The organism is Psychrobacillus faecigallinarum (assembly GCF_014836595.1).
GTDB classification, from domain to species: domain Bacteria; phylum Bacillota; class Bacilli; order Bacillales_A; family Planococcaceae; genus Psychrobacillus; species Psychrobacillus faecigallinarum.
Genome location: NZ_JACSQO010000001.1, coordinates 288,356 through 519,041, shown reverse-complemented (window position 1 = coordinate 519,041; position 230,686 = coordinate 288,356). Strand labels below are relative to the sequence as shown.

221 protein-coding genes, 3 pseudogenes, 1 riboswitch and 2 other annotated features (2 of these 227 cut by a window edge) are annotated in these 230,686 nt (G+C 36.2%); of the genes and pseudogenes, 168 read left to right on the top strand and 56 right to left on the bottom strand.

Going from position 1 to position 230,686, the window contains the following annotated elements; all coding sequences use genetic code 11:
• From H9650_RS02620 to H9650_RS02605, 4 genes are all read left to right on the top strand, one after another.
• Nucleotides 1-134, top strand: partial view of a redoxin domain-containing protein gene (locus H9650_RS02620; protein ID WP_144537665.1) — the end only. 445 nt of this gene lie to the left of the window's left edge; the window shows 134 of its 579 coding nt (coding positions 446-579); the start codon falls outside the window, past its left edge; its stop codon occupies nt 132-134.
• A 72-nt stretch (nt 135-206) separates the two neighbouring features.
• A complete protein-coding gene (locus H9650_RS02615; protein WP_151110834.1) occupies nt 207-1,628 on the top strand; it encodes a S41 family peptidase in 1,422 nt (473 codons plus the stop codon).
• A gap of 82 nt (nt 1,629-1,710) precedes the next feature.
• Nucleotides 1,711-2,880: a PDZ domain-containing protein gene (locus H9650_RS02610; protein WP_186318114.1), complete on the top strand. Its 1,170-nt coding sequence runs from the start codon at nt 1,711-1,713 to the stop codon at nt 2,878-2,880.
• 8 nt (nt 2,881-2,888) lie between these two features.
• Nucleotides 2,889-3,140 (top strand): CsbA family protein, encoded by a 252-nt coding sequence (locus H9650_RS02605; RefSeq protein ID WP_144537668.1) that lies wholly within the window; start codon nt 2,889-2,891, stop codon nt 3,138-3,140.
• 729 nt (nt 3,141-3,869) lie between these two features.
• On the opposite strand, the gene H9650_RS02600 is transcribed toward H9650_RS02605, so the two are convergent.
• The 7 genes from H9650_RS02600 to H9650_RS02570 all read right to left on the bottom strand — a co-directional run bounded on the left by H9650_RS02600 (nt 3,870) and on the right by H9650_RS02570 (nt 9,027).
• Nucleotides 3,870-5,078, bottom strand: a complete 1,209-nt coding sequence (locus H9650_RS02600; RefSeq protein ID WP_191696478.1) for a M20 family metallopeptidase — start codon at nt 5,076-5,078, stop codon at nt 3,870-3,872.
• A gap of 28 nt (nt 5,079-5,106) precedes the next feature.
• On the bottom strand, nt 5,107-5,970 hold the full coding sequence (locus H9650_RS02595; protein WP_151110830.1) for a MetQ/NlpA family ABC transporter substrate-binding protein: 864 nt from the start codon (nt 5,968-5,970) through the stop codon (nt 5,107-5,109).
• 12 nt (nt 5,971-5,982) lie between these two features.
• Nucleotides 5,983-6,645, bottom strand: a complete 663-nt coding sequence (locus H9650_RS02590; protein ID WP_191696477.1) for a methionine ABC transporter permease — start codon at nt 6,643-6,645, stop codon at nt 5,983-5,985.
• A complete protein-coding gene (locus H9650_RS02585) occupies nt 6,635-7,660 on the bottom strand; it encodes a methionine ABC transporter ATP-binding protein (protein ID WP_191696476.1) in 1,026 nt (341 codons plus the stop codon). The genes H9650_RS02590 and H9650_RS02585 overlap by 11 nt, the downstream gene beginning before the upstream one ends.
• Before the next feature lie 14 nt (nt 7,661-7,674).
• Complete coding sequence (locus tag H9650_RS02580) at nt 7,675-7,821, bottom strand: hypothetical protein (protein WP_154311266.1); 147 nt, start codon at nt 7,819-7,821, stop codon at nt 7,675-7,677.
• A riboswitch (SAM riboswitch) is annotated at nt 7,808-7,912 on the bottom strand. (Overlaps the previous gene by 14 nt.)
• Nucleotides 7,913-8,010: 98 nt before the next feature.
• Nucleotides 8,011-8,319, bottom strand: coding sequence for an AzlD domain-containing protein (locus H9650_RS02575; protein ID WP_151110826.1), 309 nt, complete (start codon nt 8,317-8,319; stop codon nt 8,011-8,013).
• A gap of 3 nt (nt 8,320-8,322) precedes the next feature.
• On the bottom strand, nt 8,323-9,027 hold the full coding sequence (locus H9650_RS02570; RefSeq protein WP_191696475.1) for an AzlC family ABC transporter permease: 705 nt from the start codon (nt 9,025-9,027) through the stop codon (nt 8,323-8,325).
• Nucleotides 9,028-9,137: 110 nt separating this feature from the next.
• On the opposite strand from H9650_RS02570, the gene H9650_RS02565 reads away from it, so the two are divergent.
• The 8 genes from H9650_RS02565 (at nt 9,138) to H9650_RS02530 (ending at nt 22,056) form a co-directional block, all read left to right on the top strand.
• Entirely contained in the window at nt 9,138-9,779 is a 642-nt protein-coding gene (locus tag H9650_RS02565) for a TVP38/TMEM64 family protein (protein ID WP_144537679.1), read from the top strand.
• Nucleotides 9,772-10,320, top strand: a complete 549-nt coding sequence (gene lepB / locus H9650_RS02560; RefSeq protein WP_225215866.1) for a signal peptidase I — start codon at nt 9,772-9,774, stop codon at nt 10,318-10,320. Before H9650_RS02565 ends, lepB begins: the two co-directional genes overlap by 8 nt.
• 77 nt (nt 10,321-10,397) lie before the next feature.
• Entirely contained in the window at nt 10,398-13,892 is a 3,495-nt protein-coding gene (gene addB / locus H9650_RS02555; RefSeq protein ID WP_191696474.1) for a helicase-exonuclease AddAB subunit AddB, read from the top strand.
• Nucleotides 13,879-17,592 (top strand): helicase-exonuclease AddAB subunit AddA, encoded by a 3,714-nt coding sequence (gene addA / locus H9650_RS02550; RefSeq protein WP_191696473.1) that lies wholly within the window; start codon nt 13,879-13,881, stop codon nt 17,590-17,592. Before addB ends, addA begins: the two co-directional genes overlap by 14 nt.
• Before the next feature lie 11 nt (nt 17,593-17,603).
• Complete coding sequence (locus tag H9650_RS02545) at nt 17,604-18,764, top strand: DUF418 domain-containing protein (protein WP_318245378.1); 1,161 nt, start codon at nt 17,604-17,606, stop codon at nt 18,762-18,764.
• A 79-nt stretch (nt 18,765-18,843) separates the two neighbouring features.
• The gene (locus H9650_RS02540; RefSeq protein WP_151110816.1) at nt 18,844-19,740 is read left to right on the top strand and encodes a fumarylacetoacetate hydrolase family protein; all 897 of its coding nucleotides are present in this window, start codon (nt 18,844-18,846) and stop codon (nt 19,738-19,740) included.
• Between the two features lie 57 nt (nt 19,741-19,797).
• Nucleotides 19,798-20,160, top strand: a complete 363-nt coding sequence (locus H9650_RS02535) for a YisL family protein (protein WP_191696471.1) — start codon at nt 19,798-19,800, stop codon at nt 20,158-20,160.
• A 444-nt stretch (nt 20,161-20,604) separates the two neighbouring features.
• A complete protein-coding gene (locus H9650_RS02530; protein WP_191696470.1) occupies nt 20,605-22,056 on the top strand; it encodes an alpha-amylase family glycosyl hydrolase in 1,452 nt (483 codons plus the stop codon).
• Between the two features lie 215 nt (nt 22,057-22,271).
• On the opposite strand, the gene H9650_RS02525 is transcribed toward H9650_RS02530, so the two are convergent.
• The 3 genes from H9650_RS02525 to H9650_RS02515 all read right to left on the bottom strand — a co-directional run bounded on the left by H9650_RS02525 (nt 22,272) and on the right by H9650_RS02515 (nt 24,583).
• Nucleotides 22,272-22,775, bottom strand: a complete 504-nt coding sequence (locus H9650_RS02525) for a DUF3231 family protein (protein ID WP_151110810.1) — start codon at nt 22,773-22,775, stop codon at nt 22,272-22,274.
• Nucleotides 22,776-22,893: 118 nt separating this feature from the next.
• Nucleotides 22,894-23,745, bottom strand: a complete 852-nt coding sequence (locus tag H9650_RS02520; RefSeq protein WP_191696469.1) for a DegV family protein — start codon at nt 23,743-23,745, stop codon at nt 22,894-22,896.
• Between the two features lie 28 nt (nt 23,746-23,773).
• Nucleotides 23,774-24,583 carry a Cof-type HAD-IIB family hydrolase gene (locus H9650_RS02515; protein ID WP_191696468.1) on the bottom strand — a complete coding sequence of 270 codons (810 nt, stop codon included), beginning with the start codon at nt 24,581-24,583 and terminating at the stop codon, nt 23,774-23,776.
• Nucleotides 24,584-24,717: 134 nt separating this feature from the next.
• On the opposite strand from H9650_RS02515, the gene H9650_RS02510 reads away from it, so the two are divergent.
• Together H9650_RS02510 and H9650_RS02505 are read left to right on the top strand one after the other, a co-directional pair.
• Entirely contained in the window at nt 24,718-25,476 is a 759-nt protein-coding gene (locus H9650_RS02510; protein ID WP_191696467.1) for a prolyl oligopeptidase family serine peptidase, read from the top strand.
• Nucleotides 25,477-25,525: 49 nt separating this feature from the next.
• Nucleotides 25,526-25,834, top strand: a complete 309-nt coding sequence (locus tag H9650_RS02505; RefSeq protein WP_144537696.1) for a metal-sulfur cluster assembly factor — start codon at nt 25,526-25,528, stop codon at nt 25,832-25,834.
• Between the two features lie 206 nt (nt 25,835-26,040).
• On the opposite strand, the gene H9650_RS02500 is transcribed toward H9650_RS02505, so the two are convergent.
• Nucleotides 26,041-26,733, bottom strand: coding sequence for a Crp/Fnr family transcriptional regulator (locus tag H9650_RS02500; RefSeq protein WP_318245377.1), 693 nt, complete (start codon nt 26,731-26,733; stop codon nt 26,041-26,043).
• A gap of 142 nt (nt 26,734-26,875) precedes the next feature.
• Here H9650_RS02500 and H9650_RS02495 point away from each other — a divergent pair, with 142 nt between their 5' ends.
• Nucleotides 26,876-29,002, top strand: a complete 2,127-nt coding sequence (locus H9650_RS02495) for an ATP-dependent Clp protease ATP-binding subunit (RefSeq protein WP_151110800.1) — start codon at nt 26,876-26,878, stop codon at nt 29,000-29,002.
• A gap of 54 nt (nt 29,003-29,056) precedes the next feature.
• Here H9650_RS02495 and H9650_RS02490 read toward each other — a convergent pair whose 3' ends face one another.
• Nucleotides 29,057-29,245, bottom strand: coding sequence for a DUF2929 family protein (locus H9650_RS02490; RefSeq protein ID WP_144537701.1), 189 nt, complete (start codon nt 29,243-29,245; stop codon nt 29,057-29,059).
• 166 nt (nt 29,246-29,411) lie between these two features.
• Here H9650_RS02490 and H9650_RS02485 point away from each other — a divergent pair, with 166 nt between their 5' ends.
• From H9650_RS02485 to H9650_RS02455, 7 genes are all read left to right on the top strand, one after another.
• On the top strand, nt 29,412-30,347 hold the full coding sequence (locus H9650_RS02485) for a beta-ketoacyl-ACP synthase III (protein ID WP_151110798.1): 936 nt from the start codon (nt 29,412-29,414) through the stop codon (nt 30,345-30,347).
• 26 nt (nt 30,348-30,373) lie between these two features.
• Nucleotides 30,374-31,612: a beta-ketoacyl-ACP synthase II gene (gene fabF / locus H9650_RS02480; protein WP_144537704.1), complete on the top strand. Its 1,239-nt coding sequence runs from the start codon at nt 30,374-30,376 to the stop codon at nt 31,610-31,612.
• Nucleotides 31,613-32,219: 607 nt separating this feature from the next.
• Nucleotides 32,220-33,233 (top strand): ABC transporter ATP-binding protein, encoded by a 1,014-nt coding sequence (locus H9650_RS02475; RefSeq protein ID WP_144537705.1) that lies wholly within the window; start codon nt 32,220-32,222, stop codon nt 33,231-33,233.
• Complete coding sequence (locus H9650_RS02470; protein ID WP_144537707.1) at nt 33,230-34,177, top strand: ATP-binding cassette domain-containing protein; 948 nt, start codon at nt 33,230-33,232, stop codon at nt 34,175-34,177. Before H9650_RS02475 ends, H9650_RS02470 begins: the two co-directional genes overlap by 4 nt.
• 1 nt (nt 34,178) lies before the next feature.
• Nucleotides 34,179-35,141 carry an oligopeptide ABC transporter permease gene (gene opp4B / locus H9650_RS02465; RefSeq protein ID WP_144537709.1) on the top strand — a complete coding sequence of 321 codons (963 nt, stop codon included), beginning with the start codon at nt 34,179-34,181 and terminating at the stop codon, nt 35,139-35,141.
• Between the two features lie 30 nt (nt 35,142-35,171).
• Nucleotides 35,172-36,074 carry an ABC transporter permease gene (locus H9650_RS02460; protein WP_144537710.1) on the top strand — a complete coding sequence of 301 codons (903 nt, stop codon included), beginning with the start codon at nt 35,172-35,174 and terminating at the stop codon, nt 36,072-36,074.
• 79 nt (nt 36,075-36,153) lie between these two features.
• Nucleotides 36,154-38,013 carry an oligopeptide ABC transporter substrate-binding protein gene (locus H9650_RS02455; RefSeq protein WP_144537712.1) on the top strand — a complete coding sequence of 620 codons (1,860 nt, stop codon included), beginning with the start codon at nt 36,154-36,156 and terminating at the stop codon, nt 38,011-38,013.
• A 247-nt stretch (nt 38,014-38,260) separates the two neighbouring features.
• Here H9650_RS02455 and trpS read toward each other — a convergent pair whose 3' ends face one another.
• Together trpS and H9650_RS02445 are read right to left on the bottom strand one after the other, a co-directional pair.
• The gene (gene trpS / locus H9650_RS02450; protein WP_144537714.1) at nt 38,261-39,247 is read right to left on the bottom strand and encodes a tryptophan--tRNA ligase; all 987 of its coding nucleotides are present in this window, start codon (nt 39,245-39,247) and stop codon (nt 38,261-38,263) included.
• Between the two features lie 44 nt (nt 39,248-39,291).
• Nucleotides 39,292-39,504 (bottom strand) — a binding site (T-box leader).
• A 52-nt stretch (nt 39,505-39,556) separates the two neighbouring features.
• The gene (locus tag H9650_RS02445) at nt 39,557-39,901 is read right to left on the bottom strand and encodes a DUF3899 domain-containing protein (RefSeq protein ID WP_144537716.1); all 345 of its coding nucleotides are present in this window, start codon (nt 39,899-39,901) and stop codon (nt 39,557-39,559) included.
• A gap of 233 nt (nt 39,902-40,134) precedes the next feature.
• Here H9650_RS02445 and H9650_RS02440 point away from each other — a divergent pair, with 233 nt between their 5' ends.
• The 10 genes from H9650_RS02440 (at nt 40,135) to pepF (ending at nt 52,652) form a co-directional block, all read left to right on the top strand.
• On the top strand, nt 40,135-41,847 hold the full coding sequence (locus H9650_RS02440) for a peptide ABC transporter substrate-binding protein (protein ID WP_151110793.1): 1,713 nt from the start codon (nt 40,135-40,137) through the stop codon (nt 41,845-41,847).
• Nucleotides 41,848-42,037: 190 nt separating this feature from the next.
• Nucleotides 42,038-42,970, top strand: a complete 933-nt coding sequence (gene opp3b / locus H9650_RS02435) for an oligopeptide ABC transporter permease (protein WP_144537720.1) — start codon at nt 42,038-42,040, stop codon at nt 42,968-42,970.
• Complete coding sequence (gene opp3C / locus H9650_RS02430; protein WP_151110791.1) at nt 42,970-43,989, top strand: oligopeptide ABC transporter permease; 1,020 nt, start codon at nt 42,970-42,972, stop codon at nt 43,987-43,989. Before opp3b ends, opp3C begins: the two co-directional genes overlap by 1 nt.
• Before the next feature lie 15 nt (nt 43,990-44,004).
• Nucleotides 44,005-45,060 (top strand): ABC transporter ATP-binding protein, encoded by a 1,056-nt coding sequence (locus tag H9650_RS02425; RefSeq protein ID WP_144537724.1) that lies wholly within the window; start codon nt 44,005-44,007, stop codon nt 45,058-45,060.
• Nucleotides 45,060-46,001 carry an ABC transporter ATP-binding protein gene (locus H9650_RS02420; protein WP_151110789.1) on the top strand — a complete coding sequence of 314 codons (942 nt, stop codon included), beginning with the start codon at nt 45,060-45,062 and terminating at the stop codon, nt 45,999-46,001. The genes H9650_RS02425 and H9650_RS02420 overlap by 1 nt, the downstream gene beginning before the upstream one ends.
• Before the next feature lie 383 nt (nt 46,002-46,384).
• On the top strand, nt 46,385-47,599 hold the full coding sequence (locus tag H9650_RS02415) for a putative glycoside hydrolase (protein ID WP_151110787.1): 1,215 nt from the start codon (nt 46,385-46,387) through the stop codon (nt 47,597-47,599).
• 574 nt (nt 47,600-48,173) lie between these two features.
• The gene (gene spxA / locus H9650_RS02410) at nt 48,174-48,569 is read left to right on the top strand and encodes a transcriptional regulator SpxA (protein ID WP_186318146.1); all 396 of its coding nucleotides are present in this window, start codon (nt 48,174-48,176) and stop codon (nt 48,567-48,569) included.
• A 222-nt stretch (nt 48,570-48,791) separates the two neighbouring features.
• Nucleotides 48,792-49,454, top strand: coding sequence for an adaptor protein MecA (gene mecA, locus H9650_RS02405; protein ID WP_144537730.1), 663 nt, complete (start codon nt 48,792-48,794; stop codon nt 49,452-49,454).
• Nucleotides 49,455-49,622: 168 nt separating this feature from the next.
• The gene (locus tag H9650_RS02400) at nt 49,623-50,789 is read left to right on the top strand and encodes a competence protein CoiA (protein ID WP_191696465.1); all 1,167 of its coding nucleotides are present in this window, start codon (nt 49,623-49,625) and stop codon (nt 50,787-50,789) included.
• Nucleotides 50,790-50,837: 48 nt separating this feature from the next.
• Nucleotides 50,838-52,652, top strand: a complete 1,815-nt coding sequence (gene pepF, locus H9650_RS02395) for an oligoendopeptidase F (protein WP_151110783.1) — start codon at nt 50,838-50,840, stop codon at nt 52,650-52,652.
• A gap of 629 nt (nt 52,653-53,281) precedes the next feature.
• On the opposite strand, the gene H9650_RS02390 is transcribed toward pepF, so the two are convergent.
• The 4 genes from H9650_RS02390 to H9650_RS02375 form a co-directional block, all read right to left on the bottom strand.
• Entirely contained in the window at nt 53,282-54,103 is an 822-nt protein-coding gene (locus H9650_RS02390) for a ClpXP adapter SpxH family protein (RefSeq protein WP_191696464.1), read from the bottom strand.
• Complete coding sequence (locus tag H9650_RS02385) at nt 54,100-54,498, bottom strand: globin domain-containing protein (RefSeq protein ID WP_191696463.1); 399 nt, start codon at nt 54,496-54,498, stop codon at nt 54,100-54,102. Before H9650_RS02385 ends, H9650_RS02390 begins: the two co-directional genes overlap by 4 nt.
• Before the next feature lie 125 nt (nt 54,499-54,623).
• Complete coding sequence (locus tag H9650_RS02380) at nt 54,624-55,214, bottom strand: lytic transglycosylase domain-containing protein (protein WP_225215864.1); 591 nt, start codon at nt 55,212-55,214, stop codon at nt 54,624-54,626.
• A 48-nt stretch (nt 55,215-55,262) separates the two neighbouring features.
• On the bottom strand, nt 55,263-55,838 hold the full coding sequence (locus H9650_RS02375) for a CYTH domain-containing protein (RefSeq protein ID WP_191696462.1): 576 nt from the start codon (nt 55,836-55,838) through the stop codon (nt 55,263-55,265).
• A gap of 97 nt (nt 55,839-55,935) precedes the next feature.
• On the opposite strand from H9650_RS02375, the gene H9650_RS02370 reads away from it, so the two are divergent.
• The 6 genes from H9650_RS02370 (at nt 55,936) to H9650_RS02345 (ending at nt 60,767) form a co-directional block, all read left to right on the top strand.
• Nucleotides 55,936-56,322 (top strand): UPF0738 family protein, encoded by a 387-nt coding sequence (locus tag H9650_RS02370; RefSeq protein ID WP_144537740.1) that lies wholly within the window; start codon nt 55,936-55,938, stop codon nt 56,320-56,322.
• Nucleotides 56,323-56,346: 24 nt separating this feature from the next.
• Nucleotides 56,347-57,006, top strand: a complete 660-nt coding sequence (locus tag H9650_RS02365) for a GTP pyrophosphokinase (protein WP_144537742.1) — start codon at nt 56,347-56,349, stop codon at nt 57,004-57,006.
• Nucleotides 57,007-57,024: 18 nt separating this feature from the next.
• Nucleotides 57,025-57,828: an NAD kinase gene (locus H9650_RS02360; protein WP_154311249.1), complete on the top strand. Its 804-nt coding sequence runs from the start codon at nt 57,025-57,027 to the stop codon at nt 57,826-57,828.
• On the top strand, nt 57,828-58,730 hold the full coding sequence (locus H9650_RS02355) for an RluA family pseudouridine synthase (RefSeq protein ID WP_154311248.1): 903 nt from the start codon (nt 57,828-57,830) through the stop codon (nt 58,728-58,730). The genes H9650_RS02360 and H9650_RS02355 overlap by 1 nt, the downstream gene beginning before the upstream one ends.
• A gap of 237 nt (nt 58,731-58,967) precedes the next feature.
• Complete coding sequence (gene mgtE, locus H9650_RS02350) at nt 58,968-60,335, top strand: magnesium transporter (protein ID WP_191696461.1); 1,368 nt, start codon at nt 58,968-58,970, stop codon at nt 60,333-60,335.
• A gap of 51 nt (nt 60,336-60,386) precedes the next feature.
• Entirely contained in the window at nt 60,387-60,767 is a 381-nt protein-coding gene (locus tag H9650_RS02345) for a hypothetical protein (protein ID WP_144537749.1), read from the top strand.
• A 251-nt stretch (nt 60,768-61,018) separates the two neighbouring features.
• Here H9650_RS02345 and H9650_RS02340 read toward each other — a convergent pair whose 3' ends face one another.
• Nucleotides 61,019-61,540 carry a CotY/CotZ family spore coat protein gene (locus tag H9650_RS02340; RefSeq protein ID WP_144537751.1) on the bottom strand — a complete coding sequence of 174 codons (522 nt, stop codon included), beginning with the start codon at nt 61,538-61,540 and terminating at the stop codon, nt 61,019-61,021.
• A 135-nt stretch (nt 61,541-61,675) separates the two neighbouring features.
• Here H9650_RS02340 and H9650_RS02335 point away from each other — a divergent pair, with 135 nt between their 5' ends.
• The 7 genes from H9650_RS02335 (at nt 61,676) to H9650_RS02305 (ending at nt 64,777) form a co-directional block, all read left to right on the top strand.
• The gene (locus H9650_RS02335; protein WP_144537753.1) at nt 61,676-62,065 is read left to right on the top strand and encodes a YhcN/YlaJ family sporulation lipoprotein; all 390 of its coding nucleotides are present in this window, start codon (nt 61,676-61,678) and stop codon (nt 62,063-62,065) included.
• Nucleotides 62,065-62,520 carry a stage V sporulation protein AC gene (gene spoVAC / locus H9650_RS02330; protein ID WP_144537755.1) on the top strand — a complete coding sequence of 152 codons (456 nt, stop codon included), beginning with the start codon at nt 62,065-62,067 and terminating at the stop codon, nt 62,518-62,520. Before H9650_RS02335 ends, spoVAC begins: the two co-directional genes overlap by 1 nt.
• Entirely contained in the window at nt 62,514-63,521 is a 1,008-nt protein-coding gene (locus H9650_RS02325) for a beta-ketoacyl-[acyl-carrier-protein] synthase family protein (protein WP_154311246.1), read from the top strand. Before spoVAC ends, H9650_RS02325 begins: the two co-directional genes overlap by 7 nt.
• Nucleotide 63,522: 1 nt before the next feature.
• Entirely contained in the window at nt 63,523-63,888 is a 366-nt protein-coding gene (spoVAE, locus tag H9650_RS02320) for a stage V sporulation protein AE (protein ID WP_144537758.1), read from the top strand.
• A gap of 65 nt (nt 63,889-63,953) precedes the next feature.
• Nucleotides 63,954-64,109 carry a YjcZ family sporulation protein gene (locus H9650_RS02315; RefSeq protein WP_144537761.1) on the top strand — a complete coding sequence of 52 codons (156 nt, stop codon included), beginning with the start codon at nt 63,954-63,956 and terminating at the stop codon, nt 64,107-64,109.
• 33 nt (nt 64,110-64,142) lie between these two features.
• Nucleotides 64,143-64,388 (top strand): stage VI sporulation protein F, encoded by a 246-nt coding sequence (locus H9650_RS02310; RefSeq protein WP_144537763.1) that lies wholly within the window; start codon nt 64,143-64,145, stop codon nt 64,386-64,388.
• A 74-nt stretch (nt 64,389-64,462) separates the two neighbouring features.
• Nucleotides 64,463-64,777: a hypothetical protein gene (locus tag H9650_RS02305; protein WP_191696460.1), complete on the top strand. Its 315-nt coding sequence runs from the start codon at nt 64,463-64,465 to the stop codon at nt 64,775-64,777.
• Nucleotides 64,778-64,822: 45 nt separating this feature from the next.
• On the opposite strand, the gene H9650_RS02300 is transcribed toward H9650_RS02305, so the two are convergent.
• Genes H9650_RS02300 through H9650_RS02290 form a run of 3 tightly spaced genes read right to left on the bottom strand, consistent with a single transcriptional unit; the run spans nt 64,823 to nt 66,549 of the window.
• The gene (locus H9650_RS02300; RefSeq protein ID WP_144537766.1) at nt 64,823-65,251 is read right to left on the bottom strand and encodes a GNAT family N-acetyltransferase; all 429 of its coding nucleotides are present in this window, start codon (nt 65,249-65,251) and stop codon (nt 64,823-64,825) included.
• Between the two features lie 3 nt (nt 65,252-65,254).
• Entirely contained in the window at nt 65,255-65,770 is a 516-nt protein-coding gene (locus H9650_RS02295; RefSeq protein ID WP_144537768.1) for a YjcG family protein, read from the bottom strand.
• A 56-nt stretch (nt 65,771-65,826) separates the two neighbouring features.
• A complete protein-coding gene (locus H9650_RS02290; protein WP_191696459.1) occupies nt 65,827-66,549 on the bottom strand; it encodes an alpha/beta hydrolase in 723 nt (240 codons plus the stop codon).
• Nucleotides 66,550-66,668: 119 nt separating this feature from the next.
• On the opposite strand from H9650_RS02290, the gene H9650_RS02285 reads away from it, so the two are divergent.
• Both H9650_RS02285 and H9650_RS02280 read left to right on the top strand, forming a co-directional pair.
• The gene (locus H9650_RS02285) at nt 66,669-67,253 is read left to right on the top strand and encodes a phosphatidylglycerophosphatase A family protein (protein ID WP_191696458.1); all 585 of its coding nucleotides are present in this window, start codon (nt 66,669-66,671) and stop codon (nt 67,251-67,253) included.
• Nucleotides 67,254-67,545: 292 nt separating this feature from the next.
• Nucleotides 67,546-68,823 carry a serine hydrolase domain-containing protein gene (locus H9650_RS02280; protein WP_191696692.1) on the top strand — a complete coding sequence of 426 codons (1,278 nt, stop codon included), beginning with the start codon at nt 67,546-67,548 and terminating at the stop codon, nt 68,821-68,823.
• A 160-nt stretch (nt 68,824-68,983) separates the two neighbouring features.
• Here the strand turns inward: H9650_RS02280 and H9650_RS02275 are convergent, their stop codons facing one another.
• Nucleotides 68,984-69,139, bottom strand: a complete 156-nt coding sequence (locus tag H9650_RS02275; RefSeq protein WP_191696457.1) for a hypothetical protein — start codon at nt 69,137-69,139, stop codon at nt 68,984-68,986.
• A 342-nt stretch (nt 69,140-69,481) separates the two neighbouring features.
• On the opposite strand from H9650_RS02275, the gene H9650_RS02270 reads away from it, so the two are divergent.
• The gene (locus H9650_RS02270; protein ID WP_191696456.1) at nt 69,482-70,870 is read left to right on the top strand and encodes an aldehyde dehydrogenase; all 1,389 of its coding nucleotides are present in this window, start codon (nt 69,482-69,484) and stop codon (nt 70,868-70,870) included.
• Nucleotides 70,871-71,055: 185 nt separating this feature from the next.
• The gene (locus H9650_RS20730; protein ID WP_191696455.1) at nt 71,056-73,239 is read left to right on the top strand and encodes a sensor domain-containing protein; all 2,184 of its coding nucleotides are present in this window, start codon (nt 71,056-71,058) and stop codon (nt 73,237-73,239) included.
• Between the two features lie 260 nt (nt 73,240-73,499).
• On the opposite strand, the gene H9650_RS02260 is transcribed toward H9650_RS20730, so the two are convergent.
• Nucleotides 73,500-75,077, bottom strand: a complete 1,578-nt coding sequence (locus H9650_RS02260; protein WP_151110757.1) for an ATP-binding protein — start codon at nt 75,075-75,077, stop codon at nt 73,500-73,502.
• Nucleotides 75,078-75,178: 101 nt separating this feature from the next.
• On the opposite strand from H9650_RS02260, the gene H9650_RS02255 reads away from it, so the two are divergent.
• The 6 genes from H9650_RS02255 to H9650_RS02230 all read left to right on the top strand — a co-directional run bounded on the left by H9650_RS02255 (nt 75,179) and on the right by H9650_RS02230 (nt 85,615).
• Nucleotides 75,179-76,228 carry a M42 family metallopeptidase gene (locus H9650_RS02255; protein WP_144537782.1) on the top strand — a complete coding sequence of 350 codons (1,050 nt, stop codon included), beginning with the start codon at nt 75,179-75,181 and terminating at the stop codon, nt 76,226-76,228.
• Between the two features lie 121 nt (nt 76,229-76,349).
• The gene (locus H9650_RS02250) at nt 76,350-77,924 is read left to right on the top strand and encodes a peptide chain release factor 3 (protein ID WP_151110755.1); all 1,575 of its coding nucleotides are present in this window, start codon (nt 76,350-76,352) and stop codon (nt 77,922-77,924) included.
• 965 nt (nt 77,925-78,889) lie between these two features.
• Complete coding sequence (locus H9650_RS02245; RefSeq protein WP_191696454.1) at nt 78,890-81,946, top strand: efflux RND transporter permease subunit; 3,057 nt, start codon at nt 78,890-78,892, stop codon at nt 81,944-81,946.
• Nucleotides 81,947-82,026: 80 nt separating this feature from the next.
• Nucleotides 82,027-83,115 (top strand): SDR family oxidoreductase, encoded by a 1,089-nt coding sequence (locus H9650_RS02240; protein ID WP_191696453.1) that lies wholly within the window; start codon nt 82,027-82,029, stop codon nt 83,113-83,115.
• Between the two features lie 222 nt (nt 83,116-83,337).
• Nucleotides 83,338-84,108, top strand: coding sequence for a TerC family protein (locus H9650_RS02235; RefSeq protein WP_151110749.1), 771 nt, complete (start codon nt 83,338-83,340; stop codon nt 84,106-84,108).
• 154 nt (nt 84,109-84,262) lie between these two features.
• Complete coding sequence (locus H9650_RS02230) at nt 84,263-85,615, top strand: TrkH family potassium uptake protein (RefSeq protein WP_151110747.1); 1,353 nt, start codon at nt 84,263-84,265, stop codon at nt 85,613-85,615.
• Nucleotides 85,616-85,813: 198 nt separating this feature from the next.
• Here the strand turns inward: H9650_RS02230 and H9650_RS02225 are convergent, their stop codons facing one another.
• A complete protein-coding gene (locus H9650_RS02225) occupies nt 85,814-87,577 on the bottom strand; it encodes a B12-binding domain-containing radical SAM protein (RefSeq protein WP_191696452.1) in 1,764 nt (587 codons plus the stop codon).
• A 176-nt stretch (nt 87,578-87,753) separates the two neighbouring features.
• Between H9650_RS02225 and H9650_RS02220 the strand changes: the two genes are divergently transcribed.
• A complete protein-coding gene (locus H9650_RS02220; protein WP_186318117.1) occupies nt 87,754-88,809 on the top strand; it encodes an ATP-binding protein in 1,056 nt (351 codons plus the stop codon).
• Between the two features lie 77 nt (nt 88,810-88,886).
• On the top strand, nt 88,887-89,330 hold the full coding sequence (locus H9650_RS02215) for a MarR family winged helix-turn-helix transcriptional regulator (RefSeq protein ID WP_144537796.1): 444 nt from the start codon (nt 88,887-88,889) through the stop codon (nt 89,328-89,330).
• Nucleotides 89,331-89,369: 39 nt separating this feature from the next.
• On the opposite strand, the gene H9650_RS02210 is transcribed toward H9650_RS02215, so the two are convergent.
• From H9650_RS02210 to H9650_RS02200, 3 genes are all read right to left on the bottom strand, one after another.
• Nucleotides 89,370-89,966 (bottom strand): LptM family lipoprotein, encoded by a 597-nt coding sequence (locus tag H9650_RS02210; RefSeq protein ID WP_191696451.1) that lies wholly within the window; start codon nt 89,964-89,966, stop codon nt 89,370-89,372.
• 42 nt (nt 89,967-90,008) lie between these two features.
• Nucleotides 90,009-90,620 carry a CPBP family intramembrane glutamic endopeptidase gene (locus H9650_RS02205; RefSeq protein WP_144537800.1) on the bottom strand — a complete coding sequence of 204 codons (612 nt, stop codon included), beginning with the start codon at nt 90,618-90,620 and terminating at the stop codon, nt 90,009-90,011.
• A 124-nt stretch (nt 90,621-90,744) separates the two neighbouring features.
• The gene (locus H9650_RS02200) at nt 90,745-90,933 is read right to left on the bottom strand and encodes a YkvS family protein (RefSeq protein WP_144537802.1); all 189 of its coding nucleotides are present in this window, start codon (nt 90,931-90,933) and stop codon (nt 90,745-90,747) included.
• Nucleotides 90,934-91,055: 122 nt separating this feature from the next.
• Here H9650_RS02200 and H9650_RS02195 point away from each other — a divergent pair, with 122 nt between their 5' ends.
• The 7 genes from H9650_RS02195 (at nt 91,056) to H9650_RS02165 (ending at nt 96,913) form a co-directional block, all read left to right on the top strand.
• The gene (locus tag H9650_RS02195) at nt 91,056-91,244 is read left to right on the top strand and encodes a hypothetical protein (protein WP_144537804.1); all 189 of its coding nucleotides are present in this window, start codon (nt 91,056-91,058) and stop codon (nt 91,242-91,244) included.
• A 110-nt stretch (nt 91,245-91,354) separates the two neighbouring features.
• Nucleotides 91,355-91,531, top strand: a complete 177-nt coding sequence (locus H9650_RS02190; RefSeq protein WP_144537806.1) for an aspartyl-phosphate phosphatase Spo0E family protein — start codon at nt 91,355-91,357, stop codon at nt 91,529-91,531.
• A gap of 20 nt (nt 91,532-91,551) precedes the next feature.
• Nucleotides 91,552-92,493 (top strand): AAA family ATPase, encoded by a 942-nt coding sequence (locus tag H9650_RS02185; RefSeq protein WP_144537808.1) that lies wholly within the window; start codon nt 91,552-91,554, stop codon nt 92,491-92,493.
• The gene (locus H9650_RS02180; RefSeq protein WP_191696450.1) at nt 92,490-93,644 is read left to right on the top strand and encodes a DUF58 domain-containing protein; all 1,155 of its coding nucleotides are present in this window, start codon (nt 92,490-92,492) and stop codon (nt 93,642-93,644) included. Before H9650_RS02185 ends, H9650_RS02180 begins: the two co-directional genes overlap by 4 nt.
• Nucleotides 93,637-94,884 (top strand): DUF4129 domain-containing protein, encoded by a 1,248-nt coding sequence (locus H9650_RS02175; RefSeq protein ID WP_191696449.1) that lies wholly within the window; start codon nt 93,637-93,639, stop codon nt 94,882-94,884. Before H9650_RS02180 ends, H9650_RS02175 begins: the two co-directional genes overlap by 8 nt.
• A 186-nt stretch (nt 94,885-95,070) precedes the next feature.
• Nucleotides 95,071-95,940 carry an NAD(P)-dependent oxidoreductase gene (locus H9650_RS02170; RefSeq protein ID WP_191696448.1) on the top strand — a complete coding sequence of 290 codons (870 nt, stop codon included), beginning with the start codon at nt 95,071-95,073 and terminating at the stop codon, nt 95,938-95,940.
• A gap of 67 nt (nt 95,941-96,007) precedes the next feature.
• Nucleotides 96,008-96,913: a chemotaxis protein gene (locus H9650_RS02165; RefSeq protein ID WP_154311229.1), complete on the top strand. Its 906-nt coding sequence runs from the start codon at nt 96,008-96,010 to the stop codon at nt 96,911-96,913.
• A gap of 178 nt (nt 96,914-97,091) precedes the next feature.
• Here H9650_RS02165 and H9650_RS02160 read toward each other — a convergent pair whose 3' ends face one another.
• Nucleotides 97,092-97,559 (bottom strand): YkyB family protein, encoded by a 468-nt coding sequence (locus H9650_RS02160; RefSeq protein ID WP_144537818.1) that lies wholly within the window; start codon nt 97,557-97,559, stop codon nt 97,092-97,094.
• Nucleotides 97,560-97,763: 204 nt separating this feature from the next.
• Between H9650_RS02160 and H9650_RS02155 the strand changes: the two genes are divergently transcribed.
• The 3 genes and pseudogenes from H9650_RS02155 to H9650_RS02145 all read left to right on the top strand — a co-directional run bounded on the left by H9650_RS02155 (nt 97,764) and on the right by H9650_RS02145 (nt 101,794).
• Complete coding sequence (locus H9650_RS02155) at nt 97,764-99,800, top strand: EAL domain-containing protein (protein WP_191696447.1); 2,037 nt, start codon at nt 97,764-97,766, stop codon at nt 99,798-99,800.
• 349 nt (nt 99,801-100,149) lie between these two features.
• Nucleotides 100,150-101,058 (top strand): annotated as a pseudogene (locus tag H9650_RS02150) (aminoglycoside phosphotransferase family protein).
• A gap of 280 nt (nt 101,059-101,338) precedes the next feature.
• The gene (locus H9650_RS02145) at nt 101,339-101,794 is read left to right on the top strand and encodes a hypothetical protein (RefSeq protein ID WP_151110723.1); all 456 of its coding nucleotides are present in this window, start codon (nt 101,339-101,341) and stop codon (nt 101,792-101,794) included.
• A gap of 763 nt (nt 101,795-102,557) precedes the next feature.
• Here H9650_RS02145 and H9650_RS02140 read toward each other — a convergent pair.
• Nucleotides 102,558-103,412 carry an AraC family transcriptional regulator gene (locus H9650_RS02140; protein WP_191696446.1) on the bottom strand — a complete coding sequence of 285 codons (855 nt, stop codon included), beginning with the start codon at nt 103,410-103,412 and terminating at the stop codon, nt 102,558-102,560.
• Between the two features lie 592 nt (nt 103,413-104,004).
• Between H9650_RS02140 and H9650_RS02135 the strand changes: the two genes are divergently transcribed.
• The 4 genes from H9650_RS02135 to H9650_RS02120 all read left to right on the top strand — a co-directional run bounded on the left by H9650_RS02135 (nt 104,005) and on the right by H9650_RS02120 (nt 108,369).
• Nucleotides 104,005-104,160 carry a hypothetical protein gene (locus H9650_RS02135; protein ID WP_191696445.1) on the top strand — a complete coding sequence of 52 codons (156 nt, stop codon included), beginning with the start codon at nt 104,005-104,007 and terminating at the stop codon, nt 104,158-104,160.
• 523 nt (nt 104,161-104,683) lie between these two features.
• On the top strand, nt 104,684-106,159 hold the full coding sequence (locus tag H9650_RS02130; protein ID WP_191696444.1) for a spore germination protein: 1,476 nt from the start codon (nt 104,684-104,686) through the stop codon (nt 106,157-106,159).
• Between the two features lie 4 nt (nt 106,160-106,163).
• Nucleotides 106,164-107,303 carry a GerAB/ArcD/ProY family transporter gene (locus H9650_RS02125; RefSeq protein WP_144537830.1) on the top strand — a complete coding sequence of 380 codons (1,140 nt, stop codon included), beginning with the start codon at nt 106,164-106,166 and terminating at the stop codon, nt 107,301-107,303.
• On the top strand, nt 107,278-108,369 hold the full coding sequence (locus tag H9650_RS02120) for a Ger(x)C family spore germination protein (protein ID WP_191696443.1): 1,092 nt from the start codon (nt 107,278-107,280) through the stop codon (nt 108,367-108,369). Before H9650_RS02125 ends, H9650_RS02120 begins: the two co-directional genes overlap by 26 nt.
• 1,054 nt (nt 108,370-109,423) lie before the next feature.
• Here the strand turns inward: H9650_RS02120 and H9650_RS02110 are convergent.
• The gene (locus H9650_RS02110) at nt 109,424-111,106 is read right to left on the bottom strand and encodes a sensor domain-containing protein (RefSeq protein ID WP_191696441.1); all 1,683 of its coding nucleotides are present in this window, start codon (nt 111,104-111,106) and stop codon (nt 109,424-109,426) included.
• A 69-nt stretch (nt 111,107-111,175) separates the two neighbouring features.
• Here H9650_RS02110 and H9650_RS02105 point away from each other — a divergent pair, with 69 nt between their 5' ends.
• The 7 genes and pseudogenes from H9650_RS02105 to H9650_RS02075 all read left to right on the top strand — a co-directional run bounded on the left by H9650_RS02105 (nt 111,176) and on the right by H9650_RS02075 (nt 116,135).
• Complete coding sequence (locus H9650_RS02105) at nt 111,176-111,460, top strand: hypothetical protein (protein ID WP_144537836.1); 285 nt, start codon at nt 111,176-111,178, stop codon at nt 111,458-111,460.
• A 148-nt stretch (nt 111,461-111,608) separates the two neighbouring features.
• Nucleotides 111,609-111,815 carry a spore coat protein gene (locus H9650_RS02100; RefSeq protein ID WP_144538241.1) on the top strand — a complete coding sequence of 69 codons (207 nt, stop codon included), beginning with the start codon at nt 111,609-111,611 and terminating at the stop codon, nt 111,813-111,815.
• Nucleotides 111,816-111,831: 16 nt separating this feature from the next.
• Complete coding sequence (locus tag H9650_RS02095) at nt 111,832-112,194, top strand: spore coat protein (protein ID WP_144537838.1); 363 nt, start codon at nt 111,832-111,834, stop codon at nt 112,192-112,194.
• Between the two features lie 24 nt (nt 112,195-112,218).
• Nucleotides 112,219-113,355, top strand: coding sequence for a zinc-dependent alcohol dehydrogenase (locus tag H9650_RS02090; RefSeq protein ID WP_151110717.1), 1,137 nt, complete (start codon nt 112,219-112,221; stop codon nt 113,353-113,355).
• A 249-nt stretch (nt 113,356-113,604) separates the two neighbouring features.
• Nucleotides 113,605-114,702: an L-dopachrome tautomerase-related protein gene (locus H9650_RS02085; RefSeq protein WP_144537841.1), complete on the top strand. Its 1,098-nt coding sequence runs from the start codon at nt 113,605-113,607 to the stop codon at nt 114,700-114,702.
• A gap of 624 nt (nt 114,703-115,326) precedes the next feature.
• Nucleotides 115,327-115,515: pseudogene (locus H9650_RS02080) on the top strand (DUF1569 domain-containing protein); the annotation flags it as partial.
• Nucleotides 115,516-115,598: 83 nt separating this feature from the next.
• The gene (locus tag H9650_RS02075; protein WP_151110713.1) at nt 115,599-116,135 is read left to right on the top strand and encodes a GrpB family protein; all 537 of its coding nucleotides are present in this window, start codon (nt 115,599-115,601) and stop codon (nt 116,133-116,135) included.
• 210 nt (nt 116,136-116,345) lie between these two features.
• Here H9650_RS02075 and H9650_RS02070 read toward each other — a convergent pair whose 3' ends face one another.
• Nucleotides 116,346-117,260 carry a LysR family transcriptional regulator gene (locus H9650_RS02070; RefSeq protein ID WP_191696440.1) on the bottom strand — a complete coding sequence of 305 codons (915 nt, stop codon included), beginning with the start codon at nt 117,258-117,260 and terminating at the stop codon, nt 116,346-116,348.
• 116 nt (nt 117,261-117,376) lie between these two features.
• Here H9650_RS02070 and H9650_RS02065 point away from each other — a divergent pair, with 116 nt between their 5' ends.
• From H9650_RS02065 to H9650_RS01995, 15 genes are all read left to right on the top strand, one after another.
• Nucleotides 117,377-117,940, top strand: coding sequence for a flavodoxin family protein (locus H9650_RS02065; protein WP_191696439.1), 564 nt, complete (start codon nt 117,377-117,379; stop codon nt 117,938-117,940).
• 318 nt (nt 117,941-118,258) lie between these two features.
• Nucleotides 118,259-119,041 carry a transporter substrate-binding domain-containing protein gene (locus H9650_RS02060; protein ID WP_191696691.1) on the top strand — a complete coding sequence of 261 codons (783 nt, stop codon included), beginning with the start codon at nt 118,259-118,261 and terminating at the stop codon, nt 119,039-119,041.
• Between the two features lie 33 nt (nt 119,042-119,074).
• Nucleotides 119,075-119,740 carry an amino acid ABC transporter permease gene (locus H9650_RS02055; protein ID WP_144537847.1) on the top strand — a complete coding sequence of 222 codons (666 nt, stop codon included), beginning with the start codon at nt 119,075-119,077 and terminating at the stop codon, nt 119,738-119,740.
• Between the two features lie 27 nt (nt 119,741-119,767).
• Nucleotides 119,768-120,496, top strand: coding sequence for an amino acid ABC transporter ATP-binding protein (locus tag H9650_RS02050; RefSeq protein ID WP_186318120.1), 729 nt, complete (start codon nt 119,768-119,770; stop codon nt 120,494-120,496).
• 461 nt (nt 120,497-120,957) lie between these two features.
• Nucleotides 120,958-121,728 (top strand): 2,4-dienoyl-CoA reductase, encoded by a 771-nt coding sequence (gene fadH, locus H9650_RS02045; protein WP_144537854.1) that lies wholly within the window; start codon nt 120,958-120,960, stop codon nt 121,726-121,728.
• A gap of 218 nt (nt 121,729-121,946) precedes the next feature.
• Complete coding sequence (cbpB, locus tag H9650_RS02040; protein ID WP_144537856.1) at nt 121,947-122,399, top strand: cyclic-di-AMP-binding protein CbpB; 453 nt, start codon at nt 121,947-121,949, stop codon at nt 122,397-122,399.
• 112 nt (nt 122,400-122,511) lie between these two features.
• Nucleotides 122,512-123,387 carry a LysR family transcriptional regulator gene (locus tag H9650_RS02035; RefSeq protein WP_144537858.1) on the top strand — a complete coding sequence of 292 codons (876 nt, stop codon included), beginning with the start codon at nt 122,512-122,514 and terminating at the stop codon, nt 123,385-123,387.
• Nucleotides 123,388-123,445: 58 nt separating this feature from the next.
• Nucleotides 123,446-125,842 carry a hypothetical protein gene (locus H9650_RS02030; protein ID WP_151110701.1) on the top strand — a complete coding sequence of 799 codons (2,397 nt, stop codon included), beginning with the start codon at nt 123,446-123,448 and terminating at the stop codon, nt 125,840-125,842.
• Nucleotides 125,842-126,771, top strand: coding sequence for an ABC transporter ATP-binding protein (locus tag H9650_RS02025; protein WP_191696438.1), 930 nt, complete (start codon nt 125,842-125,844; stop codon nt 126,769-126,771). The genes H9650_RS02030 and H9650_RS02025 overlap by 1 nt, the downstream gene beginning before the upstream one ends.
• Before the next feature lies 1 nt (nt 126,772).
• On the top strand, nt 126,773-127,621 hold the full coding sequence (locus tag H9650_RS02020; protein ID WP_151110697.1) for an ABC transporter permease: 849 nt from the start codon (nt 126,773-126,775) through the stop codon (nt 127,619-127,621).
• Nucleotides 127,622-127,633: 12 nt separating this feature from the next.
• A complete protein-coding gene (locus H9650_RS02015; protein WP_191696437.1) occupies nt 127,634-129,097 on the top strand; it encodes a hypothetical protein in 1,464 nt (487 codons plus the stop codon).
• An 11-nt stretch (nt 129,098-129,108) separates the two neighbouring features.
• Entirely contained in the window at nt 129,109-130,101 is a 993-nt protein-coding gene (locus tag H9650_RS02010) for an AAA family ATPase (RefSeq protein WP_144537866.1), read from the top strand.
• Nucleotides 130,098-130,973 carry a DUF58 domain-containing protein gene (locus tag H9650_RS02005; RefSeq protein ID WP_144537868.1) on the top strand — a complete coding sequence of 292 codons (876 nt, stop codon included), beginning with the start codon at nt 130,098-130,100 and terminating at the stop codon, nt 130,971-130,973. The genes H9650_RS02010 and H9650_RS02005 overlap by 4 nt, the downstream gene beginning before the upstream one ends.
• 11 nt (nt 130,974-130,984) lie before the next feature.
• Nucleotides 130,985-132,745, top strand: coding sequence for a vWA domain-containing protein (locus H9650_RS02000; protein WP_144537870.1), 1,761 nt, complete (start codon nt 130,985-130,987; stop codon nt 132,743-132,745).
• A complete protein-coding gene (locus H9650_RS01995; RefSeq protein ID WP_191696436.1) occupies nt 132,729-135,326 on the top strand; it encodes a VWA domain-containing protein in 2,598 nt (865 codons plus the stop codon). The genes H9650_RS02000 and H9650_RS01995 overlap by 17 nt, the downstream gene beginning before the upstream one ends.
• 66 nt (nt 135,327-135,392) lie before the next feature.
• Here the strand turns inward: H9650_RS01995 and H9650_RS01990 are convergent, their stop codons facing one another.
• The 6 genes from H9650_RS01990 to H9650_RS01965 all read right to left on the bottom strand — a co-directional run bounded on the left by H9650_RS01990 (nt 135,393) and on the right by H9650_RS01965 (nt 141,825).
• Nucleotides 135,393-136,580, bottom strand: coding sequence for an MFS transporter (locus H9650_RS01990; RefSeq protein ID WP_144537874.1), 1,188 nt, complete (start codon nt 136,578-136,580; stop codon nt 135,393-135,395).
• Between the two features lie 906 nt (nt 136,581-137,486).
• On the bottom strand, nt 137,487-138,560 hold the full coding sequence (locus tag H9650_RS01985; RefSeq protein ID WP_144537876.1) for an ABC transporter substrate-binding protein: 1,074 nt from the start codon (nt 138,558-138,560) through the stop codon (nt 137,487-137,489).
• Nucleotides 138,557-139,363, bottom strand: coding sequence for an ABC transporter permease (locus H9650_RS01980; RefSeq protein WP_191696435.1), 807 nt, complete (start codon nt 139,361-139,363; stop codon nt 138,557-138,559). Before H9650_RS01980 ends, H9650_RS01985 begins: the two co-directional genes overlap by 4 nt.
• A complete protein-coding gene (locus tag H9650_RS01975) occupies nt 139,347-140,171 on the bottom strand; it encodes an ABC transporter permease (RefSeq protein WP_151110685.1) in 825 nt (274 codons plus the stop codon). Before H9650_RS01975 ends, H9650_RS01980 begins: the two co-directional genes overlap by 17 nt.
• Nucleotides 140,161-141,267, bottom strand: a complete 1,107-nt coding sequence (locus H9650_RS01970; protein ID WP_144537882.1) for an ABC transporter ATP-binding protein — start codon at nt 141,265-141,267, stop codon at nt 140,161-140,163. The genes H9650_RS01975 and H9650_RS01970 overlap by 11 nt, the downstream gene beginning before the upstream one ends.
• 15 nt (nt 141,268-141,282) lie before the next feature.
• Nucleotides 141,283-141,825 carry a helix-turn-helix domain-containing protein gene (locus tag H9650_RS01965; protein WP_144537884.1) on the bottom strand — a complete coding sequence of 181 codons (543 nt, stop codon included), beginning with the start codon at nt 141,823-141,825 and terminating at the stop codon, nt 141,283-141,285.
• A 200-nt stretch (nt 141,826-142,025) separates the two neighbouring features.
• On the opposite strand from H9650_RS01965, the gene H9650_RS01960 reads away from it, so the two are divergent.
• From H9650_RS01960 to H9650_RS01950, 3 genes are all read left to right on the top strand, one after another.
• Complete coding sequence (locus H9650_RS01960) at nt 142,026-142,469, top strand: TlpA disulfide reductase family protein (RefSeq protein ID WP_191696434.1); 444 nt, start codon at nt 142,026-142,028, stop codon at nt 142,467-142,469.
• An 86-nt stretch (nt 142,470-142,555) separates the two neighbouring features.
• Complete coding sequence (locus H9650_RS01955) at nt 142,556-143,215, top strand: potassium channel family protein (protein WP_144537888.1); 660 nt, start codon at nt 142,556-142,558, stop codon at nt 143,213-143,215.
• A 218-nt stretch (nt 143,216-143,433) separates the two neighbouring features.
• Nucleotides 143,434-143,574: a hypothetical protein gene (locus tag H9650_RS01950; protein ID WP_191696433.1), complete on the top strand. Its 141-nt coding sequence runs from the start codon at nt 143,434-143,436 to the stop codon at nt 143,572-143,574.
• A 409-nt stretch (nt 143,575-143,983) separates the two neighbouring features.
• On the opposite strand, the gene rnjA is transcribed toward H9650_RS01950, so the two are convergent.
• Nucleotides 143,984-145,651: a ribonuclease J1 gene (gene rnjA, locus H9650_RS01945; RefSeq protein WP_151110679.1), complete on the bottom strand. Its 1,668-nt coding sequence runs from the start codon at nt 145,649-145,651 to the stop codon at nt 143,984-143,986.
• 3 nt (nt 145,652-145,654) lie between these two features.
• Nucleotides 145,655-145,864, bottom strand: a complete 210-nt coding sequence (locus H9650_RS01940; RefSeq protein WP_144537894.1) for a DNA-dependent RNA polymerase subunit epsilon — start codon at nt 145,862-145,864, stop codon at nt 145,655-145,657.
• Nucleotides 145,865-146,151: 287 nt separating this feature from the next.
• Between H9650_RS01940 and H9650_RS01935 the strand changes: the two genes are divergently transcribed.
• The gene (locus tag H9650_RS01935) at nt 146,152-146,925 is read left to right on the top strand and encodes a Cof-type HAD-IIB family hydrolase (protein ID WP_225215863.1); all 774 of its coding nucleotides are present in this window, start codon (nt 146,152-146,154) and stop codon (nt 146,923-146,925) included.
• Between the two features lie 11 nt (nt 146,926-146,936).
• Complete coding sequence (locus tag H9650_RS01930; protein WP_151110675.1) at nt 146,937-147,872, top strand: carbohydrate kinase family protein; 936 nt, start codon at nt 146,937-146,939, stop codon at nt 147,870-147,872.
• Between the two features lie 142 nt (nt 147,873-148,014).
• On the opposite strand, the gene def is transcribed toward H9650_RS01930, so the two are convergent.
• On the bottom strand, nt 148,015-148,572 hold the full coding sequence (gene def, locus H9650_RS01925) for a peptide deformylase (protein WP_151110673.1): 558 nt from the start codon (nt 148,570-148,572) through the stop codon (nt 148,015-148,017).
• A 132-nt stretch (nt 148,573-148,704) separates the two neighbouring features.
• On the opposite strand from def, the gene H9650_RS01920 reads away from it, so the two are divergent.
• The 8 genes from H9650_RS01920 (at nt 148,705) to H9650_RS01885 (ending at nt 157,085) form a co-directional block, all read left to right on the top strand.
• A complete protein-coding gene (locus H9650_RS01920) occupies nt 148,705-149,349 on the top strand; it encodes a YkyA family protein (protein WP_191696432.1) in 645 nt (214 codons plus the stop codon).
• 740 nt (nt 149,350-150,089) lie between these two features.
• Complete coding sequence (gene pdhA, locus H9650_RS01915) at nt 150,090-151,202, top strand: pyruvate dehydrogenase (acetyl-transferring) E1 component subunit alpha (protein WP_144537901.1); 1,113 nt, start codon at nt 150,090-150,092, stop codon at nt 151,200-151,202.
• 3 nt (nt 151,203-151,205) lie between these two features.
• Nucleotides 151,206-152,183: an alpha-ketoacid dehydrogenase subunit beta gene (locus H9650_RS01910; protein WP_144537902.1), complete on the top strand. Its 978-nt coding sequence runs from the start codon at nt 151,206-151,208 to the stop codon at nt 152,181-152,183.
• A 30-nt stretch (nt 152,184-152,213) separates the two neighbouring features.
• Nucleotides 152,214-153,566 (top strand): dihydrolipoamide acetyltransferase family protein, encoded by a 1,353-nt coding sequence (locus H9650_RS01905; RefSeq protein WP_191696431.1) that lies wholly within the window; start codon nt 152,214-152,216, stop codon nt 153,564-153,566.
• A gap of 3 nt (nt 153,567-153,569) precedes the next feature.
• Nucleotides 153,570-154,982, top strand: coding sequence for a dihydrolipoyl dehydrogenase (gene lpdA / locus H9650_RS01900; protein ID WP_144537904.1), 1,413 nt, complete (start codon nt 153,570-153,572; stop codon nt 154,980-154,982).
• A gap of 78 nt (nt 154,983-155,060) precedes the next feature.
• Nucleotides 155,061-155,894, top strand: coding sequence for a polysaccharide deacetylase family protein (locus H9650_RS01895; protein ID WP_151110667.1), 834 nt, complete (start codon nt 155,061-155,063; stop codon nt 155,892-155,894).
• A gap of 133 nt (nt 155,895-156,027) precedes the next feature.
• Nucleotides 156,028-156,411 (top strand): CidA/LrgA family protein, encoded by a 384-nt coding sequence (locus tag H9650_RS01890; RefSeq protein WP_191696430.1) that lies wholly within the window; start codon nt 156,028-156,030, stop codon nt 156,409-156,411.
• The gene (locus H9650_RS01885) at nt 156,408-157,085 is read left to right on the top strand and encodes an LrgB family protein (RefSeq protein WP_144537907.1); all 678 of its coding nucleotides are present in this window, start codon (nt 156,408-156,410) and stop codon (nt 157,083-157,085) included. Before H9650_RS01890 ends, H9650_RS01885 begins: the two co-directional genes overlap by 4 nt.
• Nucleotides 157,086-157,160: 75 nt before the next feature.
• Here the strand turns inward: H9650_RS01885 and H9650_RS01880 are convergent, their stop codons facing one another.
• Nucleotides 157,161-158,630 (bottom strand): aminotransferase class I/II-fold pyridoxal phosphate-dependent enzyme, encoded by a 1,470-nt coding sequence (locus tag H9650_RS01880; RefSeq protein WP_191696429.1) that lies wholly within the window; start codon nt 158,628-158,630, stop codon nt 157,161-157,163.
• A 480-nt stretch (nt 158,631-159,110) separates the two neighbouring features.
• On the opposite strand from H9650_RS01880, the gene H9650_RS01875 reads away from it, so the two are divergent.
• Both H9650_RS01875 and H9650_RS01870 read left to right on the top strand, forming a co-directional pair.
• Complete coding sequence (locus tag H9650_RS01875) at nt 159,111-160,070, top strand: NAD(P)H-dependent flavin oxidoreductase (RefSeq protein ID WP_191696428.1); 960 nt, start codon at nt 159,111-159,113, stop codon at nt 160,068-160,070.
• A gap of 11 nt (nt 160,071-160,081) precedes the next feature.
• The gene (locus H9650_RS01870) at nt 160,082-160,351 is read left to right on the top strand and encodes a UPF0223 family protein (RefSeq protein WP_144537910.1); all 270 of its coding nucleotides are present in this window, start codon (nt 160,082-160,084) and stop codon (nt 160,349-160,351) included.
• Between the two features lie 33 nt (nt 160,352-160,384).
• Here the strand turns inward: H9650_RS01870 and H9650_RS01865 are convergent, their stop codons facing one another.
• Nucleotides 160,385-161,014: a YktB family protein gene (locus H9650_RS01865; RefSeq protein ID WP_191696427.1), complete on the bottom strand. Its 630-nt coding sequence runs from the start codon at nt 161,012-161,014 to the stop codon at nt 160,385-160,387.
• A 149-nt stretch (nt 161,015-161,163) separates the two neighbouring features.
• Here H9650_RS01865 and H9650_RS01860 point away from each other — a divergent pair, with 149 nt between their 5' ends.
• Together H9650_RS01860 and H9650_RS01855 are read left to right on the top strand one after the other, a co-directional pair.
• Nucleotides 161,164-161,361, top strand: a complete 198-nt coding sequence (locus H9650_RS01860) for a hypothetical protein (RefSeq protein WP_144537912.1) — start codon at nt 161,164-161,166, stop codon at nt 161,359-161,361.
• Nucleotides 161,362-161,516: 155 nt separating this feature from the next.
• Nucleotides 161,517-162,308, top strand: a complete 792-nt coding sequence (locus H9650_RS01855) for an inositol monophosphatase family protein (protein WP_191696426.1) — start codon at nt 161,517-161,519, stop codon at nt 162,306-162,308.
• 318 nt (nt 162,309-162,626) lie between these two features.
• Here the strand turns inward: H9650_RS01855 and H9650_RS01850 are convergent, their stop codons facing one another.
• Nucleotides 162,627-162,815 carry a YlaF family protein gene (locus H9650_RS01850; protein WP_144537914.1) on the bottom strand — a complete coding sequence of 63 codons (189 nt, stop codon included), beginning with the start codon at nt 162,813-162,815 and terminating at the stop codon, nt 162,627-162,629.
• Nucleotides 162,816-162,918: 103 nt separating this feature from the next.
• On the opposite strand from H9650_RS01850, the gene typA reads away from it, so the two are divergent.
• Both typA and H9650_RS01840 read left to right on the top strand, forming a co-directional pair.
• Nucleotides 162,919-164,766, top strand: a complete 1,848-nt coding sequence (gene typA / locus H9650_RS01845; protein WP_144537915.1) for a translational GTPase TypA — start codon at nt 162,919-162,921, stop codon at nt 164,764-164,766.
• A 21-nt stretch (nt 164,767-164,787) separates the two neighbouring features.
• Nucleotides 164,788-165,111: a YlaH-like family protein gene (locus tag H9650_RS01840; protein ID WP_225215862.1), complete on the top strand. Its 324-nt coding sequence runs from the start codon at nt 164,788-164,790 to the stop codon at nt 165,109-165,111.
• Between the two features lie 107 nt (nt 165,112-165,218).
• Here the strand turns inward: H9650_RS01840 and H9650_RS01835 are convergent, their stop codons facing one another.
• The gene (locus tag H9650_RS01835; protein ID WP_144537916.1) at nt 165,219-165,422 is read right to left on the bottom strand and encodes a YlaI family protein; all 204 of its coding nucleotides are present in this window, start codon (nt 165,420-165,422) and stop codon (nt 165,219-165,221) included.
• A gap of 12 nt (nt 165,423-165,434) precedes the next feature.
• A complete protein-coding gene (locus H9650_RS01830) occupies nt 165,435-165,932 on the bottom strand; it encodes a peptidyl-prolyl cis-trans isomerase (RefSeq protein ID WP_144537917.1) in 498 nt (165 codons plus the stop codon).
• Nucleotides 165,933-166,109: 177 nt separating this feature from the next.
• Between H9650_RS01830 and H9650_RS01825 the strand changes: the two genes are divergently transcribed.
• The 3 genes from H9650_RS01825 to pyc all read left to right on the top strand — a co-directional run bounded on the left by H9650_RS01825 (nt 166,110) and on the right by pyc (nt 171,077).
• Complete coding sequence (locus tag H9650_RS01825) at nt 166,110-166,391, top strand: YlaN family protein (protein ID WP_144537918.1); 282 nt, start codon at nt 166,110-166,112, stop codon at nt 166,389-166,391.
• 63 nt (nt 166,392-166,454) lie between these two features.
• Complete coding sequence (locus tag H9650_RS01820) at nt 166,455-167,621, top strand: FtsW/RodA/SpoVE family cell cycle protein (RefSeq protein WP_191696425.1); 1,167 nt, start codon at nt 166,455-166,457, stop codon at nt 167,619-167,621.
• A 15-nt stretch (nt 167,622-167,636) separates the two neighbouring features.
• Complete coding sequence (pyc, locus tag H9650_RS01815; protein ID WP_191696424.1) at nt 167,637-171,077, top strand: pyruvate carboxylase; 3,441 nt, start codon at nt 167,637-167,639, stop codon at nt 171,075-171,077.
• A 292-nt stretch (nt 171,078-171,369) separates the two neighbouring features.
• Here pyc and H9650_RS01810 read toward each other — a convergent pair whose 3' ends face one another.
• Entirely contained in the window at nt 171,370-172,287 is a 918-nt protein-coding gene (locus tag H9650_RS01810) for a COX15/CtaA family protein (protein ID WP_144537921.1), read from the bottom strand.
• Between the two features lie 323 nt (nt 172,288-172,610).
• Here H9650_RS01810 and cyoE point away from each other — a divergent pair, with 323 nt between their 5' ends.
• The 7 genes from cyoE to H9650_RS01775 all read left to right on the top strand — a co-directional run bounded on the left by cyoE (nt 172,611) and on the right by H9650_RS01775 (nt 179,274).
• The gene (gene cyoE, locus H9650_RS01805; protein WP_144537922.1) at nt 172,611-173,534 is read left to right on the top strand and encodes a heme o synthase; all 924 of its coding nucleotides are present in this window, start codon (nt 172,611-172,613) and stop codon (nt 173,532-173,534) included.
• A 97-nt stretch (nt 173,535-173,631) separates the two neighbouring features.
• Nucleotides 173,632-174,717, top strand: a complete 1,086-nt coding sequence (coxB, locus tag H9650_RS01800) for a cytochrome c oxidase subunit II (RefSeq protein WP_144538246.1) — start codon at nt 173,632-173,634, stop codon at nt 174,715-174,717.
• A gap of 32 nt (nt 174,718-174,749) precedes the next feature.
• Nucleotides 174,750-176,612 carry a cytochrome c oxidase subunit I gene (locus H9650_RS01795; protein WP_191696423.1) on the top strand — a complete coding sequence of 621 codons (1,863 nt, stop codon included), beginning with the start codon at nt 174,750-174,752 and terminating at the stop codon, nt 176,610-176,612.
• Between the two features lie 2 nt (nt 176,613-176,614).
• Entirely contained in the window at nt 176,615-177,241 is a 627-nt protein-coding gene (locus tag H9650_RS01790) for a cytochrome (ubi)quinol oxidase subunit III (RefSeq protein ID WP_144537924.1), read from the top strand.
• Nucleotide 177,242: 1 nt separating this feature from the next.
• Nucleotides 177,243-177,578 carry a cytochrome c oxidase subunit IVB gene (gene ctaF, locus H9650_RS01785; RefSeq protein WP_144537925.1) on the top strand — a complete coding sequence of 112 codons (336 nt, stop codon included), beginning with the start codon at nt 177,243-177,245 and terminating at the stop codon, nt 177,576-177,578.
• Between the two features lie 297 nt (nt 177,579-177,875).
• On the top strand, nt 177,876-178,787 hold the full coding sequence (ctaG, locus tag H9650_RS01780; protein ID WP_191696422.1) for a cytochrome c oxidase assembly factor CtaG: 912 nt from the start codon (nt 177,876-177,878) through the stop codon (nt 178,785-178,787).
• Between the two features lie 25 nt (nt 178,788-178,812).
• Nucleotides 178,813-179,274, top strand: coding sequence for a DUF420 domain-containing protein (locus tag H9650_RS01775; protein ID WP_144537927.1), 462 nt, complete (start codon nt 178,813-178,815; stop codon nt 179,272-179,274).
• A gap of 218 nt (nt 179,275-179,492) precedes the next feature.
• On the opposite strand, the gene ytvI is transcribed toward H9650_RS01775, so the two are convergent.
• Nucleotides 179,493-180,557, bottom strand: coding sequence for a sporulation integral membrane protein YtvI (gene ytvI, locus H9650_RS01770; protein WP_191696421.1), 1,065 nt, complete (start codon nt 180,555-180,557; stop codon nt 179,493-179,495).
• Between the two features lie 102 nt (nt 180,558-180,659).
• The gene (locus H9650_RS01765) at nt 180,660-181,028 is read right to left on the bottom strand and encodes a YugN family protein (protein ID WP_144537929.1); all 369 of its coding nucleotides are present in this window, start codon (nt 181,026-181,028) and stop codon (nt 180,660-180,662) included.
• A gap of 153 nt (nt 181,029-181,181) precedes the next feature.
• On the opposite strand from H9650_RS01765, the gene H9650_RS01760 reads away from it, so the two are divergent.
• Nucleotides 181,182-182,249, top strand: a complete 1,068-nt coding sequence (locus H9650_RS01760) for a CAP domain-containing protein (protein ID WP_144537930.1) — start codon at nt 181,182-181,184, stop codon at nt 182,247-182,249.
• A gap of 4 nt (nt 182,250-182,253) precedes the next feature.
• On the opposite strand, the gene H9650_RS01755 is transcribed toward H9650_RS01760, so the two are convergent.
• Nucleotides 182,254-182,985 (bottom strand): amino acid kinase family protein, encoded by a 732-nt coding sequence (locus tag H9650_RS01755; RefSeq protein WP_144537931.1) that lies wholly within the window; start codon nt 182,983-182,985, stop codon nt 182,254-182,256.
• A 139-nt stretch (nt 182,986-183,124) separates the two neighbouring features.
• Here H9650_RS01755 and H9650_RS01750 point away from each other — a divergent pair, with 139 nt between their 5' ends.
• Nucleotides 183,125-184,558: a UDP-N-acetylmuramoyl-L-alanyl-D-glutamate--2,6-diaminopimelate ligase gene (locus tag H9650_RS01750; protein WP_191696420.1), complete on the top strand. Its 1,434-nt coding sequence runs from the start codon at nt 183,125-183,127 to the stop codon at nt 184,556-184,558.
• Here H9650_RS01750 and H9650_RS01745 read toward each other — a convergent pair.
• A complete protein-coding gene (locus H9650_RS01745) occupies nt 184,504-185,004 on the bottom strand; it encodes a PaaI family thioesterase (RefSeq protein ID WP_191696419.1) in 501 nt (166 codons plus the stop codon). The genes H9650_RS01750 and H9650_RS01745 overlap by 55 nt on opposite strands.
• A gap of 85 nt (nt 185,005-185,089) precedes the next feature.
• Here H9650_RS01745 and H9650_RS01740 point away from each other — a divergent pair, with 85 nt between their 5' ends.
• Nucleotides 185,090-185,539, top strand: a complete 450-nt coding sequence (locus H9650_RS01740) for a YlbF family regulator (RefSeq protein ID WP_154311194.1) — start codon at nt 185,090-185,092, stop codon at nt 185,537-185,539.
• Between the two features lie 246 nt (nt 185,540-185,785).
• Here the strand turns inward: H9650_RS01740 and H9650_RS01735 are convergent, their stop codons facing one another.
• The gene (locus tag H9650_RS01735; RefSeq protein WP_144537935.1) at nt 185,786-186,688 is read right to left on the bottom strand and encodes a glycerophosphodiester phosphodiesterase; all 903 of its coding nucleotides are present in this window, start codon (nt 186,686-186,688) and stop codon (nt 185,786-185,788) included.
• A gap of 179 nt (nt 186,689-186,867) precedes the next feature.
• On the opposite strand from H9650_RS01735, the gene H9650_RS01730 reads away from it, so the two are divergent.
• Nucleotides 186,868-187,140 (top strand): YlbG family protein, encoded by a 273-nt coding sequence (locus tag H9650_RS01730; protein ID WP_144537936.1) that lies wholly within the window; start codon nt 186,868-186,870, stop codon nt 187,138-187,140.
• 8 nt (nt 187,141-187,148) lie between these two features.
• Here H9650_RS01730 and H9650_RS01725 read toward each other — a convergent pair whose 3' ends face one another.
• Nucleotides 187,149-187,535, bottom strand: coding sequence for a DUF7147 family protein (locus H9650_RS01725; RefSeq protein WP_144537937.1), 387 nt, complete (start codon nt 187,533-187,535; stop codon nt 187,149-187,151).
• A 52-nt stretch (nt 187,536-187,587) separates the two neighbouring features.
• On the opposite strand from H9650_RS01725, the gene H9650_RS01720 reads away from it, so the two are divergent.
• Genes H9650_RS01720 through coaD form a run of 3 tightly spaced genes read left to right on the top strand, consistent with a single transcriptional unit; the run spans nt 187,588 to nt 190,070 of the window.
• Nucleotides 187,588-189,003, top strand: a complete 1,416-nt coding sequence (locus tag H9650_RS01720) for a hypothetical protein (protein WP_144537938.1) — start codon at nt 187,588-187,590, stop codon at nt 189,001-189,003.
• A gap of 16 nt (nt 189,004-189,019) precedes the next feature.
• A complete protein-coding gene (rsmD, locus tag H9650_RS01715) occupies nt 189,020-189,595 on the top strand; it encodes a 16S rRNA (guanine(966)-N(2))-methyltransferase RsmD (RefSeq protein WP_191696418.1) in 576 nt (191 codons plus the stop codon).
• On the top strand, nt 189,588-190,070 hold the full coding sequence (gene coaD / locus H9650_RS01710) for a pantetheine-phosphate adenylyltransferase (protein ID WP_144537940.1): 483 nt from the start codon (nt 189,588-189,590) through the stop codon (nt 190,068-190,070). The genes rsmD and coaD overlap by 8 nt, the downstream gene beginning before the upstream one ends.
• Nucleotides 190,071-190,186: 116 nt before the next feature.
• Here coaD and H9650_RS01705 read toward each other — a convergent pair whose 3' ends face one another.
• Nucleotides 190,187-191,065 (bottom strand): hypothetical protein, encoded by an 879-nt coding sequence (locus H9650_RS01705; protein ID WP_191696417.1) that lies wholly within the window; start codon nt 191,063-191,065, stop codon nt 190,187-190,189.
• Between the two features lie 200 nt (nt 191,066-191,265).
• Here H9650_RS01705 and H9650_RS01700 point away from each other — a divergent pair, with 200 nt between their 5' ends.
• Nucleotides 191,266-192,312, top strand: a complete 1,047-nt coding sequence (locus tag H9650_RS01700; RefSeq protein ID WP_144537942.1) for a SepM family pheromone-processing serine protease — start codon at nt 191,266-191,268, stop codon at nt 192,310-192,312.
• Here H9650_RS01700 and H9650_RS01695 read toward each other — a convergent pair whose 3' ends face one another.
• Complete coding sequence (locus H9650_RS01695; RefSeq protein WP_144538247.1) at nt 192,313-193,527, bottom strand: nucleotidyltransferase; 1,215 nt, start codon at nt 193,525-193,527, stop codon at nt 192,313-192,315. It abuts the gene before it with no gap.
• Between the two features lie 20 nt (nt 193,528-193,547).
• A complete protein-coding gene (locus H9650_RS01690; RefSeq protein WP_144537943.1) occupies nt 193,548-193,748 on the bottom strand; it encodes a hypothetical protein in 201 nt (66 codons plus the stop codon).
• 166 nt (nt 193,749-193,914) lie between these two features.
• Here H9650_RS01690 and H9650_RS01685 point away from each other — a divergent pair, with 166 nt between their 5' ends.
• From H9650_RS01685 to H9650_RS01500, 38 genes and pseudogenes are all read left to right on the top strand, one after another.
• Nucleotides 193,915-194,454 carry a YceD family protein gene (locus H9650_RS01685; protein WP_144537944.1) on the top strand — a complete coding sequence of 180 codons (540 nt, stop codon included), beginning with the start codon at nt 193,915-193,917 and terminating at the stop codon, nt 194,452-194,454.
• A gap of 24 nt (nt 194,455-194,478) precedes the next feature.
• Nucleotides 194,479-194,652, top strand: coding sequence for a 50S ribosomal protein L32 (gene rpmF / locus H9650_RS01680; protein ID WP_144537945.1), 174 nt, complete (start codon nt 194,479-194,481; stop codon nt 194,650-194,652).
• 88 nt (nt 194,653-194,740) lie between these two features.
• On the top strand, nt 194,741-195,502 hold the full coding sequence (locus H9650_RS01675; RefSeq protein WP_225321700.1) for an enoyl-CoA hydratase/isomerase family protein: 762 nt from the start codon (nt 194,741-194,743) through the stop codon (nt 195,500-195,502).
• A gap of 60 nt (nt 195,503-195,562) precedes the next feature.
• Nucleotides 195,563-195,964, top strand: a complete 402-nt coding sequence (locus tag H9650_RS01670) for a hypothetical protein (protein WP_186318124.1) — start codon at nt 195,563-195,565, stop codon at nt 195,962-195,964.
• A 222-nt stretch (nt 195,965-196,186) separates the two neighbouring features.
• On the top strand, nt 196,187-197,548 hold the full coding sequence (locus tag H9650_RS01665) for an acetyl-CoA carboxylase biotin carboxylase subunit (protein ID WP_144537947.1): 1,362 nt from the start codon (nt 196,187-196,189) through the stop codon (nt 197,546-197,548).
• Nucleotides 197,545-197,757, top strand: a complete 213-nt coding sequence (locus tag H9650_RS01660; protein ID WP_144537948.1) for an acetyl-CoA carboxylase biotin carboxyl carrier protein subunit — start codon at nt 197,545-197,547, stop codon at nt 197,755-197,757. The genes H9650_RS01665 and H9650_RS01660 overlap by 4 nt, the downstream gene beginning before the upstream one ends.
• Nucleotides 197,758-197,945: 188 nt before the next feature.
• Nucleotides 197,946-199,487, top strand: a complete 1,542-nt coding sequence (locus tag H9650_RS01655; RefSeq protein ID WP_191696416.1) for an acyl-CoA carboxylase subunit beta — start codon at nt 197,946-197,948, stop codon at nt 199,485-199,487.
• A gap of 154 nt (nt 199,488-199,641) precedes the next feature.
• The gene (locus H9650_RS01650) at nt 199,642-200,523 is read left to right on the top strand and encodes a 2-dehydropantoate 2-reductase (RefSeq protein WP_186318125.1); all 882 of its coding nucleotides are present in this window, start codon (nt 199,642-199,644) and stop codon (nt 200,521-200,523) included.
• Complete coding sequence (locus H9650_RS01645; RefSeq protein ID WP_186318126.1) at nt 200,516-200,902, top strand: DUF3397 family protein; 387 nt, start codon at nt 200,516-200,518, stop codon at nt 200,900-200,902. Before H9650_RS01650 ends, H9650_RS01645 begins: the two co-directional genes overlap by 8 nt.
• Nucleotides 200,903-200,968: 66 nt before the next feature.
• A complete protein-coding gene (gene bshC / locus H9650_RS01640; RefSeq protein WP_191696415.1) occupies nt 200,969-202,585 on the top strand; it encodes a bacillithiol biosynthesis cysteine-adding enzyme BshC in 1,617 nt (538 codons plus the stop codon).
• 536 nt (nt 202,586-203,121) lie between these two features.
• Complete coding sequence (gene mraZ / locus H9650_RS01635) at nt 203,122-203,553, top strand: division/cell wall cluster transcriptional repressor MraZ (protein WP_151110644.1); 432 nt, start codon at nt 203,122-203,124, stop codon at nt 203,551-203,553.
• Nucleotides 203,554-203,570: 17 nt separating this feature from the next.
• Complete coding sequence (rsmH, locus tag H9650_RS01630; protein WP_144537954.1) at nt 203,571-204,521, top strand: 16S rRNA (cytosine(1402)-N(4))-methyltransferase RsmH; 951 nt, start codon at nt 203,571-203,573, stop codon at nt 204,519-204,521.
• The gene (ftsL, locus tag H9650_RS01625) at nt 204,522-204,893 is read left to right on the top strand and encodes a cell division protein FtsL (protein ID WP_151110642.1); all 372 of its coding nucleotides are present in this window, start codon (nt 204,522-204,524) and stop codon (nt 204,891-204,893) included.
• Nucleotides 204,890-207,112: a penicillin-binding protein gene (locus tag H9650_RS01620; RefSeq protein WP_225215859.1), complete on the top strand. Its 2,223-nt coding sequence runs from the start codon at nt 204,890-204,892 to the stop codon at nt 207,110-207,112. Before ftsL ends, H9650_RS01620 begins: the two co-directional genes overlap by 4 nt.
• A gap of 101 nt (nt 207,113-207,213) precedes the next feature.
• Nucleotides 207,214-209,079, top strand: a complete 1,866-nt coding sequence (locus H9650_RS01615; RefSeq protein WP_191696414.1) for a penicillin-binding transpeptidase domain-containing protein — start codon at nt 207,214-207,216, stop codon at nt 209,077-209,079.
• A 53-nt stretch (nt 209,080-209,132) separates the two neighbouring features.
• The gene (gene mraY / locus H9650_RS01610; protein WP_144537957.1) at nt 209,133-210,104 is read left to right on the top strand and encodes a phospho-N-acetylmuramoyl-pentapeptide-transferase; all 972 of its coding nucleotides are present in this window, start codon (nt 209,133-209,135) and stop codon (nt 210,102-210,104) included.
• A gap of 1 nt (nt 210,105) precedes the next feature.
• The gene (murD, locus tag H9650_RS01605) at nt 210,106-211,464 is read left to right on the top strand and encodes a UDP-N-acetylmuramoyl-L-alanine--D-glutamate ligase (protein WP_151110638.1); all 1,359 of its coding nucleotides are present in this window, start codon (nt 210,106-210,108) and stop codon (nt 211,462-211,464) included.
• A gap of 49 nt (nt 211,465-211,513) precedes the next feature.
• Nucleotides 211,514-212,572, top strand: a pseudogene (locus tag H9650_RS01600) (FtsW/RodA/SpoVE family cell cycle protein); the annotation flags it as partial.
• A gap of 1 nt (nt 212,573) precedes the next feature.
• Nucleotides 212,574-213,371 (top strand): cell division protein FtsQ/DivIB, encoded by a 798-nt coding sequence (locus tag H9650_RS01595; protein ID WP_144537960.1) that lies wholly within the window; start codon nt 212,574-212,576, stop codon nt 213,369-213,371.
• On the top strand, nt 213,349-214,068 hold the full coding sequence (locus H9650_RS01590) for a DUF881 domain-containing protein (protein ID WP_144537961.1): 720 nt from the start codon (nt 213,349-213,351) through the stop codon (nt 214,066-214,068). Before H9650_RS01595 ends, H9650_RS01590 begins: the two co-directional genes overlap by 23 nt.
• A 23-nt stretch (nt 214,069-214,091) precedes the next feature.
• Nucleotides 214,092-214,811 (top strand): DUF881 domain-containing protein, encoded by a 720-nt coding sequence (locus tag H9650_RS01585; RefSeq protein WP_144537962.1) that lies wholly within the window; start codon nt 214,092-214,094, stop codon nt 214,809-214,811.
• Nucleotides 214,812-214,815: 4 nt separating this feature from the next.
• A complete protein-coding gene (locus tag H9650_RS01580; protein ID WP_144537963.1) occupies nt 214,816-215,166 on the top strand; it encodes a small basic family protein in 351 nt (116 codons plus the stop codon).
• Between the two features lie 99 nt (nt 215,167-215,265).
• Entirely contained in the window at nt 215,266-216,558 is a 1,293-nt protein-coding gene (gene ftsA, locus H9650_RS01575) for a cell division protein FtsA (RefSeq protein WP_144537964.1), read from the top strand.
• Between the two features lie 40 nt (nt 216,559-216,598).
• Nucleotides 216,599-217,762, top strand: a complete 1,164-nt coding sequence (gene ftsZ / locus H9650_RS01570) for a cell division protein FtsZ (RefSeq protein ID WP_144537965.1) — start codon at nt 216,599-216,601, stop codon at nt 217,760-217,762.
• 594 nt (nt 217,763-218,356) lie between these two features.
• On the top strand, nt 218,357-219,199 hold the full coding sequence (locus H9650_RS01565; protein WP_191696413.1) for a sigma-E processing peptidase SpoIIGA: 843 nt from the start codon (nt 218,357-218,359) through the stop codon (nt 219,197-219,199).
• Nucleotides 219,199-219,906 (top strand): RNA polymerase sporulation sigma factor SigE, encoded by a 708-nt coding sequence (gene sigE / locus H9650_RS01560; protein WP_144537967.1) that lies wholly within the window; start codon nt 219,199-219,201, stop codon nt 219,904-219,906. The genes H9650_RS01565 and sigE overlap by 1 nt, the downstream gene beginning before the upstream one ends.
• Before the next feature lie 89 nt (nt 219,907-219,995).
• Nucleotides 219,996-220,778 (top strand): RNA polymerase sporulation sigma factor SigG, encoded by a 783-nt coding sequence (gene sigG / locus H9650_RS01555; RefSeq protein ID WP_144537968.1) that lies wholly within the window; start codon nt 219,996-219,998, stop codon nt 220,776-220,778.
• Nucleotides 220,779-220,866: 88 nt separating this feature from the next.
• Entirely contained in the window at nt 220,867-221,106 is a 240-nt protein-coding gene (locus H9650_RS01550; RefSeq protein ID WP_191696412.1) for a PRC-barrel domain-containing protein, read from the top strand.
• Between the two features lie 74 nt (nt 221,107-221,180).
• Nucleotides 221,181-221,870 carry a YggS family pyridoxal phosphate-dependent enzyme gene (locus tag H9650_RS01545; RefSeq protein ID WP_144537970.1) on the top strand — a complete coding sequence of 230 codons (690 nt, stop codon included), beginning with the start codon at nt 221,181-221,183 and terminating at the stop codon, nt 221,868-221,870.
• Complete coding sequence (locus H9650_RS01540) at nt 221,867-222,349, top strand: cell division protein SepF (protein ID WP_191696411.1); 483 nt, start codon at nt 221,867-221,869, stop codon at nt 222,347-222,349. Before H9650_RS01545 ends, H9650_RS01540 begins: the two co-directional genes overlap by 4 nt.
• Nucleotides 222,350-222,366: 17 nt before the next feature.
• Complete coding sequence (locus H9650_RS01535; protein WP_144537972.1) at nt 222,367-222,627, top strand: YggT family protein; 261 nt, start codon at nt 222,367-222,369, stop codon at nt 222,625-222,627.
• Nucleotides 222,628-222,805: 178 nt separating this feature from the next.
• Nucleotides 222,806-223,594 carry a YlmH family RNA-binding protein gene (locus tag H9650_RS01530; RefSeq protein ID WP_191696410.1) on the top strand — a complete coding sequence of 263 codons (789 nt, stop codon included), beginning with the start codon at nt 222,806-222,808 and terminating at the stop codon, nt 223,592-223,594.
• A 94-nt stretch (nt 223,595-223,688) separates the two neighbouring features.
• Entirely contained in the window at nt 223,689-224,198 is a 510-nt protein-coding gene (locus H9650_RS01525) for a DivIVA domain-containing protein (protein ID WP_144537974.1), read from the top strand.
• A gap of 52 nt (nt 224,199-224,250) precedes the next feature.
• Nucleotides 224,251-224,469: a binding site (T-box leader), on the top strand.
• Between the two features lie 68 nt (nt 224,470-224,537).
• Entirely contained in the window at nt 224,538-227,300 is a 2,763-nt protein-coding gene (ileS, locus tag H9650_RS01520; RefSeq protein ID WP_191696409.1) for an isoleucine--tRNA ligase, read from the top strand.
• 313 nt (nt 227,301-227,613) lie between these two features.
• On the top strand, nt 227,614-228,090 hold the full coding sequence (gene lspA, locus H9650_RS01515; protein WP_144537976.1) for a signal peptidase II: 477 nt from the start codon (nt 227,614-227,616) through the stop codon (nt 228,088-228,090).
• Nucleotides 228,090-229,016 carry an RluA family pseudouridine synthase gene (locus H9650_RS01510; RefSeq protein WP_144537977.1) on the top strand — a complete coding sequence of 309 codons (927 nt, stop codon included), beginning with the start codon at nt 228,090-228,092 and terminating at the stop codon, nt 229,014-229,016. The genes lspA and H9650_RS01510 overlap by 1 nt, the downstream gene beginning before the upstream one ends.
• Nucleotides 229,017-229,214: 198 nt before the next feature.
• Nucleotides 229,215-229,754: a bifunctional pyr operon transcriptional regulator/uracil phosphoribosyltransferase PyrR gene (pyrR, locus tag H9650_RS01505; protein ID WP_144537978.1), complete on the top strand. Its 540-nt coding sequence runs from the start codon at nt 229,215-229,217 to the stop codon at nt 229,752-229,754.
• A gap of 23 nt (nt 229,755-229,777) precedes the next feature.
• Nucleotides 229,778-230,686: the 5' portion of a solute carrier family 23 protein gene (locus tag H9650_RS01500; RefSeq protein ID WP_191696408.1), read on the top strand. 411 nt of this gene lie beyond the right edge of the window; only the first 909 of its 1,320 coding nucleotides appear in the window; it begins with the start codon at nt 229,778-229,780; its stop codon lies off the right edge, out of view.

Genomic DNA, 230,686 nt, shown 5'->3' with positions numbered 1-230,686 from the left:
AGATAGGAGATGTATATCAAGCGATTACTATCCCAACTACTTACATGATCGATACGACTGGAACGATACAAAATAAAATAGTTGGACCGATGGATGAACAAATGATTATAGATTATGTCAATAAATTAAATTAAGAATCTGATTTTTGGGCAAGTATTAAACTTCGTTTTTCTCACATATATTAGTGGAAAAGTAGGAGGTTGAATTTGCGCAAAAATCGGATTTTTTTATACGGCTTTATATTAGTTGTCGCATTAGTTTTAGGGTATTTATGGTTTTCAGGAAAATCACCTAAGGGTGAGGAGAGTGAGGTTAGTAGTAGCAAGGTCATTGACGAAGCTTATGACTTGATAAAGAAAGAAGCTGTTTTTTCTAAGAACGAGAAACTATTAGTGGAAGGTGCTATAAGAGGTATGGCTGATGCACTGGAGGATCCACATTCTTCCTATTTAACAAAAGAGGAAGCGGAGGCTCAGGAATCTTCTCTTGCAGAAGAGCGAGTAGGAATCGGTGTAGAAATTATGCAGTCTGGTGGTAAGTTTATCGTTGTTGCACCAATCAAAGATTCCCCAGCGTTTAAAGCGGGTTTAAAACCTCAGGATGAAATTGTTCGAGTAAACGGTGAAAGATTAACTGCTAAATCAATGGCGGAGTTAGTCCAACTGTTAAGCGGCGAAAAAGGAAGTAGTCTTAAATTGACGGTATATCGCCCAAGCGAGAATCGTCATGTGGAGTTACATATGAAACGAGACACAATCGCGTTGCATACTGTTTCTAGTGAGGTTTTAGAGGTCGATGGTAAGTCTATTGGAATCGTAACGATTTCTATTTTTGGAGAGAAAACAGCTGAAGAGTGGGAGAAGCAAACAAAAGCTCTAGTAGAACGTGGCATACACGGACTAGTTGTGGATGTCCGAGGTAACCCAGGTGGTTATTTATTTAGCGTTTCTTCTATTATAGGTACACTTTTACAAAACGGTAGCACATTTGCATATATGCAGGATTCCAATGGAGTTTTAGAAATGTTGAATACAGTAAATAAGGACACACCTTATCTCAACAAGGTACCAGTTGTTTTATTGCAAAATGGTGGAAGTGCCTCAGCAAGTGAGGTTTTAGCAGGGGCATTGAAGGATAATAACCGCGCCATGATCGTTGGTGAAACAAGCTTTGGTAAAGGAACTGTTCAAGAAACTCACCCATTATCTAACGGCGGCAAATTAAAAATATCTACACATAAATGGTTAACTCCTAAACAACAATGGATTCATCACAAAGGGATTGAGGCAGATCTGAAGGTGGAGCAAGACGAATTATTCGATATCGATATGAAATACTATCACGGTGAGTTCCAGCTTGGAGATTATGGTGAGGAAGTGAAGTACGTACAGCAAGTACTTGGGGGGCTTGGCTATAATGTGGCTCGCAAGGACGGCTATTTTGATGAAAATACATTAGAAGCAGTAGACAAATATCGTGAGACGAATAAATTGGAAGTAAATTCAAAGCTTGATGAGGCATTCTTTCAGAATATGACTAACACAATTAACAATTATAAGTCTAGAAAAGAGAACGATCAACAGTTACAAATGGGAGTAAGTTATATAATTCATAAGTTAAATAAATAACTTGATACAATAAACCTATACGGAAGTTCTCCTCGTTTGATACAATAATAGTTACACTATGTTACGAGCGAGGAGGATGCGTATGGTACAAGAAATATTAATAGAATTGGTAAAAGGAATAGGTCGATTCTTCCTTCATCCAGCCGTATATATTACGCTTCTTTTTTCTGTGTTAATCGGATATTTTCGAGTAAAAAGAGAGAGAAAACAGTTCCGAGCTAGAATTCTTTGGGGCTGGACAGAGGCCAAGCATTTCTTGTTAGACGGTTATGTATGGGCAATTATTATATCTGTTATAAGTGTAGCAGCGGGTTTAGTTGTACCTTCTTCATGGTTGATGGTCTATAGTGTATGGATGATTATTTTTGTGATACTCTTTATGTATCAGGCTGGTTCAGCGATATATGCAATCGCATTAGGAGCAGTTACTTTATATATCATGTACTTGTATGAGTGGTCCTTCGAATTATTTACATGGGATTTTATTGGACAAGATATATTTAGTGAAATGATCGTACCAATTGCTATTTTAGCAGGATTGCTATTAGTGGCTGAGGGATTCATCATTCAAAAGCATGGAGCAACTAATGCGTCACCTAAATTGGTAAAAACGGCAAGAGGTAGCGAGGCAATGGAATATGTAACCAAACGACTTTGGTTGTTACCGATTCTATTAGTCATACCGGGAGATGTTATACATACATATCTACCCTACTGGCCGCAGTTTACTTTAGGAGAATCAACGTTTTCTTTAGTATTGTTCCCATTTGTGATAGGCTTCCAACAAAAAAGCAGGCATTCGTTGGCAGAGAAATTTTTCCCTCACTATGGAAAAAGAGTTTGGCAGTTAGGAATAATAGTGACGGTCATCGCTGCTTTTGGCTATCTAGAACCACTTATAGCTATAATTGCGGTGGGATTAGGAGTTATAGCGAGACTATTAATATCTTATATTGAATATACAAAAGAGCGTAATGGTTCGTATGCCGTTTCACCTCAATCTAATGGAGTGATGATTGCAGGTGTGCTATCGGACTCTCCAGCAGAAAAGATGGGCTTAAAAATTGGAGAATGCATCGTTAAAGTAAATGGACAAAAAGTAACAGATGAGCAAGAGCTATACGAAGCCGTCCAAATCAATGCAGCACATTGTAGATTAGAAGTATTAGATCACAATGGAGAGCTACGATTGAGACAGCATGTTTTGTTTAGACACGATCATTACAGACTAGGATTAATCTTAGTAAGGTAGGAGAAACAATGGAAACTTTATCTATACCAACACAAGTGATACTGGCTATCGTGACACCTGCTTTATTAGTTGTGCTCTTTACTCGCATAACCTTCAACCGCTATGTTGCCCTATTACTAACTGTCGCGCTATTTGCAGCATCGGTCTATGCAGGATACACCCATCGTTGGTGGATATACATTCTAGATGCAGCATCCCTGACAGTTGGATTCTGGTATGCAAGCCATATGAAAGCACGCGACAAAAAATCCGCCTCTTGAAGGCGGATTTTTTATTTTGCTTTTGGTGAAAGGAATTGGGAAAGGGAAAGACCCACATCATAGTGCAAGGGATTTTGGTAAGTGCAAGGTTGTGAGTCATTACTGCAAGGTTTGAAGCGAATACCGCAATGTTTATAGTGATCTGTGCAAGGTTATGAGTGATTACTGCAATGTTTCCTTTCATCTGTGCAAGGTTAAAGTAATGTTGCAAAGCTATTAATTATCTTCATAAGGTTGGGGGGGAACCATTTGTAGATACTTGTTTATCTGCAACACTACTCATCAAACGCGCAACAGTTATCGTGAACTCTGCAACACTTTGGCAGAATGCGCAACTCTTCTCATCAAACGCGCAACAGTTTACACCGTTTGCGCAACACTTTGGGAGAAACGCGCAACAGTTGCTGTGAACTCTGCAACACTTTGGCAGAATGCACAAAACTTCTCATCAAACGCGCAACAGTTTACACCGTTTGCGCAACACTTTGGGAGAAACGCGCAACAGTTGTCGTGAACTCTGCAACACTTCTCAGCAAACCCGCAACGCTTCCTTTATGCGCAACAGTTTACACCATTTGCGCAACACTTTGGGAGAAATGCGCAACAGTTGTCGTGAACTCTGCAACACTTCTCACCAAACCCGCAACAGTTTGCTCCGTTCCCGTAACACTCTTAACAATCATCCCTACACACCACACTTTACCTACCTATTCTCTAACCGACTATTCATCAATTTCCACCGGTTTTCTTAGCTAGAGCTACTTCGTGGTCCTTGCGGATGTTGTGTAGCAATTCTGCATCTGTGAGGATGCGGTAGCCAGTGGAGGCTAGAGCTTTGGCGCCTTTGATGAGTGCCTCGTTACCTAGCTGGGATTTAGCTGCTTCCCGAAACTCGATTGTGTGACCAACTAAATCATCAGGGCCAATCTTGATATGCGGGTGGGCAGTAGGGACTGCGTAGCTAATATTTCCAGCATCTGTGGAGCCTTTTCCTTTTCGTTTTTCCGTATGCACGAATTCTCCCACTGCTTCTAATTCGGAATGTAGGATTTCGTCCAATTTTGAATTTAATACAAAGTCCTGAACCTCGTTTTGGAATCGCTCAATTCTTACCGAGGCACCGGTTGCTAACGCTGCGCCGTTAGCGATAGCATGAACCTTTTGTGCTACTTCCTCTGTATGTTTCCAGCTTTCAGCGCGGATATAAAAGCGGGCTGAGGCATAATCGGGTATGATATTCGGTGCATCACCTCCGTGAGTGATAATGCCGTGAATACGTATATTGCTTGGCAACTGTTGACGAAGGGCATTAATACCATTGAATAGCAGAATGACTGCATCTAGAGCGTTTATTCCTTGCTCTGGAGACCCGGATGCATGTGCAGCTTTACCGTAAAAATGAAAGTCTAGTGGATCTACAGCCAATGTCTCACTAGTTAAAGATGTTTTCCCGGAAGGGTGAATCATTAATGCGACATCTACATCCTTTAAGAAGCCATGCTTTACGAAGCTTCCTTTTGCACTTCCATTGGGGCCACCTTCCTCGGCAGGGGTTCCTAGTATGACCACGTTGCCACCTGTAAGGGGAAGTGCCTCTGCTAGAGCAATACCAGCTGCTACGCTAGTAGTGCCGATAATATTATGACCACAGGCATGACCGATGCCTGGAAGAGCATCATACTCGGCTAGATAAGCTACAGTAGGACCTTCTTTTCCTCCTTTTTTTATAGCATAGAAGGAGGTTTCATGACCTGCAACGGCAGTAGTTACCTCAAAGCCAGCGTCACGTAGCAACTTAATATGCTTGGCACTAGCAAAGAATTCCTGATTACCAATCTCCGGGTTAGCATGAATCTCCTGGCTGACTTCAATATACAGCTCTTTATTTTCCTCAATTGACTTAATCAGAAGTTCTTTCGGTTCTTTTACAATACTCATCTTTTTTCCTCCTTATATTTTCATTTATTTATTTCAATAGATTTTCAAATGTCTCATCTAGTTGTTCCTGAGTTAAAATTACTAGAGATGAGCCACCCTTCGTGTCCTCAGAGATTGCTTTTTGAATGTCTTCCTCTTGATAAAGTTCGACGATGCGAAGATAGGCTTCGTTGTCTTTGTCTTCTCCGCGAGCTGCTATTAAGTTAACGTAAGGATAGATAGATTCATCTTCTCCAGCCTCTCTATAAATAGGATCTTCTCCAGGGGAAAACCCAGCCTGGCCGGCAACGCCATTATTGATAATGGAGGCAGCAACGTCCGGTAATACTCGTGGAGTTTGTTGAGCAACCATTGGAATGATATCTAAATTTAGTGGGTTTTCTACAATACCAGTGGGATCTCCGAATAGCCCAAAATCATCTGATAGTGTGATTAGCTTTGCAGACTCTAAAAGACGAAGAGCACGCGCTTGGTTAGCAGGGTCATCTGGGATAGCAATTTTATCTCCTTTTTTTATTTCGTTTATGTCTTTGATTTTTTCCGAATAAACTCCTAAAGGTGCAAACATTGTAGAGCCGATTGGAACAATATCATTGCCACTTTCCTTCACGTATTGGGATAGGAAGGATAAGTGTTGGAAAGCATTTAAATCGATATCTCCTTGAGCCAATGCATTATTCGGTAATGTATAATCTGCAAATTCTACTAGCTCAATTTCAATGCCTTCCTTAGCAGCTTTCTCTTGTAAAATTGGCCATTGAATGCCGTCTGAACCATTTACACCAATTTTCACTTTAACTGTATCTTTATCTGTAGCAGCGGATGAGTCACCACAAGCCGCCAGTATTAAAGCAGTTATTAGAGCGAAAAATAATAAACTAAATTTTTTCATCAAAATCTCTCCTTATCTTCTCATGAATTTTTTTGACAAAGCATTTCCTAACCATTGGGCAAGCTGAACAAGAATAATGAGAATAACGACTGTTACAAGCATTACGCTCCCGTCAAAACGTTGATAGCCGTATGTCATAGCAATATGACCGAGACCACCACCACCAACAGTTCCTGCCACTGCTGAAAAGTCTATTAAGCTAACAGTTATAAAGGTTAATCCTAGGATAAGAGGCCCTAAAGCTTCAGGGATTAATACCGTAAATATAATGCGTAAGGGACTTGCTCCCATTGCTTGCGCTGCTTCAATAACACCCGGATCTATACTAACTAAGTTGTTTTCAACTACTCTAGCAATCGAAAAACTAGCAACAATTGTCATGGGGAAAATTGCAGCTGCTGTACCTATTGTTGTTCCCATTACTAATCTTGTAAGCTGTGAAATAGCTACTAAAAAAATAATGAAAGGTATCGGACGTATGATATTGATCAAAATATTTAAAACTTGAAAAACTAATTTATTTTCTAATATGTTCCTTTCACGAGTGACAAACAACAGTAATCCAATAGTTATTCCTAAAATAGAGCCGAATATAAGGGTGGCGATTACCATTATGATTGTTTCGCCTGTCGACTCCACAATTCTTGGCCAAAAAGTACTCCAATCAACCTTCATGCTTTGCCACCTCCTTTATATCCACAATAGTTTCTAATTCTGCAATCGCATGTTGAATAGCGACTGGATCACCTTCGAACGAGATAACTAAGTCTCCAAACAGTCTTTCCTGCAATTCGCGTATAGAGCCGTATACAATATTAAAATGAACTTTGTGCTTCTGAGTTATATGCGATAAAACCGCTTCGTTAGTGATCTCACCTTTAAAAATCACTCGGTAGAAGCCATTGCCGCCTCGAGCACGCCATTCCTCTAATATCCTTGGGGAGGGAAGGTCCTGCTGTACTGATTGGATAAAACGCTGTGAGGTAAGGTGCTGTGGTTCGGTAAAGACATCGAACACATCTCCCGATTCAATAACCACACCGTCCTCCATTACTGCTACTCTTTGGCAAATGGACTGGATAACGTGCATTTCATGAGTAATCAATAAAATGGTTATACCAAATTCTTTATTGACCTTTTTTAGAAGTCTAAGTATTTCACCAGTAGTTTCTGGATCTAAAGCAGAGGTCGCTTCATCACAAATTAAAATATCTGGGGATGTTGCTAGTGCACGAGCTATTCCTACTCTTTGCTTTTGTCCCCCGGATAGCTGACTTGGATAATCCTTTGCCTTGTCAGAGAGGCCTACAAAACTTAACAGCTCATTTACACGTGTATTAATTTCACTTTTACTAAGACCAGCAAGCTTTAATGGGTAAGCGATATTACCAGCAACTGAACGAGAATGGAATAGGTTAAAGTTTTGAAAAATCATGCCGATATTTCTTCTTCTAGTTCGTAGTTCTTTTGAAGACAAAGAATTTACATCAATGTCCTGAATAAATACGGATCCCTTAGATGGGCGTTCCAACATATTCACTAATCTAAGGAGTGTACTTTTCCCAGCTCCACTAAACCCAATCATGCCAAATATTTCTCCTGCATTAACTTTTAGAGAGACATTTTTAACGGCATGCACCTCCCGTTTGCCAAGACGAAAAGTCTTGGAAACATTTTTAAACTCAATCATTAATAACAACCTCCTTAGGCATCATCATTCGTTACAGACAAATGATAGTCATCTACCTTTCTATCACGAGAAAAAAGAGCTTCCATTTTCTTATCTAATAAACGATAAGAAAAAGAAAGCTCTTCAAAATATACGAAAAACCAACTTTTCTCATCTTTCAAGCATTACGCTTGCAGGAGTTGGCACAGTATTCAAATGAACCTGTTGCCGAAACGTCATAGGGCCTGATCCCTCGGTTTCTCTAGATAAGAAAGTGATGTGCTATTTAATTGTTGTAAGAATTGTTTTCAACTTTAAACAATCAAAACCTAGTAGTCAAGTATATTTAAAAAGTAAAATAATTCAGACTATTAAAATAATAAACTATAAATGGCTAAAAATCCTATAGTGCCTAAGACGACAATCATTACGTTTTGAAACAAAAAAGCAAGCGCAAAGGCAACAATAGAACCAAAGACACCAAATAATATATTGCCTTCTTGTATGTATATAACAGCAGGAAATATCAATGCTCCTAAAACAGCATAGGGGATATTACGTAAAACACCAGAGATAACAGGAGGAAGCTCCTTACCTTCCAAGAAGGTTAAAGGGAACGCCCGAGGGATATAAGTCACAATTGCCATACCAAGAAGCATCCACCAATACCAATCACTCATTCATTAAACTCCTTTCGGCAAACTTTTTTGTTTTCTTGCATAAACGATTTCAACTATGATAGAAGAAGCAAGAGTCGCAACCAAAATGGACCATCCAGTCGATAGCAAGCTAGTCCAATAAAAAAAAGCATTAATTAGCGCGGCTATTAGGGCTAACATAACAACTTTTCGGTTACCCTTCATAGATGGGACCAATAGACCGATGAACATTGCATATAAAGCGATGGCCATAGCCGCTTGAAGGAAAGCAGGAAGATTTGCCCCGATAACATGACCTATCGCAGTGAAAACAACCCAACTAGTATAAGCAATAACGACAACACCAAATGCGAAGGGGGTTGGAATCTTGTCTTCTTTCTTAGTAGCAAGAACAGAGAAGGCTTCATCTGTAATTCCAAAAGCATAAATTCCTTTGATCCATCTTTTTTCACTTTGCATCTTTCCATTCAATGATGCCGTCATAAGGAAGTGACGAATGTTTACAACAAAAGTATTTAACACAATTAAAATCGGATCTACCGATTTTGTGATAAGAGTCAAAGACATGTATTGAGCTGCTCCCGCATATACAAAGAGGCTCATGGCAGTTGCCTCTAACAGAGATAATCCAGACGTTTTTGCCAAAAGCCCGAAGGTTAGTGCAACAGGAAAATATCCGATAGCGATGCTTGATCCATCTCGGAGTCCATTTACAAAATGCTTATTCACAAAATATTCACATCCTTTTTACATAATGAAAAAATTATACTATAAGAAAATAGTTTTATGTATAAAATAAAAGGGAAAAGTACAAATATACATAGGCGGAGGAGAGTAATATGCCAGATTGGTTTTCTTTAGACACACTCACTAATTTAACGCATGACTATCGGGCGCTCGGACCGATATTTGGTATCCTACTGCCCTTTTTAGAAGCTTTTTTACCATTTTTACCTCTAGTGGTGTTTATTGTGGCAAACGTAGCAGCCTATGGGTTGTTATTTGGTTTTTTAATATCGTGGGTTGGTTCCTTCGTTGGAGCTTATACAGTATTCTTAGTCATTAGAAAATATGGACGAGCACGCGTATTAGGTTTTATAACTAGGCATGAAAGAATACAAAAATTAATATTATGGGTAGAGAGAAATGGTTTTGGTCCACTATTCTTATTGATATGTTTTCCTTTCACTCCTTCTGCCTTGGTAAATATAGTAGCTGGGTTGTCAAATATTAAAAAGCATACATATTTATGGACGGTAGCATCCGGTAAACTGATCATGATTTTTGTTGTGAGCTTTATCGGGTCTGACCTTAAAGCACTTGTGACCCAACCAATTCGAACAGCAATAGTTGTAATTGTCATTGCAATATTATGGTTCATTGGAAAGCGAGTGGAAAAAAGAATTGAAAAGAAAGTAGAAGATGATTTTAGAGGCATCAAGGCCAAAAGAAAGAGAAAAAGAGGAGAGACATTTGAGTAAATTAAAGCAGGAGACAATTGAATGGGTAATTGCCATAACAATTGCTGTAGCTATAGTACTCGTAGTTCGACTGTTTATTGTAACTAATTATGAAGTTAGTGGTAAGTCAATGATGCCTACGCTTTCAGATCAAGACAGGGTCCTAATTAGTAAGATTTCACCGATTAACCGCATGGACATAATTATTTTTAACAATGGCGAAGAAGATTTCGTCAAACGTGTCATTGGTGTACCTGGAGATACGATTAAATATGAAAATGATGAACTATTCGTAAACGGAAAAAAGGTAGATGAGCCTTTTTTAAAGGGTAACATCGCATATAATAATCCAGACGAGCATTTTACAGAAGACTTTGAATTATATGATTTAACGGGTTATAAAACTGTACCCAAAGGTAAACTATTTGTACTCGGGGACAATAGAATGGCCAGTCTCGATAGCCGCTATTTTCATTTTATAGATAAAGATGAAGTTATTGGTGAAGTAAAGATGAAGTATCTTCCAATAGCTGATGCCACGTTTAATTTTTCATCCGAATAATTTCCCTCACTCGATTATGTTTTGTACAATGAGAGTAGGGAATTATTCGGTTTTTTTATGAAAGGAGCTAGTTTAGCTTGTCATTACGAATTATTAGTGGTCGATCGGGCTCTGGTAAAACAAAATTTATGCAGGAAGAAATCGTCCAAACAGTAAAAGCGGCTCCGATTGGAGACCCTATTTTTTATATAGTTCCTGACCAAATGTCTTTTTCCAGTGAATATGACTTGGCTGCAGACTCAGGGTTAAGCGGAATCATCCGTGCTCAAGTGACCACCTTTAAACGTCTTGCCTGGCGTGTCCTTCAGGAAACAGGGGGAATCGCAAAAGAAGAGATTAGCGGTTTCGGTTATCGAATGCTCATCCGTAGCTTGCTAGAGGAAAATAAAGAGGAATTCACTTTATTTAAGCGTGCCTCTACTAAACGAGGATTCACAGATCAAATAGAGGTTTTACTAAAGGAGTTTAGTCGGTATTGCTTAGATTATTCTTCGATGAGCAATGCAGTTACTGACTTAAGGGCTGTAGATGCGCCTCAAACATTGTTAGACAAATCATCTGACATCATGATGATGTTAGATTTAATAGAGCAGAAGCTAGGAACGAGCTATGTAGATGGAGAGGGATATTTAACTCTGCTTGCCAATAAGATAGAAGACTCGTATTTACTAGAAACTGCTGAAATTTATATTGATGGTTTTACCTCTTTTACACCAAGAGAGCTTGAAATAATTCAAGCGTTGATGAAGAAAGCAAGAAGAATTTCTATCGCTTTTCCACTAGAGAGCCTGTCTGATGCTTATGATGAGCAATCCTTGTTCTTTCAGCCTGCCAATACAGCAGGTAGATTAATAGAGATGGCTCAGTCGGTGGATGTAGAAGTTGAGAACACAGTTCATTTTAGCGAGCAAAGAAGGTTTGTTGCTGCGGAGCTAGCTCATATCGAAGCAAACTTTGATCAATTGCCACCAACAGAAATTGTCTCTAAAGGAGCTTTAAGGCTTACAGAGGCGATGAATAAACGTGCAGAAATTCATGCGGTAGCTAGACATATCAGAGACTTAGCTCAGTTTAAAAGCGTTAGATATAACGAGATTGCTATATTGCATCGTGATGCAGAAAACTATGAGGGACTAATTGAGACAACTTTTCCGCAATATGAAATTCCATTTTTCATAAGTAAAAAGAAATCCATGCTACATCATCCTCTCATCGAGCTTAGTAGAACAGTTTTAGAGATTATTCGAACGGATTGGAAATATGAACCCATGTTCCGGGCTATTAAGACTGATCTCTTTTTTCCGCTAGATGCGCCTAAAACGATGTGGAGGGAACGTGCGGATCGCTTAGAAAATTTTGTTTTGTCATTTGGTATATACGGCGATCGTTGGTTTGATGAACGAAGATGGACTTATAAAAAGTATCGTGGATTGGAGTTTTATTCGAAAGTCCAGACTGATGAAGAACTGAGTATACAAGCGGAGATCCATGCAGTAAGAGATGTTCTCATTCAACCTATTAAGAAGCTGGCTGATTCCTTAGGCGAATGCAGTACAGGAAAAGAAATAGCCACTGCACTCTATACCTTTATGGAATCCTTGCAGGTTTATGAAAAATTGCAGAGTCTCAAAAAAGCGGAGGAGGAGAGCGGACAGCTACTGTTGGCTACAGAGCATGACCAGGCATGGAACGATTGGGTCGATGTGCTTGACCAGTTTGTTTTAATGTTTGGGGAGAAAGAAATGTCACTAGAGGAAACGATGAAAATCCTCGATGAAGGCTATGACCAGCTGACCTTTTCTCGAATTCCTCCTACAATAGATCAGGTAATCGTAGGAAACGTAGATACTGCACGCCTGACAAATATAAAAGCTGTATTTGTAGTTGGTGTAAACGATGGTGTGTTCCCAAAAAGAATAGATCATGAGGGGTTGCTTTCCGATACTGAGCGGGAGTGGTTTTCTAAAGTAGGCTTTGAGCTAGCGCCGACCTCTCGGATAAGATTGCTCGATGAAAATTATTTGACGTATAAAGCTTTTGCGACTCCTTCTCATTATTTGTATGTATCTTATGCTATTGCTGATAGTGAAGGAAAGGCTCAGCTGCCTTCTATGTATATTAGCAAGCTTCAACAGTTAGTAGATGGTGTTCCATTGGAATTAGCTGTAATCGATCCTTCTGATATTAAAGATCCGAGCTTTGATATCACATTAATTAGTCATCCTAGAACAACTCTGGCGTATTTGTCGATGCAGCTCCGTCAGGCTTTACAAACCGGTGAGTTGGCGGATGCATGGCAGGCAGTGTATCAGTATTATATGGAGGACCCATACTGGTCCACACTCTTAAAGCGAATTATTAGACCGATGCTTCGTGGAAACAAAACCGAGCTATTGTCTCAGGATATAACTGCTGCGTTATACGGTGAAACTATCAATTCAAGCGTTTCGCGTGTTGAAAAGTATTATAGCTGTCCTTTCGCTCATTTCGCAGGCTACGGACTAAAGTTGGAGGAGCGAGCAGAGTATCGCTTGGAGGCACCAGCTATGGGCGACTTATTCCATGCTGCTATGAAGTGGATATCTGACGAGACATCACGCTTAAATTTAACGTGGGGCCAGCTAACTAAAGCAGAGTGCATGCAGCTTGCAAAGAAGGCTGTAGACCATATAGTTCCGGTATTTGTACATCAGCTCTTGTTAAGTACAAATAGATATCGTTACATTCAACGAAAATTAGAGCAGATAGTAGGCAATACCTTAGTGGCATTAAGCAGACATTCACAAGTATCTGGCTTCGTGCCCATTGCCATTGAAGCTGGATTTGGTCCAGGTGAGATATTACCACCTATGGAAATTCCATTAAAAAATCGCCGTAAAATGCAGTTACGAGGAAGAATTGACAGGGTCGACGCTGCAAACGTGAATGGCAATATGTTCATGCGAATTATAGATTACAAGTCATCTAAGAAAGGCATTGATTTGAATGAAGTATATCATGGTATATCACTTCAGCTTTTAACCTATTTAGATGTAGCAGTAGAAAATGCAAAAATTTGGTTGCAAGAGGAAGCTGAACCAGCAGGTGTGTTATACGTGCATATGCATAATCCATTTATTCAAAGCCAGAAGGAACTTGAAGACACAGAGCTACAGGACGCTATTTATAAGTCATATAAGATGAATGGCTTGCTTTTGGATGATCCGGAGGTAGTTATGGAAATGGACGAGCAAATAGATGGATTTTCAAAAGTGATACCGGTTCGCATGAACAAGGATGGGAATCTTTCTAAATCCTCCTCTAAAGTAGTTGAACCAGAACAAATGAAACTTTTACAATCCTTTGTCCGTAAAAAACATGAACAGGCCGGTAACGGTATGAATGCGGGAGACACTCGAGTTTATCCATATGTCATGAAGGACAAGATGCCATGCCAATACTGCTCATACAAAAGTGTATGTCAATTTGACCCTCAGGATCCGGAGCAAAAGGTTCGAGTGATTAAAGTAGAAAAACCAGACGTTATAACGGAAAAGATTCAAAAGGAGATGAGTACAAATGAAGATTCCTAATATGCCGGCCGATTTAACATGGACACCGGCACAGTGGAAGGCAATCTGGGCTACTGGTTCAGATGTATTAGTAGCAGCTGCCGCAGGCTCTGGTAAAACAGCTGTACTCATCGATCGACTTATCCAGAAAGTAATTGCAAAAGAAAATCCGATTAATGTGGATGAGTTACTAGTAGTAACATTCACAAACGCTTCCGCAGCAGAAATGCGTCATCGAATGAGAGAGGCACTAGAAAAGGCAATCGTCTTAGATCCAGATTCTACTCATTTGAGAAAGCAGCTGACTTTGTTAAACAAGGCGCAAATTTCCACCCTGCATTCGTTTTGCTTAAATATCGTAAGGCAATATTCATATATGCTCACGATTGATCCTGGCTTTCGAATAGCGGACGATACAGAGGCAGCACTAATGCGAGATGATGTATTAGCCGAAATTCTAGAAGAAGCATATCAAACAGATAATCCGGAAGCCATGTATTTGTTATCCGATAGCTTTACTTCAGACCGTGATGACCAATCGATTGAAGTTATGATAGATAAACTCTACAGCTATGCTCGTGTTCATCCGGAGCCAAATAAATGGCTATTAGCGATTCCGATGGAATACGAATTAGATGAGCAGATGTCTATTGAAGAGCTTCCGTTTATTGAACCATTGAAGCTTGCTTTGACTTATCAGTTGGAGGAAGCAATTGCCGTATCAGAGGAAATTAAAAGACTTGCTAATCTTCCGAACGGTCCAGCCCCACTTGCCGATACTGCTATTAACGATCAAACCCTTATACAGGAAGCAGTCCGCTTGTTAAAAATGGGTACTTGGCAAGAAGTGTATTACTATTTTCAAGGGTTAAAATGGGGAAAAGCAGCATCTATTCGAAAAGATTCCTGCGATGAGGTGCTCAAAAAGCAGGCAGCGAATAAACGAAATAAAGTGAAAAAGATCGTAAATGATCTTAAGGATAAATATTTTACCCGTACACCTGAACGCTTATTAGAAGAAATGCGTCTAATGGCACCTCATTTAAAAACCTTAGTAGATTTGGCAATCTCTTATGGGGAAAGATATACTGCTGCAAAAAATGAAAAAGGTTTAGTGGATTTTTCTGACTTGGAGCATTATGCTCTGGAAATATTAACGGAGCGTGATGAGGAAGGTAATTTAATACCTTCTGCTATAGCGGAGGATTACCAAGCTCGCTTTAAGGAAGTACTGGTCGATGAATATCAGGATACAAACAGACTCCAAGAGACAATTCTACAGCTAGTTAAGAGTGGAGAAGAACTCACGGGAAACATGTTTATGGTAGGAGATGTAAAGCAATCCATCTATCGATTTAGACTTGCCGAGCCGATGCTTTTCTTAGGGAAATATCGAAAGTTTAAAGAAGAGCCCTATGACTCAGGAGTTAAGATAGATTTAAATGCCAACTTCCGTAGCCGTCAAGAGGTATTGCACGGAACAAACTATATTTTTCAGCAAGTAATGGGAGAAAGTGTTGGAGAAATTGACTACGACGATGCCGCTTCCTTGAAGCCACAGGCTCCTTATGATGATAGAGATGCGGCCATTGAACTCGCCTTGCTATATGAGGTAGAAGATGGCAACGCAGAATCAGAGGAAGATGAGGATGATTTTAAAACAGTTGACGCTGAGGAGGAGTTAAAAAAATCTCAGGCAGAGGCTCGTTATATTATTTCTAAGATAAAAGAAATGATTGGCAGCGGTCATACTGTATATGATCCGTGGAAGAAAAAAGAACGGCCGTTACAGTATAGCGACATCGTTATTTTAATGCGCTCCATGACTTGGTCTCAAGAAGTCAACGAGCAATTTAAGGAAGCAGGTATTCCATTGTACGCGGAGCTTTCTAAGGGTTACTTTGAGGCAGTAGAAGTACTAATCATGCTACATACGCTGCGAACAATTGACAATCCTTATCAGGATATCTCATTAGCTTCTGTTCTTCGTGCTTCATTCGTAGGCTTAACAGAATCTGAATTAGCTTTAATTAGACTAGCAGCGCCTAAGGAGCCGTTCTATGAGGCATTAAAAGTATTTGTCTCAAGTGGGGGTGCAGGACTGACAGTAGAAACTGCAGAGAAGTTGCAAAGATTTCTTCTGCAATTTGAGGATTGGCGGGATCTAAGTAGAAGAGGATCTCTAGCAGATTTAATCTGGCAAATATATTTAGATACACATTATTACGAAATTGTAGGATCTATGCCAAACGGTAAGCAACGACAGGCAAATTTGCGTGTTTTACATGACAGAGCAGTAACTTATGAAAAGACATCGTTCCGTGGTCTCTTCCGTTTCCTTCGCTTTATTGATCGTATGAGAAAACGTGGGGATGACCTGGGAGCGGCTCGTGCTATCAGTGAGAAAGAAAATGTTGTTCGATTAATGACAATTCATTCGTCGAAGGGTCTCGAGTTTCCTGTAGTCTTTTTAGCAGGCATGGGCAGACCGTTTAACCAAATGGATTTCAATGAGTCGTATTTATTTGATCAAAACTTTGGGTTAGCAGTAAAGGCGATTGATCCTATAAAGCGTATTTCTTTTACCTCGTTACCATTTCTTGCGATTAAGGAAAAAAAACAGATGGAGCTAAAGGCAGAGGAAATGCGAGTTCTATATGTGGCGATGACCCGTGCCAAGGAACATTTATATTTAGTTGCTACGATCAAGGACCTGGCAAAAACATTGGAAAAATGGGAGGATTCTCAAACACTGCTGAGTGATGAAATGATCCCTGACTATGTACGAGCTAAAGCAAAAGGTTATTTAGACTGGATTGGTCCAGCTCTTGCTCGTCATCCAGACTATAAACAAGTATCTGAAGTAAACGAGGCCAATTTATTGGAGGGGCCTTCTAAATGGAACATTCTCGCTAAGCCTATAGAAGACCTAAAAGTCCAGCATGTAGAGGAAGAAAAGGAGCAAGTAACGCTTTCCGAACTCATTAAAACGGAAGAGCCAGCGATGTTAGAGGATATCAAAAATATATTTGACACAATTTACCCATTTGAGGTTTCTACCCACAAGCGTTCAAAGCAATCAGTAAGTGACATGAAAAAACTTCAACTTTTGTTAGAGCGTGAGGATGAAGAGTTTTTTGGTCCAACTACAAACACTTTAAGTGACAAGACAGCAAAAAGACCATTCTTCTTGCAACAGGAAGAGAAGCTGACTGGTGCCGAGGCTGGTACCGCTGTCCATGCATTCATGCAAAACGTAGATTTAGATGAAAAGAAAACGTCTGAGCAAGTTTTAGCTTTTGCTGAGCGTTTAAAAGAGAGAGAGATATTAACTACTGCGGAGCAAGCGGCAATAGACCCAAACAAGATGGTTCCATTCTTCCATTCAGAAATAGCGGATCGATTGAGAGCAGCTAAACAAGTAATGAGAGAATTTCCTTTCACATATGCTTTAGTTGATCCAGATGGTGACAAGCAAATTATTCAAGGGGTTGTAGATTGCTTGTTTCAAGAAGAAGATGGTCAATGGGTGCTGCTAGATTATAAGACAGATAGAGTAAAACATCTGCAAAAAAATGAAGATCATTTAGTTCAGGAATTGAAAAATAGATACGAGCTACAGCTTTCCTTGTATGCAAGGGCTATTCAAGACATCATGCAAGTAGAGATAAAAGAGAGAGTTCTATATCTATTTGACATAAATAAAACTGTAACACTTTAGGGGGAAATTTGGTGATTATACCAACGCAAGAGAAAGAAAGAATCATATCCATTGATGTAATGAGAGGCTTTGCTTTATTAGGTATTTTTGTCGTCAATATGTTGTTTTTTCATGGTCCTTATATTTATGTGAATCCATATGACTGGTATCAGACCCCAGGCGACCAAGAAAGCTATAAGTGGATTGATATTTTTGTGCAGGGCAGTGTTTATCCTTTGTTTTCAATGCTATTTGGATATGGATTAGCGATGCAGTTTATGAAATCGGAGGAAAAGGGAACATCCTTTAACCGACTAGCAGTTAGAAGGCTGTTAATATTGCTAGGAATCGGATGTATTCATGCTTTTCTTATTTGGTCTGGCGATATATTAATAACTTATGCCCTAGCAGGATTGTTGTTAATTGTACTGATGAAATTGAAGCCGATTTGGTTGTTTTTAATCAGCGCATTATTATTTTTAATACCAAATGGCTTGTTGAGTGGGCTTTTATACTTTTTAGTAAAAGCGGCTCCAGAGGAAGCTACTCTTTATACAGGAATTCAAGAAGTAGAGAATTCCATCGTCGCATTTTCCCAAGGCTCTTGGTTTGATGTATCTAGCCAAAGAATTACTGACTGGCTTTATATGCAAGGGTACGGATTAAATATAGTGCTAATTATATGTACAATTCTTCCACTTTTGATGGTGGGAGCGGCTGCAGCAAAGCTGAAGTTAATAGAACGAGCAAGAGAGCTAAAGCTTTTCTGGATTATCACCATATTGATAACAATGGCAGCAGGTACAGCTATTAAGTGGCTTCCGTTTAGTAAAGGCGATGACTTATTTACAATGACAGTACAGGATACGTTTGGCGGACCACTTCAGGCAATTGCATACGGAGGGATTATTGCTTTAATCTGTACAATACCTATTATTGGAAAAATACTTTCGCCAATCGGAAAAGCAGGAAGAATGTCGATGACGATTTATCTAATGCAATCTATTATTGCAACGACTATTTTCTATAGCTACGGCTTCGGATTATATGGTCAAGTAGATGTGGCTACAGGTACATGGATGGCAGTAGGTATTTATGTAATTCAAGTTATATTTGCAGAAATTTGGTTCCTTAAATTTAAACAAGGGCCTGTGGAAGCATTGTGGAGAAAACTGACTTATTCAAAAATTTAATTCGAAAAAGATGAAAATAAGGGTTATTTGTAATAGACTATACTAATAGATTCAAATTTCTTTAGAGGAGTGTTTATGGATGAAGCTATTGTCATACCGAGTAAACGATAAAATTTATTTTGGACCAAAAGTGAAAAAGGAAGAGGCAGTATGGGATGTTCTTTCCATTCAAGAAGAACTACAAGTGTTACCGAACTTTCCAGCTACTATTGTCCAAGGTGTCAGTTTCGGGATGGATTTTATTGAACAGATTCGAGTTTTAGTCGAGACAGCTTTAAAAGAAGAGGATCCTAATCGTTTTAAACGCTCATTTACGGAAATTGAATGGTTATCACCTATTCCTCGTACTCCTAAAAATGTGATGGCTATTGGTAAAAACTATGCCGACCATGCAAAGGAAATGGGTGGAGTAGCAGAGAATTTCGTAGTATTTACTAAGGCTCCAACTTCCATTGCTGCTGACGAACAAACATTACCAGTTCATGCGGAGCTAACTTCCTCATTAGATTATGAAGGAGAGCTAGCAATCATTATTGGTAAGGAAGGGAAGAACATTCCTACTAAATTAGCTTACGATTATGTATTTGGATATACTATTGCAAATGATATTACAGCTCGTGACCTACAAAAGAAACATCAGCAATTTTTCCTTGGAAAAAGCTTAGATTGTTCATGTCCAATGGGCCCTTACGTGGTTACAAAGGATGAAATTCCAAATCCACAGGACTTAACAATTGTGACTAAAGTGAATGATGAAATCCGTCAAAACGGCGTAACATCAGACATGATATATTCTGTAGAGAATATTATCTGTGAAATTTCTAAAGTAGTGACACTTGAGCCAGGGGATGTCATTCTAACAGGAACTCCTGCAGGGGTTGGAAAAGGATTTAACCCTCCAAAATTTTTGAAATCTGGCGATATTGTGAAAGTTTCCATTGAAGGAATCGGAACGCTTGTAAACAAATTTGAGTAATGGTAGTTTAGAAGTGGTATATTAGAGATATATTAAAATTAACGTTGAGGTGAAACAATGGATTTCTTAGCAAGCACACACTTACACATAACAACTTGGATAGTAGCCCTAATATTATTTTTGGTTGCTTTAGCAATGGCTAACCCGAAGGTAGTTCACATGATTTTGCGTTTAGACTATTTACTAATCATCATTACCGGAGTTGCTCTATTCATGAAAGGGATGGACTATGGTGAAGGTATGCTTTATGGCTTGAAGTTTATAGCAGGCCTTCTAGTAATCGGAATGATGGAAATGACATTAGTTAAAAAGACAAAAGGAAAACCTTATACAACCTTCCTTGTTCTAGTGTTTGTATTTTTCCTTATCACGTTATTCCTAGGATTTAAGCTACCAATGGGTATCAATTTCTTAGCGTAACAAACAAAAGGCTCTCATCTTGAGAGCCTTTTTTATTTGTGAAAATTGAGCTTGAAAATTAATAATATAGGTTGTTTTTAAAAAAAGTATCTTGTTCTACAGAATATTGTATAGTTGATTTCTGCTTTAGAAGGACGCTTTCTGTGGGGGAGAACGATAGCCGGTCGAGTGTAATGTCTTATCTTGCTCACTCAACCCACCAAATATTTTGTAATGAACCTTCAGAGTTAATACATTGTGCTTAGTGTTAAATTTACAATCACTAAATGGGAGTTCTTTTTAAGACACAGTTTGGACGAATACTTTTATATTTTTTAGCTATTTCAGTATAAAACATAGCGATTAAAACGTAGCTTTGTTAAAATTAACGGTGATAAGTCTTGTTTTTGGGTATAAATAGACAAGATGATTTTATATGTTAACCCGATGTAGAGGAGGATTACCTTGAAACTTAAAAAATGGCTTGTTTCTATACTACTTATTAGTAGTCTATGGATAACGACAGCATATAGCGCTCAAGCAGAAACAGGTTCATCTATACATAACGAAAGTATTTATGACTTATATGTTGACCGATACTTTAACAGTACCGTAGCTAACGACTACAACGTAGATATTAAAGATCACCTTGCTTTTGCTGGGGGAGATTTTATAGGAATTATAGATAAGATGGATCATATAAGAGACATGGGATTTACTATTATCTCTATTGGTCCGGTTTTTTCCACTGAATCCTATGATGGAAAGGCAGTTTTAAATTTTAATGAAGTAGAAAAGCAATTTGGGACTTCTGAAGAGTTTGAAAAGCTTATTAAGACTACGCACGATAAAGAAATGAAATTAATGATTGAATTCCCATTTAATAATTACAGTGCTAACCATGCTTGGGCTTCAGAAGCAGATAAACAAGACTGGATAACTTCGACTGACAATGGAAAACTGACTTTAGACTTGAAAAATGAAGAAGTACAAGCAGCCTTAAAGGAAAGTATTGTTGAGTTTGCTACAAAATATAAATTTGATGGTGTTAAGCTATCAGAACTTGAAGGGGCTCCTACTGATTTTTTAAATGAATTAATAGAAGCATTAAAAGAAGTGCGTGACCCAATGTACATTATTGCATTAGAAGAGAGTGAGGCAGACTTTGATGTCAATTATTCAGAACAGCGAATGATTGATTTTAGGGATGCTTTTAAAAATACAGATTATCCTTCTGAGGTAATTGGCGCTACAGATTTCAATGATTTATTGATGATTGATAGTTTAACGTCTGAAAGATTTACTTATCATAGTGCATTGGAAAACATGTTTCCACCAACTCGTATTCGTACAGCGATTGGGACAATGCTGACTTTACCGGGAGTGCCTTATATGACGTATGGTACAGAGATTGCGATGAATGGACAAATCCCAGAAGAAAGTCATCAAATCATGAACTTTCGAGTAGATGAGGAACTGATTGAATATATTAAAGATATTAACTCTATTCGAGCAAAATCAGATACCATACGCTCTGGAGATACAGAACTATTAAAAAATGAAAATGGTTATGTTGTTTATAAACGTTCTTCAGATGATGAAACCTTTATTATTGTAATCAATAACACAAGCGCCACACAGCGAATTGATCTTTCTAGCGATATTGTTGGAGAAGATAAAGAGCTTAGGGGGCTTTTTGAATCAGACATCGTAAGGCCTTCAGATGATGGATCTTACCGTTTAGTTATTGACCGTGAAATAGTAGAAGTCTTCCAAGTAACAGAACGAAAAGGTCTAAACACAGCCTATATTGTTGCTATGGGAATCTCATACCTATTATTCATTGTTTTCCTAGTAGTAGTTTGGAAAAAAGGAAAACAAAGAAGAAGAGATGACGATCGTAAAAAAGCGAAATGAAAATAATGACTATCTCTTGGCTTAAAGCTAAGAGATAGTTTTTTTAATTAAGGATTTAATTAATTTGAAGGACTTCGAATTTTTTGTTTCAAGTAAGAGCTGATAATTCGAATAAGGGATAATTTGTCATCATCTATAGAACTTATTCCTACAACTCAACATTTAATATTCTGATGAAAAGATTAAAGGGACATGATAGTCACGTCCCTTTAAAATCATTTAGGCTCTGGATGAAGAGGAGGGAGGATTAACCAGCCCTTTTCCTTGCTCAATCTCAATAATTTAGCACCTAATTGCGCCTTTTTCATATGAAATTGACCATACATCATGCCGATGTCTTCTCTTGTGGAAATACCCATTGCTTTACTGCATGCTACCAAACCAGCAGCGCCATCAATAGCTAAAGCGGCAGCAATTTCAGGATCATTGAATCTAGCCCCTATAGGGATGTCCTCTAAATTTGCTACTGGTCGTTCAGGTGGGGCAGGAGGAAGTCCGATCCCATTTTCTTTCAAGATCTTTTCTAATTGTTTATTTTCTTCTTTCATGTCCTCAACAGAGTCTTCAATGATTTTCTTTAATTCAGTATCTCCAGTGTGGTTATAAAAAGTTTGGTGAGCTGCGATTAAACCTTGGTTTGTTGTTAGATTAGTCCAAAGAGCAAACACTTCACCACAGTGTAAAGGCTGTTCTTTTTGATTTCCAGATAAAATACCCATTATTTCACTCCATTTCAGCAAATGTCGACTTAAGTCCAACTTATTATGTGCTAAGAGGTGTAAAATATCCTTACAAATAAAAAAGACAAATCTATTAATAGAAATGTCTTTTAAACTTTTAAGCTTCTTTATTTAAAAAGAACACAGAGATTGCTCCAGGTCCAGTATGTGCTCCGATAGTTGACCCTATCAGATGAATCTCTACATCTTCTGCTTGAAAACGTTCTTGTATCATTTGTTTGAGCTCATTAGCTCTTTCTTCAACTTCGGCATGGCTAATGGCAACTACTTGACCTGCAAGATTACCGCCACGTTCCTCGATTAATTCAATAATACGTTTCATCACTTTTTTTGTACCACGTATTTTCTCGATTGGTACAAGTTTGCCATCTTCTACATGAAGAATTGGTTTAATATTTAAAAGCCCACCAATAAAAGCACTTGCTTTCGATACTCGACCACCACGTGCCAAATAATCTAAGTCATCTACCGTAAACAAATGCTCCATATTCTTAGCATTTCTTCTAATTTTATCTTCTATAGATGCTAAATTAAGACCTTCTTCTTTTAATTTAACTGCTTCCTTCACAAGAAGACCATATCCAAGTGAAGCACATTTGGAGTCGATTATCGTTAGTTTTAAATCGGGATAGGTTTCTAATAGTTGTTCCTTCATCATGACAGCCGTAGAGTATGTGCCAGATAGTTCAGAAGAGAAAGCTATGTATAGACCCTCATCGCCTGATTTAGCTAATTCTTCAAAAATTCGAAGGAAGTGCTCTGGAGAAGCCTGAGAGGTTTTAGGCTGTTCACCTCTACGAATAGCCGCATACACCTCTGTAGATTCTATATCATTAATATCTTCATATTCTTTATTACCAACATGAACACGAAGAGGTGCTAGTTCAACTTGGCTTAACTCAAAAAATGACTTAGGCAAATCACAAGCACTGTCAGCAAATAATTTCATTTTAACCCTCCTAAAAATTGTGAATTTGTTAATTCAATTTTAATCTTTCTTTTAAGAATTCTGCAATACCATCTTCATTATTTGTGGAAGTTATTTCATTGGCTATGTTTTGAAGCGGTGAAATCGCATTTCCCATAGCTACACCAACTCCAGCATATTCAATCATTTCAAGATCGTTGTCTTCATCTCCAAATGCAATAATTCTATCCTTAGGGATATTCAAATATTTAGAAACATGGTCTAAGCCTACAGCTTTATTTAAGCCATGCCTAACAATTTCAATAACATCCCATGGCGCACCCCATCTACGATGGTCAATAACCTCTGCATGTACATCCCGTAAATGCTTCCTTACCAGGTCTACAGAATTTTCGTCAGCATGTATGAGAAGACTAGTAGGATCAGCTTTAAGAAAGGTACGTAAATCTCCAGTTGTTATTTGTGGATTTCCTAGTGCAAAGGCAGATAACATTTGTTCATCATGATAATGTAAGTATACGTCATCTAGAACTTCAGCGAGCATATTTTTTATAGAATAGTTCTGAACAGCTTCTACAACTTCTTTTACTACGTTTAGGCTTATCGGTTTGTGTATCATATCCCATGAACGATTATTTGGGTGATGAACAAAGGCACCGTTAAAATTAACTATTGGTGTAGTCAAGCCAAGCTCTCTATAGTACATTTCACTAGATCGAAAAGGTCTCCCTGTTGCAATCATAACTTCATGACCTTCACTCTTAGCTTTTAATAATGTAGTTTTAGTGTTTTCCGATATTACTTTTTCGTCTGTTAACAAAGTACCATCTAAATCTAATACAATTAAGTGACGTTCCATGAGAAAATTCCCCCTCTATTCTATATAAAGTTTATCTTGTTCCAAAGACAACGTCAAAATGTAGAATGTTGCGATTTTGTAAAAAAAGATTTGCTTTGTTAAAATAGTAATAATACAAATGAGGGGTGACTTAAATGATTACTAATTTAGAAAATTGGGGAGAAATTTCTGTCTTACATATATTTAATGATAACTTTGATAAAAATGCACCAGTAGTTTTTTTCCTACATGGATTTGAAAGTGGAAAAGAACATAATCTTCATTATGCGTACCAGTTAGTTAGTAAAGGCTGTAGAGTGATTATGCCCGACGCTCATTTACATGGAGATCGCGATATGAAGTTAGACCAAGTACAAATAAGCCTTAGATTTTGGGAAATAGTTTTAACTTCCATAGAAGAGCTTGGTAAACTAAAGCAGGAGCTAAGTACTCGAGGTTATGATAATGGACAAAAAATTGGGGTGGCTGGAACCTCTATGGGAGGTATAACTACTCTTGGGTGTTTAACTGCGTATCCTTGGATCGATGCAGCAGCAATTATGATGGGTACTCCAGGCTATGTAGAGTTAGCAAAAGCTCAAATTGAATTAATTGAAAAAAGAGGCTTTAAAGTTCCATTGAATGAAGAAGAAAAAAGAAAAATGTTTGAAACGCTGTCTGTATTTGATGCATCTAACCAACTAGAAAAGTTAGCAAACAAGCCGCTATTTTTCTGGCACGGTTCGAAGGACGAAGTAGTACCTTTTGCACCAACCTCGAAATTTATTGATGATTTGATTGTAAAATACGGTGAGTCTCAGATTGAATTTATGAAGGAAAAAAATTCTGGCCATGCTGTTTCCAGAAAAGGTATGCTACGAGCAACAGAATGGCTAGCAAACTGTTTGGCATAAAAGCTACTTCTTTGTTATGATGAATGAAAGAAGTAAGGAGGTTATCAGTATGGATCAAGATATGAAAGATAGTATGATGTCTGCACTTGAGAATGTTATTGACCCAGAACTGGGCGTTGATATTGTCAATTTGGGCTTAGTATATGATGTAGATTTAACAGATGAAGGACAGGCTACAGTTACGATGACGCTAACTTCTATTGGTTGCCCAATGGGACCGATGATTGTTGATCAAGTAAAAACTGCGCTTGGAGAATTACCAGAAGTAAAAGAAACCGAGGTTAACATTGTTTGGAATCCGCCATGGTCAAAAGACAATATGTCTCGTTACGCTAAAATTGCATTAGGTATTAGATAAAAAACATTCCGTCCATATGTGGGCGGAATGTTTTTTATTTGCTTGGATATTAAATTTTATTTGAGAGATTATTACACAAACTGTTATTGAAGCATTAGGTGGCGAATTAGCGGGAGAAGGGAGACAGATAAGACACATCACAAACGGAGCTTAGTATCGCTTCCCCCGCGGAAAGCATCCACCTAGAGCGAAAATCAAAAATAAAACTAATCTATTCGACAAACACATAGAGGACAGCTCTCGCATTGGTTTTCTCTTTTTAATAATTCTAAATCGTGAATGGTAATAACTCCTTTTTGAAAAGAAACAATACCCTCATTCTTCAAATCATTTAGCATACGATTGACTACTTCTCTACTCATAGCACATAGATTAGCTATTTCCTGATTAGTTAGCTGAAAATTTATTTTAATACTATCATCAGGGAGTTTTTCCCCATAAGTATTAGCCAGACGTATTAAAGTTGAAAATAGTGCTCCTTTTTTTCCATGAAGCATTAAATCTCGAAATCTTGTCTGATTTTTTAAGTATACGAGTTGTATATATTTTGTCCATTCTACCATTAGCTCTGTAGAACTCACGAGAAAACTTTCAAATTTATTCTTAGGAAGCATCAATAGCTGAGTGGTCTCTAATGTATGGGCAGAAAAACTATGATGCGCATTATCTGCAAAAACACCAGATTCACCTATACAGTTGTCTGGACCTACAATTCTCAGAGTCAGTAGTTTGCCGCCTTCTGTATCTTTATTTATAGCAATAGATCCGCTAATCACAAGATAAATCTCTTCTGCTAGCTCACCTTCAACATAAACGGAGCGATCTTTTTCCAATTTTATAATAGAGCCATATTGTTTAAATAATAAGCCTATATTCGGGGATACTAAACTATTATCCACCCCATCACCGCCTTTACTAATACCTTTAAATAATAGCATAATTTCATAAAAATTAAGCTAATTTCTTTACAAAATATGCTAATAAGCTATATAGTTATATTAGTCAATAAAGGTCAAACTTTTGTGAAACGGAGCTGTTAATATGCAAATGAACCAACAAGATCAAAAAAGTCCTTTAGAAACGTACGGTCGTAATTTAGTAAACGCTGTAAAGGACGGAAAGATGGATCCAGTGATCGGTAGAGATCAGGAAATAAGAAATGTAATACGAATTTTATCAAGAAAAACAAAAAATAATCCTGTTCTCATCGGCGAGCCAGGAGTGGGGAAAACAGCTATAGTCGAAGGACTTGCCCAACGTATTGTAAAAAAAGACGTTCCTGAAGGATTAAAGGATAAAGAGATTTTTGAATTGGATATGAGCTCATTAATTGCAGGTGCAAAATATCGTGGTGAATTTGAGGAACGCCTTCAAGCGGTTTTAAAACAGATTAAAGAAAGTGAAGGTAAAATTATTTTATTTATTGATGAAATTCACACTATTGTTGGAGCGGGCAAAACGGATGGAGCAATGGACGCGGGGAATATGCTGAAGCCTATGCTTGCTCGAGGGGAGCTTCATTGTATTGGAGCAACTACTTTAGATGAATATCGTATGTATATTGAAAAAGATCCAGCATTAGAGCGTCGTTTTCAGCAAGTATTAGTGAGAGAACCTTCTGTGGAGGATACTGTTTCCATTCTGCGTGGATTAAAGGAAAGATTTGAATTGCATCATGGTGTTCGCATTCATGACCGGGCAATCGTGGCGGCTTCACAGCTTTCAAACCGCTATATTACGGAGCGCTTTCTACCAGACAAAGCGATTGATTTAATAGATGAAGCTTGTGCAATGATTCGAACAGAAATAGATTCTATGCCTCAGGAGCTGGACGAAGTAACGAGAAGAATGATGCAACTCCAAATTGAAGAACAAGCTTTGATGAAGGAAAAGGATGCAGCAAGCAAAAAAAGATTAGAACAACTTCGTAATGAATTAGAGGAGTTAGAGAAATCTTCAGCTGATATGCGTCAAAAATGGGAAACAGAAAAGGAATCAATTCAAGTAGTCCAACAAAAGAGAGAAATGCTAGACCGTTACCGCCGAGAACTTGAGGAAGCTGAAAACAATTACGACTTAAATAAAGCTGCGGAGCTACGTCATGGAAAAATACCACCTTTAGAAAAAGAGTTGCAAGTTTATGAGGATGAAATAAATAGCGATTATGATTCACGCTTACTACGTGAAGAGGTGACCGCCGATGAAATAGCACATATTATTTCTAGGTGGACCGGGATACCTGTTACTAAGCTTGTTGAAGGAGAAAGAGAAAAACTACTTCGATTAAAAGAGACTTTAGGAGAACGTGTAGTTGGCCAGGAGCAAGCAGTTCAATTAGTGACAGAGGCTGTTTGGCGAGCACGAGCAGGCATAAAAGATCCTAACAAACCTATAGGCTCATTTCTATTTTTAGGACCGACAGGAGTAGGTAAAACAGAGCTAGCTAAATCTTTGGCAGCTAACCTGTTTGACTCTGAAGAGCATTTCATCCGAATAGACATGTCTGAATACATGGAAAAGCATAGCGTTTCCCGATTGGTTGGGGCACCTCCAGGATATATCGGATATGAGGAGGGCGGTCAGCTAACAGAGGCTGTTCGAAGAAACCCATACTCTGTTGTATTGTTGGACGAAATTGAGAAGGCTCATCCGGACGTAGCGAATATTTTATTGCAGCTAATGGATGACGGTCGAATTACGGATAGCCAAGGTCGCATTGTCAACTTTACAAATACTGTAGTGATTCTGACATCTAATATAGGCTCGCAATATTTATCTAACACAACTGGAGAAGTTTCAGAATCAGACGAGGAACTTGTCATGTCAGCACTTCGTGCACACTTCAAGCCAGAACTGTTAAATCGGATGGACGATATTATTATGTTCCATTCATTAACGACTCATCATTTTGAAATGATTGCAAAAAAGTATGTAAAACAATTGCAGGATCGTTTATTAGAACAGGAAGTTACTTTGAAAGTCGAGGAAAATGTCTATGCATGGATAGTTGAGGAAGGAACGGATGCAGCTTATGGTGCAAGACCATTAAGAAGATTTATACAACGACATCTTGAAACTGCTGTTGCGAAAATGCTAATTGGAGGAAATGTGGTTCCTGGTAGTAACATTGTGGCAGTAGTGGAAGATGGTCAGCTAGTAGTTAAATAAACAGTCACTATACTATATCCAATAAAAAAACTCCCTATCAAAAGGGAGTTTTTTTTAATGGTGTTCAGCAGCTACAGGCTCGTCCGGAATAACTTTAGTAATTAGGATAATTATGATGGCTGCTGGAATAGTCATATATAAACCATGATAAAAGTTAAAATCAACGCCATTAACAGAGCTTACTACATAATTTAACATGGTAACCAAGATAAATGACCAGATAACTGTCATAATATAATGCATAAAATTTTCACCTCAAAAATGAATTTATCTATAAGTATCATAACACATGGCGGTTCTATACAAAAGAATTATTCTTACAATCGAACAACTATGTTGAAAAATGTTCATATATTCGTTATTATTAATACCAGGTACTAATAATAGATTATAAGAAAAGAGGAATTCCATGAATGCAGGAATTATAGGGTTAGGAACTTATGCACCTGAGAAAGTCTTAACGAATCAAGATCTTGAAAAAAGAATGGATACTTCAGATGAATGGATCAAAACAATGACTGGTATAGAGGAGCGAAGAATAGCTGCTCCAGAAGAAGAAAGTTCACATATGGCTGTAAAGGCTGCTCAAGAAGCAATAGAGGATGCAGGGATTTCTCCAGAACAAATAGGGCTTATTTTGGTAGCGACAGTTACTCCAGATCGTCCTTTTCCTAGTGTAGCTACAATGATTCAGGAGCAATTAGGAGCAACGAATGCTGCTGCAATGGATATATCTGCAGCATGTGCAGGATTTATGTATGGGATAGTTACAGCCAAGCAATTTATAGAGTCCAAAACTTATTCTCATATTTTAGTAGTAGGAGTTGAGAAACTTTCTAAAATTACAAACTGGGAAGACCGCAACACTGCAGTACTTTTTGGAGACGGAGCTGGTGCTGTAGTAATTGGAGAGGTATCTGAAGGCAGAGGTATTTTATCATTTGAGCTTGGAGCGAATGGTAGTGGAGGTAAATATTTATTGCAGGATGGACCTTACATTACAATGAATGGTAGAGAGGTATTTAAATTCGCAGTACGACAAATGGGTGAGTCTGCACTTAATGTTATAGAGAAGGCTGGCCTTCAAAAGGGAGACATAGATTTGTTAATCCCACATCAAGCGAATATTCGTATTATGGAAGCATCGAGAGAAAGACTAGAATTACCAAAAGAGAAAATGGCTAAAACTATTCATAAATATGGTAATACTTCATCGTCCTCTATACCATTGGCTTTAAAAGAAGAAGTTAACAGTGGAAAAGTAAAAGATGATGATGTTATCGTGATGGTAGGTTTTGGTGGCGGTTTAACTTGGGGAGCAATAGCTCTAAAATGGGGAAAATAAACTAAAATTCGAGGGGACGAAAATATATGAAAAAACGCAGGGTTGTAGTAACAGGACTTGGAGCTGTTACACCGCTAGGTAATGATGTGGAAACTACTTGGGCTGGCATTAAAGCAGGTAAATCAGGGGTTGGAATGCTGACAAGACTTGACGCATCATTGTTTCCAGCAAAGGTTGCTGCAGAAGTAAAAGACTTTGATATAGAAAAGTACATTGAAAAGAAAGATGCACGTAAAATGGATCGCTTTACTCATTACGCTTTAGCTGCTTCGATTATGGCAGTGGAGGATGCGAATTTGACTATTACCGAGGAGCTCGGTCTACGAACAGGAGTATGGATTGGTTCAGGTATCGGTGGAATGGAGACATACGAAAATCAGTTCCGAGTATTTTTAGAAAAAGGAACTAGACGAGTTAGCCCGTTCTTTGTACCAATGATGATTCCAGATATGGCTGCTGGTCAGGTATCTATTCACTTTGGAGCGAAGGCTATTAACTCATGTACAGTAACAGCCTGTGCATCAGGTACTAACTCTATCGGTGATGCTTTTAAAGTAATCGAGCGAGGCGACGCGGATGTCATGATTACTGGGGGAGCAGAGTCCCCTATTACTCATATGTCGGTAGCTGGCTTCTGTTCTAATACTGCACTTTCTTTAAATACAGACCCTCAAACTGCATCTAAACCATTTGATGCTAATAGAGATGGATTTGTCATTGGCGAAGGTGCAGGAATAATAATACTCGAGGAGTATGAACATGCAGTAGCTCGTGGAGCAAAAATATATGCAGAAATTATTGGTTATGGATCTACTGGAGATGCGCATCATATAACTGCTCCAGCCCCAGAAGGAGAAGGAGCAGCTAGAGCAATGAAGCAAGCTTTAGATGACGCGGGAGTTTCTCCTGAACAAATTAATTATATTAATGCACATGGAACAAGCACACCTTACAATGATCAGTTTGAAACAATGGCAGTAAAAACAGTTTTTGGTGAACATGCATATAACTTGGCAATGAGTTCAACAAAGTCCATGACAGGTCACTTGTTAGGAGCTGCAGGAGGAGTAGAAGCTATTTTCAGCGTACTGGCTCTTCACGAAGGCATCTTGCCACCTACAACTAATCTAGAAACACCAGATCCTTTGTGTGATTTGGATTATGTACCAAACGTTGCAAGAAAAGAAGATATTGACTACGCATTGAGCAATTCCTTAGGGTTTGGCGGTCATAATGCTAGTATATTATTTAAAAAAATGAAATAAGTAAAGAAATGCATGTTACCTAATCAAGGGTTTCATAGTATAGACAAAAGGATTGGAAATCAATTGGATTTCCAATCCTTTTATTTTGGTTCGTTTTAATCTCTTGGATGGTCCACGCATTAAACGTATGCCGAAGACAAATTGAAAAAATGTTATCGTAATTCCTACAGTACCTTCCATTAAACAACATTATGCGATTGGATTGGAATTCTTGAAGATTCCTGCAGAAATATGTCGAAGACAATTTCCAATTTCTTCAGATGGTTTAATGTTTGAATCCTTGTTTATAAACAAGGATTTTTTTAGTTTAATGGAATAAATAGTAATAAATTGATGATAATGATTTAAAAATGATATTAATTTAAAAAATAAAAATACATATTTTCCAAAAATTATATATATTAAATCCTTATCACTTCTAAATTTTTAATAAAATCTATTTGTTTTTAATATACTAGATTAAATAATTATATAAAAAATATTATTGCACTCGTAATCATACTGTAATAGACTTTACAAATAAAGAATCAAATAAACAGAAAAGTTCAAAAAGTCAAATAAATGAAATGAGAAATAAAATAGTATTGATTGTGAAAGGAGAATTACTTTGAACAATTCAAAACAGCTATTAACCATTAACGATTTACATACAGGATTTAGAATCAAAGATACATATTATGATGCCGTTGATGGAGTTTCAATTTCTTTAAAGAAAAATGAAATCCTTGCGATAGTGGGGGAATCAGGTTGTGGTAAATCTACTTTAGCTACATCCATTGTTGGGCTACATGATCACAACAAAACTAGAGTTGAGGGAGAAATTATATATAACGGTGTCAACTTAGCCAAACTGAATGATGAAAAGTTTAATGCTGTACGAGGGGAAGAAATAGGGATGATCTTTCAAGATCCTTTATCAGCACTCAATCCTTTAATGAGGGTTGGCGAACAAATTGAAGAGAGTCTAGTCTACCACACGAAGCTAAGTAAAGCGCAAAGAAGTGCAAGAGTAATAGAATTACTAAATCAGGTGGGAATAACTAATCCTCAAAGAACAGTAAAACAATTTCCACACCAGCTTTCTGGAGGGATGAGACAAAGGGTAATCATAGCAATAGCAATTGCATGTAAACCTAAGGTAATCATAGCCGATGAGCCAACAACCGCTTTAGATGTGACAATTCAAGCGCAAATTCTCGATTTACTTATGGATCTTCAAAGGGAGACAGGGGCAGGAATAATTCTTATTACTCATGACTTAGGAGTTGTTGCAGAAGTTGCTGATAGAGTGGCCGTTATGTATGCGGGGCAAATAATCGAGGAAGCACCAGTAGCGGAACTATTTTCAAATCCCTTACATCCTTATACTCGTTCATTATTTAATTCAATTCCACAAATAAATAGTGAGACTGAAAAACTGGAAGTGATTAAAGGCATGGTACCTACTCTCATGAACCTTCCTAGAGAAGGATGTAGATTTTCAGGACGCATACCTTGGATCTCAGAAAATGCTCATGAAAAGCAACCAGCCCTTCATGAGGTTTCCCCAGGACACTTGGTAAGATGTACTTGTTGGCAACACTTCCATTTTGAAGGTGAAGAGGGAGGCTATGCTCAATGAGCTTTATGCAAATTAATGACCTTCATGTACATTATCCAATACGAGGAGGATTTTTCAACACAATTATAGATCGAGTACATGCTGTCGATGGGATAAATATGGAGATTGAAAAAGGAAAAACATATGGCCTTGTAGGAGAATCAGGGTGTGGAAAATCCACTACTGGTAAGTCGATAATAGGTCTTGAGAAAATAACTTCAGGAAGTATTATTTATGAGGGAAAAGATGTAACAAATAAACAACGAAATAAATCTTCTTCTTACAACCGTGATATTCAAATGATATTTCAAGATGTTCACTCTAGTTTGAATCCTCGAAAAAGAGTAAGGGATATTATTGCGGAACCAATTCGTAATTTCTTAAATCTAACTCCAGAAGAAGAGAATAGAAGGATCAATGAATTGCTGGCAATTGTAGGAATGAGTGAAGATGCAAAGCTTAAATATCCTCATGAATTCTCAGGAGGACAAAAGCAAAGAATAGGGATTGCTCGAGCAATCGCATGTGATCCAAAGCTAATTATTTGTGATGAGCCTGTTTCAGCTCTTGACCTATCCGTGCAGGCCCAAGTCTTAAATTTTTTAAAGGAAATTCAGCAAGAATATGGCTTAAGTTACCTTTTTATATCGCATGACCTTGGGGTTGTTAAACATATGTGTGACCATATTTCCATCATGTATAAAGGAAGATTTGTTGAATCAGGTACACGAAATGATATTTATACTAATCCACAGCATATATATACTAAACGCTTGTTGTCATCAATTCCTGATATCAATCCTATAGGAAGAGAAGATCGAAAAGTGCAAAGGATGCAGGTGGAATCTGATTATATGACCAATCATAAAATCTATTATGACGAAACTGGAAAAGTGTTTGATTTGATGAAGCTGTCTGATTCCCATTATGTAGCAATGAATGCTAATACGAAGGGAGGCAGTTAATATGTGGAAAACGATTGTTCGCCGAGTATTGATAATGATTCCACAACTAATTGCTTTAAGTTTATTAATTTTCATTATGGCGAAATTTATGCCAGGGGATCCTTTCACTGGAATGATTAGTCCTGAAACTGACCCTAACAGATTAGACGAGTTGAGAGAACTAGCAGGTTTAAATGACCCCTGGTATGAGCAATATGCCCGATGGATGGTTAATGCAGTCCAAGGAGATTTTGGCAAAAGTTATACTTACAAGGTTCAAGTTTCAGCTCTAATAGGTGAGAGAGCAATGAATACCTTTTGGTTATCTTTATTGAGCGTAGTGCTACTTTACCTTTTGGCAATACCGCTAGGAGTTTTAGCAGGACGTTTTCAAGACACTTTCTTAGATAAAACGATTGTCTTATATAGTTTTATTACTTATGCAATTCCTACATTTGTATTGTCTCTATTATTTTTGTTCTTTTTTGGTTATAAATTACATTGGTTTCCAACCATAGGAAGCGTGGATATTAAATATGATGCTGGAACATTTGGGTATCTATGGAGCAAAATCTATCATATGATGCTCCCTGCTCTCACTTATGCCATATTGGCAACTACTACTGTTATTCAGTTTTTACGTTCGGAAATTATTGATTCTAAATCGATGGATTATGTTAGAACCGCAAGAAGTAAAGGAATACCAATAAGAAAAGTGTACTCTAGGCATATTTTTAGAAACTCTTTATTACCAATTGCTGCATTTTTAGGATTCACGATTACGGGACTACTAGGAGGCTCTATCTTTATAGAGACTATTTTTGGATATCCAGGAATGGGACAGTTGTTTATTTCATCTATACTATCTCGTGATTATAGTGTAATTACTGCACTTGTTATGTTATATGGCTTCTTAACATTATTAGGTAGTCTACTGTCCGATATTATCATGAGTATTGTTGACCCAAGAATTAGGATAGAGTAGGAGATTACATGTTAAGGAGAGGTGAATAATATGGGAAAACAATTGAACGTAAAAAAAGAGGCAACCTTGAATGCTCCACCTACCGGATTTCAAGTTATATTAAGGGAATTTAAAAAAGATAAACTTGCAATGTTTTCTCTTATATCATTAGTCATCATTATAGTTGGTGTATTCATATGGGCATATACGATTGATAAGGAAGCTATTATGAGAGTAAGTTTAAGAGATAAATATGCACCACCAGGTGATAAGTTCTTTTTAGGGGCAGATCAAGGTGGGAAAGATATTTTGGGACAACTGATCATAGGAGCAAAAAACTCCATAGGAATTGCAATAGCTATTACATTGATAACGGGATTTGTAGGGATAGTAGTCGGCTTGGTTTGTGGATACTTTGGAGGATGGATAGATAATATCTTTATGAGAATTATAGATTTCTTTATCACTATACCATCTTTAATGTTAATAATTGTGTTTGTAACAATTGTACCAAAATATACAATGACAACGTTTGTAATAATAATGAGTATTTTCATGTGGACCTCCACAGCAAGACTCGTGAGGAGCAAGGCACTAACAGAAAGTAGAAGGGATTATGTAAATGCTTCGAAGACAATGGGTACGCCTGGAATTATCATAATATTCAAAGAAATTATGCCTAATATCAGTTCTATATTAATAGTTGAGTTGACTCTTAACTTTGCAGGTAACGTAGGAATCGAGACTGGGCTGAGTTATCTTGGGTTTGGTTTACCTCCAGCAACTCCTAGTTTGGGTACACTGGTTGCTTACGCAAATAACCCGCTCGTTTTACAGGAGAAATGGTGGGTATGGCTTCCAGCATCACTTTTCATCTTATTAATGATGTTAGGAATAAACTACGTTGGGCAAGCATTACGACGTTCGGCAGATGCAAGACAACGTCTGGGATAACACCATCAGATAACTAATAATTGGTATTAGACGTAACATGTTTAATATAGAAAAAAGAGACTAAAAAGGAGGAATATGAATGACTAAGAAGCTTTGGACATTATTAGTAGTATTGATAGCTTTTATGTTGGTCCTTGGAGCGTGTAATAATAAGGAAGAAACAACTCCAGCTCCAGCTGAAACTTCCGATTCTGGGAAAAAAGATGATGGAGAGAAGGATGAGAAAGAGGAAGCGGAGAAAGAGACAGCCACTGAAGAAAATGATTCTCCATTCCCAATTTCTATGGAAACAGAAGGAAACGCAATTTCTGGAGGTACCTTAAAAGTTGCGTTAGTTAAGGATAGCCCATTCCAAGGGGTATTCGCTTATTCGCTTTATGAAGATGCCTATGATGCAGAAATTTTACAATATGCATCTAATTCTATCTTTGAAATAGATGGAGACTTCTTGATTAGTGATAAAGGAATTGCTAGCCTAGAAGTAGATCAAGAAAACAAAAAAGCAACTATTAAAATCCGTGAGGGTATAAAATGGTCTGACGGAGAACCTCTTAAAGTGGAAGATTTAATTCAACCATATTTAATTATTGGTCATCCAGATTATACTGGTGTACGTTATGATGCAGATTTTCAAAATATAGTTGGCGCAATTGAGTATCATGATGGTAAAGCAGATACTATTTCCGGGTTAAAGAAAATTGATGAAACAACTTTAGAAATTTCACTAATTCAAGTCTCACCGGCAATATTTAGTGGAGGAGATGGACTGTGGACTTATGCAGAGCCAAGCCATATTGTTAAAGATTTACCAGTGGCTACTCTAATTGAATCTGATCCAGTTCGAAAAAATCCAGTCACACTTGGTGCGTTCGTGATAGAAAAAATTGTCCCTGGTGAATCAGTACAATTAGTAGCAAATGAAAATCACTGGAGAGGTAAACCAAAATTAGATGGCGTATTAGTAAAAGTAGTACCACCAACTTCTATTTCAGTTGCTATGCAATCTGGAGAGTATGATATCGCTTCAAATTTCAGTGCAGCAAAAATTGAAGAAATTAAAAACTTTGATAATCTTGAAATTTTAGGACGACAAGAATTGTATTACCAATACCTAGCGTTTAAAGTAGGTAAATGGGATTCTACAAAAGGGGAAGTAGTAACAGACATCGAAAACGCTAAAATGGGAGATCAAAAATTACGTCAAGCAATGGGATATGCTTTAGATGTAGAACAAGTTGCTGAAGTATATTATAATAACCTCCGTGAACGTGCGAACTCTATGTTACCGCCAGTATTTAAATCATTCTATGATAAATCTTTACAAGGTTACACTTATGATCCAGATAAAGCGAATGCATTATTAGATGAAGCTGGTTATAAAGATGTTAACAATGATGGTCTTCGCGAAGATCCAGAAGGTAAACCATTTGAAATTAAGTATGCTACAGCTGCTGGTGATGATATAGCGGAAGATATCACTCAATTCTTCTTGCAAAATTGGAAAGATGTTGGCTTAAATGTTAAGTTAACTACTGGACGCACAATTGAATTTAATGCATTCTATGACATGGTAGAAGCAGATGATCCTGAAATTGACATGTATACGGCAGCATTTGGAACAGGATCTGACCCATCACCATCGGGCTTATATTCAAAGAAAGCAAAGTTTAACTATAGTCGTTACACATCTGACTTCTTAGAGGATACATTAGCTAACATAAACTCACCAAAAGCTTTTGACTCAGCATATCGCGCTGAGCAATTTAGAGCATTCCAAGAGCATATGGAAGAAATGGCAGTTGTAATTCCACTAACTTACAGATTTGAGATCATTCCAGTTAACAAACGACTTAAAAACTATAATATTGATTACTCAGAAGGCACTTACTTACATGAACTTGAGCTAACTGCTGAAGAGCCAATTAAATCTGCTAAATAATATTGATAAAAAAACCGCTCCTAGACGAAAGTTTAGGAGCGGTTTTTCATATGTTTTAAGAAGGATGTGATACTAATGAGACTACTAATATTCTTAATAAGCTATGGAATAGCAATTATCAGCTGCTCCCACCTAGTGTTATATTTAAACTTTCTATCTTTAGGCTATTCTTGGAGTTCTGTTTTACTATATATGGTTAACTCTAAGGACTTTATAATCTTTTGTATATCAATATTGGGATTAACGATTAGCGTCTTCTACCGAGACCCATTGCGGCTTCCATCTTAGCAAGTGTATCATTTGCCAATTGGTTAGCCTTTTCTGCTCCGCGATCTAGAATGGAATCTAATTCTGATGAATTTAGTAATTCCTCATATCTTTGTTGAATAGGAGCAAAATGATTAATAATTGCTTCAGCAACAGATGCTTTAAAATCTCCGTAGCCTTTTCCTTCGTAGTTTGCAACGAGCGTAGGAATCGGTGTACCTGTTAAAGCTGATTCTATTGTTAATAAATTTGAAACTCCTGGTTTGTTTTCAGGGTCAAAGGCTACGATACCTTCTGAATCGGTGACAGAGCTTTTAATTTTCTTTTCTATTTGCTTTGGTGTATCTAAAATACGAATGGTTGCTTTTTGGTTGGGATCCGACTTGCTCATTTTCTTCATTGGATCTTGAAGTGATTTGATACGAGCGCCGTATTTAGGTAGCTGAATTTCGGGTATAGTTAAAACATTCCCATATCTTTTATTAAATCGTTCAGCCAAATCCCGAGTTAGTTCAATATGCTGCTTCTGGTCATCCCCAACAGGCACAATATTTGTTTGGTAAAGAAGAATGTCAGCCGCCATTAGCGGTGGGTAAGTTAATAGCCCAGCAGTAACTCCGTCTTTGCCATCCGATTTATCTTTAAATTGAGTCATTCTTTCTAATTCCCCAATATGAGAAATACATTGCATCATCCATCCTGCTTTTGCGTGAGCGGGAACTTCTGATTGTACAAACAGAATAGATTTTTCTGGATCAATTCCTACAGCTAGATATAAGGCTGCTAGGGAACGAATATGTTTTTGTAGCTCCTGTGGATCCTGTGCAACTGTAATCGCATGCTGGTCCACGATACAAAAAATACATTCATTCTCATTTTGTAAATCTATAAACTGTCTAAATGCACCAATATAATTCCCTAATGTAATTGTACCAGTTGGTTGTACGCCTGAAAAAAGTGTTTTCATTCAATTTTCCTCCTTAGAATATAAAAAAACATCATGCATCCCTAAAAAGGGACGAATGATGTAATATCCGTGGTACCACCCAGCTTGCTATAAAAATAGCCACTCTTCTTCATAACGTGAAGGAAACGGTATAAGCTACTTAAGATTCACTCATACTGCTCAGAAGCCCATTCCATTTAAGGTATGATCTGCTCACAGCACCCGCAGACTCTCTAAACATACGTTATAAATGTACTTTTCTTCCTCAAAGCTCTTTTATATAGTTTTGATTATTATATATAGAAGAAACTCAAAAATCAAGGGATAAAATTATCCATAATAGAAAAATAATGCAATACAAGTACAAGCTAAAATAGATAACCCTAACGCGAGAATTGGCTTAGGGGAGAAGGAGAAAACTTCGGAAGGAAGTCGCATATTTTCTATTTCATCTCTTAAGTGCTTTCGCGTAAAAAATTTTCTGGAGCTAGATACATATAAATCAAAAAATCCGCCTGAAACAACATATGTTACTAATCCTAAAAATGTTATACCTCCTCCTATATAAAAGGAAATATTAGCGTATGTTTCCAAATCGATATGTTTATATATTAAAAGTATTAGCAAAAAGATTATAATCTGTGCACTTAAAAAATATATTATCTTCTTTTTCATATTTCACCTCTATCAAAAATATTATAGAAGATTTGTTTAAAATAATCAAAACTAATAAAAAATAAAGAAAATAATTAACAAAATAGTTACTAAATTTTCACAATCGTTAGGACAATGTAATGATTTTGTTACAAGACTGTAAAAATATTTATAAAAAGCTATGTACAACTCTCTTATAAAATGTATAATAATAAATGTAATGAATTTTTCTGAATATTAGGGAGGTTATTTTTTTGAAGAATAGCAAATTAGTATGGCTATTAAGCCTACTGTTAGTTGTAGGGCTATTCCTAGCTGCATGTGGCGGCGAAAAGGAAGCAGAACCAGCTGACAAACCAGACTCAACAGACACACCAGAAACAGAAGCTCCAGAAGAAGCAAAAATTGATGAAGAGCAAGTACTAAACTTAATCGCGGGTGCTGAAATTCCAACTCTTGACTCTGCTTTAGTAACTGACTCAGTAGGTTTCGATCTACTAGGCAACATAAATGAAGGTCTTTATCGTTTGAACCAAGAAAACGTAGCTATACCTGCTATTGCTGAAGGTGAGCCAACTATTTCTGAAGATGGATTAGTTTATACGTTCAAATTACGTGATGCTAATTGGTCTGATGGTTCTCCAGTAACTGCAAATGACTTTGAATTTGCTTGGAAACGCGCTATGAACCCAGATACTGCATCTGAATACGGTCCATACATGATGGAAGGCGTTATCAAAAATGCAACTCAAATTGTTGCAGGTGAAGTTGAGTATACTGAATTAGGTGTTAAAGCTCTTGATGAGAAAACATTAGAAGTTACTCTTGAAAAACCAGTTCCTTACTTCTTGTCATTAATGTCATTTGGAACATTCTTACCACAAAAAGAAGAATTCGTTACAACTCAAGGTGCAAATTACTCTAAAAACTCTGAAGCACTTTTATACAACGGTCCATTCGCATTACAAGATTGGGATGGAACAGGGTTAAACTGGAAACTAGTTAAAAACGAACAATATTGGGATAAAGACACTGTTAAACTTACTGAAATTAACTACGATGTAGTAAAAGAGACAGCTACTGCTGTTAACCTTTACAGTAATGGTGAAAAAGACCGTGCTGGTCTATCTGGTGAATACGCAATGCAATATGCTAATGATCCAGAACTAGTAACTGAAATGGATGCATCTGTATTCTACTTCAAGTACAATCAACAACGTAATGGAGAGCCAACTCCACTTGCTAACGTAAATATTCGTGAAGCAGTTTCAAAAGCAATCAATAAGCAAGATTTAGTTGATGTAGTTTTAGCTAATGGTTCTGTTCCAGCTCACTACTTAGTACCAAAAGGATTTACTTTTGATGCTGATGCTAATGACTTCCGCGATGTAAATGGAGATATGTCTGTATTTAACGTAGAAGAAGCGAAAGCAGCTTGGGATAAAGGATTAAAAGAGTTAGGCGTTACTGAGCTTACTCTAGAAATTCTTGGTGGAGACACTGATATTTCTAAAAAAATGGATGAGTATTTCAAAAACCAATTAGAAACAAACCTACCAGGTTTAACTGTTACTCTTAAAGAAGTACCATTTGCTGTGCGCTTAGATCTTGACACAAATCAAGACTATGACATTCAAGTTGCAGGTTGGGGACCAGATTACCAAGATCCTTACACTTTCATGAATTTATGGTTAACTGACGGTGGTAACAACCAAATGTCTTATTCAAACCCTAAATATGATGAGCTAGTAAATTCTGCTAACACTGAATTAGCACTAGACGCAGAAGCTCGTTGGCAAGCACTTGCTGATGCTGAAAAACTTCTAATTGATGAAGATTTCGGTATTGGACCGATTTACCAACGTGGTACTATGCAACTTCTAAAACCATATGTTAAAGGTGTTGTATCTCACCAAATTGGTGGAGACTATAGCTACAAATGGGCATATATCGAAGGTAAGAACTAATTAGTATAAAGCTGTAAAAATCTCATAAAATGAGAGTATATGTATTCCTTTAGGAACATATACTCTCTTTTTAAATGAGTCGAAATATACGAAATATTTTTACTATAAAATATAATTTTGACAAATTACTATTTTTTTTGTTTAATATATAGATTAGTAAAATTATTTATAAAATTTAGGAGGTGCAAAGATGGCAAAATATATTCTGCGTCGTGTTTTTTATATGTTTATCACGCTTTTCCTGATTGCTACAGCTACATTTTTCTTGATGAAGACGCTACCAGGATCCCCTATAAGCTCTGCTTCAAAACTATCCCCAGCTCAACTTGAAATAGTGGAAGCGAAATATGGATTGAATGATCCCATTCCCGTCCAGTATGCAAATTACATGCTTAACTTAGTTCAAGGTGATTTAGGTAACTCGTTTCAGTTTAAAAATGCTGAAGTTACTGATTTAATTCTTAGCCGAATCGGACCGTCTTTCCAAATTGGTGCTCAAGGTTTAATCGCAGGTGTTTTAGTAGGAATTATTCTTGGAATGATTGCTGCTTTAAAACAAAATACAATTTGGGATTATAGCAGTACAATCGTTGCTATTATCGGTATTTCTATACCATCTTTTGTATTTGCAACATTATTACAATATTGGTTAGGTGTGAAATGGCAAATACTTCCTGTGGCTTTATGGAAAGATGGATGGGCTTCAAGTATTATGCCGTCGATTGCATTAGCTATGGGACCGTTAGCTACCGCTGCACGTTTTATTCGAACAGAGATGGTCGAAGTATTGAGCTCTGATTATATTACACTAGCAAAATCTAAAGGAGCAAATGGTACTGAAATTGCATTTAAACATGCTTTGCGTAATGCTTTAATACCATTAGTAACAGTACTTGGTCCAATGGCGGCTGGATTGCTAACCGGGTCATTAGTAATTGAACAAATATTTGCAATCCCAGGAATCGGTGAACAATTCGTTAAATCTATTAATACAAATGATTATTCTATTATTATGGGTACTACTATTTTCTTCTCTGTATTCTTAATTGTTGTAATATTCATTATAGATTTGCTTTATGGAATTATTGATCCGCGTATTCGTTTGTCAGGAGGTAAGAACTAATGAGTCAAGACTTAAAAAAGTTACCTGCTGAATCATTTAACAGAGTTCAAGTAGATAGTAGCCAAGCAGAAAAAATTTCTAAGCCAAGTGTTAGCTTTTGGAAAGATGCCTGGTACCGTATAAGAAAGAATAAAGCTGCTATCGTTAGTGTTTTTATACTATTGATTATTCTTGTTATGTCACTTATTGGTCCACATATTGGCCCGCATGATGCAGAGACACAAACAATTACCCATGCTAACTTACCACCAAAAGTTCCTGGAATTGAAAAACTGGGTATTATGGATGGGTACGGCAACTTGGCAGGTAAAGAAGTAGATTTATATGAATTAAAGAAAGTAGACACATATTATTGGTTCGGAACTGACGGTTTGGGCCGTGACATGTTTGCGCGAGTATGGGAAGGAACCCAGGTATCTCTTTTCATTGCCTTTATGGCTGCGTTAATTGACATGGTAATTGGAGTAGCCTATGGAGGAATTTCTGGTTACTACGGTGGTCGTGTAGACGACGTCATGCAGCGTATAGTAGAAATTCTTATCGGTATTCCAAATTTAGTAATCGTTATTCTCATGATTATGTTTATGGATCCTGGTATCACAGCGATTATTATTGCCATTACGATAACCGGATGGATTGGTATGTCTCGTGTAGTTCGAGCACAGGTTTTGAAATATAAGAACCAAGAGTTCGTTTTGGCTGCCCGTACGCTAGGTGCTTCAAATAATAGAATCATAACAAAACATATTCTTCCGAATGTTTTGAGTATTGTTGTTATAAATACGATGTTTACAATACCTAGTGCAATTTTCTTCGAAGCTTTCTTAAGCTTTATCGGGTTGGGATTACAGCCACCTGCTGCATCTTTAGGTACGTTGATTAATGATGGTGTTAAATTACTTAAATTCCAACCACATATTTTAGTATACCCAGCTGTAATCATAAGCTTACTAATGCTTTCCTTTAACTTGCTAGGTGATGGTTTAAGGGATGCACTAGATCCGAAGATGAAAGACTAAAGGAGGAAAGCAAGGATGGAAAAAATATTAGAAGTTAAAGATCTAGAGCTTTCCTTCCATACTTTTGCAGGAGAGGTTAAAGCCATTCGTGGTGTTAACTTCGATCTTTTAAAAGGTGAAACACTTGCAATTGTAGGGGAGTCTGGTTCTGGTAAGTCAGTTACAACTAAGGCGATTATGCGTTTACTACCTGAGTCTAGCTCAGAATTTAAAAATGGACAAATTCTTTTCAATGGAAAAGATTTAACAAAGCTTACTGATAAAGAAATGCAAAAGATTCGTGGGAAAGACATCTCCATGATTTTTCAGGATCCTATGACATCCTTGAATCCAACGATGACTATAGGTAAGCAAATTATGGAGCCAATTTTAAAGCATCGTAAAGTAAGTAAGGCAGAGGCTAGAAAAATAGCAGTAGATTTATTGCGACTAGTTGGTATGCCAAAGCCTGAGGCACGTATTAAACAATACCCTCACCAATTTTCTGGAGGTCAGCGTCAACGTATTGTTATTGCAATTGCTCTTGCTTGTAATCCACAAATATTAATAGCTGATGAACCAACAACAGCATTAGATGTAACTATTCAAGCGCAAATATTAGAGTTAATGAAAGATTTACAGAAGAAGATTGATACATCAATCATCTTTATTACACATGATTTAGGTGTAGTAGCTAATGTTGCAGATCGAGTAGCGGTAATGTATGGTGGGAAAATTGTAGAAACAGGAACTGTAGATGAAATTTTCTATAATCCTCAGCATCCATATACATGGGGCTTGTTAAGTTCTATGCCTTCATTAGACACAGCAGAAGAAAAGTTGTATGCAATTCCAGGAACACCTCCTGATTTGTTAAATCCGCCTAAAGGGGATGCTTTTGCCCTTCGTAGTGACTATGCACTGAAAATAGATTTAGAGGAATCACCTCCATTCTTTAAAGTTAGTGATACACATTATGCTGCTACTTGGTTATTGCATCCAGATGCACCAAAAGTAGAGCCACCTGCATCAATAGTTGAACGTATGAAAAAGTTCCCTGGAAGTCGTTACTACGAAGGGAGTGTAAACTAATGGTTGAAAAATTACTTGAAATAAAAAATTTAAAACAATATTTTAATGAAGGTAAAGAAAATGAAGTTCGTGCCGTAGATGACATTAGCTTTGACATCTATAAAGGTGAAACGTTAGGTTTAGTAGGAGAATCAGGCTGTGGTAAATCCACAACTGGACGAACTATTATTCGACTATATGACGCCACTGAAGGAAAAGTAATTTATGATGGTGTTAATGTACATGACAAAAAATCTAAAAAAGATTTGAAAATCTTTAATCGTAAAATGCAAATGATTTTCCAAGATCCTTATGCATCATTAAATCCACGTATGAAAGTGTTGGATATAATTGCGGAAGGTTTAGATATTCATGGACTAGTTAAAAATCAAACAGAACGCAAGGCACGGGTTATTCAGTTATTGGAAACAGTTGGACTTAATAAAGAACATGCTGAACGTTATCCACATGAATTCTCTGGTGGTCAACGTCAACGTCTTGGTATTGCAAGAGCTTTAGCAGTTGAACCTGAGTTTATTATAGCGGATGAACCAATCTCAGCTCTAGATGTATCAATCCAAGCACAAGTAGTTAACTTATTGAAGGAACTGCAAGAAGAAAAAGGATTAACTTACCTTTTCATTGCGCATGACCTTTCAATGGTGAAATATATCTCGGATCGAATTGGAGTTATGTATTTCGGTAAACTAGTGGAGCTAGCTCCTGCCGAAGAACTATACTTGAACCCATTACATCCATACACGCAATCGTTGCTGTCTGCTATACCTCTTCCGGATCCTAATTACGAGCGTACTCGTGTGCGTAAATCTTATGATCCGTCAGTTCATAATTATGCAGATGGAGAAGAAATTGCAATGCGAGAAGTTACTCCAGGTCACTTTGTATTTTGTTCGGAGAAAGAATTCAAAGAACTAAAAGCTATTTCTCAATCACGTGTTTAATAAAATTTTTAATAATAGTAGGCTGAATCGAAGAAATTCGAATTAGCCTACTTTTTTATAGGTTGGAGTTAAATGGTTATTGATAATATTTGTACAAAGTTAATATTTTTTCACTAAACCTAGATAGTAACCTATATCTATGGAAGAATATATAAAATATAAAGTTCTAAACTTCGCAAAAAAAGTTTAGTTAAATGCTATTATGGATAAATAAATATATACCCTAAAAATGTCTAATTAAACTTTAATACGAAGAGAGACAAATAATAAAGTTAAATTTTTGATTAATTAGGAATTTTATATCCATATTAGACTTATTGACTCTTTTCATCGAAGGATATAGTTGTTAGAATGTTAGACGTAAAGAAAGGAAGACGGTTATCATGCACAGAATAATAAAAGGAATTTTTGCAACGATGTTAGGTGTGTTTATCGTAGCACCTGTAGTAACTGCAGCAGAGACAAAATCTTTCTCAAATGAATTTACTGCAAAAGAATATGGCTACAAAACAATCGAGGAATCATTAGTAACCTCGTCCAAACTATTTGTCTACGATTCAGGTCTGACTTTTAACTACCCAGATGCAGTAAGAGGTGTTTATGTGACAGGTCACTCTGCGGGCGGGGAGAAATTCAATCAATTAGTCGAGTTAATGGATGCAACAGAGTTAAATGCCATGGTAATTGACATTAAAGATGATTTTGGAAATCTTACTTATAAACCTAAAGAGGATTCTCCTTTGGTTAAATATGAAATAGGTAAACCATACATAAAGGATCTTAGAGGAGTACTTGAAACGATGGAGGAAAAAGAAATCTATCCAATTGCCCGAGTCGTAGTATTTAAAGATACTGAACTAGCTGAAAGAAAACCGGAATTATCGTTTGTAGATAACGGTTCCGTTTGGAAGAATGGAAGAGGTGAAGCATTTGTCAATCCCTTTATGCAAGAAGTATGGGATTATAATGTAGAAATTGCTATCGAAGCTGCAAAAATGGGCTTTAAAGAAATACAGTTTGACTATGTTCGTTTTCCAGAGGGCTTTGAAAAAAGGGATACAACACTTAAATATGGCATAGGTAAATATGGCGAATCGGATTTGGATTCTACGCAAAAAAGAGTATCAGCGGTAACTGACTTTGTTGCTTATGCAAGAGAAAAACTTAAGCCTTATGGAGTCCAAGTATCTGTGGATATATTTGGGTATTCAGCAACACTTCCTGAAGCACCAGGTATTGGGCAAAATTTTTCTAAAATCTCCGAAAACGTAGATGTGATTTCATCTATGATTTATCCAAGTCACTGGACATCCTATTTCGGCATTGCTAAGCCGGATTTAGAGCCTTACCGTCTTGTTCAAGAGTATGCAAAGGTGGAGAATGCTAAACTAGCAGAATTAGAAAGCCCTCCGGTATCAAGACCATGGCTTCAAGACTTTACAGCTTCATACCTAGGTAAAGGCAATTACCTTGTATACGGAAAAGAAGAGGTTGAAGCACAAATTAAGGCGTTAAATGAAGCAGGGATAAATGAATTCTTATTATGGAATGCAGGTAATAAATATTCTTCTGGTGTAGATTACACTCCGATAAATTAATCCATTAAAAAGTAGGCGATTGCCTACTTTTTTTGATTTAGAAAGTAAGAAGAATCATTTTACTCGGAGTTATCTGTGCTCCTCAAGCAATTTTTTTATTCGAAAGGAGGCAACAGAGAGGTTTTACAAATTGTATCTTTGGGAATAACTAATTATATAATAGAAGTGCAATGATTAGATCAATTCATTTTAAGAATTTTGCCATCAGAGAAATGTAGTTTTTTTGTCATAATGAAACTTTTCTTCATGGAAAACGTACTATATAGTGTAACAGCAATTTTCATTAGTAGCTGACTAAATGAGAATGATATTTTTTTATAAAATTATGTTTAGGATCTTATGAAAATGGGTATTAATGTATTAAAAGGCACATTATTATTTTAGAAATATATTAAAATGTACACTTTATGAACGTTCTTTCAAATACTAATGCTTTCAGAAAATATTTCAAATAAATGTATTTTAAATACCTATATATTAGTGTATACTAATAAAAGTATTCAACTTAATTAAATTAATTATAATCTACTTTATATAACACAAGTAACAATCGAGAGGAAGTGTTTTTTGAATGATGGTTACATTATTTACTTCACCAAGCTGTACTTCATGTAGAAAAGCAAAAGCATGGTTAGAAGAGCATGAAATTCCTTACACGGAACGTAATATTTTCTCAGAACCTTTGAGTATTAGTGAAATTAAAGAAATACTTCGCATGACAGAAGACGGTACAGATGAAATTATTTCAACCCGATCTAAAATTTTTCAAAAGTTAAATGTAGATGTGGAGAGCTTGCCACTTCAAAGATTGTACGAGTTAATACAAGAATATCCTGGTTTACTACGTAGACCAATTATATTAGATGAAAAACGTTTACAAGTCGGATATAATGAAGACGAAATTCGTAGATTTTTACCTAGAAAGGTCCGTGCTTATCAGTTATTGGAAGCACAACGACTTGTTAATTAGTGCATAATAAAGCTGGTGGTTTTTCAAAGAAAATTTGAAAAACCACCAGCTTTTCTTTATCAGTTTTACTCGCCGCGTGTTATAATTTTTACATACTGTAAAATGTTGTATCAATTTTTTTAAAAGTGAAGCTGGAATCCTTTTCTTTTTTTCTTAAACAACATACAATAGTATTAGACACTACAGTAATGAGGCGGTAAGAAGCGAAAGGAGATGTGTTAAATGGATATCGAGCGCATCAATGACAACACTTTCAAAGTATACATTTCATACATCGACATTGAAGAAAGAGGCTTCAGCCGAGATGAAATTTGGTTTAATAAAGATAAGAGCGAGCAGCTTTTTTGGGAAATGATGGATGAAGTTCATGATGATGATCATTTTGAAGAGTTAGATGGTCCTTTGTGGATACAAGTTCATGCGATGGAAAAAGGTTTAGAAGTGATTGTCACTCGAACAGAAATGGCAAAAGATGAACAATCAGACGATAGCTTAAGATCAGAAGATTTATCAAATAAGATTTTTAAGAATGCTGTCTCCAATATGGGGCCACATGAGTTTGATGATTTTTCGAACTATATGGATGACCTAGATGAAATACCTTCCGAATATACATTTGTATTTGAAAATTTTGAAGATGTAATTGGCTTGTCTAAAAAACTTGAGGATTTAGATTTTGATACTTCCTTATATCATTATAACGAAAAATATTACTTACATGTAGCGTTTGATATGGATTTGGTTGAGTTAGAAGCTATATTAAATACATTAAGTGTTATTTCAGAATTTGGACAAAGCACTAAAACAACCATTCACATAATTCAAGAATACGGCAAAGAAATAATTGCTAATAATGTAATGGAAGAACTTAATAGACATTTTTAATGCCTTCTTTAAAGAAGGTTTCAGATTGTAGGTGAAGTTATTTTTTAACTTTTTCTACAATCTTTTTTTTATGAATGATTCAAAAACAAAATATATGAAAAAGTAGTTAACATATAAAAATTACATTATTGTGATTTTTTTGAATCCTCTGTATAGTAGGGGATGGAGGTGATTTTCATATTAACAGCTTTAACTACGGAAGGTAAGGTTTTTATCCCTTCTCACTATTCGAATGACATTTTAAAGTATAGTAAGCGCTCCGTTCATTTTCAATGTGCTGAATGTCATGAAAAGGTAATATTAAGAATAGGGAAGATAAAAGTGCCCCATTTTGCACATTACCGCAACTCGTCGTGTACCCATTCTTTTTCAGAAGGAGAAAGCCAAGATCATTTGAATGGAAAAATCCAGCTTTATGATTTTCTAGAACGCTTAAAAATTCCTTGTGAACTGGAGCCCTATCTCCAAGATATTAAACAAAGGCCAGATATTTTAGTCCAAGCCCAGGAAAAAGTAGCATTAGAATATCAGTGCAGTAAAATAACTCCCGAGGTTATTCGAAAACGTAATTTGGGATATCAAAACTCAAATATCCAACCCCTTTGGATCTTAAAAACCCCCGACTTAACCGATTTTTCTTCGAAATCGATAGGTTCGATGAAAATAGCTCCTTTTCAACTTGAATTTATCCTGTCTACCAAAGCGTATGGTAGAATTCTTATCACATTTTGTCCTCAAACAAAAAACTTTTCCTACTTATCTAATTTTCTCCATGCTTATTCCAATTATTTTGTCGTTAAAGTAAATAAATTACCCATTAGTCTACAAACATGGCCATTAGCAATGGTAAAAAAAATAACAGAGGAAGAATTCCAGGAATATCTCATTATTTACAATAAAAAACGTCTAAATCGGTTAAACAATTTATATCTTTATAATAGAAAGGGGATTCAATCCGAATTTTTGAAGGTTTGCTATAGATGGAGAATTCATCCTCAGCAGATACCTATGTTCATAGGCATACCATCACTTGAGGCAGAAGCCTTTCTTGAACATAGCTGTGAATGGCAGCTACAATTAATCGACTTCTTACAAGTAAATAAGATTGCTTTAAATTCAGTTTCTGTTCATCATTATAGTTCATTCCTAGCAACTAGCCGTTGGAGAAAGTCAGAACAAATAGAAAAACGAATGAAGGCTATACAAGCATATATAGATGTAATTCAGGAATGCTTAGAACAGACGGATAAAAATATCTCAGATAGTACATTTAATTACCCAAAAATGTATAAGATACTTTATCAGCATTTCCTTGCAAAGGGAGCAGAAAATTGAGAAAATAGAACTGATTCGTTGCACGAAACAATGGAAGGAGAGGTAAAAATGTCAGCAGACGTTAAGAATAAAATATTAACAAGAAATGAAGTTGAAGAAAATCTTACTTGGAGATTAGAGGATATTTTTCCTACAGAGGATGAATGGGAAAAAGATTTTAGCGAGGTAGCAGAATTAGCTAAAAAGGCATCTTCTTATCAAGGGACGATAGAAAATGGACCGGAAGCATTATTAAATGTATTAACATATCGTGATGAGTTAACTATGAGATTGCGTAAGCTCTACACTTATGCCCATATGCGCAGTGACCAAGATACTGCAAATAGCAAATATCAAGCGATGGATAGTCGGATAAAATCTTTATTTGTAAAGGTTTCTACAGAGCTTTCATTTTTGGTGCCTGAAATATTATCTTTAGATGAAACGACTCTAAAAAATTATTTACAAGAAAATAAAGGCTTACAAGTTTATCGCCAAATGCTTGAAGAAATAAACAAGGAACGTCCGCATGTACTTCCAAAAGAACAGGAGGCTTTACTCGCGCAGTTTGCTGAAATTGCTGGAGCCTCTGCAGATACCTTTGGAAAATTAAATAATGCTGATTTAGAATTTCCGTTTATAAAGGATGAAGAGGGTAATGAAGTACAAATAACACATGGTCGTTACTCACGCTTCTTAGAAAGTGAAGATAGAAGAGTACGGGAAGATGCATTTAAAGCTATGTATGAAACTTATGGTAAGTTTCGCAATACTTTTGCATCCACTTTAAGTGGAAATATTAAAGGTGATAATGTTAATGCTCAAATTAGAAATTATGCATCTGCAAGAGAAGCGGCACTATCGACAAATCACATTCCTGAATCTGTATATGATAATTTAGTTGGAACAATAAATAAAAACGTTCATTTACTTCATAGGTATGTTAGTCTACGTAAAAAAGTTTTAGGCCTAGAGGAGTTACATATGTGGGATTTATATACGCCACTTGTTAAAGAGCTTAAAATGGAGTATACGTATGAAGAGGCCTGTAAGACGATGCTAGAGAGCTTTGAGCCATTAGGTGAGGAATACGTATCAATAGTAAAAAACGGCCTTGAGAATCGCTGGGTGGACGTTGTAGAAACGAAAGGTAAGCGGTCAGGAGCATATTCATCGGGTACCTATGGAACAAATCCATATATTCTAATGAACTGGCAAGATAATGTGAATAACTTATTTACACTTGCTCATGAGTTTGGACATAGTATTCATAGCTATTATACAAGAGAAAATCAACCATATGTATATGGAGATTATTCTATTTTTGTTGCAGAGGTTGCTTCTACTTGTAACGAAGCATTGTTGAATGACCACTTACTCAAAACAATAGAAGATCCTAAAAAGCGCATTTACTTATTAAATCATTGGCTAGAAGGATTTAGAGGAACAGTATTCAGACAAACAATGTTTGCAGAGTTTGAGCATATTATTCATCAATTAGACCAAGACGGAGAAGCTTTAACAGCAGATAAGTTAACAGAGGTCTACTATGAATTGAATAAAAAGTATTTTGGTGATGATATAGTAATTGATGAGCAAATTGGATTAGAATGGGCGAGAATTCCACACTTCTATTACAACTATTATGTATATCAATATGCTACTGGTCTAAGTGCTGCAACCGCTCTGAGCAATCAGATTTTATCCGAGGGCAAACCAGCAGTGGACCGCTATATCAATGAATTCTTAAAGGCCGGATGCTCGGATTATCCAATTGAAGTATTGAAAAAAGCAGGAGTAGATATGAATACAGCTGCTCCAATAGAAGAGGCTTGCCGTGTATTTGAAGAGAAGTTAAATGAGTTAGAGAAACTATTATCGTAATTGTTTATGACGTCCAATCCATTAAAGGATTGGACGTTTTTTAATTCATACAAACTTAAGGAAACTTAGATGTATTCTTTAATATTGACGAATTTGTGAAAGTGGAGCTTAATCGGTTGTTTTTATCACTGGAGCATGCTAAAGTAAGAGTGTGAAATAAATCACAAGATAACATACACCCCTTTGTTTGAACGTGAACATTTCTCCCATCCCCTTTGTAAAAAGCCCTTTCCTAACTGAGGAAAGGGCTTTTTCTTTTTTTTTGATAAAAAAGAAAAAAAGTTCTTTTAAGCAGCTTCAATAAGTAGTTTGTAAATCATACTCGTACATTTATATGTTTTGATAAAAGAAACAAGCCGCGACTCCAGTGGGTTGACTAAGGCAAACAAGCGTGAATGCGGCTATGATGGCTTAACAATCACCTCAGGGCTTCAAATTAGCATCTAATTTAACTATGCTTACTCCAACCTAGTTATTTGTAGCAACAGATGGCTACTCCTCAGCAGAAAGCGTCCGTAAAACGGAAATGCACCTCTATTTTTCAATGATTCATATATAAAATCCAATGTAATAAAAATAACTGTAAACAATTCATAATAGAATTGTTTACAGTTAGCTTCAGTATATATTTATCTATTTTTTAAACGCCATAATACTAGATTTGGGAGCAAAACTCTTTCGACTTCTTGTCGTAAGAGAAGCTTTTTGAGCTCAAATTCAGCTTGTTGCTCTGTTAAACCATAATAATCGGCGATTTCCTTAGTGGTTAATGAATGAAAACGATTAAATAATTTATCTAGTCCGGGTGGATCTTGTCTTCTTGGAAAATCATCTAACATTTCTTGTAAAATTTGTACGTATATATCATAAGAATAAGTGCCGGATATTTTAATGCCTTCATCTTCAATATGTTCATTGAAAAAGACAATCGTAGGAAATGTGTCTACTTCCATTTCACATGTGATGGATAAATCACTTTGGAAGGAACGTAGGCATTCTTTCGACTGAAAGTCACGTGAAAATTCCTCTACATCGATTTTGGCTTCACTAGCTAGCTCCTGTAATACAGAAAAGGAAGTAACATTCTTTGTTTGAAGAAATAAATATTCCTGTATTTTGTTGAAAAAACGAAGTGCTGCTTTTCTACCTTGAAATTCTGCCGCTTTTACTGCAATTGAAGGTAAGACAGAATGCTGGCTATATGGATAGTTTATATTATCGTCTACTGATGTTTCACTTGTGGCGTTGCAAACAGTATTCAAGTTGTTAAGTCGAGTGCTAAGGACTGTACGAATTGTAAAGTACTGACCGTACTCTACTTGCAATTTCCGAATAATCGGTTGCAAATCCCAACAAGCAGAACAAAGTGGATCTAAAAACATATACATTTCAAGTGGCTTGTTTGTAATAGGAGTTGCGATCGGCTCAACCGGAATTTGTATTCTTGTCACATCTTTTCCTCCTCATGACTCATTTGATTGACCATGTGGTTGGCAGTAAGCACAAGTCTTCTATATAAATCATGTCGCACCTTTCCTTCCAGTCCGACTTCGTCCATGGCTTCTGACATGCAGCTTAGCCATGCTTCTGCACGTTCAGGTGTAATCGAGAAAGGGTTATGACGCATCTTTAACATTGGATGGCCATGTTCTTCTGTATATAAGTTAGGTCCCCCAAGATATTGGGTTAAAAATTGTTTTTGTTTACGCGCGGTTTCCGTTAAATCATCTGGAAAAATTGGCTTTAGCTTTGGATGTTTTGCTACTTTGCTATAAAACGTATCAACAAGGAGTGATAATTTTTCTGCACCTATCTCGTCGTATGGTAAAATCGGCCTCTGTGTCATAGTTGTTTACTCCTTTGCTTTAGCGCTAAATACATTTTAGCAATCAAATACGAATATCTCAAACAATTAGACTGTGATAAAAATAAATATAGAAAAAACGACCATTTTTAAAGGTCGTTTATACGTTATGCCAAGAAGTTGTTTAGAACTTTTTTCACATAATTCTCTGTTTCTTTATAAGGAGGTATACCATTATACTTTTTTACTGAACCGGGTCCTGCGTTATAGGCAGCCAAAGCATTTTCTATATTACCATCAAATTGTTCAAGCATTTGCTTCAAATACTTTGTCCCACCCATAATATTTTGTTCCGGGTCAAGAATGTTCTGTACTCCTAAATACTTAGCTGTTCCTGGCATTAGCTGCATCAATCCGGAAGCTCCCGCAGAGCTAACTGCATTTGGATTATAATTGGACTCTTGTTTAATGACAGAAGAAATTAGCTTTGCTGGCACATTATATGCTTCTGAAGCTCTATTTATAAGTTCATCTATTGATGAGGAACCTATAGAAGTAGAAGCTTGTCTTATATTTAAGGAATTATTTATACCATTTTCGGGTATATAAACTGGTAAGTCGCCACTATAAAATAGTGAATCTATATTATCAGATGAACTGCTATTAGTATTACCTTGCAGAACCTGGCCAAGCATTTCTGAAAACAGGGCGGATGTGCTATTGTTTTGGGTGCTTTGGACACTTCCCAGTATTTGCATTGCATTTATATCCATCAATGTTTTTAAAGACTTAATATCTATAAGTCATCAACCTTTCAAAGAATTCATAGCCTTTACAAGGCGTGCAATCTTTTTATCGGTCAAACGAAGGGGAATTTGATGCCTATCCAGTAATTTAAAAAAGAATTTTTGCCCTTCTTCGACATCTTTACATTCAAATTCTATCTCATAATCTTCTACGTTACTATATAAGGAGTGATCCAAGAAAAGTGTTCCTTCTTCTAACTTCAATTGGGCGCGATTAGTTTGTATGCTACCAAAGCAAGTAAGAGGTTTAGTAGAAATAATCTCCTCTATAAACGGAATGGAAGGAAAAATAGCTTTCTGTATAATTATATCTCTTTCATCATCAGTAACCAAAACTGTTTGCTCATTCATAATATGCTCTTCAATTGGAGTCTTCAGTGTAAGCTCATTGCGATCATCAAGAACTCTTAAACGAAACCCCATGCGATTATTTTTAAAGAATTGGTCTGCTGTATCGTAATAATAATTAACCTGAGTTTTAAATTCATTTGGTTTAATGTTAAAGAAATCACTTATTCTCGTGAATTCTTCTTTAGTTAATAAGTTTTTAAATTCAATCTCTTGCTCCGATTGCATAGTCTCACACCTTTCTTATTATTTCATTATAGACGGTTTGCAAGGAGTTTCAATATGTTAAAATAGTTACAGAATAGACAGAAGGGAACGATGTGTTTTGCCTATCACATTTCAAGTACAAAGCGGAGTACAGCTGGAAAATGATATTCGCTTTACTTTAGAAGATGTACCTCAAGGATTGACTATAAAAGCAGGTGGTCAGATGATTACAGATTCTGATTCATTAGCCTTCGTATATTTATTGGAGGGAGAGACTGAATATCACTATCTGAAATTCGGTCAGGATGTTTGGCCATTGCTTGTCAGCACACTTAAGGCAGTGCAAGATCCCGTATTACAAATTGGGGATAAAAGAATCGTCTTAGAAAAATTTAAAGAAGAATTAGAAATGCTTATATTTAATATTGAAGGAAATGATAACTATGGAGCAGATTTTGCTCAGTCAGTTGAGAATGCTTTTAATGAAATTTTAAAAGCGGAATAAGTGTTCAAGTGGAGGTTTATTAGTATGGGCCAATGGGAACGTTTTTTAGAACCATATAAACAGGCAGTTGCAGAGTTAAAAGTTAAATTAAAAGGAATGCGTACTCAATTTGATATTGAGAATACAAATTCCCCGATTGAATTTGTAACTGGTAGAGTGAAACCACTCGCAAGTATATACGATAAGTCATTAGAAAAGGGAATTGTGTTTGAACCTTCTGTAACGCTAGCAAAAGAAATACCGGATATTGCGGGACTGCGAATGATGTGTCAATTTGTCGATGATATAGAAACGGTGGTTCAGTTACTTCGAAGTAGAAAAGACATCACTATTGTTGAAGAGAGAGATTATATAAGTCATAAAAAACAAAGTGGTTATCGATCCTTTCATGTGATCATTGAATACCCTGTTCAAACCATTCATGGAGAGGTAAATATATTAGCGGAAATTCAAATCCGCACTTTAGCAATGAATTTTTGGGCCTCCATTGAGCATTCGTTAAATTATAAATATAAAGGTGTATTTCCAGAAGAGATAAAAAATCGTTTGCAATATGCAGCTGAGGCTGCTTTTCGTTTAGATGAAGAGATGTCTCTTATCAGAGGGGAAATACAGGAAGCCCAAAAGTATTTTAGTGAAAACAAGGAGCTATCCACTCCTCGTATCAAAGAAGAAAAAATATAAAGAGAGGCCGTGGTAATAATGAAGTTTTTTATACAGTCTCGAAATGACGAACTCTCCAATCAATTAATGGAAACTGCCAAAATGTATCTTACTGACTTTGGGCTTGTATTAGATGAAGAGACCCCAGATATTGTCCTATCAATAGGTGGAGATGGAACTTTGTTGCATGCCTTTCATAAATACAAACATATGACAGATTCTGTTGCGTTTGTTGGTATCCACACCGGACATCTTGGTTTTTATGCAGATTGGAAGCCATCAGAAATAGAAAAGCTAGTGATTAGTATTGCGAAAAAAGAATTTAAAGTAATAGAGTATCCTTTATTGGAGGTTACTATTAACTATAAGCACGAAGAGGATAACTCCGTTTATCTGGCGTTAAACGAATCTACCGTTAAATCCCCAGATGTAACGCTAGTAATGGATGTTGAGTTAAATGGAAGTTTGTTTGAAAGATTTAGAGGAGACGGCTTGTGTATGTCTACTCCATCGGGAAGTACAGCCTATAATAAAGCACTTGGTGGAGCGATAGTACATCCATCCCTAGAGGCGATGCAGTTAGCTGAAATTGCTTCAATTAACAATCGAGTATTTAGGACAGTTGGCTCTTCTTTAGTTTTACCAAAACACCATACGTGCCTATTGAGACCTGTTAATGGTCCAGATTTTATGGTAACTGTGGATCATCTTCACTTGTTGCACAAAGATGTTGCTTCAATCGAATATAGAGTAGCAGAGGAAAAAGTTCGTTTTGCTAGATTCCGTTCCTTCCCATTTTGGACAAGGGTACATGACAGCTTCATAGATAGTGATTTAAAATAATGACAGAAAATCAGATAAAGCTTTCTTTTTCTATTAACGAATCTGTTCTACTAAGAGATGCTATCAGTCAGTATGGAATATCCAAAAAAGCTCTTACAAGTATTAAATATGATGGCGGTCAAATTTTAGTTAACGGGGAAGAAAAGACAGTAAGACATACTCTTGCTAAGGGTGATATAGTCACTATCGTGTTTCCACGAGAGAAAAAAAGCGAAGGATTAATCGCGGAGGAAATGTTCTTTCCTATATTATTTGAAGATGAGCATTTACTTGTTATATCTAAAAAAGCTGGAATAAGTACAATTCCTTCCCGGGAACATCCTATGGGAACATTAGCGAATGGGATTTGTGGATATTTAGAAAAGAATTCTTCTGCTTCAACTGTACATATTGTTACTAGGCTAGACAAAGATACGTCAGGAATAGTGTGTATTGCAAAGCATCGTCATGCTCATCACTTACTGAGTGAAATGCAAAAGGCAGGTGCAATTTCAAGAACTTATGAAGCGATTGTACATGGTTATGTAGGACAAGATTCCTTCCTCATTGATGCACCCATTGGACGAAAAGACAATAGTATAATCGAGCGAATGATAGACCCAGAAGGAAAACAGGCTAAAACATCGGTAGAAGTGTTGAGTCGATTTACTGTTAAAGGTGAAAAGTTGAGTCATGTCAGATTAAAGCTCTTTACTGGTAGAACCCATCAGATTAGGGTACATATGATGTCTGTTGGACACCCACTATTAGGAGATGATCTATATGGTGGAAGACTTAATTTAATATGCCGTCAGGCTTTGCACGCCAAACAATTAGAATTGGTTCATCCTTTTACTAAACAACCATTATATATAGAAGATAAATATCCTATGGACTTGCAAGCTATTTTTGATATCATTTAAAAGGAAAAGTGAATGAAATATTAAAACAAGGGGAGTGACAATGATCACTACCCTTGATTATTTTTGAATAATTTTCCTAAACATTTTTGAGTTTCATTATTTCCATATAGTTTCAAAAAAATTTCCCAGGGAATAATATATTGATGTAACTTTTGTTGCCATTTTAAGAAAGCTATTGCTTATTAAAAACAGTGGTCATACAATAGTAAAGGTTATATGCCGGAAGGAGGGAAAGATATGAAAGAGGAAAAAGTGGATCTATTGGAACTTGAGGAATCAAATTTAATTCATTTTTTGCTTGCAGATTCAATGGATGATTTTAGAGAGATTTTTATGGAACTTCATCCTTACGATCAGTCAATATTTTTTGAGAAGGTAGAGCCAGAATTACGACAGAAAATCTTTCATTATCTTTCTCCGAAAGAGATGGCAGAGCTTTTTGAGGCAACTAAGTTTGATGAAGAACTGTATGAATTTTACTTAAAAGAAATGGACACAACGTATGCAGCCGATATGCTTTCGTTCATGTATGCTGATAATGCAGTAGACGTACTAAACGAACTAGAGGATGCACAAGTAGCAAGTTATTTAAATATTATGGACAAAGAATCTGCACAGGAAATCAAGGACCTGTTAGATTATGAAGAATATACAGCTGGATCTATAATGACAACTGAATATGTCGCTATTCCAGAAAACTCCACTTGTCGTTCTGCCATGACAATATTAAGAAATGCAGCTCCTGATGCCGAAACGATTTATTATTTATTCGTTGTAGATGAATCACATAGGCTTGCAGGGGTCATATCATTGAGAGACCTTATCGTAGCAGATGAAGATACTTTGATAAAAGATATTATGAATGAGCGTGTTGTAAGTGTTCTAGTAAACGAAGATCAAGAAGAAGTCGCTAAAATGATTAAGGATTATGACTTTTTAGCTGTCCCTGTTCTAGATTTTGAGAACCATTTACTTGGAATTGTAACAGTAGATGATATTATCGACGTATTAGATGAAGAAGCGTCAGATGATTATTCCAAACTTGCCGCAGTATCTGATATGGATACATTTGATAAGGGTCCATTTTCGGCTGCAAGAAAGAGACTTCCATGGCTAATCATTCTTCTATTCTTGGGGATGATGACGGCAAATCTGATGAGTATTTTTGAGCAAACATTAGACAAGGTTGCACTTCTTGCGGTGTTTATCCCTCTAATTGCGGGTATGGCCGGTAATAGTGGGACACAGGCGCTAGCCGTTGCTGTACGCGGGATCGCAACAGGCGATATCGAGGAGCAAAGTAAAACTAAACTATTATTTCGTGAAGCTGGTACAGGCTTAATAACAGGATTAATCTGCGGGTTACTTGTGATAGGAGTTATTTACTTTTGGAAACATGATCTTTTAATCGGGATGCTCGTTGGAGCTGCAATATTTGGATCAATATTTTTTGCTACACTTGGTGGATCATTTATTCCTTTACTCATCCATCGCATGAAAATCGATCCAGCTGTAGCATCTGGACCATTCATAACGACCATCAATGATTTAATTAGTATTTTAATCTATCTGGGCTTAGCGACATTGTTCATCTCTTCTTTATAAATTAACCAATTCAATGTTTTTTGCATAAGGTAAAGGAAAAAGGATGTGTCAATGAGCTCATTAAATGATCCTTTACTTTTTATACAAGGGCCACCGGTTTTTCATCTTCCTCCCGAATTTAAAGAAGTTATAGAATTCGAAAAGCTAGTAGAAGATGGAGAGGAAGAAAGTACTTCGATTTATGAAAAAAACAGAGAAATGTCCGGCACAACTTCAGCTATTTTAGATAAATTATATTTTTTAGCAAAGCCATTTCAACGCCAAGTATACCGCCCATTAAACTTTCATTTAAAAGGTGGGGGAATACTGCAGGGAGAAGTTGAGGAAGTGAACGGAAAAAGCGTTACAATTAAATTAAACTCAGGAGAAAATGCTGTCTATCCAATTGAGCAAGTTATAAAAATTACTTGGCGAGGAAGTATAATGAAATAAATGATGGTTAATATATGATTAGCTTTTTTACGAGAAAAGCAGTAGATAAAAGACACGTCCCTAAGGGTACGTGTCTTTTATCTATTCAATAATTGCTTCGGTTAATTTCAAACAAAGCTAATCATTTACCAAAAAATCCAAATAAGATCAAAAGAAGGTAGTACAAGTAAAGCTTGTGCTATAAAAATACAATGATTAAAAACCGTTCGGTGGTTAGCCCGAACGGAATAGACACTACATTATTGAAACGATTAGTCACATACATCTAAAAATACATCCGCTACGCATTCAATACCACAGAAACAGTTTAAATCTACGGTTACACAGCTACCAGTTAAATCGAAATTACGTACCTTACAAATTTGTTTGAAATCAATTTTAGTACCATCACCGTTTAATAAATTTACTCCGTGTCGTTGAGCGTCAAGTGGTTCTAAAACTCTTAATGTAGCACAACAGTTATCAAAGATATCTTCTACACGGAAAAATACTGATACGCAATCATTATCATGTGGTCTAGGTGTTAAATCACGGAAAAAAGCTTTGAAGGGATCTCCATCTTTTGTCAATAACATGAAAACACGTGTATCTGCATTATTTCTTGATGGACTTACAAGTCCTCCAAGTGGCTCTAAAAAGCAACTAGTTGGACACGGACCGCAATTATTTTCTGCTTGATCTTGTATATCTTTAATAGCTCGAACTACGTCACATACGCAACGTTGATTTTTATCATGGTGACCAGAAACGTGTTCATTATTTCCACAACCCATAAATATTCACCTCCTTTGTCTCTTCTTAAGTAATTTATGTAGCGGTACAGTTTTGGATAGGGGCAAATAGCTCAGATAGAATTGCATAATTCAATTTTGCGCGTACATACTAACTAAAAAAGGAGCAAAGAACCTATGAAAAAAATAGTGTGTGTTCTCCTGTTATTATTCTTAATGGCTGCTTGTTCAGGCCCAGAGTATAAGGTGTATTCTGATGGAGATACTTCCAAACTTGAAGAGCTCCTTAAAGAGCAGGATAAAATTGTTGGATATAAAAGTGTAATGGATAACAATGATGTTCTGGTAGCGATTGATATAGCAAGATTAAAACGATTTCAAAAAGTGAAAATCGAAGATGAAGTAAAAAAGGAAATTGAAAAAGAGTTCCCGGATAAAGAGGTTATAGTGACAGGGGATATCAAAATCAAATGGGAAATTGAAAAAATCATGAATAAAGAAAAGAAAAATGAAAAATTGAAAAAAGCTATCGAAGAAATTAAAACCCTATCGAAGGAAGAGACCTAATGGATCAAAAACAATTTCAAAAAGTTGTTGATAAGCAGACTCCCAAAGCCCCGGTGTTTATGAATTGTTTAAAAGCTTTTATAGTAGGTGGAATATTTTGTACAGTAGGTCAATTAATAACATTCTTCTATATGCGCTTTTTTCCTTTTACTGAAAAAACAGCAGGGAATCCTACTGTTGCAACTATGATATTCATAGCTATGATTTTAACAGGGACAGGCTTATATAAAAAAATTTCCCAGTTTGGAGGAGCGGGATCTGCGGTGCCCGTTACCGGATTTGGTAATGCAGTTATCTCCGCTTCCATAGAACATAAAACAGAGGGTTATGTATTAGGGGTCGGTGGTAACATGTTTAAGCTTGCAGGATCAGTTATCGTATTTGGCGTGCTTTCTGCATTTTTTGTGGCTCTAGTTAAAACAATTCTCGTCAAATTGGGAGTGGTCTCATGGTAAATACCGGTGGAACTATTTCATTTACACAAAGGCCGAGCATCGCAAGTGCAGGCGTTGTTGTTGGACCTGTGGAAAAAGTGAGCCCATTTGCGGAGTCTTTTGATGAAATATTAACGACAGAAAAGGAAAAAAACGAAACTTATGAACAGGCCGCTAGTCGATTTATAGAAAAGGCTTGCTCAATTGCTGTTAGTAAGGTTCATGAAAAGATGGATAATATTGATTTGTTTATTGGAGGAGACCTAGTCAATCAAATGTCGCCTTCCAGCTTTGCAGCAAGAAAGCTTGCAATTCCTTACTTTGGCGTATTTTCTGCTTGTGCAAGTTCTATGGAAGCAACTATCATTGGCTGCCTCCTGTTAGAAACGGGAAATTCGAAAAGTATCCTTGCTGGTGCTTCAAGTCATCATCCCACTGTGGAAAGACAGTTCAGATATCCTTTGGAGTATGGGGCGCAAAAGCCTAAGACTGCACAATGGACAGTAACGGCTGCTGCTTTTGCTCTTTTACAGAGCAATGCTAAAAATGCACCCTATATTTCTCATGCGACGATGGGAAGAGTAGTGGATGGAAAGCAATCGAATCCTCTCCATATGGGAGCTGCTATGGCCCCAGCTGCTAGAGATACCATCGAACGTCACTTAAAAAACACAAACAGTAAAATGTCAGATTATGATTTGATAATGACAGGTGACTTAGGAAAGATAGGACTTTCTATATTAAAAGAGATGTTTCAGGATGAAAATAGCGGAGTAATTTTGCAGGATGCTGGAGCTCAATATTATGGAGATGACCAATTCTTTAATGCCGGTGCGAGTGGTCCTGGCTGTTCTGCTTCAGTATTTTTTAGTCATATATACAGTCAACTCAAAAAAGGTACATTTAAACGGGTTTTACTAATAGCTACAGGTGCATTGCTTTCTCCATTAACTTATCAACAGGGAGAAACCATCCCATGCATAGCACATGCTATTGAATGTCGAATGGAGAAGAAGGGATAATATGATTTCATCATTAATTACAGCTTTTATCGTCGGAGGTTTAATTTGTGTAATTGGACAAATTCTAATGGATGTTTGTAAACTAACACCAGCTCATACATTAAGCGGTATGGTGGTAGCAGGGGCAATTTTAGATGGTTTTGGTTTATATGAGCCCCTTATTGATTTTGCAGGAGCGGGGGCAACAATTCCGATCACTTCTTTTGGGAACTCATTAACCCATGGTGCACTCGCAGAAGCTGAAAAACATGGCTTAGTTGGAGTAATAACTGGAATGTTTGAGGTAACGAGTTCCGGTATCAGTGCAGCTATATTATTCGGAATAATTGGTGCTTTTATATTCCAAAAACGAAAAACAACCTATTAAGCAAAATGCCCTATTTCTTGCGCCCCCCTTGCATACTATAAGTTGAAAGGAAGGGGGGAAAGGATATGTACGGTTATTGTGATGGAGGATGTTACGGTTACGGCGGAGGCTACGGATATGAGGGTGGCTACGGTGGAAATAAAGGTGCAGGTTCAACATTTGTATTAATCGTTGTTTTATTCATTTTATTGATCATTGTCGGAGCTAGCTTTCTCCCTTAAACCTGATTATAAATAATGCGAGGGGGAAATTACATGCAAAATTCTTTTTTCAGAGCGATTGAGAATAAAACCGGTGTATCAATGGATGAGCTTTTCACACTAGCTAACGCCATTTCAAATGCTGATTTTACCAATGAACATCAAGTTCGTAAAATCGTAAGAAAAGTAGGCAGGCTTGCCAACAAACCTGTTTCTAAAGAATTAGAAGATCAACTGACGAACTCAATCCTCCAAAAAGGAAGTTCAATCAGTTTAACCGATATTGAAAAAATGCTGTAATATTTAAAAAATAGGTTTAAGGTAAATTAAACAAGGGTAAAGAGCATATAGTTTTATAATGGAGGTGGATAAGAATGGGGTATATTATTCCAGTTCAACCTTTGCAGTCGCAAATTTATGCGAATCGTATGCAAATGGAAGAATATAATTTTGCTCAAATCAATAATGTTCAAAATGTTAAAATGAAATCGATTTTCGATGATCACTTAGCTGACCTTCAACAAAAAGAAGGAATAGTAGAACAACAAGAAGAAAAGCAGTTATCGGGTAATAAAGAACTTTCTAGCTTGCCATTATCTAAAGGCTTTATCCAACCAAATCCCGTTAATTTATCACCTATTATTGCAGAAATATCAGGTAAAGGTAACTATGTGAATACCTATATTTAAGCAAAGAGTAAAACCCGCTAACCTATAGTTAGCGGGTTTTACTCTTTATAATTCTTTTTCCATAGCTCTATGAGGGATACCAGCTTCCAAAAATTCAGGAGACGTGATAACATAATCTCTTTTTTCATAAAAGGGTATAGCGTGACTCTGAGCGTTTAACTTTAGTTTTTTAAATTGATGGTCCTTTGCGTAATCTTCCATACATTCCATCATCAAATTACCTAGTTTTTTCCCTCTATATTCAGGTAAGATACATACGCGTTCTACTTTACCAATAGTGGGCTCAGCAATGCGAATCCGACCAGCTCCAAAAGGAGTATCTCCGTCATAAGCAACAAAATGTGTTGCTTTCATGTCGTATTCATCTAACTCTAAATGCAGAGGAACGTCTTGTTCCTCTACAAATACTTTTCTTCTTATATATATTGCATCATCGTACTCTTTCTCAGTTTCAACAATCTTTGCAAATACCAATGGTTACTCAGCTCCAGACAATCTAAATGTTTCATATACGGTCCAGGAACCGTCTTCTAGCTGATACAACAGATGAATTCGATCTATTTCTTCCTCGAATTCTGCTCCAATCATTTTTAATTGGGGCAATATATCGTCATGCTCACTTGCACTAAGTTTTTGTGCAATAGTAATATGAGGTACAAATGAATAGGTTTCATCATCATGATACTCAATTGAATTCAGATCCTCATGTAATTTTTCAAGCTCTTGCGTAGATTGAATATTGAAGTAGATAGCATTTGTTACAGGAGCAAAAGAACTTACTTTTGTTGTTTTCATTATAAAGGGCTTATGGGTCTTAGCTATTTCATTAATTTGGTTAGCTATTGTTTTAATTTGGGCTTCATCTGCTTCAAAAACTCCCTTTAAAGTCATATGAGGAGTAATAAGAGCATAATGGGGATCATAACGCTTTCTATAAGAGTTCGCAAAATCTTGCACCTTTTTTGATGGAAAAGCAACAATACCGTATTTCATAATCATGACCTCCTTAAAATTATCTTACAATATATTTCTATTATACCAAAAACATCTTAAAGACTGAAATTGTTTTGCAGTGATCTTTTAATGTCTGGTTGCCATAGCTTCCAAGTATGGTCTCCTTCTAATTCGTCATAAAAAGTAGAAAACCCTTTATTTAGGAGTAAATTATGCAATTTTCTGTTTGGTGTAAGGAAATCAGTTTCTAAACCATCTCCCGTTTTAACAGCAGTCTCTTGGTTACCAACCACCTGGTATAGAGAAAATGCATGTACTTCTTTATGATTTTCAACCATTTCTAATATGTCCTCATTGATGAGAGGAGAATGCATTATAACTTTACCAAAAGTATTTGGATAACTAAGGGCTGTAAGTAAGGAAATTGTGCCAGCTAAGGAATCTCCTATCAAAGCTCTTCCCATTCCAATTTGATAAGTCGGATAATTTTCATCTATATAAGGAACTAGCTCTTGTGCTATAAAACGTGAATACGCTAGCTGTTTTTCTCCATCTGGGTGATACATGCTTCTACGTTCTTTGACACTTTTATAAGGAACACCGACAATTATTAGATTTTCTATTTCTTGATTATCATACAATTCATCTGCTACACGAGAAATTCTTCCTAATTGAAAATAATCTTTACCGTCAGATGCTATAAGGACTGAATATTTATATAATGGGGAGTAATTTGGCGGCAAATAAATTAATAATTGAATTTCTTCATCCAAAGCCTTGCTGTATATAGTTGTATCTTGTAAAGTCCCTTTGTTCATTCTTACACCTCGTTGTCATGTTATATAGAAATTGTAACATATACTGGGAAAGAGGTATAATGAGAGCAGCTTATAGGTATTCTTTTTACAGACTCAAAATAGAAAAAGGAGGTTATTTTTTGGATAATCAAACATCTAGAGTGCATTCCCGCACAGTAGAGCAAGCAACGGTGGACGCGTTAAAGCGTAGAGGAGTTACAATCGAAGAGATTGCTAAAATAGTGTATGAAATGCAATTTCCATATAACAAAGGACTAACAATTGATCACTGTATTGAGTCGATCAAGAGTGTCATGAAAAAAAGAGAAATGCAACATGCAATTCTTGTAGGAATTGAATTAGACGAACTTGCAGAGAAAAAAATGTTATCAGCTCCACTACAACAGATTGTAGAAGCAGATGAAGGATTATTTGGCGTAGATGAAACAATTGCGTTAGGCGCTGTATTTACATACGGAAGTATAGCCGTCACCACGTTTGGACATCTAGACAAAAATAAGATTGGTATAATATCTAAGCTTGATACAAAGGCAGGAGGTAGCATTCATACCTTTCTAGATGACTTGGTTGCAAGTATAGCGGCAAGTGCTGCATCTAGACTTGCACATCGAACAAGAGACTTGCAAGAGGCTAACGAAACCTTCGAGGATATAGCTCCAGAAGAAACAGCACCGGAAACTAATATCAAGGGAGCAACTACTTAAAAGAGAGCAGCCACTCGTGGCTGTTTTTTTTTAAGACTAGAAAGTATTAAAAATAAGTCACTAACCATACTCATCTAGCTAATCGTACATATATACACGCGTGATTTACTTTGAGCAATGCTTACACTATCACATACTTCATGCCAAAGTCTAAGCCGAATATTGAAATCAGCATGTTCATTCTATGCTACAGTAATAAAAACAGAATAAAATGAAATTTTTGAGGTGGAAGAAGTATGGGGATTGATGAAAAAAAAAATGGCTTTTAGACGCTTACGATAAAAATGGGTATATAAATGGTTCAATTCTTGTAGCGTCAAGTGATCGAATTATAGTGAATAAAGGATATGGATTCGCTAACTGGGAACATAAAATTCCTAATTTTTCTCATACTAAATTTCGTATAGGATCCCTGTCCAAAGCTTTCACTTCTTTTGCAATTTATCAGTTACATAAAAATGGTAACTTAAATATAAATGACGCTATAGGCAAGTATTTAGTGAATTATCCTAATGGAGGGGAAATCACCATTTATCACTGTTTAACAAATACCTCGGGGATTCCCAATTTTACAGCAGACTCAGATTTTTGGTCTAGCAATATGAGATTGCCTCTAACTCTAGCCCAACTAATTGACGCCTTTAAAGATAAGCCACTACATTTTAAACCAGGTAACGAATTTGAATACTCTAATTCAGGCTACTCTATCTTAACAGCAGTAATTGAGCAGGTCTCAAATATGCCTTATGCAAAATATTTGAGCGAGTATATTTTTAATCCGTTAGGGATGGTTAATACTGGCTGTGATGATGGCAGGAAAGTAATAGCTGAAATGGCGTCAGGGTATTCAGTTTGGGAGGAAGTTATCCGAGCAGAATATTCGGATATGTCTTTTCCTCTTGGTGCTTATGGTCTCTATTCAACAGTCGAAGACCTTTTCATTTGGGACAAGGCGTTAAGCTCCTTTACTATATTAGACGAAGTGTTAACGAAAAAAATGTTTGAAGTAAATAGAAGTAATTATGCTTCTGGTTGGGTAATTTCAAATAAATTTAACAAAAAATGTTCGCATCATTATGGAGATATTAGTGGTTTCTGTAGTAATTTTCTTCGATTTTCTGAGGAGAAAATAACGGTAATCTATTTAAGTAATTTGAGTATAACACCCGTAATTAAACTAACTGAAGAGATATCTGAAGTAATGTTAGGTGGAAGTATGTTTCTGCCAGCATCTATAGATGCAATTAGAGTGGACGATTCACATAAAAAACTTTGTATAATCGGGCAATACCAGGTTATAGATCGACCCACTCAAACTATATCAATATCTCAAGAAAATAACAGTATCTTCTTAACTGTTTCAAAAATGTATAATGCGCTATACAAATATAAACTAATACCCGTGAAGCAGGATTTGTTGAGTATTACTTTTAAGACTGAATTTGTGAATGAAGAGCTTACTATTCACTACAGTCCTTCAAATATAGTTGAGTGTGTTCAATACATAGATTGTTATGGAGAAAAGCACATGGCTCACAATATGAAGACATATGAAAAGAGGAGAATCTAAACAGAATCTCCTCGTCGATAAAATATTGATAATGATTTATTCAATTAGAAAAGCGCAATTGCTTAAGTCAGATCCAACAAGCTAATGTAGATTACTCAAGCTAAGTATTCCATAATAGTCAGCCCTCCTAGTAAGAGGAAAGATGATTTATGGATATAATCTATTCCATTGTAGCAGTTTCCATTAAAGCTGAGTCATCTTGCTGGAAATATAAGAAAGTCTCCTCTTCTAATTCATTTAGTAAACGTTCCTTATTTAATCCAATAGACATCGGACCTTGAAAAATAGGCTCCCACCAAGTTTGAGTTTCAGTCATTATATTTCCTCTCCTTTTCCAAAAAACTTATTAATTTTATCATTTGCCTTTCATATACCCCGATATGATTCATAACCAAACAATTATTTCAAAAACATGACTTTTTTCATAAGGGATGGAGTACATAGAGGGACTTATTGATTGGTTTCAAATCTCCCTTATGAAAGTAGTATGCCATTTTAAAGTTATTTAATGTACAAGGATAAAAATACAAATTCTTTCGTCAACTGAAAAATAATAGTATGCTTTAGAGAGTAGACTATATTTGATAACAAAAAGTAGTCAAAGGTTTATTTGTTCACCAAACATAGTGCAATAAAAAGTTGATGAGGAGATGATAATGTGAATTTTACATCACAGCAGCTAGATCAGATGTTAGAGGAACACCAAGCGTATTTTTACTCAGGCATAACTAAATCTGCAAAGTTTCGAATCGACCAATTAGACATTTTGAAAAAAACGATTAAAAAATATGAAAATGAAGTAATAAAAGCCCTTTATAAAGATTTAAGGAAGAGTGAGTTTGAAGCATATACAACTGAAATAGGGTTGATATATGAAAGTATTACTCATATGAAGAAAAATTTGGATAAATGGATGGAGCCAAAACAGGTGAAGACACCGTTGGCGCTCATGCCATCAAAAAGTCAAATTATTAGCGAGCCTTATGGAACAATCTTAATCATTGCTCCATTTAACTATCCATTTCAGTTAATAATGGAGCCTTTGCTTGGAGCTATAGCAGGCGGAAATTGTGGAGTTATCAAACCTTCTGAAACAACTCCTTTTACTACCAATATAGTAAAAAAGATTATAGCTGAAGCCTTTCATCCTCATTATATTAGAGTCGTTGAGGGAGAAAAAGAAGAAACCTCTTTATTAATACATGCTCCTTTCGATTTTATCTTCTTCACTGGTAGTGTAAACGTTGGGAAGGTAGTGATGGAGGCTGCCTCTAAAAGGTTGACTCCAATTGCATTAGAGTTAGGTGGAAAAAGCCCAGCTATCGTTGATCATACGGCTAATTTAGACCAGGCTGCAAAGCGAATTATTTGGGGCAAATTAGTTAACTCTGGACAAACCTGTATTGCTCCAGATTATTTACTCGTAGAAGAAACTGTCAAAGAAAAGCTTCTTGAAAAATTACGGGAAGCTATTCAACATTTCTACGGTGAAAACGTTCAAGAAAGCCCTGATTATGGGCGAATAGTAAATACCAATCATTTTAGACGATTACAAAAAATGGTTTTACAAGAGAAAGACCATATTATTTTTGGAGGTAAAATGGATAAGGAAGATTTATATATAGAACCTACCATTTTAGATGGAGTACATTTCTCTAGTCCTTCTATGCAAGAAGAGATTTTTGGGCCAATCCTGCCAGTGATTAGTTACAAAGATTTACCTACTATTATTCGCCAAATTAGAAAATTTCCAAAGCCCCTAGCAGCCTATATGTTCAGTGAGCATGAAGGAGCACAAAATTATTTTCTAGAAGAGCTTTCCTTTGGTGGTGGATGTATCAATGATACAATTATGCATGCTGGTAGTGCCCACTTACCATTTGGTGGGGTTGGAAACTCCGGAATGGGAGCTTATCACGGCGCATCAAGCTTTGAAATGTTCACCCATCAAAAATCTATTGTGAAAAAAAGTACAGCTATCCCATTAAACGTAGCGTTCCCTCCGTATAAAAATAAAATTAAGTTAGTAAGAGGCTTATTAAAATAATGATACATCCGAGAGTTGTGGTATTAATTTACCACAACTCTTAGTTCATTAGATTTAATATTAGACCATTAAATTACTTGTTATAATTCTATTCTATCAATAAATTATTGACATGAAATGACTTATTTACTAATATGTAGACAAAGGTTTGTATTTTATTGATTAAATAAAATGGAGGACAAGAAATGGAGTCCATATTTGGCACAGAGTCTGAAGATTTATTGCTTACAGTAAAAAATGCATTGCGTAAAGAATCTATTAAAGATAATGATAAGCTTGAAATAATGCTTGAGGATGCTTTTTTTAAGATGAAGCTAATGAGCTATGCAGTAAATGAAACGATGATTCTCGCACTTACAAACAGAGCTGGACAAATAATATATGTGAATGACAGGTTCGTTGAAATTTCTGGTTATTCACCTGAAGAGCTTATAGGTAAAACTCACCGTGTCGTCAAATCCTCTCATCATTCCACTAAATTTTTTAAAGAAATGTGGAATACGATTTTACAAGGTCAAACCTGGGAAGGCGAAATATGCAACAAACGTAAAAATGGTGAGTTATATTGGGTTAAAACATATATTCTTCCAATCGGCGAAGAATACAAGGATACTTATTTTTTAAGTATTCGTACGGACATAACAGTTGAAAAAGAAAAGGAACAAAGACTTCAGGCAAATTTGCTAAATTCCTTTGAGACCGTGGTAAGACACGTAAATAACCTAATTTTTAGAGTAGATAAAGATTATAATAATGAGTCTTACTTTTCCTTATTAACTGGTAAAATTGCTACGGAATATTTTAAGGAAAGAGGAATACAGGCAATCCATCCCTCTAGTGAAATGTTTGGAGAACAACCATTTCAAAGCTTAAAGTTAGCAATGAGTTATTTCCCTAAGGAAGTATCCGGTAAATTAAATGAAAATATTACAAAAGTTTTCTTAGGAGAAGAAGTTGCCTACAAGGAATGGTTTGGTTCTAAATGTATTCATATTACTATTTCTCCTATTGAGCAAAATGGGAAAGTGACTGGTGCGATTGGTATTGGAAATGATATAACCGAGCTTGAGAACACTCGAACAACTCTATCCGAACTTGCATACAAAGATCACCTGACCAATACATATAACACTGCGGCTTTAAATAGAGATATACAGCTAAAAATATTACTAAAGGAGCCCTTTAGTTTTCTATATATAGACTTAGATCGTTTCAAAAATATTAACGATTCACTAGGCCATGTCACTGGGGATATTTTATTGCAAAAGGTTTCCAGAAGAATGAAATCCTTCTATAAAGAAGGAGCACAAATCTACCGTATGGGTGGAGATGAATTTGTAATCCTTTTGGATGATCAAGAATTCCCTTGTAAAAATTACTTACTTAATGCTCAGCAACTGATAAAAGAAATCGAAAAGCCTTTTTATATAGATGAAATGGAATTGTACATTTCGTGTTCAATAGGGCTATCCTGCTTTCCTCTTCATGGTTCTGAATATGCGGCTTTACACAGGGCAGCTGACTTAGCATTGAATGTGTCTAAGGAGCAGGGAAGAGGAACAGCAGTATTATATGAAAAAAATTTAGAAGAAGGTTATATTAATAAGGTTCGTTTAGAGAGTGATATCCGTTTTGGATTAGAGAACGATGAATTTTTCTTAGTCTACCAGCCTAAAGTAAATTTATTTACTAATAAAGTTCATGGTTACGAAGCTCTTATCCGATGGAATAGAAAGGGTAAAAATATCATTCCTCCAAATGATTACATCCCGTTTGCTGAAGAGACTGGGTTAATCATCCCTTTAGGTAGGTACGTTCTCCATGAGGCATGTAGACAAGCTGCTGAATGGCTACAGAAAGGCATAGCTTTTGATACAGTGTCTGTGAATATAAGTCCTGCCGAATTAGAGCAAAACGATTTTGTAAACAATGTTAAAGATATTCTCTTGGAAACAGGACTGCCACCTCAATATTTAGAGCTAGAAATAACGGAAAATGTTTTAATGAAAAATTTAAATAAGCTATTGAGCATTCTAACAGAATTAAAAAACTACGGAATTCGCATAGCAATGGATGACTTTGGGGCAGGTTTTTCTAACTTTCGCTATTTAAGTGAACTCCCTATCCATACATTAAAAATAGACAGTATGTTTATGAACCGTATATTTGAAAGGCGAAATGAAGTGATCGTCTCCTCTATCATTCGAATAGGGCTTAGCCTTGGACTAGAGGTAGTAGCTGAAGGTGTAGAGACAGAGGAAGTTATTCAGTTTTTAAAACGACATAAATGTAAGATTGTTCAAGGTTTTTATTACTCAAAGCCTTTAAATGCCAGAGATGTACCCGACTTCAATCTAATGGTCAAATAAAATATGATAGGATTTAAAAAGAAAGTACAGAGATTATGGTTATCCTCTTCTTCAAATAGATGAAGAATAAATAATTAGGCGGGCTCTCGGGAGGGACGATAAGCCATCAATGCTACGTTTGTGATGTCTTATCTGTCTCCTTCATACCGCTATAGTGACCGCCTTATTAAGTATTCAATTACTACAAGGAAATAACTTGTCTAAAATGATGGTTAATAATCTTTGTTTAAATATCACTGTTATACAACGCTACTCTATTGTCAGGAATTGATACTATAAGGTAATTGGATAGTCACAGTTGTTCCGTGATTTTTATCGCTTTCAATCAAAATATTTCCACCGTGTTCAGATATAATCTTTTCAGAAATCATCATTCCAAGCCCTGTTCCATTAACTTTAGTTGAAAAAAACGGATCAAATACCTTTCCAGCAGTATGCGTGTCCATTCCAACTCCATTGTCTCTTATTTTAATTATTACAATCTCTGATGGTTCAACGGAGCAGCTAATATGAATTTCTCCGTTTTCAGTAATTGCCTCAATTGCGTTTTTAACAAGGTTGATGAGTACTTGTTTCATCTGGCCTTCCTCTCCATAGAGAATGATAGGCCCTTCTAATAGCTCAGTTGTAAGAAGGATACCATTTAAGTTAATCTCGGGCTGAAACAAAACGAGAATATCATCTAAAGATTTCTTAAGGTCGTATTTTTTAGGTAATTTCACATGAGGCTTTGCTAAAACAAGAAATTCACTAATTATATAATTAATTCTTTCAATCTCATTTTCAATTACTTTTGTGTAGCGATAATAAGGTTGGGATGGATCACCGTTCATAATTTGCATAAACCCAGAAATAACGGTAATTGGATTCCTAATTTCATGAGCTACTCCAGCAGCCATTTCTCCAGCAATTTTCAACTTTTCTGATTGTAATAATAAAGTTTCTGTCTCTTTTTTAAAGCTGACATCTCTACTAATGATAGAGAGAGCAATAAGCTTCTTGTTGTAATCATATATAGGAGAAAAAGTGATTTGAGCATCAAAATAAGTACCATCTTTTTTTCGATCTGTTGTTTCTAGAAAGTGATAGCTAGCACCGTTTAATACTTCCTGTCTTCTAGCCTCGTCTAGTTGATACTGGGGAGAAATAATGGTTACGCTTTGTCCAATAACTTCTTCTCTTTTCCACCCGTATAATTCTTCAAAGGCAGGATTTACTTCAATTATTTTATTATTTTTATCGAAGACAGTTATGCTATCCTTGGCATTATCGAAAAAGAGCTGTAAGTAACTTTCACGAGAATATAGTTCCTGCCTCATTGAAGAATTTAACTCAGTTATTTTGTTCCAATATTTTCTATCAAAGTATGTATTTAATATAGAAGTAAAGATAAGCATCATGAGGAGCAGTATAAATGCGATAAGGTCATCTAGAGTAAATATGTATGTATAGGTTGAATACTTGAAGTATATTAGCCCGAAAATTTCTGCTAATGTGAGAAAGAACAAGAATATCCTTGGTCCAATAGAATAATAGAGAACCGCTATGTAAATGGGATAAATAAAAAAAGCAATCATTACTACGTTTTCACTGTAAATATTGACGACTAAAAGATACAAGTTTAAGGATATGAACATAACATACTGAATGATTTCATTTTCGGAGTTCCCACAATATAACAGAGCTAATATTAATAAATAAATAATTGAAACGACAAGATAAGTTAAGATGTCCTTGTTTTGTAAAAGGGCTGCAAAGAAAATATGGCATATTGTAAAAACAGAAAAAATAATCAGAAATAGCTTATTTTTGTCCTTTGTAGTATTAAAAAATTCCATTTTTTCCACCTCCTTCAGATACTTCTTATATTAGCGTATTTATAGGTATCTGAAAATACAAGATTTTGATAAAATTAAGTAAGATTAAAGGAGGAATAACGATGTCATTTACATTTCAACAGCAAGAGACAGTTTCTTTATTAAAGCAATTAGTAGAAATTCCAAGTCCCTCTGGTTATACAAAAGAAATCATGGATTTTATGGAGCAATTTTTAAAGGAAATCAATGTTGACTATAAACGTACAAACAAGGGTGCATTAATCGCCACAATCAAAGGGAATAATGACACAAAACATCGTTTATTGACGGCTCACACAGATACTTTAGGAGCAATGGTTAAGGAAGTTAAGTCTTCTGGACGATTGAAGCTTTCTATGGTGGGTGGCTTTAACTGGAACGCAGTAGAAGGTGAGTATTGTACTATTCACACAGCAGAAGGGAAGAAAATACGAGGAACCATTCTTATGCACCAAACAACGGTCCATGTATACAAAAACGCAACTGCATTAGCTAGAGATGAGCAAAATATCGAGGTAAGAATAGATGAAAAAGTTACAAATGCAGACGAAACAAGAAAGCTAGGAATAGAAGTAGGGGATTTTGTATCATTCGACCCTCGATTTGAGCAGACAGACACTGGCTTCATCAAGTCTCGTCATTTAGACGACAAAGCAAGTACAGCCCTTTTACTTCAATTAATGAAAGCTATTAAGGAAAACAGCTGGACTCTTCCTTATACTACTCACTTTTATATTTCTAATAATGAAGAAATTGGTTTTGGGGGAAATTCAAGTATTCCAGAACAGACAGTAGAATACATAGCTGTAGATATGGGAGCTATTGGTGACGGACAGGCATCTGATGAGTATACAGTCTCAATTTGTGCGAAGGATTCTTCTGGTCCATACCATTATGAACTAACAAGAAATCTTGTAGAGCTAGCTAAAAAAGAGGGAATCGATTACAAATTAGACATCTATCCATATTACGGCTCGGATGCTTCAGCAGCGATAAGAGCTGGTTTTGATGTCAAACATGCACTGTTCGGTCCAGGGATTGAAGCATCCCATGCTTATGAGCGAACTCATGTAGATTCATTAGAAAATACCGCTAAACTTCTATATTCTTATATTAATTCTGAAATATTGTAATGGATACTAGTAGACATTTTTACGAGAAATTTGTAAAATTGTTTGCTAGTTCTTTTTTTACTTGTATTTTTGGCATTAAATCCATATGATAAAAAAGTGAATAAGAAGGAGATATACAAATATGGACAATAAATTACAAGAAGAAATATTAAAAAGAAGAACCTTTGCAATCATTTCCCACCCCGATGCTGGTAAAACAACTATAACGGAGAAGCTGCTATATTTTGGAGGAGCAATTCGTGATGCAGGTACAGTAAAAGGGAAAAAAACAGGGAAATTTGCAACATCAGACTGGATGGAAATTGAAAAACAACGTGGGATTTCTGTAACATCATCTGTTATGCAATTTGACTTTAATGATTGTCGTATAAATATACTAGATACACCAGGACATCAGGATTTCAGTGAAGACACGTATCGCACGTTAATGGCCGTGGACAGTGCAGTAATGATTGTGGATGCTGCCAAAGGAATAGAGGCGCAAACTTTAAAACTATTTAAGGTTTGTCGTATGCGTGGTATTCCTATCTTCACATTTATAAACAAGCTTGATCGCCAAGGGAAAGAACCTTTAGAATTGATGGAAGAGCTAGAAGAAGTACTTGGAATTCAATCATATGCGATGAATTGGCCTATTGGTATGGGTAAAGAGTTCTTAGGGATATACGACCGTTTTAATCATCGTATTGAACAATTCCGCACCGATGAAGCTGAAAGATTCCTTCCGCTAGATGAAGAGGGAGAACTTGCAGTAGACAATTCTATGAAAGAAACATCATATTATACTCAAGCAATCGAAGATATTATGCTGTTAAATGAGGCTGGAAATGATTTTGATAAGGATAAAGTACTTTCTGGAGATTTAACACCTGTATTTTTTGGAAGTGCATTAACAAATTTTGGTGTGCAAACCTTCTTAGAAACTTATCTTCAGTTTGCCCCAACTCCGCAACCTCGAATGACAGATGTTGAAGAGGAAGTAAATCCTCTTAACGAAGATTTCTCTGGTTTTATATTCAAAATTCAAGCGAATATGAATCCTGCTCACCGGGATAGAATTGCTTTCGTGCGTATCGTTTCCGGAAAATTCGAACGTGGTATGACCGTTACTTTAGCTCGTACTGGTAAAACATTTAAAGTAACTCAATCCACTCAATTTTTAGCGGATGACCGCGAAACTGTTGAAACAGCAGTGGCGGGCGATATTATCGGTCTTTATGATGTAGGAAATTATCAAATTGGAGATACGGTAGTTGGAGGGAAGAAGGCATTCAATTATGAAAAGCTTCCTCAATTCACTCCTGAAATGTTCGTTAAGGTTACTGCAAAAAACGTACTGAAGTCTAAGCATTTCCATAAAGGGATCTTACAGCTTGTACAAGAAGGAGCTATTCAGTACTACAAAACACTTCATACTGAAGAAGTAATTCTTGGAGCGGTTGGACAGTTGCAATTCGAGGTATTCGAGCATCGTATGAAGAACGAGTATAATGTTGATGTACGCATGGAGCCAATTGGCTCGAAGGTAGCTCGATGGATTGAAAATGAGGAAGAAGTAAAAGAATCCATGACAGGTCCAAGAAGTATGCTTGTGAAAGATCGCTATGATCATTACGTGTTCCTGTTTGAAAATGAGTTTGCGACTCGTTGGTTCCAGGACAAATATGAGCATATCAAATTGTATAACTTATTATAATAAAATTCCTATATATGCGAGGAAGTGAATGACAAATCGTTCACTTTCTCGCTTTTTTAGAGTTGAAGGTTATAAATTATATGAATCTATTCTTTAAAAGTATGGAAGTTTGATTGGGAGATGGCTGATTTCCGCTTTCGGCGGTCGCTTTCCGTGGGGTGAGCGATAAGCTCTTACCGTCGCTGACGCGCCGTTTTGTAAGGTCTTATCTGACTCCCTCATCCCACTGGAGTCGCCGCCTGTCGCTCCAATCGCAAATAGGGTTTGGAACGAGTATATAAAATAGATGGTTATTATTTCAATCTATCCTTCAAGCATGAATAAAGTTCTAATTAGAGAAGCTGATTTCCGCTTTCGGCGGTCGCTTTCCGTGGGGTGAGCGATAAGCCCTTACCGTCGCTGACGCGCCGTTTGTAAGGTCTTATCTGACTCCCTCATTCCACCGGAGTCGCCGCCTGTCGCTCCAATTATAAGTTAAGAAAAATGGGAGAGTTGAATGTGTTTCAACTAACACAATATCTAAATACTTATTACTTAAATATAGCTTAGAGAAGCTGATTTCCGCTTTCGGCGGTCGCTTTCCGTGGGTTGAGAGATAAGCCCTTACCGTCGCTGACGCGCCGTTTGTAAGGTCTTATCTGTCTCACTCATCCCACCGGAGTCGCCGTATGTCGCTCCAATCATAAGTTGGGAGAAATGGGAGAGTTGTGTGTGTTTCAACTAACTCAACATCTAAATACTTATTACTTAAATATAAAATAGAGCTGGCTGAATTTCGCTCTCAGCGGCCGCTTTCCATGGGTGACCGATAAGCCAATATCTCCGCTTAGGCGTCGTTTGTGATGTCTTATCAGTAAAATAAAAAAAAAGTAAGTTAATTAATGCTATAGATAATAATAAAATTTGAACTCTTGCTTTCTAGAGCATATGATAGAAATAGCTAAAAAGAAGGTGGTCCCCTATATATGAAAATAAGTGATTTCTCCATAAAAAGACCCGTATTTACTACTGTTATTATGTTTTTAGTAATTATTTTAGGCGGGGTATCGTTTTTCAAAATACCAATCACATTAATCCCCGAGCTTAACCCTCCTATAGCTGTTGTTGTAACAAATTACCCTGGTGCAAGTCCTGTGGAAGTGGATGAAAAAATAACGAAACCATTGGAAACTTCCCTAAGTACGCTTCAAGGAATTAAGTCCATTAATAGTACCTCACAAGAGGGTGCCAATTTCATCTTATTAGAATTTGACTGGTCTATGGATATGGACGATGTTCAACTAGATATCATGCAGCGTATTGATATGGTACCTGTTCCCAATGGAGCAGAAAAGCCTAGATTTTTAAAATTTGATCCTGCTCAATTTCCAGTTATTCAGTTATCTCTTAGAGCAACGGGAGAACAAGATATTCGATTAATAGCGGAAGAGCTAGAAAAAGAATTAGTTGGTACGGAAGGGGTAGCAAGTGTCAATATTTCTGGAACACTAGTCGAAGAGGTTCAAATACTATTAAACCAAGAGAACCTCCAAAGTAAAGGTCTTACACAGAGTGATATTGTGCAGCTTATTCAGGCGAATAACCTCTCTTTACCTGGAAACCCCGTAGAGACAGAAGAAAATATGTCGCTGACAACTCGCATCATCAGCACTCTCACATCTGTGGAGGATATTCAAAACCTAGTTGTTACGGTAAATCCTTTGGATGGATCCAAGGTGACGATTGCAGATGTAGCAACCGTTCAGTTAGCAGAGCAGGAAACTAATACCGAAACTAGAGCAAACGAAAATCCTGCTGTACTTTTATCAGTGCTCCAAGAATCTAGTGCCAATACTGCGAAGGTTTCAACAGCTTTTCAAGAAGCATTGGACAAGCAATTAGAAAAAGATGAGTACAAGGGTGTAACCGCAGATATTCTCTTTGACCAAGGAGATTATGTCAAAATTGCTATAAACAATATAGGTTCCACTTTAATAACAGGCGGATTACTGGCAATGCTAGTGTTATTTGTATTCCTTAGAGGAGTTAGAAGTCCTATTATTATTGGGGTAGCTATTCCCTATTCGGTGATTGTGACATTTGTATTAATGTATTTTGCCGGCTTCTCCTTGAACATTATGACGCTTGGTGCACTGGCATTAGGCATAGGGATGCTAGTAGATAATTCGATTGTAGTTATTGAAAATATAGAAAGACATTTGGGATTAGGAAAGGATCCAAAGGCTGCCGCAATTACTGGAACAAAAGAGGTGCTTGGAGCTATTACCGCTTCGACTCTAACAACCGTAGCTGTTTTCTTGCCAGTCATTTTTCTCTCTGGTCTTATAGGACAAATTTTCACAGAATTTGCTTTAACTATATCCTTTAGTTTGTTTGCTTCCCTTGTGGTTGCAATAACCGTTATTCCTATGATGGCAAGCCGAATGCTTAAGAAGCCTAAAGGTAACATTGAGGCAAGAAGAAGAAGGTCAAAGGCATACAATAATCTAGATAAGTCTATCAAATGGTCATTGCAACATCGTGCACTTGTTCTCTCCCTTACAGTAGTATTACTAGTTCTTTCTGTACTAGGGGTATTCCGAGTTGGAACAGAATTTTTACCTCCTACAGATGAAGGGTTTGTTTCTATCTCCGTAAAGCTTGAAAACGGCTCATCATTTACTGCGACAGACGAAATAGTAAATAAAATTGAAGATATACTAAAAGAGCAGGAAGAAGTAGATGTTTATGTAAGCTTTGTTGGCGGTAGTCAAGAAGGTATGTCGAGAGGGACATCTCGATCTAATATGGCTGAGATATCCGTGAAGCTTAAGCCATTGAGTGAAAGAGATCAATCCACTTTTGAATTTGTAGATGAAGTACAGCCTACAATCGTAAAAGCTGTTAACGGAAAAGCAGATATTAATTTTAACGTCCAAACTGCTTCGGGCTCTTCGCCAAATGTTGTTTCCTTCAATGTATCTTCCTCCGATAAACAGGAGCTTTATCAGGCAGTGGAGGAACTCCAAAGTGACCTAGAGAAATTAGAAGGAGTTACAAAAGTTAATAATGATTTAATTTCTACTGTAGAAGAAGTACAAATGACGGTTAAACGTGACGCAGCTACCGAATTAGGCTTAGCTCCAGCTCAAATTGCTCAGATGGTTAATAATGTGACAAGAGGAGTTTTAGCTTCCCAGATTATTTCAGAAGAAGATGAAGTATATGGAGTGTATGTAAAGTATAATGAGTCAGATCGGGAGAGTATTGAAAAGCTTAAAAAGTTAAAATTACGTACCCCAGCTGGCCAATTTGTAAATTTAGAAGAAGTGGCCAATATAGAAGTGTCAGAAGGTCCAGTGGCGATTCGTAGTTTAAACCAAGCAAATGCTGTGGCATTTTCTATAAAATATGAGTCAGAAAACACACTAGGAGACATGTCCGATCAAATTGACCAAGTAATTGAAAATCAAAATTTTGGAGATAAAATAAATGTCAAATTCGGTGGGGACCGCGAGCTATTAGATAACGCTAAAAGTGACATGATTTTGGCGGTATTATTAGCAGTTGTTCTTGTTTACATTGTAATGGCAGCTCAATTTGAATCCTTTAAATATCCTTTGGTTATTATGTTTACAGTTCCTTTAAGTCTTATCGGAATCGCTATTGCATTATTTTTTACCAGTACACCAATTAGCATTTCAGCAGTTATTGGGATTCTTATACTAGTCGGAATTGTAGTAAATAACGGTATTGTCCTTGTGGATTATATTAACCAACGTAAAGCAGAGGGATATTCTTCTTATGAGGCAATCACGACCTCAGTTAAAGATAGAGTACGTCCAATATTGATGACTGCTTTAACTACCATTTTGGGATTAATTCCTTTAGCGCTTGGGATTGGTGAAGGGACGGAGATTAATCAGCCTATGGCTTTAACTGTAATTGGGGGATTAATCAGTTCTACCTTCTTAACCTTGTATGTAGTACCAGTAATTTATAGTTTATTTGATAAAGAAACAAGAAAAATAAAATCATCATAACATTCAGAAAAATATAAGGAAGGGTCTTCTGTTGAAGACCCTTTTTCAGTATAATTTTATAAAAGGGGCTGATTACTAGTATGAAAAATGCACTAATGACCGGATTTCCAGGATTTTTATCTAAAAATATCATAAAAGAATTAAGGCAACAAAAGGCTTATACAACTATTTATGTGCTAGTTCTACCATCTCAACTAAAAAAAGCAGAGGAAGTAATAGCAGAAATATACGCGGATGGTTTGGACGATCAACGAATTGTGGTTATTGAAGGAGATATTACACTTCCTAATGCAGTGTTAGATGGGCATATATTAGAAGAATTAAAGCATAAAATCGATTATGTTTGGCATTTAGCTGCTATTTATGATTTAGCTGTTCCTAAAGATATCGCATGGAAAGTTAATGTTCAAGGGACAAAGCTGTTTAATGAATTGGTCCTTCAGTTACCAAAATTAAAAAGGTATATGTATTTTAGTACTGCATACGTGGCTGGAAGAAGAGAAGGCAAGCTATTAGAGACAGAGCTCGTTAAGCCTAATGATTTTAAAAACCATTACGAGGAAACAAAATACGAGGCAGAAGTATTAGTTGATAAACTAAAAAAACAAATTCCACTTACTATTATTAGACCGGGAATAGTGAGAGGCCATTCTAAAACAGGAGAAACGATTAAATTTGATGGACCTTATTTCTTTATCAACATGATTAATAAGCTAAAAGGTCTTCCATTTTTACCTTATCTGGGGAAATCATCATCTTTTATTAATGTAGTTCCATCAGATTACATAACAAAAGCGTCCATATATAGTTGCTTTGATAAAGAAGCAGAAGGATTGACTATACATTTAACAGACCCTAAACCTTACCCGGTGGAAGAGGTATATAGAGCTTTTGTAAAAGAACTTACTGGAAAATATCCAAAGGGGAGATTACCACTAGGACTAGCAAAGGTATCAGTGTCTATTTTACCAATAAGAAAATTTCTTCAAGTAGAAAAAGAAACATTAGACTATCTTACATGGAATTCTTCTTTTGATACAACAAATGCTGAAAAAGTTTTATCAAAGGGTAATATTACTTGTCCAGATTTTATTGAATCGGTTCCCGCTATGATTTGTTTTTATAATAAACATAAAGATGATTCAAATTATCATATCCATATTAAGTAATTTTTCTTTACTAATTTGGAAAATGTGTTATTATAGTTTATATAACTAAATAGACTTTTGACATTTGTCAAAGGGGAGTAGCTATAGGGAAACCTATTTCATAGTCGTCATTACATGGCTTAGCCATCGGTTATGATAGCAATTATTTAAAATTTGCTTAGCAAGACCTTTGCCTTTTTAGGCAGGGGTCTTTTTATTTGCAAAAAAAAAGGAGGATATTTAATGGATTACGGAATTTTATTGGAGTACGGGTGGGTTTTACTAGTTCTAGTAGGACTAGAGGGACTACTAGCAGCTGACAATGCAGTAGTTATGGCGGTAATGGTTAAGCATTTACCGAAAGCTCAACAAAAAAAGGCATTGTTTTATGGTTTGCTAGGAGCGTTCGTATTTAGATTTCTCGCTTTATTTATGATCACTTTCTTGGTTAATATTTGGCAGGTACAGGCAATAGGTGCTGCTTATCTATTGTTCATATCTATTAAACATATTTACGATCAACGGAAAAATCCAGGACCGCATATTGAAACGGACAATCTTGAAGAAGGCGCAAAAGGTTCAGGTTTCTGGATGACTGTATTAAAAGTAGAGCTTGCGGATATCGCTTTTGCTATTGACTCTATGCTTGCTGCTGTGGCTATTGCAGTAACCTTACCATATTGGGGAGAATTTGAGATTGGTGGCATCAATGGAGGACAATTTGCAGTTATGTTCATTGGTGGTATCATTGGATTAATTATTATGCGTTTTGCTGCTCATAAATTTGTTCAATTACTCGAAAAATATCCAACACTCGAAACTGCAGCATTTTTAATTGTAGGTTGGGTAGGGGTTAAATTGACCGTACTGACATTGTCTCATCCTAATGTAGGAATTTTAGATGAGCATTTTCCACATTCAACTGGCTGGAAATTGACATTCTGGATAGTATTACTGGTAATTGCTATAGGTGGTTATTTACTAGGTGTAGCTAAAAATAAAAAGACAGCTTAACATATAATAAAAAGTAGTGTAAATATATTGTATTGAAGCACTTGGATGTTTAAGAATTTAAAAGCATGAAAAGATAGTTTAGTTAAAGCTATCTTTTTATGCTTTTTTTTTTTACAATGATGAAACAGGCTTCTTGTTGAAAGGAACATCTAAGATGATAAATAATACTTTTAAAGCAAGGTTCAAAATGACACCAGCCCAGATTATTGTGTCGTATTATTTTATAGCAATTGCAGTTTCGGTTATATTACTCTGCCTACCCGGAGTACATAGACCCGGAGTACATGTAGATTTTATTGATAGTTTGTTTACAGCAGTTAGCGCAGTTAGTGTTACTGGATTGACAACTATAAATGTTGCAGATACATACACACCTTTTGGGTATATTATGCTTATTTTGATTCTCCAGCTCGGGGGAATAGGAATTATGTCATTAGGGACTTTTATTTGGCTTCTAGCTGGAAGAAGAATCGGATTAAGAGAAAGACAATTAATCATGGTCGATCATAACCAATCTAAAATGTCAGGCGCTGTTTTACTGATAAAGGAGATTGTCAAAATTCTTTTGGTAATTCAGTTAGTTGGCTCCATATTATTAACCATTTACTTTACACAATACTACGATACGTTTAAAGTTGCCCTAATGCATGGGGTGTTTACTTCTGTTTCAGCTACTACTAATGCCGGATTTGATATAACAGGTGAATCCTTAGTACGTTACCATCATGATTATTTTGTACAAATTATTACAAGTTTGATGATTATATTTGGAGCAATTGGATTTCCTGTTCTTATAGAGGTCAAGGAATTTTTGTCTAATAAAAATAAAAATTTTCGTTTTTCTTTATTTACAAAGCTGACTACACTAACTTACGGAGCATTATTAGTATTAGGTACGATAATGATATTCTTACTAGAAATGTTTAACACATTCAAAGATATGCCTTGGCATGAAAAATTCTTTACTGCCTTATTTCATTCCGTTTCTACTCGTTCAGCAGGCCTCACAACAGTTGATGTGACTTTATTTAATGAAGGCACCAATTTACTAATGAGTGCACTAATGTTTATCGGGGCATCACCTAGTTCTGTTGGTGGGGGTATTCGCACTACTACATTTGCAATAGCTATTTTGTTTTTGATTAATTTTTCTAGAGGCAGAGAGAACATTCAAATTTTTAATAGGGAAATTCATCTGTTGGATGTTTTCAGGGCATTTGCGGTAATTGTATTAGCGTTCCTTATGGTATTTGCAGCTACTATTGTTTTGTCAATTTCGGAACCAGATGTACCGGTAACTTCACTTCTATTTGAGATAACCTCAGCCTTCGGAACATGTGGTATGTCGCTAGGTGTTACTGAGGAGCTTTCTTCTTTTGGTAAAGTAGTTATTATGATCCTCATGTTCATCGGAAGAGTTGGCTTGATATCTTTCCTGTTTACTTTAGGAGGAAAAAGAAAAATTACAAAATATCACTTTCCAAAAGAAAGAGTTATTATCGGCTAACTGTATTCCATTTGTTTCACTGGCTATAGAGTTTATGTATAACCGGAAAGTTAAAATGAGGTTGGTTATGACATTAGTCATAACCAACCTCATTTTTTTATATCATAGCTTTTATCTACTCGGTTGCCCATTATAAACTGAAAGTACAGCATTTAAACGTGATACCATTCTATCCATTAAACCGCTTGAGAGAATAACTTATAGAATAAAATCTGCTAAGTTGTTGTTCTTTTGAATATAAGAAAAATGCGGTGTATTGCCTTTATGGAAAGTTGTTAGAAGGAAACCTTGCTCTTCTTTTATGACTCCTTGTTTAAACAAATTCATGTCTATAGAAATAGGTGTAATAAATGTTTGTTTGTAAATCTCTCTTTCGGTCAAATCCATCTGCGCAAATTCTTCTCCCGCTATAGACGGACTCTCTAGAAGGAGCTTGTAGATAGCAGACTGTTCTTCCTTACTCATATCGTTTTCCCACCAAGGCTTGCGAGGCTGAAATTTTTGTTTGGATAAATAATCAAGCTTCATGACACTTTTAACAGTATTTAAGGGAATCCCCTCTAGATTTCCTAAGAAATCAAATAGACGTGTATAAAGATCCTCTAATTGATGACCGATTCTAGACCAATTTCTGTCTTCCCAAAACGTCCCGAATTGTTGGAAAAAGTCGAAAGGTGTTTCAAATATATGATTGAAAAGAAATTCTAATGTCTGATCCATTCTATGTGCATTCCAATATTTTTCTAATACGTCTTCTACTTGCTTAATGCGTAATATGTCGTTGAAGCTTAAGACATTATTCGAAAAGATTTCATAAGGAGCTTGGTCAACATATACGTACCCATATTTCTCTGCTTCAACTCGTAAGCCAGTGCCTCTAAGGAGCTTTAAAAATCCAAGTTGCAGTTCTTCAGGTCGCATTTCAAATACTTCGTTAAACGTCCTTCTAAAGGATGTATAATCTTCCTCTGGCAGGCCTGCGATTAAATCAAGATGCTGATCAATTTTACCGCCACTCTTCACCATTGTGACAGTTCGTTTAAGTTTCTCAAAATTTTGTCTACGTTTTACTAACTCATTTGTTAAATCATTCGTAGATTGGACTCCTATTTCAAAGCGGAAAAGACCGGCAGGAGCGTTATCATTTAAAAATTGAATTACCTCAGGTCTCATAATATCTGCTGTTATTTCAAATTGAAAAACTACTCCTGGCAAATGTTCGTCTATTAAAAACTGGAACATTTCCATTGCATAGCTTCTGCTAATATTAAATGTACGGTCTACAAACTTAATCGTCTTTGCTCCGTTTTGCATTAGATAGCGTATATCTTCTTTTACCTTCTCGCGATTAAAGTATCTAACTCCAACTTCAATAGAAGAAAGACAAAACTGACATGAAAAAGGGCACCCTCTACTAGTCTCAATGTAGACAATTCGCTTGGATAGATATGCTAAATCCTCTTCAAAACGGTAAGGCGAGGGAGACTCTCGTAAATCTAATTTTGGTGGTAGCGGATTTAGAATAAATTTGTCGTTTTGGACATATGCTAGTCCAGGTACATCTTTTACATCTTTTTTATCGGAAAGAAAGTCTAGCGTCTCCTTGAAGGCTTGCTCTCCTTCACCAACAACAATGTAATCAATTTCTTTCACTTGTCTAAGCCATACATTCGTATCGTATGAGACTTCAGGGCCACCTAGGATAATCGTTATGGATGGATCAACTGTTTTCAGCATTTTTATCACTTTTATAGTCTCTTCAATATTCCAAATATAGCAGCTAAAGCCTACAATGCTCGGTTTTTTCTGGTACAAATCAGCTACTATATTAAAAGTAGGATCTTTAATAGTATATTCGACAATAAGGGGGGAATATTCAGGCTCAGCGTAAGCTTTAAGACAGCGTAAGGCTAAATTAGTATGAATGAACTTTGCGTTCAATGTAGTTAATATTATATTCATTTTTTCTTAACTCCTTTAGGTTTGCTTAACTATTGTAACAGTGAATATTCGTGTCGACAATATAGTCAAATATAACCATTTCCAGATTAGAATTAATGTGAAATAATCAGAATTAATTAATAATTTAAAAATTTGAAATGGTTTTCTCAGATTCTTATGAGAGGCAGGGTGAGGTAATGTTAGCAGAATACGAATACAAGCAAAGATTTGAACAGGTTTTTCAACTCTTTTCGAGTGGATTAATATTTATAAGTGAAGAAGGTAAAATTATAGATGCTAATCCTTATATAGAAAAAGTGTTGGGGCTGGACCGCACCGAATTATTGAAGATGAGTTCCAAAGCTCTTTTGAATATGCTATCTCTTAAAGGAGAGATAAAGAAAACTTTTCTACAAGATTTATCGACTAATGGACAAGCAGAATTCTTTTGTGAGCTTCAAACGTATATGGGTGACTACAAGTATCTACATTCTATTGTATCCAAACAAAGTGATTCCAATATCTTTCTTATGGAAATACATGATGAATCTGAAAAAATGTTTATGAAGAAAAGGCTCGATCATAACGAATCGCTAAGTACTCTCGGACAACTTGCTGCTAGTATAGCCCACGAGATACGAAATCCCATGACTTCCTTAAAGGGGTTCACCCAATTACTACTCAAAACAGCTACGGATGACGGTAAGAGATATTTAGATGTCATCGATCACGAGATTAACAGAATGGAAGATATATTAACCGAATTCTTGCAAGTATCCAAGCCGTGCAACAATGAATACACATACTTTGAAGTAGATCAACTTATAACAGAAGTAGCTGGCTTCATGTCCCCTCAATCTCTTATGAAAGCAATTGAGATTAATATAATTAATGAAATTTATCCCAATAATAAGGTTTTTGGGAATAGAAACTTATTAAAACAAGTTTTTATAAATGCGATTAAAAATGCTATTGAATCTATGGAAAAAAGTGGTAATATAGAGATTAGAATATCATTATATTCTAATTGTACAATTAGCGTTAAAGTTGTGGATCAGGGTAGTGGGATAGAAAAACAGGATATAGAAAACATTTTCAAGCCTTTTTTTACTACTAAATCTGCAGGAACAGGACTTGGGCTTTCCCATTCCTATGAAGTTATTGAAGCTCATGGAGGGAAAATAGAAGTAGAGAGCAATGTAGGAATAGGTACAACCTTTAATTTTCTGCTTCCATTGCACGGAACCTGCTGAGCTATTTTGACAATCTATTAGTCTGCCCTATATAATAATTGGTAATGTAATTTTTAATATAGGTGAGGATGACGACAATGACAAATGATTCAGCGAGTAGTGCTTTAAAATTATTTATAGTACTTTCCCGAGCACATAAAGTAATACATGAATGTACCAATCATTTTTTTCAAGAGAATGGACTAAATCCAACTGAATTTGCAGTTTTAGAGCTTTTGTTTCATAAAGGAAAACAACCTTTACAACAGATAGGCAATAAAATTTTGCTTGCTAGTGGTTCCATTACTTATGTGGTGGATAAACTGGAGGGAAGAGGCTTCATCAAGAGAGTGTCGAGTGATACGGATCGACGAGTTACCTATGCGGAAATAACAGAAGCAGGAACAGAGTTTATGAACGAACTTTTCCCCCGACATGAGCAACAGCTTATTCAATTAATGAATGCCTTGTCAGAAGAGGAAAAATTAGAGGCTATTGAGCTGCTAAAAAAATTAGGTTTATCGATTAAAAATTTATCCTAAAAAAAACTTCGAGCCTTTGCACGGCCCGAAGTTTTTATTTTAATCGATTTTAATTGTTTCTGCCATTTTAACAAAATCCTCTAAAGCTGGAGATTCGTTCGTATCAAAGATCGTCAATCTCACGCCTAAGCCGTCTTGTAAAAATGTGTAGCCATATACTTTGTTCTCAGTGCCTTCTGCTTCATAAGCTTTGACATCTTCTAGAAGTTTACCTGAAGGAATAAGGTTAGCTTCTGTTATCTCATCTACCTTGCCTTCAGAAGTGGAAGCTTTTAAAATTTCTACTAAATTATTTGTTATATCAGCCATATTGACCTCAGAAGCATTATAGACTTCGATTCGCATAGATTGAACATCATTATCTTTGTTGAATAACAAGTCCTTATTAGGTTCTTCGGCTGTTAGTTCGTAGCCATCTAATATTGTAATAGAGTATTCTTGGTTTTCACTTTTTACAGTAGTTCCTGAAACTTCGGTAGAATCTTTCTCTTGCTCGTTTTCAGTAGCCCCATTGCTAGTAGTATCTTCGGACGGGCTATTGTTATCGTTAGGCGTTGCTTCTTCATCTGACGCGCCACAAGCAGCAATTAGAAATGTTAATAACAAAATAGATAAAATAGAGAAAATTTTCTTCATATGAACAGCTCCCTTTTAAGTAACGGTATTAATTGCAACGTTTCATATTATTGGTAGCACCAGGAATAAAAGTAATAGTAACACAATATGAGTTACAATATTTAGTGGCATACTTTTTTTCTTTTCATAGAGTAGGCCAAAAATTACTCCCATTATAATAGCGGCGAGTACACCAATGTAAAAGCCACTTGCAATAAAGACTGCTCCGTACAAGATGGAGCTTATAATTATAGCGTTAGTAGGGGAAAGCCAATTTTTAAGGGCTACTTGGATAAAACCTCTCCAGAATAGTTCTTCACCGGGAATAATGATGAAGAATAATAAAATGTAATGCCACAAAGCAGTAGGTGCAAAGGTTCCTAAAAAGTTAGAAACTTCTTTGGTAGTTTTAGATGGTAGAAAATCTAATAGCTGATAACCTAAAACAAATAATAAATAAGTTGCTACACCATATACTATACCCCAAAATAAGTAACTAAACGTTCTCAGTTGATCTTCTATTTTTGAAAAATAGAAAGCACCAGCTGTTAAAAATAGAGTTGTAAAAGAATAAAAGTACCAAAATACTTTTTCATTTGAAAAAGTTAGCCAGCAAAAAACAAAAGCCAGCAATAAGGATATTATTAATCCTAAAAAGAGTTTGCGGTTATTCATAAAAGCACATCCTTACCATAGTCACAACAATGAAATTTATTGATAATCATGACAGTATAGTAAAAAGAATTGCTTGCTACTTAGAAAAAAACCGTTCTTCTTACGAAGAGGAACGGCATGACGTTTAATCTTCATTACTATATAATATTTTATAACGCTTATGATTGATTACCGTTTTTTCTTCTAGTTCAAGCTCGTTGAAGTTCTCCATATAAGTTAAATCAACTATTACAGAGTTTTCATTTACTTTTTCTACTATACCTTGAAGACCATCTTTAAACTCAATAATGTTGCCGACTTCAGCGATTTTCATAGATTGTCCCATCCCCTTTAAGAACATAATATAATACAGTTTGCCTTAAAAAAAGAGGTACGTAAAGTATTTTTATCAAAAGTTTTGAAACTATACATTTCTTAGACAAAAGGAGAAACATTATGCATCCGATAGATGAACAACTTGATATGTTAAAACGAGGAGAAATAGAAAGCATTCAAGTATCCAAAGAAGATTTTTTAAATTTTAGGGAAGTACTTGTTAGAAGAGAGGATTTTAAACACTTTAGTGGCAACGCTATGCAAGGTGGGAATATAATATATACTTATCTCAATAATCCTAGAAGTTAATGTGTTCGTGCATTAACCTACCTAAAATAGTCGGTATATTCTGATTTCTAAAGGTTTAACTGTAAGTAAAATGAGGAAAATATACATTTTGCAAAAAGGGGAGTTCTCTCATGATGGAATCTATTTTAAATAGGCTAGAGACTACAAGAGAAAAGATGATTCAATCTGCTATAGAAAATGGTGTAACTAATAGAGAAACTATTCGCCTAAGTGAAGAACTTGATCATTTACTGAATGAATTTCATTCTCAAGTAAAGCAGCATAGTACTTCTGAACAGCTTGAATAGTATTTGGGGAGAGATTAGAAATGGACGCAGCTTTAATCAAACTAAAAAAAGAGTTGAATAGTTCAATCATTGGTAGAGAAAGAGAACTTGATTTTATGTTAATAGGGTTATTAGTTCAAGGTCACGTATTGTTGGAAAGTGTTCCGGGTTCTGGTAAAACAATGATGGCCAAGTCATTTGCCGAAGCTATTCAAGGGGTGTTTAAAAGAATACAATTTACACCAGATGTACTTCCCACAGATGTAACAGGAATCAGTTATTTTCACCCGAAGCAACAAGAATTCGTATTACGGGTGGGGCCAGTGATGAGCAATATTTTACTTGCAGATGAGATCAATCGTGCGACTCCCAGAACTCAATCTAGCCTCTTAGAGGCTATGGAAGAAAAGCAAGTCTCAATTGATGGAGAAACTATTAAGCTACCATATCCTTTTATGGTTTTAGCAACACAAAATCCAATAGAGTCTCAACAAGGAACTTTTCCGTTACCAGCTGCTCAGTTAGATCGTTTTCTTTTTAAGCTTAACATTGGTTATCCAACTATGAAGGAAGAAAATGATATTCTTAAACAATTTGGTAAAACACCTGGAGAAGTGAAAACAAAACAAGTTGTAACTTTGCAACAAATAGAAGAATGGTCAAAGCAAGTAAATAATATTAAAGTGCATGATGATATATATACTTATATTGTGCAAATAGTCCAAAGTTCAAGGAAACACCCATACATAGAACTGGGATTAAGTAGTCGAGCTTCTTTGGCAATGTTACAGGCTGCTAAAGCGTACGCCTTTTTAAATGGTAGAGATTATGTTATTCCTGATGATATTAAGAACATCATAGATCCAGTTTGTCTTCATCGATTAAGGCTTTCTTCACAAGGTATGCTCATTCATGATTTACAAGAAATTATGAGTGAATTGATTAGAGAAATAGAAGTGCCTGTTGAGGCGAAAATTCAATGATTTGGAAACGGCAAGATTTAAGTTTTAAATATACAAAAAAATATGTAGAGATATTATTAATATGTGCTGTAGCATGTTTCTTTTTTAAACAAACATTACTTCTTGTTATTATTTCGTTTCCGTTATTTCTTGTACTTTTCCAGTTGTATTATTTTCGGAAGGTTGGAAATGGACTAGTGTTTGTAAATGACAAAAAAAGGGTTCGTTTAATGAAAGGGACTACTGCTTTTTTGGAATTGTCTTTTCAGAACAATGGTTTACCAATTTGGAACGGTGCCATAGTATTAACATTTCAGGATTGTATTGCTCCATTCGATGCAGATTATAACTCTGCCTCAGGTTTTTATGAAGTAAATGTTCCTTTTTCAATTGGATACAAAAAATCAGTCACAGTTCAAATTCCTGTAGTAGGTATACGAAGAGGACTTTCTAGGATAAAAGGAATTGAAGTTAATATTCCGCATCCATTGACTGAAGGGTCAATTATTTTGAATTATGAACCATACATATTAATGGATGCAATTGTATATCCAACTATTTATACAATAAAAGAAGAATTTTATCCTTCACGTTTAAAGTCAGGGGAGTTGGAATTAAATTCTTCTTTGTTTATTGATCCCTACTTTCCTGTTGGAACGAGAGATTACGAGCCAGGAGATCAATTTAATCATATTCATTGGAAAGCAAGTGCTAAAACCCAGCAACTTCAAACAAAAGTATTTACCAAAGTTGCTAATGTGTCTGTATTGTTTTTGGTGAATCTTGCAGATGGGTATAGAATGGTCCATGATTTTGAAAAAAAGATAGAGTGGCTTGCTTCTCATATAGAGGCTTGCTACAAAGCAAATGTCCCATTTGCTTTTGGTATCAATATTCGATCATCTGGAAAGAGGCCGTTTATTTATATTCCAATAGGTTCAGGAGATACACATAGAGTACAAGCGTTAGAGTGGCTTTCCATTTTATCAACTAGTAATATCACTGTTCCTTTTGAAAATATAATTAGATATATAGAAGCCCATGAGGAGTTACCGATGTCTGCATATATCCTGTCCCAACAGATGGAGAAGTATCAACCAATTTTAAGGACTTGGGAACAAAAAACGAGTGTTAACTATCTTTTGGAATACGAGGGAGAAAATTATGATTAATAATTCAAACCCTACGCATAAAATTCAAATAGTGTCATTTGAAAAATACCTTCAGGATATGTGGATTTTCGCAATTATATTTGTCATATTATTAAACGAGGCAATTGTTAGCACGCCTCTTTTATGGATTATTCTACAGTTCATAACGGTGTTTGTTGCCAATTACATTTTTTCTAAATCTGGGCCAAATATTTTAGTAGCAATAGGTCTGCCGCCTGTTTTATTAACTGTGTTATTATTGTTCGGTATTCCAATATGGTTATATGTTATAAGTGTATTAATAAGTGCTTGGAGCTTACATGCTAGATATAATTTGATACAATCTGACCCAAATAGTGATTCACCATATTCATTAGTATTTTTTGCAACATTTCTCTCGGTTCATTTCTTATGTTATCTATTAGCTATTGAAGATTATAAACTCCCTTTGTATAGTGTATTTATAGGTGGAGTCATATTTTTTGCAGGGGCTCGATTATTTAATGTACGGAGAACATCCCATAAACAAAAAAATGAATCATTTTTAAAGGTCTCACTTTTTTATATGATAGGAATAATAGGTATATTTCTCTTAACTCTGTTTACGTATTTTCTCACCCCTCCAATCCGGACACTATTTAACTGGGTTTTCCAAGGAATATTGGCTGTAGTAATGATTCCTTTAATGCCTCTTCTAAATGTTCTAGAGAAGTTTTTAAGTGGAATAACAAAAAAGCCAACGGAGGAAGAGCAGAAGGACGTTGGAGCAAATGGAGCCATGATGGAAGATCTTCTTCCAAATACACAGGAAGCCTCCTCTTATACATTCAATTTTGAATGGATTGTTTTGGGAGTGATAGGGTTAGCTATTTTTGGTGTTATTGCTTATTTGATTAGTAAAAAAATAGAGCAGTCAACAGAAAAGGCAAGTAATGATATTATATATAAAAATGAGGAGTTAGTTGTCCCGCTTCAAGAAGAATCATCTTCTGAAAATACTTTATATAGAGTAGAGTCTTCTTTTTTAAGAGAATTATATTTGAGTTTTGAAAAAGAGGCTAATTCTTTTGGCTTTGAGAGAGAGAAGAGTGAAACCGTGAGGGAATGGTTTCAAAGAATGCAATGGCTTGCAAAAGATGAGTTCTTTTTTATATACGAAGAAGTAAGATATGGTGGCCATACGGTCAAAAAAGATAAGGCAGAATTATATGTGCAAGAAATAGAAAAAATAAAAAAACTTTTTTTACACAAAGAGGTTTAAATTATTGTGAATGGGGCATATTAATAAAGAACACAGCAACATTCTCATTTCCCCCTTTTTAAGGGCCATCTATAGGATGGCCCTCTTTTTTTATATTTTTTCGAAAAATAAACATTCTAATGAAATATACAGAACTATTTTTTTTGATACACTATATTTAATACATAGTTAATGGAGGAATGTGAAATGTCTGAACGATTGAATATCGGATTTATTGGTACTGGTGTGATGGGGAAAAGTATAGTAAAGCATTTGTTGAAAGCAGGACATAATGTGATTGTTTATACACGTACAAAAGAAAAAGCAGACGAACTGATTTCTTTAGGGGCAACTTGGGCTTCGAAACCAAGTGAAGTTGCTAGATATACACAGTATTTGTTTACAATGGTTGGCTATCCCCATGATGTAGAAGAAGTATATTTTGGAGATGATGGAGTTTTTTCTATTGAAAATCAAGGTTTAACGGTTGTTGATCTTACAACCTCTACCCCTACGTTAGCAAAGAAGATTTATGACAAAGCGAAGGAACTTGAAATGAACTCCATAGATGCGCCAGTATCGGGAGGAGATATAGGGGCTCAGTTAGGTAAGCTTTCCATCATGTGTGGGGGAGAAAAGCAAACCTTGGATTCTATATTGCCAGTGTTAGAGCTTTTTGGAGAGACTATTCTGTATCAAGGAACAGCAGGTGCAGGTCAACATACTAAAATGTGCAACCAAATAACTATTGCTTCTAATATGATTGGTGTTTGTGAAGCTCTTGCATATGGTAAGAAAGCTGGTTTAGACTTAGAACAAGTACTACGTTCTATTACTACCGGTGCTGCAGGATCATGGTCTTTGAGTAATTTGGCTCCTCGAATAATCGGTGGCGATTTGAATCCTGGTTTTTATATTAAACACTTTATTAAAGATATGAAGATAGCTTTAGAAGAATCGGAAAGAATGAATTTAACATTGCCAGGTCTGGAGCTGGCTAAGTCGATGTATGAGGAACTTTTAGCAGAGGGTTATGAAAATAAAGGTACTCAAGCACTGATAAAGTTCTATGAATAATATAGTAATATTTTACCTTTGTATGATACAATCGAATTAATCGAAGGACATAGAAAGGAAGAGTTTTGTGAACGACCACAAAGGAATATTACTAGAGAGCGGTACAAACGAGTTAGAAATTGTTGAATTTCAAGTTGGTTCAAATAGATTTGGTATTAATGTTATAAAAGTAAAGGAAATTATTCAGCCTATACCAGTAACCTTTATCCCACATGCACATCCTCATGTGGAAGGAATCATTCAATTACGTGGAGAGGTATTACCAGTTATCCAGGTGGGGAAAGTCTTAGGTCTTCCTATAGTATCCAATACCGAGCAAGAAAAATATGTGGTGGCCGAGTTCAATAAACAAAAAGTAGTGTTTCATGTTGATAATGTTACACAGATTCATCGTATCTCATGGAACCAGATCGAAAAACCATCTGACCTTTATCAGGGAGGAACATCTCATGTTATCGGAGTCATCAAAAGAGAAGAAGAGATGCTCTTATTGCTGGACTTTGAAAGAATTATCATGGACATCAATCCCGAATCAGGTATAAGTGTGGATTCCGTGAAAAAAATGGGTAAACGGGAGCGCTCCAACAAAAAAATTGTAATTGCTGAAGATTCCCCTCTATTAAGAAAATTACTTCATGACACCCTTAATGAGGCGGGTTATGTTAATTTAGAATTCTTTGAGAATGGAAAGGATGCACTAAACTATCTTGAGAGTTTAGAAAAAATATCTCCTGATGTCTCAGAGCATGTCCAAATGGTAGTCACTGATATTGAAATGCCGCAAATGGACGGTCATGCATTAACAAAGATGATTAAAGGAAATAATAATTTATCAAAGCTTCCTGTCGTTATTTTTTCTAGTTTGATCACCGACGACTTGCGTCACAAAGGAGATCAAGTTGGAGCAGAAGATCAAGTAAGTAAGCCAGAAATAACAGAACTTGTTCTCAAAATTGATCAATATATTTTATGAGTAATATTTCTAAAAAAAAGGCTATCAATTCGTAATGAATTGGTAGCCTTTCTTAATTTCTTTTAGTACGTTAAGTAACCTACTGTAATTTCATAACAGTATTTTAGTTATGAGATTACATAAGCGTTCTTTAATAGATGCTAGCCCTTAAAAGGCCTGTCCTCTTGACAAAAACAATTCATCTATCTAAATAAGATTTCATCGAGCTTGGACGCTTGTTGGATACACGCGTAAACTTAGCGGTGCAAGATGTAGAGTGATTAGTGGACTTTCTTGTAGTAGCTTGGGGAGGCCCTATATAATCGGTTAATAGTTGTTTTGCCGTTTTTAAATTCATTTTCCTGATAGGGTTTCTATAAGTATCATCTAAGTGACCAAGATGCTGTAAAGTTTTGAAATCTTCTTTTACCGGTAGAATATGGAAGTAATAATCTGCGCACTGTACTAAAACGGAGGATTGCTGTTGGCTATTTTTAGGGTTTCTAACAAAATGGAGTCCAATTTTACTTGCTCTTTTTTCTTTAATCATTTTTTTGATAGCTAGCCTTTTCAGTTCATAAAGTGGTTTATTGTCTAAAGCGGTTTTTGCATGCCTATTAACAGTATATATAGCAGTAGCCAATTGCTTGTCTGATTCAGAAATCATAAATAGTTCACTCCTTTCTTTTTATCTTTCTCTCTTATATACTATCATACCAACTTATACAAAAATTGTGTACACTAATCAAAAAATACTATATGAAAATATTTTGTAACCGCTACGTTAAGAGATGTAATTATCTGACGATATAATATAGTATAATGTGTGGATTTAGTGATATGTCTTAATATGAGGCAACTGGAGGATTACATGAACAATAACGAACAGCTTAAGAAGAATAATTACTTAGTAGATATGATTCATGAACAGCAAAACCTACTAACCTGCCTATTTAAAAAAAACAAAAACAGTACCTATACGATTATTTATACAAATAAAGCGGCAACCAATTTTTGGGGAGAGGCACATATAAAAAACAACACTTTTAGTGAGGAATTATTGTCTCAACTGTTACCACTATTTACAAGTATTAAAGATGAACAACAAAATGTTAATAGCAATTATGAATTGTTGTTAAATGATAAACGATACACTTTTGATATCTCTATAATAGCTATTGAAGAGAAAGATATATATGGAATGATGATGTACGATAAAACAAATCAACTTCCTATAAATGATTCCTCAAAGATTACAGATAAATACATTTCTCTTATTGAGAATAATATAGATACAGTTCTTATTATTGACCAAGTGGGTATTATTCAATACGCCAATAAAATTATTTTAAAGGTTTTCGGCTACGAAGAGAAAACTCTTTTGCATCAGCCGATTGAGCAATATATCAGTGAGGAATCTCTAAGAAACTTTCAGCTTATTATTAAACAGACAATGAGTGGTTATTCTACAGAAATGCAAAATTGCTTAATTCAGCATGAAAAAGGACATTTCATCTCCACTTATTTAAAAGCAATACCAATCATTAGTGGTGGTACGGTTAAAGGTTTACATTTAGTGCTTCGTAATACAATTAGTGATTCCGAGGAACAAGACCAATTATTTTATCTTGTATACCATGATCACTTAACTGGTTTATGGAATAGACGTGCATTGAAGGAGCACCTAAGTGAAAATATCAAGCAAGCTTCTAAAACAAATAGTGAAATCTCTATTATTCGAATAGATCTGGATCGGTTTAAATTGATTAATGAATCTTTGGGATACACTTCTGGAGATGAGCTTTTAAAAAAAATTGCTGACCGGTTAAGCCTTTATATTGATAAATCGAGTAACCTTTATAGACAAAGCGGAGATGAGTTTGTCTTTTTGTTAAAAGGTAAAACGAAGGATGAAACTAGCCAGTTTGCAGAAAGCATATTAACAGAGCTTGCCAAGCCTATTTATCTAGATCATCAAGAATACTTCGGTACAGCTTCTATTGGAATTTCAATGTTCCCGTATGATGGACAGAAACAAGATGAACTTTTATTAAAGGCAGATCAAGCTTTATATGTAGCTAAAGATAGAGGAAGAGCCCATTATCGATATTTTCAGGAGCAAATGAATCTATCTTTTCCAAACGAGGCCTTGATGGAGTCGCATTTAAGAAGAGCAATTGAAAAGGAAGAGCTATCTATTCATTATCAGCCGCAAGTTAATCTATTAACTGGGGAGATTAATTCATTCGAGGCTTTGTTACGCTGGAACAATAGAAAATTTGGATATGTATCGCCTATGCACTTCATACCAATAGCTGAAAAGTCAGGAATCATTTTCAAATTGGGAGATTGGGTATTGGAAGAGGTTTGTAGCCAATTAAAGCTTTGGCAAGATAAGGGCTACCGAATGGTTAGAATCGCTATGAATATTTCTCCACAGCAATTTAAGCAAGATAACTTTGCCTCAAAAATTAGAGAAAAGATAAATAAGTATAATTTATTGCCTTCATCGTTAGAAGTTGAAATTACAGAAAGTGCGATGACTGATCTGCAGGATACCTTCACTATTCTTAAGGAATTAAAGGACATAGGGGTGGTAATTTCAATTGATGATTTTGGGACGGGTTACTCTTCTCTTAGCTATTTAAGAAAATATCCAATTGACATTATTAAAATTGACCAGTCATTTATAAAGGATATGGAAACAGATGAAAAGAGTGCTGCAATCGCAACTACAATTATTCGTCTCGCTCATAGCCTTGGTATGGAAGTAATAGCTGAAGGAGTAGAAAAGGATACTCAAGTGGAAATACTAAAAGCAGCCAACTGTCAAAAGGCCCAAGGTTTCTTTTTCAGTCGTCCAGTTCCGATAGAGGACATAAACAAGTCATATATGAATTATTATTAAATTTAAAGGTCACATTTGGAGACGTCTTTTTCTAAATGTGGCTTTTTTTATCCTTGAATGTAAATAGTTTAGCTTCTTGGGCTAAGATTTTGAACCGGAAGATACTTGCATACAACAATTCAATAGCCTGACTCCAACAGCGACGGTGCACTACAGACTATCGCGCTCAATACGAGTAGCACTAACGATATTTAAAAGAAGAAGAAATAGCACCTTCTCCCCATATTAATACAGGATCCATTAAATTAAAATCATTACTCCTAATTGAACGAACGCAGCAATTTAATTGAACAAGTAAAACAGCCTTATTTCTATAGTTAAAAGAAGTAACTCTAAGGGGAAATAAAAATTGTACCAATTATTAAAAAAAGCACTTGAACCTTACTCATTAGGAAACGAATCATTATTCATTGAAAAAGAGTTACACAAAGGAAGTTGGAATAGTGACCTCCAAACAAGCTTTTGTCGATTCCTTGTAAATAATCAAATTCCGTTTATGCAGTTACTACCCGCTTTAGAAGATATACCTTTTACTACTATTGAATGGGAAAATGGAATTTATCGTTTTATACTTTTTGAATGGATTGAAGGCCAACATTTAACTCATTGTGATGAGTACATTGCAGAGGAATTTGGTAAAATGGCAAGAAAAATTCACGATATTTCCAGTTTATATAAAAGTAAAAGTTCTGTTTTCCCGAAGAAATCTCAACTTGTTGGTTATTCCCAATTTGTTGATAATCTTCGAAATAAATTAAAATCAACTTACATTTCATTAAAAAATTTAAAAATGTTCGATGAATATCTTGAAACAACCGAATATCATATAGAAAATGCAAGAACGAAGCATTATGACTTTATAATACAATCAGATTTAAATCCACTTAATATTATCTGGGATAAAAGTAAAAAAATAAAAGGAATTGTTGACTTTGAGTCTATAGGCTACAGCGATAGGATTGAGGGGTTAGCTTGGCTAATCAAATAGTATTCCCGAACAAATGGAATAGCTTCAACTGAGATGTCTCCAATTGTTGCAAATGCCTTTATAAATGGTTAAAAAATAAATGATTTTCTTTGTAAAAATGATATTGGCCGTCTATCTTCACTAATATGGTTATCTGGCTGCATAAATTGGAACTTCGTAAGAAATACAACTAAAATCTTAGAAACTAATAATGAAGAAATATTTAGAGAACACATTGAGGCTTATAAACAGCGTGGCGAAAAATTGTTGAAAATGATTCCCAAAAATTAGGGTTATTGTTCAACTAACGGTGTGCTTTATAGGAACAGGGCTATCAGTAAACGGCCATTAATGATATTCAACTAAAGGTGCAGGTTGTTTAATCAGGACTTGCAAATTTGGAAAAATTATGAAAGATCATTTTCATAAACATATATAATGCCAATTTTGAGGATTCTTATTAAACTAACGAATGCTTTAGTTAAAAATGTTTGTTGCTTAGGCAATTCTTTTTTCTTATTGAATTATCATTAGTGGTTAGTTACAAAACGGCATGTGAGGTAGGAATAGTATGCAATATAATTTAGCTTTCAATATACCAACCTACACGGATGATGAATCAACTTTTCCAAAGCCATTAAACGGAAATTACGATTATTGGACAGTATTATTCGAACACTTTTTAACATGTTCAAATACAATTGAAATTCATTGTTGGAACGAAGAGATTGAAACTATTTCAGAGATTAAATCTCTCTGTAAAAATGAACAAGAGATCGTTAAGGGAGAAAATCTCACTATATTTAGGTGTCAAAAACAGGCTCCCCTTTCAGATTATTTATTGAATAACTATTTAAATAAAATAGGAGAGTTCAAGTGGTTCACTGTTAATTTAGACAAGGATATGGTGTCTGCGTTTCATTCGGGGCACTGGGGGACGGAATTCTTTGTACCTAATGCATTAAAAAGTGATGTTGCATTAATCAAAAGTTTAATTCCCGATGAAACAAGTTTTCATCAAAGTTAACAATTCTTTATTCAACTTACGAGGTGCTTTACTTCAAGAAGGAGTAAAGCCTCTCCATTATCTGTCCTTCAATTTACTTTAGGTATTAATCCTAGCTTCAATACTTCTTATTAAACTAATCTTCCCCTTTAGTTCAATAAGAAAGGCGTAATAATACAAGCAGTAATGGAGTCTTTATGGACATCCATTCTACATGCACGATCAATGATTACTTCCATTGTAATCATCCTTTCTACGGCAAATAGTATTGAAGGCTGGTGCAATAACCAGAGTAGGATTAATCTCCCATGAGTGCTTCCCGTAAGGGAGCGACAGTCTGTGATGCACCGTGGTCGTTGTAGTCAGACTAACGGATGGGCTCTATGGCACCATAGTTGATCGACCTTCCTTTCCCAGCCGTAGTATCCTATACCCGTTCTATAAACATTTTCATCCTCTGTGGTGTAGCGCTGATTTTGCGCTACATGGATGGCTAACGGGTGCTTCGTTAAATATTCGCTTACCGAAATAATCAATCTTTGTTCAAAATAGGGGCTATAATTTACTATTAGAATCAACATTTGTAGCTGTGTTTTAATCAATCTTTATTCAAAACCAGCAGATACACCGTGCTTATATAAATATTAGTTTACTCAAAGATAAAGCCTCCTTGCCTGGTTTGGTCTCTGATAACACTCCGTTAAGTCTCGGAAAGGATATCTAGCCTCCATTCAAAAATCCCACTAGTCGTTTTGGCGTCGACTAATGGGACATCTATTTCAAATTATTTTAATGGAACCCAAATTTCTGAATAGCAATCTGGACTGAATGGATCATCTTCTGTATACATTTCGAACTCTGGAGTACCTGCATGTTGATATCCGTTAGCAGGGAACCATTCAGAAAAAATTTGTTTCCAAACTTTTGTCATTGCATCAGGCATTGGACCATGTACTTCAAAAACACCCCATTTAGAAGCTGGAAGTTCGATTACTTCAAATCCTTCTTTAACGTCACCTGCATATTCTGTAGCAACCCAATAGTCAATTTTCTCATTAGGTTTTGCAACACAAATACCAAGAACTCCTTTAATTTGTCCATTATTAATTTGTGCTAGCTTGTTAGTAGTGCCATCACCATTTAATTCATCCCACATTTTAGGAATTCCGATTAAATTGCCCTCATTCTCAAGTAAAAATTCTTTCTTTACACCTATTGCTTGGAAGCCTTCACGTTCTACGATTTGATATTTCATTGGTTCTGCCCCTTTCAATCTCACCTCTATTACGAGGCGGCTATATGATTTGATTTTGCCAATATTTTTCCTAGCGTCACTTGGTGAAACCTCATGCTGACGCCTAAAGGCTTTTGAAAAAGCCTCGGGAGAATCATAGCCGTACTTAAATGCAAGGTCGATAACCTTACAGTCTGTTCTTTTTAACTCATCTGCCGCCAAAGTCAATCTTCTCCGCCGAATATATTCACCTACTGAGATCTCTGTTAATAATCCAAATGTTCGTTGAAAATTGAATGCAGAAGAGTTTACTTCATTTGCAATGTCCTCTATCGAAATTTCTTCTAATAAATTTTCTTCGATATAGTTAATTGCTTTTTGTAACGATTCTAACCAAGCTGACATGCTATTTCCTCCTTAATTAAATAGTAAAATTATTTCACATTAAATACCTGTCTTTAAATGCTCTGTTCTGTCAGGATTCATTTCTATAAATAATTTTATCTTTTAATTCACCAAAATAAAGGGGTATCCTAAAAGTTACATTGAAATAAAATTCTTAAGTAATGTGTAATAAGAATCTACTAGCTTTTCACAGGGGGGTGAAATGTTTGCTGTTTCGTTAGGAACCTCACAGGAACAGCAAAAAAGTAGCGTTTGAAATCCTTCGTTCATGCGGTGCGAGAATTCGATGGGATGTTTAATATAATGAGTGGAATAGAATAAGAATTGGTAAAAATAAAAGACTTAAAATAGAGACGTATTAAAAGAACCCTACTTCCTGGGTTCTTCATTTTAAATACCTAAAAGATTGTGAAAAGATGTACTTAAAGTAACGGGTGCTTTAGCAAAATATGGCTATCTTTTAGATGGTCTATTTTTATGTCAAAACATTAAGTTGATCCCAGATATGCAACTAAAGGGGCAGATTACTTTTTAAAAAATACTGTTATCTGAAATTTATATTCACATTAACTTTTGTTTAAGGATGGTTAAAATGATACTTTTATTTAAATCACTTGGATTTGGGGTTCTATTTGGATTAGTTATGTTACTTGCAAATTACGATAAGCCAAGTAAACTTTTGATTTTCCTTAAATACTTTTTAATAGGTACAGGCGGATATTTTTTATATGAATGGATTATGGGGTGAATTCCCTCTTTTTCTTTTACCAAAAGAAAGTTTGTGAAATATTGTACTTAAACTAAACCAGCTAATAGAGTGTCAAGAAAAATTGATCATTAGGGAAACGATAAAGATTCCTCTAGTTAGGGTAACAAAGACTAAGATTTATCAAAGATTAGATATTCAAGCAAGATTTGAGAAAAAAATTGATAAATTTCCTCAATGCAAGGGACTCCTTCAAGTTATTAGGAGACAGTCTGAGAAAGAAAAAAAGCTGGATAAAAATATGCGTAATGACAATAGAGGAATGGAATGCAAAATATGAGGTGAAATTTAAAGAGAAAACAGGAATGACACGAATATAGTGAGCAAATTTAAATTTTGTCCTTCCATTTATTTTATGGATCGCCGTTGATTTCTTGAGTGGTTAAAGATGTGCCTCTGCATCTTATAAATTTAGTTTCGTATATTTTAAACTTAAAAAGCTAACAATGGGATTAATATGGAATTTTACCGTTCTTCCAAAAACATATAGAGGTGAGGGATGTACATGTTTTGGAAAAAACAATCAAATGAAAATAAGTCTGTTTCTCAATCAAACGCAGAATCAGAATTATCAATAGAAGCTCTAAAAAAAGCCCTGGTTCAAATGGATGATGCGGAATTTTTGGAAATCAACATTTCTGAAAATCAAAATGTTAATCTTATCTACGTAAGAACCCTGATTGACCAAGAAAGATTAAATGAAAGCATTGTAAAACCTTTATCAAACTTTTCCAAACAATCCATTCAGGAATACAATGTTCACTCAAAAATAAACTCCATTTCCACGTTTAAAGAGGCAAAAAAGCAACTGTTTAAAGGATCAGTCTTGTTATTTGACAATTCGTCAAACCTTTGGTTCGCTATCCCTTTAAAAAATCCACTTGGACGTGCAATTGAACCATCTGATACTGAAACCATCCTTTTAGGAGCAAAAGACAGCTTCAGTGAACAGCTAGAACAAAATATTACGCTCATTCGTAGACGTCTTCCAACACATGATCTGAAAACAGAGAAGTTCACCGTTGGTTCTTTAAGTGAGACAAATGTGGTCTTATTGTACATAGAAGGGCTGACCAATCCAGAATTTGTTTCAATCGCCAAAAAGAAGATTTCGGAAATTAGTTATGATCTCTTCTTTGATTCTTCTCAAGTAGCGGCATTCATTGAGGAACATCAAGACAGTATTTTCCCTCAGTTTCAGCAAACTGACCGACCTGATGTTGTTGCTTATTCACTGGGATTAGGAAAAATTACGATTCTGGTAGATAATACACCTTTTGCTCTCGTTGCTCCAATTACTATTTTTCATTTGTTCCAATCACCAGAGGATTATATTAATCGATGGGTAGTTGCCAGTTTTTTACGCATAATCCGATATGTAAGTTTTATTCTGTCTATCACATTAATCCCATTCTACGTGGCATTAACAACTCATCACTATCAAATGATTCCTTTACAAACACTTTTCGTCTTGGTGGAGTCAAGGAGCAAACTTCCTTTCACTCCTTTTTGGGAAGCATTTATCATGTTGATTTTTATTGAAATTATAAAAGAAGCAAGCTTAAGGATGCCAACAAAGACTGGTCAAACACTTGGGGTTATTGGGGGCATAGTAATTGGTCAAGCAGCAGTTGAGGCTGGTTTGGCAAGTAAGGTGTTGATTGTCATGGTAGGTATTTCAACTATCGGATCCTTTCTTGTTCCTAATTACCTTGTGACAAAGGCGAATTCATTGATTCAATTCATTCTTCTTATTTTTTCTTCGTTTCTTGGGATAGTAGGGATTGTTCTGGCAATGATTATCATTTTAGCCCACCTTAATGGTTTGTCTTCACTCAAGCAGCCATATTTATCTCCTGTTGCTCCTTTCTACGGGAAAGATTGGCTTGACTTATTCATTCGAGGGCCTTTAGTCAAAATGAAGAAGCGTCCAGAACATCTTAAACCGCTGAAAATGAAGAGATATCAAACTAGGAGATGAACTGATGGAAGCCCTTCAATTATTTAATAAGAATGAAACCTACAATGGGTTCTATATCATGTTGATGGTAAATCGCCTCCAAATGCTTTACTTTTTTTTGATTATGCCAAGGTTTTTAATCCATTCATATATGATTTGGGTAATTATAGTGGTCGGCATATTGTCTCAACTAAACATTCTTCTTTTATCCAAATGGTTTTTAACCCGATTTTCTAGTGCCGGTTACAACGGATTTGTCCAATTATTCGGAAAAAAACTTGTTCGTCTCCTCTCATTCTTCGGTTTGTTCTTTATCCTGCTTAAACTTTTCGTGATTATGTTAGGATTCACGGAAATGGTACAAATATTTATGTTTCCAGCTACAGATTCAAATTGGCTTATCTTTTTTATTCTGTTGTCTTGTTTGTATGTAGCATGGAAGGGCATTGAAAAAACTATCCGTTTTGTCGTAATTTCATTTTTGTGCACATTTTGGATGTTCTTTTTCTTTGCTTTTTTCTTCTTTCCTCCAATAGCTCAACTCAGTGATTTGTATCCAATTATTCCAATGGAATTAAGTGGGGATTCCTGGAAAGGAATATTATTGATTTTGTCTTCATTTTCCGGGCCTGAATTTCTGGTATTTTTGGGATCATGGTTTAAAACAAATAATAAGACATTTCGTTATTTGTCATATGGGAATGCTTTAACCGTTATAGAGTATGTATCCTTATATATGGCTTCCTTATTCTATTTCGGTTCCAATTATTTAAGCAAAAGTCCATTTCCAATTGTCACTATGGCCCGTTATTTTCAAAATCCAGTAATTGAACGCATTGATATGGTCATGCTTTCTTTGGAATTATTTAACATCGTCTTTGCGAGCTCAATTTTTCTTCTGTTGTTTTATGGAGCATCTAAAATAGCTAATGGAAAAGTGGATAAACCACCCAGTCGAGTAGGCTTTTTATTCAGTGTATTCATTATTTTAATTGGAATGATTCTTGTGAATGAATGGATTTGGAAGTCAGATGAAAAGCAGGTTATTTTACTTAATCTTCAAATTTTAGCAGGGAGCTTAAGTTATTTAGTGGTTCCAATTATTATCGTAGCGATGAAGATAAAGGGGGTTAATAAACATGAGACTACGAAAGAAAATGGCTAAAAAATTTTCAATTATATTTTTTGCATTATGGTTAACTGGATGTGCTCCTTTTACTGAAAATAACATTATTGAAGAGCTTGCTCCAGTCACATTTTTATCACTTAGTAAAGGGGATGAAGGGAAAATAAAAATCAGTACGATATTGCCCCCTCTAAGCAAAGAAAAAAAGAGTGTAATGACGCAAGAAGTAAGCTTAATAAAGGAGGGATTAATGGATTTTAATTTTAACTTCTACCAGGAAATGAAATCCGGGCAAATGCGAATGCTGATAATTAATGAAGACCTCGGAAAAGAGGGGATTATGTCCGTTATTAATGTGTTATTGAATGATCCGGATATTTCTTTGAGAATCTATTTAGTTATCGTAAAAGGAAATTTTGAAGAATACTTGGAAAATCAATTAGACCAACAAGAAAATCTTGATTACTCTTTTTACCGAATGCTGAAGCACTATGAGGAAAAAAATCAGGGAGAATTAAGTGTCATTAATCTACATGAATTTAAAAATTTGTTATATACTCCTTATTCAGATCCTTTCTTACCTGTATTCAAAATAGAAAATGACGCTATCATCTATGAAGGTACAGCCCTGTTTCAAAATGATAAACTAGCTGAAATAATAACAACTTTTGATGATCGTATCTTCCAGCTGTTAAACAATGATCACTACTTAGCGGTTTTACCGATCCCAGAAATAGAAGTTGTTCTAGGTCATGTTAGGTCTAAAACGAAAGTGGATATCAATAAAAGCTTGTCTAAAATGACCTATACAGTTAATGTAGACTCAAGAATTGAAGAATACCGGGGAGAAAAGCAATTATTTGACCCAAAGGATTTAGAAGATTTGAAAAAAGATATTCAATCCAATCTTGAAAGACAAACACAAGAACTATTAAAAAAGATGCAAGAATTGAATGTGGATCCACTACAGCTAGGCATTCATACATTAAAACCATTCTCAAAACCAATGGATGAAAAAAAATGGATTAAACTTTTCGAGAAGATGGAAATTAAGATTGATTATCAATTTAATATTCAGCCTTTGACGGATTCAAACGGACACTAAAAAACATTCCAATCAAAATGAATTGCGGTAATATACCAAGAGTTAATTCAACTTTTCCTTGTTTGTTTTTTTACAATATTGATGCTATCTTGAACCCATCTAATCGGTTAATTTTGTACTCAGCATCAGATGCCATACCTAATAATAGCTTTTCTATATGACTTTCAACTAGGTTCATATCTTAAGGACAAACGAGATTCTTCCAAAATTGAGGATTGTTTTCAAAATCCTTTTTTTGTATGCCTATGTATTTTGGCAACTTCATTTGAGTCGAAATGGGTGCTGCGCATATTTGCAGTGGAAGTATCTAGAGCGCTTTTATTTAACACACCAAGTGCTCTATTCATTGAATGACCTTAAAAAGAACAGCAAAACATTCAAGTAAAGAAATGTTCTATTCAAACAAATATTAAAGAAACTGAAACGAAGATTGATACAAATGAGTCCAAAATTGACCAAATTATGGCTCAAATCCAAGCGTTGGATAATGAAATTATGGCAACCGAGAAAAGTATTTTAGCAAGTATGGATGATGATGCTGGAACATTTGAACCTTATTTTTAAATATGTTGATAATCAAAAGAAAATACCTAAATCCACGTTGGATCATTGGGACCTTGATATAAATTCAAGAACATATTCAAATTGCCATTTAATGAAATGTAGATATCGAAGTCAAGACAGGAAAAAAATGAAAGTTCATTTTTCTAAGAGGAAGAATAACCTGGATTGATCTAAAAAGAACAATTTGAAACTAAATCGCATTTAATACATTTGGATGAATGTGGATGTTTTTGTATGAAAATAGAGTCGAGTTGTTAAACATGAGATAATAAACAAAAAGAAGAAGTAAAACGATTGATAGAGGCCATGATAAAGAAAATGCCTCGAGAAAAAGCAATGGATAAATTAAGCCAACTACTACATATATCAAATGAAAACTTTGATGAGCTGACAGAATATTGTTGTATGTCAGATGAAATAGAAACCACCAACCGTTAATTTGGTAGGTGGCTGTTTTTAGATATTTTTTTGTTGGCCATAAAAGTTTTTCTTATTGGACTAAAGGAATTAGGTAGGTTTCTTCAATTTCATCCGCAGTTAAAGGTGGGTTGAACAGATACCCTTGGCCACTGGGACATCCAAACTCCCTAAGGAGATTTACATGCTTGTCTGTTTCAATTCCTTCAGCAACTACATTTAGGTTTAAATTTATTCCTATATCAATTATTGATTTAACAAGAGCCAAGTCCTTGGAGTCGTGCATTCCGCCACGAATAAAAGACTGATCAATTTTCAACGTATCTACGGGTAGTTTCGTTAATAGACTTAGAGAAGAGTAACCCGTCCCAAAGTCGTCTATCGAAATGCCAATACCCATTTTTTTTAATTGTGAAAGGATAGGAAGTACTATTTCAAAATCTTCAAAAACGCTTTCTGTCACTTCAACCTCAAAATATTTAGGTTCCACCTTTGTGGCCATCATGCACATTTCTATATACTCAGTTAATTTGGTATAGCGAAACTGATGAGGAGAAACGTTCACTGACACTTTAACAAGAGAATATCCTTTTGCCTCCCATCTAGAAATCTGATTTAAAGCCTCTTTGATAACCCATTTCCCGATTTCATCTATTAAGCCTGTTTCTTCAGCAATTGGAATAAAATCCATAGGAAGTACATTACCTAGCACGGGGTTTTTCCAACGAATTAGCGCTTCCAGTCCATTGAGTTCTAAAGTGGCCAAATCTATCTTAGGCTGATAATGAAGAAGAAACTCATTATTTTCAATTGCTTTCCGCAGTTCTGTTTCAACTTTAATTTTTTGGTCTTGCTTTTCCTTTAGGCGTTTATTAAAGATTTTGAAATTATTTTTGCCAGCTTGTTTTGCAGAGTACATAGCCATGTCTGCAAGATTTACCAGTTCAGTTAATTCGGTACTATCAGAAGGAAAGTAGCTTACGCCTATACTAGTAGTAACATATATTTCATTTCCTTCAATGAAATAAGGAACCTTGATTTGTTCAATAATCTGTTCAGCAATCATAAGAGAAACATCTTGGCTTTTATTGGTGATTAATACGATAAATTCATCACCGCTTAAATGGAACACAGAGATGGATTCATTTTGGATTGATTTTAATGTTTCAGCTATTCCTTCTAGCAACGCATCACCCACTCTATGTCCAAACTTATCATTTATCAGCTTCAACTTGTCGATGTCCATAAATAGAACTGAAACTGTACTGGAATGCTTTATGTTGGCAAGTTTTCTTTCAAGACTTCTTCTGTTAGGAAGATTGGTTAATTCATTATGATTTGCTAGGAAATCGATATGTTGTTCCTTGATTTTAATGTCGGTTAAATCCCTTACAACGCAAACAATTTTGTTTGTTTCTTCGACTTTGGAAAGCGTAAGCTCTTGCGGAAATTTCGTTCCGTCTACTCTGGTTCCAACTGTTTCGCCTCTCCAAAGCCCTCTTTCATTTAAGATGGGAATAACAGAAGAATTTAAAATTCCTTGCAATGCTTCTTCATCGTAGCAAATATGCCAGGTGTTATTCAACAGATGTTCTTTAGTAAATCCATACATGGTGGCATGAGCTTCATTTGCAAATACAAATTTACCATCTTCATCTGTAATGCCAATTCCATCTATTGAAGAATCCAAACCATATGAGTATTCAATCAAAGTCAACTCTGTCTGGCTTAATCCTTTTATATTTCGCTCTTTCATTGTGACCCCCTAATGACCCAACATAAATTACTTCTTAATCTTATTTTTTATCGGTAAAGAGAAGAGAATATGAAGGTGAAATCAGATTCACAACACTTGCAAGGGACTTCTTTAGAAACGAATTTGAATGATCAAACATCTGTAGTAGTTTCCTTAACAGACCGTCCCTGTCGACCTTGTGTGTTTGCACAAAGCCCTTTGCTTATTCCATCGATGAGCTTAATAGTTTCACTCGACATTAATGCGATTAGTAGTTTTTTTCAGTCGCTAACTACTTTAATTTCGCTTACAGCAATTACATCTTCGGTGAGAACTTCTAACATGTCTTGTGGTAACACATTGGAAAAAGATTAGTCACGAATAAAAGTCAAATGGAAGGTTTCTCTTGAAGATTATAAATCTATTTTAATAATACACACCGTTTAAGGATCTTAATTTTTCTGAATATAAATCTCATTTTTAGGGCAATCTTCAATGGATGATAAAATTCGGAGGTGGAGGAATGTTTGAAAAAAAATTAGCACTTCATGAAACTTTGGAATTTCATGAAGTAATTAACTTTAAGACAGTATGTTTACTCAAATCTAAAATGATGCAAGGTATCGTTTTTGACCAAGATCTAAAAGCACTACTGGAGAAGGACGTAAAACAATCTATACCTGCTTTAACTGCAATGATTAAATTATATTCAAATTCTGAATTAAAATAATCGGAGGTCGGATCGTATGAATGACTATTTAGACCCTATAAATTCTGTTGGCATGCCGGAACTTACTGATTCAGGGATAGCCCTTGAATTTTTGTTATCAACAAAAACTGGGATTAGAAACCTTTCAATTGCATTGACAGAAACGGCAACACCTACAATTAGAAAGTTATTACAGGAGCAACTTGATGTAACCATTGCCTTATATTCCGAAATTGTAGATCTCATGATAAAAAAACAATGGTTAAACCCATATGATTTGGAACTTCAAAAACTTTTGGATATTAAATCCGCTCAAAATGCAGTAGATATAGCTAATTTAAATCTCTTTCCGGGCGTTACAAATCGGAAAGGAATGTTTCCAAGCCCACCGAAGAAATAATGAATAAAGAAGGAGATTTCAATAATGAAAGCTGTTACTTTTCAAGGTGTTAAAAATGTTCAGGTAAAAAACGTGAAAGACCCAAGCATCCAAAAAACGGATGATATTATAGTTAAACTTACTACTACTGCCATTTGCGGATCAGACTTACACTTAATTCATGGGATGATACCGAACCTAGGAGAGGATTATGTTATTGGACATGAACCTATGGGAATTGTAGAAGAAGTCGGTAAGGATGTAACGAAAGTTAAAAAAGGGGATCGTGTTATAATCCCATTTAATATAGCATGTGGTCAGTGTTGGTACTGTAATAATGAATTAGAAAGTCAATGCGACAATGCGAATGAAAATGGAGAAATGGGCGCATATTTTGGTTACTCAGATACGACGGGTGGGTTCCCAGGTGGTCAAGCGGAATTTATGCGAGTTCCATATGCTAATTTTACACCTTTTAAGATTCCAGAAAACAGTGAAGTAGCGGATGAAAGTTTAGTGTTACTTGCAGATGCTGCATCAACAGCATTTTGGAGTGTAGACAATGCGGGAGTGAAAGCAGGGGATACGGTCGTAATTTTAGGATGCGGTCCAGTTGGTCTGTTAGCACAAAAATTCGCGTGGCTAAAAGGTGCTAAAAGAGTTATTGCAGTTGATTACGTTGGTTATCGTTTAAAACATGCAAAACGTACGAATAACGTAGAGATAGTTAACTTTGAAGATCATGAAAATTGTGGTGAATATTTAAAGGAAATAACAAAGGGTGGAGCAGATGTAGTCATTGACTGCGTAGGAATGAGTGGAAAAATGACTCCACTGGAATTTCTTGCATCTGGTCTAAAATTACAAGGAGGAGCCATGGGAGCTCTAGTAATTGCAAGTCAAGCTGTTCGCAAAGGTGGAACAATTCAAATTACAGGAGTTTATGGGGCACGTTATAATGCATTCCCATTGGGTGACATCTTTCAACGAAATGTGAATATTAGGACTGGCCAAGCTCCAGTTATTCACTACATGCCGCATATATATAATTTAATTGCAGAAGGTAAGGTTGATCCAAGTGATATTGTCACTCATGTACTTCCTTTAGATCAAGCTAAGCATGGTTATGAAATATTTGACACCAAAATGGAAGACTGTATAAAAGTTGTACTAAAACCGTAAATATACCGGGTTAGTTTTCGAGCATCTCTTATGAGATGCTTTTTTAGATTTTGGAAAGACTAATAATTTTATTCCTTTATAGAAAAATGCTCGTGATGAAATATTATTTAATCAGAATTTGTTAATTTGTTGTATAAACATGGATTGTCCCCATCCAATCACGATAGAAATAATTATCAATTACTAGGCATTAAAAGAAAACTTCAGCATATATAGGTATATTCGTTCAAATTTGATGAGGAGGATAACATGCAACCTATTTTACCTATGGAAAAATATTTTGGGCAGTTTGAACTGGTGCATGCTTTTTATGGGGCTATGCCTACAGGTGTCAGCGTTTCCGAAACTGGTCGTATTTTTGTTTGCTTTCCGAAATGGGGAGACAACGTTCAATTTACTGTGGCGGAAATTGTTGAGGGTGAATTGCAGCCTTATCCCAGTTTAGAAGCTAATTTGGTTAATACTAGAAATATTACGATGTCTTTCGTCAGTGTCCAAAGTATCGTTGCTGATGGAAGAGGAACACTTTGGGTATTAGACACAGGGGCACCAAATTTTTCTGAACCTATTCAAGGGGGAGCAAAATTAATTGCTGTTGATTTAAGCACGAATACAATAAGGAGAGTATATACCTTTACAGAAGATGTTGTCTTGCTAACAACTTATTTGAATGATGTCCGTTTGGATTTTCGGGTTGGAAGAGCAGGCTATGCATATATAACAGATTCTTCTTCCAGAGGGCCAGGGGGCATTATTGTCGTAGATTTAGAAAGTGGGAACGCGTTTAGACGGTTAAATGGGGCAATATCAACTTCACCTGATCCCTATTTTTTACCGAAAGTAGAAGGTGAAATTTTGATGAATCGAAACCCGGACGGCTCGACTTTCCCATTTAAATTGGCTTCCGATAGTTTAGCAATTTCTTCTGATGGAAAGGTTTTATTTTATGCTCCGCTAACCAGCCGACAGCTGTTCTCAATCTCAACAGAAGCCCTAAGAGACAGTAGGATACAGGACATTAATTTATCCCAATATGTGCAGTATTGGGGGGAAAAAGGCGCGTCTGATGGAATGATCACCGGCGCAAAAGGAACCATTTATGCGGGAGACTACGAAAACAACAGTATCCGGAAGATATTGCCGAATGGCGTAATGGAAACCATCGCACATGACCCGAGAATTTTATGGCCGGATACTTTTTCGATTGGCCCCGATCAATACTTATATGTCATAGTGAATCAATTACATCGGCAGGCGAGATTTCATTATGGAAGAGACTTGCGGGAAAAACCATACAGTTTATTTCGTATGAGAATTGATGAATTCCCTGCTCCTACCTTTTCATAATAATCTTAAACGAAGGTAGCTATCCCTCATGGGGGAGCTGCCTTTTTTGTCAGTAAATAAGAAACAGGCATCTGTGCAAGAAACGATTCGGATTATAAACTACAATAAAAGATCTACCTTATTCTAAAAACGAACCCTCAGATGAAAAAGAAGCAAATGGTGAAGTGGGTACGATTATAATCAACTGCTGAATTAAGTTTTAGTGATGGAAATCTGATGTGTTTGAATATTTTAAACGTATTTATTCATTCTTTTATAAAATGTTAGTAAATAAAGGAGCCGCTGTTTTTCCAGCTATTTCTTAGAATTTGTAATCAAGGAGTTAGAGTGTTTTATGGGGAAGAAGATATATCCAAATTAATAATTAAGAAGACCCCTGTCTAATAGTTAGAAAAAGTGAGATTGGACATTAATAAGTCTATTATTTCCGGTAGATTATTAGTATAGACTCCACTAATCATTCTCATTCTCTGTGGTTAAGCACTGATTCTGCGCTTCATGGATGGCTAACGGGTGCTTTACTTCAAGATGAGGTAATGCTATTTTCTTGTTGAAATAAATGGGCATTTAGTTCAGTAATCAATTAGCGATATGTGGTAACAAATATGCAAAGGGGTTACAAAAATGAAGGATATTTTTAATCAATCGGACTCAGAGGAAGAAATTTTAAACCGAATAGACAATTTAAGCCGAAATTCAAAACCACAATGGGGTAAAATGGATGTTGCCAAAATGCTGGCACATTGTTCATCCTTCCAAGACATTGCAATGGGAAATGCTTTTCCTCCGAGAGGCTGGTTAGGGATATTAATAAGAAGGAACTGAATACTGTTTTATAGAAGTTACAATTATAAGGGGGAGAAAAATAATGATTAAATTAGTTTTAATGAATTCGGATGAGTAATCTGTCTGGTATTGTAATAGTTACATACAACGAGAAATGGGAAAAATCATTCATATTATTAGAAGGTTTCCTTAAAAAAACTTTAGGTGATTTAATAATATGCGTGGAACACGTTGGAAGCACATCAGTTAAAGGGCTGAGTGCCAAACCAATTCTAGATATAGATGTAGTAATAGAAGATTATTGTGTTTTCCCTGCTGTTATAGAAGGTCTTAAAAAGATAGGTTACTATCATCAAGAAAATTGGAGTTTTGAGGGTAGAGAAGCCTTTGGAAGAAAGGATCCATTAGTTCCGTGGGATGAAAAAAATACAAATTGGATTGAACACCATTTATATGTGTGCAATAAAGATAGTAAAGAACTAGCCAGACATTTAGCATTTAGAAATTATCTTCGTAACAATACAGAGGCAGTTGCTGAGTATGAACAGTTAAAGAAATATTTGGCAAAGAATGCGATAGACAGAGCAACTTACACTGAGGGTAAAACTAAATTTGTTAGTGAGATATTAGAGAGAGTTATGAAATAATGTATTTAGTGTGCCTATAATAATTAATATTTTTTAGTATCTTGTTCAACTAATGGGTGCTTCACTCCAAGAAGGAGTAAAGCTTTTTTTCTATTGAACTTATGCAGCATTTTAGTTTAATTTAATAAGAGTTTTAAAGGGGGGGAGAACTTGAATAAGAAAAAATTGATGTACAGTATCTTTACTTACAAGAAACCTGAAGGCAGTATTTCAGGTTTCTTTCATTTTACATTGAATGTTCTTGTAATGCCCGCGAACGATTTGAATAAAATCCTCTAAATAAGAGGGGATATGCTTGTCTTTATGCCAAGCTATCTCTGTATAAATTTGATTCAATGCTAAAGAAATAGGTAATTGTAGTAACGAACCACTGTTAAGTTCCTTTTCCACAACCATTCTGGGTAAAAGTGCAATGCCCAATCCTGCAATCGCACATTGTTTAATAGCTTCAATACTGACAAATTCTATCACGTTGTCAGGGTATATTCCTTCTAGTTGGAACTTACTTTCAAATTGTGTTCTATAAGAACAGCCTTTCTCGGTTAATAAAATCGTTTCTTTTGCTACTTCCTCTAAAGTCAGTTTTTCTTTTTTATGCAAATGATGTGTAGGGGGTGCGACTAGCATTATATTTTCTTCTAGCAAAGTTTCAGTATGGATGGTTGACACAATCTTTCGTGTATCGGTGATGAATGCCAAGTCTAGAGTATCAGTTTGTAATAAGTTCTTTGCAATTTCGTTCGTATGGACAGGTTTAAATATTAGTTTGACTTGAGGATGCAACTGTATAAATTCCTGTAGTATAACCGGTAATCTGTATGTACATTGACTTTCTTGTGCACCAATTGTCAAGATTGGTTTAAGTTCATTTTCACCTGTTACTGCATCGCGCATTTCTTTATCGAGTTTGATCATCTTTTCGGCAAAATGTTTTAATTGCATACCAGCCTCTGTAAGGAAAATCCGTTTCCCTAATCGTTCAAATAGAGGTGTTCCTAGCTCTTCCTCTATTGATTTGATTTGTGCTGTAATACTTGACTGTGCATAATCCAACATTTTAGCTGTTTGAGTAAAATTTAAAGTCTGTGCTGCAGTTAAGAATGTATATAAATGCTTTGTTTCCAATGTTTCCACCTCTATATCGGAATATCCGATTGATTTAATCATTATATTCAGCTTTATTGATTCTTGAGGCAATTATATACTTTTTATACAGCGATGCATAGGAAGGAGTACGGAATATGAAGATTACAATACTTGTTGGTAGTTCGAGAAAAGGTGGAAATAGCGAACTCTTGGCGGATTTTGTAGTACAAGATATTGAACATGAAAAAGTGTATATAAAAGACTTATACATTCGACCGATTGTGGATTTACGTCATACAAGAAATGGCTTTCAGGCAGTTAATGATGATTATGATAGATTGGTTGAAGCAATAATGAAAAGCGACGTGTTAATCTTTGCAACACCGATTTACTGGTATAGTATGTCAAGTTTAATGAAGAATATGATAGACCGACTTAGTCAAGCAATTCGAGATGAAAAATATCCAAATTTGAGAGAGCATTTAAAAACAATACGAGCAATCGTTGTAGTTGTTGGTGGCGATGACCCAAGGATAAAGGGGCTGCCTCTTATTCAGCAGTTTCAATATACATTTGACTTTTTAAATATGCCCTTTTCATCTTATATTATTGGAGAAGCTAATCAACCGGAGGAAATACTTAAAGATAGTCGCGCTTTATTGCAAGCTGCTTGGTTAAATGAAAAACTCAAATCAGAACTATACGCAGAGAAAGAATAGATGGTTATGAAAGCAACTATAGGTAGAGAATCGGATCTCCTTAAAGAAAATATCATAAGTAAATGAGGTATAATTAGATCATTTCTAGCCGTAGCAGTAAAAAGGCAGTATGTACCCCCCTCTGCGAGCCTACCACTTTCATAAAATGAAACGTGTAAGGAATATGTTATACAAAGAGTGTCAGGCACCATTAAAGGTGCCTGACACTCTTTTGTTTATGCGGGGAGTAAATGGGGTATTAAACATTCATTAGTTAGCTACTTAGTTAGCTAGGGGTATTGTAGAAATAAATAAGAGTGAAAGGGATTGATAGTTAGCATGTGGTTGAACAAAAAGTTAATATTGGTTTTCAGTTTGATCGTGATTTGCTTTTTATCTGCTTGTGCCGAGAAGGATAAGCTTGCCGACGGATCTGAACTTATACATAAAGATCAATTTGTTTTTGCTGCTTCTGGTGAGTTTAAGCCATTTAGTTATATGAATGATGATCTCACCATGTCAGGCTTTGATATTGAGGTTGGCGAAGCCATCGCTAAGGAAATGGGTCTTAAGCCGGTTCAAAAGCGAATTAAATTCAAAGGGATTGTAGAAGGGGTAAAAACAGGCCGTGCGGATGCAGCTGTTGCTAGCCACACGATTAATTCGCAGCGGAGCGAACATGTTTCCTTCACTACGCCTTACTATTATTCTGGACCGCAAATTTTCACCAGACCGGACAGTCAAATTAAGACTGTCGACCATTTAGCGGGAAAAGAAGTTGCTGTAGCAAAAGGTTCGACTTATGCCGATACAGCCTCTAAGTATACAGACAAAATAAAAACATATGACAGTGATATTACAGCTTTACAAGCATTAAGCAGCGGACGTCATGATGCGGTAATCACAGATTTTGTTACTGGGAAAAATGCTGCAAAGGGAGGATTTAAGATTAAAGAGCAGCAGTTAATTGATCGTAGTGAACAAGCGATTGTGCTGCCCCAGGATAATCCAAAACTATTGAAGCGAGTAAACGAAGCGCTGGAGAAACTCCGGGAAAATGGGACCCTAACTCGAATTAGCATCAAATATTTTGGTGAGGATATTACCATTAAACCGGAATAAATCAATACCAGGGAAAGAAAGGAAGAAGATACATTGCCAAGTTTTTCACATTTTTTTCACACACTTATAGAAACAAAAGATGTATTCATACAAGCCATGATTTTAACATTAGAGCTGACTGCTGTTTCTATCTTATTCGGAATAATTATTGGTCTTTTCTTTGCCTTATTAAAAATCTCTAAAATAAAAATATTAGAATTCATTTCAGATGCATATGTCTATTTGGTCCGCGGAACACCGCTAATTGTTCAAATATTTATCCTCTACTTCGGAATAAGCGAGATTTTCCTCCTTCCTGATTTCTGGGCTGCTTCATTTGCCCTCGCGTTACATAATGGAGCTTATATTTCCGAAATCCTTCGAGGAGCGATTCAGGCAATCGATAAAGGACAGATGGAGGCAGGACGCTCTTTGGGGATGACAAAAGTACTGACATTACGGAGGGTTATTCTTCCGCAGGCATTCCGCCGAGCGCTGCCGCCTTTAGGCAACCAATTTATCATCGGGTTAAAAGATTCTTCGTTAGCCGCATTTATCTCCATGAATGAACTGTTCAATGTGGCGACAACACTAGGATCCAATAATTTTGACGAAATGACCTATTTACTCATTGTAGCAGTCTACTATTTATTGCTAGTGGCGCTGTTGACATTCGTAGTGAACCGATTTGAACTGAAATTAGCAGTAAGTGACAGATAGGAGACGAGGACATTGGACACAAAGGAAATGATTAAAATTAATCAATTGAATAAATCATATGGAGACTTACATGTATTAAAAAATATCGATATGACAGTTTACGAGGGCGATGTCGTTTGTTTAATAGGAGCGAGTGGCTCGGGTAAAAGTACTCTTCTTCGCTGTTTGAACTTTTTAGAAAGGAAGGATAACGGCAATATTATAATTAAAGGAAATGAAGTCGACCCAGGCACCGATAACCTCAATAAAATTAGGGAAAAGGTAGGAATGGTATTTCAGCATTTTAACTTGTTCCCACACAAAACTGTTTTGGAAAATATTATCGAAGCACCTATTATGGTAAAAGGAGTTGACAAAGAGGAGGCTATCTCGAAAGCAAAACAATTACTGAATAAAGTAGGCTTGGAGGATAAGTTAGATGTCTATCCCAGTAAACTATCAGGCGGGCAAAAGCAACGGGTGGCGATTGCTAGAGCACTTGCGATGGAACCAGAAATTATGCTTTTTGATGAGCCAACATCGGCACTCGATCCCGAGCTTGTGGGAGAAGTTTTAACAACTATGAAAAAATTGGCTGAAGAAGGAATGACGATGGTTGTTGTTACCCATGAAATGGAATTTGCTAGAGAAGTAGCGGATTGGATTGTGTATATGCACGATGGAAAAATTGTCGAGCGTGGCAACCCTGAGCAATTTTTCAGCCATCCAAAGGAAGAGCGAACTCAGGAGTTTTTAAAGACGACATTTCTGAAATAAAATATGAAATTTTGTTTATATATCTAGGCATGACCGCGTATTTTAATTGTACTTGGACTTTTAAAACTATTGAATTTTGAGCTACCAACTATAATGTCATTGGACAATTTGTCCATTTACAACTTAGTTAGTAACCGTAGTTGTAAAGTTATGCATTAATATTCACATTTTAGTTCGATTATAAATTAAAATCACCTCTCTGATTTTCTGAGAGGTGATTTTTTTAATGGATATTAATCTTTAATATTGTAAAGGCTTTGTTTAGTGTTTCTAGATAAAGGGGGAAGTATTTTGAGATGCTTGTTATTTTTTATTGCCTTATAGGAAAATCATTAAGAATAGAAGAGGAAATCTAACCGCTCTTACACTTAATCAATGTAATAAAAGAGAGAGTGCTTTTACATACTGGTTATGCTAAAATATTGAGTGAATGTTCATTCAATTTATAAAGGGGTGTTTATATGTTGTTGAAAGGGAAAACGATTATTGTTACTGGTGGATCTAACGGTATGGGTAAATACATGGCAATGAGTTTTGTTGCTGAGGGAGCGAACGTAGTTATTACGGGTCGGGACAAGGAAAGGCTTGAAAATGCAAAGCTAGAAATAGCGCAGCTTGGGGACCATATTGAAGTTTTTCAAATGGATGTAAGAGATCCCGATCATGTTGCAGCAATGGTAGAATTTACTGACAAGACTTTTGGCAGTATAGATGGATTAGTTAACAATGCTGCTGGTAACTTTATTGTAGAGACAGCCAAGCTTTCTCCAAATGGCTGGAAGACAGTGATTGATATTGTACTTAATGGTACGTTTTATTGTTCTAGTGCTGTAGGCAACTATTGGATCAATAAAGGAACGAAGGGCTCCATTATAAATATGCTAGCCACATATGCATGGGGAGCAGGAGCCGGTGTGGCCCACTCTGCAGCAGCAAAAGCAGGTGTTATGTCTTTAACTAGAACTCTTGCAGTAGAATGGGGCAGTAAATACGGCATACGAGTAAATGGAATCGCTCCAGGTCCTATCGAGCGCACTGGGGGAGCAGGAAAGCTCTGGGAATCAGAAGAAGCAGCGAAAAGAACAATTCAAGCAGTGCCTTTAAAACGTTTAGGTAAGCCTGAGGAAATAGGAGATCTGGCAACATTTATTATGTCTGATAAAGCATCCTACATGAATGGTGAAATTGTGACACTTGATGGTGGACAATGGTTGAATCAATTCCCATTTTAACTAATCATTTATTTTAGTTATAAGGTAGATAAAAATATAAGTGGGATATGCTGAGGGAGCATTAGTGGAGTACCTTGGTTTTAAATTGACCAATTAAGTCTAAAAAAAATATAAATAAATTGTAAGCGATTTCATAGTTTTTTATTCCTTTCATATGCTATCATAGTTTTATAGGTTGTGTTTTCAATTAATGAAAACAGACAAAGGAGTAGGATTCAATGATATTTGTAAGTAGTAAGGATTTTTTACAAATTCCCATTAAGGATTTCATTATTTCAGCCGAGAAGGTTGCTCATGTGCAATTAGGCAACAATGCAGAACATGCACTTTTGGTATTAACGAAAACGGGATATTCATCCATTCCTGTGCTTGACGTTAAATATCGCCTTCAAGGATTGATTAGCACTCAACAGATTACAGATGAAATACTTGGTTTAGAACATATTGAATATGAGCGTTTGCCAGATCTAAAAGTTGATCAAATTATGAAAAAAGACATTGCCTCTATTCATATTGAAGAAAAATTCCAAAAAGGTTTAGATCTGTTAGTTAATAATCCATATGTATGTGTCGTGGATGATGAAGGAACATTTATGGGAATTTTAACTAGAAGAGTTATTCTAAAGCAAATGAAGAAGTATTTATACCAATCCCAGGAATCTCAAGTATAATTATATATAGACAGAAAAAGGCCTTTTACAGAGGGCCTTTTTTTTATAGTGAATCCACCTAAAGTTAACTCCTATTATTTAAAGAATACATTCTAAAGAAAGAGGCTAAAAAATGAATTCGGACTATCTTATTATCAAAACATTAGCGGAAGAACAAAATATGCGAAAAGCTGCAGAGAGACTTTTCCTTTCTCAGCCAGCGTTATCTCTTCGCCTACAAACAATTGAGAAGGAATGGCAGACAAAATTGTTTTTACGTTCGCAAAAAGGTCTCACTGCTACTCCAGAAGGAGAGCTAGTAATTGAGTTTGCCAATAATATGCTACAGCAAAGAGAAGAAGTATTCGAAGCTATTCAATCATTGAACTCCAAGGTTCATGGAACATTAAAAATTGCTTGTGCCTCTATTGTAGGTCAAAACTGGCTACCCAAAGTGCTAAAGGACTTTGTACAAACTTATCCAGAGGCTAAAATTTCCTTGTTAACCGGTTGGAGCTCCGAAATTGTGAAAGCAATATATGACGGGGAAGCTCAAATAGGAATTGTGCGTGGGCAAACAGATTGGAAAGGGAACAAACTGCACTTATTTAGAGACACGCTATACTTGGTTGACAAAGACATGACAGCTATTGACGATGTTTTGACTACAGAAAAGCCATTAATCCAATTTAAGAGTGACTCGAACTATTACCAAGAAATTCAGCAATGGTGGCAAAAGCACTTTTCTGTAAATCCTAAGCGTCAGATTATTGTCGACCAAATTGAAACATGTAAACAAATGGCGCTAAATGGGATTGGCTATGCTATTTTACCTTCAATTACGCTGACAGGCCATGAAAATGTGAATAAGATACCTTTAACGAATAACGAAAAAGAGTTTGAACTCACTCGAGATACATGGTTAATAGGTTACGACGCCTCTTTTGACCTTCCACAAGTTGACGCTTTTGTAAAAATTGTTAATGAACATGCGAAGAAATTCCAATAAAGGAACTTTCTTTGGGGAAAAACGTACTAAATTATATACATAATAGGAGGGAAAAAATATGCAGATACGCAAGTTTGCTTTGGCCATCGTCGCACTTTTTATCATTTTTAGTATATATCCATCAGATGCCTCAGCAGCTCCAAGCTTACAGGTCAAGATTAATCTTGGCTTTGACGGAAAGGCAAAGTATGGGGAAGGACTTCCTATAACCATTACTGTGGAAAATTCAGGTGATGCCTTTTCGGGGGATATCGTGCTGGATATGTTCGAGTCTTATAATTTAGGTAATGGTCAAGCTATACCATTTGAAATAGGGGCTGGAGAAACAAAAACGCTCCAAATAGCTTCTTCTGGTTTAAGCGATGATTACTTATACTCAGGCTCCAATATCCAACTTGTTCATTTTTACGAAGGTGGCTGGGAAAAAGGAAAGTCAATTGATTATAAAGGATCTAAAAATCTTAAAGCTAACATGATGGATCCTTCTTCTGTTTTTTACATGACACTGACTAATAGTGCCGATCGTTTAACTGTTTTAAATCAGTTAAAGCAATCGAATGCTCAAGTAATTCATTTAGGTCAACTAAATAACTTTATTTTTCCATCAGAGGGTGTAGCCTGGCAAATGGCGGATTATATAGTTATTGATGAATTTGTCCTTGCGGATCTTTCAGAAGTTCAGCAGAATGCGCTTATTGATTATGTGAGTTCTGGGGGATATATCCTTGTCGGAGCTTCTGAAAATACATCGGCTGAGCTTGGATTACTATCGCAACATCTTCCATTAAATTTACAAGGAGTCACAAAAAATCTTTCACCTGAAAAAATTAGTACTATAACAGGTGGTAAATTACTATCACAGGATCTTACTCTACACGATGCTACATTAACAGATGGAGGGCAGCCCTTAATCAACTTAGATGGGACATTGATAGCTGCTAAAAAATCACTAGGTAGTGGAGCTATTATTCAAACAACCTTTTCCTTAGGTGATTCACCTCTTGCAAAAGATGATGTTTATAAAGAGCTAATAAAAGCAGTGCTGCAGCCTGTAAATACGCAGGCAACTAATTATATGTATGGAAACAATCTTAAGGATCAGCTAGTTTATGAAATTGGAGAGACAAATTCATTGTTTGCTTCTTTTAAAGTTTCGACACCGCTGATGATTGGTATTGTAATTATTTATATGCTTCTAGTCGGTCCGCTTCTTTACTTTATCTTGAAACGGAAGGATAAAAGAGAATATGCTTGGGGGATTATCCCATTGATCGCTATTTTAACTTCGGCTGGGATATTTGGCTATGGTGCAAAGGATCGCATCGCTCGACCTCAAGTACAACAATCCTCTTTCTTATATGTTAATGAAGATGGTAGTTTAAATGGCTATTACGCCGAATCGATTTTAAGCAATAAGGGTGGAGAATTCTCTTTTACTTCACCAAATTCAACTTCTATGGTCGCACAACGAAATTTTAATTCCTTTACAGGCAATATTACTAATATACATGAAAATGTTATTCTAGAAAAAAGCTCCAACAGATCAGATCTTACATTCAGGGATCTAGGGTATTGGTCCGTATCTTCTTTTTATGGAGAAACCTATATTCCAAATGCAGGGCAACTAGCTTCTGACCTTAAAGTGGAGGCCAGTAAAATAACCGGTACTTTAACTAATAATTTTCCATTTGCTCTTAAAGAAGTTTCGATTTGGTCCGGTTCAAAACTAATTGTGCTAGGAGACCTAAAACCTGGAGAACAAATGCAAGTCGACAAAGACTTAGGATCCGTAATGTTAAGCCCAACCTCTAATCCTTTTATTAATACTAGTGGTAATTGGGGACAAAATACAATGAACCAAGATGATTTAATAACTCAACGTAAACAATCCTTATACTCTACAAGCAAATTAATTGAACAAACTGGTGGTAAGCCAGCGATTACTGCATTAGTAGAGGAGAATATTGTTCCAATTGAACTTAAAGGGAAAAAAGTAGAAATGTCTGCTCTAAACTTACTAATACAACCTTTTGAGGCAGAGACAATTTTATCAGGCGAGTTTACACTACCTGCAACTAGCTTTATGGTAAATGTTGAAACAAATTCTTTTGGAAAATATATGGAACCAGTAGAGAATAGTAATTTTGAGTGGTATTTAGACGACGGTGAGTATATTACGTCATGGAAACTACCTCAGAATCTTCCTGTAGAAGGCGTAAAATACACACAATTACAAATAGCTAATACAGATCGAAACTCCCATACTATCGAGTTATTAAACAATAAAACAGAAATATATGAGCCTATAGAAGAAAGTAGATTTACAGTAAAAGAAAATATATTAGATTATATCAATCAGGATGGAGAAATTATTTATAAATTAATTAAGGATTCCAATAATGGAGATCCATATACACGACTTCCAGAGGTACGTATTAAAGGGGAGGTTAAGTAATGATAGAGATTAAAGGACTAACTAAAAAGTATGGCTCGTTCTATGCTTTAAATGATTTAAATTTAACTTTACAAGAGGGAACTGTTTTTGGATTTGTTGGAGCAAATGGAGCTGGTAAATCTACCACCTTCTCCATATTAGCAACACTACTACAGCCAACCTCTGGTGATGCGCTGGTGAATGGTAAAAGTGTTAAAACAGAGCCACATGAGGTTCGAAAACAGATTGGATATATGCCAGACTTTTTTGGTGTATACGACCAACTAAAGGCAAATGAGTATTTGGACTTCTATGGAGCTTCTTATGGCATACCGGAAGCAGATAGAGCGGTTCTAATTCCTCAATTATTAGAGCTAGTCAACTTAACACATAAAAGATACGAATATGTAGATCTTCTTTCTAGAGGTATGAAACAACGCTTATGCTTAGCAAGAGCATTGATACATGATCCAAAGGTTTTAATCTTAGATGAGCCAGCCTCTGGTCTAGATCCGAGAGCTAGAATCGAAATGAGAGACATATTAAGACAGTTAAAGGATATGGGGAAAACCATCTTAATCTCCTCTCATATATTGCCAGAGCTTGCAGAAATGTGTGACGAGATTGGAGTCATTGACGGAGGCCGATTGATTGCTCATGGTTCGGTGTCAGAAATTCAAGCGCAGCTTGCTGGCGAAAGGCATATAACCGTCAAAGTAAAAGGTTTGCTTGAAAATGCTAGCACCTTCTTTGAAGAGGATCCTTTTGCTTCTAAAGTAGAGACTGACCCAGTTAAAAATATAGTTACCTTTAACTATAGAGGTACAGAGGAAGATCAAATTAGTCTGCTTAAAAAAGCTGTGGAACAGCAAATAAAGGTTATATCATTTGCAGAAACAGAGACAGATTTAGAGGATGTCTTTATGGAAATTACAAAGGGGGCGAAATAAGATGAAGCAAGCATTAAGTAATCCAGTGCTTATTAAAGAGATAAAATTACGTTTTCGCTCTCTAAAAAGTTTCACAGGAATCCTATTTTATCTTATTGCTATGTCTATATTTGTGTTTGGTTTTATCCTGTTAACGACCTCTTTTACGGGCACAGGTTATTTTAGACCCGAGGAAAGCTTTTTCATGTTTGTAATGCTCACTTATATCCAGCTCGGTCTTATACTTTTTATCACTCCGGGTCTCACGGCTGGTGCTATCAGTTCGGAGCGTGAGAAGCAAACATTGAACATATTATTAACAACATCGCAAACTTCTTTTCAAATTATTATGGGTAAATTGTCATCGTCGATTGCATTCTTGCTGTTACTGTTAGTAGCGGGCTTACCCGTGTATAGCTTTGTTTTTCTATTCGGTGGAGTTTCCCCAGGGCAGCTCGGACTAATATTTTTGTTTTTCTTTTTAACTATGTTGGCGGTCGGTGGAATAGGGATTATGTATTCTACAATTATTCGAAAAACGATTGTGTCGATGATTGCAACATATGGTACGATGATTTTTCTAGCTGGGGTAACAGGTTTCATTTATCTTGTTCTTACAGGAATGAATAGCTTGGCAACTGGGGCATTGGCCACGACTCCTCAACCCATTGCCCATTTTTTTGCAACGATTAATCCGGTTATACTAATGATCAATTTAACAATGTCTAGTTCAACGGACTTTATAAGCCAAACGACTAATATAGATTTTCCAATTTGGGCTGGATATGCAATTTTTTATGTTTTGCTAACGGTTTTAACAATTTTTATAGCAGTAAAGAAACTACGGGTTAATATGAAGAAATATAAGTAAGGAGGAAAATAAATGGAGAACAGAAACAGATTATTGCTATGGATTAAAAGAGCAAAACGCAGCCTTACAACAGAGCATTATTTTAAAATGTTACAAGGAGCTTTGTTTTACGCCTTTCTTTCTGTTGCTGTAATTCTACTAGTATCTCGCTTATTTGTTTTTCCCTATTACACAATATATGCCTGGTCTTTAGCGGGTATTGTATTTTTTCTTCTTTTAGGAAGAGCTTTTTGGAAGAGACCTACGAAAGAAACAGCATTGTATAAATTGGATTCTTTTTTTTCTGATAATGTCCTTTTAACTGCCGTATCATTTTTAAATAATAATTCTCCACTTGCTCAAGGAGTTTTGCAAAAAGCAGCAAAGAATGGCCAGGAAGCTTTGGATAAATTTAAAAAAAGAGAAAAGCATTATTTTCAGGCTAGGTGGTCCATAGGCTTTTTAATCTCCCTTGCAGTGGTGTTTTTATTAGCATCATTTCCTGCTACCACGCAGTTAGAGGCAAAGGACATTGAACAAGAAAAGCAAGTGATCAATGACATTAAGAAGGAAGTAGAAAAATTAGAGAAAAAAGAATTAGCTAAGTCAGTAAAAAAAGACTTAGAGGAATTAAAAGAGAAACTGAAAAATACTGAATTGGCCGAAGAAGCACTTAGAGAATTAATAAAAAAACAGAAGGAACTTGCATTAAAGGAACAAAAATTAGAGGAAAAGAAAGAATTAGCGAACAATGAAGGTAAAGAAAGTTCAGCTTTGTCAGAGAAAGAGCAGAAAGAACTTGCTTCCTTGGAAACAGCGAATAGCGCATTATCTCAAAGTTCTGCCACTGCGCAGTCTACTCTTAGCAAAATGGGTAAAAAGCTTCCGTTTTCATCAAATAATGTAGCACAAGGTAATCAGAATTCTAATAATAACAGTCCTAATACTAGTTCTAATAATCAACAAGGGCAACAAGGTCAACAAGGTCAGAATCAACAAGGTCAACAAGGTCAGAATCAGCAAGGTCAACAAGGTCAGAATCAGCAAGGTCAAGGTCAAGGTCAAGGCCAGGGTCAAGGTCAAGGTCAAGGCCAGGGTCAGGGTCAGGGTCAAGGTCAAGGTCAAGGCCAGGGTCAGGGTCAGGGTCAAGGTCAAGGTCAAGGTCAAGGCCAGGGTCAGGGTCAGGGCCAAGGTCAAGGCCAAGGCCAAGGTACGGGGGCTGGTAAAGGTTCTGGAGGAAGAGATCTGTTATCGATTCCATCAAGAATTGGGGGCACTGGAGAAACTACTATAGATGGTGGAAATCTTGGTGAAGGAAATTTCTCTAGCGAAGAACCAGCGGAGGCGCCAACTACTAGAGGCACAGCCAAACCTTATGAAGAAGTTATTAATGAATATTCAGATTCCTATTTGAAAAGCTCAGAACGAATGCAACTACCTTCTGATTTACAGCGGATTGTTCAGGATTACTTCTCGTCCGTAGAAAATAATAATTAATGGAGGAAACTATGGAGTTAACAACTGAAGACTATATGAATATGAGTAAACGATTAGAGGAAGTGCGCCATGAGATTGGTCAATTTATAGTTGGCCAAAAAGAGGCAGTAGAGTTTTCAATTTATTGTGTTTTAGCAGATGGTCATGCTCTTTTAGAGGGATTGCCTGGACTAGGTAAAACTATGCTCATTCGTACCATTTCTGAAGTGCTTGACCTTTCTTTCTCACGTATTCAATTTACGCCAGATCTAATGCCATCTGATATTACAGGTACGAGCATGATTGAACGATTAGAGAATGGAAAACAGCAATTTAATTTTCAAAAGGGGCCAATATTTAGTCAGATGGTGTTAGCTGATGAAATTAACCGGGCTACTCCTAAGACTCAAAGTGCTCTCTTAGAGGCAATGGGAGAGAAAACAGTAACTGTGCTTGGAGAAACTAAGCAGATGGATAGACCATTTTTTGTGTTAGCTACTCAGAATCCAATAGAAATGGAAGGGACTTATCCCTTACCAGAAGCACAAATGGACAGATTTTTATGTAAAATAATTGTTTCTTACCCAACTAAGGAAGAGTTAATGGAAATTTCTAAGCGAACTACTGGAAGCCAAATTATTGAGTTGAGTAAAATAATGAATGCACAAGATATTGTGACCGCACAGCAAATGGTGAAGGAAGTATTGATAGCTGATGATATGTTGGAGTACGCGGTAGATATTATCGCTGCCACTCACCCAGAATCTTCTGTAGTTTCAGAGGTACAGCAATATGTTCAATATGGAAGTGGACCTCGTGGTTTACAGAGCCTTATAAAATTGGCGAAAGCACGTGCCCTAGTAGCAGGTCGCTATCATGTTTCTATAGCAGATATTAAAACAGTGGTAAAACCAGTTTTAAGGCATCGTTTGCTGCTTAATTATGAGGGAGAAGCGGAAGGTAAAAGCGCGGATGACTTAATAGAAATTATTCTACAAACAGTTAAGCAAGGACAAAATGTATGAGTAAAGAATATTTAATCCCAAAGGATTGGAGCGGAAAGCTAAGTCGCTTGTCTTTAGCAACCAAGTCTAAACTACGCGGGCAACATAAAGGGTCTCATCGCTCGCAAAGATTTGGTGCTTCTCTAGATTTCTCTGATTTCCGAGAATATACACCAGGAGATGACGTTCGCCAAATCGATTGGAATGTGTATGCTCGGACAGATAAATACTTTATTAAGCGTTTTTTAGATGAGCAGGAAATGAGAGTACATATTTTATTAGACTCATCTAAGTCGATGGGTGATCCTCTAAAGTGGAATTTTGCAAGACAGTTAGCAGCTTCTTTAGGAATTCTTGTACTCCAAAGAGATGACAGATTATCATTTGCTGCCGTTACTAATGATAAAAATTTACCTTTTAGAAGAAAAGGAGCAACCTACCGGAAAGCATTTACCCAAGTAATAACTGATTTAAAAGAGCCTACCATGGCAGACTCCTTTGCAAAAAACGCCGTCTCATTTCTACCTAAAGACAGTACGGTATTATTCCTTATTACAGATTGCCTAGAAGACTTGGAAACATTAAAATCTCTTATACAAAAGCTACCTCGTTTTGCTGGAGATATACGAATTTTACAAGTTGTCACAAATGAGGAACTTGTTCCGTCTTATTCTGGAGATATTCAACTAGAGGATGTAGAAACTTCTCAGCGATTAAATATTTCTATGTCATCTAGAGTAATAGAGACATACGAACAAGAACATCAGTTACATCAGCGTGGTTTAGAGAATATTTGTAGTAAATTCGGAGTGAGACTTCTACAGGTAAATGCAGATGAAGGTATCTCTCATGTAATATTTCATCAATTACTACGAGCAAATTGGGTGCAATGAGGTGAATATATATGGGTTTTAGTCAATTACCATATTTATGGACAGTAATATTTCCGATTGCCGTTCTATTATATTACTTTTTTCGAAAGAAATATAAAAAGCAATCTGTCTCCTCAACTCTTTTTTGGGATGAAGTGATGAAAGAGACAAAGGCCTCTCCTTATTTACAGCATCTTCAACGTAATGCGTTATTTTATTTGCAAATGTTAGCAATGATTTTGCTCGTAATTGCACTTATTCAACCTTTTTTGAAAAAAGAAGCACTTGCTGGTGAGCAAATTGTCTTTATTGTGGATACTTCTGCCACGATGGAGGTTAACGTGGATGACGCTATCTTATTTAACAAACATAAGCAGGAAATGCTCGATCTGGTTGAACAGTTATCTGGAAAGCCATTGACACTTATTACTACGGGAAATGAACCTGTCGCAGCTTTAAGGCAGGAAACGAATATCAATGAAATTAAAAGAGTAATAAATAAGTTAGAAGTGACTTATGAGGATGAGAATCTTTCAAAAACTTTGGATTTTGCTCAATCCTTTTTTCAAAATAAAGCTACTTCGGTATATGTGTTTACAGATCAGATAGATCGTCAGACCTTGCCGTTACAATATGAAAATGTAAGCTGGAATGTAATCGGTCAAACTAAGGAAGTATCCAACATATCTATCAAACGCCTTGGGGCAACCAAGATGAAAAATGGAACTTCAGCCTTGATCCAATTAGCTAGTCAAAATAGAGAAGAGCAAACAGTGTCCTTAACCTTGTCAAATGGAGAAGGGGAATTGGTTAAAGAATCCGTTAGATTGCCTGCGGGTGAAACAGTCACCCTTTCCTTTGATGAGTTACAGGAGGCAATTTTTCTGAAGGCAACTATAGATGTGGAAGACGATTATCTCATGGATAACGAGATGACCGTGTTCTTGCAGGATCAACTCTCTAAGATTTTCATAGATAGCTCTCTTCACACTTTGGTACGCACTGCCTTTCAATCACTTGGTGTTGACATGAGTAGTATACCAGCGGAACAGGTAAGCCTAGTGAAGGAGGAGGGAATTCTAGTTACTAATCAATTTAGCTTAGTAGATCAATTAGAAAGACCTGCCTTATTTATCGGAAGGAATGATGAAAATCCTGTAGAGGTTAATGGAACTGTTCAAACGGATGATCACCCTTTGTTTTCCTTTGCTGACCTTTCGGATATCTATGTAAGTAGCGTATATCCGGGTGTGGAGGGCTATAAAACGATAGCAACAGTTGCTGAGCAGCCCTTTATACAGATCTCTCCAAGGGGAGATATTATTGTACTTTCTGATATACAAATGACAGATTGGCCGTTAAGTCCTTCTTTCCCATTGTTTATGTGGAGTGTGAAAGAGCAGCTATCTAATAGTAATACTTATTTAGGATCTTTCACTCCGAATGAGAGAAAACCACAATCCTTAGGTAGCGCTACTAATGAGTGGGAAATTTATACGCTAGACGATTCTTATGAATATTCTATTGAGAATGGAGGAGCATTTGTTGCTCCTAGAAAACCAGGTTTATATGTTATACGTTCTGGTGAGAAAGAAAAATATTTTTCAGTAGCAATATCTCAAAAAGAAAAAGAAATTATAAAAGGTTCCTCATATTCTATTGGAGGACTGGGAGTAGAACAGCAGGATGAGAACTATGAAAAGTATTCCATTGTTCCATTTTTAATTGTTTTATTATTATTGTTGTTTGTTATCGAGTGGGAGGTGCAAAGACGCCGTGGATTTACGAGTTGATCAACCACTGCTTTTACTATTATTAGTACCTATTCTCATTTATTTTGTTTGGACATGGAAAAAGGACAGAAATATATTGAGGAAAGAGGGAAGGACTGTCTTCTTTATACGAGTGCTTGCTATAGTTTGCTTAGTGCTGGGTCTTACAAATCCATATTTATTGCTGCCCATTAAAGAGGAACAGATTGTTTTTCTGATTGACCGTTCCGCTTCAGTACAAGGAACTGATCAGCAGGTAAGTGAATGGATTGAAGCAAGCTTAGATTCTCGAAAAGATAGACATTTAGTAGGCGTATATACATTTGCAGAGGATTTTCAAACGGAGATACCCCTGACTGATGAGGAAATAAAACTTCCTGTTTTTAGTCCTATGAAATCACCAGGTAACACCGATATCGCTAGAGCGTTACAGTTATCAACCGGAATAATAGAACCAAACAAAGCAACAAGAATTGTTCTATTTACAGACGGAATTGAGACTAGCGGAACTATAGCAGACGAGCTTATGAAAATAGCTGGCAGTAATGTAACCGTAGATGTAGTACAGCTTGAGAGAGTATCATCGGAGGACGTTGCTGTTACATCCTTTGAAACACCTCCTGTAGCCTTCGAAGGAGAGCAACAGCAGCTTAATGTAGAACTCCAAGCGACTAAGGCTACAAATGGCGAATTATTACTTTATCAAAATGATCAACTACTAAGTAGAGAGCAAGTCGCCTTGGAGCAAGGATCTAATAGTTATACTTTCCGCAACACCTCCAAGGGTGAGGGTCTGTTAAAATATGAAGTACAGGTAATTGTTCAGGGGGATGCCTTGATTGAAAATAATAAGCTTACGAGTGTAACTAATGTAGAGAGTTCTCCAAGGCTACTGGTTGTTACAAATGAGGATACTTCTACTAATATTCCTTTAGTTATTGACAAAGAAGCCATTACAACTGATGTTATCACCGCAAACTCTCTTCCATATGATTTATCTAATTATCTTGCGTATGATGCAATTATTTTTGACAACGTGCCAGGACACATAGTTGGCGAGCAAAAAATGAATGTGATTGAGCAGGCAGTTAAAAATTTTGGTACCGGCTTTATGATGGTGGGTGGGCAGAATAGCTTTGGATTAGGTGGTTATTTTAAAACTCCAATCGAAAAGTTATTACCTGTTGAGATGGAAGTTAAAGGGAAGCAACAATTACCTTCACTAGGGCTTATTATTGTAATGGATAGATCAGGAAGCATGTCTGGTTCGAAAATGGAATATGCGAAAGAGGCAGCTGCTCGTTCGGTAGAAATGCTTAGAGATGATGATCATTTAGGCTTCATAGCGTTCGATGATCGTCCATGGCAAATTATTGAGACAGAGCCTCTTAAAGATAGAGAAGCAGCTGTTGAAAAAATCTTGTCTGTAGGTGCTGGTGGAGGAACTGAGATATATACAAGTCTTGCCCTAGCATATGAGCAGTTACAGCCATTAAAACTACAACGAAAACATATTATTTTACTGACAGATGGTCAATCTAGTTCCTCTAATGACTATCAAACTTTAATCGAAGAGGGAAAAGAGAATAATATTACTGTTTCAACAGTAGCCGTTGGACAGGATGCAGACCGTGCTTTGCTAGAAAGCCTTGCAGAAATGGGAGGGGGAACTTTTTATGAAGTACAGGATGAATCTACAATTCCTGCCATTATGTCTACTGAAACAGCTATCATCTCTAGAACTTATATAGAGGATAACCCATTTTATCCTACCATTTATGGAGACCCTGCATGGTCTAGTCTGTTCGTTGATGGTGTTCCACAGATGAATGCATATATAGCAACTACTGCCAAGCAAACTGCAAATGTAATAGCTCAGAGCGAGAAGGAAGACCCAGTTTTGGCTGAATGGATGTATGGCTTAGGAAGAACTCTTGCCTTCACTTCTGATTCTACGGGTGCTTGGAGCGGAGATTTTGCACGTTGGAATAATTGGGGTGATTTTTGGAACACAGCTATTTCTAGAATGCTTCCATCTTATAGTGAAGTACCTTTTACCATTCAAAAATCTACCGATGGAAGTTATACGGTGACAGATCCTTCGGGAAGCTCATCCTTTATCGAGGTGGCAGCAGTTAATGAAAAAGGGGAAGAGTTAGCTGTAACCTCCGAGCCATTGGCACCTGGAAAATCCAGAGTTACGGTTGAGAGCGAGCCGGGACTAGTATTTTTCCGAGTTTCTAATGAGAAGGATGCTATCTATCAAGCAGGGATATCCATTCCCTACAGTGAAGAATATAAGGTTCAACAGCCAAATGTACAAAACCTTCAGTTAATCACTAGTAGAACTGATGGAGAACTTTTAAGTGAACCAGCAGAGGTATTTCGAGATATCGGTATGACTAGCTCGGAAAAGCAACCTATAAGACAGTTTTTAATCTTGGCGGCAATCATCCTATTTTTTATAGACATAACAATTAGGAGATTTGGATTTAAACAGCTTATAGCACCTTTTAGAAAAAATAAAAAAGAAGCAACTTCTCCCGCTACAAAAACGACCAGTAATATGGAAAAGCTTGTGAGAGAAAAGAAAAAAAGATAGATAAAAGCGCAATGGAAGAGATGTACCTCCATTGCGCTTTTATTGTGAGCTTTAAAATAGCTTATGTTATAAAATGACTGGATTTTTCTTTTTAACCCAGACAAGAGTGATAACCCAAGTACAGATTAAGATTACTGCACCGACTACAAATGGTATGTTGATATTCACATCAAATAAAATACCTGCTAGAGCCGGACCAATCATATTACCTAAACTCATATACGCATTGTTCATACCAGCAGCAAACCCTTGTTCATTGCCAGCAAGTTTAGAGACAATTGTATTTACAGCTGGACGAATCAATGTTGTAGCAATTGAGAAGGCAGTTGCTAAAAATAAAATAAGCCAGAAAGAGTCTACTAAAAAGAAAAGTACTAATGATACAGCCGCAACCACTAAGTTAACAAGAATAACATTTAATTCGCCAAAGCGTTTAAAGAGTCGGTCTATCACAACAGTTTGGATAACTACCCCTACAAATCCACCCACAGTTAAAATAGCAGCGATTCGTTGAGGACTATAATCATATTTGTGATCTACATACAATGAAAAGGTTGATTGGAAGTTAGCAATTCCAAATGAGAAAACAAAAATGATAAATAACATCATAAAGTAAGGCGTGTATATAGAGCTTTTCATTTGTGAAAGGATATTTTCACGTTTTTTAATAGTAGGTGTTAGTTCACTAATTACATTTTTAATGTCAGGCAAGATAACTAAGGAGACTATTGCGGAAAGAAAAGATACAACTGCAGCCATGTAAAATGGAAAGGATAAACTTACACCTGCCAAAAACCCTCCGATAGCCGGTCCTATCATAAAGCCTAATGACATGGAAGCCCCAATGTAGCCCATGCCTTTTCCGCGATCTTCAAGGCTTGTTAAGTCAGCGACAAATGCCATAGTAGCTGGTACTAAAAATGCTCCGCCAACTCCCCCCATAAACCTTGCAATATAGAGCATCCATTCGTCTGTGGCTAAACCAAACCATAATTGTGATAAGGAGAAGACGATCAAACCAATAATGATTAATTTTTTTCTCCCGTATTTATCGGATAGTTCACCAGCTAATGGTGAAAATATAAATTGTCCTAAAGCATAGGAAGCAATGATAAATCCTAATGCTTGCCCAGCGACGCCAAAAGTCTCCAAATATGAAGGCATTACTGGGATAACAATTCCTATCCCTGACATTACGATAAACATATTGAACATTAGTATATATAATGCAAATTTATTTCTTTTTTCTGTCATAATGGCTCCTGCTTTCTTTCATACTATTATCATCTATCGATAATATCATATTTTCTCTATAATACATACCTTCGTGTCCCGAAAAAATTTCACTTACGACCTTCTTGAAAAACTTGACAATAGACGCTTGATTTCCGCTTTAAGCGAACGCTTTCCGCGGGGGGAGCGATAAGCCATCACCGTCGCTACTGCGTCGGTTGTGATATCTTATCTGTCTCCCTAATCCCGCAGGAGTCGTCGCCTGTCGCTACAATCATAATAGTGTAGTAACGATGAAGTAGCGTAGAGAAAACTACCTCAAGAACATATTGTATGGTTATATAATCACTCCCATTAATAAATTTACAGGGAAATCTTTGGGCAATAGATGGCTAATTTCCGCTTTAGGCGAACGCTTTCCGCGGGGGGGAGCGATAAGCCATCACCGTCGCTTGCGCGTCGATTGTGAGGGCTTATCTGTCTCCCTAATTCCGCAGGAGTCGTCGCCATCGCTACAATCATATATGGTTTATTAATGATGAAGTAGCATGGAGAAACTATCATGACAAATGTATGGTTATATAATCTATCCCATTAATAAATTTACAGGGAAATATTGGGCAATAGATGGCTGATTTCTGCTTTAGGCGAACGCTTTCCGCGGGGAGAGCGATAAATAAGCCATCACCGTCGCTTGCGCGTTGGTTGTGATGTCTTATCTGTCTCCCTAATCCCGCAGGAGTCGTCGACTGTCGCTACAATCATATATGGTGTACTAATGATGGTGTAGATTTAGCTAAAAAGACTTTTTGCTGGTTTCATTGGCAAGGCAAAAGGAGGATGGCCGTGACGTGAGTCGCGACCATCCTCTCTATAATTTTTTAATAATATTTAAGTTAATTAAAGGGTAAATGTTAATTTGCTAATTTACTTTGAACCCATTTTAAATTTCAAGAACAACTCGTTATAAACACCTAACATTTCAAGTCCTAGGTTATTGTATACTTCTAAATTGTCTCGAGCTTCTTCGGAAGGATAGAAGCGTTCGTCTGTTATGACTTCTTCGTCCATTAGCTCCATTGCTGCAGTATTAGGTGTAGAGTACCCCACATAATCTGCATTTTGTGCAGCGACCTCTGGATCTAACATGAAGTTGATAAATGCATGAGCACCTTCGATGTTTGCCGAGGTTTTAGGGATTACCATGTTGTCAAACCATAGATTAGAACCTTCTTCAGGAACAGAGTAATCTAGTTCTTCATTTTCCCACATCATATCAGCAGCTTGTCCCGACCAAGTAAGCGCAACGGCTGCTTCCTCGTTTACCATAAGCTGTGTTACTTCATCACCAATAATAGCCTTTACATTAGGCGATAGCTTTTGAAGTTTCTCTAAAGCCTCTTGAAGCTCAGTTTCATCAGTTGAGTTTAAGGAATGGCCAAGGCTATTTAACCCCATTCCGATTACCTCACGCGCTCCATCTACTAAAAGGACCTTGCCTTGTAGTGAAGAATCCCACAAATCATCCCAACTTTCAAATGACTGGCCATCTAAAAGGGAAGGATTATAAACGATTCCTACTGTTCCCCAAAAGTAGGGAACTGAAAATTCATTTTTAGGATCGAAGGATAAATCTAAAAAGTAAGGATCTATATTTGCCATGTTTGGGATTTTCGATTGATCAATTGGAAGAAGTAAGTCATTTTCCTTCATTTTTTCGATAGCATACTCAGAAGGTACAGCTATGTCATAGGAAGTTCCACCTTGTTCAATTTTCGTCATCATCGCTTCATTAGAATCGAACGTTTCATAGACAACACGATAACCAGACTCTTCTTCGAATTGATCGATTAACTCAGGATCTATATATTCACCCCAGTTGTAAATAGTAACTGTATCACTACCAGCATTGCCGGAGCTTTTCCCTAAGTAGTCATTCGCTATAAACAATCCTATACAAACAATAATAATTGCTACTGACGCTTTCACAATATCTTTCATTTTCTTACCCCCATTCCTGTAGGGTTTTTCCCGCCACGTTGGCTAATAAAGTAATAGCCCACTACTAACAATAAAGTGACGATGAAAATAATTCCTGATAGTGCATTAATCGTTAGAGTGATTCCGGCACGAGCCATAGAATAAATCTCCACTGATAATGTACTAAAACCATTCCCAGTGACAAAGAAAGTCACTGCAAAGTCATCTAATGAGTAAGTCAATGCTAGGAAGAATCCTGCAAAGATTCCCGGTTTGATGAAAGGGATAATAACTCTTCTTAAGATGTCTCTTCTAGTAGCGCCTAGATCGGCTGCTGCATCTATTAACGAGCTGTTCATTTCTTGAAGTTTTGGCAATACCATTAAGACTACGATTGGAATACTAAAAGCAATATGAGAAATTAATACTGAGGCAAAGCCTAACTTAACCCCAACCATAGTAAATAGGATCAAGAAGGAAGCACCAATAACAACGTCTGGGCTAACAATCAATACGTTATTCAATGATAATATTGAGTTCCTTAAGGATTTGTTTCTAATATAAACTATACCTAAGGAGCCAAGAACACCTATTACGGTCGAAATTAAAGCAGATAGTAACGCCACAATAACAGTGTTGATAAGAATCATAATTAGACGAGTGTCAGAAAACACTGCTGCATAGTGCTCCCAAGTAAAGGACTCAAAGTCATTCATCGTACCACCGCTATTAAATGAATAGAATATCAAATAAAAAATAGGTACATAAAGAATAACGAAGATCAGGGCTAAAAATGTTTTTGCCGACTTACTTGTTTTTTCCATTAGAAGTGGCCCCCTTTTCTCTTTGTCCGGTAATGATCATGACAATTACCATAAAGATAATTAAAAACACGGCGATGGTTGAACCCATTCCCCAGTTTTGTGTTACAAGGAACTGTTGTTCAATAGCAGTACCTAGTGTAATTACTTTGTTCCCTGCAATTAATCGAGTAATCATAAATAATGAAAGGGAGGGGATGAATACAGCTTGAATCCCGGCCTTTACACCATTAATAGTTAAAGGAAAGATGACCTTAGAAAAAGTTGTCCAGCTTGAAGCCCCTAAGTCTCTACTTGCATCTATCAGAGATGGATTTAACTTATCGAGCGAGTTAAAGATAGGGAGAATCATAAATGGTATGAAAATGTACACCGATACAAAAATAAAACTAAAATCAGTAAATAGTATTTGCTGTTCACCTATCCCAAAAACATTTAAAAATGCATTGATTGGACCATATAAACCAAAGATCCCGATAAACGCATATGTTTTTAATAGAAGGTTAATCCATGATGGAATAATGATTAAAAGTAACCATAATTGTTTGTGCTTTGTTTTAGTCAAAAGATAAGCTGTTGGATACGCAATGAGCAAAGAAAATAAGGTAATTAAAAATGCGTACCAAAAAGAGCTAAGTGTTAACTTTAAATATACAGAAGTAAAAAAGTTCTTATAGTTATCTAATGTAAAGCTTCCGCTTAAGTCGAAGAAGGAATAATAAGCGATTAATGCTATTGGAGCTATGACAAAGAATAGTATCCAAGCATAGTAGGGTATCAGATAAAGCGTTTTAGCTTTTTTAGTTTCCATAAGCGTCTTCCCCATAAGACTCAAGTCGTTTGTCAAATTCTTCTTCTGTTTCATTTAGACGCATAACATGAATAGACTCCGGATCGAAATCTAATCCAATCATTTCACCTACAGCTGCTTTTTTAGTTGAATGAACTAACCACTCATTTCCTTCTTCATCGTAAGTGGATAGCTCATAGTGAACGCCTCTAAATAGTTGGGTATCTACTTTCACTTTCATCTTCCCATTATCTACTCCAGTAATTTCTAAATCCTCTGGGCGAATAACGATATCAACCTTCTCATTTGGATTTAACCCTTGGTCCACACATTCAAATTCCTTACCACCAATATGCACACGGAAATCTGCGACCATTGTTCCTTCTACAATATTAGATTCACCGATAAAGTCCGCAACAAAGCGATTGATAGGTTCATCATAAATATCCATAGGAGTTCCACTTTGTTCAATATTTCCGGCATTCAATACAAATATTTCATCGGACATAGCAAGTGCTTCTTCTTGGTCATGCGTAACAAAGATAAAAGTTTTTCCGAGACGTTGCTGTAACTCACGAAGCTCGTACTGCATTTCTGAACGTAGCTTTAGGTCAAGCGCTGAAAGTGGCTCGTCTAGTAATATAATTTCAGGGTCATTGACTATTGCACGGGCGATAGCAACACGTTGTCTTTGTCCCCCAGACATTTCTGCTATTTCTCTATACTCATAACCGCTTAAATTAACAAATCTCAATGCTTCTAATACTTTGTCTTCTATATCTTTTTTTGCTAATTTTTTTATTCGTAGACCAAATGCTACGTTTTCAAAAACATTTAAGTGAGGAAACAAAGCATAGTCCTGAAATACGGTATTAACTTGGCGTTCGTTGGCTGGTACATTGTTGATTAGTTTTCCATTAAAATAAATGCTCCCACTTGAAGGCTGCATAAATCCTGCGATTAAGCGGAGAATAGTTGTTTTCCCACAACCTGATGGTCCTAATAACGTATAAAATTTTCCGCGTTCTAATTCAAAATTAATGTTACTAAGTACGGTAGTGTCCTCATCATAAAATTTAGTGACGTTTTCAAAGCGAATAATAGGTGTCTCTGACATAATAACCCTCCATTTTCATAAGTAAGAATTGGTGACGACATAAATAACCTTCGCGATATCATCCGATGCATTTTGTAAAAGATGGTGATCAGATGCTTCAAAATAGAGGGATTCTCCTATTGATGCGAAGTAGTGCTGCTTGCCTAATGTTAACTGGACGCGACCGTGTAAAACATATATGAATGTTTGAGATAGGGACGGTTCGAACTCTTTAAATTGCCCGCCTTTATCAAGAATAATAAGTACTGGCTCCATGTCATTTTCGTTGGATTCTGAGATAAGCCAGTGCAGTGTGTACTTTTTTTCTTCATCTACATTAACGGTTTGTTCTTCTTTTTCAAAAACAACCTTTGTTCTACTATGTTCATCATCAAAGAAATCCTTAGGCTTACAACCTAAAACATTTAAGATGGAAAAAAGAGTTTCAATAGAAGGAGAATTGAGGTCACGTTCAAGCTGAGAAATAAAACCCTTACTTAAATCTGTCCTTTCTCCAAGCTCCTCTTGAGTAAGTCCTTTTTTCAACCGTAATTGCTTAATTTTTTTACCTATTTGCATGTAATTACGCTCCTTCTTTTATTTGAAATAAAGAGCTTTTCCATAAAACAAAGTTTATTTTAACATAACTTTAAGTTTACTTTAACAACTTTTTAATGATTTTACAAAAAAAAATTATTCCATTTTTTATTGAATGAAATAATCGGTAGTTTTTGTCCTGCATACTATAACAAAGGATGACAGAAAAAGGAGAGAATTTAATGCGGTTAAGAGAGGAGTTACCGGAGTTTCCGAATTCGGCAATATGGTTAAACGGAGCATGGTCAAAGGAACAACTAATGGGAGAAAAGCCTGTTCTTGTCTATTTTTGGTCTGTTAGCTGTCAAGCCTGCAAAAGGGCTCCATCAGTGATTAACTTATGGAAAAGCAAATATGGAGATCGTTTTAATGTAATCGCTGTTCATATGCCAAGATTCCAAGAGGATGCTAATACAAGTATTGTTCAATCTACAGCTGCTGCTATCGGTATAAATCATTCGATATTCTTAGATCATGATTTAACCATTTCTAAAAAATATCAGAATCAAATGGTTCCTAACTTTTACTTGTTTGATAAAAAAGGACAGCTAAGACATAGGCAAACAGGGGAGTACGGTTGGCACATGCTAGAAAAGCGACTTGTATTGTTGATAAATGAACGTTAGTTATGAAAATGGCTATAGTGAAATCTCATAGCCGAGGAACAGCTGATGTGTTAAACTAATGGCAATTAGTTCTAGGAGGCGCAGTTATGCATAAGGAATTTGTTGTTATTGGTTTAGGTCGTTTCGGAGGAAGTATCGTAAAAGAGTTAATGGAGCAAGGCGCGGATGTAATGGCAATCGATAAAATTCAAGAACGAGTAGATGAGTTCGCTACAATAGCAACTCATGCGGTTATTGCGGATACAACAGACGAGGCAGTTTTAAAATCTCTTGGGATAAGAAATTTTGAACACGTGATTGTTGCAATAGGGGATGACATTCAATCAAGTATTTTGACTACACTTATGCTAAAAGAAATAGGTGTGAAAAAAATTACAGTGAAGGCTCAAAATGATTATCATGAAAAAGTGTTACGAAAAATAGGTGCAGATCAAGTAGTTCATCCAGAACGAGACATGGGGATACGAATTGCCAATAACATCATTTCTAATAATGTATTAGATTATTTGGAGCTATCCGATGAGCATTCGATTATGGAAATCAAAGTAAACGAGAAAATTGCTGGGTTCTCAATTATAGATTTGGATATCCGTGCGAGATATGGCATTAACATTGTTGCGGTTAAACGAGGAAAGGATATCATCGTCTCACCTCAAGCCCACGATAAAATGCAACTAAATGATGTACTTATTATAATTGGTGCAGATGTTGATATTAATCGCTTTGAAAAGAAAGTTTTATCTTAACTAAGCCAAGGGACTAATCCCTTGGCTTTTATATTTATTAAAATAAATAAATTTTAGATTATAAAACATTCGTTCAATATGAAATAAACAAGCAAAAATAATATTTAAAGTATAGGTGAGTCTTAATATGATAAGAGCGTTCCAATTGGAGCGCTCTTTTATTTTTGTATATTTTTCTAAAAGATAGACACATTAAGCATAAGAATGGAGGGATTAGGATGAAGAATAAAAGGTATGTTCTTACTATTATGTCTGTTATTTTATCAACAGGTATACTATTCGGATGCAACGGTACCGATGAAAATGAGCCGGACCCAAGTGAAGAGCCTTCTGAGCAGCAAAAAGATGAGAATCAATAATTGCCGTTTATAAATACAGTATCCAAGTATCGATAAGTCTTAAAAAGAGAGTATAAAACGTTAATTCGTTTATATGTTCTCTTTTTGTTTGGCAAAATTTTTGAATAGGTGATGCTTACTTTAAATTTGGTGAAAGAGCTCTCACATAATATTAATATTTCCAAGTATTTTGAGATTTAATACTTTATTATTAGCTAACACTTGTCGATTGTAGTAAATGACTTGAAGAAACCAAGTAGCCGAAGCGCCGAGTCTGAGGTCGTGCTTTTGGAAAGCGTGGCTTATGAATATCTGAATCGACGATTTCTTACTATATATTGTAAAAAAAAGACTGTAGACAATTTCAAATTTCTTTGAATTTGCCTACAGTCCGAAGCATCAAATAAAATATTGGATGCTTTTATATAATTTATACTTCCATAATGATTGGTAAAATCATTGGGCGACGTTTTGTTTTTTCATATAAATAAGGGCTTAACACATCTGTAATTTCATTTTTTAGCTCAGACCATTCAATAGACTTGTCCTGTATAGTGTATCTTAAATGCTTGTTTAACATTTGCTGAGCTTCATTGATCATCGTGCCTGATTCTCTCATGTAAACGAATCCTCTAGAAATAATATCTGGACCTGACACAATTTTCTTTCTTTCCATATCAGCACTAACAACTACAATTACTAGGCCTTCTTCTGAAAGAATACGGCGATCTCTTAGCACAATATTCCCGATGTCTCCAATACCGCTACCATCAATATATACATCACCAGAAGGGATACGTCCTGCCACGTGAGCTTCAGTTGAGCTCAAAGCAAGAACGTCGCCATTTTCCATAATAAATGTATTTTCAATTGGTACATCACAATCTGCAGCAAGCTCGGTATGAAGTTTTAACATACGGAACTCCCCATGAATAGGCATAAAAAATTTAGGCTTCATCAAACGCAGCATAAGCTTTTGTTCTTCTTGAGAACCATGCCCAGATGTATGGACGTTATTTAAGGAACCATGAATTACTTCTGCGCCAGCACGGAACAATAGGTTAATCGTTCTGTTTACGCTTGCTCTATTACCTGGAATAGGTGAAGAAGAAAATACAACGGTATCTCCAGGCTGAATTTGAATTTGTCGGTGAGTACCGTTAGCAATTCTAGATAGGGCAGCCATTGGTTCACCTTGGCTACCGGTACATAGTATTAATACTTCGTTTGCCGGTAGTCTATTTAAAGCACTTGTATCTATAAACATTTCCTTAGGGGCTGTAATATATCCCAGCTCTCTCCCGATGGTAATGTTATTATCCATACTTCTTCCAAAAACAGCAATTTTACGATTATGATGCACTGCGGCATCGATAACCTGTTGAAGTCTATGGATGTTAGAAGCGAAGGTTGCAAAAATAATACGGCCATTCACTTTACGGAAAATGGAATCCATACTTTCTCCAACTTTACGTTCGGACATTGTGAAATTAGGAACCTCTGCATTAGTGCTATCAGAAAGTAGACAAAGAACACCGTCGCGTCCGATTTCAGCCATTTTAGTCAAATTGGCTGGTTCGCCAACAGGGGTAAAATCAAACTTGAAATCTCCTGTATGCACAATATTACCAGGAGGGGTTTTCACCACAATCCCGAAAGCATCAGGTATACTATGCGTAGTCCTAAAAAAGCTAACTGCGGTTTTTCTAAATTTAATTATATCGTCTTCTTCAATCACATTCATTTTTGTTTGACGAAGTAAACCATGCTCTTCTAATTTATTGCGGAGTAATCCTAGTGCTAGTTTGCTCCCGTATACTGGAACATTAAGTTGCTTTAGTAAGTAAGGGATTCCACCGATATGGTCTTCGTGACCATGCGTAATGAATAATCCTTTAATCTTGTCTACATTTTTAACTAAATAAGTGTAGTCCGGAATAACATAATCAATCCCAAGAAGGTCATCCTCAGGGAATTTAATACCAGCATCAATCAGAATGATTTCATCTTGAAACTGAACTCCATACGTATTTTTGCCGATTTCACCTAGTCCGCCGAGGGCGAAAACAGCAGTTTGATCATTTTTTACAAATTTCATAAATTATAACTCTTCTACTTTGAAATTTGGGCTTGCTTGTTCGTATTCCAAGTGGTTTCCTTCAAGCAGCTGGATAAGCTCAATATTATACTTGCGGTCCTTTAGAAGGGAGCGAACTTCGCGTTCGGATTCTCCCTCAACATATAAGCTCTTTGTGTTTTCGCGAACTGGTACTTCTAGTGCATTTTCTTGATAATAAACTTTATAAATCATTTTTATACTCTCCTTTTTCACGTTCATAATAAATCAATTCTCTTTATATTATCACGCCACTTCTTTAAAATAAAGAAAAGCCCTCCAAATTTTGAAGGGCAAGACATTTGACTTAAGCAATAGTTTTATTTCTGAGCATTCCGCCGAGTCGTCTCAACAATTTCCTTTTCAGGCGTTTCAACATGGCAATCCACTCCTTAAGACGTATTATATACGAAAAAATTAAATTTGTAAAGGTTTTTAACGGAAAAGTCAAATAATTCGAATCGGAAAAGAGGAAAATTTTGATGGTACAAAAAGTATTGATTTTTGACATTGATGGCACTATTTTAGATATGGAGAAAAATATACCTACAGGTGTAGAAGAAGCATTTAAACAAGCAAGAGCAAATGGACATATCACTGTGATTGCTACTGGAAGAGCTCCATTTCTTGCCAAAGCAATCGTAGACCAGTTACAAATAGATTCCTATATTAGCTACAATGGTCAAATTGTCCAATTTGAAGGTAAGACTATACATAAAGGTATTATTGACAAGGAAGAACTTAAAAAGCTTTCTGAATTTGCTGCTTTGAAAGATCAGCCTTTAGTATACATGGACACCAATGAAATGGTTTCCAATGTTCCAGATCATCAAGATGTAATTGAAAGTATTTCAACATTAAAAGTTGGCTTTCCTCGGAAAGCAGAAGATTTTTATTTGAATAATGATATTCATCAATCTCTTGTCTTTTGCAATGAAGAAATCCAAAAGGAATATGAAGAGGCATTTCCCAACTTGTCGTTTATACGGTGGCACAGAGTTTCATGTGATGTGCTTCCAAAAGGGATGTCTAAAGCAATAGGGATAGAAATTCTTTTAGATTATTTAGGTAAAGACAGAAAAGATGCAATTGCTTTTGGTGATGGTTTAAATGATGTAGAAATGTTGAAATTTGTAGGTACAGGAGTTGCGATGGGTAATGCAGTGGAAGAACTTAAGAAACACGCTACAATAGTGACAGATCATGTTGCTGAAAATGGGTTAGTAAATGCAATGAAGAAATTAGAGTTAATTTAAAGGAGTTACATATGAACGAGCAAAAAAACAAAAATGTATTAATTTATGGAGACGCCTTCGTTGATTATATTGCAGAGGATCAGACAAATAGAAAATTCACTAAATTTTTAGGTGGGGCTACAGTAAATGTTGCTGCAGGTATTGGTAGACTAGGGGCTTCCTCATCTTTTATTACGATAATTGGAGAGGATGAAACCTCGAAGTTTGTCAGAAGAGAATTGGAGGCAGAAGGAGTAAATCTTTCGTATGCCCAAGTGAATTCAGAGAAATGTGTAAGTGGTGTCTATGTTCATTTGACTGAAAATAATGATCGACATTTTCACACGTACGTTGATGATACTCCTGATTTGCAAGTAAATTTCTCCATGATTAACGAAAAAGCTTTTGAACAAGCGGCAGTATTCCATTTTTGCTCTGGGACGTTATTTCATCCAACAGCACGTAAAACTACACGGAACATTGTTGATAAAATAAAAAAATCTAGTGCTCTTTTATCTTGTGACGCAAACATACGACCTTTGCGCTGGGAAACAGAACAGAATTGTAGAGAAACGATTTGCTCTTTTCTTCATGATATAGACATTTTTAAATTGACGGAAGAAGAGCTATTCTTTTTGACAGAAACAAGCTCCCGGTTGGAAGGGCTTAATAAGCTAGCTCCTTACAATATTCCAATTGTTCTTGTAACAGTTGGTGCAGAGGGAACGTACGCCCTTATTGACGGAGAATTGGTTCATATCCCTGTTGAAAAAGTAGTGGCTATAGATACAACTGGGGCTGGCGATGCCTTTATGGCTGGGATTTTATCGAAAATCCAATCAGAGGGTAAGCCAGAAACAAAAGAAGAATGGATCGAGTATATCGCTTTTGGAAATAAACTCGGTTCTATTTGTGCAACTAAGTTTGGTGCACTATCTGCGATGCCAAGACTATCTGATTTAAAATAATTTGCAGTAAGACTATAGACGGACAGCATCCATCTGGTGGTTTTTATCTATAGTCTTTTTCTAACCTTGTTATTTTCTCCAATACAAAAAAGGTTCGCCTTTTCAAAGGCAAACCTTTCTTCGGTATAACAATAAGAAGGTACTATTTACGTTCATATGGGAATGCGTCAGGAATTTCCTCATATGGATTTTGTGGATTGATATGGTCATAAAACATAATTCCGTTTAAATGATCTAATTCATGTTGAAATGCGATAGCTGCTAAGCCTTTTAAACGTTTTTTGAAGGGAGTCCCGTCTGGATGAAAACCTGTTGCGGTAATACGTGCATATCGTGGAACATAACCTTCAATAACTTCGTCCACTGAGAGACATCCTTCTCCAGCCGCTATGTATGTTTTCTCTACAGAATGGCTAATAATTTTAGGATTAACTGCCACAAAGCTGACTTCATTTTCATCTTCGTCGGTTAAATGTAAGGCGAACATTCTTTTAGATACATTTACTTGCGGAGCAGCAATTCCAATCCCCGGTCGAAGGTTGTATTTCTTCACCATTTCATCATCTTGACTATTTATAACATATTGCAATAAGTCATGAGCAAGTGTTTGTTCCTCTTCTGAAAGTGGAAATGTTAACTCATCTGTTTTCTTACGTAGAGTAGGATGGCCGTCTCTAATTATATCTTGCATTAAAATCATCATAATCGTCCTTTCAAATTTCATATTCCTATTATATCGAATTATGTCGTTTTACTAAACAAAAAGGTATATCGTCAGTTGAATTTAATAACTAGAACAATTATAGTTGAAAATGGTATAGGAGGTTGCTGTATGAAAAAAATTAAATTCATAATTCCTTTAAGTATGCTTCTACTCCTTACGGCTTGTTCTTTTGGAGAGAGCACGGAGGAAAAACTGTCCAATGTATTAACCGAAATCTATGAAACTGAGAAAGGGTATAGAGAAGTGCAACCCTTATTAGCGGAAACTGAGTTAAAAGAACTAACCAATTTTCAAAGTATGATGGAGTTAACTCAAGACCAACAGGATGAGCTGAGTGCTCAAGTAGAGGCAACTGCTACTCTTTTAGAGGAACGTTTAGCATTGGTGAAAAAAGAAAAAGAATCGATTGCTAAGGCAAATGAAAAACTTGCAGATTTAGAAGCAGTCATCTCTGATGCAAAAGAAGAATCTGAAAAGGAAAGTATACGTTTAGTGGAAGAGGCCTTAAATAATCGCTACGCTGCCCATGATAAGTTGGTTGAACAATACAATTCTCTTGCTAGTTTGCAAGAATCGCTTTATAACATGCTGGTTGATGAGGAAGCTAATGTTACTTCGATTCAGGAGAAGGTTGCAGAGGTCAATAAGCAAAATGAAGTGGTGCAACACTCTGTCAAGGAATTTAATGATTTAACAACGCATTTAAACGAAGTGAAGGATCAAGCCTTTTCAACACTTCAAAATCAAGAATAATCTCTACTAATTGCAGCCCTATTAAAGGGCTGCTTTTTTTGTGAAAAAATAATATAAATTTAGCGCCATGAAACAGATGTTCATGGTATTTTTATTATTTCGAAGCTATGGCAGAGATGTTACACATCTAACGACTATTTATAGTATGAAGGATTAAGAATACCTTACAGCGATTATTGTCGGAAAAATCACACGACAAGTGATGAAGCAGACAAAGGCACTTGAGATTTCTTTTGATTAGATTGCATAAAAAGATAGGAAGTGTAAAAAATAACAGAGGTGGTATGTATATTGAAGAGGTTGTTAAACCATATGCTTATGTTGTTTCAGTTATAAGTAAGATTTAAAATATTTTAATTTCATACAAGGTGTTTAGAGGGTGTTCTTTACTACTTAAGTTAATTTTATTAATTGAATTACTCAAAAAGAAGCGTGAACTGTATGATTGACTAAAAGCTCCCCCGAGAACAGAAACTATTTGTATTGTATTTAATATAATTTTGACTTTTGGATCAATACTATTAATAAAATAAATTTTAAGCATATAATTCAAACTGATATAGTACAGACATAATTAATTAGTAGTACAGAAATGAATGTTTATAATATTCTAATATAAAATTAGTAGAATTCTAGATGATTGACCGACCATTTATTCTTGAGTATACTTAAATGGAATTGCGCTTGTACCAATCAAGAAGTAAATAAATTTTAATACAGAGGAAAAGGAGAGGTGCTTTATGGCTTCAAACAAGGAAAAACAGTTTGACCCAATGAAAACGCTTCATGAGATCGAAGAAAAATTTGAAATGTTCCAGATATTGAACGAAGAAGGGGAAATTGTTAACGAACAAGCGAACCCTAATTTATCTGATGAAGATTTAGTAGAACTAATGAGTCGCATGGTTTATACAAGAATTCTGGACCAACGTTCTATTTCCTTAAATCGTCAAGGACGTCTTGGCTTCTACGCGCCTACAGCAGGGCAAGAGGCTTCTCAGCTTGCATCTCATTTTGCTTGTGAAAAAGAAGACTTCATCTTACCTGGCTATCGTGATGTTCCACAAATAGTATGGCATGGTTTACCTTTATGGCAAGCGTTCCTATTTTCACGTGGTCATTTTATGGGTAACCAAATTCCAGAAGGCGTAAACGTGTTCCCACCACAAATTATTATTGGTGCACAATTTATTCAAGCAGCTGGAGTAGCTTTAGGAATGCAAAAACGCGGTAAAAAATCTATTGCTATTACATATACAGGAGATGGTGGTTCTTCACAAGGTGACTTCTACGAAGGTATTAACTTCGCAGGTGCTTTCCGTGTGCCAGCTGTGTTTATCGTCCAAAACAACCAATACGCTATTTCAACTCCTCGTGAGCTACAAACAGCAGCAAAAACAATTGCACAAAAAGGTATTGCAGCGGGATTACCAAGTATCGTTGTAGACGGAATGGATCCGCTTGCTGTATACGTGGCTACAAAGGATGCAAGAGACCGTGCTGTTAAAGGAGAAGGGCCAAGCCTAATTGAGACAGTTTGTTACCGTTATGGTCCGCATACAATGGCTGGAGATGACCCAACACGTTACCGTACTTCTGAAACAGATTCAGAGTGGGAAAAGAAAGATCCTCTAGTACGTTTCCGTAAATATTTAGAAGGTAAAGGTATTTGGAGTGAAGAAAAGGAAGCAGAAGTAATTGAGAGAGCGAAAGAAGAAATTAAAGACGCTATCAAAAAAGCAGATGCTGCTCCAAAACAAAAAGTGACAGATTTGATTAATATTATGTATGAAGAAAATCCATATAACTTAGATGAGCAATTAGCTTACTATACAGAGAAGGAGTCGAAGTAACCGATGGCACAAATGACGATGATTCAAGCAATTACGGATGCTCTCCGTAATGAGCTTAAAAATGATGAAAATGTGTTAGTCTTCGGTGAAGACGTTGGTAATAACGGCGGTGTATTCCGTGCAACTGAAGGTCTACAAAAAGAGTTTGGGGAAGATCGAGTATTTGATACACCCCTTGCAGAATCAGGTATTGGCGGGTTGGCAGTGGGTCTTTCTCTACAAGGATTCCGTCCAGTTCCAGAGATTCAATTCTTTGGTTTCGTATACGAAGTAATGGATTCTATCAGTGGGCAATTAGCTCGCATGCGTTTCCGTACAGGTGGAGCATTTAATGCGCCTGTTACAATTCGTTCTCCGTTTGGTGGAGGCGTTCATACACCTGAGATGCATGCGGATAGCTTGGAGCTTCTAATGACTTCTACTCCAGGAGTAAAAGTAGTTATTCCATCTACACCGTACGATGCAAAAGGTTTATTGATATCTGCCATTCGTGATAATGACCCTGTAATCTTCTTAGAACATATGAAATTATATCGTTCTTTCCGTGGTGAGGTGCCAGAGGAAGAATATACAATTCCACTTGGAAAAGCAGATGTAAAGCGTGAGGGCACTGACTTAACAATTATTGCATACGGTGCAATGGTTCAGGAGAGCTTAAAAGCTGCTGAGGAACTAGAAAAAGAAGGTCATTCCGTTGAAGTAGTTGATCTTCGCACTGTGCAACCATTAGATATTGAAACAATTATTGCTTCTGTTGAAAAAACGAATCGTGCTATCGTTGTACAAGAAGCTCAAAAACAAGCAGGTATAGCAGCAAATGTAGTAGCAGAAATTACTGAAAGAGCTATATTAAGCTTAGAGGCTCCTGTATTACGTGTAGCTGCACCAGATACTGTATTCCCATTCTCTCAAGCAGAAACAGTTTGGCTGCCAAACTCAAAGGATATAGTAGAAACAGCGAAGAAAGTATTAAACTTCTAATAAAAACAAACAATAGAAAGGGTGAGCACTTTGGCATTTGAATTCCGCCTACCGGATATTGGAGAAGGTATACATGAAGGAGAAATCGTTAAATGGTTTGTTAAAGCCGGTGACGAAATAGACGAAGATGATATTCTTTGTGAGGTACAAAATGATAAAGCTGTAGTTGAAATTCCTTCGCCTGTTAAAGGAAAAGTAACAGAGGTATTGGTTAGTGAAGGAACTGTTGCGGTAGTTGGTGACGTACTTGTCAAATTAGACGCACCTGGTTATGAGGATCTTCAATTTAAGGGAGATCACGGCGAAGAAAAAACAGAGGCGCAAGTTCAATCTACTCTAGAGAACGGGCAGGAGGTTGAAAAAGAACCAGTTAATGCTTCTAAAAATCAGCAACCAGCTACAAAAACAGAAGTGAAAGAAACTTCTCAAGAAGTGAAGCCTGAGCCAAAAGGTGATACTCGTGTAATTGCAATGCCTTCAGTTCGAAAATTTGCTCGTGAAAACGAGGTAAATATTGCAGACGTTAATGGCACAGGAAAAAATGGTCGTATATTAAAAGAAGACATCGAAACATTCTTATCTGGAGACCAAAAAGTAGAAGATACATCTACTGCTGTAGCTGAAGAAAAAGAAAAAGTACAAGAAACGAAAGCTTCTGCTCCAGTTAATTTAGAAGGAGAGTTCCCTGAAACTCGCGAAAAGCTATCTCCAATGCGTAAAGCTATAGCGAAAGCAATGGTCAATTCTAAGCATACTGCTCCACATGTTACTCTAATGGATGAGGTTGACGTGACTGAGCTAGTTGCACATCGCAAGAAGTTTAAAGAAATTGCTGCAGAAAAAAATATCAAGTTAACTTATTTACCTTACGTTGTTAAAGCACTTGTAAGTACGTTACGTGAATTCCCTGCATTGAACACTTCTTATGATGACGAGTCAAACGAAGTAATTCAAAAGCATTACTACAATATAGGAATCGCAGCAGATACGGACAAAGGTTTATTAGTTCCTGTTATTAAAAATGCAGATCGTAAGTCTGTATTTGCAATTTCGGATGAAATTAACTCTTTAGCAACAAAAGCTCGTGATGGTAAGTTGTCTCCAGCTGAAATGAAGGGCGCTTCATGTTCGATTTCAAACATTGGCTCTGCTGGAGGGCAATGGTTTACACCTGTCATCAACCATCCAGAAGTAGCAATTCTCGGAATTGGTCGAATTTCAGAAAAACCTGTAATAAAAAATAGTGAAATTGTAGCTGCTCCTGTGTTAGCATTATCATTGAGCTTTGATCATCGCATGATCGATGGTGCGACTGCCCAACATGCGTTGAACCATATAAAACGTTTATTAAGCAGTCCAGAATTATTATTAATGGAGGCGTAAAAAATGGTAGTAGGAGATTTCCCGATTGAAACAGACACTTTAGTAATAGGTTCAGGCCCTGGAGGTTATGTAGCTGCAATTCGTGCTGCACAAACTGGTCAAAAGGTATTAGTTGTAGAAAAAGAACATATCGGTGGAGTTTGCTTAAACGTTGGATGTATTCCTTCTAAAGCACTTATTTCAGTTGGTCACCGTTTCGAACAAGCTAAACATTCAGATGATATGGGTATTACAGCGAGTGATGTTAAAATAGACTTTTCTAAAGCACAAGCTTTCAAAGAAAGCGTTGTTAAAAAATTAACAAGTGGTGTTTCAGGTCTGTTAAAAGGAAATAACATTGAAGTGGTTTCTGGTGAAGCATACTTCGTAGATGCTAACACAGTTCGTGTAATGGATGAAAAATCTGCACAAACTTATACTTTTAAGCATGCGATTATAGCAACTGGATCTCGACCAGTTGAAATACCTACATTTAAATATACAAAACGCGTTATAAATTCGACTGGCGCTTTAAATCTTCAAGAAGTACCTGAAAAACTAGTAGTGATCGGTGGAGGTTATATTGGTACTGAGTTAGGCTCTGCTTATGCTAACCTTGGTTCTCAAGTAACAATTATCGAAGGCGGAGATGATATCTTAGCTGGATTTGAAAAACAAATGACTACAATTGTTAAAAAAGGCTTGAAGAAAAAAGGTGTGGACATCGTAGTAAAAGCTTCTGCAAAAGGTGTCGAAGAATCAGATACTGGTGTAGTAGTAAGCTATGAGGTTGGTGGCGAAGAGAAAAAAGTTGAGGCTGACTATGTATTAGTAACTGTTGGTCGTCGCCCGAATACTGATGAAATTGGTTTAGAAGAACTTGGTATTAAATTCGCAGAACGCGGATTAATCGAAGTAGATAAGCAATGTCGCACAAGCATTAGCAATATCTTTGCTATTGGTGATGTTGTAGCTGGTCCTCAGCTTGCTCACAAAGCTTCTTACGAAGGTAAAGTAGCAGCTGAAGCAATAGCTGGTCAATCGTCTGTAGTTGATTATCTTGCAATTCCAGCTGTATGCTTCACTGATCCAGAACTTGCTACTGTTGGTTTATCTGAAGCTCAAGCGAAAGAACAAGGATTTGATGTAGCAGCTGGTAAGTTCCCATTCGGAGCTAACGGTCGTGCACTTGCACTTAACGCTACAGAAGGCTTTGTAAAACTAGTCTCTCGTAAAGAGGACGGATTATTGCTTGGAGCACAAATCGTTGGTCAGGGAGCTTCTGACATGATTGCTGAACTAGGCTTAGCAATTGAAGCTGGAATGACTGTAGAGGATATTGCTATGACTATTCATGCACATCCAACACTTGGAGAAATTGCAATGGAAGCTGCTGAAGTAGTAATGGGCCACCCTATTCATATTCTTTCTAAATAATCAAGTAGGACCAAAAAACCGTGTAGAATTACTCTACACGGTTTTCCTTATGCCTGTTAGAATGGAAATAGAAGGGATATGGTGATTAAATTGAAACTTACAACTTGGTTATTACCCGCAGCAATATTACTATTACTCTCCGGATGCTCTGAAGAGGAGACAGAGGTTGAAAAAGAGGTTGGCGACAGAATAGAAGTTACCCAACAACCAGAATTAGAAGAGGAAACGGAAGAAGTTGAATCAGCAGAAGAAGTAGTTGTAGAAGAACCTGTTACTGAAATACAATATGAAATTAATGAAGCCAATTGGACAATAAAACCAATTGGAGATGCAAATCCTAAGGCGGTCCTTTTAACTATTGATGATGCACCTGATAAATATGCTTTAGAAATGGCGAAGGTATTAAAAGAGCTTGACGCTCCTGCAATCTTTTTTGTGAATGGTCATTTCATAGATTCAGAGGAAGAAAAAGCTAACTTAAAGGAAATCTTTGATTTAGGATTTGAGATAGGAAACCATACACAAACTCATGCAAACCTTAAAAATAGTTCAGAAGAACAACAGCAAGAGGAAATATTAAACGTAAATGAGACTGTAGAATCAGTGATTGGAGAGAAACCTAAATTCTTCCGAGCACCTTTTGGAGTTAATACTGATTTTAGTAAATCTCTAGTAGAACAAGAAGGTATGGTCTTGATGAATTGGACATACGGTTACGATTGGGAAAAGCAATATATGGAGGCTACTAGTTTAGCAGATATAATGGTTAATACAGAGTACTTAGTTGATGGTGCAAATTTATTAATGCATGACCGTGAATGGACTTTAGCAGCTTTACCTCAAATTGTAGAAGGATTACGTGCAAAAGGGTACGAGTTGATTGATCCACATGCCATTAAAGTAAAAGAATAATTTCTTTCACCTCTGTTTGTTTAACAGAGGTGTTTTTCTTTACATAGACATACTAAAAGAGAAGGCGTAAAATAATTTCTATTATCGTTTAGTGGAGGTGAAACTTTAAAAGATTTAAACTTTTAAAGTGTATATGGAAAAAATCACAAAAATAATTCAAATAATCTTTCAAGTTATTATTCTATATTTATTCTTTCTACTTGGATCTTTTACTGTGGGATTGCTGCCATTTTCGTTCCCAGGTAGTATTGCTGGATTGTTGATACTACTTGCATGTCTCCTACTAAAAATAGTTCCAGTTAATTTTATAAAAGATGGAGCAGGTTTTTTACTTGCCTTTCTTGCGTTATTATTTGTTCCTGCAACTGTTGGAATTATGGATTATCCTCAATTATTTTCAGTCACAGGAGTATTGATTGTTCTTGCACTAATCATCAGTACCATGGTCACTATTATATTGACAGGTAAAATATGTCAATATATTGAAGGCAAAATGATAAAGGAGGATGTTAAATGATTGCTATAGGAATGATTATAGCGACAATTCTCATTTTTATCGGAATGACCTTTGTCTATAGAAGATTTACGTATCCTTTGTTGCTACCAATATTAACTACTACTATTGTTTTGGTAGTTATCTTAAGTTTATCTGGAGTTTCATATGATACATATATGTCGGGAGCTAAGTGGATTGATGGTATGCTAGGCCCTGCAGTAGTTGGGATGGCCTATCCTTTATATACACAACGAGAAAAAATCATAAAAAACAAAGTTCCAATTATATTAGGCGTTACAGTAGCAATGCTTTCAGGACTTATTAGTATTGCTATCTTATCTAAACTGATGTCCTTTGAGGATTTTCTTCAAAGATCCTTATTACCAAAGTCCATTACGTCTCCGATTGCTATGCCAATCAGTGAATCAATTGGAGGAATCCCTGCTTTGACAGCGGTTTTTGTCATTTTAGCTGGTTTAATAGGAGCATTAACAGGATCTTTTCTATTTAAATTATGTAGGATAGATACCGCAATTGGTAGAGGAATCTCTGTAGGAAGTGCATCCCATGGAATAGGCTTATCTAAGCTGGCAGAATACGGGGAAGAAACGATGACTATGGGATCGGTAGCGATGACTCTTAGCGCTATATTAGGAGCCTTTATATGTCCGATATTTGCGCTTATAATTTTTTAATGAGAGTAAAATTATTTTGTATTAAATAAAACAGTCATTTGACAGTAGTCAAATGGCTGTTTTAGATTAGTGTGTTCAAATAATTGCTTGATGCTCTTTAATCACATGAATCATTTCTAAAGTGTCGTCCTCTGGACCTTGAACTGGCAATCCAGCCTTTAAATTTATTTGAATATAGTCAATGTTCCCAGGTGTGATTATTTCCCCGGGAATAAAAATTGGAATCCCAGGAGGGTAAACCATTACGAATTCTGCAGAAATCCTACCACTTGCCTCTAATAATGGGATAGATTCAGTTTCTGCGTAGAAAGCATCACGAGGAGACATTGCTAGTCCAGGAATATCAGGCAGGGTTACAGATGACTCTACTATGGTTGCTTCAGATTCATGGGCAACCACCATACGCGATAAAGCATTAACAAGCATATCTGTTTCTTTTTTCGTATCCCCAAGAGTAATGAGGCATAGAATATTATATAAATCTGAGAGTTCTACTTCGATATTTGCTTTTTCTCGGAGCCAAATTTCTGCTTCAAATCCTGTGATTCCTAAATTTTTCACGCTAATAAGAAGCTTAGTTGGATCAATATCATAAGTAGCTGAGCTTTGTAATATTTCTCTGCCAACGCAATGAATATGCTCAATTTCATTTATTCGTCTACGAGTTTCCTCGGCAATTGTTATTGCTTCACCTATTAAATCCTCACCATGTATAGCTAATTGTCTTCTAGCCGTATCCAATGATGCTAAAAGAGGATAGGATGTAGAAGTTGTTGTAAGCATGGAAAGAATGGATTGCACCCTTTTAGCTGATACTAAGCCTTCTCTTACATTAAGGACCGAGCTTTGTGTCATAGATCCGCCTAGTTTGTGTACAGACGTAGCAGCCATATCAGCACCTGCAGCCATAGCTGAAATTGGAAGGTCGTCATGGAAGTGGATATGTACTCCGTGAGCTTCATCAACTACTACAGGAATACCTTTTTCATGTGATATATCTACGATTCTCTTTAAATCAGCAGCTAGTCCAAAATAGGTAGGATTAATTACAAGTAAACCTTTTGCATCCGGATGCGCTTCTATCGCTTTTTCTACGGATTCAACAGATATGCCATGGGAAACACCAAGCTCTTTATCTACCTCAGGGTGTATAAATACAGGTATAGCACCGGCAAATACGATGGCAGACATAATGGATTTATGCACATTTCGTGGAACGAGAATCTTATCTCCAGGTCCACAAATAGTAAGTATCATAGTCATAATAGCTCCGCTCGTTCCTTGAACGGAGAAAAAAGTTTCATCTGCCCCAAAGGCCTCTGCGGCTAAATGTTGAGCTTTTTTTATAGCTCCCTTAGGCGAATGTAAATCATCTAATGGGGCAATGTTTATCAAATCGATTGAAAGTACATTATCTCCAACAAACTCTCGAAATGCAGGGTCCATTCCTTTCCCTTTTTTATGACCAGGAATATGGAATTGAATTGGATGACGATTTCGATGCTTTAATAGCGCATCGAAGATAGGAGTTTCTAATTGTGACAACGTTCATACCACCTCTAATTTAAAATTTTGCGCATGTAAACGATCCTAGTAGTTATAGAGACGTAGATGCTATTTTAAAACAAATGAATTATAGCATTTAAGGAAATTTATTACTATAAAAAACATCAAAATTTAGTTAATGATTCAATTTCATAATTAAATTGAATTGTAAAAAACATGGGCAATAGGAGAAAATTAATAATATATGAATAAAAAATAGCTGATTTGCGCTTTCTGCGGTCACTTTCCGAGGGTGTGAGAGATTACTCATCCCACAGGTGTCAAAAAAGTGTTGGTTTTTAATATGTAAATGAATTAATTAATAACTGAGGCGAAAATTAAATAAATACATTAATACTTTTAAATTAAATCGGAATATCCACCTAAAACAAATATTGGAGATACCCTACTTTAGGATATAGATCAATTGAATCCTTTTTAAAATATCTTTACACTAGTATAAAAGGGGAGGGCTAAGTAATGTCATTTCAAACAAGAGTCACAGATCTATTGGGAATTGAGTATCCAATCGTGCAGGGTGGACTAGCATATCTTGCATACTCAGAGCTTTGTGTGGCAGTATCGGAAGCAGGGGGATTAGGTCAGATAACAGCTATGAGTCTCTCAACGCCGGATGAGCTTCGCCAAGAGATTAATAAAGTGAGAGAGCAAACAGAAAAACCTTTTGGAGTAAATTTTGCTATTGGTCAAACAGGCAGACCCTATGAGCATATGCTTCAAATAGCTATTGATGAAAAGGTGCCAGTAATTTCCATGACTGGAGGCAACCCGGCACCTATTTTAGAAAAATTGGCAAAGACAGATATTAAGAAGTTGGTGCTGGTTGCTTCCAAGCGGCAAGCTCAAAAAGCTGAACAACTAGGAGCAGATGCAGTAATGGTTGTAGGTCAAGAAGGAGGAGGGCATCTAGGGAGAGATGACGTCGGCACGATGGTTCTTATCCCGCAAGTAGTGGATGCCGTGAATATCCCTGTAATTGCTTCTGGTGGTATCGGAGATGGTAGAGGGTGGATGGCTGCTCATGCTCTTGGCGCAGAAGGAATAGAGATGGGTACTCGTTTTATCGCAACGAGAGAATGCGTCCATGCATCAGAAGCTTATAAAAATGCCATATTAACTAAAGAAGAAACTGACACAGTTGTTATTAAAAAAGAGTTGGGATCACCAGCACGAGCCATTCGAAACGAGTGGACAGAAACCATTCTTTCTATGGAAAAGGAAAATCCATCATATGAGCATTTGAAGCAACATATTAGTGGAGAAGCGAACAAACAATTTATTTATAAGGGATTAGAGGACCAGGGTTTTGCATGGGCAGGCCAGGTCATAGGTATGATTCATGACATCCCAACTACTAAAGAGTTAATCGATCGAATGGTAGTTGAGGCAATGGACATTAGAAAAAAATGGAAATTATAGGAGAGTTGAAAATGGAATACACATACCCTTTTTCGTTAGATTGGTCTACAGAAGAAATTGTAGATGTAGTACAGTTTTTTGAAGCAATTGAAAACGCATATGAGAAAGGAATTAAGCGAGAAGATCTTATGAAAAAATATCGTCGCTTTAAAGAAATAGTTCCTTCCATAGCCGAAGAAAAAACTTATTTTCGTGAATTTGAAAAAGAAAGTGGCTATGCAAGCTTTCCAATAATAAAAAAAATGAAAGAACAAGGAAGCGAATCAATTATTAAAGGATAAATTAAATCCCTCCAGAGTGGAGGGATAGCTTTCTTATTTTAAATTAATCATGGTTTTGTAAATGGGAAGAAGTTGTTCAAATGTATTTTCTACTAACTGGAATAACTCTTCCTCTGTTAATTTAACCGCTTGTTCTTTAGGAATGTGACGGCCAACCAAAAATTCACCCTTCTTAACGTCTCTAAGGCGCGTTAGAAGTTCTTCAAAATCCTTTGGAGTAATATCCTTTATAGAAGTAGCCTCAGGCTTCATATGATCCCCTGAAACGATAAAATCATTTGGCAGCTTTTTAAATAGACTCTTTTTTCGAAGGAGGCGCTCTGCAATTGCCACTTTATCGGGTGCTTCGTAAATAACTGCTACTATAATAAATAAATGCGTACCCCATAATCCAATTTGGAAGTGTGGCAGCGCCTTATATCCTATTTTGTAAGGAGCAAATGCAACCCAGCTATCCTTTGGAGGGTTAACAGATCGTCGAGCATGCTTAGCTACATGACTATAATATTCATCTCCTAATACTCCTGAAAAATAAAGGCTATATTGTTTACCTAATTCTTCAAATTTAGGTCGAACATTCTCTATAAGCGCAGTCATTCTATTTTCTAATCCTTCGATTTGAAACACTTCAAAATCTTTATCTTGCCAGAAAGTTTTACTCATATATTAACTCCTTTCAATTTCTATGTTTATTTTAGCGGATTTTTGGGTAAAAATCTTGTAAGTAGTTTTTATTAACACAATTCAATTTATAGCATAATGTAAGATAAAAGTTCCGAATATTACGATAAAATAATGGAGAGGTGTTAACTATGAAACAGGTTGTGCATATTATTCGTAAATATGATATGGAAAAGGAAAAAATTCAAACGCTAAAATTAGAGTTGGATTACCAATTAGCCACTTTATATGATGCAATGCAAGATGGAAATGAAGAAGAGATTAAAGATGCGAAGATGCAATTGTCAGAGCTTCACAAGTCACTGGATGAATTAAATGCGTTTACGTAAATTGAATTCTCCAATAGTGCCATGAAAAAACACCAGCTAATTAAAAAGACAGCCGGTGTTTTTTTCTTTATACTTATACTAGACTGATCATTTGGAAGAAAATATAAAACAGATGAACTAGTTATAACTAGGGAAATATTAAAAGGGGTGCATTTATGAACATACATATGCTAGACAAATATGCAAAATCATTGATTAAACAAGCGGCTATTCAAATAAGAAGTTCATTTTCTGAAGAACTTATCATCGAATCTAAATCAGAAGCGAATGATTTGGTTACTAATATAGACAAAGAAACGGAAAAATTTTTTATTCGACATATAAAAAGTGATTTTCCAGACCATCGTATATTTGGAGAGGAAGGCTTTGGTGACAAGATAGATAATTTGGACGGCTATGTTTGGATGCTAGATCCTATAGATGGGACTACAAACTTTATACACTTCAAGAAAAACTTTGCCATATCCTTAGGTATCTACAAGGACGGTGAAGGAATATTCGGCTACATTTACAATGTAATGGATGATGATTTAATAAGTGCAGCTCAAGGACAGGGTGCGTATTTGAATGATGTGAGAATCCCTATGCTTGAAAAAGCTAGTGTAGAGAAATCCATAATTGGAGTTAACGCAAGCTGGGTTATTCCAAACAAATTTGTCCAACATGATCAAATGATAGAACTAATGCAAACAGCTAGAGGTACTAGATCATTTGGGTCGGCAGCTATTGAGATTGCATATGTTGCAACTGGAAGACTAGACGCCTATATGTCCATGAGACTCTCACCTTGGGACATAGCTGGTGGTATGGTAGTAGCAAAAGAAGTAGGAGCTATTGTCACTACCTTATCTAACGAACCTATAAATCTGTTAAAACAAAATTCTTTTATAGTTTCTAAACCTAATCTTCATGAACAACTGTTATCAAAATATATTATTTTAAAGTAATATGAAAAACAGACTTATTACGGTTTTGAGAATTTAGAACTAAGCATGAACAATCAACAGTTGCTTTCCACTTTAGATGGAAGTGTTTCGCATGAGAAACGAAAAGCTATCACTAAAGCAAAATAGACCTTATTAACTAAATTATCTTTTAGCTGGTTCTCCGAGTTGTAGCTGGAAGGGTAAAATTCATACTAAAAAGAGGCTATTCATGACTTAAGCCATGAACAGCCTCTCAAAGGTTATGCGAATCTAATATAGATTAAGTGCAAGTCTACCTGAAATGAGGAGATGTGGCACTAAAAGTTGCGAATGCTTTAGTTATTCTAATAATCCTTGTTCACGCATTTTCTTTTTCGTTTTAAAGCCAAATCCCATTACAACAAATAACAATACTAAAAACAGTAAAGCCAACGGAATATTACGTAATGCAATTGCAATTCCTATTAAACCCATAGACAACATTGCGCCTAAAGAAAACAATACAAAAACCCATTTTATGTTACCCAAAACAATTACCCCCAAGAAAATAATGAAAAATAATATAACTTTAGTTCCACTTGTGTTATAATAGCACAGTTATGGACATGAAAAAAGAATATGGAGTGGAAATATGACAAAATTACGTCAAGATTTAAGAAACATAGCTATTATAGCACACGTTGACCACGGAAAAACGACATTAGTCGATCAATTATTAAAACAATCTGGAACGTTCCGTTCAAATGAACACGTTGACGAAAGAGCAATGGATTCAAACGACATCGAACGCGAGCGTGGGATTACTATATTAGCAAAAAACACAGCTGTAAATTATCATGACACACGCATTAACATTTTGGATACACCTGGACATGCCGATTTTGGTGGTGAAGTAGAGCGTATCTTAAAAATGGTAGATGGTGTTTTACTAGTAGTAGATGCATATGAAGGTTGTATGCCTCAAACACGTTTTGTATTGAAGAAAGCATTAGAACAAAAATTAACACCTATCGTTGTAGTTAACAAAGTTGATAAAGATTCTGCTCGTCCACTAGAAGTAGTAGATGAAGTTTTAGAACTTTTCATCGAGTTAGGTGCAGATGACGATCAATTAGACTTCCCAGTAGTTTATGCTTCTGGTGTGAACGGAACTGCTTCTTTAGATGCAGACCCTGCAAATCAAGAAGAAGATATGAAGTGTCTATTTGAAAAAATTATTGAATCTATTCCAGCGCCAGTTGACAATTCAGACGAACCTTTACAGTTCCAAGTTGCATTACTGGACTATAATGATTATGTAGGACGTATCGGTATTGGCCGTGTGTTCCGCGGAACAATTGAAGTTGGTCAACAAGTTTCATTGATGAAATTAGATGGCAAAGTTAAAAACTACCGAGTTACAAAATTATTTGGTTTCTTCGGTTTAAAACGTGAAGAAATTCAAACAGCAAAAGCTGGTGATTTAATCGCAGTATCAGGTATGGAAGAGATTAACGTAGGGGAAACAGTTTGTCCTACTGATCATCCTGACGCATTAACACCATTACGTATCGATGAACCAACTTTACAAATGACTTTCTTAACAAACAATTCTCCGTTTGCTGGTCGTGAAGGTAAATGGGTTACATCACGTAAAATTGAAGAACGTCTTCGTTCACAGCTTCAAACAGATGTATCTCTACGAGTAGAAGATACAGATTCGCCAGATGCTTGGGTTGTTTCAGGCCGTGGAGAACTACATTTATCTATCTTAATAGAAAATATGCGTCGTGAAGGCTATGAAATTCAAGTTTCTAAACCAGAAGTTATCATTCGTGAAATTGATGGTAGGAAATGTGAACCAGTTGAGCGTGTACAAATTGATGTACCAGAAGATAGCGTAGGTTCTATTATTGAGTCTATGGGAACACGTAAAGGTGAAATGGTAGACATGATTAACAGTGGGAACGGACAAGTTCGTCTGATCTTCATGGTTCCTGCACGTGGATTAATCGGGTATTCAACTGAATTCATGTCATTAACTAAAGGATTCGGAATCATAAACCATACATTTGATAGCTACCAACCAGTAGTTGCAGGTCGTGTTGGTGGACGTCACCAAGGTGTACTTGTTTCTATGGAAACAGGAAAAGCAACAACATATGGTATGATGCAAATTGAAGACCGTGGTACACTATTCGTAGAACCAGGTACTGAAATTTATGAAGGTATGATTGTTGGTGAAAATACTCGTGATGCTGATATCACTGTAAATATCACTAAAATGAAACAAAAAACAAATATCCGTTCAGCAAATAAAGACCAAACTAATGTTATTAAGCGCCCACGTATTTTAACTCTTGAAGAAGCTTTAGAATTCCTAGGCGACGATGAGTATCTAGAAGTAACACCAGAGTCAATTCGCTTACGTAAAAAAATCTTAGAGAAAAGTGAACGTGAACGTGTAACTAAGAAAAAGAAAAGTGCAGATCAGGAATAGGAACTGAAAGGGTGACAAGCCTTGGAGGAACAAGATCTAGTCATTGAAAGAATGTCTTATATAGCTAGGTTTATATATGTAAATATGCCGTCCTTTACTGTGGCAGGCTATGTTTTATTTATCGTAATATTTTTATTGTCAGTGCTAGTGTACAAGCTTGGATTTGCAAAGAAATTAATGTTTAAGCAAAATGTAGTTATCTATATTTTCCTTTTGTTAGGTTGCTTAATGTTGACCTTCTTAGCATTTTTCCTTCCTGTAGTGGAAGCATTGTTAGTTGCTGCATTTATTTTAATTATATACAAAATACGATTAAAGCTAGAAAAAAGAGGCTCGACTACTTAATTAGTCGAGCTTTTTTTATGTTTAAATATAAAGAAGGAATATGATGTGGCATTTAATATTTTGACGACAAAAAAACACTAGAGGCACATTGTGTCTCTAGTGTTTTTTTAAAACTCATTTTCAATTAATCGAGAGCTTTTGTAAAAGATAAACTTACCAGTAGCAAGCCTTTCTTTTGTTTTAACTTCAATGCGGTCGTGGCATTCATCGCACATATACGTATGAATCGGTCGATTTCTTAGTTTTTTTGCTAATGGTAAATCGGTAGAAATTTCATCGATTCGGTCACAAATAACACATTGTACCTTCATAGTCCTTCACTCCTACTCTAATCGAAATGCAGTTACGTTTCTGATCGGGTCGTTTAAGTTAGAGCCATCTTTTTTAATAATGTGGACAGGACCATCTTCTCGCAATGGTTTTCCTTTATGACTAAATTTAACTAGAATATTGTCTACTTCCTCTAATGAAATGGTATGATTACCTTCATTTGTTTCAATGACTAAATTCTTAGCCTCATTTAATGGCTCGGCGTTAAGGATAAATTGTTTAAGCTCTATGCCGTAAGTGTTTGAAAGCATCTTGGTTTTCTCATATTTTTTTTCAGATTTTAAGGTAGGTGGATTTGTTGAACCTTCAATTATTTCTCGAGACCAATGAGCAGATGTTACCTTTGTATATTCTTCATCAGCATCTTTGTATTCATACTTGCCCTCAAAAAACTCATCTAAATCGATTCGGCGATCATCAAAAATCCACACAGTGGGATCAAGCGTTATATTAAATTTAACTGCTCCTGTAATAGGTATAATAAATTCCATGGAAATTGCCTCCTCTTTACTGTCTAATCTATATTAGTATACAGATAAAAGTTAAAGTTAAAAAGAATATTTCCTTATATATGTAATCTATATAAGAGAACACTTGCAATTTTGCTTATCAAAAGATACACTTTAGGGAGGTGAAGAATTAGAAATAATAATAATGGGGGCGTCCTCATGGATACTAATATACAACTTTCTTATCAAGATAAGGCGTTAGAGCTTTTAAAAAAAGATGCAGAAAAAATCGCCCAATTGATAAAAGTGCAAATGGATAACTTAACAATGCCTCAATGCCCTCTTTATGAAGAGGTTTTAGACACGCAAATGTTTGGATTATCTCGCGAAATAGATTTTGCGGTGAAACTTGGACTTCTAGAGAAGAGTGAAGGTAAAGAAATTATAGCTTCTCTTGAAAAAGAATTGTCCAATTTACACGATATCCATACAGAAAAATAAAGTTGAAACTCAAACAATCAGACTGTTTGAGTTTTTTTCTATAAAGAAATTGAGGTACCTATTATGAATATTTATTTTAAACGTTTTTTTAAAAATTTTGATTACCCTTTGTTTTTCGTTTATATTGCCCTATGTTCGTTTGGGCTTGTCATGATCTATAGTGCCAGCATGGTTTGGGCTGTTGAGAGGTACGGTTGGGAGCCGGATCATTTCTTTAACAAGCAAAAAATAAATTTGGCATTGTCCGTTCCTGTATTCTTTGTGGCAGCTTTGTTTCCATACAAACATTATAAAAGTAGATTTATGATGCAGTTAATGCTTGGAGTAATGTTTATCCTCCTTATTCTCGTACACATTATTGGGGTTGGGGGAGAGAGTGGCTCTCAAAGCTGGCTTAACCTTGGTTTTGGTAATATACAGCCTTCAGAGATTGCAAAAATAGTAATAGTTTTATATTTTGCAGGAATATTTACAAAAAAATATCAAAATGGAACTTTAGACAAATTGAATGAATCAGTTGGTCCTCCATTAATCGTTTTATTCTTTGTCTTTCTTCTGATCATGCTTGAAACGGATGTTGGTAATACATTGATTATAAGCTTTGTAGCTATTTCAGTTATTGCAGCAAGTGGCATAAAGTTTAAGTCATTTTCTAAAATTATAGGTTTAATAGGAATTCTGTTAACTGTGGCATTAGTGTTTCTCTATTTCTTAAAAGATTCTCTTCTTACGGATCGGAGAAGAGGCAGACTAGAAGCCTTTTTTAACCCTTTTGATTATGAGCAGGGCTTCGGATACCAAATAGTAAACGGCTATATAGCTATCGGGTCTGGAGGTTTGAGTGGTTTAGGATTAGGGAATTCTAATCAAAAATATGGATATTTACCAGAGCCACATACAGATTTTATAATGGCTATAATAGCAGAGGAATTAGGTTTGATAGGTGTCCTCATTGTGTTATGTGGATTGTTCTTTCTGGTATTTAAGGCAATTATGATAAGTATTAAGACTAGAGATCCTCAAGCAAGAATGATAGCTGCTGGGATAGCAAGTATCATCGGTTTTCAAACATTTGTAAATTTGGGTGGAATGCTTGGCATTATCCCACTTACAGGAGTCCCTCTTCCATTCATTAGCTACGGGGGTACTTCAATCATCATTTTATCGGCAGCAATTGGGATACTGATGAATGTGTCAATGTTTGTTAAACTAGAAAAGACTAAAACATAGGGAGTTGGCAATAAGATGAATAATATTAAGAAAATAGTAGTAGCAAATAGAGGCGAGATTGCTATTCGTATTTTTCGTGCTTGTACAGAGTTAAATTTGCGTACCGTGGCTATTTATTCAAAAGAAGATAGCGGTGCCTTTCACCGTTTTAAGTCGGATGAGTCCTATTTAGTAGGAAAAGGTAAAAAGCCAATTGATGCTTATCTAGACATTGAAGATATTATTCGCATTGCCAAAGAAAGTAAAGCTGATGCTATACATCCCGGATATGGTTTCCTATCGGAGAATGTAGAGTTCGCCAAAAGATGTGAAGAAGAAGGAATTATATTTATCGGTCCAACCTCTAAGCATTTAGATATGTTTGGAGATAAGGTGAAGGCCCGTGAGCAAGCTGTTAAAGCTGGCATTCCTGTTATACCAGGTAGTGACGGACCATTAGATAGCTTGGAAGACATTCGTGCTTTCGGCAATGAACATGGTTATCCATTAATGATCAAAGCTTCCCTTGGGGGCGGTGGACGTGGAATGCGAGTTGTCCAAACAGAGAGCGATTTGGAGAGTGCTTACGATAGAGCCAAATCTGAAGCTAAGGCAGCTTTTGGATCTGACGAGGTTTACGTAGAAAAGTGTATATTCAAACCTAAACATATTGAAGTACAAATATTAGGAGATAAAGAAGGGAATCTCATTCACCTTTATGAGCGTGATTGTTCTATTCAACGTAGACATCAAAAAGTCGTAGAAATTGCTCCTTCAAATTCATTAAGCACTGAATTGAGAGATAAAATTTGTGATGCTGCAGTTAAATTAATGAAAAATGTCAGTTATATAAATGCGGGAACTGTCGAGTTTTTAGTAACCGATGATGAGTTTTACTTTATCGAAGTAAACCCCCGAATCCAGGTGGAGCATACTATTACGGAAATGATTACAGGAATAGATATTGTCCATGCTCAAATCAAAATTGCGGATGGTATCTCACTAAAGGATTCGAATATGGGCATACCAGATCAGAAGAATATTCCGCTTTTCGGATTTGCAATACAATCTCGCGTGACTACAGAGGATCCGCTGAATAATTTCATGCCTGACACTGGTAAACTGGCTGTTTATCGATCAGGCGGAGGATTTGGTGTTCGCCTAGACGCAGGGAATGGTTTCCAAGGAGCTATTATTTCTCCTTACTATGATTCTTTGCTTGTAAAGGTATCTACATGGGGTATGTCCTTTAAGGAAGCTGCTGCTAAGATGGATAGAAATTTGCAAGAGTTTAGGATTCGTGGTATTAAAACAAATATTCCATTCTTGGAGAACGTTGTAAAGCATCCTTCTTTTCTTTCTGGCCAGTTTAATACAAGTTTCATTGATACAACTCCTGAATTGTTCCTTTTCCCTAAGAGAAAAGACAGAGGTACAAAATTATTAAATTATATTGGTAATGTGACGATAAATGGATTCCCAGGCATAGAAAAGAAAATCAAGCCCGAATTTGGGCAAGTAAGAAAACCCAATTTTGATTTATCAGCTCCTCTTCAGCCAGGTACAAAGGATATATTAGAGCAAAAGGGTGTTGAAGGACTACTTCAATGGGTGAAAGAGCAAAAGGATGTATTATTAACAGATACAACCTTCAGGGACGCACATCAATCTTTGCTTGCTACTCGGGTGCGTTCGTATGATATGTTCAACATTGCAAAAGAGTCTGCTCACGGTATGCCTAATCTTTTCTCATATGAAATGTGGGGAGGAGCAACCTTTGACGTTGCCTATCGTTTCTTGAAGGAAAACCCTTGGGACCGTTTGATTAAAATGAGAGAAATGATTCCTAACACGTTATTCCAGATGCTCTTCCGTGGAGCAAATGCAGTAGGCTATAAAAATTATCCGGACAATGTGATTCGAGAATTTATAGCGAAATCTGCTGAAGCAGGCATAGATGTATTCCGAATTTTTGATAGTCTTAACTGGATAAAGGGAATGGAAGTAGCTATTGATGCAACAAGACAATCCGGCAAAATTGCTGAAGCTGCTATTTGTTACACAGGGGACATTTTAGATGATTCCAGAGATAAATATACAGTTCAGTACTACAAAGATATGGCGAAGGAGTTAGAGGCATTAGGGGCACATATTTTAGCGATTAAGGATATGGCAGGTTTGTTGAAGCCAGAAGCAGCTTATCGTTTAGTTTCCGAATTAAAAGAAACAGTAGATATTCCAATTCACTTACATACCCACGATACTAGTGGAAATGGGATTTACACTTACGCAAAAGCAATAGATGCAGGAGTAGATATCGTAGATACGGCTTTAAGTACAATGGCAGGCTTAACATCTCAGCCGAGTGCTAGCAGTTTGAGTTATGCGATGCAAGGTTCTAAACGTGGAGTTATTGGTGATGTAGAAGCATTTGAAAAAATTTCTTGTTACTGGGAAGACGTGCGCAAATATTATCAGGACTTTGAAAGTGGAATGATGAGCCCTCATTCTGAAATATATGTACACGAGATGCCGGGAGGACAGTACAGTAACCTCCAGCAACAGGCGAAGGCAGTTGGACTAGGTGAGCGTTGGGAAGAAGTAAAAGAAATGTATTCCCGTGTAAATCTTATGTTTGGAGATGTAGTTAAGGTTACTCCATCCTCTAAAATTGTCGGTGATATGGCCCTATTTATGGTACAAAACAATTTAGATGAGCTGTCTGTTGTGACAAGAGGGAAAAAGATTGACTTCCCTGATTCCGTTATCGAATTTTTCGAAGGGTATATAGGGCAACCATATGGCGGATTCCCAGAGGAGCTTCAAAAAGTCGTTTTAAAGGACCGTAAGCCTATTACAGTAAGACCTGGAGAACTATTAGAACCAGTAGACTTCCAAGCTGTTAAGGAGCTATTATTTAACAAATTAGAGCGTCCTGTAACTAGTCAAGAAATATTAGCCTATACATTATATCCAAAAGTGTTTGATGAGTATTGTGCAACTGAAAAAAACTTCGGTGATGTTTCTGTTCTAGACACCCCTACTTTCTTGTATGGTATGAGATTAGGTGAGGAAATCGAGGTTGAAATAGAGGTTGGTAAAACATTAATCATCAAATTAGTTTCAATCAGTAAGTCTGACACGGAAGGAAATCGTATTATCTATTTCGAGCTTAATGGTCAACCACGTGAAATTAAGATACAGGATATGAACAAAGAGGTAAGTCATCTTTCTAAGCTTAAGGCCGATGTGTCAGATGAAAGTCAAATTGGCGCTACAATGCCAGGGACTGTGCTGAAGATGGTAGTTGAAACTGGCGAGCATGTGAAACGAGGCCAGCATCTGATTATTACAGAAGCGATGAAAATGGAAACAACCGTCCAGGCACCGTTCGACGGAGTGATAAAAACTATTCATGTAAGCGCTGGAGAAGCGATATCAACAGGGGATTTATTAATTGAAATGGATAAAGCATAAAGTTTAAATATCTGGAGCAAATCTTCTAATAATAGATACTAGAATACAAAAAACGTAAGCAAGCTAGAGAATCTAGTATGCTTACGTTTTTAGTTTTTATTAAACTAAATTGCCTTGAACTATTTGCTTAGTCACTTTGAACCTATTAGATAATTTAAAAATAAAGCTATACTCCGCAGTATTACAAGATAAATTCTATCTAAAGGGCTAAACAAAGGGTTGAAAAGGCGTATTTGATGCTTTTATTTCTATAATTACTTAAAATAGAAGTAGAGGAATGAAATTTTGTTTTCTATTTTTGGTTGTTTAACTTGCTTCTGGATAAAAGTAATATCAAATAGCATAACAAACCAAATAAAAGAGAAATGAATAAGGAATGTAATAATGCAATATAAAGATTTAGACTTGAAAGCACTACAATCATACCTGTAATTACTTGGCAAGTAACAAGGGTTAAGGAGATAATCCAACTCCAATAAATTGCTCGTTGGCTTTTATAGTACTTGATCACATGAATAGCTATGATTAAAATCCAAATGAATATAAGGCCAGCAGCAGCTCTATGTCCCATTTGAACCCATTCGTACATATTGGTTGGCAGAGCAAATTCCTTGTTGTTACAAAGCGGCCAGTCTTTACAGATTAAACTAGACTCTGTATGGCGTACTAAAGCTCCAGTATAAATAACAATGTAAGAATATAAAGTTACACCAATAGTATGAAACCTTAATGTTTTACCGATTCTAATTTTGTCAGTATCAAATTTCCTATCTACCTCAAATATTAAAAGCGTTAAAAGTAAAACAGCTGCAAATGAAATAAGTGATATACCAAAGTGTAATGCTAGGATAAAATCTCCTTGGCCCCATTTAACTTGAGCGGCACCAATTAAAGCTTGTAATACTAGAAAAAAGAAGGCCATAAATGATAAGAACTTTGTTTCTCGGACATGTCCCAATGCACGCCATGACCATATAGATAATGCTACGATTAATATTCCAACTGCCCCTGTAACTAGGCGATGTGAAAATTCGATTAAGACTTCAGCTGTGATAACGTCGGGTATAAGCTGTCCATTACATCCAGGCCAATGTCTACCACACCCCATGCCACTGTCTGTTTTTGTAACAAGTGCGCCACCTAAAAGTATAAGAAGCATACCTATTGAAGAAGCTACAGCCAGCCATTTTAAATACTTGTTTATTTGCAATACCTCACCTACTCTATGTATATATGCTCGCTTTCAAAAAGCGGTGTCTGCTACTAGATAATATCGAAACCTGAGCAAAAAAACAATGTAAAACAACCGAACACTTAAATATGACAAATTCCATTCACAAATTGTTCATAAAATCGTTGATTAAGATTCACACATAAGGGGGGGAAATGATTTACTATTGATATGTTCAGTAAAGAAACACTTAACAGTAGGACTATTATGCGAAAATTTCTTTGAGTGTAGAAATATGTTAGAGTTTTCGCTATAGTATAAGGTAGCGGAGTATGCTTACAACTTAGAAAGGAGGGTGCAGCATGTCAAATAGTCATTCTATAACCGCTAATACCGAAACGGAGAGCCAGCCTGTGGCTTCATCTTTTATGAAAGACTTTCTTTCATTGATAAAAATTGGAATCGTGAATTCTAATTTAGTTACAACTTTCACAGGTTTATGGCTAGCTTTCCAGTTTACTAATACAAATTTTCTTCATGAACTAGATTTATTGTTCTTTACGCTTTTTGGATCGGCTTTAATAATTGCAGGTTCTGCTGCGATGAACAATTTCATTGATCGTGATATTGACCCCGTTATGAAGAGTAAAAAAGGCAGACCAACTGTCACTGGAAGATTTAGTCCCTCAGCCGTGCTGATGACTTCTTTCACGTTTCTAATTGTAGGCGAGATTTTCTTATTTATGGCATCTACCTCTGCTGGGATTTGGGGATTAGCTGGTATAATCAGTTATGTCGTTCTTTACTCTATGTGGTCTAAAAGAAAGCACGTTAGTAACACAATTGTCGGTAGTATTTCTGGTGCAATCCCACCGTTAATCGGTTGGGCTGCTGTAGAGCCAGGACTAAGTTTGGGTGCATTAGGCTTGTTCTTAATAATGTTTGCTTGGCAACCACCTCATTTCTATGCTCTTGCTATGAAACGTACGGAAGAGTACAGAGCAGCTAATATTCCAATGTTACCTGTTGTAAAAGGATTCAAGCGTACAAAGGTTTCTATGCTTCTTTGGGTAATTTTATTATTCCCACTTCCATTGTTTTTAATGGAGCTAGGTACTGCTTTTGTCGTATTGGCTACAGCATTAAATGTTGGATGGCTAGTATTAGCTATTAAAGGATTTAAAGTAGAAGACGATATTAAATGGGCGACAAAAATGTTCGTTTATTCATTGAACTATATGACTATTCTATTTGTATCAATGATTATCTTCTCAATGTTTGTTTAATTTTTGGGATTCTTTCTTAGTCAACAAGAATTCATATAAAAGAACCACAGTCCAAATGTACTTGAACACAATAATGAAAGAGGGGTTTGATTTAGCTATGATGAAAGGGCTTAAAAAATGGCGACTTTTTTCACTGTTAGCAGCTCTTACGATTTTTCTGTCGGGTTGTGGCGAAGAATACTTATCAACGCTAGCACCTGCGGGACAAGTCGGGAGAGATCAATTCAATCTATTACTACTTGCATCTGCTATTATGGCATTAGTTATTATAGTGGTAGTAATAATCTATGTAATTGCTCTAACAAGATATAGTCGCAAAAAAGTTGGAGAAAATGTGATTCCTAAACAAGTTGAAGGAAGCCATACGCTTGAGATAATTTGGACAGTTATTCCAATTTTACTTTTAGTTATTCTTGCAATTCCAACTGTATATTACACTTACAAGCACGCAGATGTTGCTGCAATGGATCAAGTGGATGAAGAAGGAAACAAAACACATCTTACAGTAAACGTAACTGCAAAGTTATACTGGTGGGAATTTGAGTACCCAGAGCTTGGTATTGTTACAGCACAAGAATTAGTAGTACCTACAGATGAGCAGGTGTTCTTCAATTTGAAGGCTGCTGATGTAAAACACTCATTCTGGATTCCATCAATTGGTGGTAAATTAGATACTAACGTTGAAAATGTAAACAAATTCTACCTTGTATTCGATAAAGAATCAGCGGGCTTAGAAGACGGAGTGTTCTACGGTAAGTGTGCCGAGCTATGTGGACCTTCACATGCTTTAATGGACTTTAAAGTAAAATCGATGAACCGTGATGATTTTAACGAGTGGGCTGAAGCAATGAAAACCACTGTACATACTGCAGAAGGGGATCTTGCAAAACAAGGGGAAGAACTTTTCCAAACAGCTTCTTGTATCGGATGTCATGCTACAGGTGGCGAGGGTATGGCTCCACAGACAGGACCAAGTTTAGCTACTTTTGGAGATCGTAATCGTGTAGCCGGCTTCATGGATCATACGAAAGAAAATGTAAAAGCTTGGATCAGTGATCCTCAAAAGTACAAACCAGGTAACGTAATGCCTGATGATACAGAATTAAATGGCGGTAAAGAATTTACAGACGAGCAGTTAGATGCTCTTGCAGAATACTTAATGGGACTATCTATTGAAAAATAATTCCATAGATAAAAATGAGGGAGGTAAAAGTTGTGAGTTCTATAGCTAAGAAAAAGGGCTTTGGCGCAACTTTATGGGACTATTTAACAACAGTAGACCATAAAAAGATTGCTGTCCTGTACCTCGCTGCCGGTGGTTTATTTTTCGTAATCGGTGGTATAGAGGCAATGCTAATTCGTATCCAATTAGCTAAACCGGATAACGACTTTGTTAGTGCAGGTCTTTTCAATGAAATTATAACAATGCATGGTACGACAATGATTTTCCTTGCGGCCATGCCGATATTATTTGGTTATATGAATGCCGTTGTACCACTTCAAATTGGTGCACGTGACGTAGCATTCCCATTCTTAAATGCACTTGGTTTTTGGTTATTCTTATTTGGTGGTATCTTCTTAAACCTTTCTTGGTTTATGGGAGGAGCTCCTGATGCTGGATGGACTTCATATGCATCTCTATCTTTAGCATCCCCTGGTCATGGTATTGACTTCTATGCACTCGGACTTCAAATATCCGGTGCAGGTACGTATATTGCCGGGATTAACTTCCTTGTAACGATTATTAATATGCGTGCACCTGGTATGACGTATATGCGTATGCCATTGTTCACTTGGACTACATTCGTGGCAAGTGCATTGATCTTATTTGCATTCCCACCACTTACAATCGGTCTTTTCTTCCTAATCATTGACCGTATGTTTGGAGGACAATTCTTCAATCATGAAATGGGAGGAAATACAATTATCTGGGAGCATTTATTCTGGATCTTTGGACACCCTGAAGTATACATTCTGATTTTACCTGCTTTCGGTATTTTCTCAGAAATCTTCTCGTTATTTGCTCGCAAACGTTTATTTGGATATTCATCCATGGTATTTGCGACCGTATTAATCGGTTTCTTAGGATTCATGGTTTGGGCCCATCACATGTTTACAGTTGGTTTAGGACCAACAGCTAACGCAATTTTCGCTGTTGCGACAATGGCTATTGCTGTTCCAACTGGTATGAAAATATTCAACTGGCTGCTTACAATTTGGGGAGGAAGTATTAAAGTTACGGTTCCAATGCTTTACGCATTAGGATTTATCCCTTCATTCGTAGCAGGTGGGGTAACTGGTGTCATGCAAGCTGCGGCTCCACTTGACTACCAATTACATGATTCATACTTTATCGTTGCCCATTTCCACTATGTAATCGTTGGTGGGGTAGTACTTGCTATCTTAGCGGCATTACATTTATATTGGCCTTTAATGTTCAACCAAATGTTAAGTGAGAAATTAGGTAAATGGACTTTCTGGTTCTTCTTTATCGGTTTCCATATGACATTCTTTATTCAACATTTCTTAGGTTTAATGGGTATGCCACGTCGTGTATTCACATTCGGAGCAGATCAAGGTTGGGATTTATTCAACGCAATCAGTTCTGGTGGTGCAGTATTCATGGCAATCGGGGTAATAATCCTTGTAATTAATATTATTATGACTGTAGCTAAAAACGAAAAAGTTGGAAATGACCCTTGGGAAGATGGACGTACATTGGAGTGGGCTATTCCACAACCAATTCCATTCTACAACTTTAAACAAACTCCACTTGTTCGTGGATTAGATACTTTCTGGATTGAAAAACAAGAAGGAAACAAAGTAGGTATGACATATGCAGAGCCAATCTCTGATATCCATATGCCAAACAACTCTTTCATTCCTTTCGTAATGACATTAGGTTTATTTATCGCAGCATTCGGTGCACTTTACAACGGAGAAAAAGATTGGGCTGTTCCAGTATTAGTACTTGGTTTAGCAATCACAGTTGCATCTATGGCTGTTCGTTCACTGAAAGACGACCATGGATATCATATCCATAAAGAAGATTTAATGAATGACGAAGGGGGTAAATAAGAATGGACTTGAATAAAAAGTACTCCCCACAAACTTGGCCAGATCATCCGGAACAAGCAACAATGGAAGGTAAGAATAAATTCTTAGGCTTCTGGTTGTTCCTAGCTGGAGAAACTGTACTGTTTTCTAGTTTATTTGCTACTTATTTAGCTCTTAAAAACAAAGGACCAGAAGGTATGGAATTCTCCACTCAAACATTGTTTGAATTACCTCTAGTTTTTGTTATGACCATGATCCTGTTAACATCTTCGTTAACAAGTGTATATGCAATGTACCATTTGAAAAATCATAATTTCCGTGGTACGCAAACATGGATGGCTATTACAGTACTATTAGGTTTTACTTTCTTAGGCCTAGAAATTTATGAGTTTAATCACTATGTACATTTAGGATTCCATTATGGACAAAGTGCTTTCTCAACTGCGTTCTTTACTTTAGTTGGTACTCACGGTCTTCACGTAGTAATTGGTTTAGGCTGGATTACTCTATTACTTTTACGTAATGCTAAACGTGGTTTCAGCTTATATAACGCACCAAAATACTATACTGCTTCACTATACTGGCACTTTATTGACGTTGTGTGGGTATTCATCTTTACAGTAGTATACTTGATGGGAGTTGTTGGTTAATATGTCATCACACGACAATCATGTTTACGTAAGATCTCAAACTGAATTTGAGTACTTGAAGCGAAAAAGAAAAGAGAGTATGCGTACGCAAGTAACTACATTCTCTATTATGATTTTCTTGACATTAATCTCTTTCACAGCAGTGGTTGCAGGTTTCTCAAAATACTACATCATCCCGATTATTTTATTGTTAGCTGCAGTACAAGTAGTTTTACAACTTTACTACTTCATGCATATGAGTGAAAAAAATCATAACATTCCAGCATACTTTATTTACTTTGCGGCAATGGTTGGATTTACTTTCCTACTAACTTTTATAACAATTGTTTGGTGGTAATTACAAAAAGAGAGCTAAGATTTTCTTAGCTCTCTTTTGTTTGTTTTAAACAAAAGACTTTTCTAGAATTATGTTAAGATTGATTGAGTACAAAGCTCGAAAGAATGAGGGAGTCTCCTTAGCGTCCATTAATTTTGTTGGGAATAGTTGTACCCATTAATGAGGGCCTATATTGGATAATAATTTGAAACATTCAACTCATAAGTATATAGTAATAATTGTCATAGTTCGTTCATTTGATGTTACTTGTACTGCCCTATATAATAAAGGTAGCAACTTAAAAAGGAGCGTAATAGAATGTCAATTAGCATATTCGGCTTCCAGGCTTTATGGAGTCCTATTTTATTAGGACTTTTAGTTTGTATAGCTATTCTATATTTTTTGATCACCGTCAAATGGAGAAATGATTTTAAAGTTTCTGAGCCATTAAAAAGAAAAGAAGCGGTATTTTTTGTATCTGGTTTATTGCTTTTATATATTGTAAAAGGTTCTCCGTTAGATTTAATGGCACATATTATGTTTACCTTCCATATGGTGCAAATGGCACTATTGTTATTATTAGTTCCGCCACTACTTATGAAAGGGATTCCATGGTGGGTGTGGAAGGTAGTTATTGAGCTGCCGGTTTTAAGAAAAGTGATTCCTTTCTTGACTAAACCACTATTTTCTTTAGTATTGTTTACCATGACATTCTCGCTCTATCATATTCCATTAGTCTTTGACGCGATTAAGATGAATGAGGTACTCCATGGAACATATACATTATTGTTATTCTTTGCAGCTGTATTTATGTGGTGGTCTATTGTTGACGTAATTGAATCAGAGAAAAAACTACATGGTTTAAAGAAAATTGGTTTTATTGTTGCTAGTGCTATATTAATCACTCCAGCCTGTGCTCTAATCATTTTCTCTAATAGCCCAATGTATGATACTTATACAGATTCAGATGTTTGGCTAAAAAATATGGAACTTTGTGTTCCTTCTGACACTTTAGCTGGTCTAAGTCTATCTGGCCCAGAGTTATTTTCTAACTTGGATCCTCTTGAGGATCAGCAACTAGGTGGAATTGTGATGAAGATTATTCAAGAGCTTATATATGCTGCCTTCTTATTCTCCATATTCTTTGCATGGTATAAAAATGAGCAGGATAATGCAGATGAAATAACTCAAAAAGCATTAGACGACTTAAAGGTACAAGCTAAACTATAATTTTTTATATTAGAGGAGAATGAAGATGAGTGTTCCAGTATTACCTACAATAAGCACGTTTTTTATTGTCTTAAGTGCTGTACTTGTTGCAATTGGTTGGATTTTAGTGAAGCAAAGGAAAATTGAGGCACATAAAAAGACGATGTTTGCTGCAGCAATATCAGCATTAACATTTTTTATCATTTATGTTTCTCGTACATTGTTTATAGGGAATACTGCGTTTGGTGGACCAGACGATATAAAAATTTACTATACGGTTTTCCTAGTTTTTCATATTATCTTAGCTACAACAGGAGCAGTATTTGGGCTAGTTACAATTTATCTAGGCTACAAAAATAATATAAAGAAACACCGTAAACTTGGACCAATTACTAGTGTCATATGGTTCTTTGTTGCAATAACAGGAGTAGCGGTTTATGCGTTACTTTACGTAATTTATGAGGGCGGCGAAACGACTTCCGTTTTTAAAGCAATCCTAGGTGGATAATTAACAACTAAAATACACAAAGGCAATCAAGATTATTAATTCTTGATTGCCTTTGTTTTTGTACTATTATAATCGTATGTAATAGGTGAAACAAATACAAGCGGTCTATTTTCGTAAGCTATTAAACCGATAGCAGGCAAAAAAATAAGGCATTCTGTTAAGAAGAACAGTAAGGCCTTAAATTGCTATTTCGTTAATAATAATGACTTTGTAAATATTCATATTTTAAAGTTTAAGCGGATCATACCTGCTTCTCTTGCTGTAATAAACAATATGACTACTAGTGGTCCGATTAAAAATCCGAGGAAGCCAAACAACTTGGCACCGATGAACATGGCAATAAGGATAGCAAGGGGGGAAATACCCATTTGAGTACCCATTAGTTTAGGTTCCACAGCTCTTCTAATGATTAGTAAAATAAGAGCTAAAACGGTCAATTTCGTGGCAAATACAGTGTCACCAACTAGAAACAAGTAACCTGCCCAAGGAGCGAGTATAGCAATAGAACCAAGAATTGGTATTACATCTATAATCCAAATAACTATGGACATAATAACAGCCACCTTAGGGCTTACTATAAATAACAGCCCTATTAAAGAAGCACCTAATATGATAAAGCTAGCTAATATTTGAGCTTTCATAAAGCCGATTACAACCTTTTTTATGCTCGAAGACATGACACGTACCTTTTCGGCCGTTCCTTCAGAGAGGAAATAAAAGAATTTTGCTCTTATATTTTCTAAGTCCAACATAAACAAAAAAAGGGCAATTATAAACACAATAAAATTAACAAGAAAGTTAGGAATATTTGTTAGCAATGCAGAGATGTTAGAGTAGCTAAGAAGATCAAGGAGGGCATCTCTCATGCTGGTTAATGCAGAGTCAAACTTGTCTTGTATAGATTCTACTACTTCGAGAGGTAAGCCCTCGGTATATTTAAAAATATTATTTTGGACATTGATCCACACACCAGTCAAGCTATTTAGATGAAATGGAATCACTTTGGAAGTATATAAGAGTTGGCTTATCAGCTTCGTTACAGTGAAGTATAAGAGAGCTGAAATAATAGTCATGAAAAAAATAAAATTAGTAATAACTGCAGGTTTTCTCTTCCATTTAAATATCTTTTCAGTAAATTTTACAATTGGTTCAATAATTATAGCGGTTAGTAATGCCAAAATAATTGGAACCGATACAGGAAGGATGAAAATAGAAATTAACAGGAAAAAAAGAAAGAGGATTATATATTTAATATGCTCTTTTTTTAAAGCTTTAAAAGCCATTCCATTTTGCTCCTTTGTAGGTCGTTCTTTTAAGTATAGACAAGAAATACCAGTTTTAACAGCTAAAAAAACGTTAGAGAAATTATCTCTAACGTCTAGAAATTATTTTGATTGGATAGCGAACTCAGTTAGTTCAGCACTCAAAGCTTTTAACGTTTGATCACAAGATTTAACTAAGTGGTTTGGAAATACTTCATTTTCTCCGTACTCTACACCATGTGGATAATAGTGTTTTCCTAAAACCGGTTTTAAAAGAGTAATGTTAGCTTCATGAGCGCCTACATCGCCTTCTTTTGTAAAGCCGAAAATTCGAAGATAAAATGTACCCTCTTTTATTTCAAATTTCTTATCATAAGTCACACGCTCATAATCCCATTGCCCTGCACGAATTAAGCCATGTTTTTTCATAACATCGTCTAATACGTTAAGATCTAAGACTTTGTTTTCTATACCTGTATTTTCAAAATACATCGAATTGTCCTCCTTCACATTGAAGTTATCCTAAGAATCTGTTCTTATTAATATTAATTCAAATTCAAAAATGTTGCAATGACAACATTGTGTATTTGTATATATCCTTGATATACTAGGAATACGAAGTAACTTCGAAGGAGCCAAGATAAAATGAAAACTCTCTTTCATATTTTAGTTGGCATTGCTATTTTGCTATTAATATTTATATATTTTGATACACCAATCCAAGAAAATGATCTAATAACAGGTTCAAATAACTCAGGACAACTAATTCCTGTGGAAAAAGAGGAAATAGTAGAAGCGGTCAATATATTCACTAGACCAAAAGAAGGTATTTCTTCGCTGATCGGTAAAGCAGCTGAAGAAGTGACAGCACTTTATGGTACTCCGACTAGAATCGATCCCTCAACGTTTGGATATGATTGGTGGGTATATAATGACTCGTTCTCTACTTATAAGCTAATAGGAGTAGAAGATAATATAGTTACACAAGCGTATGCTCTAGGAAGAAATGTGGATGCATCTCCATACAAAATTGGTCAATCACTTGAGGATATATATCGATTTACACTTGTTCAATCTGAAATAACTATGACCATTGGTGAAAATACTTATATTTTTTCTTTAAATGAAGAGGACATTAACACAAGGCTGTTAGTCCAGTTCGATGATTTATATGCAATACTCTATATCGATCAACTTGATCAGCAGCTGGAAGCGGTGAGATTTAGTGATTCCAAAACTCTATTGATGCATAAACCCTATGATATTTTATATAGTGGGGACGTTATAGAATCCAAAACACCATCTTCTGTTCTCCAAGCAGCAGCTGACAGAGCAACTGCTAAACAAGTTGTAGAAATAACCAATGTCTTAAGACTTCGCCATGGTCTACGGGTGTTAGAGTCTGATGTAGGATTACAAAATATATCCTACGAGCACAGTGCTGAAATGGCGAAGAATAATATTGTAACTAACGAAAAATTTGAAATACCGAAGTTTAAAGATAAGCTTAAAGAAGCCTCATTAGACTTCTCCAGAGCAGGGGGTAATACTGCAGCGTTTTATTTTGATGCAGGTGAAGCTGTGAATGGATGGTTGAATTCAAAAGAGCATCGAGAAACTTTGCTAGGAAGATCTTATACTCATACAGGAGTTGGAGTATACAGTAATTACTACACGCAAAACTTTATTGAGAAAAAGGATAATCTTGAATGATTATTTATTGATATACAAACGTACCATTCGTTTCTTCATACAAAGAACGAATATGAAGGGGAACGCTATGAAGGGCAGCGAATTTTGCTGCTCTTTTTTGTATGACTTCAACTGGTTCATTTATTTTAAGCTGGAGCTCTTCATAGGTCATATAAGATATTAATTCAACTTGTTTATTTGTAGATGGATCTGATGTCATGACTCCTGGAACATTTTTATAAAATTCTACGACATCTGCCTTTAAATAATGTCCATATACAACAGCTGTTAAATCACTTCCTCCTCTACCTAACGTTGTAAAGTTGTTTGAATATTTGGAGACGCCTTGAAATCCAGGAACAACTACACAATGATAGGTTTCAAAGGCTTTATTAATCTCAGATATATCAACGTATTCAATATTTGCATTACCATATGACTCGTTTGTAATAATTCCAGCATTTTTGCCATATAAAATAGTTGAGTGAAGCCCCTCATTTTTTAGTTCGGCTACTAATACAGAGGCAGATATGAGCTCTCCGCAAGCAGAAAGTAAATCTGTTTCAATGCTATGTGGTGTATTTGGAATAAGATCTAGTAAAGTATCTGTAGCGTAATGTTGACCTCTTCTTCCCATGGCAGATACAACAACCAACACTTTCTTATGGGTAGTGACTGCTTTTTGGATTCTTTCGATGACTAGACGTCTATTCGAAGAATCCTGCATCGCAATACCACCATATTTTTGCACAATCATATTTTCAACCACTCTTCTCGTGACATTTCAAACACTCCGTTCATACGATACAAGGAATTCATTTTACTGTATGCGATGTAACTAGAATGGTGTAGGGAGTTGAGTTACTATTTATTCATTAAAAGAGCTATTAGACGGGTTGGAGTATAAAATTTTTGGTGATTTAAGCGGTTTGACTATTGATCGTTTTATTGATCATTCCAAGCAAATTCAAATAGGGGATGTATTTGTTTCAGAATCGAACAATCGAGCGTATATAGAAGAGGCAATTCAAAATGGGGCAAAAATAGTTATTACAAAATATTATGTATCAGATTGTAGTATTCCCCAAATTGTCCTTCCTTCGGATATGTGCCTTTTGCAAGACAAAATTGCATACTTAACGCACAAAATGTATGGTCAAAAAATAAAAACAGTAGGAATTACTGGAACTAACGGAAAAACAACTGTTGCATCCTTTACTGGGCAACTGTTAATGCAACAAAACAAATCTGTATGTGTTGTTGGTACATTAGGTGTATTCGTAAATGGAAATAAATTAGAGAAACAGTTTAGAAGTAATACAACGCTCCCTTTTTACGATTTTATCCAAGTTGTGAGGTACTGTTATGAACATGATGTTGAATATATAGTTTTAGAGGCCTCATCTCAAGGATTATTGGACAATCGGTTAGGCAGTTACCCAATGGACATAGCAGTATTTTTAAATATAGGTAAGGATCATTTAGAGTTCCACGGGGGCATGGTACCATATAAGAAATCTAAAGAACTGCTAATTCCATTAGCTAAACAATTGGTTATTAATAATAGTGACGAATGGTGTCGCTCAGTTGCTCAAAAGTCATATATCCCTACTATCCGATTTGGAGACCGGGAAGGAAATGATGTGGTTTTCAAGAGAGAGAAGCATTTAGATGAAAACGTTAAATATGAGTATGATGTGAACGGCAGACAAACAGAAGTTACTATGAGAAACAGTGGTTATCACAATGGTATGAATTTAGCAGCAGCAATTGGAGTTTTGTTAGGATTAGGTATTTCCTGTGAATCCATTAAACCTGTAAGCCTCCCAGCTGGAAGATTACAGAGAGTGGAAAACAAAATGGGTATTGAGGTGCTAATAGACTATGCCCATACCCCCGACGCATTAGAAGCCTGCTTAAGCTCTATTTATAGTTATGCGAAGCACAATATTTACGTTGTATTCGGTTGTGGCGGTAATCGAGATAAGCAAAAGAGAAAATCTATGGGAGAAGTTGCGTCAAAGTATGCTACTAAGGCAATTGTTACTTCTGATAACCCACGTAATGAGAAACCAGAAGCAATTATTGCAGATATTGTTCAAGGCATGGTGCCAAGCAAAGTGATTGTGGAGATTAACCGTAGAAAAGCTATTGAATTGGCACTTGCCACCGCAAAAGTGGGAGACGTCGTTCTTGTAGCTGGGAAGGGACACGAAAAAGAACAAATTATCAAAGATGTTGTTTTACCTTTTTCCGATGTGGAAGTTGTCCATTCCTATTTTAAAGAATTGGATGTCGTTGTTATAACAAAAAATGATCCGGTTGCATAAGCAATTTTTTTTCCATCTGGCTGGGTTACCGTACATTCCATAACTAACGTTTGTCGTCCTTTATGTAAGTATGTAGAAGTAGCAATCAGTTGTTTTTCAGATGATGCTTTTATGTAGTGGATTGTCATATTTGTTGTAACTGCACCTTTACCTTCTGCATGGAGATCTTTGTTGACTAAGAATCCCATTGCATTGTCTACTAGCGTTGCAATAACTCCTCCGTGTGGCATATCAAAGCTATTATAGATTAAAGGAGTAACTGGAAGAGTCACGATACAATGGTTATCTTCGTAGCGAGTATCCATCTGAAATGTTGCATTTAAATAAGTAGGAGCAGTGCCTTGTCGTTTATGCTGTAGACCTAGAAGGAAGTCAGTCAGTAACCCTTTTTCTGTATCGGAAGCTTCCTTGGTAACTTGTTCAAAGAGCGTTTGTAATTCATTCATAATATATTCTCCTGACATTTAAGATATTAGTTTAGCAATTGTCTCCATTTTTCTGTTATGATAGACAGGATTGGAGGTTTTATTTATGATTATGACCGATGAATGGGTCGATATTATGGACCACTCAGATTTACTATGTACTATGGTTTTATCCTCTGAACAATTTTACCATTACTTAGATGCACATCGTGCTGTATATACAAAACCTGAACTCGTTCGGGAGATCAACTACTTCACCAGACTGAAGGACCAATATGAAGAGGTTCAGCGCTTTGGAAAATACCATCCAGATTATTCAAGAGTAATGAAGGATATTCGTGTAACTAAACGTAACCTTGATATGGTAGACGAAGTAGCTGCTTTAAGAGTAGCAGAAAACGAATTACAAGACCTTCTAGATGAAGTAAGCTTGATTGTAGGTAAATCTGTATCAGAAGGTGTCAAAGTCCCTGTAAGCAACCCATTTTTCGCTTCTAGTAGCTCAAGCTGTGGAAGCGGATGTGGATCTGGTGGTTCGTGTTCTTGTTCTGCATAAATTAGGAAGGATGTGTGCATTTATTTGCACACATCCTTTTTAATGACAAGAAAGCATATGCTTTTTCAATTCGTGTATAAACTAAAGCAAGCTCCCTTTATTTCAAACAGGAAAAGGGGTGAATTATTTTTTTAAAATTGAAGTTAATTACATACATGCTATCTATTTTTTATTTATTGGTGTAACAGACGGTGACTACCTCGGAAAGCGTCGGCCTAAATTGGAAAGCAAGCTATTTTTTATACCTTAGTCTAACTTTAGTGCGTCAATAGCTAAATCAGGTCTGTCTGTAATAATTCCCTTAGCTCCATTTTGGATGAGCTTTTTCATCACCACAGGATCGTTAATAGACCAATAGTGTACAGGAATATTTAAAGTTGATAAAAATTTTATAAATCCTGGGCTATCTAAAGATACCATTCTAGCTTTTAATGGTAGCTGGAAGACGTCTGATCTAGGGTGATATAAATGTCTAAACTGACTTGTATAAGCGGTATATGCTTTTTTAACCTCTTTTTCCCCGGCTCCTAGGGTAACAGTGTTTTGTGCATAAAGATTGAAACGATCAATTTGCTCATCAAAGAAGCTAGTTACTACCACTCGATCGAAAGCTTGTTTTTCTTCTATCAATCTCCATAGCTTAGAGGGCATTAGACTACCTTCATAGGTTTCGGGGTTGTCCTTAATATCCATGTTAATAAGCATTTGGGGATAGGCATCAAGCAATTCACCTAAAGTCAATACTTGTTCTCCCGTTCCTCTAAATGAATAAGCATCACTTAAATCTTTGAAATAATAACCCAGGTCAGCAGCCTTAAGTTCTGATAATGTGTAATCGGAGACTTTGCCTGTGAAGTCTGTTACTCTTTCTAGTGTTTCATCATGGAAAACGATAATTTCTTCATCTTTTGTTAATCTCAAATCAATCTCGAAGCCATGAACTCCTAATTTTGCAGCGTTTTCGAAGGCAGCCATCGAACCTTCAGGTGCCAGGGCAGCTCCTCCACGGTGTGCAAGAATAATGGGATGATCATACTTTAGTGCTTCTTTTGAAGGACGGCCAGTTGGCTTTGACAAAGCTTTTGTACTTGCCCATGCGGCACCAGCGGCAGCTGCAATGGCGATAGCTACATTAGATTTTTTCCCCATTCTTATCCCCCTTTTTATAAACTAACTAAAATTATAGCAAGATAATATGCTCTCATCTATCTAATTTTAAATGTCTTTTTTCTTTTATTATAGCTAATGTATATTTAACTGTCAGCTAGTTGTTGTTGCTATCAAAATCCTCCATATGTTATTCTTGAAGGAAGAAATGAGGGAAACGTATGACAGAACGACAAGGACTAATTGTCTATGTGCATCATTTAAAACAGGCAAAATCTTTAAGAAAATACGGTCATGTACATTATATTTCTAAAAAGATGAAATATGTAGTTTTGTATTGCGACCAAGACCAAATAGAAGTAGCTAAACAAAAAATGAATAAACTTCCTTTTGTAAAAGAAATTTTAGAATCGTATCGACCATTTTTAAAAACTGAGTTTGAAAATAGTAAACCAGATAAAGCGAAAGAGTACGATTATAAAATTGGGTTATAAAATACCCATTAATGGAATGGTGGTATATAATGGTTTAATCTTAATATGCCAATAATATACTGATAAAATAAATCATTGTCTGCAAAAGTAGACGAATGCTTGATAGAAATCCGAATAGGTTCCACATGTAACTCTTTTAATGTTTCTGTAAATGTACTTAGTCTTTTGGATTCAGGCTGTGTTTGGGGAATCCCTTCACGGCAAATATAAATTGGGAAAAAATTAGTATCATTCACGGGTTTTAGAGCAATTGCTATTGATATAACTTCCTTCCCGTTTTTCGGGGATGTGAAGATAAATGCTCTGTATATACGATCTTTGTTTACTCGTGCGAGTTCACAAAGCTCAAATGAATCTCCGTAACCTTCGCCAAGCTCTATAAAACGTTGGATCAATGAAAACACTTCCTTTCCAATCCATCTTACCACTTTGTTGGAGGACAATTCCATGAAAATTATTGTTGGCTTTTTATCCATGTTTTTAGTTGTTACAAACTGTGTTTTATTATTATTTCAGTATGAGGTTTACTCTTCTAATATAGATGAAGAGGGACAAGCCTTTTTATATGAACAAGAAATTGATATTCAGTTATTAAAGGATAGCGTTCAAGTGAATCAGCACTTTTTCGATCTTCCTTCAGAAAAGCTTTCTATCGCTTGGCCACTATCCAGCGAAAACAGAAGCTGTATTAGCAACAACATAGACAGCTGCGATAGATTAACTGAAGATTTAGCTAGCTTTCAAGAGGGAGAATCTTCTAGTCAAAGTATTTCTTACACTATACCTTTAAAAAAAGGCTTACAGGAAGGAATTATTCTTTCAGATTTTCTAAGTAAGATTGAAAATGGCGGTGTTTCCTATTCTACCCTACATATTACTGATTCTTTAAAAAGGGGAGGAGTTTGGGTAAGTGGTTTGCCCAATGTTGGTAATTCATCGTTAGACTTAATTGACTATTCTCTGTTTTTTGGTGAAGGCCCAGTACAGGATTTATATTGGCAACAAGAGGTTCTACCTATACAATACGAAAATCAGAACTTTACCATTTACTCCAAGGATCCAATCACAACCGGGCTTAAAGAACTATTGGATGAATTGCACTTACCTAATGCTAGTCATTCCTCGGTTTTATTTACACCAAACAAGAATGATGTGAATCCAAGCAGTATTTTATTTGTCCAAACAGATGATTTACCATCTATACAGAGGGAGCTAATTGTTAAAAATGTTCAAATGGGTTATAAGCTTCCTGCCGATAATCTTCTACTTGCAGAAGTGGTAAGCAGCTTTATAATGGAATCCCCTGTTGGAACCGAAAAATCAATTTGGATGTATGAGACACTTATTAATTATCTTACAAGTAGCCAGGCTCTAGAATGGAAGACTAAGTTAGAGGGGCAGAAACAGCTAAGTGCAGAGAAATTAGATAATCTTTTATCATCCATCATTGATTCAAAGACCTCGTTCTTTCATTTAAATGAACAGACTACAGAGAAATTTCCATTGCTGTTTGAGGATTCTCGAGAAGTGTATGTGAATAATAGTCTGCAAAAAGATATACATGTGTTGCTAAAGGATGGAAAGGTTCTATATGCTGCGGAGCCATTGTTAGATGTTCTTGGCTATACTTATGATGACACAGATAAAGGATTATATGTTCAGAATGCAACTAGAGCTTTTAGATTTCCGATTCAAGAGCCATTTTATGTGTATAATCAGAAGAGATATGATGCTATGTCAGAGCCATTTGAAAAAATTGGTTCAAAATTCTATATAGAAGAGACGTGGATGATTCGTTTGTTTTTATTGAACACTGATAAAAATGAAGAACGGATAAACTTGCAGGAAGCTACGTCTAACTAATGCTAGGAGAAATTGTATGAGAGTTATTTCAGGTAGTAGAAGAGGGCTTCCTTTAAAGGCGGTTCCAGGTACTAACACTAGACCAACTACTGATAAAGTAAAGGAATCAATATTTAATATGATCGGTCCATATTTTGACGGTGGGACTGCAGTAGATTTGTTTGCTGGTAGTGGAGGTCTTGGCATTGAATCGTTAAGTAGAGGAATCGATATATGTATTTTTATCGAAAAAGATCAAAAGGCTGTTCAAACCATCAATGAAAATTTGAAAAAATGTCGGTTAGAGGATGCAAGTGAGATTTATAAAATTGATGCTTCTCGTGCTGTAAAGGCTTTTGAAAAAAGATCATTAAAACTCGAATTGTTATTCGTTGATCCACCTTACAGTAAGACCCCTTTTTACAACTTAGTTGGAGAGATAGTCGAGAAGGGTCTTATGTCTGATACAGGTATTATCGTATGTGAGCATGAGAAAATGGTCGATTTGCCAGATTCCTATGGTAATTTTGAGCTTTCACGTAGAGAGAATTATGGAGGAACGGTTATTTCAATTTACCGCCATCAAATAGAAGAGGAGAATTTAGATGAGTAAAATTGCAGTCGTTCCAGGAAGTTTTGATCCCATTACTTACGGACATCTTGATATCATTACTCGAGGTGCTTCTATTTTCTCAGAGGTCTATGTGGTTGTCTTGAATAATTCCTCTAAAAACCCTCTGTTTTCGGTAGAAGAGCGAGTAAAGCTTATTCAAGAAGTAACAGCTCATTTGCCAAACGTGAGAGTGGAAACCTTCTCTGGTCTACTAATGGACTATGCACAAGAAGTAGGGGCAAGTGCTATCATTAGGGGGCTAAGAGCAGTGTCGGACTTTGAATACGAAATGCAGATCACCTCTATGAACCGAGTTTTAAATGATGAAATCGAGACTTTTTTTATCATGACTAAAAATCAATATTCCTTTTTAAGCTCTAGTATAGTAAAAGAAGTTGCCAAGTACGGTGGTAATATAGGAGAACTTGTTCCTTCCCAAGTGGAACAAGCCCTAAAGGAAAAATATAAACATTAAAAACCTTACCTATTGGTGAGGTTTTTTTTACGAACAGAAAATATCTATTTTTTAGATAGATATTAGGGGTTTGTTGCAAAAGTGTTACAGGTGCCTGGCACCTGTAACACTTTTGTTTATATTATTACAAAGATTAGTGGAATGATTAACATATGGAGAATTCGGAATAGGATATACTTTCGAATAGATATCCCTGCTTTTTGGGCAAGTACAATAATTTGCATATGAATACTTAAGCCACTAAATGCAATGATAAGAGCAACAACAAAGGGCAAAGAAGTAGATCCAGAAAGTATATCTCCCGCAAGGCTTATTCCTCCAGTCATTTCAAAAAATGATGATACAAACACTAGAGCAAAGGAGGAAATAGAAGGAATGATTTCTTTTAAGGATTCAAAAACGATATAGCTGACAGTTGTAAAAAATATAACGGTCGTCCCAATAAGCAATAGTATTTGAGAGGTTTCTCTAATACTTTCTTGGAATGGAGATCCACTTATTACTTTTTCATGGTTATTCATTTGAATAGGCTTTGAAAAAATAATGAATACTAGGAGGAACAAAATATTTACCACATGAATGATGATTAACAATTTAAGTCCTGCTATCTCAGCGTTAAATATTTCAATTCCTACAAATCCAATAACAAACATGGGACTCGGTGCATGACAGATAGCCAACAGCCAGCTCGCATTCCTTGCATTTAATGTGCCTATTTCTTTTAAAGAAGAGATAATAGCTGCTCCGCTAGGAAAGCCTCCTAGAGCAGTCAGGAGGTAAATATTAAAATAAAGTTTAAATTTGTTCTCAGTCTTTAAAAATCCTTGTTGGGAGCGAATGAACATCTGAGTAATAACTAAATAAGGCAATAAATAGGGCATGAGAGCAGTAGTAAAGAGGCGCATACCCTCTAAGGCACCCTTATGTGAAACCCCTGGCTGCAAGAATAGGAGAATAATTAGTGCCCAACTGCCAATCGTAACAATAATATGCATTCTAATTCATTCCTTGTCTTCTAAAGAGAAAAATGCCTTTTCTCTCAAGCTTAGTTTTATAGTTGCTCATTTTTTATGAGCTGTGTGTTCATTTTAACTCCCATCATTAGTAAAATTTTCTTGATATGTTTTGTCAGTCAAAAATGTAAGTGATAAACTTATACTTACATTTAATTATTTATGAAAGAGAGGGATAACTTATGAAGAAGATTAAACCAATCATCCTTCTTTTTGTTGTTGTAATCATTTTAGTGCTGGGCTTCTATCCAATGGAATCCTATATCTCTAGACCAGGTGGAGCTTATGAGCTTACGCCATTCGTTGAGGTCGATGGCGGAGATAAAGATGATGAAGGAACTTTTAGTCTTTTGACAATTGCCTTGTCCAAGGCGACACCACTGACGTATGCCTATGCCAAAGTAATGGATAGTCAAAAGATTTATAAAGCCAATCAAATTCGTCAAGAAGATGAGGATGAAGAGGAGTATAATGTCCGTCAATTAAAGCTTATGTCTGATTCTCAATTTAATGCTATTTCGGTAGCCTTCGATCGGGCTAAAAAACCTTTTACGGTTATTAACCATGGTATTTTTATTTTTAATGTTATAGATGGCGGTGGAGCAGACAATATCCTTAAAGCCGGGGATAAAATATTAGAAATGGATGAATTAACTGATTTGACAGGTGAGATCATCGCTGACTATCTGGCAAGTAAAAAAGAGGGCGATAAAATTCGTTTGAAGGTCGAAAGAGATGGAGATGAGCTGACAAAGGAGGTAACCCTTAAGGCGGTGCCAGGAGTGCTTGAAAAGGCAGGGATCGGTATTTCCTATACGGAAAACAAGGTAGTGGAAACTACCCCTGTAGTAGAGATTCATTCTGAAGATATTGGTGGACCATCTGCAGGTCTAATGTTCACTCTTGAAATTCTAAATCAGTTGCTACCAGAAGACATTACAAAAGGCTACAATATTGCTGGAACTGGTGAAATGCTACCAGACGGTACAGTTGGAAGAATTGGTGGAATTGATTTAAAGGTGATTGCGGCAGACAAAAAGGGAGCAGAAATAATGTTTGCTCCTGATGATGAGATTGCAGAGGAAATTCTTGCTAAAAATCCTGATCTAATTTCTAATTATGAAGAGGCTATGAAATCTGCAGAAAAAATAGGCACAAATATGAAAATTGTGCCTGTGAAAACTATTGATGACGCACTAGCTTATTTAGATAAGCTGGAGCCCAAATGATTATTGACGGAAAGGGATTTGACGAAAATCGCTTCCAACCATAGATGCTCCATAATTTGTTTGAAGACCCAAATAATAAAGATTTGCAGCTTTGATATCAAGTTGGAGTAGTATATTTTCCTTGCTTGCAGCCACTCTACTAACTAGAGGGAGCTGCAAGTCTTTTTTTATGGATTGTAGATAGGCTTGACCACTACTACTCATCGCAAGTGGACGAATATATGTCGGATACTCTATCGCTCTTAACTGGTCCCAAGTAAAATCAGTATAGATATGTGTCAGCATTCTTTGAATCCTTGTCCATGTGAAGCGTTTTGACTTAATTTGCTCCATGAAGGGCTGGAAGTGTTCATTCTTGACAGCGGCATTCCAAATTGCATTTTCTATCCCTTCTGTAACCTCAGCATATTTAGCTATGCTTTTTTTATTCTGACGCAAAATAATTAACCTTAGTAACGGATAAAAGCGTTCCCAGCTACCGAAGCTTTCTGCATGCTCTAACCAATGCTCCAGACCAGCAATACTTGTTGATGGTAAAAAAGAATGAACCTTGGACAGTTCTTTCTCTTCAAAAAGCACCTTTCGAATTCCAGTTGCACTTGCAATGGATTCTGTTTCCCTCGCATCATCGTGGTAATTGGCAACTACTCTTTGTATAGTCGCAGGCTGAATTGGTGAATTTAATTGACGCGCTGCTTCAAGGTAGTGAAAGCCTAAAATGTTATTAGGCTTAGAGAGATCTACAAGTGGTTCTTCAGAAAACCGTGAAATACTTTTGTATGCCTCGTTTAAAGCCTTTGGATAACTGATCCCTTGCTTCACAAATTGAGAAATAGCCTCGTTATACTCTAATTTTTTGGAAGAAAGCAAATTATACGTATGTTCAAAGGATGCTATGGATCCCTCCTCACTTCCAAAACAAAAAGTATCACATTTTAGAGCGTCTAATAGGAAAATAGCTCCCTTAGCAAAATCACTTGCTTGAGCAGTGGCAAATGCATACGGTAGCTCTACAATTAAATCTACTCCAGCGTCTAAAGCCATTTTAGCTCTAGTCCATTTGTCCACAAGGGCAGGTTCTCCTCGTTGGAGGAAATTGCCCGACATGACAGCAATTGTTATGTCGCTAGATGTCTGAATTTGAGATTGCTTTAAATGATGTAAATGACCGTTATGAAATGGGTTATATTCAACGACAATTCCAGTAGCCTTCATGATTTCCATTCCCTTCTTTTTTAAAGGTAAAAATATTTAATTTTTTGTTGTCTAGCTTCATTGCTTTGCGCCTCGAGTTCAAATGGGTAAAAAGTTGCGCAAGCAAGTCTAAAACAAGTGCGTTTACTGTTGCTGAGAAAATGCCTACTCACAATTTCTCCTCTACTTGTTGGAGGCATAGAAAGGCGCTGGCGCATTTCTGTTTCTAGCCAGATTTTCATTGGTGGAGCCATCTGAATCTTTAATTCGTCTGTTAAAAATATATGGAATGCATTTACTTTCCTTACTGAAAGTATAATGTTAAAATAAAGTAGTGACAAGAAATTATCTTGACATCTAAAACCAGTCATTATATAATCAACTTTGTTGTCTTGAGGTGATAATCGTATGAAATGGGCAATTCATCAGCTATCCAAATATCGTGAGAACGGTCTAGAATTAGATGAATTCGTGGAACTCGAAAATGTGAAGAAACGAAATCAGGACGTTCGAAAGATTTCACCCGTTCATGTAAAAGGGCACTGCACATTTGGTGCAGCGCAAATGACTTGTCATTTTCAGCTTTCAGGAACTCTAACATTACCATGTGCACGCACTTGGGAAGATGTAGAATATCCATTTGAGATTCAATCTGATGAAGTATTCAGTTGGTCTGATAGTGCACTCGCTTCTGCAAGAGCGTATGATAATTTTCATGTTGTAGAAGGGGATGTCATTAATGTCGACCCTGTTCTAGAAGAACTAGTTCTTTTAGAAATACCATTGCAAGTGTATAAAGAAGGTGCAGACCAATTTAAACACGAGGGTGGTACAGGCTGGAGCTACACAACAGATGAAGATCTGAATGATTTGCAAGAAGATGAACAACCAAAATTGGATCCAAGACTTGCTGAATTAGCTAAGTATTTTGATCAAACAGACGAATAATAGATCTGTAAGGAGGTGCCACCAATGGCAGTACCAGCTAGAAGAACTTCTAAAACTGTAAAAAGAAAACGTCGTACACATTTTAAATTATCCGTACCTGGTATGGTTGCTTGTTCAAATTGTGGTGAAATGAAATTGGCTCACCGAGTTTGTAAATCATGCGGTCAATACAAAGGGAAAGAAGTAGTGAGCAAATAATACAGTATTTGTTCCTTAAAAGGCTACCAAAGAGACCATGGCTCTTCGGTAGCCTTTTTCTCTATATTCATTTTAGGAGGTACGTTTTGTGGCTTATACAATGATAGAAAAAGAAGGCATCCTATTTTTTGAAATTAATCGACCAAATATACATAACGCTATCAACTTTGAAGTAATAGAAGGATTTAGACAGCTTGTTAATAATGTTAGAACAAACAAAACTTCTAAGCTGGTCGTTATTACAGGTGTAGGTGAAAAATCATTTTGCTCAGGCGGAGACTTGTCCGTTTTTCATAAGCTAAAAACTGCTGAGGAATCTTATAGTATGTTAAGTACTGTCGCTGAGGTGCTTTATGATGTGGCTACGCTAGAGGTTCCGACAGTTGCCTTAATCAATGGAACAGCAGTTGGCGGAGGCTGCGAGATAGCTACATTATGTGACTATAGACTTGTTAAAAAAGAAGCGAAATGTGGTTTTATTCAAGGGAAATTAGCGATTACCACTGGATGGGGTGGTGGAACATACCTTTTTGAAAAAGGAATGCGCTATGACAAAGCTTTAAAAATGCTAACTGAAGCAACTCCATATGATTCAAATGAGCTTCTATCAATCGGTTGGGCTACTGATCTCTTTGAGGGGGATAAATTAGATGCACTCAATGAATTTATCGCAAAAATGATTGTTCCTCATTCAACAGTTTTGAAGGCATACAAAAAACAACTCATAAGAAAATGGGAGCAATCTCAATTATTCGAGAGAATAATGGAGGAAGTAAAAGAATGTTCAATTCTTTGGGAGGCAGATGTGCACCATGCGGCAGTAAATTCTTTTTTAACAAAAAAGAAGTAAAATAAGAGTCTATTTATACCCACTTTGCATATATTAATAAAAAAGCAAAGGGTGATTAATGTGAATGTTAAATTGAGAAAAGATAGCTGGACCCTCGAAGAAGACAATCTACTAAAAGAAATAGTATTAAAAAAGATTGAACAAGGCCACACCCAAATCTCCGGATTCCAGGAAGCAAGTGTTTTGTTAGGACGTTCTAAACAGGCTTGTGCATTTAGATGGAACAAAAATCTTCGCCCACAACTTTTCCCAAAAGAAGATTCCCCGAAGGAAGAAAGCTACAAGGAAACAGTAACTGATCCCTCTTCCCTTCAAAACCATTTGCAGCTTGCAATGCAAAGCTATGACCAGATGAAAAATTCCTATGATGAAATATCTACTGCGTATAATTTACTGAAAAGAGATTACGAGGTATTAGTGAACTGGGCCAAACAAGGTGTTCAACATATAGACAGAAATTAGCCAAGAAGTCTCTAAATTATAGAGACTTTTTATTATGGCTTCGACCATATTAGTTTTTGAGGGGAGATGACAATTTTGTTACAGGTGCCTGGCACCTGTAACAAATTCATCATCTAGTAAACAGGAGGAATTTACCCATTTTTAGGATGAAAGTTGAATTCGCTTTCATTTATCGTATAGACTAATAGGGGGGAGAAATTTTTTGACAAAGGGGAGATACATATGAAAAAGCTATTAATAGCAAATAGGGGAGAAATTGCAAGGCGTATTATTAAAACATGCAAACGGTTGAATATTGAGACAGTAGCTATTTATTCGGAGGCAGATGAGCAGTTGCCTTATGTAAAAGAGGCTGATTATTCTTTTCTTATCGGACCAAGCCAGGTACAGCAATCGTATTTAAAAGCAGACGAAATCATTGAACTGGCAAAGAGAGAAGGCGTTGACGCTATTCACCCAGGCTATGGTTTTCTATCAGAAAATGCAGAGTTTGCTAGAAAAGCGGAGGCTGCTGGGATTAAATTCATTGGACCTAAGCCCGAAACAATTGAAAAAATGGGTGATAAGATTGAGTCACGTATAACAATGATTAAAGCAAATGTTCCAGTAGTTCCGGGTACGGAAGAAGGGCTTAACTCTTTAGAGGCTGCACTAGAGGCAGCTAATCAAATTGGCTACCCCATTATGCTGAAGGCAAGTGCAGGTGGCGGTGGAATTGGAATGATTAAATGTGATGATGAGGCGACTCTTAGCAAGCATTTTGATTCCATTAAAACAAGAGCAAAATCCTATTTTGGAAGCGATATAGTATTTTTAGAAAAATTTATAGAGGCTTCAAGGCACATTGAAGTACAAATCTTCGGGGATACAAAAGGAAATATTGTTCATTTGTTCGAGCGTAATTGCTCTGTACAAAGAAGAAATCAAAAAGTATTGGAGGAATCTCCATCTCCTAACTTTCCTGAGGAAGCTCGTTTAAAACTATATGAAGCAGCAGTAAACGCAGCTAAAGCGGTCGATTATGTAAATGCTGGTACTGTTGAATTTATCGTAGATCAAGAGCATCAATTTTATTTTCTAGAAATGAACACGCGCTTACAAGTGGAGCATCCTGTCACAGAAGCAGTAACGGGCTTTGACTTGGTAGAATGGCAGCTAAAGGTTGCTGAGGGAGAGGAGTTGCCTGTTAAGGAACAGCAAAATATTACTTCCAATGGGCACGCGTTTGAATTTAGAATCTATGCTGAAGATCCAAAAACATTTTTCCCTTCTCCGGGAACTATCTCAACTCTTTCATGGGGAGACCTGACTGAGGTGCGAGTAGATGCTGGGTATGAGGAAGGTGATAAAGTAACGCCTTTCTATGATCCGATGATCTCAAAAGTCATTATCCATGCAGATAACAGAAAATTAGCAATTGAGAAAGCACAAAAATTGTTTTCTTCTGCTAAAATAGAAGGAGTAAAAACTAATATTCCACTGTTTAATCAGTTTTTACATGATAGTAACTTTACAAGTGGAATATATTCAACGTCCGTTTTAGGGGAATGGATGGCCAAACAAAGGGAGGAAATTTCAAAATGAAGAATTTAGAATCAACAATGGCAGGGACAGTATTTACAGTAAATGTAGCAGTTGGTGAAGAAGTAGAGGCAGGACAAGTAGTAATGGTTCTTGAATCGATGAAAATGGAAATACCAGTAGAAGCAGACACTTCTGGGAAAGTTTCAGAAATCAAAGCACAAGTTGGAGACTTCGTTAACGAAGGTGACGTATTAGTAACCTTTGAATAAGTTTTTAGTTTGTAATTATTCAAGATAATTAAAACAGAGGATACCACTTACATTGGTGGTGCTCTATTGAATATTATTGGAATTGACGCAACTATGTATAAAATCATTGTTTAGTAGTTTATTCTATCAAGTTTGTATCAGTCGGTGGAATGGCCGGCTGAAACTACTTGAATTGGGGGTTTTGCAAAGTGGGAGAAACAAAAGGGTATAACGACAAATTAGAAGAAAAGCTATCGTCCATATATGCAGGGGGACATTCTAAATATCATGAAAAAATGAAGCAACAGGGCAAGCTATTCGTTCGTGACCGTCTTAAGCTATTATTTGATAATGGAGAATACGTTGAGGATGGTCGCTTTGCAAACGTGGAGGCTAGCGACCTACCAGCGGATGGCGTAGTTACTGCTACTGGTAAAGTGAATGGGCAAACTGTTTGCGTAATGGCAAACGACTCAACAGTAAAAGCGGGGTCATGGGGCTTTAGAACAGTTGAGAAAATAATTCGTATACAAGAAATTGCTGAAAAAAATAGAGTACCTTTGTTATATTTAGTTGATTCTGCTGGTGCTCGTATTACAGACCAGTTGGCTATGTTCCCTAATCGCAGGGGGGCGGGAAGAATCTTCCATAATCAAGTAAGACTTTCTGGGTTTATCCCTCAAATCTGCTTGTTGTTTGGACCTTCTGCTGCTGGAGGAGCATATATTCCAGCATTTTGTGATATTGTATTCATGGTAGAAGGCAATGCCTCTATGTATTTAGGTTCTCCACGTATGGCTGAAAAAGTTATTGGGGAAAAGGTTACATTAGAAGAAATGGGCGGTGCAAGAATGCACTGCACAGTAAGTGGAGTTGGCGATGTCCTTGTATCAACAGAAGAAGAAGCAATTGAAGAGGCGAAAAAGTACTTAAGCTATTTCCCTGCTAACTACACAGAAAAGCCTAAAAAAATAGAACCTAAGGACATTAAAGTTGGCAGAACGCTTGAAGCAATTATTCCAGAAAATCAAAATGCTCCTTTTGATATGTACGAGGCAATTGATGCTCTAATAGATGAGGGTTCGTTCTTTGATGTTAAAAAACTTTTTGCTCCAGAGTTAATTACTGGATTCGCTCGAATTGAAGGACAAGCTGTTGGCATTATAGCTAACCAACCTAAAGCAAAAGGCGGAGTACTATTTGTTGATTCGGCAGACAAGGCAGCTAAATTTATTTCGCTTTGTGACGCTTTCTCTATCCCTTTATTGTTCTTAGCAGATGTGCCAGGATTTATGATTGGAACCAAAGTGGAACGAGCAGGAATTATCCGTCACGGAGCAAAGCTAATTGCAGCGATGAGCTCAGCAACAGTACCTAAAATTTCGGTAATTGTACGTAAAGCATATGGGGCTGGATTATATGCTATGGCAGGTCCTGCATTTGAGCCTGATGTGTGTATTGCTCTTCCAACAGCTCAAATTGCTGTTATGGGACCTGAGGCTGCTGTAAATGCGGTCTATTCAAACAAGATTGAAGCAATTGAGGATCCAAAAGAGAAACTGAAGTTTGTTCAGGAAAAGCATGCAGAATATAAGGAAGAAATTGATATTTATAAACTTGCTTCCGAAATGATTATTGATGAGATTGTTAAGCCAAGTGATCTACGCAATGAATTGGCTAACCGTTTAAGATATTATGAAAATAAAGAAATAACAATTGCACCTCGAAAACATCCAGTACTTCCTGTATAATCTTTTTTAACTAAGGTCTACCCTAGAGGTAGGCCTTTTTCAAAGGATATATATTTTTTTCAAGGTTTATATTTGTCGTTTAACATAGGACTTGTACTTTGCTTAAAGAGTTTCTTAAACAAAATGCAATAAATAATATAGGGAGGAAATGAATTTGCGCATTGGAATTGTAGGGGCGGGAGCAATAGGTATGTTATTTGGTGGCTATTTATCAAAGCATGGACATGACATAACCTTTTTAGTAAGAAATAAAAACATAGAACAACTATACATACAGCAAGAAAATTTGTCTGAGCCAGAGCCGATTAAATGTCAAATAGTCTCTTCAATAGCAACTATGAATCAAATGGAGTTAATTATAGTGGCAGTGAAATACCACCATCTCTCTTCCTTAAAAAAAGATTTAGACTCCTTACCAAGAGAAATTCCTCTAATGTTTATACAAAATGGTTTACTCCATATACAATTTATAGATACTTTAAAACAATCAAACATTATACTTGGGTCTGTGCTTCATGGAGCGACCAAAAGTAACCCCGCTACAGTCCAACATTTAGGAGTCGGTGTGACATCAATAGGGATATATAAAGGGAAATGGACATCTCTAGAGCAATTCCTACATAGTAATATAGAAAATTTCCCTATTCAATATTCTCAAAATATATACCAAATCCTGTTTAAAAAAGCATTGCTTAATAGTTTAATAAATCCACTGACGACAATTGCTCATGTACAAAACGGAGAGCTTATTAAAAATGAATCGTATAAAGAGATATTACGAAGTATTTATGAAGAAATTTTAGAGGCATTCGTTGAGTGCAAGGAACTTTTATCGTGGGAGGAAGTAGTGTCACTCTGCCAAAATACAGAAAAAAACTACTCATCTATGTTAAAGGATTATCAAAGTGGTCGTATCATGGAAGTGGAGACCATAGTGGGAGCGATTTTAAGAGAAGCTGAAAATAGAAATAAAGCCTTACCAATCTTAAATACTTTTTATTTATTGTTAAAAGAAATGAATAAAGCAGGTGAATGACATTATTAATCTAATTTCTGCATTTATTTTAATTCCAGCCATTTTATTTATATTTACTTTCGCAGTTGCTAAGTATGCTCTAAAGAAACGAAAAAAGTCTATTGGAATTGCGGCAGACATTACTACTTTTCTATTATTTTTCTCTGTATCCATCGTTTTCAATATTGTTTTTGATAAGGAGATAGGCTTTTTAATCATAATTATTGCCATCCTGATAGCCACGCTACTTACTATTTTGGAATGGCGTAGCAAAAAAGAAATAGAGGTCCAATCATTACTCCGTAAAATATGGAGGCTATTTTTTATTTTGCTTTGCGTAACTTATGCACTTTTATGGTTAATCGGAGTAATCCGATATGTTTTAAAGTATATAAGCTAATAATTTTTATCTCTTTATCATGAAATGATATACTCTAAAAGGATTATATTAAAGAGGTGGAAAATCGTGCGATTAGAGCAATACACACAACCATTTGTTTCCTCATTCTATCAAACATATTTAGAGGATACTGAAAGCCTATCTTCATTCTTTCACTATAACTGGAACCAAGAGGCTTTAAACAAAAGAATTCAGGAAACTGATTTTACTAATCATAAAAGAACCGAACTGGTAGAAGTAATTACTAGCTATATGAACATGTTTGGAATTTCAGAAAAAAGTAAAAAGCATTTAGAGGAATTGAAAAATAATGGTGTGGTTGTAATTGGCGGACAGCAGGCAGGTTTACTGACAGGCCCTATGTATTCCATCCATAAAGCAATTTCTGTAATTGCTCTTGCAAAGCAACAAAGAGAAATACAAGGAGTACCAGTAATTCCTGTATTTTGGATTGCGGGCGAAGATCATGATATCGATGAAATTAATCATATTTACATAGAGAAAAGTAGAATGCTTCATAAGCTCGTCTTCCCTGAAAAATCAAAGTTAAAGAAAATCGCCTCTGAAACAACATATACGAAAGAAATGATGATTGTATATTTAGAGGAAATTTTCAAAAGCTTACCTGAAACAGCATACACAAAAGATCTATATAATAAATTCGTTATTCTTATAGATGAACATTCAACCTATACATCTTTCTTTACGGCAATAATGAATGAATTGTTTTATGAAGAAGGATTGCTGATGATTGATGCTGCGTATAAGCCACTTCGTGAATTAGAATCAGCTTTTTTTCAAGAAATGATTAACCGCTCGGCTGAACTAGGATCATTAGTTTTTCATCAAGAGCAAAAGCTTGAACGATTAGACTACGGAACACCAATTCAAGCGAAAGAAACTGCAGCAAACCTGTTTTATGTAGAGGATGGCGAACGATTCCTTCTAGAGAGAGAAAACAATCTTTTTATACATGAAGCAAAAGGTATTGCCTTTACAAAAGAGGAACTTCTCCTTATCGCTCAAAATACCCCTGAAAAGCTTAGCAACAACGTAGTTACTCGTCCAATTATGCAGGAAATGGTTTTTCCTGTTTTAAGCTTCATCGGCGGTCCTGGCGAAATTGCGTATTGGGCAACCTTAAAGCCGGCATTTGAATTATTCGATATGAAAATGCCGGTTATAACACCAAGACTTAGCGTAACACTTGTTACACCTAAGGTTCAGACGATTCTTAAGAAACTTGAATTTTCAGTTCCAGATGTATGGAGTGGAGTAGTGGGACAATCTAAGGTACAGTTTATCGAACAAAATAGAAATGAAGATATTCCAAAATACATCCAGTCTATTAAGGATGAGCTGTCCAATAAGTATGAAAAGCTTGAGGAACTACTACTAGAAAACGATCTTAAGTTAACACCTTTAGTAGAAAAAAACTTGAATTTTCATTTCAAACAGCTTACCTTTATCGATCATGCTGTGGAAGATACACTTTTATCTAAATTAGATTCGTCTATTTATCGTTACGACAAATTAATGATGGAGTTAATGCCTAACGATGGTTTACAGGAAAGAGTTTACTGTCCTGTTCAAGTGTTAAATGAAATGGGTCCAACTCTCATCCAGGAATTGTTGCAAATTCCATACAAATTCAATGGTAAGCATCAAGTAGTTTTTCTATAAGGTTTATCAATTCCCCACCTTAACTGGTGGGGGATTTTTTCGTTTTTGTAGCTTTGAGCGTTTACTTTGATATGTACGGTGTTATTTTGGTGAATGGATAGATTTCTCGTCGCCCTCAACTATAGGATTATCTATTATTCTATTATTTTCGCTAATTACAAAAATAGTAAGAATGATAATTTGGTATTTTTTTAGGATTAGAAAAATTGCTTATTTCTCGGTGGTAATTATACATTCAGCTTAACTCAGTGTCATTAAGAAACTTATAAAGACGAGAAGAATGAATATCTTTTTTTGATTTGAAAATTATATTTCAGTTTTCATCTAAATTTATTCTAAATTTAATATAAAACAGGTTTATATTTTATGAATACGGGTATGCTTTTTATCTTATAAAACGCTGTCGTATTCGCTCTAAACTTGTTTCAACAAGTACTTATTACGCATTTTGAAAAATTGTATGCTTATTTAAGAAAAAAATGTGGAGGAAAGTGGAGGGATGTGGTATGTTATTGACATAAAGTGGGGTGAGTAGCATGTTCATGGGCGAATACCAGCATAACGTCGATCCTAAAGGGAGAATAATCATACCTTCTAAATTTAGAGAGCATTTAGAGGAATGTTTTGTTTTAACCCGTGGTCTTGATAATTGCTTATTTGGTTATCCTATGAATGAATGGCGAAAGCTCGAAGAAAAGTTAAAAGAACTACCCGTTACTAAAAAAGATGCACGGGCATTTACTCGTTTTTTCTTTTCTGGTGCCACTGAGGTAGAAATTGATAAGCAAGGCCGCATTAATATACCGAATAATCTTCGGTCTTATGCAAAGATGGACAAGGAGTGTATTATCCTTGGCGTTTCTAATCGTTTAGAGATATGGGCTAAGGAAGCATGGGAAACATACTTTGAAGACTCTGAGGATTCATTTAACGATATTGCAGAAAATATGATCGGCTTTGATATATAAGAAATGGAGGGAAGAGCTTGTTTCATCATACAACAGTATTACTCCACGAGACGGTAGATGGACTAGCTATTCGTCCCGATGGAATCTATGTAGACTGCACGCTAGGCGGAGCAGGTCACAGTGAGTATTTAGTAAAACAGCTTAATGAAAAAGGTAGATTAATCTGTTTTGACCAAGATACCGTAGCAATAGAAAATGCAAAGATTAAGTTAGCGCCATACCTAGAGCAAGTAACGTTTGTTCATGCGAACTTTCGATACTTAAAAGAATCATTATATGATTTAGGAATAGAAAAGGTCGATGGGATTTTATACGACTTAGGAGTTTCTTCTCCTCAGCTAGATACCCCTGAACGAGGCTTTAGCTATAACTACGATGCCCCTCTTGATATGAGAATGGACCAAACAAGCGAACTAACAGCCTATCATGTGATCAATGAATGGCCCTATGAAAAATTAGTTAAAATCTTTTTCCGTTATGGAGAAGAAAAGTTTTCTAAGCAAATTGCTAGGAAAATTGAACAGGCAAGAGAAGTATCACCTGTCGAAACTACCTTCCAGCTAGTAGAGTTGATCAAAGCAGGAATACCAGCTGCAGCTAGGAGAACAGGTGGGCATCCTGCAAAACGAATTTTTCAAGCAGTTAGAATTGCGGTTAACGATGAGCTTGGAGCAGCGGAGGAATCTCTGGAGGACGCAATACAGCTTATTAAAGTAGGTGGAAGAATAAGTGTGATTACCTTCCATTCCTTAGAGGACAGACTTACTAAGACTATTTTTAAAGAAGCTTCATCTTTACCAAACTTACCGCCAAACTTGCCGGTCATACCTGCAGGAATGGAGCCAATGTTAAAGCTAGTTACTAAAAAGCCTATTTTGCCGTCTGAGGCTGAGCTAGAAGTTAATAATCGTTCAAGATCTGCTAAGCTACGAATTGTGGAAAAACTAATCGAAAAGGGAAGTGTTTAAATGGCTTTACGTAATTACCAATCCGAACCATACATAGCTAGGCCTTCTTTTCCGGAGCAACCACCACAACCAAAGAAGCCAGCAATACAGAAAAGTAAAATATTTTCAAAAGGTGAAAAAGTTTTGTTTTTAGGTTTATTAAGCATTGTTACTGTTCTGTCTTTAATGATTGTCCAAACTCAATCAACTGTAAGAGCAACTACAAAGGATATATCCTTACTAGAACAACAAATAGATACTACTTCAAAAGAAAATACAGACTTGTCCATACAAGTGCGTGAATTATCTACCTATGATCGAATTTGGAAAAAGGCGGAGGAACTCGGCTTGAAACTAAATGAGCAAAATGTAAAGGTAGTACCAGGACAATGAATAAGAAATTTCGTTTTCAATGGGGAGCCTTTCTAATGTTTTTACTTTATGGAGGGCTCTTTTTTGTATTACTTAGCCGCTTCGTATTTATTCAAGTGACAGGAACAGCAGAAGGACAGTCTTTGGCAACTAAGGCAGAATCTAAATATAATAGAGTTCAAGAAATTCCAGCGAGCAGAGGAGAAATTCTAGATCGCAATGGGGAAGTCATCGCTGAAGATACACTTAGTTATAAAATGATTGCAGTTACTAGGGAAGATGTATCTAACAACAGTTCTATTCCTCGTCATGTAGTAGATCCAGGGGATACAGCAAACATACTTGCTGAATATATAGACCTCCCACAGGAAGAAATACTAGAAATATTGAACAATGGAATAGAAAAGGACAAGTATCAGGTAGAGTTTGGGAAAGCTGGACGGGATTTAAGTCACCAAAAAATGTTAGAGATTAAGAGTTTAGAATTACCTGGAATTATGTTTATCCAGGATTTAAAAAGATTATATCCTAACGGCACTTTTGCTTCTCATTTAATCGGATTTGCTTTAAAGAAAGAAACAGAGGATGGCAAATCTAAAGCGGTTGGTAAAATGGGACTAGAATATATTTACGACAAAGCACTAACTGGGACACCAGGAAAAGTGGAATATCAAAGCGACACAAAAGGGTTTTTACTTCCTAAGGCAGACAAAATGGTCACAGATGCACAAGACGGCTATAACATTCATTTAACACTAGATAAAACGATAGAAAACTTTCTAGAAGATGCTATGAATAAAGCAGAAGAAAAGTATAAGCCAGAAAAAATGACAGCAGTCGTTGCAAATGCTAAAACTGGAGAGATTTTAGCGATGTCTCAAAGACCAACATTTGAACCTAATACACGCGAAGGACTATCAACTAACTGGTTAAATGAAGCAATAGAGCAAACAATAGAACCAGGTTCCACGATGAAGATTTTTACACTTGCCTCTGCAATAGAGGAGGGTGTCTGGAATCCAAATGAAAAATTTAAATCGGGTACTTATAAAGTGTTTGACCGTACAATTAGAGACCATAACAATGGGTTAGGTTGGGGACCAATTTCATATTTAGAGGGTTTCCAAAGGTCTTCTAACGTTTCTATGGCTTTTTTACTAAATAAGATTGGCGATGAAACCTTTATAGAGTATATTCGTCGTTTTGGTTTTGGGCAGCCCACGGGTATAGACCTTCCAAATGAAGCAGCTGGAATTGTAAATGATAAATATCCTATCAATAGAGTTACCACTACCTATGGGCAGGGAGTAACTGTAACGCCAATTCAAATGGTTCAAGCTATGACAGCTATTGCAAATGAAGGTACTATGATGCAACCATTTGTTATTGATAAAATTGTAAATCCCAATACAGGCGAAATTATCGAAGACAATGAACCAGTTGAAAAGAAATCTCCAATTTCAGCTAGTACTGCAAATCAGGTGAAGGACATTTTAGAAAGTACAGTTACTTCGGATCATGGAACTGCCCAACGATTCAAGCTAGAAGGATATACTTCTGCAGGTAAAACTGGTACAGCTCAAATTCCAAAAGGTGATGGTTCCTATTTATGGGGGAGACAATTATTCCTATACTCATTCTTAGGTATGGCGCCGGTAGAGGACCCACAGTTAATAGTTTATGTAGCAGTTCATAAACCTAAGATTAAAGATACGGAAGTAGGTTCTCAGCCAGTAGCAGAGATATTTAATTCCGTTACAGAAAGTAGCTTAAAGTATTTAAACATAGAACCTGAAAATCTTGAATTGTCTAAGCCTATTACAATGCCAGATTTAGTTGGAAAAAATTTGGTTGATATCCAAATGGATTTAGAAGCACAAGGCTTGAAAACTGTTATAATTGGTCAGGCGGATAAGGTTGTTGAACAATATCCTAAGGCGGGTACTTCAGTTATTTCTAAAGGAACGGTCTTTGTTAAAGGTAGTGGGGAAATACAGCTTCCTAACTTTAATGGTTGGTCTAAAAGAAATCTAATGATTTATAAGTCACTTTCTGGACTACCTATTGAAATAATTGGTGATGGTTATGTTTCTAAGCAAAGTTTAACAGCAGGATCAATTGTTACAAGCGAGACACCGATAGTTGTTCAACTATCTACTCCTCAGGAAGTAGCTGATCCAGTCGTAGAAAAAGAAGAAACAGAAGAAGTCGAAGAAACAGAGCAACTACCACAAGACTAGAAGAGTGATAGAATAGTTACTGACGTTTTTTCATAAGCTATCTAAAACGGGCTAAAGGAGAAAACTTTATATCTAAACTTAAGCAAGTTATTCGATTACGGATGATATGGATTATCACGCTTCTGTTGTTTATAGCGGTAGCAGGAAAGCTTATTCAGCTTCAGTTTGTCCAATTTGAGGAACTAACTACTAAAGCGAAGGAAAGTTGGGACAGAGAATTACCCTATGCTTCCGAGAGGGGTAATATACTCGATAGAAATGGTGAGGTAATTGTTGGGAATAAGCTATCACCAACTCTATTTTATATGCCATCTCAAAACAAAGAGCCTGACAAGGTTGCAGAAGAGATAGCTCCACTATTAGAGGTAGAAGAGCAAAAATTATACGACCAAATTAACAAAAGAGCATATCTTGTTAAAATAGCTCCTGATGGAAAAAATATTACCTCTGATTTGGCTATGCAAATTCAAGATAAAAATATTAAAGGATTGTATGCTGGGATTGACTATGTAAGAGATTACCCGCATGGCAGAATGCTGTCCAGATTACTTGGTTTTACTGGATATGATGCACAGGGACTTGCTGGGATTGAATATCAATACGATTCCGTACTGAAGGGGAAAGAATCAGCCATTCGTATGTTTACGGATGCAAAGGGGATTCCACTTCCCCATGTAGATGACGGCTGGAAAAATGGACAAAATGGCAACCATGTTCAGCTGACTATTGATATGAAGATACAGACTGTTGTAGAAAGAGAACTGTCTCAAGCTATGGACAAATATGAAGCTACTCAAGGTATTGCTATAGTAATGAATCCAAACAACGGGGAAATTCTTGCGCTTGCTTCCGCACCGAACTTTGATCCGTCCTCCTATCAAGAAGTCGATTCTACTGTTTATAATCGTAACTTACCAGTTTGGATGACTTTTGAGCCAGGATCTACATTTAAAATTATTACATTGAGCGCAGCCTTAGAAGAAAATGTGGTGGATTTAGACAATGATCATTTCCATGATGCAGGTTATACGATAGTAGAGGGTGCGAGATTGCGATGTTGGAAGCGTCAAGGACATGGCAGCCAGACATTTTTGGAGGTTGTTGAAAATTCCTGCAACCCAGGCTTCATAGAATTAGGCAGAAGAGTTGGACCTGATAAGCTTTCAGAGTACATTAAAAAATTTGGTTTTGGTCAATCCACTGGTTCTGGAATGGCTGGAGAATCCTCGGGTATTCTATTTAGCAAGGATGCATACGGACCTGTCGAACATGCTACGACTTCTTTTGGTCAAGGTATCTCTGTAACACCAATTCAACAAGTACAGGCGGTTGCTGCTGCTATTAATGGCGGTTATCTATATAAGCCGTATATTGTAAAAAATATATTGGATGGAGAAAAAAAAGAAGTTTTATCGAAAGCTGAACCGGAGATGAAAACTCAAGTAATTTCGGAGGCCACATCTCAAAAGGTTCGTGAGGCTCTTGAACATGTTGTGGCCCATGGATCTGGAAGAAACGCTTATCGAGACCAATTGCGTATCGGTGGAAAAACAGGGACTGCACAAAAGGTTCAAAACGGTCGATATATGGAAGGGGAATATATTGTTTCTTTTATTGGTTTCGCGCCAGCTGATAACCCAGAGCTTATTGTATACGTGGCGATTGATAATCCTAAACATAGCACACAGTTCGGAGGAGTTATAGCAGCGCCAATTGTTGGTCAAATAATTGAAGATTCACTTGAAGTTACTGGCAGTGGTACTCAGCTAGAAAAAGATTACAGATGGGGTGACGTCCAAACTGTTCGAGTTCCTGACTTAGTAGGTACCAAAAGAAAAGAAATTACATCTTATATGTATCCATTTAAAATTGTTTGGCACGGGGATGGGGATGAAATTTTAACCCAATTACCTAAAGAAAACAGTCTTATTCCGTTAGATGGGACGATACATGTTTACACAAAATAAAAATAACTATAGTACATTCGTAAATAGTTGTGCGTATTTAAGGAGATTTTTTTATGACATTGTCTACAACGATTATTACACTTATTGTTAGCTTTCTAGTATCTGTTTTACTTGCCCCGATTATTATTCCTTATCTAAGAAAAATGAAATTTGGGCAGAGTATTAGAGAAGAGGGCCCAGAGTCTCATCAGAAAAAAGCTGGTACACCTACAATGGGAGGATTAATATTTTTAATCTCCATTATTGTGACAACGCTTGCCATTTCCTTTATTTTTGACAAAATTACTACTCAATCCATTGTATTACTATTAATATTAGTTGGATTTGGATTAATAGGTTTCTTGGATGACTTTATAAAAGTAGTTTTAAAACGAAATTTAGGTTTGACTTCATGGCAAAAGCTAATCGGTCAAATCATTGTAGCGATTATCGGCTACTTCTTATTAAAATTAGGACCATTTGATACATCCTTGTCTATACCGTGGACAGATATTAGATTCTCATTAGGTCAATTTTATGTGGCTTTTTTAGTCTTCTGGCTAGTTGGTTTCTCCAACGCAGTAAATCTATCGGATGGACTAGATGGCTTAGTATCTGGTACAGCATCAGTGTCATTCGCTACTTTCGGTGTACTTGCATTAATCTACGAACAAACAGACATAGCAATTTTCACATTTAGTGTAGCAGGTGCATTGCTAGGCTTCCTGTTGTTCAATAAAAACCCAGCAAAGGTTTTTATGGGTGATACTGGTTCTCTTGCTTTAGGTGGAGCATTAGCAATGGTATCTATTCTTGTAAAACAAGAAATTCTTTTACTTATAGTGGGGATTATATTTGTAATAGAAACTTTATCGGTTATTTTACAAGTTATCAGCTTTAAAACAACTGGAAAGCGAATATTTAAGATGAGTCCTATTCATCATCACTTTGAATTGTCTGGCTGGAGTGAGCGTAAAGTTGTAACGACCTTTTGGGCAATTAACTTTATTTCGGCAATGATTGTAGTAATCATGGAGGTAATGTAAATTGAATCAGCTACCATTTGTGTATCATAAAAAAATTCTCGTGCTAGGCTTAGCCAAAAGCGGAACAGCTGCTGCGGAAATCCTACATGACTTAGGAGCATTTGTAACGGTCAATGACTCCAAGCCTTTTGAACAAAATGAAAACGCTCAATATCTCCTATCTAAAGGCTTGACTGTAATTTGTGGGAGCCATCCAGAGGACTTATTGGACGAAGGGTTTAGTTTGATAGTAAAAAATCCAGGAATTCCATATACAAATTCTGTGGTTGCAGAAGCTATTAAAAGAAATATTCCTGTCTGGACAGAGGTAGAGCTTGCTTATCGTATTAGTGAAGCTCCAATAATAGGTATCACAGGATCGAATGGTAAAACTACTACTACAACACTTATTTATGAAATGCTTGCACACGCTCATAAACAGCCATTAATCGCTGGTAATATTGGTACGGTTGCCTCTGGGGTAGCTAAAACGGCGACTAAGGAAAATAACATTGTAATGGAATTATCTTCCTTCCAATTAATGGGAACTGAACTATTGAAACCTAAAATAGCTGTGCTAATGAATTTATATGAGGCGCATTTAGACTATCATAAAACCTATAAGGAATACACCGATGCTAAATTCAATATTACTAAGAAACAAGATGATTCCGATTGGTTTGTTTATAATGGGGAACAAAAAATTGTAAAAGATTATGCAGAAAAAAGCTTAGCACAAAAGGTTCCTTTTTACGTGAGTAAAAAAACAGCCGAAGGAATAAGTGCAGACAATCAATATATTTACTGGAATGGGGTGGAGCTTTTCGAACGCTCTATCATTGCTCTTCGCGGAAAGCATAATTTAGAAAATGTGTTAGCTGCAACTGCAACCGCTATATTGTTAGATTGCTCTTTAGAAAGCATCAAGGCAGTATTGCAATCCTTCCAAGGTGTCAAACATCGTACACAATTTGTTTTAGAATCTAATGGACGTAAATATTACAATGATTCTAAGGCAACAAATACGCTGGCTACTAAAAGTGCTTTAGCAGGCTTTACAGAGCCAGTAGTATGGATTGCTGGTGGGGTAGATAGAGGACATTCCTTTGATGAGCTTATTCCTTACCTTCCAAATGTCCGTGCTTTAGTACACTTTGGTGAAACTAGTGAAAGGCTCCAAAAGTTTGGTGAGGAGAATAACATTCCTTTTGTCAAAAAAGTGTCTAATTTGAAGGACGCTACAAGCTTAGCTGTAGAAGTCTCCCAAAAAGGTGATGTTGTTCTACTTTCGCCAGCTTGTGCAAGCTGGGATCAATATGAAAGCTTTGAACTGCGAGGAGATGAATTCATCGAAATCGTAAAGGCGTTATCGACAAGTTGAAAGGATGAAATAATCGAAAGATAAAAGAAAGTTATTATTCTTATCGTCTGTATTATTTTTATCTATTATCGGTATTTTGTTTGTACACTCTGCTGGCTCTTATTGGAGCGAGGTACATTATCAAGGACAAACACCGTTTGCTTTAAAACAAGGAATGTACCTAATAGTGGGAGTAGCCGGAGCATTTTTTATTCAAAATAAATCATTTTTGCGGCTTACCACATTTTGGCACGTTTTATATATCATATCGGTGGTATTGCTTATAGGGGTACTGATCCCAGGTATCGGTGTTGTACGGAATGGATCGCAAAGTTGGATATCACTTGGTTTCACAAATTTTCAGCCTGCGGAATTATCCAAAATTGCAGTGTTAGGGGTTTTAGCGCTAGCTTTAGCAAAAGAGCCTAAAAACAAAGGCAAACTATATATGAGAAGTGCTTTGTTGCTTTTGCTTCCTATTGGGCTTATTATGGTTCAGCCTGACTTTGGTTCAGCATTTGTATTAGTAGTAGCAGTCTTCATGCTTCTATTCGTTGCAGGACTTCCTTTAAAGTTTTTCTTTGCTATTGGTTTGTCAGGTGTAATCGGTTTAGCTGCCCTAATTATTTCTGCCCCGTATAGGCTAATTCGTATCCAAGCCTTTTTAGACCCTTGGAAAGACCCTCTTGGTTCTGGGTTTCAAGCTATTCAATCTTTACTAGCGATTGGTCCAGCAGGTTTGTTTGGCTTTGGATATGGTAACAGCCGCCAGAAATTCTTATACTTACCAGAGCCACAAAATGATTTCATTTTCTCTATCTTGTTAGAGGAAACAGGGTTTATAGGCGGGTTGATTGTTATTATGGCCTTTGTTGTCTTTTTCACAACCAGCTATACAATGGCGGCGAGAGCAAAGACACGAGAGGCTCAATTAATGATAGTCGCATTAACCTCCTTGCTTGTAGTACAGACATTTTTAAATATGGGCGTTGTGACAGGCTTACTTCCAGTAACAGGGGTAACGTTACCTTTCATCAGTTACGGAGGGTCATCCTTAGTCATGACTTGGGGAATTATAGGAATTATTTTGAATTTGGCAAACACATCTGGTACAGAAGGGAGGCGGTAGAATGGAAAAAATCATCGATATTGAAGATCGTATACCCACTTTAAAAGAAAAAAGAAGACGTAGAACAAATAAAAAATTTTCCATTCTACTTTTTCTCTTTATCTTTACACTGCTCGTTGTTTTGTACTTCCAATCATCCTATAGTCAAATACAACAAATAGATTTGGAAGGATCTAATCTTTTCTCTAAGGAAGAATATATTAAACAGACAGGTCTGACGATTGGGGACTCTATGTGGAGCTTCAAGGAAAAAGATATAGAAGAAGCTTTAGAGAAAAGTGATTGGGTTGAAAATGTACAAGTTAAAAGGAAATGGCTTTCCAGCATACATATCCAGGTAGAAGAATATAAACAGGTTGGATATGTGGAAAGCGAGAATACTCTTCAAATAGTATTGGAGAATGGCAAAACGATAGCTCCAGAAGGACATATTGTTCCTATGGAGGGACCTATTATCACAGGATTCGAAAACGAAAAGATTCGATTACGTCTAATAAAAGAACTTAAAAAAATGAAAAATGAAGTATTATTGACAATTTCTCAAATAAGTTATGTACCGAAAGAGAATGACAAATATTCCATTCAGGTTTACATGAATGACGGGAATGAAGTACAAGCCTTGATTCCATCTTTTTCGGAAAAAATGAATTACTACCCTTCGATAGTTTCGCAACTAAATCCAGATCAAAAGGGCGTAATCGATATGGAGGTAGGTTCATTTTTTGAACCTTATGTAGAGGTTTTTAAGGAGACAACTGAGGAGGAGGCGATTGAAGATGAAGAAGAGGAGACTCCTTAATGTCCCTTTTCGAGGACGAATTCTGATTTCGCTGGTTAGTTTAGTTTTAGGTTTCATTCTAGCTTATTCCTACAGTTTGGCTTCTGCTGATAAAGAAACAGGCGGAAATAGCGATTATTCACTTGAGCTTGAAAAGTATAGAGAAAAGCTGATAGATCAGAAAGAAATGAATAAGGAATTAACAGAAGAAATAAATACAAAACAGCAAGAGATTAGAGAATATGAAAAATCGTTTGTGGAAAGTGAAGAAAGTGTTGAGGAGTTAGTAAAGGAGGCAGAGATGCTTCGTTTGTTAATGGGGGATATGCAGTCGCAAGGAAAAGGATTATCCATTTCGTTGCAGGATGGTGAATATAATCCCTCACAGGAAAATCCAAATGATTATATTGTTCATGAAAGTCACATATTTAAAGTGATAAATGAGTTGAAAATATCCGGCGCCGAGGCCATTTCAATTAATGGACAAAGGCTCCATGCACAATCGTACATAAGCTGTACTGGTCCTGTAATTACCGTGGATGGTAGAGCATTTCCTGCTCCTTTTGTTATAGAGGTAGTTGGAGATCCAAAGGTTTTACTAGCATCTGTAAATTTAGGTGGTGGTGTTGTCGATCAATTAACAAGTGACAATATTGTAGTTACAGTAGAAGAAAAAAGTAAAATAGTCATGCCTGCTTTGCGAGGTGACCAAAATTAACAAAGGTGAAGGAGGCCGAATACATGAAAAAAACCGTCTATATTCGGTTTACTATAATTTTGTTAATCGTTGGTTTTATGATAGCAGTTCAATATAATACAGTAAAAGACCCAGAAACCCGTGATACACGGGATGTATGGGAAATACGACAAGAACTAGCCACGGAAACACAGTTACATTCAGAACTGTTGTCAGAGGTTCGTGTATTAGAGGAAACAGTAGGTAAGTATGAAAATATGGTCAACGCCAGTCCTGAAGTAGCTCTAAATGAAACAATTAAACAGTTAAAGCAAGAAATTGGTTTAGATGAGTTTAAAGGGCCAGGGCTGTCCATTACAATTGAGCCTTCTATAGAGAGTATGATTGTAGGAGAACAAATAGAAGAGATTTCACCAGATTTGTTAATAAGACTCATAAACGAAATTAATCGTTTTAAAGCAGAAGCAGTAGAGGTAGATGGAAAACGAATTATTTATTCCACAGCTATTCGTGATGTAAATGGCAGGACTACTGTGAATAACCTGGCTATCAAAAAGGCCCCCTTCACCATTAAAATTGGGACGCTATCATTTGAAGATGCGAAAAAAATGTATAACCAGCTAGAAGCATCCCCTATTGGCGATGATTTCTATATAGATAATTTGAGACTGACAATAGGTCAACCTGAAAATATCATTACAATACCAGCGTTTGACCAGTCTGTAAATATGCAATTTTTACAAGAAGTTCCAGGGGGAGAGTAGTATTATGTGGTTGCCGTTTTTAGGTTTATTACTTGGGATTTCACTTGGTTTAATGACTGATATTCAAATTCCAGAAATATATGAGAGCTATCTATCCATTGCTGTTTTAGCAGCACTAGATACTTTGTTTGGTGGAATACGCGCACAATTACAGCATGTTTACGATGACAAAGTATTTGTTTCAGGCTTCTTCTTTAATATTGCATTAGCAGCTGCTCTAGCGTTTCTGGGAGTTCATTTAGGAGTAGATTTATATTTAGCGGCAATCTTTGCTTTTGGAGTTCGACTGTTTCAAAATATTGCTGTAATTCGTCGAATTTTATTAACTAAATGGGCAGAAAGAACAAAAAGATAATGATTTAAGTGTCAATTTACTATTTGTTTAGAAAATTTTAGACTTTATATGTTTTTTACAATAGAATAATAAATAAAGAGTTATTAGGAGGTGCCACGGGTGAATCAATCAGAATTGTACGTATCATTGGATATTGGATCGTCTTCCATTAAAGTATTAATAGGCGAAATGAGTGATGACTCGCTGCATGTAATAGGAGTAGGAAATGTTAAATCGAACGGTATACGAAAAGGCACCATTGTTGATATAGATGCAACTGTTCAATCCATTAAAAAGGCCGTTGGTGAGGCTGAGAGAATGATAGGGATGTCCATTCAAGAAATTGTGCTAGGTATACCCGCTAATTTAGCAAATATACAAAATGTCAAAGGTGTAGTAGCTGTCAATCGTGAGGACAGAGAAATAACAGATGCAGATTTAGATCGTGTATTAGAATCTGCACAGGTAATGTCTATCCCACCAGAAAGAGAACTTATTAACATAGCGCCAAAACAATTTATAGTTGATCACTTAGAAGAGATTAAAGACCCTCGAGGCATGATTGGTACTCGTCTTGAATTGGACGGTATAATGATGACTACATCAAAAACAATTTTACATAACGTTCTACGATGTGTGGAAAGAGCTGGTCTTCAAATTAGAGAGATTTACTTACAACCTTTGGCAGCAGGACATTTTGCATTAACAGAAGATGAAAAGAATCACGGAACCGCTTATATTGACATAGGTGGAGGTTCTACAACCATTGCTATTTTCAGAGAAGGGCATTTAGTTAATACTTCTGTTATACCTGTAGGTGGTGACCATATTACTAAAGATTTATCGATTGTCTTGAAAACACCAACTGAACAGGCGGAAATGATAAAATTAAGATATGGACATGCCTTTTACGATGATGCTTCAGATGATGAGTTATTTGAAGTACCAGTTATTGGCGCAGACATGAAAGAACAATATTCCCAACGTTATATTGCCGAAATTATCGGTGTGCGCTTAGAGGAATTGTTCGAGTTAATCTTAGAAGAATTCTACCGCATGGGCTTGCAAGATCTACCGGGTGGAGTAGTTATTACCGGCGGTGTAGCTAAGCTTGAAGGTATTGGTCAATTAGCGAGACATATATTACAATCACGTGTCCGCCTATATACACCAGATTATATCGGCGTTAGGGAACCACAATATACAACAGCTGTTGGCCTTATAAGATATGCCTATAAAGAAGATCTTTTCTATGGTAAAATTGGCAATAGCCATGCATTATCTCAAACGGCACACAATGAAGTAGTAGCAAGTACTAAAAAACAAAAACAACCACAAAAAAATGCAAACAATGAGAACAAAGAGAGTGCAATGAGTAAAGCGAAGAAACTGTTTGACAAGTTCTTTGAATGAAAAAACTTTATCATAGTTGAAAGATATAGGAGGCAATAGCATGTTAGAATTTGAAACAAATGAAGATCAATTAGCAATTATTAAAGTTATTGGAGTAGGTGGCGGCGGTAACAACGCAGTAAATCGAATGATTGAACATGGAGTTCAAGGTGTAGACTTTATTGCGGTTAATACAGATGCTCAAGCTCTTAACATGTCAAAAGCCGAAGTAAAGCTACAAATCGGAGGCAAGCTGACTCGTGGGCTTGGTGCAGGAGCTAACCCAGAAGTAGGAAAAAAAGCAGCAGAAGAAAGCAAAGAGTTAATCGAAGAAGCGCTTAGAGGAGCAGACATGGTTTTCGTTACTGCTGGTATGGGTGGAGGAACCGGTACTGGAGCTGCACCTGTAATCGCTCAAATTGCTCGTGATTTAGGGGCTTTAACTGTCGGAGTAGTAACACGTCCATTTACATTTGAAGGCCGTAAACGCTCTACACAGGCTGTAGGTGGGATTGGTATGATGAAGGAAGCTGTCGATACGTTAATCGTTATTCCTAATGACCGTCTATTAGAAATCGTAGACAAAAATACTCCAATGCTTGAAGCATTTAGAGAAGCTGATAACGTTCTTCGTCAAGGGGTTCAAGGTATCTCTGACTTAATCGCTGTTCCTGGTCTTATAAACCTCGACTTTGCTGACGTTAAAACTATTATGTCCAATAAAGGAGCAGCACTTATGGGTATAGGTATCTCTGCTGGAGAGAACCGTGCTGCAGAGGCTGCTAAAAAAGCAATCTCCAGCCCATTACTTGAAACTTCTATTGACGGAGCTACAGGTGTTTTAATGAATATTACAGGTGGATCTAACCTTTCTCTATTTGAGGTACAAGAGGCTGCGGACATTGTAGCATCTGCGTCTGATGAGGAAGTTAACATGATTTTCGGTTCTGTAATCAATGATAATCTGAAGGATGAAATTGTTGTAACAGTTATTGCTACAGGTTTTAACGAAGAAGTGATTACACAAAAGCAACCAAGAGGGACAGGCTTTGGAGCTGCACGTGCACAACAGGCAGCTACAACTCCACACCGTGAAACTAGAAAAGAAGAACCACAGCCACAACAGCCTTCTTTTCAACAAGAACGTCCAAATCCAACTCATCATCAACAAGACGATGCGTTAGATATTCCGACATTCTTGCGTAATCGTAATCGTAGAAGCTAATCTAAACATTTTATAGATAAAAAGCAATCACCATTAATGGTGGTTGCTTTTTTGTGTTTAATAAAGAATATTAAACACAAAAAATATAGAAAGACGCATTCTTTAATCATTACTAGCTTTTAGGAAGATATTGTATACGTCCTTGGGCCGACATATATGACCGGATAGAAAATTTTATGACCGTTCGGGCGACATATATGACCGGATAGAAAATTTTATGACCATTCGGGAGACATTTATGACCGTTCGGGCGACATATATGACCGGATAGAATTTTTTATGACCGTTCGGGCGACATTTATGACCGTATAGAAAATTTTATGACCATTCGGGAGACATTTATGACCGGATAGAAAATTTTATGAACATTCAAGAGATATTTAAAGTCGAATAACAATTAAATAACCTTTCACTTATTTTTTGCATATTTAGTCTTCTTTCCCCTCTTAAAAGTCTCTTATTTATTAGCTACAATCGTTACTTATTTAATATTTACTTATGGGATTTTGTCGTTTAAAAAATTTACTTTTGGACGTTCCTTTGACAAATTTCTTATAAATTGGGTGTTAAGCTTTTATCAAAAGGAGGAGAGCTATGTACGCAGAAGTTATGATTGCAACAAACACATTTTTCAACTATACCGTTTTAGCGTTTGCAAACAGAATTGGCTGGATTGAAAACCAAAAAAGATACCTGCTTCTGTCGGCCTTTGTTGCGGGAGTGATAACAGTTGTTTTTTCAAATCATTTCAGTACGCTATTTTTAACTTTCTTTCTCATGATAGGAATAGCATTCTGGAAAAAAAGGACACAAATCGTCAAGGCTATTACATTAACTTTACTCGCAAGTATTTTTGCAGGTGGATTACTTACAGCCATTGCCCCAATGTACAGAAACGCTAGCAATTCATTCATGATTCTTAACTATGCAGTTATTGCTACAGGTGGTTTATACCTTCTTACTAAACATGTACTGCACCTTCATATCTCACAAACGGAAAGAGAACTTATTTATCCTTCAAGCATCAAGCTATTCGATCAAACTAAAGAACTCATATTATTTATCGATTCGGGAAACGTATGCACGGAGCCTCTTTCTAATGATCCAGTACATTTTATAGCGGCAGAAGCTCTCAAACCTATCCTTCCAGATACTCTTTACGAAGTGATTAATAGCTGGGATAGTTCGCATTATAAAGGTTTGGATATGCTTCCAAAAGAATATGCCAGCAAAGTACGTTTAATACCGATTGCTACAGTGCAGAAAGAGAAGTCGTGGGTTATAGGTATTAAATATGAAGAATGGATTGTTAACGATCAACCATTACCAAAAGGTTATATTGTTTTAACTAGAGGCAAGGACAAATTTCCTCATGAAGCAGATGGGATATTGCATAGTTCCACTTACTATCATCTTAAAAAAAGGAGTGTTAAATAATGATATTAAATTTGCTACGTCGATTTTACTTTTGGATTCTCTCGTTTAAAAGAAAGGGAGTCCATTATATTGGTGGAAGTGAGTCGCTGCCAAAACCATTGACGAGAGATGAGGAACGTGAAATGTTGTTAGCCTTTATGGATGGAGATGAGCATGCTAGAGACGTATTAATCGAAAGAAATTTACGATTAGTTGTATATATTGCAAGAAGGTTTGATCAAACAAACACTAACATAGAAGATTTGATAAGCATTGGTTCAATTGGTCTTATAAAAGCAGTTGAAACATTTAATTTAGATAAAGGAATTAAACTGGCTACCTATGCTTCTAGATGTATAGAAAACGAAATTCTTATGCATTTAAGAAAAACAAATCGTATGAAATCAGAGGTTTCCTTTGATGAACCATTGAATTCTGATTCGGATGGAAATGAATTATTACTATCTGATATTTTAGGTACAAGCGAGGATTTAATCATCGAGGATGTAGAAAAAAAATTAGAGAGACAGCATGTTTTTGAAGCAATTAACTTATTGGGGAATCGAGAGAAATATATTATGCAATGCAGATTCGGACTCAATGGACAAGAGGAAATGACACAAAAAGAGGTTGCAGATCATCTCGGAATTTCACAGTCATATATATCACGTTTAGAGAAAAAAATCATATTAGATTTAAAAGAAGTGTTGAACGAGCCAATCGCCTAATGGGTGAAATTGGATAGCCGAGCTCGGAATAATCTTTTAACCTCAGGACAAACTGACTAAGAACTATTAAAAAGTCCGGAGGAAGAACTATGACGAGAACAAAAGTAGAATTATGCGGCATTGACACATCAAAGCTTCCTTTACTATCCCATGAAGAAATGAAAGCATTATTTATACGTTTACAGGGTGGAGAAGAATCAGTTAAAGATGAATTAGTTATGGGTAATTTAAGACTAGTTTTAAGTCTAGTTCAACGATTCGCATATAGAGGAGAACAGGCGGACGATTTGTTTCAAGTCGGCTGTATAGGATTAATTAAGTCCATTGAAAATTTTGATTTAAAACATAATGTTCGGTTTTCTACGTATGCGGTGCCTATGATTATAGGGGAGATAAAAAGGCATTTACGTGACCATCATTCTGTACGTGTTTCTCGTTCTTTAAGAGACATCGCTTACAAGGCGATGAAAGCGAAAGAACAATATATTAATGAACATCTGGAAGAACCGACATTAGAAGATTTATCAAAAATATTAGAAATTCCTGTTGAAGATATATTACTTTCTTTAGACGCTATTCAAGACCCTGTTTCCCTACAAGAACCTATTTTTAGTGATGGGGGAGACGCTATCTATATGATGGACCAATTATGCGATAATGATGTATCGGAAGATCAGTGGGTAACATATTTCACCGTAAAGGAAAGCTTTCAGAATTTAGATTCTAGACAACGAAAAATTCTAACGAAGAGAATTTATTTTGGTGCTACCCAAACAGAAATAGCTACAGACTTGGGATTATCCCAGGCTCAAATATCACGTTTAGAAAAAAGTGCGTTATCGACTATTCAAAGCCAGTTAAATCCAAAGTAACTTAAAAAACAAATTGACGCTTTTTCTTCATTCGAAAAAGCGTTTTTTTCTATTTTCATGAATATACTAAGAAAAAGGGAGGGAACTGATGAAATTTTCAGATGCACAGCAAAAAGAAGTCATCGAGGCAAACTCCGGCCAATTGCTAGGGTTTATAGTAGACGCTGAAATAGACAAAGAAACAGGTTTTATAACTTCTTTTATAGTGGAAACTAATGGGGCATACCCCACATTTTTTAATAAAAAAAGAGAAACTAAAAAAATTGACATACAAAATATATCAATAATTGGAAAAGATGTAATAATCGTTTCAAAAAACCGAGAATAGGTACTGTTCTTTATTGATAAAAGGCCATTTCATTGATACAATGAACAAAACAAAAGATGAAGAGTTGGTTTTATATGTCAAATGTGAAAAGTAATTTAATCAGTATCCAAAAGAATATAGAAAAATCTTGCGTACGAGCTAATCGAAATATAAAGGATGTAACTCTGATCGCAGTTACAAAAGAAGTTTCTGTAGAGCGGACAGAGGAAGTTATACAAAATGAAATTTTACATCTTGGAGAGAATCGACCAGAAGGATTAATGAAAAAAATTGAAGCTATTTCAGCTGATGTTAAATGGCACTACATAGGCTCTTTACAAACTAGAAAAGTAAAATCGGTTATTAATGAGATAGATTACTTGCACTCTTTAGACCGGAAAAGCTTAGCTGACGAAATTGAAAAAAGAGCAAGCACAGTGAAAGATTGCTTTGTTCAGGTAAATGTTTCGAAGGAAGAGTCTAAGCATGGCCTTTCTTTAGAAGAAGCCGAGTTATTTATTGATGAACTTAAAGACTATTCTCGAATACGTGTTGTTGGTCTTATGACTATGGCACCTAATACGGATGATGATTCGCTTATAAGACAGGTTTTTCGTGATTTAAAAGAGCTACAAACGAAAATAGCTGCAAAACAACAGCCTCATGCTCCTTGTACAGAATTATCTATGGGTATGTCTGGAGATTATGAAATTGCTATTGAAGAAGGAGCAACATTTGTAAGAATAGGAACTGCATTAGTCGGTAAAGACAAGGAGGATGAATGAGTATGAAAAATTGGGTAAAAAACTTTTTCTATTTAGAAGAGGATGAAGATACATCTGTTCCACAACAACAGCAAAGACCACAGCAGCAGCCTGTAGAACCTCAACAAATAAAACAACAGCCTGCTAAGTCTTACGCTAAGGAACGAAAATTCAATACTGCTCCTAAGGAAACTGCTGCAACCAATCTTGTAAGTATACAAAATATGCAAAAATCCTCTAAGGTAATCTTAATCGAGCCAAGAGTATATGCGGAGGCGCAAGATATTTCTGAGCATTTAAAGAATAAAAAAGCCGTTATAGTTAATTTGCAACGAATCGATAAGGAACAAGGAATCCGAATAATCGACTTTTTAAGTGGAACAGTATATGCTTTAGGTGGAGACATTCAACGAATAGGAACAGATATTTTCCTATGTGCTCCTGATTCCGTAGAAGTTGCAGGTTCGATTTCAGATTATTACTATAACGATCTAGATTAATAGAGGAGTTACTTACAATGGATTTAATATTAGTTTTGTTAGCTCAATTAGTACAAATATACTCATTTGCATTGATTATTTATATCTTTATGTCTTGGGTACCCAATGTACGTGAATCTGCAATAGGGCAGTTTTTAGGGAAAATATGTGAGCCCTATTTAGAGCCATTTCGCAAAATCATTCCACCAATCGGTATGATTGATATTTCTCCGATTGTAGCTATTTTTGTTTTAAATATAGCTATGAGAGGAATTTTATCTTTAGGTCAATTCATTTAACCTCACATTAGTGAGGTTTTTTTGTAGGAGCAAGTGGCTCTTATCGATAAAACCAATGCCAAGCATGTGCTTAAAGCGTAAACAAAGACTTTGATCCATGTCTTATTTTTTGGAAAAGTATCCCTGCAAGGGTGCTAGCGTGTTTTCTTACTATAAATTTCAGCGAGGTCTCAGCAGTATGGAACATCTATTACAGCATTTTAGAAAAGAAGAGCAACCATTTATTGAACAAACCACTAATATGATGCGAGAAGTTGAAGATCGTTATGCTCCAAGGCTAACTGATTTTCTAGATCCTAGGCAGCAGTTTATTTTAAATTCTGTGCGCGGACAATATAGTTCTATTGAGTCAAGTGCAGCAGGAGCATTAGAAGATGCTGAAAGAAAAAGAGTACTTCTATATCCGTCATATTTTGAACCAACAGAAGATGATTATAATATGACTGTAGTTGAAGTAAAATATCCTCAAAAGTTTGTTACCTTAAAGCATAAAGACGTGCTTGGCTCGATGATGTCCCTAGGAATTGACCGGAGTAAATTTGGAGACATTCGAGTGGAGGAAGGCTCGATTCAGTTTGTTGTTGCTACAGAGGTTTTAGATTATGTGAGGGCGAATTTTGTTGGGATTGGGAAAGTGAAGGTTCATATTGAAGTAGTAGATGACTCTTCCAATTATTTCAGACAACACGAGGAATGGGTATCAGAAAATCACACGGTGAGTTCTTTAAGGCTAGATACTGTTATTTCTTCTATTTTCAATATATCTAGACAAAAATCTGCTTCTCTTATTCAAAGTGGTAAAGTAAAGGTCAATTGGACTGAAATAGACCAACCGTCTATGGAATTACAAGAGCTAGATATGATTTCTATTCGTGGATTTGGTCGCATAAAATTATTGATGATAGAGGGAAGAACCAAAAAAGACAAAATAAGACTTCAAATTGGTAGAATAGAGCCAAAAAAATAATTTTCTTAAATTTAATTTGAAATTTAGATGTATTCAACCAGTCTGAAATGTATAATAGAGGGAAGAACATTAGTATGTAAAGGAGATGGATAGGATGCCACTAACACCACTTGATATACATAACAAGGAGTTCAGTAAGGGATTTAGAGGTTACAACGAAGATGAAGTAAATGAATTTCTTGATCAGATTATGAAGGACTTAGAAATACTTATCAAAGAAAAAAAAGAGTTAGAGCTCAAATTAAAGTCCTCCAGTGAAAAGGTTGGTCATTTCACGTCTATAGAAGAAACCTTACATAAGTCCATTGTAGTTGCGCAAGAGGCTGCTGAGGAAGTTAGACGCAACTCACAAAAAGAAGCAAAGCTCATAGTAAAAGAAGCAGAGAAAAATGCAGATCGTATTGTCAACGAAGCTCTTTCCAAAGCTCGAAAAATAGCCTTAGAAATTGAAGAATTGAAGAAACAATCTAAAGTTTTCCGAAATCGCTTTAAAATGCTTGTAGAGGCACAACTAGATCTTATTAATACTGATGACTGGAATCATTTGATGGAGTATGATGTAGATACAACAGCTGTAGATCGTATTTCTGCTACAGAGGAATAAGAGATTTCTTGACTGATGGTCGTACATTTCCTATAATAATTTCATATCATATATATATGCATTGAAAAAGACGTCTAAAAATGATTTCTGTAAAGCGACTTGAGGATGGTGTGAGCTCAAGCAATGAAACGTTTTAGTGGATCACTTTGGAGCAAGGATACTGAATTTTTAAGTGTCTTCGGATTATGTCCCGTTACGACATACTAAGCGGCGGTTACTTTTAGTGATCGCAAGTAGGGTGGTACCGCGAGCATAACTTCTCGTCCCTTTTGGGATGAGGGGTTTTTTTATTTTCCATGAATTATACCAGCACCTGCGAAAAACAAAGGAGGAAGAAAAATGGAGTACAAAGACACACTATTAATGCCAAAAACAGATTTTCCTATGCGTGGAAATCTACCAGTGAAAGAGTTAGATATCCAAGCAAAATGGGAAGAACAGGATATTTATAAAAAAGTTTTAGAAAGAACGGAAGGGCGTCCATTCTTTGTTCTACATGATGGCCCACCGTATGCGAATGGTGATATTCATATTGGGCATGCTTTAAACAAAGTTCTTAAAGACATGATTGTTCGTCACAAATCGATGACAGGCTTCCATGCTCCTTATGTTCCAGGTTGGGATACACATGGACTACCAATTGAACAAGCTCTAACTAACAAAGGTGTTAAACGTAAGGAATTATCACTGGCTGAATTTAGAAAGCTATGTGAGGATTATGCATACCAACAAATTGACAACCAACGATCACAGTTTAAACGTTTAGGCGTTCGTGGAGATTGGGATAATCCTTATGTAACATTAAAGCCTGAATTCGAATCGCGACAAATTGAAGTATTTGGTGCTATGGCTAAGAAAGGTTACATCTACAAAGGATTGAAGCCTGTTTATTGGTCACCTTCAAGTGAATCTGCCCTTGCAGAAGCTGAGATTGAATACCAAGACAAAAAATCTCCTTCTATTTATGTTAGCTTTGCTGTAACAGATGGCAAGGGTGTTTTAGAAGAAGGGACAAAGTTCATTATTTGGACTACTACTCCTTGGACCATTCCTGCAAACTTGGCAATTTCATTACATCCACGAGTAGAATACGCAGTAGTACTAACAAAAGGGAACAAATATGTAATTGCAAAAGACTTAGCAGAATCTGTAGCAGCTGAGCTAGGATGGGAAGAATACTCTATAGAACAAACAATTCTTGGTCAAGAATTGGATCGTCTAGTTGCTAAGCACCCATTATATGACCGTGACTCTTTAATAATCCTTGGAGAGCATGTTACAACAGAATCAGGTACTGGCTGTGTTCATACAGCACCTGGCCACGGGGAAGACGACTTCTACGTAGGAAAAGCTTACGGTCTAGATGTGCTTTGTCCTGTTGACGAGCGTGGGGTACTGACAGCTGAGGCACCAGGCTTCGAAGGACTATTCTATGATACAGCAAACAAAGCAATTACTGAGGCATTAGAGAAAGTAGGAGCATTAGAGAAGCTTACATTCTTTACTCACTCATATCCACATGACTGGCGTACGAAAAAACCTGTTATCTATCGTGCAACTCCTCAATGGTTTGCATCAATTGAGGCTTTCAGAGATGAATTATTGCAGTCTATCCGTAATACTAAATTTACACCAGCATGGGGAGAAACTCGTCTGTATAATATGATTCGTGATCGCGGAGATTGGTGTATCTCTCGTCAGCGTGTATGGGGTGTGCCAATTCCAGTATTTTATGCAGAGGACGGCGAACCAATTTTAACAGAAGAGACTATCTCTCATGTATCAAATCTATTCCGTGAGTATGGTTCAAATATTTGGTTTGAAAGAGAAGCAAAAGAGTTACTTCCTGAAGGGTTCACACATCCACATAGTCCAAATGGAATTTTCACAAAAGAAACAGATATTATGGACGTTTGGTTTGACTCTGGTTCTTCCTACCATGGTGTCTTAGAGGAACGTGATGATTTAGTATTCCCAGCAGATTTATATCTAGAAGGATCTGACCAATATCGCGGATGGTTTAACTCTTCTCTAATTACGAGCACTGCAATGTATGGTCATGCTCCATACAAAGGGTTATTAAGCCACGGCTTCATTTTAGACGGTAATGGCCGAAAAATGAGTAAATCATTAGGGAATGTTGTAGTCCCTGCTAAAGTAATGAATCAATTAGGTGCTGATATTCTACGTTTATGGGTTGCATCTGTAGATTATACAGCGGATGTTCGTGTATCTGATGCAATCATCAAACAAGTTACAGAAGTCTATCGTAAAATCCGTAATACGCTTCGTTTCTTACACGGGAATATTAGCGACTTTAATCCAACAAGTGATCGTGTTGCATTTGAGAACTTACGTGAAGTAGACCAATATATGTATATGAAATTACAAGAGGTTATCAAAACGGTAAGAGCTGCTTATGACCGTTATGATTTTGCTACTGTTTATCACACTGTTAATAACTTTGTTTCTGGTGAATTGAGCTCATTCTATCTTGATATCGCTAAAGACGTTGTGTATATTTACGGAACAGATGACAAAGATCGTCGTGCTATGCAAACTGTAATGTATGATACACTTCTTGCTTTATTAAAATTATTGACGCCAATACTTCCACATACAGCAGATGAGCTTTGGGCTTATTTGGAGCATGAGAAGGAAGAAAGTGTTCAATTAACAGATATGCCAGAAGCTCTTGACTACCCTGCATTTGAAGCACTTGCTCCAAAATGGGAAAAAATCATGGGATTACGTGATGATGTATTAAAAGCATTAGAGGAAGCTCGTAATGCGAAAACAATTGGTAAATCATTAGAAGCAAAAGTAACATTGTATGTTAGTGATGAATATAAAGCGTTGTTCGACACAGACGCAATTGATTTCGCGCAACTGTTTATCGTATCTAAGTTTGTTTTAGGTGGTTCTCAATCTGAAGCACCAGCAAACAGTTTAGTGCTTGAAAATTCATCCGTTGTAGTTGAAAAAGCAGACGGAGAAAAATGTGAGCGTTGCTGGACTATTGCTGAAACAGTAGGAGAAAGTGAAGCTCACCCGACACTTTGCTCTCGCTGTGCAGAAGTAGTAGAAAAACATTACGTATAATATATACAAAGTGGCCCTATGCTAAATAGGGCCACTTTTTTTAAAAAATTAAGACAGAGCATTTGATTAGAAAGATAGATCACATGAATATGAATTACACTAAAAGTTTGAATAATAGATAAAAGAATTAATTTTTTCTTTTGTAAATCATAGATGCTCTTTTACGTAGGATAGGTTTCTATGGTAAACTATTGTAGATTGTTTAATATTATTCAGCAAAAATCTTTTTAAATAATTAGTGGGTGGATATAATATTCACTGCAACAAACGTAGAGAGGTCTTTAAGGCTTATTTGATTATCGGGGGAATTAATGTGTGGAAATTTTATGGACTAGCAGCATTTGTCATTGCATTAGATCAATGGACAAAATGGCTTGTTGTTAAAAATATGACGCTTGGTGAACAAATTATGATTTGGGACCCATACTTTGCACTGCTTTCACATCGTAATCGTGGTGCTGCATGGGGTATGCTACAAGGACAAATAGGTTTTTTTGCAGTTATCACTGTAGTTGTGATTGTTGCGATTATTTATTACTTTCATAAGGAAGCAAAAGGGAAACCTCTTTTTCAAGTAGGATTAATGCTTTTATTAGGAGGAGCAATTGGAAACTTTATAGATCGACTTTGGAAAGGTGAAGTAGTCGATTTTGTAGATGTACTCATTCCGGTTGTTAACTATGATTTTCCGATTTTTAATATTGCAGATGCTGCCCTAACATTAGGAGTTGTAGTTGTAATTATTTTTATACTACGAGAAGAACGAGCTGAAAAGAAAAAGGTGAAATAATGGAAGAATTAACGTTTATTATTGAAAAGGACCAGGAAAAAGAGAGAATTGATAAAGCGATTGCCTCTTTTGAAACAGATTGGTCCCGTACACAAATTCAAAATTTTATAAAAGATGGTAGTGTTTTAGTCAACAATGAGCCCGCAAAAACGAGCTACAAGGTAAAAGAGGGCGATGTAATTGTAGTAACTCCACCAGAAGCGGTTGAGCTAGATATAGTTGCAGAAAACTTGAATCTTGAAATCGTTTATGAAGACGAGGATGTAGTGGTAGTGTACAAGCCACGAGGTATGGTTGTTCATCCTGCTCCTGGCCATCTAAGTGGTACGCTCGTTAATGGTCTAATGCATCAAATTAAGGACCTTTCAGGTATCAATGGAGTTTTACGCCCAGGAATTGTCCATCGTATTGATAAAGATACAACTGGCCTTCTAATGGTTGCTAAAAACGATGTTGCCCATGTTTCGTTAGTTGATCAGCTAGTAAAGAAAACAGTTACTCGTAAATACACTGCACTTGTTCATGGACATATCGCGCATGATAAAGGAACAATTGATGCGCCGATTGCTCGTGATAAAAAAGAGCGTCAAAACATGGCGGTTGTGGATAACGGTAAGCATGCTGTAACACATTTCCGTGTTTTAGAACGTTTTAACAAATTCACTTTAGTGGAATGTCAGTTGGAAACTGGAAGAACGCATCAAATTCGTGTTCATATGAAGTATATCGGTTATCCATTAGCAGGAGATCCTAAATATGGACCGAAGAAGACTATAGATTTTAATGGTCAAGTTCTACATGCAGGAGTTCTCGGTTTCATACAGCCAAGAACAGGGGAGTATTTAGAATTTTCTTATCCGCTACCAGAGGACTTTACAGATTTGTTGCAAGACTTGCGAAAACAATCATTGCCAAAAGAAGAATAGTCCGTTATACTAATTACAATAAATTGAATAGCTTCACCTTTAATAACAGTCCAGAGAGGCTGAGAAGGTACATGTGAAAGTGACTCACTATTATTCTGCGGATTAATAGGTTCACTATATCTTATCGCGCACATACAACCTCTTGAGCTTCTCTAGCTTAAGAGGTTTTTTATATTATGGATAGGAGGATGTAATCGTATGGAAGAAAAGGCAAGCATATTGGATGAGCAAGCTATCAACAGGGCACTCACTAGAATTGCCCATGAAATTATTGAACGTAACAAAGGAATTGAAGAGTGTATATTAGTAGGGATAAAAACTAGAGGTACATTTTTAGCGCAAAGACTTGCAGAAAGAATCGTAAAAATTGAAGGTAAACCAATCAAAACGGGTGAGTTAGATATTACATTGTATAGAGATGATTTATCTTTAAAAAATGCTTCTAACGAGCCACTCGTACAACAAGTTGATATTACACATGATGTTACAAACAAAAAGGTTATTTTAGTAGATGATGTTCTGTTTACTGGGAGAACGGTTCGAGCAGCGATGGACGCAGTAATGGATTTAGGAAGGCCATCCCAAATACAACTTGCCGTGTTGATAGATAGAGGTCACAGAGAGCTACCAATCCGAGCAGATTATGTAGGTAAAAACATTCCTACCTCTAGTAGTGAAAAAATAGTGGTTAAAGTTACAGAGACGGACGAAGTAGATGCTGTAACAATATTTGAATAATCCTAGAAAGGTGGGGACCTTAAATGTCGAAAGCGATATTAGATGTAAATGATAAACCTACAAGCGGACAACTGATCACTCTAAGTTTTCAGCATATGTTTGCGATGTTTGGCTCAACAATATTAGTACCACAGCTTGTAGGGTTAAGTCCCGCAATCGCGTTACTGACTAGTGGTATAGCAACAATCATTTTCTTAATGATAACCCGATTTCAAGTGCCGGCTTATTTAGGTTCCTCATTTGCTTTCATAGCACCAATTTTATTGGCAGTAAATGGACTTGGCGAATCGGGTAAAGCTATTAATCCAGGTAATGCAATGATTGGAGCAGTATTTGTAGGTTTAGTATATGGTATTGTGTCACTGATCATTTGGAAAAGTGGATACAAGTGGATTATGAAGTTATTGCCACCAATCGTTGTTGGTCCGGTAATTATGGTTATTGGTCTGGGATTAGCAGGAGTTGCTGTGGACATGGCGATGAATATCACAAATGTAGACACAGGTTTAAAAGAGTATAGTTTCTTACATTTTTCTGCTGCACTTGTAACATTGTTTACAGCAATCATTTGTACTATCTTTTTTAAAAACATTATTAGTACCATGCCAATTTTGATTGGCTTAGTAGTTGGATATCTCTATTCTATCCTAATTGGAATTGTAGATTTTACTCCTGTTAAAGAGGCAAGCTTCCTAGCGTTACCCGATTTCTTAGTACCAGGAGTTCATTATGATTTTGAAGTTACTTCTAAAATCTTGCTCATTATGGTTCCTATAGTCATTGTTACTATCTCTGAACATATTGGGCATCAATTAGTATTAGGGAAGGTTGTAAATCGAGACTATATTAAAGAGCCTGGTTTACATCGCTCACTTCTTGGAGATGGGTTAGGAACATTCGTAAGTGCTTTAATCGGTGGTCCACCAAAGACT

Excerpts from the sequence above, each read along its gene's own strand:
- H9650_RS01790 (WP_144537924.1), top strand. The coding sequence starts at position 176,615 with ATGGACTTGAATAAAAAGTACTCCCCACAAACTTGGCCAGATCATCCG.
- H9650_RS01775 (WP_144537927.1), top strand. The coding sequence starts at position 178,813 with ATGAGTGTTCCAGTATTACCTACAATAAGCACGTTTTTTATTGTCTTA.
- H9650_RS02495 (WP_151110800.1), top strand. The coding sequence starts at position 26,876 with ATGCAAATGAACCAACAAGATCAAAAAAGTCCTTTAGAAACGTACGGT.
- H9650_RS02445 (WP_144537716.1), bottom strand. The coding sequence starts at position 39,901 with ATGAAAAAGAAGATAATATATTTTTTAAGTGCACAGATTATAATCTTT.
- H9650_RS01530 (WP_191696410.1), top strand. The coding sequence starts at position 222,806 with ATGGAACATCTATTACAGCATTTTAGAAAAGAAGAGCAACCATTTATT.
- H9650_RS02470 (WP_144537707.1), top strand. The coding sequence starts at position 33,230 with ATGAGCTTTATGCAAATTAATGACCTTCATGTACATTATCCAATACGA.
- H9650_RS02340 (WP_144537751.1), bottom strand. The coding sequence starts at position 61,540 with ATGGGTTGTGGAAATAATGAACACGTTTCTGGTCACCATGATAAAAAT.
- H9650_RS01975 (WP_151110685.1), bottom strand. The coding sequence starts at position 140,171 with ATGGAAACTAAAAAAGCTAAAACGCTTTATCTGATACCCTACTATGCT.
- H9650_RS01550 (WP_191696412.1), top strand. The coding sequence starts at position 220,867 with ATGAAATTTTCAGATGCACAGCAAAAAGAAGTCATCGAGGCAAACTCC.
- H9650_RS02245 (WP_191696454.1), top strand. The coding sequence starts at position 78,890 with ATGAAAATAAGTGATTTCTCCATAAAAAGACCCGTATTTACTACTGTT.
- H9650_RS02455 (WP_144537712.1), top strand. The coding sequence starts at position 36,154 with ATGACTAAGAAGCTTTGGACATTATTAGTAGTATTGATAGCTTTTATG.
- H9650_RS02365 (WP_144537742.1), top strand. The coding sequence starts at position 56,347 with ATGGGCCAATGGGAACGTTTTTTAGAACCATATAAACAGGCAGTTGCA.
- H9650_RS02220 (WP_186318117.1), top strand. The coding sequence starts at position 87,754 with ATGTTAGCAGAATACGAATACAAGCAAAGATTTGAACAGGTTTTTCAA.
- H9650_RS02100 (WP_144538241.1), top strand. The coding sequence starts at position 111,609 with ATGTTTGAAAAAAAATTAGCACTTCATGAAACTTTGGAATTTCATGAA.
- H9650_RS02420 (WP_151110789.1), top strand. The coding sequence starts at position 45,060 with ATGGTTGAAAAATTACTTGAAATAAAAAATTTAAAACAATATTTTAAT.
- H9650_RS02520 (WP_191696469.1), bottom strand. The coding sequence starts at position 23,745 with ATGAAATTATTTGCTGACAGTGCTTGTGATTTGCCTAAGTCATTTTTT.
- pepF (WP_151110783.1), top strand. The coding sequence starts at position 50,838 with ATGTCAGCAGACGTTAAGAATAAAATATTAACAAGAAATGAAGTTGAA.
- H9650_RS02575 (WP_151110826.1), bottom strand. The coding sequence starts at position 8,319 with ATGAGTGATTGGTATTGGTGGATGCTTCTTGGTATGGCAATTGTGACT.
- mraZ (WP_151110644.1), top strand. The coding sequence starts at position 203,122 with ATGTTCATGGGCGAATACCAGCATAACGTCGATCCTAAAGGGAGAATA.
- H9650_RS02385 (WP_191696463.1), bottom strand. The coding sequence starts at position 54,498 with ATGACACAGAGGCCGATTTTACCATACGACGAGATAGGTGCAGAAAAA.
- H9650_RS02095 (WP_144537838.1), top strand. The coding sequence starts at position 111,832 with ATGAATGACTATTTAGACCCTATAAATTCTGTTGGCATGCCGGAACTT.
- H9650_RS02205 (WP_144537800.1), bottom strand. The coding sequence starts at position 90,620 with ATGAATAACCGCAAACTCTTTTTAGGATTAATAATATCCTTATTGCTG.
- spoVAC (WP_144537755.1), top strand. The coding sequence starts at position 62,065 with ATGGATCAAAAACAATTTCAAAAAGTTGTTGATAAGCAGACTCCCAAA.
- pyc (WP_191696424.1), top strand. The coding sequence starts at position 167,637 with ATGAATAATATTAAGAAAATAGTAGTAGCAAATAGAGGCGAGATTGCT.
- H9650_RS02130 (WP_191696444.1), top strand. The coding sequence starts at position 104,684 with ATGTTTTGGAAAAAACAATCAAATGAAAATAAGTCTGTTTCTCAATCA.
- H9650_RS02375 (WP_191696462.1), bottom strand. The coding sequence starts at position 55,838 with ATGCAATCGGAGCAAGAGATTGAATTTAAAAACTTATTAACTAAAGAA.
- ctaF (WP_144537925.1), top strand. The coding sequence starts at position 177,243 with ATGTCATCACACGACAATCATGTTTACGTAAGATCTCAAACTGAATTT.
- mecA (WP_144537730.1), top strand. The coding sequence starts at position 48,792 with ATGGATATCGAGCGCATCAATGACAACACTTTCAAAGTATACATTTCA.
- H9650_RS01615 (WP_191696414.1), top strand. The coding sequence starts at position 207,214 with ATGATATGGATTATCACGCTTCTGTTGTTTATAGCGGTAGCAGGAAAG.
- ileS (WP_191696409.1), top strand. The coding sequence starts at position 224,538 with ATGGAGTACAAAGACACACTATTAATGCCAAAAACAGATTTTCCTATG.
- H9650_RS01980 (WP_191696435.1), bottom strand. The coding sequence starts at position 139,363 with ATGGAAAAAACAAGTAAGTCGGCAAAAACATTTTTAGCCCTGATCTTC.
- trpS (WP_144537714.1), bottom strand. The coding sequence starts at position 39,247 with ATGAAAACACTTTTTTCAGGCGTACAACCAACTGGTACAATTACATTA.
- H9650_RS01540 (WP_191696411.1), top strand. The coding sequence starts at position 221,867 with ATGAGTATGAAAAATTGGGTAAAAAACTTTTTCTATTTAGAAGAGGAT.
- H9650_RS02075 (WP_151110713.1), top strand. The coding sequence starts at position 115,599 with ATGAGTAATCTGTCTGGTATTGTAATAGTTACATACAACGAGAAATGG.
- H9650_RS01885 (WP_144537907.1), top strand. The coding sequence starts at position 156,408 with ATGATTGCTATAGGAATGATTATAGCGACAATTCTCATTTTTATCGGA.
- H9650_RS02345 (WP_144537749.1), top strand. The coding sequence starts at position 60,387 with ATGAGCTCATTAAATGATCCTTTACTTTTTATACAAGGGCCACCGGTT.
- H9650_RS01910 (WP_144537902.1), top strand. The coding sequence starts at position 151,206 with ATGGCACAAATGACGATGATTCAAGCAATTACGGATGCTCTCCGTAAT.
- H9650_RS01735 (WP_144537935.1), bottom strand. The coding sequence starts at position 186,688 with ATGGGGAAAAAATCTAATGTAGCTATCGCCATTGCAGCTGCCGCTGGT.
- H9650_RS01510 (WP_144537977.1), top strand. The coding sequence starts at position 228,090 with ATGGAAGAATTAACGTTTATTATTGAAAAGGACCAGGAAAAAGAGAGA.
- mgtE (WP_191696461.1), top strand. The coding sequence starts at position 58,968 with ATGAAAGAGGAAAAAGTGGATCTATTGGAACTTGAGGAATCAAATTTA.
- H9650_RS01595 (WP_144537960.1), top strand. The coding sequence starts at position 212,574 with ATGGAAAAAATCATCGATATTGAAGATCGTATACCCACTTTAAAAGAA.
- H9650_RS02180 (WP_191696450.1), top strand. The coding sequence starts at position 92,490 with ATGATTTGGAAACGGCAAGATTTAAGTTTTAAATATACAAAAAAATAT.
- H9650_RS02090 (WP_151110717.1), top strand. The coding sequence starts at position 112,219 with ATGAAAGCTGTTACTTTTCAAGGTGTTAAAAATGTTCAGGTAAAAAAC.
- sigG (WP_144537968.1), top strand. The coding sequence starts at position 219,996 with ATGACGAGAACAAAAGTAGAATTATGCGGCATTGACACATCAAAGCTT.
- H9650_RS02050 (WP_186318120.1), top strand. The coding sequence starts at position 119,768 with ATGATTAAAATTAATCAATTGAATAAATCATATGGAGACTTACATGTA.
- H9650_RS01955 (WP_144537888.1), top strand. The coding sequence starts at position 142,556 with ATGCATAAGGAATTTGTTGTTATTGGTTTAGGTCGTTTCGGAGGAAGT.
- H9650_RS01685 (WP_144537944.1), top strand. The coding sequence starts at position 193,915 with ATGAAATGGGCAATTCATCAGCTATCCAAATATCGTGAGAACGGTCTA.
- H9650_RS02540 (WP_151110816.1), top strand. The coding sequence starts at position 18,844 with ATGAAGCTATTGTCATACCGAGTAAACGATAAAATTTATTTTGGACCA.
- H9650_RS01535 (WP_144537972.1), top strand. The coding sequence starts at position 222,367 with ATGGATTTAATATTAGTTTTGTTAGCTCAATTAGTACAAATATACTCA.
- H9650_RS02505 (WP_144537696.1), top strand. The coding sequence starts at position 25,526 with ATGGATCAAGATATGAAAGATAGTATGATGTCTGCACTTGAGAATGTT.
- H9650_RS02035 (WP_144537858.1), top strand. The coding sequence starts at position 122,512 with ATGAATTCGGACTATCTTATTATCAAAACATTAGCGGAAGAACAAAAT.
- H9650_RS01765 (WP_144537929.1), bottom strand. The coding sequence starts at position 181,028 with ATGTATTTTGAAAATACAGGTATAGAAAACAAAGTCTTAGATCTTAAC.
- H9650_RS02325 (WP_154311246.1), top strand. The coding sequence starts at position 62,514 with ATGGTAAATACCGGTGGAACTATTTCATTTACACAAAGGCCGAGCATC.
- H9650_RS02015 (WP_191696437.1), top strand. The coding sequence starts at position 127,634 with ATGGAGAACAGAAACAGATTATTGCTATGGATTAAAAGAGCAAAACGC.
- H9650_RS02515 (WP_191696468.1), bottom strand. The coding sequence starts at position 24,583 with ATGGAACGTCACTTAATTGTATTAGATTTAGATGGTACTTTGTTAACA.
- lpdA (WP_144537904.1), top strand. The coding sequence starts at position 153,570 with ATGGTAGTAGGAGATTTCCCGATTGAAACAGACACTTTAGTAATAGGT.
- H9650_RS01730 (WP_144537936.1), top strand. The coding sequence starts at position 186,868 with ATGACAGAACGACAAGGACTAATTGTCTATGTGCATCATTTAAAACAG.
- opp3C (WP_151110791.1), top strand. The coding sequence starts at position 42,970 with ATGAGTCAAGACTTAAAAAAGTTACCTGCTGAATCATTTAACAGAGTT.
- rpmF (WP_144537945.1), top strand. The coding sequence starts at position 194,479 with ATGGCAGTACCAGCTAGAAGAACTTCTAAAACTGTAAAAAGAAAACGT.
- H9650_RS02565 (WP_144537679.1), top strand. The coding sequence starts at position 9,138 with ATGCCAGATTGGTTTTCTTTAGACACACTCACTAATTTAACGCATGAC.
- H9650_RS01920 (WP_191696432.1), top strand. The coding sequence starts at position 148,705 with ATGAAAAAAATTAAATTCATAATTCCTTTAAGTATGCTTCTACTCCTT.
- H9650_RS01940 (WP_144537894.1), bottom strand. The coding sequence starts at position 145,864 with ATGATTTATAAAGTTTATTATCAAGAAAATGCACTAGAAGTACCAGTT.
- H9650_RS02120 (WP_191696443.1), top strand. The coding sequence starts at position 107,278 with ATGAGACTACGAAAGAAAATGGCTAAAAAATTTTCAATTATATTTTTT.
- H9650_RS02105 (WP_144537836.1), top strand. The coding sequence starts at position 111,176 with ATGAAGGTGAAATCAGATTCACAACACTTGCAAGGGACTTCTTTAGAA.
- H9650_RS02355 (WP_154311248.1), top strand. The coding sequence starts at position 57,828 with ATGACAGAAAATCAGATAAAGCTTTCTTTTTCTATTAACGAATCTGTT.
- spxA (WP_186318146.1), top strand. The coding sequence starts at position 48,174 with ATGGTTACATTATTTACTTCACCAAGCTGTACTTCATGTAGAAAAGCA.
- H9650_RS01755 (WP_144537931.1), bottom strand. The coding sequence starts at position 182,985 with ATGATTGTGCAAAAATATGGTGGTATTGCGATGCAGGATTCTTCGAAT.
- H9650_RS02065 (WP_191696439.1), top strand. The coding sequence starts at position 117,377 with ATGAAGATTACAATACTTGTTGGTAGTTCGAGAAAAGGTGGAAATAGC.
- H9650_RS01660 (WP_144537948.1), top strand. The coding sequence starts at position 197,545 with ATGAAGAATTTAGAATCAACAATGGCAGGGACAGTATTTACAGTAAAT.
- H9650_RS02510 (WP_191696467.1), top strand. The coding sequence starts at position 24,718 with ATGATTACTAATTTAGAAAATTGGGGAGAAATTTCTGTCTTACATATA.
- H9650_RS02600 (WP_191696478.1), bottom strand. The coding sequence starts at position 5,078 with ATGAGTATTGTAAAAGAACCGAAAGAACTTCTGATTAAGTCAATTGAG.
- H9650_RS02020 (WP_151110697.1), top strand. The coding sequence starts at position 126,773 with ATGAAGCAAGCATTAAGTAATCCAGTGCTTATTAAAGAGATAAAATTA.
- cbpB (WP_144537856.1), top strand. The coding sequence starts at position 121,947 with ATGATATTTGTAAGTAGTAAGGATTTTTTACAAATTCCCATTAAGGAT.
- H9650_RS02295 (WP_144537768.1), bottom strand. The coding sequence starts at position 65,770 with ATGAAATACGGTATTGTTGCTTTTCCATCAAAAAAGGTGCAAGATTTT.
- H9650_RS02060 (WP_191696691.1), top strand. The coding sequence starts at position 118,259 with ATGTGGTTGAACAAAAAGTTAATATTGGTTTTCAGTTTGATCGTGATT.
- H9650_RS20730 (WP_191696455.1), top strand. The coding sequence starts at position 71,056 with ATGGAGTCCATATTTGGCACAGAGTCTGAAGATTTATTGCTTACAGTA.
- H9650_RS02025 (WP_191696438.1), top strand. The coding sequence starts at position 125,842 with ATGATAGAGATTAAAGGACTAACTAAAAAGTATGGCTCGTTCTATGCT.
- H9650_RS02610 (WP_186318114.1), top strand. The coding sequence starts at position 1,711 with ATGGTACAAGAAATATTAATAGAATTGGTAAAAGGAATAGGTCGATTC.
- H9650_RS01935 (WP_225215863.1), top strand. The coding sequence starts at position 146,152 with ATGGTACAAAAAGTATTGATTTTTGACATTGATGGCACTATTTTAGAT.
- H9650_RS01890 (WP_191696430.1), top strand. The coding sequence starts at position 156,028 with ATGGAAAAAATCACAAAAATAATTCAAATAATCTTTCAAGTTATTATT.
- ftsL (WP_151110642.1), top strand. The coding sequence starts at position 204,522 with ATGGCTTTACGTAATTACCAATCCGAACCATACATAGCTAGGCCTTCT.
- H9650_RS02585 (WP_191696476.1), bottom strand. The coding sequence starts at position 7,660 with ATGATTGAGTTTAAAAATGTTTCCAAGACTTTTCGTCTTGGCAAACGG.
- H9650_RS02335 (WP_144537753.1), top strand. The coding sequence starts at position 61,676 with ATGAAAAAAATAGTGTGTGTTCTCCTGTTATTATTCTTAATGGCTGCT.
- H9650_RS01720 (WP_144537938.1), top strand. The coding sequence starts at position 187,588 with ATGAAAATTATTGTTGGCTTTTTATCCATGTTTTTAGTTGTTACAAAC.
- H9650_RS01875 (WP_191696428.1), top strand. The coding sequence starts at position 159,111 with ATGTCATTTCAAACAAGAGTCACAGATCTATTGGGAATTGAGTATCCA.
- ctaG (WP_191696422.1), top strand. The coding sequence starts at position 177,876 with ATGTCAATTAGCATATTCGGCTTCCAGGCTTTATGGAGTCCTATTTTA.
- addA (WP_191696473.1), top strand. The coding sequence starts at position 13,879 with ATGAAGATTCCTAATATGCCGGCCGATTTAACATGGACACCGGCACAG.
- H9650_RS02125 (WP_144537830.1), top strand. The coding sequence starts at position 106,164 with ATGGAAGCCCTTCAATTATTTAATAAGAATGAAACCTACAATGGGTTC.
- H9650_RS02425 (WP_144537724.1), top strand. The coding sequence starts at position 44,005 with ATGGAAAAAATATTAGAAGTTAAAGATCTAGAGCTTTCCTTCCATACT.
- H9650_RS01565 (WP_191696413.1), top strand. The coding sequence starts at position 218,357 with ATGTACGCAGAAGTTATGATTGCAACAAACACATTTTTCAACTATACC.
- H9650_RS02030 (WP_151110701.1), top strand. The coding sequence starts at position 123,446 with ATGCAGATACGCAAGTTTGCTTTGGCCATCGTCGCACTTTTTATCATT.
- H9650_RS02145 (WP_151110723.1), top strand. The coding sequence starts at position 101,339 with ATGCAATATAATTTAGCTTTCAATATACCAACCTACACGGATGATGAA.
- H9650_RS02595 (WP_151110830.1), bottom strand. The coding sequence starts at position 5,970 with ATGAAAAAATTTAGTTTATTATTTTTCGCTCTAATAACTGCTTTAATA.
- H9650_RS01825 (WP_144537918.1), top strand. The coding sequence starts at position 166,110 with ATGGATACTAATATACAACTTTCTTATCAAGATAAGGCGTTAGAGCTT.
- H9650_RS02140 (WP_191696446.1), bottom strand. The coding sequence starts at position 103,412 with ATGTCAGCTTGGTTAGAATCGTTACAAAAAGCAATTAACTATATCGAA.
- pyrR (WP_144537978.1), top strand. The coding sequence starts at position 229,215 with ATGGAAGAAAAGGCAAGCATATTGGATGAGCAAGCTATCAACAGGGCA.
- opp3b (WP_144537720.1), top strand. The coding sequence starts at position 42,038 with ATGGCAAAATATATTCTGCGTCGTGTTTTTTATATGTTTATCACGCTT.
- H9650_RS02230 (WP_151110747.1), top strand. The coding sequence starts at position 84,263 with ATGATAAATAATACTTTTAAAGCAAGGTTCAAAATGACACCAGCCCAG.
- H9650_RS02170 (WP_191696448.1), top strand. The coding sequence starts at position 95,071 with ATGTCTGAACGATTGAATATCGGATTTATTGGTACTGGTGTGATGGGG.
- H9650_RS01580 (WP_144537963.1), top strand. The coding sequence starts at position 214,816 with ATGTGGTTGCCGTTTTTAGGTTTATTACTTGGGATTTCACTTGGTTTA.
- H9650_RS01690 (WP_144537943.1), bottom strand. The coding sequence starts at position 193,748 with ATGAAAATCTGGCTAGAAACAGAAATGCGCCAGCGCCTTTCTATGCCT.
- H9650_RS02190 (WP_144537806.1), top strand. The coding sequence starts at position 91,355 with ATGATGGAATCTATTTTAAATAGGCTAGAGACTACAAGAGAAAAGATG.
- H9650_RS02315 (WP_144537761.1), top strand. The coding sequence starts at position 63,954 with ATGTACGGTTATTGTGATGGAGGATGTTACGGTTACGGCGGAGGCTAC.
- H9650_RS01665 (WP_144537947.1), top strand. The coding sequence starts at position 196,187 with ATGAAAAAGCTATTAATAGCAAATAGGGGAGAAATTGCAAGGCGTATT.
- H9650_RS02290 (WP_191696459.1), bottom strand. The coding sequence starts at position 66,549 with ATGAACAAAGGGACTTTACAAGATACAACTATATACAGCAAGGCTTTG.
- H9650_RS02185 (WP_144537808.1), top strand. The coding sequence starts at position 91,552 with ATGGACGCAGCTTTAATCAAACTAAAAAAAGAGTTGAATAGTTCAATC.
- H9650_RS01525 (WP_144537974.1), top strand. The coding sequence starts at position 223,689 with ATGCCACTAACACCACTTGATATACATAACAAGGAGTTCAGTAAGGGA.
- H9650_RS02215 (WP_144537796.1), top strand. The coding sequence starts at position 88,887 with ATGACAAATGATTCAGCGAGTAGTGCTTTAAAATTATTTATAGTACTT.
- H9650_RS01870 (WP_144537910.1), top strand. The coding sequence starts at position 160,082 with ATGGAATACACATACCCTTTTTCGTTAGATTGGTCTACAGAAGAAATT.
- H9650_RS01985 (WP_144537876.1), bottom strand. The coding sequence starts at position 138,560 with ATGAAAGATATTGTGAAAGCGTCAGTAGCAATTATTATTGTTTGTATA.
- H9650_RS02310 (WP_144537763.1), top strand. The coding sequence starts at position 64,143 with ATGCAAAATTCTTTTTTCAGAGCGATTGAGAATAAAACCGGTGTATCA.
- spoVAE (WP_144537758.1), top strand. The coding sequence starts at position 63,523 with ATGATTTCATCATTAATTACAGCTTTTATCGTCGGAGGTTTAATTTGT.
- H9650_RS02005 (WP_144537868.1), top strand. The coding sequence starts at position 130,098 with ATGAGTAAAGAATATTTAATCCCAAAGGATTGGAGCGGAAAGCTAAGT.
- H9650_RS02605 (WP_144537668.1), top strand. The coding sequence starts at position 2,889 with ATGGAAACTTTATCTATACCAACACAAGTGATACTGGCTATCGTGACA.
- H9650_RS02225 (WP_191696452.1), bottom strand. The coding sequence starts at position 87,577 with ATGAATATAATATTAACTACATTGAACGCAAAGTTCATTCATACTAAT.
- def (WP_151110673.1), bottom strand. The coding sequence starts at position 148,572 with ATGATTTTAATGCAAGATATAATTAGAGACGGCCATCCTACTCTACGT.
- fabF (WP_144537704.1), top strand. The coding sequence starts at position 30,374 with ATGAAAAAACGCAGGGTTGTAGTAACAGGACTTGGAGCTGTTACACCG.
- H9650_RS02255 (WP_144537782.1), top strand. The coding sequence starts at position 75,179 with ATGTCATTTACATTTCAACAGCAAGAGACAGTTTCTTTATTAAAGCAA.
- H9650_RS01930 (WP_151110675.1), top strand. The coding sequence starts at position 146,937 with ATGAACGAGCAAAAAAACAAAAATGTATTAATTTATGGAGACGCCTTC.
- H9650_RS01705 (WP_191696417.1), bottom strand. The coding sequence starts at position 191,065 with ATGCATATTATTGTTACGATTGGCAGTTGGGCACTAATTATTCTCCTA.
- H9650_RS01820 (WP_191696425.1), top strand. The coding sequence starts at position 166,455 with ATGAATATTTATTTTAAACGTTTTTTTAAAAATTTTGATTACCCTTTG.
- H9650_RS02590 (WP_191696477.1), bottom strand. The coding sequence starts at position 6,645 with ATGAAGGTTGATTGGAGTACTTTTTGGCCAAGAATTGTGGAGTCGACA.
- rnjA (WP_151110679.1), bottom strand. The coding sequence starts at position 145,651 with ATGAAATTTGTAAAAAATGATCAAACTGCTGTTTTCGCCCTCGGCGGA.
- H9650_RS01545 (WP_144537970.1), top strand. The coding sequence starts at position 221,181 with ATGTCAAATGTGAAAAGTAATTTAATCAGTATCCAAAAGAATATAGAA.
- H9650_RS01760 (WP_144537930.1), top strand. The coding sequence starts at position 181,182 with ATGAAAACTCTCTTTCATATTTTAGTTGGCATTGCTATTTTGCTATTA.
- H9650_RS02155 (WP_191696447.1), top strand. The coding sequence starts at position 97,764 with ATGAACAATAACGAACAGCTTAAGAAGAATAATTACTTAGTAGATATG.
- H9650_RS02110 (WP_191696441.1), bottom strand. The coding sequence starts at position 111,106 with ATGAAAGAGCGAAATATAAAAGGATTAAGCCAGACAGAGTTGACTTTG.
- H9650_RS01830 (WP_144537917.1), bottom strand. The coding sequence starts at position 165,932 with ATGGAATTTATTATACCTATTACAGGAGCAGTTAAATTTAATATAACG.
- H9650_RS01700 (WP_144537942.1), top strand. The coding sequence starts at position 191,266 with ATGAAGAAGATTAAACCAATCATCCTTCTTTTTGTTGTTGTAATCATT.
- H9650_RS02000 (WP_144537870.1), top strand. The coding sequence starts at position 130,985 with ATGGGTTTTAGTCAATTACCATATTTATGGACAGTAATATTTCCGATT.
- mraY (WP_144537957.1), top strand. The coding sequence starts at position 209,133 with ATGACATTGTCTACAACGATTATTACACTTATTGTTAGCTTTCTAGTA.
- H9650_RS01965 (WP_144537884.1), bottom strand. The coding sequence starts at position 141,825 with ATGCAAATAGGTAAAAAAATTAAGCAATTACGGTTGAAAAAAGGACTT.
- ytvI (WP_191696421.1), bottom strand. The coding sequence starts at position 180,557 with ATGGCTTTTAAAGCTTTAAAAAAAGAGCATATTAAATATATAATCCTC.
- H9650_RS02415 (WP_151110787.1), top strand. The coding sequence starts at position 46,385 with ATGCACAGAATAATAAAAGGAATTTTTGCAACGATGTTAGGTGTGTTT.
- H9650_RS01950 (WP_191696433.1), top strand. The coding sequence starts at position 143,434 with ATGAAGAATAAAAGGTATGTTCTTACTATTATGTCTGTTATTTTATCA.
- H9650_RS02160 (WP_144537818.1), bottom strand. The coding sequence starts at position 97,559 with ATGATTTCTGAATCAGACAAGCAATTGGCTACTGCTATATATACTGTT.
- H9650_RS01590 (WP_144537961.1), top strand. The coding sequence starts at position 213,349 with ATGAAGAAGAGGAGACTCCTTAATGTCCCTTTTCGAGGACGAATTCTG.
- coaD (WP_144537940.1), top strand. The coding sequence starts at position 189,588 with ATGAGTAAAATTGCAGTCGTTCCAGGAAGTTTTGATCCCATTACTTAC.
- H9650_RS01745 (WP_191696419.1), bottom strand. The coding sequence starts at position 185,004 with ATGAATGAATTACAAACGCTCTTTGAACAAGTTACCAAGGAAGCTTCC.
- H9650_RS02210 (WP_191696451.1), bottom strand. The coding sequence starts at position 89,966 with ATGAAGAAAATTTTCTCTATTTTATCTATTTTGTTATTAACATTTCTA.
- H9650_RS02085 (WP_144537841.1), top strand. The coding sequence starts at position 113,605 with ATGCAACCTATTTTACCTATGGAAAAATATTTTGGGCAGTTTGAACTG.
- H9650_RS02490 (WP_144537701.1), bottom strand. The coding sequence starts at position 29,245 with ATGCATTATATTATGACAGTTATCTGGTCATTTATCTTGGTTACCATG.
- H9650_RS02260 (WP_151110757.1), bottom strand. The coding sequence starts at position 75,077 with ATGGAATTTTTTAATACTACAAAGGACAAAAATAAGCTATTTCTGATT.
- H9650_RS02240 (WP_191696453.1), top strand. The coding sequence starts at position 82,027 with ATGAAAAATGCACTAATGACCGGATTTCCAGGATTTTTATCTAAAAAT.
- H9650_RS01860 (WP_144537912.1), top strand. The coding sequence starts at position 161,164 with ATGAAACAGGTTGTGCATATTATTCGTAAATATGATATGGAAAAGGAA.
- H9650_RS02305 (WP_191696460.1), top strand. The coding sequence starts at position 64,463 with ATGGGGTATATTATTCCAGTTCAACCTTTGCAGTCGCAAATTTATGCG.
- H9650_RS01740 (WP_154311194.1), top strand. The coding sequence starts at position 185,090 with ATGATTATGACCGATGAATGGGTCGATATTATGGACCACTCAGATTTA.
- opp4B (WP_144537709.1), top strand. The coding sequence starts at position 34,179 with ATGTGGAAAACGATTGTTCGCCGAGTATTGATAATGATTCCACAACTA.
- H9650_RS02195 (WP_144537804.1), top strand. The coding sequence starts at position 91,056 with ATGCATCCGATAGATGAACAACTTGATATGTTAAAACGAGGAGAAATA.
- H9650_RS01835 (WP_144537916.1), bottom strand. The coding sequence starts at position 165,422 with ATGAAGGTACAATGTGTTATTTGTGACCGAATCGATGAAATTTCTACC.
- cyoE (WP_144537922.1), top strand. The coding sequence starts at position 172,611 with ATGTCAAATAGTCATTCTATAACCGCTAATACCGAAACGGAGAGCCAG.
- sigE (WP_144537967.1), top strand. The coding sequence starts at position 219,199 with ATGATATTAAATTTGCTACGTCGATTTTACTTTTGGATTCTCTCGTTT.
- H9650_RS01895 (WP_151110667.1), top strand. The coding sequence starts at position 155,061 with ATGGTGATTAAATTGAAACTTACAACTTGGTTATTACCCGCAGCAATA.
- H9650_RS01695 (WP_144538247.1), bottom strand. The coding sequence starts at position 193,527 with ATGAAGGCTACTGGAATTGTCGTTGAATATAACCCATTTCATAACGGT.
- H9650_RS01970 (WP_144537882.1), bottom strand. The coding sequence starts at position 141,267 with ATGTCAGAGACACCTATTATTCGCTTTGAAAACGTCACTAAATTTTAT.
- H9650_RS01620 (WP_225215859.1), top strand. The coding sequence starts at position 204,890 with ATGAATAAGAAATTTCGTTTTCAATGGGGAGCCTTTCTAATGTTTTTA.
- H9650_RS02235 (WP_151110749.1), top strand. The coding sequence starts at position 83,338 with ATGGATTACGGAATTTTATTGGAGTACGGGTGGGTTTTACTAGTTCTA.
- typA (WP_144537915.1), top strand. The coding sequence starts at position 162,919 with ATGACAAAATTACGTCAAGATTTAAGAAACATAGCTATTATAGCACAC.
- H9650_RS02200 (WP_144537802.1), bottom strand. The coding sequence starts at position 90,933 with ATGAAAATCGCTGAAGTCGGCAACATTATTGAGTTTAAAGATGGTCTT.
- H9650_RS01865 (WP_191696427.1), bottom strand. The coding sequence starts at position 161,014 with ATGAGTAAAACTTTCTGGCAAGATAAAGATTTTGAAGTGTTTCAAATC.
- H9650_RS02275 (WP_191696457.1), bottom strand. The coding sequence starts at position 69,139 with ATGACTGAAACTCAAACTTGGTGGGAGCCTATTTTTCAAGGTCCGATG.
- H9650_RS02485 (WP_151110798.1), top strand. The coding sequence starts at position 29,412 with ATGAATGCAGGAATTATAGGGTTAGGAACTTATGCACCTGAGAAAGTC.
- H9650_RS02175 (WP_191696449.1), top strand. The coding sequence starts at position 93,637 with ATGATTAATAATTCAAACCCTACGCATAAAATTCAAATAGTGTCATTT.
- H9650_RS01990 (WP_144537874.1), bottom strand. The coding sequence starts at position 136,580 with ATGACAGAAAAAAGAAATAAATTTGCATTATATATACTAATGTTCAAT.
- H9650_RS02360 (WP_154311249.1), top strand. The coding sequence starts at position 57,025 with ATGAAGTTTTTTATACAGTCTCGAAATGACGAACTCTCCAATCAATTA.
- H9650_RS02135 (WP_191696445.1), top strand. The coding sequence starts at position 104,005 with ATGATACTTTTATTTAAATCACTTGGATTTGGGGTTCTATTTGGATTA.
- H9650_RS01585 (WP_144537962.1), top strand. The coding sequence starts at position 214,092 with ATGAAAAAAACCGTCTATATTCGGTTTACTATAATTTTGTTAATCGTT.
- H9650_RS02460 (WP_144537710.1), top strand. The coding sequence starts at position 35,172 with ATGGGAAAACAATTGAACGTAAAAAAAGAGGCAACCTTGAATGCTCCA.
- fadH (WP_144537854.1), top strand. The coding sequence starts at position 120,958 with ATGTTGTTGAAAGGGAAAACGATTATTGTTACTGGTGGATCTAACGGT.
- H9650_RS02250 (WP_151110755.1), top strand. The coding sequence starts at position 76,350 with ATGGACAATAAATTACAAGAAGAAATATTAAAAAGAAGAACCTTTGCA.
- ftsZ (WP_144537965.1), top strand. The coding sequence starts at position 216,599 with ATGTTAGAATTTGAAACAAATGAAGATCAATTAGCAATTATTAAAGTT.
- H9650_RS01855 (WP_191696426.1), top strand. The coding sequence starts at position 161,517 with ATGAACATACATATGCTAGACAAATATGCAAAATCATTGATTAAACAA.
- H9650_RS02380 (WP_225215864.1), bottom strand. The coding sequence starts at position 55,214 with ATGCAAATACTGGGAAGTGTCCAAAGCACCCAAAACAATAGCACATCC.
- rsmD (WP_191696418.1), top strand. The coding sequence starts at position 189,020 with ATGAGAGTTATTTCAGGTAGTAGAAGAGGGCTTCCTTTAAAGGCGGTT.
- H9650_RS02535 (WP_191696471.1), top strand. The coding sequence starts at position 19,798 with ATGGATTTCTTAGCAAGCACACACTTACACATAACAACTTGGATAGTA.
- H9650_RS02525 (WP_151110810.1), bottom strand. The coding sequence starts at position 22,775 with ATGGGTATTTTATCTGGAAATCAAAAAGAACAGCCTTTACACTGTGGT.
- H9650_RS01960 (WP_191696434.1), top strand. The coding sequence starts at position 142,026 with ATGCGGTTAAGAGAGGAGTTACCGGAGTTTCCGAATTCGGCAATATGG.
- H9650_RS02010 (WP_144537866.1), top strand. The coding sequence starts at position 129,109 with ATGGAGTTAACAACTGAAGACTATATGAATATGAGTAAACGATTAGAG.
- coxB (WP_144538246.1), top strand. The coding sequence starts at position 173,632 with ATGATGAAAGGGCTTAAAAAATGGCGACTTTTTTCACTGTTAGCAGCT.
- pdhA (WP_144537901.1), top strand. The coding sequence starts at position 150,090 with ATGGCTTCAAACAAGGAAAAACAGTTTGACCCAATGAAAACGCTTCAT.